Below are 219,256 nucleotides of genomic sequence, written 5' to 3'. Positions count from 1 at the left end.
CTTTTGAATCCCTAGATGATTCAGGTTTCCAGTGGCAGATTTTAACCCATTGCTAATATCTCGGACTGATTGACTTTTTGCAAACTGGCAAAATAACATAGAAATCAAATGCGTCCAACTATTATAGCCTTTTTGATGCTTGTCTGTTTCCTTTTCTTTAACAAGAGACTTAAAGGAACTACGGTCTAACTTTGAAATTATTTGAGCAAATAAATTTATCTTTGACATGTGAGAAGGTTTTTTTGTTGTGCACCTCAAAGATAATTTGAGATACTTAAATTCCTTCTCACTTTTTTAATCGTTTAGGACGCTATTGATTTTTCATTATTTTTATTTATTGATTAAAAAACAACATCCTAAAATTACATTTTTACCCTTTGTTCGCTCGTTATGTATTTTATACACAACTTTTTAACAATTAAAACTTCATCAACTTTCATCCAAAATATTTAGTAAAGGTTTAAGATCTTCCTTATTAAGACCCAATACTTTAACCTGATGTAAGAATTCAGGGAACTGATATTTAAAAAACTCTTCCTTTCTGATTTTATTAATTTTATTTATAGCATCCTCAGCAACAAAATAACCTATACCTCTTTGATTTTGAATTATTTCATCCCTTTGCATTTCAAGATAGGCACGCATGATTGTGTTGTGATTAACACCCATTGTGGCCGCCAATTCCCGAACCGAGGGAATTTTACTTCCAACAGGAAGCTCTCCGGTAATAATTCTATCTGAAATGTTATCAGCAATTTGTTTAAAAATGCCTTTTGATTCACGGAATTCCATTACTTCAACTCCTTTCGTTTAAGCAGCATGTATGAGCCGGAAATTAAAATGATTACTAAAGCAAGAAAAAACCAAACAGAAAAATCATAACTAGTTGTTACTTGGTTGTCTAATTCATTAACAACACGAGTTTCAATGACAAGAAAACCTAATGATATTTTAGCTGAAGATGCTACTTTAAATAATACATACATAACTAATGACATAATAACTGCCATGCTAACAATTGATTTAATTGCAGGAAACCGTTTAAAAAGAGTACCTCCTGCGAATAGAAAAAGAAACATAAAAACCAAACCTGCCACCATGCTCCAATCCAGATCCTGTAGATATGATAAAGAGAAGAAACTGATATCCACATAACGATGATTCATCTCTAATATACCTCCTAGAGAATAAACAACAGCATTGCAAATTGTAAATAAAAGTACAGGTATTGCAATAAATGGGAAGACAACCCTCTCAAAAAATTCATAAATGTATTTTTCTAATGTGGATGCAGGAATAAGAAGAAAATCAGTCGCTTTCTCTTTCGAACGTAAACCGGGAAAACTATTTCCAGTGTAAAAAATCAGGAAAATTGCAAATAACAGGTAAGTAAATGCCCACCAATGAGTTCCGAACCAATTCCCGTTCGTAAAGTAAGATATCACAATGAAGAGGTAACCGGTAATACCAATTATTAATGAACTAAGCAAAAGCATTTTCACTCTTAGGTTTACCAGGGTCTGATATTTTGCATAGGATATAAACCGCTTTAAATTAAATATATCATTCATCTAGTTTGATTTTAAGTCGTTTTAATGAAAAAAGCCAATTTGAAGAAATAGATGCGAAGGATGATTTTATAAATGAATTTATAAAATTACCCCTTTAACTATCGCGTTAAACAACAATTCAATATCAACCGGAGTTGAAGAACCGTTAAGAGGAAGTATTACGCGATGACCAGCCGGCCCTACCTCGGTATAAAGAGGATTTTTGTCAGAGATACTACTCACAGTTGAGAAAGCATACCTTTCTGAAATTTGATAGATTTCTCGATTAAAAATTATTTTGCCATTATCTATGACCACAATTTTATCAATGAGATTCTCTATGTCCCGAACCTGATGGGTGGAAATAATAATTAACTGATCGTCCTTTACCGAGCTGGCGACAACCTTCCTAAAAATAGCCTTAGAAGGAATATCCAGGCCATTTGTAGGTTCATCAAAGAGCAAAAGCTTACAGTTGGTTGCCAATGCAAATGCAATCAGGAATTTTTTCTTTTGCCCGTATGAAATGCGCGACAACTTCATTGTTTCCTTAAGTTCAAAGTCTGCTAATATTTGATGAAGTAATTCCGCATCAAAACCAGGATACAATCCAGAATAGGCTTTTACGTAATGCTTAATTGAGATAGAGGGTAAATGATACTCCTCAGGAACAAAATATAACTGATTAAGAAAAGATGGCTTTCTATGAAAGGGCTCTGTTCCCATTGTTGTAACTGAGCCGCTTTTTACTGATAGCAGTCCAGAAATTATTTTGAATAAAGTAGATTTACCGGAACCATTTTTTCCTAATAACCCTACTATATTACCTGCCTTTTCAGAATAGTTTAAGTTAGAAAACAGATTCTTTTGTCGGCCATACCGATAGTTAATGTCTGAAATTTCAATCATGAGTATATTGAGTTAGTGTTATAGTGTCGTAGTACACTACAAACATAAAAAAGAAAATCAATACTGCCAAATTTTTAATAAATATTTAAAGAGAAAATATAATGTAGTCTATTTTTTGTCCTTCTCATTCTCTAAGAAACGCTCCAACAAATTCAATATCCGTCCATTCACCGATGCCGTATTATCTGTAGGAGAAACTTTTAAATGAATATTACAATATATGATAAACCTGTCGAGTTGCTCTCCTTCTAATCCGGACAGGGTCTCAATGGCCTCTCGGCCAGCCATATGTTCCATCTGTTGAAATTGTCTGTTCCGGGATCTCATTCTCTCCAGATCCTTGGGAGAAGGAGCATCACCACCACCCAACATATTATACACAAGACTTACAGGCCCGGAGGCTCTGGCTCTTCTTTCATTTGGAGGAACACCGGACATTCGGCTTCCAATATCAGAGGGAAGATTCAATTCTATAGGCTTTTGGTCTGGCCTGACGGTCACTTCACTAATATAATAACTCTGAACTTCAAGGAAAACAATCATGTTTCCGGAGGAATCTCTCTCTGCATTATTATAGGAGATGGTTCGCGGTAAAAATCCAATGGCGGCGACACGTAGTGAGTCATCTTTATCAAGCCGGAGTTCAAAACAACCATCTGCTTTAGAAGCACTCATGGTTAAGCTTTTATAACTAGCTAAAGTTGCAAATGGTATTGGTGTGTTGTCCTCAGCAATTTTTACGCACCCTTTCCAGATTACCTTTGTGTCAGTTTGTGATACAAGGTCGGCACATATAATTATTAAAAACGATATCGCGATTGAAACATGTTTCATAATTTCAGGTAGGAATTTGGCTGTGGTTTGAATATGTTTAAATCAATAACTATACCGACTTTTCTTCTTTTAAAAAATATTAACAGATTAAATGACAATTATTTGGGTACATGCCATTAATATGCCTTATTTTTACAGTTCCTAAACAATTAAAACCAATTAATCTAACAATTACCATCATGCAAGAAATTATTGAAAATGCCTGGGATAACCGGGAGTTACTACAGAAGAAGGAAACGCAGGATGCCATTCGTGAAGTAATTGAACAGCTGGACAAAGGAAAAATCCGGGTCGCAGAGCCGCAAGGTGAGGAATGGATTGTCAACGAATGGGTAAAAAAAGCTGTCATTCTTTATTTCCCAATGCAGCAAATGGAAACCATTGAGATTGGTCCATTCGAGTTTCATGATAAAATGGCCTTAAAACGTAATTACAAAGAACTTGGTGTTCGTGTTGTACCTCACGCGGTAGCTCGCTATGGTGCTTATATTGCACGGGGCGTTGTGATGATGCCATCTTACCTGAATATTGGCGCATACGTTGATTCTGGAACCATGGTCGACACCTGGGCTACCGTTGGAAGTTGTGCCCAGGTTGGAAAAAATGTTCACCTGAGCGGAGGTGTTGGTTTGGGTGGAGTACTGGAACCTCTTCAAGCAGCACCTGTTATCGTGGAAGACGGAGCTTTTGTTGGTTCCCGTTGTATCATTGTTGAAGGCTGCCGAATTGGGAAAGAAGCAGTGCTTGGTGCAAACGTGGTATTAACTGCATCCACTAAAATCATTGATGTAAGCGGTGATAAACCAGTTGAATTTAAAGGGTATGTCCCTCCCCGTTCGGTTGTAATTCCGGGTAGCTACGCTAAAGAGTTTCCTGCGGGAACATACCAGGTACCTGCTGCCCTGATCATAGGTAAAAGAAAAGAATCCACCGACCTGAAAACTTCTCTTAATGATGCTTTAAGAGATTTTGGAGTCGCTGTTTAATTTTTCAACCAAAATGTTGGAATCAGAACGATATAACAACGAAGATTTAAAACAGGCACTGGCCATCCTCAAACAGGGAGGCATTATCCTATACCCCACAGATACTGTGTGGGGTATAGGATGTGATGCAACCAATGACGAGGCAGTCAACAGAATCATTCATTTAAAACAGAGAGCTCCGGAGAAAGGTATGATATCTTTGATTGACCAACCGGGCCTTTTAAATCTCTATTTGGAGAAAATCCCTGATATGGCTTATGATTTATGGGAAGTTTCGGATAAGCCATTAACATTGATTCTAACTGGAGGAAAAAATCTTGCAAAAGGAGTTATAACCAATGATGGATCGATGGCAGTAAGAATTACCGAAGAACTTTTCTCCAAAACTCTTTGCCAAAGACTCAGGCGGCCTTTGGTTTCCACCTCGGCAAACATCAGTGGAGAACCCACTCCGAGAGATTATACACAAATTGATGATCAAATTATTAAAGGCGTCGATTATGTTGTGGAATACCGACGAAATGATGTTATACCTGCAACACCGTCAGGTATCATAAAGTTGGGAATAAATTATGAAATAGAAGTTATCAGGAAATAGCATGGAACATAGTTTATCGGATTTTAACCATCAAACTCCAATACAGATCAGATTTAATGACATTGACGGTCTTGGGCACGTGAACAATTCCACAATAATGGAATACTTTGATTTGGGAAGACTCGGATATCTCAACATATCAGTTGGTAGGAGATTGGGCGTAGATGGGAAAAATGTGGTCATTGTATCCTATAAAACCGACTTTTACAACCAGGTTAAAATAAACGATCAACTCACCGTACTTACCAAAGTATATAAACTGGGCAACAAAAGCATAAAAATGTTCCAGTGGCTTATTAAAGATGGCGAGAATATACCAATTGCGTCATGCGATTCAATACTTTCCGGAATTGATATCCACCAGAATTGCGCGATTGTAATTCCTGAGGAATGGCGTCAATGCTTCGACCATATAGAAAACGGAAAACTTATTGAAGATACAAATCAATAAGACCTTCAGGAGTTTCCAGATGAATGGTGCGTGATTTTCGATCAACGGAAGTAATAAAATGTTCATGAAATGGAATTAAAACCTCGCTTCCCTGATGTTCCAACTCAAGTACCGGATTATTCTTTATCTCAGCAACGGACTTCACAACACCTATCTCTCCAAACTTGGAGTCAATTACTTTATACCCCTTTAGCGCAGCGTAATTGAAAAGGTCGTTCGCAGGAGGCTCTCCAATTTCCTGAGGATCAATATATATTTCAGCTCCTTGTAACTTTCGTACCTTTTCCTCACTATCTAACCGATCGAGAATAACAAGTAAATCCCCGCTGTTTCGAATTCGCAGTGACTGAACCTCAAAAGGAACCAAACCTCCATGTAAATCAAGAAAAAGAAATTCCGGATCGGGATCATGATCAATCAACTCCGGTAAAATCCTTATCAGGATTTCTCCGGACACCCCATGTGGTTTCGCAAGGGAGCCTATTTTGAGCAGATCGGATTTGGTAATCATAGTAAAGTAAAAGTACAAAAAAAACCCATCCGTGATACGAATGGGTTTTATTTTGTTGAAGAATTATCCGGCGATTGTTATTCTGCCTGCTTTTCTTCTGATGCATTTTCTTCAGCAGCTGATTCCTCTGCAGCGGGTTCTTCAGCAGCAGCTTCATCAGAAACCTCAGGGGTCTCTTCTGCTTTTGCTTCAGCAGCAAGTTCGGAAGCTTTTTTGGCAATCGCTTCAGCACGTTCGGCATTGATTTTTGCCTCCTGCTCAAGGCGTTCTTTCACAGTGCTTGCCTGATCATTGGCAAGTCCGTCAATTTTTGCCTGAATTTTTGCCTCTTTCTCTTCACTCCACTTTTGAAATCTGCGTTCGGCTTCTGCTTCGTCAAAAGCACCTTTTTTAACTCCTTCCAATAAGTGTTTTTTCATTAAAACACCTTTGTAACTGAGAATTGCACGGGCAGTATCTGTAGGTTGAGCACCCTTTGAAAGCCATTCCAAAGACTTATCTAAATCCAGGTTAATGGAAGCAGGATTCGTGTTGGGATTGTAAGAACCAATCCTTTCAATGTACCTGCCATCTCGTGGCGCCCTGCTGTCTGCTACCACAATGTGGTAGTAAGCATACCTTTTACGTCCGTGTCTTGCTAATCTGATTTTTACGGGCATGTTTAAAAATTTAATTAATTTACAACCTACTTTTAGCGGTGCAAAGGTAATATCTTTTTAATTGATAGCGAAAACTTTTTATAAAAAAAGCTTAACTCATAATGATTTAGATTTAATTACTGCATAAACATGAAGAGACTGGTATTTAGTTATTCTGTTGATTATATGACTTGTAGACCGTTTTTCAAAAAAAACTATTAGGATAATTCTTTCGTAGTTAATTTAAATTGTCCGTTGTTCATTATTTGTCTGATTATCTGATACATGAAAAAACATCTTCTATGACCCCAATCTGCTTATAATTATGGATTTACTTTTTAATCCCGATTCAATCGGGAATCCCGTCACACCGGAACTAACGATCAATTGTAATTTCCTATGACCTAATTATGCAAATATTCAAATAAATATTAACCATCGGGACTTAAACAACCATAAACATATACTATTCTATCATAATTTAGCAATAAAGCATATTGACTTTTGTGAATACCCTCTCACTACATTCTCATTAAGTGGTTTTTCATACATTAAAAGAACATAATCATAGGCATAAATACTAATATTCAACTTACTTAAACAGATATGATATTATTATATCATATTTTTTATATTTTTGTAGATATACCCATATAGATAAATCCAATCCATCGCCTAATCGTTATAAAAATGGCTATAATATAGCCCTTATATCTGCATCATGAAAGAATCAATCCATAGGGAAATAACTCCATTAAATGAAGATGACTGTTTCCTGGTGTTTGATCGTGAAAGGAGTCTTTTCACGTTTCCGGTTCATTTTCATCCCGAATATGAAATTAACTTTATTGCAAATGCTCAAGGAGGTCGTCGTGTAGTAGGGGATCACATCGAAGAAATAGACGAATACGAGTTGGTTATGGTTGGCCCAAATTTATATCATGGCTGGGAAAACTACCGAAATACCGGGAAGCAACTTTTACATGAAATCACCATCCAATTTCCAAAAGACATCTTTGAAGGTCCTTTAATGGGTAAAAACATCCTGAAACCCATCCGAGATCTTCTACAGAATGCGGCACGAGGAATTGCGTTTTCTAAAGAAACCGCCAAACAGGCAGAACCACGTCTTCACAACTTGACACAAAAAAGAGGTTTCGACTCTTTTTTAGAATTCCAATCGCTTTTGTATGACCTCTCAATTTCGAGGAATCAAAAGCTTCTAACAAATATTTCGTTTCAACATTACAGTGATTTCCACAACAGTGAGCGCATCGAAAAAATTTACAATCACGTAAAAGCCAATTTCAACAAAAAAATCATGTTGGAAGAGGCCGCTCAAATGCTTAACATGTCTGTCGTTTCATTTAGCCGTCTAATAAAGCAGAGAACCGGCAAGTCGTTTATTGAATTTATTAATGAAATTCGTCTGGGGCATGCCACCAGGTTGCTTATTGAAACCAATAAAAGTGTATCCGAAATTTGCTACGAATGTGGATTCAACAACATCTCCAATTTTAACAGGACTTTTAAAAGGAAACAAGGTTGTACTCCATCAGAATTCAGAGTTAATTTCAACGGAGTGAAAACTGTTTTCTAGATATAAAAAAGGAAGCACCTAATGTGCTTCCGTTATATCTTTTAATTTTTGATCAAACTCATCCTTATCAATTTCGCCCTTGACATATCTCTCCTTGAGAATATCCAATGCATTCCCGGCTAAACCTGTTTTATCCGATACATCGTTGATGCCTCGTTTTAATGCCAACGATAAAACAGTTAAAACCGGAACTGCCAAATACCATCCCCAACCAAGGTGCCAAGCACCATACTTTTTCTTTTTCTTCTCTTTATCTTCCATAAATTGCCGGTTTTAAAACGTTAAAACATACAAGTTAATAAAAGTAATGGAGAAAGTAAACACCAAATATTATCCAAAAAAGAGGTAACCGATAAGTATGGCTGCTATAATTCCGGTTACATCTGCAATTAAACCACACGAAACTGCGTGCCGTGTTTTCCTAATTCCAACTGACCCAAAATATACGGCAATGATATAAAAAGTGGTATCGGTGGCACCCTGAACCGTAGAAGCCAAACGGCCGGCAAATGAATCAACACCGTAGGTGTTAATGGCATCTACCATCATCCCCCTAGCTCCTCCTCCGCTCAATGGTTTCATTAAGGCAGTTGGCAAGGCATCCACAAAACGGGTATCAGCTCCAAACCATCCGAAAAAAGCGGCTATACCATCAATTAAAAAGTCCATGGCACCGGATGCTCTGAAAACACCAATGGCTACCAAAATGGCTACCAGGTAGGGAATAATTTTTATGGCTATGTTAAAACCTTCTTTTCCGCCTTCAATAAATGATTCATAAACATTGACTTTTCGCAACGCCGCACGAGCAATGAAAAGGGTAATAAACGAGAAGAGAATAAAATTAGCCACCAACAACGATACGGTGCTCATTAAGCTCCTATCGAGCAAGGAGAATCCGTAAATCAATCCAACCACCATGGCTGTCATGCCTCCAAGCCACGCCAAAATAACGGGGTCGTATAATTTAATACGCTGAACTACCGATACTGAAATAATGCCTGCCAAGGTAGAAAAAAAGGTGGCGAGCATGATTGGCAAAAATATGTCGGCGGGATTGGCGGCTCCAAACTGTGCCCTGTAAACCATAACAGACACGGGGATGATGGTAAGTCCAGATGTATTCAGCACCAAAAACATAATTTGTGCATTGGACGCTGTATCCTTTTTCGGGTTGGCCGTTTGCATCTCCTTCATTGCTTTAAGCCCCAGGGGCGTGGCAGCATTATCGAGCCCAAGCATGTTGGCAGCAAAATTCATCATCATGGAGCCGTAAGCCGGATGGTCTTTCGGCAGGTCTGGAAACAGCCGGCGGAAAAAAGGAGCAGTAATCCGTGTGAGGGATTGAACCATACCGCCATGCTCAGCAATTTTCATAAACCCAAGCCACAAAGTAAGCACCCCGGTAAGACCTAAGGAAATGGTAAAGCCAGACCGTGCATACTCAAATGTTGCATTGACCAATTCCGGAAAGACTTCAACATCCTGAAATATGATGAGCCGAAGCAGCGCAACAACAAATGCGATTAGAAAAAATGCTATCCATATATAGTTTAATACCATAACCTTTAAAAGATAAATAGATAATAGATGTTTAGAATGATAGATGAAGGGAATATAGCAAATTCCGAAACTGTTACATTTATATATAAATAGAACTTGGACATCATCACAATTTCTAGAATATCTATCGAACGATATCTTACATTTAAGTTTCTAATGCTCCTGGAACCACCACAGTGGCAGATTTACAGGATTCATCACCATACACCGAGATGAAACCCACCCAAGGCAGTCTTGTACATATGGGATAAGACAACCAAAGATCTCGCAGCTGGAAGAATGGCTAAATCATAATGCGCTTAGCTTTTAGTTATCCTATTTCAATTCCATTTCGTTTAATTTCTTCTAAGAAACCAGATTTATCATTATTCATTTCAATTAAAATCGGCTCAATTCTATCATCAACCTCTCTTCTTAACTTCCATAGCAAAGGATTTACAGTAAAAAAGTCTCCTGAAATACTCTTTACAACAACTGCTACGTCTATATCACTATCTTCCCTGTTGGTATCATTGGCATAAGAACCAAAAAGGTAAACTGACTCAAGGTCAAAGTGATTTCCAACCAAAGCTTTAAATTGCGTAACTTTTTTTATAACTTCTCTTTTATCCATTGCTGCAATTCCTTTGTTTGTTCAATGATTTCAAGACATTTTTCGTGAGTCAAACTTTTCAATAATCTTTCTTTGTGAGATGGATACCTCGCTTCAATATTCAGAGGCTCAATCTGGTCAATGAAGTTCTTTTGGTTTTCCGTAAACTCTTTGTAAAAATCTCCTTTTTTTGCTAAATAGGATAAACTGTGTGAAAATGGTGCTGTTTCTGATTTCAGGAATGTGTAATATGCTTTGAATATTTTCTCGATGGTCTGGTGAACCATAAATCCAACATATAAATATCTCTTACTGTTAAGCATTGCTGTTTCCATATCATAATCGGAAAGTTAAAGCCAATATTTAACTTTATCTTCCATTTGCTATATTATTTATATCCAAAGATAACATGTTTTCCCTTTTTTCGGCGCCTTGGTGCTGTGGAATATAATTTAGCACAACGATTCTGTATAATAATTCTTTACATCTAAATTTCTATCGTGAGTAAAACAACAGAAACTTATTTTGCAATATCAGGTTTTTGATGCGGTGCACCAAATTCCTTGCAGCTTATTTGATCTACAGGCACTTCCCAAATTTTTACATTTCTGACTGCAGGATCGCTGTACTCAAAATGCTTATCAGAATATTGCTCCATGATGATGTCCAAAGCTCGTCGTTTTTTATCCATATCTTCAACAAACCGCACTTTACCAAAAGCTACTACGCTCTTCGATTTCATGCGGTAACTGCATGCTACCTGTGGGTGCTGAAAAGCCAGCTCATGATCTGTACTGAATGTGATACAAATATTGGGGTTTTTATCCAGACAATCAATAACTCTGCCCGTAGGCGCGCTATGTAAATAAATGATTCCTTTTTCGTAGCCAAAATTCATTGGCAACACATAAGGCAAATTTTCGGGTGTAATCACACCAATAAAACAGATATCGCATTTCCTGATAATGGCCTCAATGGTAGCCTGATCTTCGTGTACAACTGTCTTCATGAAAAAAAGATTTCAATATTTATATGATTGTTCGCTCTCCTTGTTGTAAAGAAATCAATTTAAAGACGTTCTGCAACAGGCTCATCTCCTTAATCAATTCCATTACCTCCTCCATATTTCCCTGCTTTTCGGATTGTTGCAGTTTCATCCGGGTTTGTTCAAGCTTAAGTTTTACAAGTTTCCATTTTAACTCCAGAACTACTTTGGGAACCAAAATCGATAGCAAATCAGTATCAGACTTTATCGCTCCGTGCTTTTTATGGATTTTACTCAGAGGATATTCCCTTGCAATTAAATCTGTTGCCAAATGCGATATATCGGGATTTGAATGTGAAATAAAATATTTATTGGCGATAAAACCCGGTAGTTTCATCTGTTCCTCATACTCTTCGAGTATGAGGTTGTAAACCGGGTTTTCACTTTTCAGTTCATCCTGACGCAGTTCATTAACAATGTACTCTCCCACCTTCATAGCAGTCTTTTTATCACCCATATCCACTTCTCCCAAATCAAGATGCCCATATTTTAACAAAAATCGCATAATTTCCTTCTCTTCTGCATCCAAAGGGTTTTTGGCAGATGGCGTAATAACTGGTGGTTGATTTTGTGGCACAGCCTCCTGCATATTCTCACGGTAGGCAATCCTTCCGGACTCCTTTTCACGTTGCTTTTTCTTTATTTTGCCAATTTCACTGTAAAGCACCGATTCTTCAACCTGCAGAAGTGTGCTGCACTCTTTTACATAAACAGACCGAATAATCTGATCCGGAATAACGGAAATGGATTTTACGATGTCCTGAATCAACTGTGCCCGCTTGATGGGGTCATTTTTACTGTCCTCTAGTAAGATGGATGTTTTGAATTTGATGAAATCGGTCTCATTCTCCGAAATGTATTTCCTCAACTCATCGCCCGGCATTTTTTTAGCGAATGAATCGGGATCTTCGCCTTCGGGAAGAAGCAGAACTTTAACATTCATTCCCTCTTCGAGAATCAGATCGATTCCCCTGAGAGAAGCTTTTATGCCTGCCGGATCACCATCATAAATGATGGTAACATTTGGTGTAAACCTCGCGATAAGCCTTATTTGATCTGGGGTAAGAGCTGTTCCCGAGGATGCGACCACATTGGTTATTCCTGCCTGATGAAACGAAAGCACATCGGTATAACCTTCCACCAGATAAGTTCTATCCTGACGAGTCATCTCCTGACGAGCAAAGTAAATGCCGTATAGGATTTTGCTTTTATGATAGATTTCCGATTCAGGAGAGTTAAGATATTTAGCTGCTTTGGCATCCGATTTCAGGATACGGCCTCCAAAAGCAATCACTTTTCCAGACAAACTGTGAATGGGAAAAATAACCCTTCCACGGAAGCGATCCGCTTTGTAATCTTCACGGACTACAGTCAGGCCGGTTTTCTCCAAAAAGTTGAGTTTATAGCCTTCAATGGTGGCCTGTCGTGTAAAGGCATCCTTATTATCGGGAGAATATCCCAATTGAAATTTTTTGATGATTTCCGGATCAAACCCACGTTGCTTAAAGTAACCAAGCCCAACCGACTGGCCTTCATCGGTCTCGAACATGTTTTTGGTAAACCATCGTGCCGCAAAATTGGTGACCACCATCATGCTTTCCCGCTCATTCTGTTTGACCATCTCCTCAGGAGTGGACTCTTTCTCTTCAATAGGAATGTGGAATTTTCTTCCAAGGGTTTTGATGGCATCGACAAAAGAGATTTGCTCATGCTCCATCAAAAAGTTCACGGCATTTCCTCCTTTACCACAACCAAAGCATTTAAAAATACCTTTATGCGGAGAAACAATAAACGAAGGAGTTTTTTCATTATGGAAAGGGCAATGGCCTATATAATTTATCCCCCTTTTTTTTAGAGAAATAAACTCCGAAATCACGTCAGTGATTTGGCTTTGTGCTGTTTCCATTACCCTGTCAATGGTGGACTTATCTATCATACCTCCCTCTTAGTTCAACTTCAAAGATAGAGAAATATGGCAGAACTAAGAAAAAAGAGACAGGCCATATGTGGAATAAGAATTAGATTACCATAAAATAAAAAAGATAGGCAGAAGAGGCTGTCCAAAAAGTAAATTTAAATTTTCCTTATCTTTCAAATCGTAAATTACACGTTAATAATTCACCCCTAAATCCCCCAGGGGGACTTTAAGCCTCCCACTTGGGGGAGGTTTGGAGGGGTGAAAGCAAGGTTGTTTTACAAATTGTAACTATTGAATATTATTAACAGACACTTTAGACAGCCTCTTCTGATCTATCTGTCTAAAAATCTAATGTCTAATCCTCGTCTGCCACTTTCTCTTTCACGTAATAATTTCGAACCCGAACAGCCATGTTATACATTACGGGAGCCATAATCAACGTAAGGAAGGTAGAAGTGGTTAGCCCGAAAATAACCGCTGAGGACATTGGTCCCCAAAAGGCTGCATTATCTCCACCAAAATATATCTTAGGATCAAGTTGGGTAAACAGACTAAAGAAATCAAAGTTTAAGCCAATGGCCAATGGTATCAATCCAAGAATGGTTGTAATGGCAGTTAGCAGTACCGGCCTCAAACGGGTACGTCCGGCAGAAATAACAGCTTCAACTTCATCTTCCCGTGTTAGCCTTGCCCGGCTGTGTAAACCAAGGACTTCGCGCCGTTCATTTCGTTTTATATCGATGTAATCGATTAAAACAATTCCATTATTCACAACGATACCGGCCAATGAAACAATCCCGACTCCGGTCATCAAAATGACAAAGTCCATATTAAAAGCTGCCAATCCTAAAAACACCCCAATGGTACTCAGTACAACGGTGGCAAGAATAATCATGGGTTTAATGGCAGAATTGAACTGTGTAATCAATATCATGGAAATAAGCGCAATGGCTATAAATAGCGCCCTCAGCAGGAAATCGGAGGTTTCCTGCTGGTTTTCCTGCTCACCGGTCATCTCCCAATAGTAACCCGGAGGCATTTCATATCTGCCTAATAATTCCCTGATATCATTATTGATTTTATTGGCGTTGTACCCTTCAATTACATTAGAATAAACTGTTATAACACGTGTATTGTCCTTGCGTTTAATATCTTCGTAAGTTGTTCCGTAAGAATAATCGGCCACCGAAGAGACAGGTATATGATAACTGAAACCCTCTTTCTCAACCTTGATTTTCATGTTCATCAGAGCCGACACATTATTCCGGAATTCATCGTCCAGCCGAACAACAATATCAAATTCATCCTCGCCGTCTTTAAACTTATCAACACGGTTTCCGTAGAGTGCTGTCCGCATGGTACTTGCTACCAGTTCGGTTGACAATCCTAACCGTCGAACCATCTCCCTGTCAATGGTCAGAAGCATTTCAGGTTTGCTCATATTGATGTCAAGCTGGAGATTTTCTATCCCGGGAATTCTTCTGTCATCAATGGTGTGTTTGATATCTTCTGCCAAACTTACCAGTGTTGCAAAGTCATCGCCCGAAACTTCAATATTGATTGGCCGACCTACAGGAGGACCTTCGTCCTCTTTTTCCACAAAAAACTCAGCTCCTGTAAAATTTTTTAATGCTTCGGTAAGTTCCAGCATGATTTTGGACGTACTGATACCATCCCGGTCGATGAACTCAACAAAGGTTATGGTAAACAAGGCCTTGTTTGGTGCTCTTGATGGCTCAAAAAAATCACCTTTACCATTTCCCACGTTTACACCTACCGATTTTACAATATGTTCGTAGGCTTCAAGAACCTCGAATACAATTTTTTCTGCTTCACGTGAAACAACATCTGTTCTGTCAATATCTGTTCCCAACGGAAGCTCCATGGTAATATAAACCGTTTTGGGCTCATTCTCAGGAAAAAATATCACATTTGGATTTGACGCCCCAAAAATCATGATTGAAACTACAAACAGTACAAACATGGCTGCCACTAACATTTTGGAAGTCAATCGTCCCATGGCTAATCTTAAAGTTTTTTCATATTGCCGATCGATCCATGGTAAAAAACGCTGTTGAAAATTCCTGGCTCCGGGTTTTAAAACATACACGTTTAAAAGACTCATTAGAAGAGGCAAAACCAGCAAGTTACCCATTAATATATTGTCTGCAATATAGAATACAATTCCAATGGCGGCCAAAATCCCTGTTATAAGAAAGAGCCTTTTAATGTTAACCTTTGCCGTTGGATCCTCTACTTTTACAAAGCGAGCCATAAAAACGGGATTCAGAACCAATGCCACAAAAAGTGATGATGTTAAAACTATTATTAAAGTAATAGGCAAAAATTTCATAAATTCTCCCACAATGCCCGGCCATAGCAGCAACGGGAAAAAGGCAGCTAAAGTGGTTGCCGTTGAAGTAATTATAGGAACAGCAATTTCACTGACTCCTTTCTTAATGGCATCAAGTTTTCCGTAGCCTTCTTCATACAATCGGTAGGAATTCTCAACCACAACAATGGCATTATCAACAAGCATACCAAGTGCAAGCAGCAAGCTAAAAAGGATCATGGTGTTAATGGTATATCCCAGTTCTCCTAAAACCAGAAAAGATATAAACATGGACATAGGAATGGCAATACCGGAGAAAAAAGCATTCCTTATTCCCATAAAGAGGTAAAGTACCAGAATTACCAGAATCATCCCCAAAAGAATTGAGTTTTCAAGATTACTGATCTGATCCCTGATATAAACAGACATATCGTCTGTTACCGTGATGGATAAATCGGGAGGAAGTTGCCCCGAAGCCTGCTTATTCTCAATAATCCTGAAAATTTGATCAGTGGCATCCAGAAGGTTTTCTCCACTCTTTTTTATCACACTCAGCGACACCACCGGCTGATTATTCAAACGTGCTATGGTTGATTGGTCTTCAAAACCATCAATTACTCGGGCCACATCCCGCAAATAAACTATCTTGTCGTTTTCAAATTTAACAATGGTGCTTTCCAACTCTTCCATTGAGCGATAATTAGCCTCTGTACGCAGCGATCGACGTGTGCCATCCACCAGAATTTCACCTGCTCCAATGTTAACATTTTCAGTCATAATGGCAAGTTCCAAATCCATAAAGGATAAGTCGTATGCCTCCAGCAAAAGAGGGTTAACCAGAATATTAATTTGGCGCTCGTCCACACCGCGAATATCTGCTTCCCTTATCTCACGGAGCGATTCAATATCCTCCTGCAGATTTTCAGCAAATTGCTTTAACTCGTACAAACTGTAATCCCCCGACAAATTGATGTTCAGGATGGGAAACTCCGAAAAATCAATGTCCTCAACAATGGGATCAAAATCCATGTCGTCAGGCAAGTCACTTTTGGCCTTATCTACCTCATCCTTTACATCCTGAAGGGCCTGCCGCACATCCACGTCCGCTTCAAATTCCACCATTATTAAGCTCATATCCTGATATGAAGCGGAGGATAAAACCTTTACTCCATTAAGGCCTTTCAGCTGCTTCTCAATGGGTCTGGTTATCAGATTCTCAATATCCGGCGGACTATTTCCCGGATAAGGCGTCTGAATCATGATATAAGGAATCACAATTTCGGGAAACAATTCCCTTTGCATGCTCCTGTATGTAAATATTCCTCCTATCAACAGGAAGAAAGTAAGAATATATATGGTGTTCTTATTGGATAATGCCCAATAAGTTGGCTTAAAATTCCTGTGACTTATATCGCCATTTTTTACCTTATCCATAAAAGTATCTGTTTGTAATAAAGGTTTATGAAAAAACCTGACTATGGATCTCTCTGAAACGAAAGGAAATATGCACCTAACACGTTTTTTAAGAACGTGTTAGTATTGATATTAATAGTTAAGATTTCAGTAATCCTTAATTATTTACATTTAAAAGTGTTCCGTCCACCACCAAAGCAAATCCTTCGGTAATAACTTTATCACCCGGATAAAGACCCGACTCCACAACTGTATTGTTATTATGGTTGAGTCCGGTGGTTATGTATCGCTTACGCGATACATAATTTCCATTTTCCTCTTCAGCAATGAATAGAAACTGGCCTGTAAAATCCTGCTTTATTAAAATAGAAGGAACAACTAATGCCTCGGAGTTCCGGTAAGTTCTAAGTTGCAAAACTGCCATCAGGTTAGGTTTAATCCTGTTTCCGGGGTTATCCATTTCTACTCTGATTCGAAAAGTTCTGCTGTCCGGGTCAATAACCGATGATGTCCTGTTGATGGTTTCTGTTCTGGTCGTACCCAAAACAGGGAATCTTACCGAAACAGAATCACCACTTCTGACCGATGTCAAATGACGTTCAGCTACATCTGCAGTAACATATAGCTGCTCCACATTAACCACTCTGGCAAAAGGAACCGAAGGTCCGGCCATCTCGCCCTGCTTCTGTATCACCTCATCCACCACTCCGTTAACTGGAGATGTTACAACTGCCATTGCCCGCTGAGCCTGTAACCCTTCAAGTCTTCTTTCCAGCGACTCCTTGTTGGATTTTGCCTGAAGATACTGAACTTCACTACCAATATTCTGATTCCAAAGCTTTGCCTGGCGTTCATACATGGTGTTGGCTAAATCGAGATTTACCTCCATCTCCTGAATGGAACGGTCAAGAGCATCTGTATTGAGTCTCGCCATGATGTCACCTTTGCGAACGTAATCACCTTCTTTCACCAGGATATCAACGATATTTCCGGCTGCTTCGGGACGTACAATCAGGTTGCGGTCAGACTGAACACGCCCCATTACCTCTATAAAATGTTCGAAAACAGTTTCAGACAATTCGTTTAATCCAACATTGACCCTGGAACGGTCGGAGTTGTTATCCAACTCATATTCAAGCTGAGCAATTTTTTGACGCAATTCATCCACCTGAGCTCTGTACTCAGCCAACTGATTCCGTTTGTCCTGCTCTTCATCAGCAACTCTTGCTCCACATCCGTGCAGCACCAATATAATGCTGACAACTACTATCCTTATAATATTTTTTGCCATTGTTTCTCTGTATATCATCATTGGGAACGATTGTTTTTTTAATCTCTGATTATCATAACTGGCCAGTTGCCTTTAATAAGGCGATGTGCGCATTCATTAAATTTACTGCCGATTGAACATAGTTCATCTGCGCCTGTATATATTGAGTTTGTTGTTGTGTATATTCAGAACTTGATGAAATACCATGTGTGAATTTCACTCTCGTCTTTTCCAGAATATCTAACGCAAGTCGCCTGTTTTCAATGCTGTAAAGATACTGTTCATAACTGTTTCGCATAGTAGCACGAGCTGTTACATAATTGCTTTGCAAATTATGTAAGGTCATTTCGCGTTCGTTGATGCTCTGTTTATAGCTTAGTTTTTGTTGCTGAACCCTTGCATGGCGCATCCCCGAAGTAAATAGCGGGACAGAAAGTTGAACACCTACAAACTGTGCCCGATACCAATCCTGAGTAAACACGTTCCAATCGTTGGAGAATCCTATTTTCTGAAAATTATAAAAAGCACTGATGCGCGGTAAATACTGAGCTCGTTCATTTTTCAGGTATAACCTTTGACTCTCCTCGTTGGTCATTGCCAACTGATAATCGACGTGGTGGTCGGGGACAAATAGATCATCAGGAATGCCGCCTGATATGATTCTTTGCGAAAGGTAGGTAAGAGAATCGCTTAAACGCATCTCTGCATGCTTATCGTACCCCATAGTAAACTTAAGAACCGACATGGCAACCTCCTTATTTCGCTTTACCTCCATCAGTTGCTTACGGGAATTATTCACCAGCAACTCCATTTGGCTTACATCCAAAGACTCAACAAATCCAGCCTCGAACATGGATTGCGTCTCAAGCAGAAGTTTCTCATTGGCCTCAAGCAGCCCGGAAAAAGCTTCCTGGTTTTCACGCGCACTTAAAACCAAAAAATAAGCCTGAGCCACACTATTTCGGATTTCAATATCTGTTTTGCGTTGTTGCTGCTCGGTAAACTCCAGAAAAACTCTTGTTGCCTGAACGCCTACAAAGTAAGAGCCATCGAAAATAAGTTGGGTTACACCAACGCCATAGCTTGCATCATAAGGTGTTCCAAATGAAACAGGTATCATATCTCCGGGTCCAGCACCCGATGGCCAGTTTTCTTGCGGAAAAAACTCGACAGGCAATAATGTTTTGGCCATATCAATGGAGTGGTTGTATTGTCCGGTTAATTCCACCTGTGGTAAACCATCGGCAATGGTTTCCCAAATTCTTCGCCTTGCCGATTCAACATCGAAATTTGAACTGATTTTTTGGTAGGCGTTTTTCGAAGCAAATTCTAAAGCCTCCTCAAGTGAAAACTGAGGTTCATCAGCAAAAACATGTGAATTGAATACAACAAAACTTGCCAGCATTAAAACCAGCAATAAACAGCACTTTTTCAACAACATAAAAATAAGTTTCAGTTTGATTGATGTACAATTTCGGTCTCTCTTCTGCACAAAAATATCCCTTGCAGCAGCTTCATACAAGAAGTTTTCGACCAACGGCTACTATTTCAGGATAAATAACGAAATCGTGATTTCGTTATTTCCCTTTCTTTGTCCGTCTAAACCTTAATCGCTCCTCTTTCTCCATCTTTTCACAAGCATATTGAAATATGAGGCGGGGTGCAGTCTCCTTCCATTTTAACAGGAACAATTCAACTTCAATTGGGTTTAGCTTCCATGCCTCCCGCAAGAACCATCCCATTCCCTGATGCACCTCTCTTTCTGCATCAGTCATCAGTGGTTCAACAAATTGCACAAGCTTTTCAACACCTACCATTTTTAAAGATTTAATTAAAGTGACCGGAACACAACGACGCTGAAACTTATATTCGGAATAAAGCCACGGTTTAAAATCCTCAATGGCAATGATGTTGTTCTTTAAAAATTTTGGTAGCAGATACATTCCCAAAGTATCCGCATGTGCCCAATTGGTTATGCCAATTGAGAACCAGCTGCCAATAATGTGAAAAACTTCAGGAGTAAATTTCTTTTCAAACCTATCAACAATGAGAAATCCAAAAGAGGTCTCTTCATACATACCACTTTCCATTAAAACAGGAACAGCCTTTAAGGCTGTTTCTATTCCTGATTCCAAACTAGGTGAAAGTTCTTTTACCTTATCGGTGATTTGAATAGAAGTAAGTCCATAACCATCATACCCGCCTTTAAAGTAGCGTTGATATTTTTGAAGATTTTGTGGATTTGAGTGTTCATGGCAATAAGCACGAACCTCATCAACCAGTTGATTTGAGTTCATTGTTAAGGAATTTAATTGATGGGTAAATAGTAGAGATAAATAGCGATGATAAAATTACAACAATATATCACACTGAATACTAATATCATAAAAGATTCGTTATATTTATATTAATTATTATCATACAAAAATTCGTTTTCTTTTATAAATCCATTGAATAGAAAGCAAAGTATCATCAGAAAAGATTGTCTAAACATCTCTTCTTTAACTCCTTTCTTCTCGCCAATTGCGGATATGGATTTTTTTGCGGAAAGCCATGAATGGAAAACAGGCCATCTTTGTAATTTTAATTATAACAGCTTTGATTCCCGCGGAGCTGGAGGCACAAGTATGGCCATTCCGACGACGAAGTCAGGCTGAAAGAGCTACCCGCGACCTGGAAAGAAGACAACGAGAAACCGGACAGCAAACCAACTTTTTTAATCCGCTGCAACCTTTTGGCTCCAGAAGAAATAACGATCGCGATGACCACATCTGGAATCCGGAAACGGCTTATCTTTCGATTCCTAAAACGGGAAACGTCAGTATCACCAACCCTTCACGCTTAGGAATCAATTCCAAATATGAACTGCAATCACATTTAGGTGCTTCTTATTGGGTTCCCAACCTCATGATTAAACGAAGAATTCATGCCGGAGAATTATATTGGGCTACCAGGCATGGGATTTATGTCCCCACTCCGGGATTAAACTGGGCGCAAAATAAGCGATATCACTCATATGTTGACACAACTTCAACAATTCCTCATATTGTTGCCATCAGGAATGAATTAATTGTTAGTAAGCCATTTATGGATGATGTAAGTTGTGTTCAGGGAATTCCATGGCTAATCATAACCGCCGGATTATCTGCTGATTATGGCTTATCTCTCGAAAGCAATGACCTCTCGGCCATAGATGAACATATTATTGGAAGCAGAAGTGCGCCTTTAACAGGAAAGGGTCTCCTGATAATAGCCCGGTTGCGTGCCGATGCACGCCTCAACGATTTTACTTTTATCGAAGGAGGTTTCAGATACTTCAACAGCAAGCATCACAACAATGGATTTGAGCATCATGCTGCATTAAACTACTTTGCTGCAAAGAATTTTTCTATATCCCCTGGATATTTGCTTTCCATCGGTAATTTTGGCTCTTCTAAAGTAAAAATATATCCTTCACTGGATTTGACCTGGTACTTTGGTCAAAAAAGCCGTCGTGGAGGTAGAATTTTTGAAGGTTCAAGGTTCTAATTGCCTCTTCTGCCAAATCTGTTTCTGCCTTCACCTCTTCCCTGTCCCTCTCTGCCACGTCGAAATCCGGGTCGTTCATGCATATTGGAAAACAATACCGCAAGTTTTTCGGTCTGCCTTTCATCACAAATGTCTCTAATTGATAAAAAATGGTCAATGGAAAGCTGCTTTATCTCTCCCTGAATTTTACCCACTTGTAATGCAAGCTCAGATAATCGCGAGGTATCCGGTGCTGATTTAGAAAACTCCTCAACAATAAGAGATTCAAATTCGTTCATGGATATCATCAAATCTCTTAAATCTGTCCGATATCGAATCTCCATCTCCCGGAATTTTTCTCTCTGCACATCATCAAATTCAAGAATTCGGGCAATTCCGAAAAAGCCCCTTCCGGGTATGCTGTCAAAAGCCAGTTCAGAAACTACTGGTTCAGGACTTTCTCCTTTAATAAATCGAAAACCCACCCAACCCGATAAAAATGCCAGTATTAAAACCAGCGCATATATTAAATATTTACTCCTCATCTGTAGATAACTTTAACCAGTTGTTTTCAATCTCCATTCCAGCATTTCCGGCAAAGAAATACTCGGATAAAACAGAATCCGCATCAGTTGGTGATTGGCGGTAATCCATAAAAAGTGCTAAGTTGAATCCTGCAATTAAAGCTAACGAAACAGCCGCAATTTGCCATGCTTTTTGAATTGATATATGAACTTCCAAAGCCTTTTTATCCAGTTCAGCCATAATTCGTGTAGATAAAAACGGTGATACCGTTTTTTTAGCATCATCTGCAATGAAATGATACAATTCATCTGCTCTACTGGCCAATTCCATGCATTTTGGGCATTGGCTCTTATGTTCCAGAAACTCAACTCCGGGATTTGCACCGGATTTTAGCTTCGCCAATTGTATTTCAAATTCAACGCAGTTCATATATTTGTTATTATTATATGCTATAAACATCTTTTCATTAAACCCTTAGCCAAAAATGATTTTGCCCTTTCAGTGCGACTTTGGGTTTGCCTTTTATCCATAGGGCTCTGCCCTATGTTGCTGATAACGCCCCGTTGGGGCTATATTAGAATTCATTTTCTCTTTAATTACCTTCTGCATCTTGACTCTTGCTCTGAACAGCAGGCTCTCTACAGCTTTTTCGGTGATTTCCAGAATCTCTGCTGTTTCCTTATTGCTAAGTTCTCTGTATTGACTGAGAATAAAAACCTTACGTTGCATCAGAGTCAACTCTTTCAGGGCTGTTCGGAGCATCCTTCGTTGTTCCTCTCTTTCTGTTGCGGAATCTGCCGGTTCGGACACTCCAAACGATTCCTTCGATTGATTACCGGAGTCCAGAAAGAGAAGCCTTTTAACCTTCTGCTTTCGCAGAAAATTCACGCATGTATTAACAGAGATGCGATACAGCCATGTGGAAAAAGCCGCTTGAAACCTAAAAGATTCAATCTTTTGGTATGCTTTTATAAAGATTTCCTGAGTTAGGTCTTCAGCATCTGTTTCATTCTGTAAAAAACCGATACATGTTTGAAACAGTTTTTGCTGATACCTCATTACCAGATGCCGGTACGCTTCCTTGTCTCCCTTTTTAACTTTTTCAACAATGATGGCATCGGTATTCTCTGTCATGACTTATTAACTGATAAATATTTCTACCTGACTCCAAAAGATAATCTGATGCAGAATAATCCGCATCAGACTAACATAAATTTATTCAGATTCCGGTTTTGGATTACAGTTTGGCCCGGAGCCATCACGAGAACCTCTCCGCTCTCCACGACGGGAGCCGGTTCCATCCAACCTGCGCTCTCCGCGACCCTTTCCGTCACGCAATCCTTGTCCACGACCTTGCCTACGTCCAGTTCCATCTTTTACACCCTGACCTTCACCACTGCCGGGACCCAATCCTTTACCCGGGCGCTTACCATCATAATTATCGCACACACTGTCACCGGTGGTATCCACAAAACCGGTTCGTGGTTTTTCCTTAGTTTCTGCTTCCTGAGCAGAAACGGTTGCATTCACAACAAATAATAATGCTGCTGCTGTCATCAAAGTTAATACTAATTTCTTCATAATTAAAGTTTTAATTGTTTACATAAAAGAAGATTTTCTCAATCTTCATTCTGACTTTATCTTTTAGACACCACTTTTATAAAAACCATTCGCAGAAAAATGATTTTTTTTAAAATTATCATAGCTTTATTGTCTGAATTGACCATATCTAACAATTAAAAACCACATGATGTCAAAATTACGCTTCGAAACCCTCCAGTTACATGCCGGACAGGAGATTGACCCAACCACCCTGTCGCGAGCCGTACCCATTTATCAAACCTCATCCTACCTTTTTAAGGATGCAGAACATGCAGCAAATCTTTTTGGCCTTAAAGAATTTGGAAATATTTACACACGCATCATGAATCCAACCACCGACGTTTTTGAAAAACGAATGGCGGCTCTGGAAGGCGGTGTAGCAGCATTGGCTGTTTCGTCGGGACAGGCAGCACAGTTTCTGGCCATTACCAATCTGGCCGAAGCCGGCGACAACATCGTTTCAACATCATATTTATACGGCGGTACTTTCAATCAGTTTAAAGTTCAGTTTAAACGAATCGGCATTCAAGTAAAATTCGTTCAAAGCGATGACCCAAAAGATTTTGAAGCTGCTATAGACGACAATACCAAGGCTCTTTATGTTGAAACCATTGGAAATCCGCGCTTTAACATCCCGGACTTTGAGGAATTAGGCAATGTTGCAAAGCGACATGGGATTCCACTCATCGTTGACAACACCTTTGGTGCCGGTGGTTACTTATTTCGACCATTGGAACATGGGGCAAATATTGTTGTGGAATCGGCCACCAAATGGATTGGCGGGCATGGAACCAGTATTGGCGGTGTAATCGTAGATGGGGGTAACTTTGATTGGGGCAACGGAAAATTTCCCATGTTTATTGAACCCTCAGAAGGTTATCATGGCATGAAATTCTGGGAAACCTTTGGAAACATAGCCTTTATTATCAGAGCACGGGTAGAGGGGTTAAGGGATTACGGACCGGCACTCAGTCCGTTCAATGCTTTTATGCTGATACAGGGTTTGGAAACCCTGTCACTTCGTGTTGAGCGCCACGTGCAAAACGCCATGCATTTGGCACTTTGGCTTGAGAATCATCCGCAGGTAGAGTATGTGAATTACCCCGGATTAAAGAATAGTCCCTATCATACCATGGCAACCAAATATCTGAAAAACGGATACGGTGGAATGTTATCCTTCAAAATAAAAGGGGATGTAAACACGGCCGACAAGTTTATTAATAATCTGGAACTGGTTAGTCATCTTGCCAATGTTGGCGATGCCAAAACACTCATAATTCATCCGGCTTCAACAACTCATGAGCAATTAACTGCTGAAGAGAGAAAGGCTGCCGGAGTAGAAAACGGTTTGTTGAGAGTATCAGTTGGAATAGAACACATTGAAGACATTAAGTCTGATTTCGAACTGGCATTTTCAAAAGTGAAATAGAAAGAAACGGGTAGCATTGGCTACCCGTTTTTTAATGCTTCTGCACCGCCTGTAATTTCCACAATCTGGTTAGTAATAGCAGTTTGGCGGGCTTTATTATAACTCAGCTGAAGGTCTTTTATCAGTTCCGTAGCGTTGTCTGTAGCTTTGTGCATGGAAGTCATTCTGGCTCCATGTTCAGATGCCAAGGACTCCAAGAAAACCTGAAATAACATGGTTTGCAACATTTTTGGAACCAAACTCCTGATTATGCTTGCCGCATCCGGTTCCAAAATATATTCAGTTAACAACTCATTTGATTCAGCTACCGGCACTGAAAATGGGAGGTATTGCTGAACCTGAACTTCCTGGTAAGCAGCATTAATAAACTCATTATAAACCAGCACCACCTGTTTAAATCCTCCCTCCTTAAAATCAAGCATCAGTTGGTTAGCCAACACTGCAGCCGACTCATATGATGGATTTTGCAGTAATTCATGATGAAAAAAATCCCGGCGAATATCACGTACCTTAAACATTTTATCTAACTGATTACCCATGATCCCAATCTTCACCTTTCCTAATTTATAATCACGGGCATAGCGATCGGAGATTAGATTTTGAACCTCCTTAACAACATTAATGTTAAAACCGCCGCACAATCCTCTGTTAGAAGCAATGGCCAAAATAAGAATGTTATCCCCTGTTCCGGGTTCAGAATAGTCCATGGGATGATCTTTAGGCAGCGTGGCAGCCAGATCATGAATTATTGCTGCAAGACGGCTGGTATAAGGTCGGATGTGTGAAATATCATCCTGAGCCTTTTTCAAACGAGCCGCCGAAACCATTTTCATGGCACTCGTAACCTGTCGGGTCGTTTTAACCGAATTAATTCTTGTGCGTATGTCCTTTAAGTTAGCCATCTATTCGGAACCTTTAGGACGGGTTTTCCAGAACCCGGTATTTTACACTTAAGTCTTCAGCTACATCTTTCAGAAGTTCTGTCACATCATCGTCAAGATTGCCTTCGGCAATTTGCTTTAAAACCGTTGAATGTCTTAATTCGAGATTTTCAATGAAATCTTTCTCAAACTCCAAAATCTTATCCATGGGAACGTCACGCAATAGGCCACGTGTTCCACAAAAAATCAGGGCAATCTGGTGTTCTACCCTCATGGGCTTATACTGCGGTTGTTTAAGCAACTCCACATTTTTTCTTCCTTTATCCAGAACAGCCATGGTAGCCGGATCCAAGTCAGAGCCAAATTTTGAAAAAGCTTCCAGTTCCCTGTATTGAGCCTGATCGAGTTTCAGCGTACCTGCCACTTTTTTCATGGATTTAATTTGTGCATTCCCTCCTACCCGGGACACGGAAATACCCACGTTAATAGCTGGTCGTATTCCAGAGTTGAACAATCCGGTTTCAAGAAATATCTGACCATCGGTAATTGAGATAACATTGGTCGGGATATATGCAGACACGTCACCGGCTTGTGTTTCAATAATTGGCAAAGCGGTTAACGAGCCTCCGCCTTTTACTAAATGAGCGATGGACGGTGGAAGATCGTTCATTTTAGAAACAATATCTTTAGATTCGATAAGTTTTGCTGCACGTTCCAGTAAGCGCGAGTGTAGGTAAAAAACATCTCCGGGGAAGGCCTCACGTCCCGGGGGCCGCCTTAACAAAAGAGATACTTCCCTGTATGAAACAGCCTGTTTTGATAAGTCGTCAAAAACAATAAGAGCATGGCGGCCGGTATCTCTGAAAAACTCTCCAATTGCCGTACCGGTAAATGGCGCATAAAACTGCATCGCTGCAGGATCGGAAGCAGTAGCCATAACAACTACAGTATAATCCATGGCGCCATGTTGCTCCAATGTTCGAACAATTTGTGCCACCGTACTACCCTTTTGGCCTATGGCTACATAAACGCAATAAACTGGTTCTCCCCTTTCGAAAAATACCCGCTGATTGATGATGGTATCAATGGCAATGGCTGTTTTTCCAGTTTGGCGGTCACCGATAATTAATTCCCTTTGTCCCCGTCCAATGGGAGTCATTGAATCAATGGCTTTTAATCCGGTTTGTAAAGGCTCTTTTACGGGCTGACGATAAATTACTTCCGGGGCTTTTCGTTCCAAAGGCATTTCATACAGTTCACCTCTGATTTCTCCTTTACCATCGATTGGCTCTCCAAGAGAGTTTACCACCCGACCGGCCATTCCATCGCCAACTCTTACTGATGCGATACGGCCGGTACGGCGAACTACGTCTCCTTCACGAACCAAATGGGAAGCACCAAAAAGTACAATCCCCACATTATCTTGCTCAAGGTTTAGAACCACACCCATGCATTTATCAAGCTCAACCAATTCATTTGATTTCACATTGGTTAAACCAAAAACACGTGCAATTCCGTCACCCACCTGGAGCACGGTACCTACTTCTTCGAGTTGCGAGGCAGCCTGAAATCCTTCTATCTGCTTTCGCAGAAGGGCTGAAACCTCTGAAGGTTTTATTTGTTCCATTAGCTGAACTTCAAATTAGTCAACAATTTCTTTTTCAAAGATCGCAGCTGACCTGATACACTGCCATCTACCATTCGTCCGTCTACCATTAGAATCAGTCCTCCTATGATATCTTCATTTACACGACACTCAAGCTCTGCCACACAGTCCATTTGTCGTCCAATTGTTTCATTGATTTCCCTGAACATGCTTTCAGGTATAGGAAGTGCTGTAATAACTGTTACTGTTTTTATTCCTTTATACAGACGGTACTGATTAATAAAATTTCTCAGTATATTCTCGAGCAGGGTTTCACGGTGATTTTGAATGATGATCTCAACAAATCGCAGGGTATATTCATGGATTTGTTTCCCAAAGATACTTTTAAAAACCTGAAATTTCTTACCTGGTTTAATTAAACTATTTTTGAGAAATATTGCCAGATCGGCTGACTCCTTTATCATGTTTTTTAAATATGAGCAATCGATATAAATGCTGTCCAATAACAAGGCATCCTCTTTTCCCAGAAGGAAAAGTGAATTTGCATATCTTGCTGATATTAAGCTAACATTCATGCTTCAGAACTCTATATTAAAAAACTACTATGAATCTCAATCCCGTATTAAAACTTATAACGAATACCGATTCTTAATTAAAATTGACGTGATCTAAATACTCACGAATCACACTTTGTTGTCTCTCTTCGCTAACAAGTTCCTGTTTAAGTATCTTTTCCGCTATTTCAAGAGATATAAGGCTTATTTGTTGCCGGATTTCAGATAATGACTCCTGACGTTCTCTTTCGATTAGCTCACGAGACTGCTGAATGATTTTTTCAGCCTCCCTTGTAGCCGATGCCTTCGCTTCATTGATGATTTCCTCCCGGGTTCCCCTGGTTTCACGCATCATTTTTTCTCGTTCCAGACGAGTTGATTCAATCATCTGTCTGCGAGTCTCCGAAAGTTTAGCAACCTCATCTTTTGCCTGGGCTGCATCCTTAAGAGAAAATTCGATGTATTCTTCCCGAACTTTCAAAGCACGCAAAATTGGCTTCCATGCGTATCTCCGCAAAAGAAACATTAAGATAAGAAACGACGTTGTTGTCCAGAAAATTAATCCGGGATCCGGTGTTAATAAACCCATGACAAATCTTTTTGGTTAAACTCTGCTAAACTTAACTTAACCATGCAACAACAATGGCGAAAAGGGTAGCTCCTTCTATTAAAGCGGCTACAACGATCATTGCAGTCTGAATTTTTGAACTAATTTCCGGTTGACGGGACATCGCCTCCATGGCAGATTGAGCAATGCGACTGATACCAAATGCCGCGGCAAAAATAATCAACGCGAGTCCGAATACAGTAGAATTAAAATGTTCCATGATAAAAAAGTTTAGTTTGTTTAATGTTCTTCGTTAACTGCCATCCCTATAAAAAGAGATGTTAATAATGTAAATATATATGCTTGCAATATAGCCACAAGAAATTCCAGTGAAATCATGATCAATGACAATAAAATTGTCATTGGTGCCACCGCAAACGACCGGATAATAAAAATCATGGCTGTTATAGCCAGAATGATGATATGACCGGCAGTTATATTGGCAAACAAACGGAGCATCAAACCAAATGGCTTGGTAAATATCCCGACAATCTCCACAGGTATCAGAAATATTTTCGCTATAAAAGGAACTCCGGGGGCAATGAGAAGATGTTTCCAATAATGCTTTGATCCAAAAACATTAATAGCGAGGAATGAAATTACAGCCAGAGTCATGGTAAATGAAATATTACCTGAAAGGTTGGCGCTTCCCGGGAAAAAGGGAATAAGACCAACCAAATTATTTATCCAGATAAAAAAGAACAATGTAAGCAAATAGGGGGTGAATTTATCCGCCTTTTCCTTATCGATTTGAGCTCTGATTATATCATCGCGAACAAATAAAATAATTGGTTCAACCAGTAACTGGATTCCCTTTGGTACAGCCAATCCTCCGCGCTTGCTATATCGTTTAGCGGCAGCACCAAATATCCAGAAAATAATAAGGCAACCAACAAAGAGGCTGAAAACATTCTTTGTAATGGAAAAACTTAATGGCTTCGAATTAGCTATTGTTCCGTTTTCGTTATAAAGTATTGTTCCGTCAGGGTCTGTATAATATATCTTTTCATGATACAACCTTAAAAAGGTGTCGCCAAACGGCACCACTGGATCAGGCTGCCTGAACGTCCATGACATGAAAAAATGAAGGCTTTTATTATGCCATAAAATAACTGGTAAAGGGAAATTGATATCAACTTTTTCGCCTTGAGCATTTGTGTATGATAGGATGTGAAAATCGTGTGCATCTTCAATGTGGTGCATAATCATGTAGGCAGGATCAAAAGGTTCATCCTCCTTATTTGATTCAGCTGCTTTGGTTTCCATGTAATGGAAACCAAAAATGAAAAGCACACAGATGGTTGATATCAGCTTCATTTAAAAAAATATCAAAAATTACAGAAAAACCTACCTGTCTTAACCGCTAACTTTTGGGAAACAACCACTTAATCTTCCAAAACGTATCAAATCCCAAAAAAGTAAGATAAGAAACTACACCGACTTTTGCCACTATACGATGATTTGTCTCTTCGGGTTCAAGAAAAATGAATAAAATGAGTAAAAGAATTATCTGACAGAAAAAAGTAATGCCTGTAAATCCCAGAGCGACCCATGATTTATTACTGTCAATCAAACGTTTAACAAACAGGGTAGAAATAACAAACAATAAAAACAATAAAACTGAAAAATAAACCCACTTTGTAAAAATATCAACTTCGAGATGTCGAAAAACAAATAATCCTGCAAAAAAAACAACTAAACTTAAGATTATTTCTTTTAAAATGATTGAACGCATAAATTTGACTGATTAGATTAAACCTGTTGCACATAAAATAAAAGTCGGTAAAGAATCAGTTGTTGGTCACAATCAAAGCCTTTACCGCTTTATAAATTTATGAAAAAAGCCAATAAGAAAAAATCTTATTGGCTATAATTATATCAAATATGATTTAGAATGTTCCAATTAACAGTTTATTGAACATAGGTATCTCCAGAAAAGACTCTCAGAGATTAAGCCATAAATAAGCTGCCTTTGCAACAAAGGCTATTTCTTTTCTTCCTTAGCAGGCGACGGATTAATGTTAGATCCTCCCATAGCGCAGGTTCCTGAGAATAATGCGCCGGGTTCAATTGAGAGTTTGCCTGATTTAATGTCACCATTGACTTTACAGGTTGCCTTTAACGAGAGAAGCTCTAATACAGACATTTTTCCATTAAGAGTTCCGGAAACTTCTGCGTTGTTACAGGAAATTTCACCTTTTACAAACCCATTATTCCCAATAACAACCTTTCCCTTTGAGTCAATATTGCCTTCAATATTTCCATCAATTCGGATGTCTCCATTGGTCTCAATATTTCCAACAATCTTTGTTCCTGGTCCAATCATATTGGGAAGTTTACTTTCAGTGTCGTAGCTTTTCATCTTCTTGCTCATTAAAAATAAGTGTTTAAAATATCTATTCACGAACAGCAATTTCTGCTCATTTTTCCCTCATGCAGGGTAAAGATAACAATTGTGAAATAAATACGGCCATTTATTGTCGGCTTAATGGTAAAATCTGTTTAAGCTTTGTTAATTGTTTATCCTTATTTACCTGACGCATATTGCGGGCAGTTTCAGTATAATAACGATGTTTCGAAATAAAATCAAACTGTTTCTTATTCCATTCCTGAATGCTCATACGACCATTATACCGATTCAATTCTTTAAAAAGATTTTCTGAGAGATTCAGAAAATCAGTTCTTCCGAGGTAATCTAAGTCTGCATCTTTCATTATTGACTCCAGTTTATTGGCTGGCTTTGTTTTGGGACGGGTCACGTTTATCAGCTGAATGATTTTTTCAATTTGGTCGGGATTATAATCAAACCGAGGAAGAATGTCATTACATAGTTCGATGCTGATCTGCTCGTGATTCTCATATGTTATCAGGAATCCTGTATCATGCATTAAAGCTGCAGTCTTCAGCAGTAATAATTCTTCTTCTGAAACACCCTCTCCCCTGCCAATGATCTCTACCTGTGTTACAACATCAATGGTATGTTTAACGTTATGATAACAAATATCAACTGGTAGTTCATTCTCGAGTCTTTCCAGTATCGCTTCTTCCAGATCAATAAAACGAATGTGCTGCAGTCTGACTTTAAAAAGTTCATTTGGTTGGTTTCGCTTATTTTCTTCCGCTAACTCAGGTACAATTCCTTTGACAAAATACATATCAATCTCTCCCTTATATTTTATTGGCATCTTCCCTCTGTATTCACAAACAAAAAAATCTTTTACCAACTGGTAAGTTACTCCTGTAACATTAATTTCACCGGCAATACCAGAAGATTCCATCCTACTGGCAATGTTGACGGTATCACCCCAAATATCGGGAGCTGTTTTGTTTCGACCTACCCGACCTGAAATCACCGGTCCTGTATGAATTCCGATTCTAAGCTCCCAAAAATCCTGATGTTCTAAAATTTTTTTTGACCTGAGACTCACCATATGGTTTTGAATCTCTAATGCCACAAGGATCATTCTCAGAGCATGTATCCGATTTTTCTCTGGGATACCTCCGGCCGCCATGTATGCGTCTCCTATGGTTTTAATCTTTTCAACTCCATGTTTTTCAACAATGGAGTCAAACTTTATAAAAAAATCATCCAGTTCATCAATGAGCAAATCAGGATTGAGATGCTCTACTATTTTTGTAAACCCCTGAATATCGGCAAATAAAACAGTAACGCTTTTGTATTTTACTGATTTAACTTTTGTTCCGTCTTTTGTATGTGCTACCGATTCGGAATCAAAACCGGTTCGGATTTGCATTGCCTTTTCCTTTACTTTTAACGCTTTTTCGACCCGAATATTGACTAAATACTCAATTTTTTTTTGTACTTGTCGACGAATGTATGTGTATAAAACATATGCAAATAAAAGGAACAAAAAAATCAGGGTCAAGTTTGAAATGTTAAAACTCAACATGGCCTTTAAAAAAGCCATATATGTAATTTCAGGAAAATCTATATAAAAGGTATCAATCATCGTAATTACATGTAAACAATAGCAACGATTTAGCTTGCAACAATAAAATCATAGTAAGTAGTTAGGCACATAAAAGACTATTTCAACACTCCCCAGAAATAACACGTAATACCTGGCAGTTAAAAAAATGACTTCTCACAAAAATTAAGTTTCTGTAAAAATAATAGCGACTAGAGCAATGCTTACCTATAAATTATTCCTTCAATAAAGTTCAGGATAAACATGCCTTACATTGTAAATATAACAAGAAACTGATTAAATTCACATTAAAATTGACAAAGCTACATTTCTTTGTTGTAAACAGCCCAAATAGATCATACTGTCAATATAGTAACATTGAAAAATTATGATGAAACGAGCTTTGTTGCTAAAAATTCATGATGAAATTTGAACTTTTTATCAAAATCGGGCAACCGAATTAAAAAATGTACGTAACCAACAGTACAACATTTCTGAAAGATACGGACTTTAGCTGATGTTATATAAATGCTGGAAACAGAACCAATAGATCGTTAGACTTTTCCCGAGACATTCGGGACTAGATCTTAGATGCAAGTAAGTTTTTTATTATCAGCTGATTGAACAGCACGACTGTAAATTCATAAACGCTTGATATTCTAGTATATATAAAAAAGATTAGCGAACTATTAAAAAAAATACATATCTAAAAATGCTATGCATTTCTATGATAATATCTGTCAGGTAAATATTCGTAAATAAAATAATTTAATTAAAAAGTGTTTTAAATATTATCAAATGTGCTATATTTATTTCGCAAAAAATAACCTCTGAACTAAATTATCATATGGAAACCCTTAATCATAGCATCATAGTACCGTACGATTTCACGGAAGTCGCTATGAATGCTGTTGCACATGCAGTTATACTATCTAAACAATTGGATACCGGTATCACACTTTTGCACATTGTAAAAAAAGATACCGAGATAAAAGAAATGGAGCAGCAACTTGCAAGTGATGCTCTTCGGATAAACGAGCTGCATAATATCAAGCCAAATACGCTTGTAAGAGAAGGTTCTATTTTTAAAACAATAAACCAGGTTGCTCATGAACTTGATGCTACACTTATTGTTATGGGAACCCATGGCATGAAAGGGCTTCAAAAGCTCACCGGCTCCTGGGCATTAAAGGTTATTGTTGGCTCAAAAATACCATTCCTTGTAATTCAGGACGCACCAAAACTAAGCGAAGATCAACTTAAACTGGTTTTTCCTGTTGATTTCAAATCTGAAAATAAAGAAAAACTGAAGTGGGTTCAATTTATGAATAAGCATTTTCCAGCAAAAACATTGCTTTTTTCATCAACATCCAAGGAAGGTGTAGTTGAACCAAGAACCAAAGCAAACCTGGTTTTCTGTAAATCATTCTTAGAGGAAAAAAAGATTGATTACGAGTTGGTTCTATCAAAAAATGCAGCTTCATTCAGTCAGGAAACCATCGATTTTGCCAAAAGCAGAAATGCTGACATCATTATTATCATGACTACCAGAGATATTGCATTCCATGATTATGTTTTAGGCGCACAGGAGCAATATATGATAGCTAATTCCGCGAAAATTCCTGTTATGGTTATTAACCCCAGAACAGACCTAATGAAATATGGGTACGGAAATTTCGGATGAAAATAAAAACCAAATTAAAAAAGCCCTCTCTGAAATCATTTTATCAGGAAGGGCTTTTTTTCGTCTCGTTAGCAAGATAATAAACAATAATTAATCAACTATTGACGTTAATATTTTCTATATACCTTAAACACATGCAATTCATCTTCGCCACTCATAATCAACACAAATTAACAGAAATATCCCAATTGCTATGTAATAAGATTGACCTTCTAAGTTTAAATGATGTTGGTCACACTTCTGAAATTGAGGAATACGGTAAAGATTTACTTGAAAATGCCTTAATTAAAGCAAGAACAATTTATAACCTTTACGGCAAAAACACTTTTGCAGATGATACCGGACTAGAAATTGATGCGCTAGACGGTCAACCAGGAGTATATTCGGCAAGATTTGCAGGCGAAGAAAAAGATGCAAATGCCAACATGAACAAAGTTCTGAAATTAATGCATAATATTGAAAACAGAAAGGCACGATTCAGAACCATCATTGCGCTCATTGTGGATGGCAATGAACATATATTTGAAGGGATTGTAAATGGAACAGTTTTACGAGAACCCAAAGGGAATAAAGGTTTTGGATATGATCCCATTTTTCAACCAGACGATAAATTGATTTCATTTGCAGAAATGGATGCAGAAGAAAAGAACAGGATCAGCCACAGAGGGAAAGCCATTGAAAAACTCACAGAGTTTTTCAATAACATGTAATGAGTTCAATATTTCAATGCGAAGCTATAAATCATTAAATTTGGCGTAATAAAAAAATACTTGATGTATCTGCCTCCCAACCCTTCAAAAACAAAAAAATTAAGAATGAACAGGTTCATAATAATATTCTTTCTGCTCCTAACTAATAACTTAGTGGCCAGTGATAACAATCAACTGCGCATAGGAGAATGGCGAACACATTTCGCATACAATAATAGTCATCATGTTATATCAACTCCAAACCAAATAATTGGTGCAACCTCTCTGGGCTTAATTGTTATTGAAAAATCTGATTTTTCAGTGAATACATTAAACAGAGTAAATGGACTATCAGATTATGGTATTTCAGCACTATACTATTACACTGAAAGAAATTTGATTTTAGTTGGTTACGAAAATGGAAACATTGATATTATTGCCAACAATAATGTCATAAACATTAACGACCTAAGGCTAAAGGTAATGGATGGCAACAAAGCCATCAATCATTTTATTGCTGATGGGAATAGACTTTATTGTGCCACAAATTTCGGCATTTTGGTCATCAATCTAAACAGGTATGAAATCGAATCGACCTACTATATTGGTGATAATGCTTCCAATATTCAGGTGAATCAAATTGCTATTGATCAGGAATATTTATATGCTGCCACAGCGGAAGGAATTCGAAGGGCGCGACTGGATGCACCGGATATACACATTTACACATCCTGGGAGGTATATTATTCGTCTTCAGCCACATACTCAGCAATAGCCAATCATGCCGGTAGAATATTTGCTGCAAGAGGGAATAAGGGAGAGACCGTTAGCATCGAGTATTTTGAAAATAATCAGACTCATACTCTGACATCTGCTTCGAATTTTCAAAACATCAAATCTACTCCAAATGGCCTTTTGGTAATTAACTCAGGTAATATAAGACTATACAACAACGAATTACAATCCAATCTCAATATTTCAGAGCTAACTATAGGCGGGTCACAAATAACACCACAATTCAGAGATGCAGTAATTGTTGGGACAAACGAAATATGGATATCAGATAACAATAATGGTCTGGTTGCAAGACCACTGAGCGAAGCCGTTTGGTCAAATTTTCTGCCACAAGGACCACTTACAAACAGAGCACACAGAATTAAAATGGCTGCAGAAAATCTCTGGGTGGTTCCTGGTGGACTAACTGCATTTTGGAATAATACCAATACTCCGGCATCAGCATCCATATATACCCCTAATGGGTGGACCTACATGAGCCGAGACAATACTCCTTCTTTTAACACCAGAAGAGACCTATTGACAATTACCCCCAAACCCGGTAATCCAAACCACTTATTTCTAAGTTCTTGGGGAGATGGTATATTTGAAGTGGAAAAGGAAAATAACCATTTTGTGGTAAAGAACAGGTTTGGTTCTTCGGAAAATGGAATGGCAAGTGCAATTCCTGGCAACGAAAGGTTCGTGAGGATTGCAGCTACAGCTATTGATAGAAATAACGTACTATGGGCAACAAATAGTGAAGTTGAAAATGGATTAATAGCATATTTTCCTGAAACAGACTCCTGGATGCGATACAATTATGAGACACTTGCGATGAATCAGGGAATGGCTCCAATGATTGCGACATCATGGGGACACAAATGGTTAAGTGTTTTTAGAGGCAGATCAAAAGGAATCTTTGTTTGGGATGATAATAATACCCCACTAAATCAAAGTGATGATCGTTACAGGGGAGCCATACGTCCATCTGCAGAAAACGACAGACGAAATGCAGGTCAGCTATTACTTTGGGATCAAAACGGAGAAGTCATTACAGATGCAATCTTTGATATTGCTGAAGATCAAAATGGCCACATATGGCTTGGGACTGATAAAGGGGTCGTAGTTCAATACCAGCCATTTTCCATATTCAATATTGAAAAACCCGTATTTACAAGAATATTAGTACCAAGACGAGATGGAACAAATAATGCTGATTTTCTTCTGGGTGATAAAATTGTAAGCGTGATTAAAGTGGATGGCGGTAATCGAAAATGGCTGGGAACCCAAGGTTCAGGAATTTTCCTTGTCTCACCTGATGGCAGCAGACAAATACATGCCTTCAATACAACTAACAGTCCTTTGCCATCTGATTATATCAACGATATTACCATAAACGAAAAAACTGGTGAGGTTTACATCGCTACCGGGGAAGGCATTGTTTCATTCAGAGGAACGGCCACAGGAGGAAGCTCAAATTATTCTAACATTTATGCATTCCCAAATCCCGTTAGGCCTGAATTTACCGGAGATATTACGATAACCGGACTGATGGCTCGAAGCAATATAAAAATTACAGATGTATCCGGCAAACTGGTTTTTGAAACGGTTTCTGTTGGAGGACAAGCATTCTGGAATGGAAGAAACCTTTGGGGGGAGCAGGTAAAATCAGGAGTATACCTGATTTTTGTTGCCTCCGAAGATGGAAGCCAATCAGGTGTCACGAAAGTTGCAATCATTAGATAAATTAAAATTTGATTATATGCTGAAAAAATACATTGCAATTACGTCTGTATTAGCATTAATAACAGTAATTGTGCTGGCATTTTTATATTTGCATAAATACCAACAATTTACAAACAACAGCCCAATACATGCAGTTCCGGTTGATGCAGCCATCATACTGCAAATCAATAATCCTCAACAATTAAAAAGAAACATTACAAGAAGCAACAGCTTCCTTAATGAATTAACCCCATTTGAAAGCTACAGGTATATCAAGAACATCATCAATTTTACAGATTCCTCTGAGATAATTACCAACTCTGTTCTTAATGATTACCTCAGCAGAACATTTATTCTGTCCATACACACTTTAAGCGATGACGCATCTACAGGTTGGCTAATCAACGCCCCGATAAAATCAAGAGCTGAACTAACCGAAATCAACCGGCTTATTTCATCAAGAAATTTAGTAAAAACCAACGAAAGCCATAAAGGATCACGATACTTTCATATTCTTAACAAAGACCATATCCCGATTTCCATTTATGCTTCTGTAAACAATGGATATCTAACACTTTCAGGATCAAAGGAACTCATCGAAAAATCAATTTCTCAGGTTCAATCCGGTAATTCTTTATTAGACAACCCGCAGTTCAGTCGCATTCAAAAAACTTCTTTAACATCAAATATTGCAAGTTGTTACATCAATTTTAAAACCCTTCCTGGCATAACTTCACAACTGTTCTCGGCACCAGCTCTAGAGCATTTTTCAGGTTGGAGTGAACTAAATATGGATATTCGAACCGATGCCATATATTTAAACGGATTCTCATTTGGGGATGAACCGGGTCATTTCACCAAATTATTCAGAGGAGTTGAGCCGGGAAAGTCTGAGATTGCTAATGTTTTGCCCGGAACAACGCGGTTTTTAACAAGCTATAATTTTAAATCGAAAGGACGATTTAAAGAGAATTTGATTGAATTTATTAGTAATCAACATACATCTGATAACTACGAAAGAAAAAATGCCGGTTTCAAAACCAGAAACAGGGATAGTTTTGAAGAACTGTTTTTTTCCTTTATAATGAATGAAGCAGCTTATATTCTTTCCGATCCGGATTTAAACAACAACTATTCGTCGTTTTTGGTGTTCAATACAACTGGACAGGTAAATGCCATGCAGGCACTGCGTGCACTCATGATCAATAGTGGCATGGATCCTGAGAAGCACCGGGAGATCATCCTGGATGATCAAACACGTTTTCAGGTGTATGAAACACCTGAAAAAGATATTATAAAAGATTTCTGGGGTCATTTTTTTCCTGATGTTCCAGCAAATTATTTCACCTTTTACAGAAATTACCTGATTTTTGGAGAATCAAGTGAATGCATCTCCCGTTTTCTCTACTCAAACATCCTGAATAAAACACTCTCAACACATCCATATTATTCGCCATTTACAGAAAGTTTTTCATACCAGGAGAATTTTTTCCTTTTTGCTGAGGTTCCCCATATCTTTAAAATGGCCGAAAGCCATTTTAACCGATCTGTAATTAATCCTACGCGTGAACAAACACAGGCACTTGAAAACTTCTATGGCCTGGGAATACAGCTATCATCGGCGAATGATCTTATTTACACATCGGTACATGGAAATTATGCTCCCCACAGGGATAAGGAGCCCAGAACAATTTGGCAAAGCAGGCTTGATTCAACCATCATCGGGAAACCGGCTCTGGTTGACAATCACAACACTGGAGAGAAAGAAATTCTTGTTCAGGATGCACATTACAACCTTTACCTCATCAATAATTTGGGACGTGTGTTGTGGAAAAGACCCCTGGATGGACCCATTATGGGAGATGTGATTCAGATTGATTATTACAAAAATAACAAACTCCAATATCTGTTTAATACGCCCAACAGGCTATGGTTGCTTGACAGGAACGGCAACCATGTTGCACGTTACCCTGTTAACTTTCCATCGAAAGCAACTAACCCCATTGCGGTGTTTGATTATGACAACAATAAAGAGTACCGTATTTTTGTTGCTCTCGAAGATCAAAGGGTTTATCTATATGATAAAACCGGTAACAGAGTTCCCGGCTGGAGCATGCCAGCTACGGAGGGAACTGTTTCAACACCTGTGCAGTATTTCAGAAATCTGGGACGCGATTACATTGTTTTCAGTGATCAATTCCGTAATTATATACTTGACAGAAGAGGTGACAACAGGGTAACCCCTTCTGCTAATTTTATCCGCAATTCCGGCTCACCATTTTATCTGGAGAGAGAGAACTCCAACAGGGCAGCATTAGTTACCACCACCATAAACGGAGAGCTTGCTAAAATAGCTTTACCGTCGGGAAATACGACTCTGGAAACACTTTTTGAGTCCCCGGGAAGTCATCATTTTACCCTTCTTTCGGCAAATTCGGCAAATCCAGAGTATTTATATGCCACAACCAACCAACTGATTGTTTTCAACCAATCAGGGAGTAAAGCAATGGAAGTGAACTTTGAAAATCTGATTCATCCACATGCTGATCTGTATAGATTTACTGCCACTGATATAAAATTTGGCGTGGTTGAACAAACTGGTGGGCATATTCATTTAATTAACCGGGACGGAACCCATTATCAGGGATTTCCTCTTCGTGGAATCAGCAGATTCAGCATAGGTTTTTTAAGGTCATCAGCTTATCGGTTTAACCTTATCACAGGCGGCGAACACAATTACCTGTATAATTACAGAGTAGAATAGCAAAATCGAATATTAATCATGGACAAGATAAAAATCGGAGTTTTAGGAGTATCAAACCACTTAATTAAAAGAATCGTTTTACCTCTGAGTAAAACAAAGTACAGTTGCATCTATGCCATTGCATCCCGAAAAATAGAACAAGCTCAGCAAGCTGCTAAAGACTTTAATATTCCGGTGGTTCACCAGAACTATCAAGAGCTTATCGATGATGCTGAGGTTGATGCTGTATATATCCCTCTGCCAAATCATTTACATGCCGAGTGGACTATAAAAGCAATTAAAGCAAAAAAACCTGTCCTTTGCGAAAAGCCCCTGTCCATGGATGCGAATGAAGCAATAATGCTTCATAACATATCTGAAGAATCCAAAATTCCCTTCATGGAGGCCTTCATGTACCGCTTTCATCCTATGTGGAAACACATTAAGGATGTTATAGCCACCAATCAAATTGGAGACATCAACCAGATTCACACTTCATTTTCATACAACAACCCTTCACCGGGTAATATCCGAAACATTGAAGAGTATGGAGGCGGAGCTTTAATGGATATTGGATGTTATGCTGTATCGGTTCCAAGATTTTTGCTGGGGAAAGAACCCATAAGGGTTCTTTCAATGGTAAAACGACATCCCGAATTTAAAACCGATATGCACACTTCGGGCATTCTAGAATTTGATGAATCTCGTGCATCTTACTATGTTTCAACGCTTTCTGAGCCTTTTCAAAAGGTAGATATAATTGGGACAGCAGGTACTATAACTATTCATTTGCCATTTAATACCTATGTTGATGTTCCGGCAGAAGTCTCCATCAACTCTTCCCTTGGCTCAAGAGTCGTAAAATTCCCTCCGTCAGATGCCTATGGGTTAATGTTTGATGCCTTTGCCGAAGCATTATTAAATAATCAACCCATGCCGGTAGAAACAATGGATGCCATAAACAATATGAAAGTGATTGATGCATTAAAAAAATCTGCAAAATCAAATAATTGGACGCAAGTTTGATCTACAAATTGAAAAGGTGGTCAACGCATTAGGCAACCATCATCAATAAAAACAGGTCGTTCCTGTAAAAAAAACAATGTGCACTCCAAGTTGTAATATCTTTACTTAAGAAATCTTATTTTCCTGATTTTTGCAGATGATGAATTAAAAGTATGAGATACTGCCTTTACATATTTCTATTTGCTGTTGTAATCAGTTGTTCCCGTTCGGGACAACTGGATGTTATTACTTTCAATTCCGGCAGTTCAATTGTCTCAGATTCTGTAAACACGTGGGAGAATCGCTTACCAATCATACAGCAATATTTCAAAAATCAAAACCCTGACATCATCGGAATGCAACAAGTTAATATCAAACGATTAAGAAGCTTGTCTACCATACTTCCTGCATATAGTTATATTATATCGCAGGATATAGATGAAGCAGATGCAGATCAACTCAACCCTATATTCTATAAAACAGATAAATTCAGAGTTCTATCAAAATCAAGGTTTTACATATCCGGCGAAGGTGTAATAACCCAAAAAGATTTAGTTACTTGTAATCAAATTCATCTGATAAACTGGACAAAACTGGAGAACATTGAATCAGGACACATTTTTTTTGTATTTAACGTACATTTTTGTAAGAATAACGAGGATGAGGATATCATCAGCAGCGCTCTGTTTTTAAAGAGAATACGAGAGTTGGCAGGAAATGCACCGGTGATCGTTACAGGATCGTTTCACATGAATGAAGCATCCAGAACATACAGGATTATGCGATCAAACTGGGATAGGTTTCTGTCAATTGAGAACAGTTCAGAACTTGCTAAGTCAGGAAAGAATCGGATATATCCCACTTATAACGCTTATGGTAAAGAAGAATTTCATGCAATGAGTGACTATATTTTTGTAAACAGCTATTTTGACGTAAGAAGAATTGAAACACACCGGGTAAAAAATCAGAATGTTTATATCTCTGATTACTATCCGGTATCAGTAAATCTGAAATTTTTATTTAATCGTAGGATGCGCCAGGGAAATATTACAGAACTTCCGTGGCGAAATCAATAGCTTAAACTGACACGATAGCCGTTATGCCTTCTTATATTGAGTACCTGTTCATCTTCAAAAAGCAAATACTGTCCCCTTATTCCGCTTAAGGTACCACTAAAACTCCGTTCTTTATCGAAGGTAACTGTGACAGGTTTAATCGGATATTTCTGCACCGGATATTTCAATGAATAGATTGAATCATCTTCGTCAACAAACTGCTGCATACCTGAACTTAATAATTCTATGGCTTCTTTTCTGAATTTAAGTAAATCAAGAGCTTCATCAACGGTGCCCGAAACCATTTTTTTCCATAATGTTTTATCGGTAAAATGCTTTGAGAGGTGCATCTCAACCAGACCTGCCATATGTCGGTTTGGAGTTTTACAAATCTTTATGGCTGCCGATGCGCCCTGGTCAATCCACCGAACAGGAATTTGCGATTGACGGGTTACGCCAACTTTTATCTCTCCGGTATTTGCCAGATATACATAATGAGGCTGTAAACAATGCATTTGTGCCCAATCCGCATCTCTTGAAACTCCCACATGAGCTTTGCACAATGCCGGCCTTAACACACACTCGCTGGCTTCCGGAGCTGTTTGCATACAGTTAAAGCAGAAACCCTGTGCAAAAGATTTTCGTGTGGTTTTACCACAAGATATGCAATTGATCTGGCCGCTGAATTCGAAATTCAGCTTCTGACCAATCAAATCACTCATCGGCACCTCATCGGCACTGAGTTTCAAAACATATGTAACAGAGCCGTCAGCAGAAACGGTTCCTCTCATTTTTGACAGATTTCCTTCAAATACTGGCATTAAATTAGCTCTCTATTGAATTTTGGCCTGACTGGCTTTTACAATTTTAAATAATTTATCTGACCGACGTATCTTATCATCCACCGGCATTGAAAATAGATCGCCCTTTTTAACCTCATTAACAGGTTTAAGGTCAACTCTCAGTTCTTTTACCTTCATCTCAAGAACACCGGTAGTTGGCCCGGTAATTAAAATCTCGTCGTCAACATTAAGGCTCTGGGTTTCAAGGCGAAACTCCCCTACCCCGATTTTTGGAAAATAGTTGGTTCCCTTTCCCACGTATATTTTACGTTTGGTGGCCATCGATCCGTAATTGGCACTCCACTCTCCCAATTTCTGTCCCTGGTAGTATCCATCCCAAAACCCACGATTAAAAACCGATGAGAGACGTTCATCCCAACCTGCAATGAACTCCGATGTAAAATACCCTCCTGCAATGGCCTCTAACGCCTCGTTATAGCAAGCGGAAACACTTTTTACATATTCAGGCCCCCTGGCTCGTCCTTCTATTTTGAAAATTCGCACTCCAGAATCTACCAACTTGTTTAAAAAGTGTATAGTTTTTAAATCTTTAGGCGACATAATATATTGATTATCCACCTCCAGCTCGTCGCCCGATTCTTTGTCGGTAACAACATATCCCCTGCGGCACGACTGCAAACAAGCGCCCCGGTTTGCCGAATAGTTGTATTGATGTAAGCTGAGATAACACTTCCCCGATACTGCCATACACAACGCTCCGTGAGCAAACATTTCGATACGCACCAAATCCCCGCCAGGGCCACGAATATCTTCTTCAACAATGGCTTCATGAATTTTCTTAACCTGATCCATGTTTAATTCACGAGCCAGAACTACAACATCTGCGTATTTGCTATAAAACCTAAGTGTTTCAATATTAGAGATATTTACCTGCGTACTTATATGAATAGGAATCCCTTTTTGTGAGGCATAGTGAATGGCTGCCTGGTCAGAAACAATCACCGCTGAGATACCGCTTTCCTTTGCTACATCCACCATTTTCCGCATCTCCTCCAGATCTTCATCATACAACACAATGTTCAGAGTTAGATAGGATTTTAACCCGTTTTCTTTGCAAATTGAAGCTATTTCTTTTAAATCCCCCGCACTGAAATTGGATGACGAACGTGACCGCATATTCAGATTACCTGCACCAAAGTAGACCGAATCTGCCCCTCCTTGAATAGCTGCCTTTAATGATTCAAATGAACCCGCGGGAGCCATCACCTCAAAATCTTTTCTGGTCATTTGTTATCTGTTTAAATGATCAAGCGATAAAACCTGAAGGTAAGCCTTGCCTTTTAAACTGTCAATCGCAGTAGCTTCTCCTTCAAAAACTATATATCGACCTGCATTATTATCGTAAACTTTGTACAGGTCAGGTGTAATGAGTCCAAATGCATCGGGATAGGTAAAAAATGCAAACTCCTCAACCTCTTCGGCAAGCAGATTCTTGCTGAACGGAAATTCGCTGTCATCCAAGCGAAGCTGATTTAACAACGTAGATACCATATCTGTCTGGCTGCCGATGGTTGAAATTACTGTATCCTTTACAGCCAAAGCACCACCTGTCCATAACATAGGAATATGATACCTCTCAATCATCTGTGAAGTGGCTCTGGCCGGTCCCGGTACGCCATGATCTGCAATCAGTATAAATAAAGTATTATCCCACAACCCCTTTGATTTAACACTCCTAAAAAAATCTCCCAAACACTGATCGGTATAAAACACCGAATTCAAATAGGGATCATCATAAACCCTATCCATTGGGACATCAAATGGTTCATGACTGCTAAGTGTAAAGTAAAACTGAAAATAAGGCGATTGAGCTATCGACATCTCCTCAATTAATCGTTCAAAAGTATATTCATCGTGAACGCCCCATTTTTGTCCGTGAGTTGAGCGCGGAAAATCGTTGATGGTAATTACTTTTTCAAAACCCGACAATGTGACAAAAGAATTCATTCCCTTAAAACCGATATCGCCGCCGTACATGTATGTAAGATCATAAAAACCTCCCTCTTTTAACTTATTGGGCAGAAATCTAAGCGATTGCGATTTGGCAGGATATTGCATAATGGAATACGCAGGCATCACCTGGTAACCCGCTAACGCGGCTACCAGTCCCTTGTCTGACCTGTCGGAGGCCGCATAAATATTATTAAAAAGAACCCCTTCGGGAACGAGTGAATCGAAGTTTGGCGTAACAGCCTCTCCTCCCATGCTACCAATAACCTGCGCGGAAAAACTTTCCAGCAAAATGACCACAACATTAGGTTGTGGTTGGTTAATTAGTATTTGCGTCTCTCCCGATTGATGCATCATTTTATTAAAAATCTTTTCAGCCTTTTCCTGATCCATAAACCGGTAATGGCGGGTTGTGGCATCCAGTCTTTTAAGGCTGTAAAAAAGATTCCAAAGTGGATTTATAGCAGAATGATTGGCAAACATGTGCTGCGAGAAATAAGCAACGCCTGTATTGATTGGAGCAACGCCAAAACTTCCTCTAATGGGAATAATCATTAATGCACCTGTGAAAAGCGTAATGAAAGCAGCCATTACCAGCGGTAATGGTTGCATTTTAGATACAGATTTTTCCTCTCCTGATTTCATCCATTTAATATAAATCAGGATTGTTCCCCAGCTTGCAACTATCAATAAAACAAAAAACAAAATAACCTCCCACCATTGTAACGATGCCAGAATAACCATGGGAGTAGCCAAGAATCCAAGCGCCTCACCATCCAGATGTCTGCCCCAGTAGGAATATAGATTTGTGTTGGCAAACATCAATGCCATAAAAACAGGAATAATAACATAGTGCAACCAATGCAAATGAGTAAATTCAAATCGTCTAATTATTGGTAAAGTAATCAATTGCATGACGCACGTTAACAGTAAAATGTAACCAGTAAAAGAGAGGTCAAGTCTTAAACCAACTGCGTATGAAGCCAGTAAAGAGCCAAAACCGGCATCCCCGGAATAACCCGAATTGAATATCATAAAAAGCAACCGGTGAAGCGCAAAAAACAGAATCCAAAAAAGAGCTACCTTGAAAATATACTTGAAAAATCTGGTCATATCACTCATTATTAATTCACAAATAGTTTACAAAAATAGCTAAATTTGTCAGTAATATAACTTATATCCAAAGGAACCAAATGCAAAACTCTACTAAGTTTGAAAACCCCGATGCCATAGATGCGGTAATTACGTGGGTTGATGGTCAGGATCCGAAACATAGCGAAAAACTTAACCGATATCTTACATCTATCGGACGGAGACCCCCATCAGCACATTCAACCAGATTTAACGAAGCCGGAGAATTTATTTATTGCATTGCTTCTATTTTGCGGTTTGCCCCCTGGATAAGGAAAATTTTTATCGTAACCGATGAACAGACCCCTGATTTTATGAGCTTAATTGAAAAAAGTTCATTTGCAAACAGGGTCCTCATCATCGACCATAAAGTGATATTCAAAGGATACGAAAGCAACCTTCCAACTTTTAACAGTCTTTCAATTGAGTCGCTTTTGTGGAGAATACCCGACCTATCCGAACGATATATCTATTTAAATGATGATTATCTCTTTATTAGACCGGTAAAAGCTGAATCGTTCTTTATTGATAACAAAATTGTTGTTAGAGGTAAATGGGAAACTCAACAATCAGAAAGATGGTATAATTCATTATACCATCTGGTAAAAAAAGAGAAAAACAGAGTAAAAAACAGAATTGCTCAAGCTCTTAGTGCAAAAATAACCGGATATTCAAAAAAATATTTCCGTGTTCCACATAACCCACATCCGCAATTTAAATCTCTGCAATCTGATTTTTTCTCAAATAATGAAGATTTGCTCACTAGCAATATAAAGTATCCCTTAAGATCAGAAGAACAATATGTTCCAACAGCTCTTACAAATCATTTAGCATTTAAAAACAAACGAGCAATAATAGATAACAGGTATAAAACCATCAGGCTTAAGCTTAATAAATTAACTTACCGGCATTTGAAAATCAAACTTTTCTTTGCAGATCGTGATAAAAACACAGCATTTACCTGCCTACAAAGCTTGGACATGGCAAACGATAAAGTTAAACAGGAAACCTTGCATTGGTTGGAGAGAAGAATTGGGAGTTTAGAGTCCGTTATGGGGGAAATTAGCAATAATTATTGACGCAAATCAGAATAAATCTATACTTTTGCTATACTAACAAATCTAAAATCCTTGAGATAATGAATAATGTAATTTGTATTAAATGGGGGACAAAATTTGGTCCCGAATACATCAACAGACTCTATTCCATGGTTAAACGCAATTTAACTTTGGATTTTAGATTCGTATGCTTAACCGATGATGGCAATGGTATCGATCCGGAAATTGAGGTAAAGGATATTCCACAAACCGGAATCAGCGACTTTGATGAGAGAAAACCATGGGTATTTGGACATGGGTGGCTAAAAGTGGCCAGTTTTGTTGAAAAACTGCACGACCTGGAAGGTCCAACACTGTTTTTAGATCTTGATGTAGTGATTGTAGATAACATTGATTGTTTGTTCCAAGAAGAAGGAGAGTTCCTGGTAATCAAGGAGTGGGATAAAAAAGATGTAACAGGAAACACTTCTGTTTACCGTTTCAATGCCGGAACACACTCAGATGCTCTTGAGTATCTTAACAATAATATGAAAAAAGTTCTCTCATCGGTCAGAAACGAACAGGAATTTATTACAGGATATATGGCATCTCAAGGCAAAATCAAATATTGGCCGGCCGAGTGGTGCGTAAGTTTTAAAAGACATTGTCTGCCAAAACCACTGGGTTGGTTTGGAACAGCTCAAATCCCTGAAAACTCAAAAGTTATTGTCTTTCACGGAAAACCCAATCCGCCGGAAGCCATCAAAGGAATCAGCGGAAAATGGTACCGAAGGGTAGCTCCTGTAAAATGGATAGAAGAATACTGGAAATAAAAAAATGATCAAAGATCCTATAGATGCGGTAATAACCTGGGTTGATGGAAAAGATCCTTTGCACAAGAAAAAATTAGCGGCCTGTTTAGGGCAGCTAAATATTCAAACAGAATCGGCTCACCCCACTCGGTTTAATGAAGTTGGAGAGTTTGAGTTCTGTATTGCTTCATTACTGCGTTTTGCTCCCTGGTTGCGGAAAATTTTTATAGTTACCGATAACCAAACTCCTTCATTTTGGGATCAGATTCAAAAATCAGATTTTGCAGATAAATTTGAACTGGTTGATCATCAGAAAATTTTTAAAGGTTACGAAGATGTTTTACCTACTTTTAACAGCAGATCTATATTTACCCTACTTTGGCGTATCCCGGAATTATCAGAACAATACATATATTTGGACGATGACTTTATTCTTTTAAATCCTCTATCTCCCGAAGATTTTTTTTTCGACCACAAAATGATGCTTCGCGGGAGATGGGAATTACAGCAAAAGTATACTATTACACGAAAACTTAAATGGCTAAAGTCGGGAAGTAAAATAATCCCCAGAGCCGGAAATCGTCGTGGTCAGGCTTTTGCCGCGGAAAAAGCGGGTTATAAAAGAAAATATTTTAGAGCACCACATACTCCTCACCCTCAACTGGTTTCACTTCAACAAAAATTTTACAGAAACAACCCCGAGGAAGTTTTAAATAACATAAAATATAAGTTCAGATCTGAACAACAGTTTGTGCCGACTGCTTTAACGACACATCTTGCCCTAAAAAATAATAAAACACAAGTTGTTGCCTCTAACTCAACCATGCGGTTGAAGATGGATAAAATATCCACCTTAAGACTCAAATTAAGTTTGTGGTTTGCTGATAAAAGCCAAAAGAAGTATCTATTTGGATGTTTTCAAAGTCTGGATATGGCGAGCCAAAAAAATAAGCAGATTCTTATAAACTGGCTTACAAACAGGATAGGCACCCTATCAAAAATTCTTGAATAAAGTATTATTCTCCCTCTTCTGCTTCCGAAGCGTGATCCATCAACACTGTCATTCGATTCTCTTTACACTCCACCACTCCCTTCCGGCACAGAAAGTGTCGCTCCACCCCATCCTTACCAATGATTCGTATGCGGCCTTGAGTAAGTGTTGATATGATCGGTCCGTGATCACGCAAAACGGTAAAGCGTCCAAGTTCACCCGGAACTTCCACCATTCCCACCGGCCCTTCGAAAAGGATTTTCTCCGGTGTTACAACTTCCAAGTAGAGATCGGTCATTTTCTTCGCGCTTCTTTTAAGAGTTTCTCACCTTTTTCGATGGCCTGTTCAATGGTTCCAACAAGATTAAAAGCAGCTTCGGGATATTTATCCAGTTCTCCGGAGAGAATCATTTTAAATCCTTTTATGGTCTCCTCAATAGGAACCAATTCCCCTTTCAAACCTGTAAATTGCTCTGCAACAAAAAACGGCTGCGATAAGAATCTTTGAACCCGTCGTGCTCTGTGTACCACAACCTTATCTTCCTCCGATAGTTCCTCCATTCCAAGAATGGCGATGATATCCTGTAATTCTTTGTATCTCTGCAAAATCTCCTTTACGTTTTGCGCAGTTCGGTAATGATCGTCACCAACGATATCAGGAGTTAGAATTCTTGATGTAGAATCCAAAGGATCAACTGCAGGATATATTCCAAGTTCAGCTATTTTTCGACTTAATACAGTGGTTGCATCCAAGTGTGTAAAAGTGGTTGCAGGAGCCGGGTCGGTAAGGTCATCGGCTGGTACATAAACTGCTTGAACCGAGGTAACAGAGCCATGTCTTGTGGAGGTAATTCGCTCCTGTAAGGCACCCATTTCGGAGGACAAGGTCGGTTGATATCCCACAGCAGATGGCATCCTTCCCAACAAAGCCGATACTTCAGAACCAGCCTGAGTAAAACGGAAAATATTATCAATGAAAAGCAGTACGTCACGACCCTCACCTTTTCCGTCTCCGTCTCTAAAACCTTCTGCAATGGTAAGCGCCGAGAGAGCTACGCGAGCACGTGCTCCGGGAGGCTCATTCATTTGTCCAAAAACCATGGAAACCTGGCTGTTTTTTAAGGCATCATGATCAACAAGATCGAGATCCCATCGACCTTCCAATACGCTTTGTTTAAACTTCTCTCCATAATCCACAATTCCAGATTCGATCATTTCACGCAGCAAATCATTTCCCTCACGGGTACGTTCACCAACACCTCCAAAAACTGAGAGTCCAGAATAACCTTTGGCTATGTTATTAATAAGCTCCTGAATGAGTACTGTTTTTCCAACACCAGCACCACCAAATAATCCAATCTTTCCCCCTTTTGAGTAAGGTTCAATCAAGTCGATGACCTTAATTCCGGTGAATAAAATTTCAGTTTCAGTGGACAAATCTTCAAATAAAGGAGCCTCTTTATGAATTGAAGAGAATTTGGTGGCTTCAACTTCGGGTAAACCATCAATGGCTCGCCCAACTACATTTAGCAATCTTCCTTTAACCTCATCTCCCAATGGCATTGTAATTGGGGTTCCACGTGAGACAACCTTCATGCCGCGCTGCAACCCATCGGTAGAATCCATAGCAATGCAACGAATGGTGTGTTCACCAATGTGCTGCTGACATTCGATTACGACCTTCTGGTCGTTATCGGCATAAATATCAAGGGCATCATCAATATTGGGGATTTCGTTTGATTCTATATCAAACGCTACATCCACTACCGGACCTATTATCTGAAGAACCTTTCCTGTAAGCTGTGCCATGCGATGAATAATTAATAATAAAAGATGAGGTATAAGTTACAAAATTATTCTGTTTCAAAACGGTTCTCCCCAAAAAACATTCGCAACTATAAATTCAATTAGCGCGAACGTTCCATTAATTGATGGGCAAATCCTGCCAGTTCCTGCTTAAGAGACTGATCACCTTTTATATTGGATAAAAAATCCAACGATTTTTTATAGTGTTCATCCATCAGCTTTTTGGCATTAGTAGAAACGTTTGCTTCCTCATAAAGGTTACGAACAGCTGATACTTTTTCCTCCCGGTTAAACTCTTTTTTATTCAACCATTTGTATAATTCTTTTAAAGATGCACCTTTAAGTTGGTTTTGTGCATTGATAAGAAGGAATGTTTTTTTGTTGGAAGTGATGTCTCCCCCAATTACCTTTCCAAATGTTTGGCTGTCGCCAAACACATCCAACCAATCGTCCTGCAATTGAAATGATATTCCCAAATGAATCCCATATTTATATAAAAGATCGGCATCAACCGGATCGGCACCTCCTACCATTGCGCCAGTTTTTAAACTGGTACCCAATAAAACAGCCGTCTTTAGCCTGATCATCTCTATATACTCTTCTTCGGTAACATCTTTCCGTGTTTCAAACTCCATATCGTATTGCTGTCCTTCACAAACTTCCATGGCGGTAGCACTAAAAATGTCAAGAACAGGTTTCAAAACCTGTTCCGGAGTTTGAAGCATTAACTGATATGCTCTTATAAGCATAGCATCGCCGGACAAAATGGCTGTATTGGCATTCCATTTTTCATGAACGGTTGGATGGTTTCGACGCATGGCCGATCCATCCATAAAATCATCATGCAATAGAGTAAAGTTATGAAAAACCTCAAGACCTATGGCTGGCGAAATGCATTGGTTTATTCTGGATTCATCGAATAAAGCACAACCGGCAAGACACAAGGCAGGGCGAATGCGCTTACCGCCTAATGACAAAATGTATGATACAGGTGCATACAATCCTGATGGTTCCTTATCAGTTATTAAATATTGTATGGCTCTTTCCGATTGTTCGATAAATTCAGTTATTCTGGTCATTATTCCTAATTTTTGCGGTTTTTTAAAACATCAGAATTTTCGGAAAAATTCTATATTGGATCTTATACTAAAAGTAAATACTGCAAAATAAAAAAAATACAAGCCAATTACTATCTCGCAGGTTCATTTTAGTCATCAACTTGCTCTTTTTGATTCCTTCTTTCTATTACCAGATCATCTATTTCAATATCTTCATCCTCGTTATAAATAGCAAGTAGGGGCTCTTTAAAGGATTCATTCGTAATGAACTTTTCAAGAGTAAGCAAAATGGATGGCAATAAAATCAGATTGGCAAACAAAGCAATGAGTAACGTAAAGGCGACAAGCAAACCAAGTGCAACTGTACCACCAAATTCTGACAAGCTGAATACCCCAAAACCGAAAAATAATATTATTGATGTGTAGATCATACTTAAGCCGGTTTCCTTTGTTGCTATAACAACAGCAGCTCTTATACTCCAGTTGGTTTCACTCAACTCCTGCCGGTATTTTGCCAAAAAGTGGATGGTATCATCCACTGAAATTCCAAATGCAATGCTAAAAACCAGAATGGTTGAAGGCTTAATGGGAATTCCGAAATAGCCCATCAAAGCCGCAGTCATAAGCAGCGGAATGATATTTGGGATCAGTGAAACCAAAACCATCCTCTTTGAACTGAACATCCAGGCCATGAAAGTAGCAATCAACAAAACAGCAATTGAGAGACTGATGAACAAGTTTCTAACCAAGTAATTGGTCCCTTTGAAAAACACCACACTAGCACCCGTAATTAAACTTTCATACTCATCCGGCGGAAAAATTTCTTCGATGGTGCTTCTTACGTTTTGTTCCAGAGATTCCATCCTCGTTGTACCCACATCTTCCATTCTCAGGCTAATACGTGCCATTTGCCTGGCAGAATCTATAAATGAATACATCAACCCTGATCCCTCTCCATCGTCGCTATTTCGGGTTTGCATATGCGACAATATAAAGTTGCGATCCATAGCCGTGGGGATGGCATAATGAAATTCCGATCCGTTATAATATGCCTGTCTGGCAAACTTAATCAACTCTATATAAGATATAGGTCGCGATAACTCATCAATGGAATCCAAACGGCTTTGCAGTAAATCCATCCGTTCCATCGTTGACCTTTGCATAAGCGAATTGGGTCTTCGTGTATCAATCAGAATTTCTAAAGGCATTAATCCGTTGAAATGCTCCTCAAAAAACTTTAAATCTGAATATAATTGGTGCTCATGAGGAATATCATCCAGCATGTATCCAGTAGTCTGCATGCGGGAAATTCCATATCCTCCTACCATCAGCATGATTCCGGTAATAACAAATACCTTTGTACGATGATATAATGATACATGGAGGATTTTATTCACCACATTGGAAACCAAAGTCCGGTCAAGATGCTTGATATGTCGCTCTTTTGGATCGGCCAGAAAGCTGAATATAATGGGAATTAGAAGAAGTGATAATATAAATATCACAATGATATTTATGGCAGCAACAATTCCAAACTCTACGAGTATTCGGCTGCTGGTAAATACAAATGTGGCAAATCCGCTGGCTGTGGTTAAGTTGGTTAAAAAGGTAGCATTCCCTATTTTCCGGATCATCCGTTGCAAAGACTTGATTTTGTTACCATGGCTCCTAAACTCCTGATGATATTTATTCAGCATGAAAACAGAGTTTGGAATACCAATTACAATAATAAGTGGCGGAATCATTCCCGTAAGAATGGTCACCTTAAATCCCAGCATCCCTTGTATACCTAATGCCCAGACAACTGCCGTACCAACAATAAGCATACAAAAAATAACCACTTTAAAGGATTTAAAGAACAGGAATATAATAAGGGCTGTAATTACAAGGGTTAAAACAATGAACATATTAAGTTCATATTTCACCATCTCAGCAGTCTCAACACGTATAAAAGGTAATCCGGAATATTTTAGTGCTGTTCCATTATAATTATCATATCTCGCCCCGGCACTCTTAATTTCTTCAACCAATCTTACTCTTTCGGGGCTTTGCAAAACTTCAGTATCGAGCAATACCGCCATTAAATAAGTGTTGGTTTCTCTATTATAAAGGAGGCCATCATAAAATGGTAAACTTTCAAATATTAACCTTATCGAGTCTAGATCCTGCTGATATGCTATACCCGAGAAGAGAGGCTTAACGTCAAATCGACGTTCTGCGGCAACACGCTTAAGATTATAGCTGTTGGAAATAGAAAGAACTTCAGTAACGCCATCAATTTCTCTTAACTCATCAGTTAATTTTAACCAACGATTAAAATGGTTGATATCAAAAAACTGCTCATCCTGGACACCAAGAACTATAATGTTTCCCTCGTCACCAAACAATTCAGCAAAACGCTCATATTCAATATAGGCCGGATCATCTTCAGGAAGCAAAGGAGCATACTGATATGACATCTCGATTCGTTGAGACTGGTAAGCCATAAAAACAGTTATTGCGGCAATGATAAACAGGATAGGCAAGCGATTCTTAAGAATAGTTCTGGCAATGGTTACCCACATAAAATCAACAAAAAGTAGTTTTTAAACAAATCAACAAAAAATGATGCGAATTTAACGAAAAAATCAATGCCTCGATATAAAATTGCTATAGTTCCAACTTTGCATTTTATAAATAATAAGAATTATTTACATAGTTTTGGAATAATAATTGACAACCATATTATCTATCTGTTTTTCTACGCTTTAACACATCTTTACCTGATCTTAAAACACCCAAAATTCATGCCACTAATAACAAACTATCAAAAAATAGAAACCAAAAAAGAAGAACTTCGTAATATGACACAGGTAGAAAGAATATAAAGAACGGGTAATATGAAAAAGATTTATTTATTATTATTGCTGTTAACGCTTCCCATGTTTACGATGGTTGCACAGGAAGCTCGTTTTAAGGCAGTTTTTACGCTGAACTTCATCCGCTATATTGGATGGCCTGAGAGTTCACTGCAGGGAGATTTTGTCATTGGGGTGGTCAGAAATCGAGAGGTTGCTGATCATATACGAGAACAATCCGAAGGAAAAAAATTTGGCTTTCAGGATATTGTTGTACGTGAGTATCGCAGTATTGATGAGGTTGAAGGTTGCCAGGTAATATTTGTTTCAAATACGACCAACATCAGGGCAAACTCTGATTTGCTGATTGACAAGGCTCTTCAAGCCAACAGTTTGATTATTGCAGAAGCAGAAGGAGCGACAAACCATGGAGCAGCAATTAATTTTGTAATTCGGGATAATGCATTACGTTTTGAGTTACACAGAGCTAATGCTGCCAGAGTAGGACTGCAATTCAGCTCGCGCCTGGAGGGAATGGCAGCTGCCATAAATCTATAACAGACATAGGTTTTGATACAAAATATAAGGTATATATATATAAATCATCCCTTTATTGATAAACGGATAAAACGATTTTTCAATAAAGGGATTAAGCGTCTGATATAAAATTAGTAACTTGTCGGCGTTACTTTAATACCCTTATGTAAAATAGATTAATGATTTTATTTCTCATTGATCTTCAGTCATATTTTAATATTTATTACTTTTAATAATTCATTAAACAATGTGACGACTAATTATTGAACTCAACGTTCAATAATTATTAAAACAGAGTGATAGATAAACTTAAATAAATTAATCAGATGAAGATCAAACTAAACATTGGCCAAAAACTCCTTTATGGGTTTGGACTAATATTAGTCGTTGTGTTGCTGAATAGCATCTTAACCATCACCACACTCGTACGAAGCACAAATCTCAACAATCAGGTTACCGGGATTTATAGTCCTACAGTTCAACATTTAGGTGAACTTGACATGATGATAACCCAAAGTAAGATGCTAATCAGAAACTGGGTTTTTGTTGATAACCAACCAGGAACTCCGGATAAAATCAGGCTAGATAATCTTCACAGAGTACATTGGCCTGAACTTAAAGGAATCATTGAATCTATCACTGAAAGATGGAGAGACCAGGAAGATGTTGAAGAAATTCATGAAATTTTTCATTCTATTGATTCCATGCTTGCTATGCAAAGAGAAGTAATGGAAAGCCTTAATTCATTTGAAGCATACGAAGATGTAATGATATTCTTTCAGGCTGAAGACATGGTCATGGAAGGGCGAGGAATTATGAGACTTTCGGATGAAATAGCAGCTGATATTTTAGAACTTTCTAATAAATACAACCAGTTAAATGAAGAGGCGCTTGACGACATGAGAACTGCTTTTGCCACACTAACATGGGTGGTAATCATAATGGGATTGGTACTTGTGCTTGCAGCTCTTGCCATTGCATGGTTACTATACTCATCAATAGTTCAACCTCTTACAAAAGGTGTTGCATTTGCCAAAGCCATTGGAACAGGAGATTTAACTGCGAAAGTAGAAGTTGATCAGGAAGATGAAATTGGCATCCTTGCGAAAGAGCTAAGCAACATGGCCATAAACCTAAAAAACACAGTCCTGTCTATTAAAGAAAATGCTTCCAGTCTTGTATATTCAAGCGGCACTGTAAAAAGCAGTTCTTTACAACTCTCCAGAGGTTCAGCTGATCAGGCTGCTTCAGCAGAGGAGGTGTCAACCTCCATCGAAGAGATGGTTGCCAACATTGATCAGAATACAGATAATGCAATTCAAACTGAAAAAATCACTGTTGAAACGGCTAAAGACGTAAACGTTGCCAATGAATTAAGTTCAGAAGCTGCAAAAGCTATGAGCGCTATCTCAGAAAAAATATCAATGATCAGTGATATTGCCTTTCAAACCAATATTCTTGCATTAAATGCTGCCGTTGAGGCGGCCAGAGCGGGAGAACATGGTCGTGGTTTCTCCGTTGTAGCAGCAGAAGTAAGAAAACTTGCTGAAAGAAGTAAAACAGCTGCAGACGAAATTGTAACATTGGTAACTAAAGGTTTAAAGGTGTCACAGGAAGCTGGAGAAAAAGCACGAATGCTTGTTCCTGACATTGAGAAAACCACCCTTCTGATTAAGGAGATTGCAGCAGCAAGCATGGAACAAAAGACAGGGGCAGATCAGATAAATCAGGCCATGCAACAGTTGAACATGATTACACAGGAAAATGCCTCTAGTTCTGATGAGCTTACGCAAAGTTCTGAGCAACTGGCAGATCTTGCAGAAAACCTCCAAAAAGCCGTGAGCTATTTCAAAATTGGCCAGGAAAAAGAAGAGGAGATTATCAAGGAAGCAAAGCAAGAAGCTTCAATTGAAAATAAAATAAGTACAGAGAAAAAAGTTACAGATTCTACACAGAAAGACAAAGGTAAAGGGGTTCAGCATAAGCCGAACTTGTCTAATCTGGGAAAAGAATTTGACCTGGATAACTATGAGAAGTTCTAAACGTATCTATTTAACGACTTTTTTTATTAAATTGATCAGTTAAATAATATAATGAATCGAGCTCCTGTAATACAAGCTGTAGAAAACTATAGTATTTAAACATCGAAAACCGACTTAAACAGGTCAAAATTTATTTTGAATTGAGCACTGTTAACAAGTTGATGTGGTTTCATAAATAAAACGAAACAATATGACAGAAAATTTTAATGTTGACTTTAAAGAGAATAATGGACAATTGGATATTGCTCTAAGCGGCCAGTTAACCATCAATTCAATTAAAAAGATAACTGAGGATATTAAGAGCCACATCAAAAATCCAAAATCAGTTAGTGTCTCTGTTAAAGATGTAGACAACATTGATCTGACATTCATTCAGTTGCTTCAATCTATAAAAAACAGTGGCAAAAAAAACGGCTATGAGGTAAGCTTTTCGATGAAACTCCCTGAAGATTTAAGTGCATTACTTAAAAACGCAGGATTTAGTAATTATATAAATTAAAACAATTTAAAACTGCATACAATTATGGCAAAGACCGTACTTATCGTTGATGACTCCGAAAGTATCCGGGAAGTAGTTAACTTTACCCTTCAGAACGAAGGTTATGATGTTTTAGTTGGTGTAGATGGTGAAGATGCCCTAAAATTTCTTGACGGGCGACATATCGACATCATCATTACCGATTTACACATGCCTAATCTTGATGGCCTGGGACTGATCAGAAAAGTCAGAGAAATGGAAAATTACAAACATATTCCAATTCTTTTTCTAACCACTGAATCACAAGCAGCAAAAAAGATGGAAGCTAAGGAAGCCGGAGCTACCGGATGGATTATTAAACCATTCGTTCCAGCTAAACTTTTATCGGCAATATCAAGAGTTATTCGTTAAAAGAATCGCATGTTAACAGAAATTAAACAACAATTTTACAAGGAGACTCTGCAGGAGCTGAAAAACATCAGCTCTGATTTATCTGCTCAAGTTATTGATGCTGATAGAAAGTCCTTGCTTGTTGATAGAATCTTTTCTGTTTCGCATCAATTAAGTGGAACCGGCCCAATGTTGGGCTTTGATATGTCATCAAAAATATCACGTAAACTGGAAAAAACTTTCTACGAGATCCGATCCGGAGAAAAAGAAGTCAGCTTACAACTTTTATGGCAAACGAAAAGAACGATAGACTTCATGATCGACTGTATTACTGAGGAAAATCAAACCCAGGTGCCACAACAATAAGGATAAAATCATTTTAAGGCCAAATTGCATAATTCATGTTAGATAAGTTTAAAGCGAAATTTGTAGAGGAATCAATGGACAACCTCCAGGATTTGGAAGAATCTCTCTTCCTTCTTGAAAAAGACCTGGAAAACAAAGAGCTCATTGAAAGAATTTTCAGGGCGATGCACTCCCTGAAAGGAGGAGGAGCTATGTTTGGCTTTAACCACTTAAGTGACTTTACGCATCACCTGGAAACTATTTTCGATTGGGTTAGAAATAATAAACTTGCGGTTACATCTGATCTGATAACGCTGACTTTCTCAGCAATCGATCACATCAAAAATCTCATAAAAACTGGAGATTTAACCGATGAGCAAGAGTTAAAGGGGCACAATCAGTTTATTTTAAGGTTGCAGTCTGTTCTATCTGACTCAGCATCTACACTTTCTGTTCATAGTACAGTTGATTCGCAAAACATCAATGATGAAATAAGTGAGAGCAAAACATATCTGATTAATTTCATCCCTCAAGAGGAGTTGTTACAAAACGGAACCAACCCTCTTTATCTTCTGGATGACATACATGCTTTGGGTGAAGCTATATCCATTGCCTATACACACAAAGTTCCCTCGCTTGAATTAATTGATATTACTGCCAACTATTGTCTGTGGCAAATCCTACTGAATACATCCGAATCATTAAACGAAATTAAAGATGTATTCATTTTTGTTGAAGACGAGTGCGAACTTCAAATTGACCTGATTGCAGATTCCAATATTCTCCAAAAGCCGGAGTGTATTGAAATCATTAAAAAAGCAAGGAAAGGAAACAGTCTTCTTAAAATAGAAGATTTTCAATCTCTGAGCCAATTAAAGCCTTCATCACAAGAACTTGAATCCGGAGAAGAGAAAAAGAAAATTACCGCTATAAAGGAGCACAAGATTTCCAGCATTAGAGTAGCCTCTCACAAAATTGATGAGTTGGTTACACTAGTAAGCGAGTTGGTTACCATACAGGCTCAGCTAAGTCTGTATTCTGAGAGCAACGAAGATCCGGTAATCGTCAGCCTTTCTGAAAACATTCAAAAATTATCCCGTCAGCTTAGAGAAAATGCTTTTGACATTAGTCTGATACCGCTTCAGAGCGAACTTATGCGCTTTCAGAGATTGGTTAGGGACTTGTCTAAAGATCAGGGAAAAGATATTGACTTTGTAATTGAAGGTGGTGACCTGGAGTTGGACAAAAACATCATTGAACATCTTACCGATCCGCTACTTCACATTTTGCGTAATTCAATTGACCACGGTATTGAACTACCCGAGGAACGGATTTCTTCAGGAAAATCACCTAAAGGAACCATCCTTTTTAAAGCGTTCCACTCAGGAGCAAATGTTATTATTGAAGTATCAGACGACGGTAAGGGGATGGATCTTGAATATATTCGTCAGAAAGCCATCAGTAAAGAGATCGTTGATCAGAATGCTGTTTTGACTGATAAAGAGGTGCTTGATCTTCTTTTTGTCAGTGGGTTTAGTACAAAAGATGCTGTCTCAGATGTATCAGGACGTGGTGTGGGTATGGACGTTGTCCGAAGAAAAATTGCCAACATCCGAGGTGAGGTTTCAATTGACACCGAAAAAGGTAAAGGAACAACCATCACAATCAGACTGCCACTGACCCTATCCATCATCGATGGATTGTTGGTTAAAGTAGGTGCAAATCAATATGTTATTCCGATATCTGCCATAGATAAAATTCATGCACTGGATCCTTCCCAGTTAAAAAAATCATTTAACAATGTGGTTGTTCTTGACAAAGAACAAATCCCATACATCGACCTGAGAAAAGTTTTTAACGCACCAGAAGTAGAGCATGATGTAATACAAATGGTTATGATTAAAGCTGAGGATAGAATAACAGGAGTCATTGTTGATAGCGTTATTGGAGAATATCAGACAGTGGTAAAACCATTAGGCAGATACCTCAAAAAACAGGAAATACTTTCTGGAGCTACGATTATGGGAGACGGCACTCTGGCGATGGTAGTGGATACATCACGCCTGCTCATGGAAAGGAAGAGCAAAAAGGTTGCCGGTTAATATTAAACAAGAGGAGTAGATACCAATATGGAAGATGTGCAGGAAATAACACTATTATCATTTCAGATACAGGAGGATACCTTCGCTGTTAACGCCCTTAAGGTTGATCACATACTTGAGGTTCCGGAGAATATTACTCCGGTGCCTAATGCACCGGAATTTATTAAAGGAATTATAAATCTGCATGGAAATATAATTCCCGTAGCCGACATGAGAATTATTATGGGTAAGGAGGACATCACTTCCAACCAGGATAACTCAATTATTGTTATCAATCCTGCCAATAATCAGGACTCAAGGGTGGGAATTATGGTTGACATAGTTAAGGAAGTGATAGAAACCAAAAGTTCTGAACTGAAAGAAACAGTTTTGGATGGGAAAAAAGGACTCATTGAGTCTTTTGAAGGAACCCTATTAATTAACGATGAGTTTATTCATATCATCGATATGAATAACTTGGCAGAAATAATAGAAAAATAACCAGACAATATAAGTTTAGTATGTCATTAACAATAAATTCATATCTCACATTTCAGATTGCCGGTGAACTCTTTGGAATTAACGTGGCCAAGGTTCTTGAGATAAGGGAATATATGGAACCAAAAGCAATACCCCAGTCTTTGGAGTTTGTAAAAGGCGTTATTGAATATCAGCAGGAAGTAATCCCTGTTATTGATACCGGCCTAAAGTTTGGAATGGCTCCAGTCGAAATTCAGGCAGCAACTTGTATGATTATATTACAACTTGTGAGTGATGTTTTAGGAAAAACCTACAGGGTTGTTGTGCTTGTGGATGCAGTATCTGATGTTATTGAGTGTGAGGAGAGTGAAATGAAAACCATTTCTGATGACTATAAACCGGCATATATCAATGCAACCTTGACACGTGAGGATAAATTCATCTATGTTTTAAATGCCGATATGGTATTCAACCAAAAAGAGATCATTGCAATGACAGATATCTTAAAGGGAGTAAAAAATAAATAAGATACGGCTTAAAGCACGAATGACATCAATTAATCAAAATCCGAACGGGCTGGATTGTTTTAAGGCAGAATTATCAGAAAAAGATTTTCAGGTATTTAGCCAATATATATATTCAGAATACGGCATAAAAATGCCTCCCATTAAAAGGATCATGTTACAGGGGCGATTGCTTAAGCGCATTCGTGAACTGAAAATGAATTCGTATTCAGAGTATAAAGAGTATTTCTTTAGCAAGGATGGACAACAGAAAGAGTTACTTCATTTTTTAAATGTAGTAACAACCAATAAAACAGATTTTTTCAGAGAACCGGTTCATTTCATTTTTTTAAATGAAACCGTTCTTCAAGATTTTTCTAAGAATAACCCAACGCATCAACCATTAAAGATATGGAGCGCAGGGTGTTCAAGTGGCGAAGAACCTTATACGATTTCAATCGTATTAAATGAATATCAAAGACTTAACCCCTCATTTAAATTCGAAATACAGGGAACTGATATTTCAACACAAATGCTTGAAAAAGCAGCCAGAGGTATCTATCCGGCCAGTAAGGCCTTAACCATACCAATGGATATTAAAAAGAAATATTTCCTTAAAAGTAAGGATGTTAATAATCAAACAATTCGGGTGCATCCACATTTGCAAAAAAACATAAAGCTGGGTTATCTTAACCTGATGGATACATCCTATGGAGCACAAGATATGTTTGATGTAATTTTTTGCAGAAATGTACTGATATACTTTGATCGGCCAACCCAGGAAAAAGTAATCAATAAATTGTGTACACATCTGAAAAAAGATGGGCATTTTTTTATAGGACATTCTGAATCCCTTTCTGGGATGGATGTTCCGCTAAAACATATAAAACCGACCATATTTAAAAAAATATAGGATATAATCAGTGCTAAACAGCTCTGGTGAAAGATTTTTTAATGAATTTTTATCATCATTTAAAACCAATATGGTTTTAATACGTAGCAAAAGAACAAAACCAGAAAAGAAATAAGATTTTATAATCGCTGAACTATGACAAATATTAATGACAGACAACTGTTAAAGGAGTTAAAAGACAGACTCCAGGAGCGCACCAAGTTCGAAAAGGAAGTGAATGTTCTTACTCAGGAACTGCAAGATGTTACCAAGCGTTTCAAAGAATCAGAAGCATTAAAGAGTCATTTTATCTCTAATATTTCCAACGAAATAGTTAACCCGTTCACATCAATTCTGGGGTTATCAAAATCTATTTTGCAGGTTGAGAAAAATGACTGGAAAAAAGTTGTTTCAATGGTAGCACTCATTCATAGTGAGGCTTTTAACCTGGATTTTCAACTTAGAAATATTTTCGTTGCCGCAAAAATTGAAGCCGGCGAAGTTGTTCCCAACGTAGCAAAAGTAAACGTTCGAAACATTGTGCAAACCATCATTGAAGCCTTCAATCTGGTTGCTCGCAAAATGGGGATTGAAATTGAGTTCAACTATGAAATTGAGTATGGATTTGGAAAGAACTTTTATTTTAAAACCGACAACGAAAAATTAAAGCTAATAATGAGTAACTTACTCAATAACGCTTTAAAATACAGTTATAAAAACAGTAAAGTCATCATCACGATGACGGCTGACGAAGATACACTCAACATAGCAGTACAGGATTTCGGAACCGGTATATCCGAAAAAAATCAAAAAGTAATTTTCGAACGATTTAAGCGTCTTGATTCAGGTATCAACTCAATAAATCGGGGACACGGACTGGGACTTTCCATCACCAAAGCTTTGCTGGATGTTATGGGCGGTACCATCGAAATTGATAGTAAAAAAGGAGAAGGTTCTACTTTTACTGTTAGAATTCCCGAAGCAAAAAATGTAGTTGAAGGCTTTAGTGGCGAAGGAAATGACATTTTCTTCGATGATGAAGATGAGATTTTTTAAGGACGCATATAAATGAACCAATATTTACAACATTTTTTATATCCTTCAACGCTATTTGCCAGTAAAGAGCCTTATGTGGTTAAAACCATTCTGGGATCGTGTGTGGCCATATGCCTTTGGGATCCCGTTACAAAAATTGGTGGGATAAATCATTACATGCTGCCAACATGGAACGGGAACGATCTGGCATCACCAAAATATGGTAACATAGCCTTTGAAAAACTCCTTGAACGGATGATAGCGTTAGGATGTAGACGAGATAAACTGCAAGCCAAGATATTTGGTGGTGGCGATCTGATCGCGGCGGACAGAAGTGCCATGCTGATTGGTGAAAGAAACATCAGGGTGGCCAGAATTTTGCTTGAAGAGAAAAATATTTCAGTGGTAGCATCGAGTACTGGAGGGAGAAAAGGACGTAAAATTTTGTTCTTTACCGATACAGGAGAAGTTAGGCATAAATTTATTGACAAAAGGGAGAATTAAACACTATTTTTCAGTTTAGATAACAGTTGCAATCCATGGACAAGAAGATTCGGGTATTGATAGTTGACGACTCCGCAGTGGTCAGGCAAAGCCTCTCTTCCATTCTGGAATCCGATCCCCAGATTGAAATCATGGGCACCGCAGCTGATCCTCTCATCGCCGTTAAAAAGATTATGAAAGAGGTTCCCGATGTAATCACTCTCGACATCGAAATGCCTCGAATGGACGGTCTCACCTTTTTAAGAAAAATTATGTCACAACACCCGATTCCGGTTGTTGTTATCTCATCTCTTACAAATGAAGGAACCGAAGTTGCCATGAAAGCTCTGGAGTACGGAGCTTCAGAAATCATCGGGAAGCCGGCTATGAATGCTGCGCACTTCTTCAATGAATCTAAAATCAGACTATGCGATGCAGTAAAAGCTGCATCACAGGCAAAACTATCGAGACTAAAAATCAGCAATACACCACAAGTTGAAATTGTAAAACCAAAATACTCTGCGGACATTATTCTTGAGGCCGGATCCTATAAAAAAAGAATTGTTGACACCGATAAAATAATTGTTTTAGGAGCTTCAACAGGAGGTACCGAAGCCATCAGGTCACTTCTTAAATCACTGCCTCCTCGAATGCCGGGTATAGCTATTGTTCAGCATATGCCCGAAGGCTTTACCAAATCTTTCGCAAACAGTCTAAACACAATCACAAACCTGGAAGTAAAAGAAGCCGAAGATGGTGACCGGCTTTATCAGGGAAGGGTTTTAATTGCCCGTGGTGACCACCACATGCTTTTAAAACGTTCAGGAAAAGAATATTCAGTTGAGATCAAAAAAGGGCCACTTGTAAACAGACATCGTCCATCGGTTGATGTTTTGTTCAGATCGGCAGCTCGGTATGCCGGACAAAATGCCACAGGCATTTTGCTTACAGGAATGGGAGCAGATGGGGCAAAGGGACTGCTCGAACTGAAAGAAGCAGGTTCTGACACCATAGCACAAAATCAGGAAACTTCCATTGTATTTGGAATGCCAAAAGAGGCCATAAAATTAGGTGCAGCTAAGGGTATTTTAGGTATCGATGAAATTGCTCCCTATCTGGTTAAAAAATTCTTTTAACCATTTTATTTTTTTTCCGTAAACTAACCATAATTACTTAATATTTTAAGTCAGGATAGAATGAAAAAAAGCAAATATAAAGCTCTGATTTCAAAATCAACCCTACAGGGTGCTGCTGCAGGTGTAATATTAGCCACCCTTATAATTCTTATCAGTCTTGATGCTCCCGCGTTAGCAGAGACTGATAAAAGTCTAACAACTCTGTTCTCTCTTTTCCCGGCTTTATGGGCTGTACTCTTATTGCCATTTATTTTAGCAATAGCAGGATATTTTCTGGCAAATAAATTTATGCTTGTTATTAACAAACAAGCTAATAAAATTAAAAAAGAAGCCAATAAAACTAACATGGTTCTGGCTTTTATAGAAAATCTTCGTCAGGATAAACTGGATGAGCCATTTGGAAATGTAAAGAAAAGCGACCCCCTTTCCAATGCTCTTCTGAATCTGCGAGAGTTCATGATTAAAAGCAAAAAAGAACAGGAAAAAAGGCGAATTGAAGAGGAACAAAGAACCTGGGTAACTCAAGGTTTGGCTCAGTTCGGTGAAATACTCCGAAAATCAAGTAATAATCTGGAAGATATATCTTACAGTATTATACGATACTTGGTTACTTACATGAAAGTAAATCAGGGTGGTGTTTTTTTACTAAATGAGACTAAAAAGGGAGACAAATATTTTGAAATGACTGCCTGTGTAGCATTTGACAGGAGAAAATATGCCGACAAAACAATAAACTGGGGAGAAGGTTTGATTGGTCGCTGTGGACTAGAAAAGGAAACAATATTTTTAACCGATGTGCCAGACGATTACATTAATATAACATCCGGACTTGGCGAATCTAATCCCGGAACCATATTATTGGTTCCTTTAAAAACCAATAATGAACTTTTCGGTGTTATTGAACTGGCTTCATTCCAGATCTTGCAACAATTCGAAATTGAACTGGTCGAAAAATCAGCAGAAAGCATCGCTTCTACCATTTCAGCGGTAAAAACAAATATTCAAACCAACAAACTGCTGAGTGAGACTCAAATGCAAGCCGAGAAAATGGCGCAACAGGAAGAGGAACTGCGGCAAAACCTGGAAGAGATGCGAGCCACTCAGGAAGAGAGCGACCGACGGGAAATTGAACGAAAAGGGATTCTTGATGCCATTGATCATGCAGCCATATCATGCGAATTCGATATTGAGGGAAATCTTTTATCAGTTAATAAGAACTTCCTAAGTACATTTAAATATAAACCTGAAGAAGTTGAAGGTCAGAACTTAAAAATTTTCTTCTTTAAAGATGACGTTTCAGAGTTGGATAGAATTCTTGCCGATCTGTCAAGCGGTCAGAATTTCCGTGGCCGTGTAAAACGCAGAACAAAAGCGGGAGAGGAGATCTACCTCTTTTCAACTTATAGCCCGGTTATGGATCATAATGGTGAAATATTGAAAATCATCAGTCTTGAAAACGACATCACCGAACAGGTTGAAATGGAGGAAGCACTCAAACGCTCCAAAGATGAACTTGGATTAATGCTTGAGGAAGCAAGAAATGAAGTGAAAGAGCAGTTTAAAGAGATGGAGGCCGTAAAAATTCGAAATGAAAAAACGCTTGAAGGTGCTCTGGATGCCATCATTACAACAAACCAAGATGGAGTAGTAGAATTCTTTAATGCAGCCGCCGAAAAACTCTGGGGATACGAACGAAGTGAAGTTTTAGGAAATCATGCCAATATGTTGTTTTCAAAAGAGACAGCAAAAACCAATGAATTTGTCACTGCATTTCTAAATAAAGAGAGTCAAAAAATTGTAGGAGAACGTCGGGAAATTCCAATCAGAAATAAATACGCTGAAGATATACCGGTTCTTATGTTGCTTTCAGAAGCGCAATTGGGAGAAGAGTCATCATACACCGCGTTTATCCAGAATGTCGAAGTTGAATTGTTTTAATTAGTATTGAACTAATGCAGAATAGCGAGGGGAAAATGACATATAAGGAGTATCTGCTGGTTCTTAAGGAGTGTTCGCCTTATGATTTTTGCGAATACTCCGATAACTCAATTGATCGACGCATCCAGAAAATAATGAGGGACTATCATCTAACCATGGATGAATTAATTCATAAAACAAGGAACGATGAGGCATTTGTGGAATTGGTAGTCGAGGCCATTACAGTTAATACAACTGAACTGTTTCGAGACCCTCCGGTATGGAAATTTATCAGGGAGAATGTTCTCCCTGCATTCAAAAACAGACCAAAAATCAACATTTGGCATGCTGGTTGTTCAACCGGTCAGGAGGTATACTCAATGATGATTTTGCTGCATGAGGCAGGAATATTTGACAAAGCAGAGGTTTATGCATCGGATATCAGCAAAAAAGCCCTTGAAAACGCTAAAAAAGGCGCTTATAAGTATAGCTTTAACTATAGCAAATATCAGGAAAACCTGAATGCTGCCTTTGCAGATTCAGTGGTTCCGAAAATTACTGATTTCTTTGATGTTTCAAAAGAAAGCGATCAGTTGATTATAAAACCATTTCTAAAAAACAAAACCAAATTTGTCAGACATGATCTGGTTAAACAGGATCTGCCATTTTATAGCAAGTTTGACATCATATTTTGTAGAAATGTATTGATCTATTTTAATGGAGGATTGCAATCAAGAATTGTTCAATGCTTTCATGATAACCTTTTTCCTGGCGGTTTCATGGTTCTTGGAACCCATGAAACACTCAACGGTTTCTTTAAAACGAAATTCGCTAAAAAAGGACCGGTTTATTCGCGTACAAACACATTTCATTTCAAATATTAATTTAACCCAAAATTATTATCTGTGTTGTGAATCTGGGCATTAATGACATACGTGAAATTACATCAGCCATGTCGGCATATACCAACATGGATTATACTGAATATGCACTTTCGTTCCTGAAAAGAAGGCTTGCATATATTTTTGATCATTTTAATATCCGAAAAGTAGGAACTTTTATTGAAGCTCTTTCTCAGAATGATTTTCGAGAAAATGTGACTAGGTTGATGTTTGTAGAGAATACGGAAATGTTCAGAGACCCGGCATTCTGGAGGTCCTTAAGAGATAATGTACTTTTAAAACTGCCCGAAGAAACTCAAAACATTTGGTTACCTGACGAAACAAGCGGGGAAGAAATTTTTTCCCTTGCCATTATACTGCATGAAATGAATCAGGCAGGAAAGTATAAAATTCTTTGCAGTAATCCCTCTAATTCCATTTGTGAAAATATCCGTGAAGGCCGGTTGAATGCATCGCACCTTGATGTTAGCCAAACAAACTATAAAAGACTTGAAAACAGAGATAGATTTATCCAGTATATCAAAAAAGAGAACGGCACAATCTTGCTCCATGAAAATATAGTAAGTCAAGTCAGTTGTGAAGAATTTAGCATCAACGAAAACAATAAACCTGTTAAAACAGGTTTAATTATTTTTCGTAATAAAGCCATCTATTACAATACAAAAAAAGCAGAGAAGATACTTACCGGCCTATATAACAATTTGTTGCCCGGAGGATATATCGCTATAGGAGTTAAAGAAAAAATGCCTTTATCCATTGAAGATGAGCTAATAGTTATTGACAAATCAGAGAAAATTTACCAAAAACCACTTTTAAAACGGAACAGTCATCATGCATAATCCTGAACATCCATATAAAATTATCGTGATGGGAGGTTCTGCTGGAAGTTTTTCTGTAGTTTCCGGCATTTTGTCAAAATTAAATCCAAATTTTAAAATTCCCATATTACTTAGTTTACACAGACTAAAACACGTCCGCTCAGGTCTTTCAGAAGGCTTAAGTCTTAACTCAAAAATAAAAGTTTTAGAACCAAACGATAAAGAGAAAATTGAACCGAACAGAGTTTATTTGGCTCCATCCAATTATCATATGTTTATTGAGATTGATGGATCCATTGCTTTATCAACTGAAGAGAGTCACAACCACAGCAGACCATCGATAGACTATACATTGATGTCAGCAGCTTATGTATACAGAGAAAAAGCTCTGGGCATTCTGCTTACGGGAGCCAATAAGGATGGAGCCAAAGGGCTCAAAAGCATTGCAGATCACCGGGGATATACCATTGTTCAGGATCCTGTAACTTGTGATATTGATACCATGCCAAAATCTGCATTACAACTTTTTTGTCCCGATGAGATTCTTTCGCCGACAGAAATTGTTCAATTTCTAAATTCACTTCAGCCATGAAATCAACTAAACTACATAAAAAACACCCTTTCCTGGTGAAGATTTTCAGTTTTGCATTGTCAATGGTTATTTTGACAGTTGTAAAATATATAATTTTTCCTGAAAGCTTATCAGCACTATTCATGACCTTTGATATCTCAACGCTAATTATTTTATTGTTGATAATTTATATTACCGACAGATATTATAGGGAATCCTCAATTCAGATTAGAACTTTAAAAACAAGCTTCGAACAAGAAAAAACTGGGTGGGACAATGAGAGACAATCTCTTCTGATAAAAATAAAAGAATTTGAGGACAAAGAAAATGCCGCCACAAAATTTAGCTCTTATCAGGAGAAAATACTTAAACAACTCTTTGAATCTGGGAAAAAATCTCCTACACTTCACAATTTTCTGCATCTAATGGCAGAAATATTTCAAGCAGGAGCCATTATATTATACAAACAAACAAAACCTGAAGGTCAATTTATCGTAGAAGAAACTTACGCACTGCCCGATGATTTTAAACCTAGTCCTTTTTCTAAAGGAGAAGGCTTAAATGGTCAGGCCGTAGAAGATGAGAAAGCATTAGAGATAGATGAAATTCCGGAATCATATTTCCTGATCAATTCAGGACTTGGAAGTGCTCCCGGTAACATCCTTTATCTATTGCCAATTATAGATACCAAAAATCAAAATAAATATTTAATCGAGCTAATCACATTTAAAAAGAGTCAGATAGTGAAAATGTGGAGTAAGATTGCAGCCAAATTAGTTGAAAATAATGTTTTATAAAAAAAGAGCAGTGTCTTAAATAAATACAGACATTTATCTCTTATTAGAAATGATTTTTCATGAGGAATTTTTCTCTCACTTATAATAAAGAGCATTCCCGGAACAATGAAATCAATTAAAAAAATGAAGGAGTTAAAACATTTTAGCATAATAAAATACTGGAAGAATCATTTTTCCCTGTCGGTAATTTCTACCCGGGAAAAATACTTTCTAATATTTGCCATAATATTACTTCTCTTTTTTTCATGGACTGGTTTCCTTGCCTTCATTGATAAACCTGTTACCTTTTTAAACATTATAAAACTTCATAATTACATCCCGGTATGGATTGTTGACTTGTTTATTCTATCGGTGCCTTTGATATATTTAAATGCAAAGAACTATGTTTCAAGGAAAAATAAACACATACAGGAAGAAATCAGCTCTCTAAAAACCCAACTGGAAAAAAATTTAAAGTTGGCTAATGCTTTGGAAAAAAACCAGTGGGATCAAATAGTATCTCATGATGATATACTTTCCGAAAAACTTATCAACATAGGAAAAAACATCAAAACCAGCCGAAAAAAAGAAGAAGAACACAACTGGATTACAACAGGAAAAGAACAGATTTCAGATATCCTAAGGAACAGCCACAACCTCGATGAACTATCTATTTCAACAATAAAAGCCATCATTACCTATATGGGGGGAATACAGGGTGCATTCTATATTCTGCGTGACAATCGCCTGAAAAGAAGTGCCATGTATGCTTATGGAAGACAGCGCTTTGAATATAACGAAATACAAATAGGGAAAGGCCTCATCGGAGCTGTAGCCTACGAAAAAGCAATGATTTATCGCAACGAGATTCCTGATGATTACTATACAGTTACATCAGGTTTACTCGGTGAGCAAAAACCTCGAAGTATTATTATCGTGCCCCTGCTTCAAGAAGAGGAGTTGCAAGGTGTTTTTGAAATTGCTTTTTTAAATGATAACATACCTGGTTATAAGTTACAATTTGCCACGGAAGTAAGCACCATCATTGGCCAAACAATATATAACCTGAAAATAACAACCCGCACGGAAGAGCTACTTAAAGAGTCGCAACAAATGACTTCTACTCTTCGTGAAAACGAAGAACAGCTTAAAAAAAATGCGCTAGAAATGATTACCGCTCAAGAAGAGCTGGAGCGCAGCAACAAACTGCTTGAGACTCAAATACAAGAAGTAGCAAATTCTCGTAAGCGACTGGAAGCGTTGTTAACCAACGCGTCTGAGTTTATTTCAATTTACGATGAAAACCAGGAGCTGGTTTTCGAAAGTCCTTCGGTAAAAAGAATACTTGGTTATAAAGACGATGATAAGATTTCCGGAATGGATCCGGACATTTTGACCCCGCGTGGATTAAAAACCATTAACAGTCTGTTTCAGTATCTTCTGGATACCCCCGGTGGAGAACAAACAGCGCAATACACCTATTTGCGTAAAAATGGCGAGAAAATTTTCCTTGAAACTAAAGGAAAAAACCTTCTGCATGATCCAGCCATAAAAGGAATCATATTCAACACGCAAGATATTACCGAACGAAAACGAGCAGAGAAGGAAGAGAGAATGAAGAGCCGGATGCAAAGCTTATCAGAAAACTCTCCCGATATGATCATTCGTATCAATTTGATGGGTAAGCTGGTGTATGTCAATCCTGCTGTAACAAATTTCGTAGATCTTCCTGCCGGAGAACTAATAAAAAAACGCATTTCAGAAGTTGAAATTGATACTCGATTTATTGACTATGTTGAAGAATGTCTCATAAACATCCGTGATAATCAGGAACAAACCATATCTGAAGTTTCAATTCAATCACCTTCAGGCGAGCGAATTATGGAAATTAAAGCCATCCCGGAACTCGGTGAAGAGGGAGAGCTGGAAACCATTCTGTTTGTGGCTCATGATATGACGGAATTCAAGAAAATTGAGCAGGATATTAAAGAGAAAAACAAAAAAATATCAGATAGTATTAACTATGCACAACGGATACAGACATCCATTTTACCCGATACAAGACTGATACAGGAATATTTTCCTCGATCCTTCATATTTTACCGCCCAAAAGATGTGGTTAGTGGAGATTTTCCATGGTTTTTCCAAAAAAATGATATATCTTATGTTGCTGCTGTGGACTGCACCGGACATGGTGTACCAGGAGCATTGATTAGTTTTATTGGATATTTCCTTTTAAACAACATCGTTAATGCACAAGAAGACGCCACTGCCGCTGAAATATTAGATGAGCTACATTATAAAGTTCGCAGCACACTGAAACAGAATCAGGAAGGGGCTACCGGAAGAGATGGCATGGATTTAGCTCTGTGTATTATTGATCAAAAGAATCAAACCATTAATTTTTCAGGAGCTCATCGACCACTGTTTCTTGTTCGCAATGGTGAATTATCGGAATACCAAGGTACTCGAAAAGCAATTGGAGGAATTCCTCTGAGAAAAAAAGTAGAAAAAGACTTTGAAAATCATGTGATTAATTACGAAAAGGGTGATCAGATATTTTTCTTTAGCGATGGATTACCAGACCAGTTTGGAGGTCCCGATACCAAAAAATATCAGCCAAAAAGAATACGTGAAGCCTTAACAGCAAAACCAAATCAAAGTATGGCCTATTTTGCCAGATACTTTTCAAAAGACTTTTATGATTGGATGGGCGATGAAAAACAACTTGATGATGTTTTATTGATAGGAATCGAATTGTAGCTATATTTACATTTTAATTGAATAGTTTGAAAACTCTATAGTAATGGAAAAAGAAAAACAAGGGTTTTTGGAGTTTGCATACCAACTCTACAAAACCATGAAAACCAACGAAATTAACTTGGTTTACGAAGGAGAGGTAACACAGGAAATAACCAAAACATTTACCTCTCTCACCGAAAAAAGCCTTTCAAAAAGCGCAGAATCAAACACCGTTCAGAAAAAGGTTTTTAATGTGATGGTAGAATGTTTGCAAAACATCAGTAAACACGCTGATTCCTTAAGTGATGAGGAAAGCGAACGTCGGGGAATAGTGATGGTAAGTAAAGGAGACGACTCTTACAATATCATTACCGGTAACATCATTAAAAACGAACGCGTACCAGGTCTCAAAGAGAGTTTGGAACACATCAACAGCTTGGATAAAGCAGGATTATCAACCCTGTTTAAACAACAGATTAAAGAATCTACCATTTCTGATAAAGGTGGAGCCGGACTTGGCTTAATAGATATCGCCAAAAAAACCGGTAGTAAGCTCTCTTACCAGTTTAAAGAACTCAACGACCAGGTATCCTTTTTTATCTTAACATCAACGATTAAAAGAAACTGATAAAAGCAACTGATATGGAAGTAATCAATATAAAGGGAACGGACGATACCCCCAATGTAATATTGGATAAAGCAAGCGGACAGTTTGAAATTTCCGGCAGATCGTTGCCAGAAGACGTCAACATGTTTTTTGAAAAAATTCTTGATTGGATTGATGAATATTCACAAGATCCAAATGACAGAACTGAATTCAACTTCAAACTGGAATATTTCAACACAGCATCGTCAAAAGTAATTCTCGACATACTTTTAAAATTTGAAGAGATTGTTGAGAACGGAAAAGAAGTAGTGATTAAATGGCACTACCACGAAGACGAAGAAGATATGCTGGAAGCAGGTGAAGAGTATTCCGACATCGTTGAAATACCTTTCGATTATATCGTTTACAACGATTAATCTTATTGTTAATTAATCATCAAACAAGCCATCAAAATGAGTTCTCAAACAGGAGGATGATTACTTGGCTAGTTCTCCCGAGACTTCGGGAACAATAAAATTGCAAATTATAGACAGATGAAATTGCAAACACAGAATAAACCGTTTGCATATTTTTCATAACTTTGTGATTGATAGTTGATTTTATAATTTTATTCCATCAAAAATCTCCTGTGGTTTTTTATTCAGGCGATTTTGAAAGAATTCAGGTTGAAGTTTACAGATTTTTCTGAATATTCATTGAGCTTAAAGAATGAGTGAAGAGATACTAAAAGCGTTGATGCAACTGTTTGGTTTATTAACCAAACAGGATGGAGGAGTTGGTTCCAACGAAACCGAATATGTGCGGATGTTCCTTAAACAGCAGCTAAGTAGTGACGCTGTTGAAGAATACTTTGCACTTTTCCTCAAGCACTCTGCAAAAGCCAAATCAGACGATTCCGATGGTGAAGAGGAGGGAGGAAAGGTTAAACTAACCTCCATGAAAGATTCTGTAAGAATTCTGGGAATCTGTAAAAAAATCAACAAACAATTAAACCGGGAACAGAAAATAGTCGTATTGGTTCGTCTTTACGAACTAATCAGCATGGATATGAAATTCACCGAGCAACGAATGGCCATCATCAATACCGTTGCCGATGTTTTTAAAATTCCAAAAAATGAAGTATCCGCGGTTGAAAATTTTATCCTGCATAATGATCCGGTAAAACTTGATCATCAGGATTTCATGCTGGTTAATGACCAGGAACAATCCGGAACTCAAAATAAGCACATACAAACTTCGGGACTAAGCGGCAGCATCATTATTCTGAGAATAAAAAGCGCTGACCTTTACTTTATGCGCTATACGGGTGATCAGGAAATCTTCCTAAACGGTTTGGTCATCAATAAAACCCGGATTTATCTGTTTCCCAAAGGAAGTTTTATCCGCGTTCCCAAAGGAAAACCAGTATACTATACCGATGTTGCAGGCCATTTTCTTACCGACTCGGCAGCGAACAAAATAAGCTACGAAGTAAACAACGTGCTTTTCCGTTTTAAAAACGGTGCTGTAGGCTTACGTAACATCAATATTGCTGAAGAGCAGGGAAGACTTATAGGAATTATGGGTGCCTCCGGTGCAGGAAAAACAACCTTGCTTAATGTTTTATCCGGTATTGAAGCCCCCACCGAGGGAGAAGTGCTCATCAATGGTTTCAACCTGCACACTGAAAAAGATCAGATAGAAGGTGTGATCGGTCTTATTCCGCAGGATGACCTCCTTATTGAAGAATTAACCGTATTCGAAAACCTCTATTACAATGCGAAACTCTGCTTCAAAGATAAAAAAGAAGAGGAGATAAATAGTCTGGTGGACGATACTCTTCAAAGCCTGGGCTTATATGAACGTCGCCATCTAAAAGTTGGATCGCCGCTCAATAAAATGATCAGTGGCGGACAGAGAAAACGATTGAACATTGCACTGGAACTCATTCGTGAGCCCGGAATCCTATTCGTAGATGAACCAACTTCGGGACTCTCTTCCCGGGATTCGGAAAACGTGATGAATTTATTACGAGAACTTGCCCTGAAAGGGAAGCTTATCTATGTGGTAATTCACCAACCTTCTTCCGATATCTATAAGATGTTTGATAAAATGTATATCCTCGACACAGGAGGATATCCGGTTTATTATGGCAATCCCGGCGAATCACTCATCTATTTTAAGCAACTGGATGCACAAATCAACAGCGATCAGGGGGAATGTCCAACCTGCGGAAACCTCAATCCAGAGTTGATCTTTAACATTATTGATGCCAGCGTAATTGATGAATACGGAAACTACACAAATAAACGTAAAGTTTCTCCTGAAGAGTGGCATGATCATTTTAAACAGGAAAACCCAATTCCTGAAATTAAGCGTGTTGAGACACAACCGCCCAAAAGTCTGAATATCCCGTCCTGGTTTAACCAGTTCAAAATTTATACGTTGCGTGATTTTTTCTCAAAAATCAGCAACAAGCAATACATCATTCTGAACTTGCTCGAAGCACCATTTCTTGGTTTTATTCTTGCATACCTGATCAGATATATTGCCGATCCCACCTCAAATATTTACATTTTCCGTGAAAATGAAAATATTCCTCCCTACATCTTTATGGGAATTGTAGTAGCCCTCTTCTTTGGATTAATTGTAAGTGCTGAAGAGATATTTAAGGATGCGAAAATACTCAAGCGCGAATCATTTCTGAAGCTCAGCCGCTCAAGTTATTTGGCTTCGAAGATATTGCTGCTGTTCACAATCTCTGCCATACAAATGGTTCTCTTTGTTTTTGTAGGAAACTATATACTTGGAATTCAAAATATGTATTTTGAATTCTGGTTGGCACTTTTCTCCATATCTGCATTCGCCAATATTCTGGGACTCATATTGTCGGCATCATTTAACTCCATCGTTACCATTTATATATTGATACCACTGGTTATGATTCCGCAAATGGTACTTGGTGGTGCAATGTTTACTTTTGATAAACTCAATAAGGATTTTACAAGTGTTGATAAAGTTCCTGCCATAGCCGAATTTATGCCTTCACGATATGTTTATGAAGGATTAATTGTACATCAGTATAAACACAACAATTTCAAAAGAAACTCTTTTGAAATTGAAATGCAGGAAAGCCACGCAGACTACAAAAACGTTCATTACATTCCTGAATTGCGACAAATAATTGATCAAACTTCGGTACATATAATGGATGAAAAGCCGCGGGATGATCGTCAGTTTGTTAATAATGTCCGTTTGCTCTTCAACGAGCTGTCAAAAGAGATGCGCAGAGTTCCGGAAATTGAATTCAATTTTATTGATCAGTTAAACCCCGAGAATTATAGCGTATCGGTGGCCAACAAAGCACATGAATACGTAAATGCGCTGTCTGCACATTACAGAGCCATGTTTTCAAGAGCCAACACTTTAAAGGATCAATTCATTACGCTTAATATGAATCAGGATCCCGACAGATTTAATCAAATAAAAGATGACCACTATAATGAAAGCATTTCATCCATTGTAAGACGCGAGTTCGAAAGAAATAAAATTCTGCGTCAGGATAATGAACTGGTTCAAATGGCTGATCCCATCTACCAAATGCCTGAACCTGATTACTTCTGGTCGTTCCGCACCCATTTTTTTGCACCGATGAAACATTTCGGCGGAAGATTTTACGAAACTTTGTGGTTCAATGTGGCCATGGTGTGGGTGTTAACAATTTTACTTTACATTGTACTCTATTTTGATCTCCTGAAACGAGGCATCGACTACTTTGGATCAATTAAACTCAGGAAAAAGTAACCTTTTCACATACATAGATGTATAAAGACAATAATTATATAGTGAAACTTAAACTTCATTTGTCATGATAAAGAATTTATTTTTTGTACTGCTGATACTTGCCGGTTTTCAACTATTTTCTGGTTGTAAAGGATGTTCCGATGCCGATAGGCGCGGTTCAGACGAATTGGTTTTACCCGATTCGCTTATAACTGACGCTCCTCTTAAACTTTCGGAAGAGATTATGAACGAAGTTATAGGTAACATTTCTTCTCCGGTGGAAATGGCCAACCTGTTTAAAGCTTCAGGTGTAGAATTTACCCAAAGAATTCTTAATGATCCTGATAATGTGTCCAGGTATCAGACCAGTTTTAAAAGAGCGCTTAATTTAGGTGTTTTTAGCGCCGATTTAGGATACATCAACACCTTTGACAAGAGCAATATCGTTGTTTCCTATTTATTGGCTGTAAACAGCCTTGCAGATGGAATTAGAGTAGGACAATTCTTCGACTTCAATTCCCTTCGCAGAATGGCATCCAGTTCATCTAATCTGGATTCATTGATGGAAATGTCGGTATCCAGTTTTAATCGCATGGATAATTACCTTCGCGAACAAAACAGGAGTAACGTAAGTACTTTAATTGTTACCGGAGCCTGGATTGAAGGTTTGTGGATTGCCTCAAACGTTGTAAGACAATCGGGAGACAAAGATCTGAAGATTAGAATTGCGGAGCAGAAAAATGTAATCAACATCCTTGAAATTATTCTTTCAAATTACACAAGCGAACCAAATTTTGCTGATTTGGCCAAAGATATAGCAAGATTAAAAGAGGCCTACGTGCCAATCAGAATTACAACCGAACTCGGTGAACCACAAAGAATAGAACAAGATGGCGTATTGATTTTTATACAGGATGAAATAAGTACTGTGCATTACACCGATGAAGATCTTGAAAATATTATGACGATTATTGAAGAAATTCGCACAAAAATTATCTCATAATTAAATGATAATGTATTTTTGAAAATTCAATAATCCGATTAAACAACTTTTAATTAATAACATCTACCATGAAAAAGGTAATAATTAGTTTATTTTTGGTATTTACCTTCGGAATATACAATACCTGGGCACAATGCGATGAATCAGTAAGAAAAGCTGCATTGCAGGGAATGGGAGATGCTCAATACATCAGAGATTATTCCGTTAACCTCACCAAAAGCCCTACCGAAGTTAAAACCGGTCAAGTAAAATTTAATGTGATGCTCAACAGTCGCAGTCAATATAGATTTAACGTAGTAAATGGTGCTGCAAACGCTGACAACATTGTAATGCAATTATATGATCAGGACAGACTGCTTGCGAGCAATCGTGAAGGAGGCAGAACCTTTGCAGCATTTGATTACATTGTCAGAACTTCGAAAGTATATCAGTTGGTTTTCTCGTTTCCGGGAGGACAGGAGGGATGTGCCGAAGCAGTGGTATCGCTTGTAAGGCAGTTTTCTGAAGGAGAAATGAACTTTTAAGCAAAATAGAACAATCTTTATTATGAAAAAACGGTCCGAAATTCGACCGTTTTTTTTTATTCCTCAGCATCTACATGTATGGTTACGCATACATCCAGCTTTTCTTCCACTATACGCTCATATTTACTGGCTATATCGTGTGCCTTTTCCAAACTAAAATGTCCGGGTAGAGTAATATGAAATGTTAATTCAGTATGTTGACCATATGTGTGAATTTTAAAATGATGGGGATTCAGAGAAATACTCTCACCAACCTCCGTTTCACAAGCCACAATGCTATTTACCATTTCCTTATCAATTGCTTCTCCCAGCAACACACTAATGGTATCTTTCATGATTCCATAAGTAGTATAAAAAATCATAGCGGTAACAATAAGTCCGAGGAAACTATCAATCCACCAAATTTTACTTCCAAAAAAGATTCCGATTAAAATGACAACGCTCGTGATGGAATCACTTCGATGATGCCATCCATCGGCAACCAGCGAATTGTACCTGTGCTTCTTCCCGATGTAGATGGAATATCTGGCCATTACCTCCTTTACAACAATGGAAATAGCTGTTGCCCAAATGGCAAGAGATCCAAATTCAACAATTTCGCGATTGCGAAATTTGGTGATGGATTCCACCAAAAAATTAAAGCCTACCACAGCCAATAAAACACCAACAACCAGAGAGGCTATAAGCTCTGCGCGTCCATGCCCAAAAGGATGATTTTTATCCGCTGGTTGATGGGAATATTTTAACCCAATTAACACAGCAAGCGAAGAAAATGAGTCGGAAAGTGTGTGCCATGCGTCGGCAAGCAGTGCAACAGAATTAGATACAACACCAGCCCAAAATTTCAATATAAACAGAAGTACATTTAATACAATAGAGCACCATGTGGCTATAATGGGGGACTTACTTTTCATTTAAATCTCGTTTAAGCTATAAGAAGGATGCTTTGTTATCTAATTTTTAAAGTATCAATCGGCATTTTATCCATGTACCACTGCTCAAAACCATGTTCCAAATCGTAAATGGTCTTAAATCGTTTTCTCTTCAAAATTTTAACAACTTCCACAGATCGGTCGCCATAACTGCAATAAATGAAAACATCTGTATCCTTATCCAAATTAGCAGTTATTTCATCCAAATGTTTTCGCTCTCCGGCGTATAAGGCGCTGGGAATTCTTTCTAACTGGTACTTTTCATACATTCTAACATCCAATAAAATATAGTTTTCTGATGCCTCCATGGCATCAGAATATTCAATGGAATTCATTCTGAACACCGATGTTACCACAAAAATAGACAATATATAAGAAACGATCTTCATAAGAGAAAAATATGTGATTACAAATCGGCATCAACAAAAAAATCTTCAATTATGGCATCAACTATAAACCAACCTTCCTCAGAACATTTCAAAAAAGAACCCTCTTGATATAGAGACTTTTTATTAACCCATTTTTGCACAATCGTATTAAAATGATTTTGAAAATCGGAGGTAACTCCAGACATATCTATTCCTCTTTTGGTACGTAATCCTAGCATTATTAACTCATTGAATTTATTTATAGAGGTAAGTAATTCCTGTTCTCTAACTAAATCAAATTTCTTACCAATATAGTTAAGTAAATCCGACTGATTCCAATATCGGGAGCCGCCATAAAATGAATGGCTTCCGGGGCCAAATCCAATATAAGATGTTCCATCCCAATATGAGGAATTGTGCCTTGATATATAACCGGGTAAACAGAAATTTGAAACTTCATAATGCTCCATACCTGCCTTTTGAGCAAACTCACACAGCAAAAGGTATTGTTTTAAGCTTTCATCTTCATCCATTTCGCGAAGTTTTCCCTTTCTATGTAGTTTATAAAAATTAGTACCCTGCTCTATGGTTAAATGATAGGCAGACAAATGTTGAAAAGGTAAATCCTTTAGCATTTTCAGGTTTTCAACAAATTTTTCTGTTCCCGACCATGATAATCCATAAATTAAATCCAGACTAATGTTCTTAAATCCAGCATCACTGGCCGCCATAACCGATTGCCTCGCTTGTTTTCCAGTGTGCCGACGCCCCATTCTTTTCAAATCATCGTCATGAAAACTTTGAATACCTATACTGATTCTGTTAAAACCAATTTCTCTTAAACCCATTAAATAATCACTCGTTAAATCATCAGGGTTTGCTTCTATGGTAATTTCAGCATCGGGAAGAAATTGATATAACTTTTTAAGTCTGAAAAAAATGGCATCATAATTGGGTAATGGAATTAACGAGGGTGTTCCTCCACCAAAATATAGGGTAGAAATATCTTCATCAAAAGAATTTTTACGATGTAAAAATTCTTCCATCAATGCATCTAAATAACCATTCAACATTTCAGTATTTGTGGTCTTAAAAAAATCACAATAGTGACATTTTGAAACGCAAAATGGAACATGAATATAAATTCCTGCCATTACATTAAATATTTACACAAAATGTTTCACGTGAAACATTTAAAAACAGCGTTTTACACGTATTTTTTAACAGTTTATCAACAGAAAAACCGGGGTTATCAACAAAATAACATCACAATTATTAAAAACCTGTTGAAATAGAATATTTATTAACCCTTCATGATCAAAATTAAGAGTCTGTTTCGCATAAAAATCTTAATTTGGCAAATTAAATAAAGAACCATGCAAAGTATTATAAGTTTAATAAATCAGTTCAAATTAACAATTCTGGTCTGTACAGTTGTAATTTTTCTAAGTTTGCTGCCCAGTTCAGAAGTACCAAATCACAATATTTGGAATTTTACGGGTTCGGATAAAATTGTGCATTTTCTGATGTATTTTGCCATAATTTTTACACTCTTCTTTGAAAAATACCTCAGAAACAAACAACATCAATTCTCCATAAAAAACAGAGTGAATCTGATACCCATTATCGCATTAATTGTTGCAAGCGGAATTATTGAGTTGATACAACCATCTTTAGCAAATAGAAGTTGCGAGCTATTTGATTTTATAGCAAACGTTTTAGGCGTAGTAGCGGGATTTTATCTGTTTTCTTTAGCCATTAAAATACTAAAGCATTAAAAAATCATCAGTTTTATTGGCATAATTATCCATTATTGCTCCTAAAGTTTCGTTTTTAAAAAATTCAGTAAGTTGGCTTCTTACTGCACTATATTGATCATGAACCGGACACTTCATGCTATTACTATTCTTACTGTAACATGGTTTTGTACCTATTACACAAGTTTCAAATATTTGGTCACCATCAATAATTTTTACCAGTTCGTATAAAGAAACTGAATAAGGATCAAGTGCCAAAGAGAATCCTCCCGTTGGACCTTTAAAACTTTTTAAAATTCCAGCTTTAACATATATCTGAAGGATCTTACTTAAAAATTGCATGGGAACATCTAGTTCTGATGCAATTTTTTTAACGTTTATAAGTTGATCAACTGAAGACTTAATGCCTATGTAAATGATAGAACGAACTGCATATCTGCATGTATTTGATAACATAGTTACTATTTATTAATTAACCACTGATTTTGGAAAGTATCTTCCTTCGGTTCGGGAAATTTTCGTTGACCATCAAAAATATAATTATAAACCAAAGATATAAGCAATTTTTTACTTTTATAATTAATATTTCTGTTAAAACCGGGTTTCATAAGAAGTTCTCGGGCTAAAGTCATAGAAGTTTTACTTACAAGTGAATCATAACCCCCTTCAACATAATCCTTACGATTCCTGATTAATAAATCTGGTAAATTAATTTTTACCGGACATACATCGTAACAACTTCCACATAAAGTACTTGCAAAACTTAAATGACCAAATTTTTTAAAACCCTTTAAATGCGGTTCAATCACTGATCCTATGGGGCCGGTATATACAGATTGGTAAGTATATCCTCCAACATTCTTGTATATGGGACAAGCATTTAGGCATGCACCACAGCGAATACAAGATAATGCTTCAGATTGATGCGGCTGATGGTATAAATTTGATCTCCCATTATCCAGCAATATAACAATCATTTTTTCAGGACCATCTCGCTCATCTGATTGCCTGGAACCAAATATGATTGAATTATATGCGGTAACTTTTTGTCCTGTGCCATGTAAAGCCAACCATGGCCAAAATTGGTGTAGTTGATTGATTCCAGGAAGTAATTTTTCAATACCTGCTAATACCACATGCACTTTTGGAAAACCAAAAGTAAATAATCCATTCCCTTCATTCTCTGTTACAGCAACAGCACCTTCTTTCGCTAGTAAAAAGTTAGCACCGCTTAATCCCATATCGGCATTAAGAAATTTTTTCCGTAAATATTCCCTAACAAATAATGTTATATCGGCAGCTGAAGCATTTTTATCGGTATTAAATTTTTCATTAAAAAGTTTTGCTACATCACCTGCAGATTTATGCATGGCCGGTGTAAGAATATGGTAAGGACGCTCACCAGCTTGTTGGACAATAAACTCACCTAAATCAGTTTCAATACATTCAATGTTATGCTTCTGAAAAACTTCATTAAAATCAATTTCTTCAGAAGTCATAGATTTTGTTTTAACTACTGATTTAACTCCAAATTTATTAATGATATCCCTTAATATTGAAATTGCCTGATGTGAATCTTCTGCCCATAATACCTCAATGTTATTAGCAATTGCATTTTTCTCAAATTCTTCCAAGTATTCAGGTAAATTCGATAATACATTTCTTTTTGTAACAGCTGCAAAATCATGAATATCAACTCTGTTTGGATACCGACTTTTTCCCTTCTCAACTGATTGACTGTACTTCAACATATTATACCTAATGGTATTTCTATGTTTAAGTTCAAAAGCCACATCAGAAGCTTTACGATTAAATACATAACGAGGTGAAAACATGCTTTTATTCAAATAAATACAGATAAAAATAACAATTCCGGTATCTGTAACAAAAACAGAACACCGGAATTTAAAATCTTTTTATCCATTTGTTTCTAAAAGTCACACATTTTACGAATTCTTTCGGTGTGTCGCCCACCTTCAAATTCAGTACTTAGAAATAAATCCACAATTTTCTTGGCATCCTCAACAGTTATGAAACGTCCTGGTAAGCTGCAAACATTTGCATCGTTATGTAAACGAGCCAATCGGGAAATTTCAGGCATCCAGCATAATGCGCTGCGTATTCCTTTATGTTTATTGGCTGTCATATTAATACCATTTCCACTACCACAAATAGTAACACCAATGTCGCAATTTCCACTTTCAACAGAATCAGCAAGTGGATGTGCATAATCTGCATAATCAACACTATTGGTTGAATGCGTTCCAAAATCGATTATTTCATAGTTTTGTGTCTGCAGATATACCTTTAAAATCTCCTTTAATTCATACCCTGCATGGTCACAACCTATAGCAATTTTTTTAATAGTCATCAGATTCTTTTTGGTCAGTTTATAAGATTTTATCTTTAGTAATGTCATTACAAAGATAGAAATAAAATAAACACAACAATTTGTAGAAATAATTGTTGATAAAGTGTGAATAGATATTGATCCTTTTTCAAAAAAAGATCTTGCATTTTAGAGAAATATTTCCTTATTGTCTTCCAAATTCAATTGAGCAAAATAAATAGCACATATATAAAAATAGTTTTAAACACAATTAGTAATAAAACAGGTGTAGTTTCGATTACAAAATTTTTAACTTTACAGGTTCTTAACAATGTGTGAATATCATTCATAACTAATTAAAAAATAGAATTATATTAAAATTTTAAATGTTTATAACTATTTGAATCAATCTGATTTCACAAATATGCAATAGTTTCGAAACATTTTTTTCAACATTACTAACAGAGTATTATCATCATCATTATATTTTTAAATTCTAAAATAATGTATAATAATAGTGAGTGGATAAAAGATGGGTACGTAAATGAACGAATTGATAAAAATTTGAATCTAGTAGAAGAAATCAATCGTTTAAAAAAGGAGAAAAATGCCATTATTATGGCGCACTATTATCAGGTAAATCAAATACAAGATATTGCAGATTTTGTTGGAGACAGTCTGGCACTGGCTCAACAATCAGCTAAAACTGATGCTGATATTATTTTACTTGCAGGTGTACTGTTTATGGGAGAGACTGCAAAAATATTATCTCCAGATAAAAAGGTTTTAGTTCCCGATCTAAATGCAGGCTGTTCTCTGGCTGATAGTTGTCCTGCTCCTGAGTTTGCTGAATTCATTGCAAAGAACCCTGGGCATACAGTAGTTACGTATGTAAATACCACAGCTGCAGTTAAAGCTTTGTCAGATATTGTTGTAACAAGTACCAATGCTGTACATATCATTAATAGTATTCCTGAAGATCAACCTATCATTTTTGGACCAGACAGAAATTTAGGTAATTATCTTCAAAGCATTTCAGGTCGTAAAATGGTTTTATGGGATGGCGCCTGTCATGTTCATGAAAAATTTTCGGTACAAAAAATAGTAGATCTTAAAAAAGAGCATCAGGATGCTCTTTTATTGGCACATCCTGAGTGCAAAAAGCCCTTATTGGTAATGGCTGATTTCATAGGCAGCACAGCAGCTTTACTTAATTATTCCAAAAGCAGTGATAAATCAAAATTTATTGTCGCAACCGAATCAGGAATCATACATCAAATGCAAAAAGCATCTCCTGATAAAATTTTCATTCCTGCGCCACCAATGGATTCTACATGTGGATGCAACGACTGTGAATTTATGAAACTTAATACTCTCGAAAAAATTTATTTAGCTTTAAAAAACGAATTACCTGAAATCAATATCGAAGATGAATTAAGAGTAAAGGCTATTAAACCAATTCATAAGATGTTGGAGATTTCAGAAAAATTGAATTTATAAGTATTTATGTTACAATCTGCATACTTTTTTAAAATAGGTAGATGATGATTATCAGCTTCATGTATTTTTGCTTTTATTTTTTTGTTTAGATTTATATCATTATTTTTCAGCCATATTTCGTTAATTTATCCTTAAAACTTAATCTATGATTGGTGTAGGTTATGAACTGCACTAAAAAAGTATATAGACAGATGAAGAATTTATCATTACTGCTTGTTGAGGATAATATACTCAATCAAAAATTAATTTTTTTGAATCTGACTAAATTTGGGTTCAGCATTGATGTCGCCAATAATGGATTAGAGGCTGTTGATAAAGTTATTCAACAACGTTATGATTTGATTTTAATGGATTTAATGATGCCTGTTATGGATGGATTTGAAGCAACTATTAAAATCAGAGAAATTGAAGAGAACAAAGGTATTCACACACCTATAATTGGATTAACAGCAAACACTTTTGATGCAGACAGGGAAAAATGTATGTCTATTGGAATGGATGAGTATATGTCTAAGCCTTTTGATATTGAGGTTTTTAATACAATTCTTTCCGATTTGGGAATAATTAGTAATTAGTGTGGCTATACGATTAGAATGGATATTGATTTAAGAAATCCTGAAAAAGATTTTACAGGTGATATAGAAATAGAACAAAAGCTTCGTCCACTAACTTTTTTTGATTTTAAAGGACAAGAACAGGTTGTTGAGAATTTAAAGATTTTCGTTCAGGCGGCTTCTATGAGAAATGAAGCGCTTGATCATGTATTATTGCATGGACCTCCTGGATTAGGAAAAACAACTTTATCTAATATTATTGCTAATGAGCTAAATGTTGGCTTTAAGGTAACCAGCGGACCTGTTCTTGATAAACCCGGAGATCTGGCGGGAATATTGACTTCTCTTGAATCTAATGATGTACTTTTTATCGATGAAATACATCGATTGAGCCCCATTGTGGAAGAGTATCTCTATTCTGCGATGGAGGACTATAAAATAGATATTTTAATTGATAAAGGCCCTGGCGCTAAATCAATTCAAATTGAATTAAATCCTTTTACTTTAATTGGAGCTACTACACGTAGTGGTTTATTAACCAGTCCATTGAGAGCAAGATTCGGAATCAATTGTCATCTTGAATATTACGACCTTGATGTATTGAGTGGTATTTTATTGCGTTCTTCTGGTATTTTAAATACTTCTATTACACCGGAATCTGCTGAAGAAATCGCCCGAAGAAGTAGAGGAACGCCACGTATTGCTAATGCATTGTTACGGCGAGTTAGGGATTTTGCGCAAGTTAAAGGAGATGGTACAATTTCATTAGATATAACGCGTTTTTCGCTTAAATCGCTTAATATTGATGAGTATGGTCTCGATGATATGGATCGTAAAATTTTGCTCACTCTAATGGATAAATTTGATGGTGGTCCTGTTGGGGTTACTACCATTTCTACCGCAGTTAGTGAAGATAGTGGAACAATAGAGGAAGTATATGAACCTTTTTTGATAAAGGAAGGATTTTTAAAGCGCACTCCCCGAGGACGTGTTGTTACGCGGTTGGCTTATAAACACTTTGGAAGAGAGCCAGGAAATATACAGACTTCTTTATTTTAGAACTAAATGTCAGGTGGTTTAAAGAAATTAGCCAGTGAAACCATTATTTATGGTTCCACAACAATGATCGGTAGACTTTTAAACTGGTTATTGATGCCTTTTTATATCAGGGTATTGTCACCTGAAGAATATGGTGTAGTTATAAATTTCTATAGTTTCATATCTATATTGTTGGTAATTTTCACATATGGAATGGAAACTGGCTTTTTTAGGTTTTCAAAAAGTGAAAAATTCGCATCTGTTTATGCTAGTATTTTATCTTCATTAACCGTTTCTGGTCTTTTATTAATCATTATCATTACTTTTTCATCCGACTTTATTAGTAACATTTTGTATAATGGTCAATTTCGCGTATCCATTATTCTCATTGGATGGATCATTGCTATAGATGCTTTCATATCTGTTCCATTCGCCAATTTGCGGTTGAATAATAAAGCAATACGATTTGGAATCATCAGATTATCTGGAATTTTTTCTAATATTTTTTTCAATTTATTTTTCCTTCTATTAATTCCTTATTTAATTAAAATTGAGATTATTGGTAAACCTTATGCAAATTATTTTGAATCTTGTACTGGTGTATTTTACATTCTACTAAGTAATTTGATTAGTAGTTTACTGATGTTCTCTTTTTTTATTACTGAAATTTTTCGACTAAAAGGCACTTTTGACAAATCTATAATTTTAGGTATTCTTAATTACTCTTGGCCTTTTATAATAGTAGGAATCACCGGAATGATCATTCAAAACAGCGATAAAATACTTATTCCTATTTTAAGATCTGATGGCTTTAATGAATTGGCTGTTTATGCGGCCAATTTTAAAATTGGAATTTTGATGACCCTGTTTACTCAATCCTTCCGGTTTGCTTTTGAACCATATTTTTTTAAAAATAGAGATAAAGGATTAAGTAGTTATGCATTAATCATGGATTACTTTATAGCTTTTGGACTTTTTATTTTTCTGGGAGTTACTATTTTTCAAGATCTTATAAATATTTTGCTTACCAAAGAATACCTTTATGGAAATATAGTTATTCCAGTTGTTCTGATGGCACAATTATTCTATGGAATTTACTTTAATCTTTCGCTCTGGTATAAATTAACCGATAGAACCTATTTTGGAGCGATTTTTGGTATATTAGGAACGATTATAACCCTCACTTTAAATTTCATAACTATTCCAATTTTTGGAATGATAGGGGCTGCATATTCAATGCTTTTCGGTTATGGTTTAATGGCTTTATTTTCTGCTTTATACGGTAATAAATATTTTCCTGTTCCCTATCCATTAAAAAGAATTCTGCTATATTTTGTAGCAGCTTTAGTACTATACATAATTAATAAGTTGGTAGATATTGATTTTTATTTATTTCGTTATCTATTTAAAATCACTATATTATTTGTGTTTATAGCTATCTTTGTTCTTTTGCAAGGAAAATCTGGAATTAAAATTTTAGAATCATAATTGAAGTTTTTTTCTCAAATTTATTTAGTCACATGATAGAAATTAAAGTTGTAAATAAAAGCAATAATCCTTTACCGGAATTTGCCACGTCATTATCCGCAGGTGTCGATTTACGTGCTTTTATTGCTGAAGATATTGAACTAAAGCCTATGGAACGTATTCTGGTTCCTACTGGTCTTTATATTGAACTACCTGAAGGATTTGAAGCTCAAATACGTCCTCGCAGTGGTTTAGCATATAAGCATGGTATCAGCGTTCTTAATAGTCCCGGAACTATCGACGCTGATTATCGTGGCGAAATTAAAGTCATTCTCATTAATCTATCTAACGTTCCGTTTATTATTAAAAACGGAGAAAGAATATGTCAGATGGTCATCAATAAATTTGAAAATTTTAATTGGTCTTTATCTGAATCTTTATCTGAAAGTGTAAGAGGCGAAGGAGGTTTTGGACACACAGGTAAGAATTAATTTTTAAATTAATTCTTTATATATATCACAGTATTACAATTATTTAATAATTAATATCCTAGATAAATTTGATGTTATTTATCTTAATTTTAAAAACATTTTAATGGCTGATTTTTTAAAAAATATTGTACTGGCATTAACTTTCTTTCTTGCTTTTTTAACTGGTTGTGGTACTACTAAGGAATTAACAACTTTCGAAGACATATTATATCCTGATGGACGTTTTTTCAGCATCAGACATACTGACGACTTTATCACACAAAGATTTAACTTCTATTTTGTTGAAGCAAACCGATTAAAAGCCTTAGGAGATCTCGGAAATGCTGCCATACTTTACATGGAAGCCATACGACTTGATTCTACTTGTGCAACTTGTTACTATGAAATTAGTCATTTACTTATTCGTAATCGAGAATTTAGTGAAGCAGAGAATTTTGCTTTTCGTTCTGTTCAGTATGACCCACATAATGAACATTTTATTAGCTTACTAACACAATTGTATTCTCATAACAGTAAGTTTGATAAAGCATTACTTTCATCTAAATATCTTGTCGAACTCGATGCTGATAATCCAGAATATTTATATCAGGTCAGTCAAATTCTATATGAAAAGAGCCGATACGTTGAGGCCATAGAGTATCTTAATAGGATAGAAGCAATTATAGGAATTAATGAAGCCTTAACCTTTGAAAAGCATTCAATTTATTTGGAAGCTGGTAAAAAAAGATCTGCTTTACGGGAGATTAAGAATCTGATTTCTGAAAATCCATATAATGGTAATTTCCGCGTTTTTTTAGGTGATTTCTATGTTCAACAATCTGATATTAAAAAGGCTACAAGCACTTATAATCAAGTTTTAGTAGATTTTCCAGATAACGGTTTAATACATTTTAGTTTAGCCAATCTTGCTTTATTGGAAAATGATATACCATCTTTTGTTCAGCACTTAAAGAATGGTTTTTTTAATGCAAATTTGGAACTTGATATTAAAATTCAAAGAATTTTACCATTCCTCATGAACATGGATGATCCTGATAATCCATTGAATAAAGAACATATGGATCTATTTTTAAATGCCTTAATTGAATTACATCCATACGAATCAATGGGATATGTTATATATGGTAATTTTTTATCTGAAACCGGAAATAATTCCAAGTCCATTGATGTTTTAGAAACTGCCTTGTTATTGGACGAGAGGCAAGAAGAAATATGGCACGATTTTTTATTATTAATATTTGAAGATCAGGAAAGAAAGGATAAAACAGAATATTCAAAAAGAGCTGCTTCCTTATACCCGTCAAATCCTTTTTTTAATTACATTGCTGGCTTTTCCTTTTTATTGGATGATGATAAAATCAGCAGCATATACTATCTGGGAAAAGCAAGAGATAATGCCGAGAATAATTCCATGTTAAAAGCTCAGGTTTTGGGATTGTTAGGAGATCTTTATTATCAGACTGATAACGTTGAAAAGAGTTTCTTATCCTATCAAAAAAGTATTTCACTAAATCCCGATAACATCATTGTATTAAATAATTACTCATATTTTTTAAGTCTTGAAAAGAGAGATCTTCATAAAGCTGAGGAAATGATTTCAAGAGTTATACTGCAAGAACCTGATAATTATACATATTTGGATACTTATGCCTGGGTTTTGTTTCAGCAGGGTAAATATCTGGACGCATTGTATTACATTGAAAGAGCAATGGAATTAGGAGGAAAAGATAATGGTGTTATTTTGGAACATTATGGAGATATACTGTATAAAAATGGTATGAAGGATGAAGCTATAACTTATTGGAAAAAAGCTTCGTATACCGACGATGAAGTTACTGAATTTCTAAGTAAAAAAATTGAATTTGAATCTTATTTCGAATAACTGATGGGTAGGTATTTTATTTTTTTCAAACTTGTATCACTTCTTTTATTGATATACTTAGGTTCTTGTCGGAGTATAGACAGAATTTTTGTGGGAAAGCCGCTTGGAGATTATACTGAAGTAGAGCTAGTAGAAGAGATCATTAAAAATGAGATTCAATTTAATACGCTATTTTTTAGAAGGTTACTTGCTAATATTGATCATGGTGGTCAGGAGCGCAGTGTTCGCGCCAATATGTACATAAAAAAGGATCAGGAAATTGTCATTTCTGTCATTCCTTTTATGGGTATTGAAGCTGTTAGAATTAAGTTTGATAAGTTGTCTGTTCAGATTATTGATAGAATTAATCGTGAATATTCTGTGGCTACTTATCAACAGCTCTCAAACCGTTTTAATGTGCCTTTAAGTTATGATATTTTAGAACGGATATTGACCAATAGGATGTTTGAATTTCCATCTAATCAAATATCAAATATTAAGCGTTACAGAGGCGATGTGTATGACGATTTCTATTCTTTAAAATCTCACGAGGACAGAACTTATGCTCGAATGTTAGATACAAATTCTTATAACACATATCAACGCTTAGATATTTTACCTGATATTTACCGTGTTTTAAGTTCTTTTATTGATCAACCTGGTAACAATACTTCTTTGCATGTAGGATATGCTGATTTTCGATCTTTTAATGGAAAAGATATATTTCCTTATTCTATTAGAATTGTCGGTAATATGGGCTCTAATAGTGCAAAATTAGAATTAAATTTGAATCAGGTTGAAATGAACACTGATGCTTCAATTGGATTTTCTATCCCAACTAATTATGAAAGAGTCAATTTTTAGATTATTATTTGTTTTTTTTTGCTGTCAGATAGTAGACACAACATTATCTGGTCAAAATATTAATAATTTGCGTGCTGAGAGAGAAGCTTTGTTGCAGGAAATAGACCGTACAAATAGAATGCTTCAATCTAAACAAACTACCCGTGAAACTAATCTTCAACAATTAAACTTGTTAACAAGAGAAATTACTATTCGTGAATCTTTTTTGGCGGATATCCGGAACGAAATTTCAATTATTGATGCAAGTTTAGAGGAGAATCAAAGACAAATTAATCAATTAGAAAATGAAATAGAAAGTATAAAAACAGAGTATGCACGTTTGATACAGGATACTTACAAGAGGAGAAATGCATTAGATGAGCTTATATTCTTTCTTAGTGCTAATGGTTTTTCTGAGGCATATCAAAGATATCGTTTGTTGCAAGAATATACACGGTATCGTCAACAACAAGCTGAAAAATTGAAAGCATCTCAAAATTTACTTTTTGCTTTGCAAGAAGATATTCAAATTCAACGATTGCAAAAGGAAGAAGCCCTTAAAGAAATTGAAAATGAGTACGTTCAATTATCAAGTAACAGACAACAGAAAAATGTCTTAATCCGAAATTTGCAACGTGAGGAAAGATGGTTGCGTGAACAATTAAATAAACAGCAACAGCAAGCTGAAGAGCTTGAAAATCGAATACTTGAATATATACGAACTTCTCGTGCTGGAACAACAGGTGAGAATTTTGGAGATTTTAAAGGAAAACTAATCTGGCCTGTCAGTAGAGGTAGAATTGTCAACAGTTTTGGAGAGCATCCGCATCCGGTTTTATCAAATGTAACAATTAAAAATAACGGTATAGATATTCAAACCAGCGGAAATGATGATGTTTTTGCCGTTCATAATGGCGAAATTAGTCGTGTAGTTGCTATTCCTGGTTATAACACTGCTGTTATAGTTAGACATGGTAAATTTTTAACTGTTTACGCTAATTTACGAACAGTTAAAGTAGCACAGGGTCAAATTGTTACAGCAGGTTCTAATCTGGGAACAGTATATCGTGAAGATAACGATTCAGGAGGTATTTTGCATTTTGAAATATGGGAGGAAAACCAAAAATTGGATCCTGTTAATTGGTTAGTTCCTTAAAAAATGATTAATTTAGGAAACTCTTTTGTTTTTTTTTAGTATAAAGCTATGTATCATTGTTACAAATCTCAGGTAATGCAGGATACTTTTAATTTTTAAAGCTTTTACAAGTGAATAGAATGACACTAAAATCTGAAATACAAAACATCAGTTTAGTTGAGAAGCTAATTGATGATATCTCTGCTGAATATGATATTCATTCAGATGTATATGGGAAATTATTACTAGCTGTGGTTGAGGGTGTAAATAACGCCATAGTTCATGGAAATAAAATGGTTAAAGATAAGAACGTCCTTATTGAATATGATATTTCCGATAATGAAATAGAATTCTGTATTACTGATAGCGGTGAGGGTTTTGATTTTACTAATCTGCCAGATCCTACAACACCAGAAAACATTGAAAGAACACATGGCAGAGGAATTTTTTTAATGAATCATCTGGCTGATCGAATGGAGTTTGAGCATCCCGGAAATAAAGTTAAATTATACTTTAATTTATCCTAGTTTTGGACATACATTTTTTTAATGAAGATGTAGATCTACCTCAACTTAATTATAACCAAATCTCAGTTTGGTTAAAGGAGGTTATTGAAAGTTATCTTAAGTCGTGTGGTTCAATTTCCGTTATATTCTGTAACGATGATTATATACTAAATATTAATAAGCAATTTTTAGATCATGATTACTATACAGATATTATAACTTTTAATTATTCTTCTCCAAAAGTAATTTCGGGTGATTTGTTTATTAGTCTCGATACAGTAAAAAGTAACTCTGAAATTTATCATACTGAATTTTTACATGAATTGTGTCGAGTGATTGTTCATGGCATTTTGCACCTTCTTGGTCAAGATGATAAAACAGATGTGCAATCTAACGAAATGCGAAAAAATGAAGATTTTTGGTTAGATAAGCTCAACGCATATAAGTTCAATTAAATCTTTGAAATACAAGCTTATATACTTCCTTATCATCTTCCTATTTACTTTTCTTTCTACTATTCTTTATATCGTATAAGTTCATTCTATTTCGCTTAATCCTGAGCGTCTTTATTATGTTTAGTATTTACTTAATTTTAATTTTTTGAGGTTGATCAATTTTTTGAGTTAATTGTTTACTAAATTTGGTAGTTTAAAAATTATAAGATGTTATTTGAATTTGATGTTATTGTTGTAGGAGGGGGGCATGCTGGATGTGAAGCAGCAGCAGCAGCAGGAAATTTAGGTAAACGTACTTTATTAATTACGATGGACCTAAATAAAATTGCCCAAATGAGTTGTAATCCGGCTGTTGGAGGCGTTGCTAAAGGTCAAATAGTCAGAGAGATAGATGCTCTTGGTGGACAAATGGGAATAGTTACTGATTATTCGTCAATTCAGTTCCGTATGCTAAATCAAAGCAAAGGCCCTGCAATGTGGTCGCCACGTTCTCAATGTGACCGTATGGTTTTTTCAATTAAATGGCGTGATATTTTAGAGAACATATCGAATATATCTTTTTGGCAAGATACTGTTGTTGATATTTGCATTTCTAATGGTAAAATTCAATCTGTCATTACTCAAATGGGAGTTGAATTTAAAGCCTCTAAGATTATAATAACTACTGGTACATTTCTTAATGGTTTAATGCACATTGGCGAAACTCAGCTTAAAGGCGGGCGTATTTCTGAACCTGCTTCATATGGAATCACTGAAAAACTTTTTAATGCTGGATTTACTACCAGTCGGATGAAAACAGGAACTCCAGTCAGAATTGATTCTCGCTCTATTGATTTTAGTAAATTAGAAGAACAAGCAGGAGATAATTCCTTTCATAAATTTAGTTATCTTCCAATATCGAATAGACGATTAAAACAACGAAGTTGTTATATCACCTATACAAATTCTACTGTTCATTCTATTATAGAAGGGAGTTTGAATAAAAGTCCCATGTATAATGGAACCATTCAAAGTTTAGGTCCACGATATTGTCCAAGCATCGAAACTAAGATAGTGAATTTCGCTGATAAAGATCGACATCAATTGTATCTTGAACCAGAAGGAGAAACCACTATTGAATATTATCTTAATGGATTTAGCAGCTCACTCCCTATGGAAACACAGTTTGAAGCTTTAAAACATGTCCCAGGATTAGAAAATGCAACATATTTTAGACCTGGTTATGCCATCGAATATGATTTCTTTGATCCTACGCAATTAAAAGCCACATTGGAGACGAAGTTAATTGAAGGTCTCTATTTTGCGGGACAAATAAATGGAACAACTGGTTATGAAGAGGCTGCAGCACAAGGTTTAATTGCCGGGATTAATGCTTCACTGGCTTTAGATGGGCGTTCTGTTTTCGTATTAAAAAGGGATGAAGCTTATATTGGTGTTTTGATTGATGACTTAATTACTAAGGGCGTTGATGAACCATATAGAATGTTTACAAGTCGAGCAGAATATCGAATACTCCTTCGTCAGGATGATGCCGATGTTAGGCTAACGCCAAAAGGAAGAGAAATTGGACTAGTTGACGATTACAGATATAAAATATTTAGTGAAAAAGTTAAATTTAGAAATGACGTAATCGAATTCATTAATAACTGTAGTGTTAAGACCTCTGATATAAATAATTATCTTGAATCAATTCAATCGTCTCCTTTGAAACAAGGTGTAAAACTAAATACAATTGTTTTAAGACCTCAAGTTAAGTTGTCTGAATTGATTGAATCTTTTAAACCATTAAAGCAATTTTGTGTGGGATTACCTTTGGATAGACGAGAGGAGATAATTGAATCTGCTGAAGTTTTACTTAAGTACGAAGGGTATATTGCTCGCGAACGAATCATTGCAGACAAGCTAACGAGACTGGAACACTTAAAGATAAAAGGTAAATTTAAGTACGAAGATATTAAAACCATCAGTACCGAAGGACGCCAAAAACTTACACGCGTTGATCCTGAAACCATCGGTCAAGCCTCGAGAATAAGTGGTGTTTCCCCCAGCGATATAAATGTTCTTTTGGTATTATTAGGAAGGTAATGTTTCACGTGAAACAATTTTCTGGTTTATTCTGTTTATTTAATCATTCTACGACTTCTACGATATGAGGAATAATAGCATAAAGGGAAATATTGTCGATGTTTTTCGCAAAGAAATATTTGCCGGTGAAATCACCTTCTGTAAAAATGGAATCATCTCTATAGTCAAACTTGATGAGAAATTTGAGAACTTTATCCTACCAGGTTTTATTGATGCCCATGTTCATATTGAAAGCTCGATGTTAACACCTTCGCGGTTTGCTGAAATTGTTGTTCCACGTGGAACTATTGGAGTGGTTTCCGATCCTCATGAAATTGCAAATGTGCTCGGCGTGGAAGGAGTAGAATATATGATAAATGACGGTAAAAAAGTTCCGCTCAAGTTCTTTTTTGGCGCACCAAGCTGCGTTCCTGCTACCTCTTTTGAAAGTTCCGGTGCTGTGATTGATAGTAGCGCAGTACAGAGTTTACTTAGGAGAGATGATGTTTGGTTTTTGTCAGAGATGATGAATTTCCCAGGAGTTATTTATGATGATGTGGATGTTCACAAGAAGTTAAATTTTGCAAAACAATATAATAAACCAATAGATGGACATGCTCCAGGATTAACCGGGTCTAATCTTGATAAATATGTTTCGGCTGGAATTTCTACCGATCATGAATGTAGTACCCTTAAAGAAGCAGAGGAGAAAATATCTAAGGGAATGATGATTCAGATACGAGAAGGAAGTGCCGCACGCAACTTTGAAGCTTTAAAATCATTGTTCAAAAATCATCCTGACAAACTTATGTTATGCACTGACGACAGTCATCCCGATGATTTAATATCTCAAGGACACATGGATCGTTTGTTAAGATTAGGCTTGAAGGAAGGAATTAATCTGTTTGACTTGTTGCGTGCAGTTACCATTAACCCTGCTCAGCATTACAATTTACCAATAGGTTTATTGCGCGTAAATGATCCTGCCGATTTTATTGTTGTCGAAGATCTCGATAATTTCAATGTGGTGTCAGCATATATTGAGGGGGAGAGGGTATATCATCAAAATGATGGAATTACCTTTGATGTTCCTTCGGCAGATCCGGTTAATAAATTCAGAACTGAACTTGTTACTCATAAACAGTTAGAGGTAAAATTGCCAGATGAGTATGATTCTGTCAGAGTGATAGAAGTTCATGATGGTGAACTTTTAACTTCTCAATATAATTGGAAACCTTTGAATGTTTCAGGAGGTGTGTTAACATCCGATTTGAATCAGGATATAATTAAACTTGTAGTTGTTAATCGCTATAAAGATACACCACCTTCAGTGGGGTTTGTGAAAAACCTCGGATTGAAGAAGGGCGCAATTGGAAGTACAGTTGCCCACGACAGTCATAATATTATTGTTGCCGGTTGTGATGACGATAGTATCCTCAGGGCAATTAATGTTTTAATTGAAGGAAATGGAGGCATCGTTACCGTAAATGGAGAATTCTTTAATCATCTACCTTTGCCTGTTGCCGGTTTAATGAGTTGTGATTCCGGTGCTGAAGTAGCAGAAAAATATAAAGTATGCAATCAAAATGCAGCTAAAATGGGAAGCAGTTTAAAATCACCATTTATGACGCTATCTTTTTTATCTCTCCTTGTTATCCCGTCATTAAAACTAGGTGATAAAGGATTGTTTAATGTTGCAGATTTTGAATTCACATCACTGTTTGTTTCTGATAAGTGATCATTATATAACTCTTTATTTTCTATGGAGATAAATTACCTGAATGAACATATTGATGAACTTCGCGAACTGGTTACTGTTTTGCCGAATAACCCTGGAGTTTATCAGTTCTTTGATACATCAGGTAAAATTATTTACGTTGGAAAGGCAAAGAATCTCAAACGACGAGTTGCATCCTATTTTAATCGCGAACCTGATAATGGTAAGACCAGGGTTTTGGTTAAACGGATTCGAGATATCCGGCACATAGTAGTGGACAGTGAAGAGGACGCCCTGTTGTTAGAAAACAATCTCATAAAGAAATATCAACCACGTTACAATGTTCTTTTAAAAGATGACAAATCCTTTCCGTGGATTGTGATACGCAACGAGCCCTATCCACGCGTATATCAAACCCGGCAATTAATTAAGGATGGGAGTCAGTACTTTGGCCCTTACACCAATGTTATGTTGGTTCGTTCACTCATTGACCTTTTTAGGCATTTATATCCTATCAGAACTTGCCGCTTAAATCTTATTCAGGATAATATCACTCAGGGAAAGTTCAAACGATGTCTGGAATTTCATATAGGAAATTGCAAGGCTCCTTGTGAAGGATTACAAACAGAACAGGAATATTTGGAGTATATTGTTGATATCCGGAACATACTAAAGGGAAATATCGGATCTGTGATCCGATATTTGAAAGAGCGCATGCTCAAACTTGCAGATGAATATAAATTTGAAGAAGCTGAAAATATCAAACAGCGGTTAAATTTATTATCAGGTTTTCAAAGTAAATCTACCATCGTAAACCCCAAAATTGATAATGTAGATGTTTTCTCAATAATTAGTGATGATAAGTCTGCCTATGTCAACTTTCTAAAAGTATTAAATGGAGCAATTATTCAGGCTCATACCATTGAGTTAAAAAAGAAGCTTAATGAAACCGATTCTGAACTTCTTTCCCTGTCCATTACAGAAATTCGCGAGAGATTGCAGAGTAGTTCCAGGGAAATCATTGTCCCTTTTATTCCTGAAGTGCCTTTGCAAAATGTGGAATTTGTTATTCCAAAAATAGGGGATAAAAAAAAGCTACTGGAATTGTCTGAGAGAAATGTCAAATACTATCGGCTGGAGAAACTTAAGCAGGATGCCAATAGGCAAAATACACCACGACATATCCGTTTACTCGAAAATGTTAAGGCGGATCTAAGACTTAAGCAACTTCCTGTACACATAGAATGTTTTGATAACTCAAACTTCCAGGGTTCATTTCCGGTTGCTGCATGTGTGGTGTTTAAAAACGGTATACCTTCAAAACGGGATTATCGCCACTTCAACATTAAAACGGTAGAGGGTCCTGATGATTTTGCCTCTATGGAAGAGGTTGTTGAACGCCGCTATCGGCGTTTAATGGATGAAGGTTCACCGCTTCCGCAATTAATCGTTATTGATGGGGGGAAAGGTCAATTGGGTTCAGCTGTAAAAGCGTTAAATCGTTTAAATCTATCCGACCGTATTGCCATCATTGGCATTGCAAAAAAGCTGGAAGAGATATTTCGGCCCGGTGACCCCATTCCACTTTATCTTGATAAAAACTCCCAAACATTGAAACTGATTCAAAACTTACGTAACGAAGCTCACAGGTTTGGTATAACATTTCACCGACAAAAGCGAAGTAAGGCGGCATATGAATCAATACTCGAAAAAATAGAAGGAATAGGACCCAAAAGTATAGAAGATCTGATGAGGGAATTTAAATCAATCAATGGAATTAAATCTGCCTCAGTCGATGATTTGCATAAAGTTGTGGGATCTAAAAGAGCAAATTCACTGATTGAGTTTTTCAAGAAGGCAGGAGATTAGTCATATCATTTTAAAAGAATAGATCTGTAATTTCAGATACTTCAAATTCTGTAATGGATAAATTCTGTGTAAGAGCATGACTAATGGCTTCCTTTTGATGATATATTTCAATTAAATTTTTAGTAATCAACTTGCAGAGTTCCTCATTTTCTTTTGTGCTTCGAATTTGTAAATCTCTGATTTTCCCTTTTTCAACTTTCATTTTTACTGAAAACACAGCTTTTTTCAACCTAACTCTTTTTGAAAATTCATATGCAGGGCCATAACTATAGTTCCATTCTGTGGTATCATACTTTTCTTTTTTCAATTTGTTGATTTCATCTATTTCTTTATACGTTAAATCGTATAGTACAGTATTTGAGTTATTAAATCTTATCTGTGACTCTAGTTTATTTAAAAAGTCAGATGCTTCGATGGCTTCATTGTATATAGCAGAAATATTCATTACTTCACTTCGCACCGACTTTACTGCTTTATCTCGGAACTTTCCGGGATCACTTTTTAAACTAAAGGTTAAATGTTCCAGATTGGAGTTAAATAGAAGTGTTCCATGATGCATCACTCGTCGTTTGAAAACGTGACAGGCATTACCTGATATTTTCTTGTAATCAATGAGCAAATCATTTCTCACACCGTGTCGTACCGGAATACCCCAATCATTTAATACCGTAACAATGGGATCAGTTGCCTTTTTAAAATTCACTAAATCATTATGTTCACCATTTTTTATAAAGCAAAAGTTTATGTTTCCTTCATCGTGATAAACAGTTCCGCCACCCGATAGTCTTCTAAATAGGGGAATTCCTTCACGTTGCAGGTAATTTAAATTAATTTCTGCCAGTGCATTTTGATGCTTTCCAATAATTACAGAAGGACGATTTATGTAGAAAAAATGAATGTTTTCTGTTTTTTGTCTTAACAGATACTCCTCAGTCGCAAGGTTAAATGCCGGATCTTTACTTTTACTGATGATGGACAGCGTATTGGTATTCATTATCTTATTTTGAATTCTGGTTTGAATTTATGATAGCTTGTTAATCTTTTTAATTAATTTGATTATCAAACATGAAATATACTTAATACCAGCTATTGCATTAGTTTAATATTGTTAGGCGGAACTTGCCTGTGCTCATTATCTAATATTCAATTCCAAGGCATTCGGGACTAACGACCTATTCAAATAGTGATGCTAATCTCATCTAACAATTATATCAATGGTTCGGTTTAGGAATGCTTTGCTATTTTTTCTAATTCAAATATATTCTATATTTTAGATGTTAGGTAGTTTTAATGATGAAACCATTCTTTTAAAACTGTATTTGATAAATGTATTTTCTCAATAATGGATAATTTGAATAGTTTATGCGATTGGTCATTCAAAGGGTTAACAAGTCAGAAGTTTCTGATGATACTGGGTTAATATCCTCAATTGGACAGGGTTTGATGATTTTGTGCGGAATAGAGCATCGGGACAGTAAGGAAGATGTTCAGTGGCTTGCCAAAAAAGTGGCAGGACTACGCATATTTGATAATGAGAACGGTGTTATGAATTATTCTTTAGTGGAAATCGGGGGAGAAGCAATGGTTGTAAGTCAGTTTACGCTTCATGCCCGTTATAAAAAGGGTAATCGGCCCTCATATATAGATGCTGCACCTCCCGAACATGCCATTCCGTTATATGAATATTTTGTAGAATTATTGACTCAACTCATTGGAAAACCGGTTGCCAGTGGTAAATTTGGAGCTCATATGAAAATTAATCTCATCAACGATGGGCCAGTTACCATTTTGATGGATTCTCAAAACAGGATGTAAACTATGACTATAAAAGAGGCACAACAATTAGTTGATATTTGGATTAATAAATATGGGGTTAGATATTTTTCTGAAATGACTAATCTTGCCATTCTTATGGAGGAAACCGGAGAGCTTGCCCGCATCATGAGCCGTAAATACGGAGATCAATCCTTTAAGGAAAATGAAAGTCCTGATTCACTTCCGGATGAGATGGCTGACGTTTTATGGGTTTTATTGTGCCTGGCAAATCAAACTGGAGTTGATCTCGAAAAGGCTTTGATTGATAACCTGGATAAAAAAACCAAGAGGGATGGTTCCAGACATAAAAACAATACTAAATTGAAATAGATATGATGGATTTAAATGAATTGGATATGCTTCCATTGTTTGCTGAGTTCAACGAAGATTTTAAAGCCTTCCCGGACTTTAAAACTGATTTTGTAGCATCGTCAGAAATAAATGTTGAAACATTAAAGAATATGTTTAGTTGTATAGATTTAACAAGTTTAAATACAACTGATAGTAGTAGTGATATTGATGAATTTTGTAACAAAGTTGCACAATTCAAATCCAGCTTTCCCGATATGCCGGATGTTGCAGCTGTATGTGTTTATCCTGTGTTTGCTTCTGTATTGGCAACGCGTTTAAAAAACATGAAAGTTAATCGCGCAGTAGTATCAGCTTGTTTTCCATCATCACAAACATTTTTAGATATCAAGAAAGAGGAGACAAAAAAAGCGATTTTCTTCGGCGCCAACGAAATTGATATTGTTATGTCTGTAGGAGAGTTCCTCGAAGGAAATTATGAATTTGTGGGGAATGAAATTTTTGAAATAAAACAGGTGATGGGTGATGCACATCTTAAAGTTATTCTCGAAACGGGTGCTTTACCCGACAGTGAATCAATTTGGAAAGCATCTTTAATTGCCATGGAGGCTGGTGCCGACTTTATTAAAACTTCCACCGGTAAAATGAGTCCTGCTGCTACGCCTGAAGCTGCTTGGGTGATGACGCATGCCATTAAAGCTTTTCATAAGAAGAGAGGTAAGATGATTGGTTTTAAACCTGCCGGCGGCATTGCAACTGTTGATGATGCGTTGCTTTACCACGATATTCAATTAAATGTATTGGGTAAAAACTGGGTAAATAACAACTTTTTTAGGATAGGAGCAAGCCGATTGGCCAATGAATTAATCATTGCAATTAAGAGAGCCGAGGGGCTGCCTGAGCCTATAAAATATTTCTAGGATCATTTTGTGCACACCAAAGATCATTTTGTGTTAATTTAAATCATGTATTAAGTTATAATTTTAACATTTGTTGCTTTTATTAACTGTTGTATATCATAATTCAAATATATCATGCACTATAAGAGAACTATTACCGAAATATTTCTATAGTTAAAATGATTGTCAACAAGTTATTGTAAAGTAGTATTATATTATAATCTTGATAGTATTTATTAAAACACTCTTTTATGAAATTATTTATTATTTTCCTTACACTAATCAGCTTTTCCTTAAATGGATGTAGCAAACAGGAAACAGAAGACCATGTTTATCTCTTTAGTTATTTCAAAGGAGACAGTAGAGACGGTTTACATCTCGCGTGGAGTGAGGACGGACTAGTATGGAAGGAGCTCAATAATGGCAATTCTTTTCTGAAACCAACGGCCGGACGCGATCAATTAATGAGAGACCCTTGTATCATAAAGGGAGCGGATGGTTTATATCATATGGTTTGGACTGTAAGTTGGGCCGAAAGAGGAATTGGTTATGCCAATTCTCCTGATTTGCTTAACTGGTCGGAGCAAAAATATATTCCTGTTATGGAGCACGAAGAAAATGCAAGAAACTGTTGGGCACCGGAGATCACTTATTGTGAGAAGGAGGGCATATATATGATTTATTGGGCTACTACAATAGAAGGTGCTTTTCCCGAAACCTGGGTGCCTGAAGATAACGGATTAAACCATCGCATGTACTACGTAACGACGCTTGATTTTAAAGAATTCAGCGACACTAAAATTCTTTATGAACCAGGATTTAATGTTATTGATTCTCATATTGTTCCTTTCGAAGGTGAGTTTATTATGTTTTTAAAGGATGAAACACGAACCCCCCCTGCAAAGAGCCTGCATGTTGCTAGATCTGAAAATCTTACCGGACCCTACTCGCAACCTGGAGATGTAATTCATGGTAATTATTGGGCTGAGGGACCTACATCTCTTTACATCGATGGAAATTGGATTGTTTATTTTGATATATACAGAGATAGAAGAATGGGTGCTGTAACCTCTCCAGATTTAGTTAATTGGACTGAAATTACCGATCAAGTTTCCTTCCCTCCTGGCACAAGGCACGGTACAGCATTTAAAGTTAAAAGAAGTGTGTTAGATAATATTATCGCAAGTACTTCGGTAGATTAATGAATCGCGCAATTTTGAAGCGAGGCGGTCTAAAAAGTCTGTTAATAATATTCAATACTTACAATTTAAAACAACCTTGCTTTCACCCCTCCAAACCTCCCCCAAGTGGGAGGCTTAAAGTCCCCCTTGGGGGATTTAGGGGTGAATTATTAACGTGTAATTTACGATTTGAAAGATAAGGGAAATTTTTGGACAGCCTCTTTTATATTTTGCGAGTAGTGGTAAAATGAACCAGCTCTTCAAGGGCATTACGTGTTTCGCAAACCGGATAGGTATATAGTATCTCAAGGGCTTTGTCCCTATACTCACTCATCATTTGTCTGGAGTAATCTATTCCGCCCTTCTCTTTTACCATCTGCATGATGGGAGCAATTTTTTTCTCCTTTTTATGATCTTTTTTAATGGTGCGAAGAATTTTTTTCTTCTCGCCATTTTCCATTTTGCCTAAGACATGAAGTAACGGAAGTGTGATTTTTTTCTCTTTAAGATCATTCCCTGTAGGCTTCCCGGCCAGGTTGGTTTTTTCATAATCTAAAAGATCATCTCTTATTTGAAACGCCATCCCGAGGTATGTTCCAAATTTGTACATTTTCTCAACATGCTCCTCGTCGGCGTTTACGGAGTAAGCGCCTGCTTTGGTACAAGCAGCAATAAGTGTGGCTGTCTTTTTTCGAATCACCTCGTAATATTCTTCTTCGGTAATGTTTAACTGTCGCGACTTCTCGATCTGAAGAAGTTCTCCCTCACTCATCTCTTTTACTGCATCAGAAACCACTTCAAGAACGCCTATTTGTTTGGTCTTCAGTGCACTGATCAAACCTACCGATAAAAAGTAATCGCCCACCAAAACTGCGATCTTGGAACGCCAAAGTGCGTTTATCGAAAAGAACCCACGTCGTTGATAAGTTTCATCAACCACATCATCATGAATCAATGTTGCAGTGTGTAAAAGTTCAATTAGTCCGGCTGCGGTAAAACTTGCATCGGTTATTTGCCCATTAAGTTTTGCAGATAAAAACACCAGCATGGGGCGCATCTGTTTGCCCTTCCGACGCAAAATATAGTTGGTGATGATGTTTAATAACGGTATTTTTGAGTTCAGCTGGGTTTTGAAGTAGGGTTCAAAATCCTGCATCTCTTTCTTTATAGGGGCTTTTATCCTTGATGAAACACTCATTACTTCTCAATATATTTTGTTCAAAAATAAGAAATTGTAACATACTTATTTCTTAAATTTTGTTTTTATTATTTGTTAACGATTCTCTTTTTGAAATACATGCATTTATATAAATATTTTAAGAGGTTGCATATTTAATATGTAATTTCTTCATATATTTGCATTCCTAAATGTAACAACAATTTACAATTGTTGTTGCATTGCTATTAAAGATTTAAGATATATATCAGTACCATAACAAAATACGATGCATAGGCATCGTATGTAAAAGCAGAGAACAATGAAAATCAAAGATCTGGATCCCCAAATATTGGAAAAAGCAGCCAGTATGCTTAAAGCCATCGCGCATCCAATGCGTATTGCCATTCTATCACACCTTGAGGATGGGAAAAGATTAACCGTTACCGAAATACATCAGCTGCTCAATATTGAACAAAGTACCACATCACACCATCTTGGCATATTAAAAGATAAAGGGGTACTCGCGTCACAAAGGGATGGAAAGAATACGTTCTATTTTCTTAAACACGAAAGTTTAAGAAATATTATTGATTGCGTTAGTAAATGCTCTGCCAGTTAGTATTTAACATTGGTAATTTAAAGTAGAGATTTAGATTTGTAGAGATGGCAAAAATAAGATTAACCAAAGAGTTTCGGTTTGAAATGGCACATGCTCTTTGGAACTACGACGGATTGTGCAGGAATATTCACGGGCATTCATACATTCTTCAGGTGACGGTTATTGGTGAACCAATTTCCGATCAGGATAATACAAAACTGGGAATGGTAATGGATTTTGGCGACCTAAAAGCGATTGTAAACCGCGAAATTGTTAAGGATCTTGATCATTCTATTGTTGTGAGTAATATGGTTTCTCCCGAAATCATCAAGCAGATGGGTCAGATGGGCGAACGGCATTTTTTGGTTGATTATCAGCCAACATGCGAAAATATGCTCATTGATTTTGCTCAACGACTAAAAAATGCACTTCCAAAAGAAGTTAGCCTTTTTAGCCTGAAACTTCACGAAACAGCAAATTCTTTTGCTGAATGGTACGCTGAGGATAATTGATTAAACTATTTGCATACAATTACTGTATGAATTTAATCAGAATCCGGTATTGACTTCTGGTTTTTCTGAGAATAATTTTACTTCGTTATTAAACCAAGTAAAATGAAAACAGCCAAAATCATCCATGCTGTCTTAAAGCTTAAACTTTGGAGTTTGTCGCTGCTGTTCCTGATATTTTCCGCTTGTTCCAGTGATGGAGACAAAGATGAGGATATCTTTTTTATTCGCTTCAATGCTGATGGGACAAAAGTCGAGTTCACCAATCAGCTCATTCTTACGGCAGGTTTTGGACAATCTGGGCAATTCCACACCGCAACCATCTCTGGCGCAAATGATGCAATAACCAATGTAGGATTACAAATTTACCATGATTCTCCAATAATTGAAGGAATTTATAGTGGGTATGGTGTTACTAATGATGTTGTTACAGGAGTCATTCTTCACTATTCGGCACCAACAGGGATTTTGTATAGCTCTGGTGGCGTTGATGTATATGCACAAGTTGAAATCACCGGTTTATCGCAGTCTGTCGTGACCGGGAAATTTAGCGGAGTGTTAAAGGCAGATGAACAAAGCGATTTAATTGTCACAGATGGAGAATTCAGAGTCAGACGAATAAATTAAAAAATTCAGAAGCCTCGTGACCTTCCTGTCTTTCGAGGTTTTATCTTATCCTTTTTAATGCAATTCTGCTGTCATCCAAACATTTTCATGTACTCCTGCGTTTAATATTTTATATTTAAACGCATCATGAAAATACTACTCACAGGTGCCAATGGATACATTGGGAAAAGATTGTTGCCTTTGTTGCTCAACCAAGGATATCATGTTTTCTGTTGCGTGCGTGATCCTGATCGGTTTGCTGTTGATATCTATCCTCAGGAACAAATAGAAGTTTTAAAAATTGATTTCCTTGATGCGGATTCTGTTAAGGTCATTCCGGATGATATTGATGTAGCTTATTATTTGATTCATTCTCTGTCTGCATCAACAAAGAATTTTGATGAACTCGAAAAAATTGCGGCACGCAATTTTTCTAATCAAATGCAGCTCACATCAGTCACACAAGTGATCTATTTAAGTGGCATTGCAAATCAGGAAAAATTGTCCCGCCATTTATCTTCCCGTAAAGAGGTAGAAGAGATTTTACAAAAAGGTTCCTGGCATCTCACCACTCTTCGAGCCGGCATTGTAATTGGCTCCGGAAGCGCTTCTTTTGAAATAATGCGCGACTTGGTTGAAAAATTGCCGGTGATGATTGCACCACGCTGGTTAAGTACCAAGTCGCAACCCATAGCTATGCAAAATGTCATGGAGTATATGATGGGGGTATTGGCAAATGAAAAAACCTACGATCAGTCGTTTGATATTGGAGGCCCCGATGTTTTAACATACAAAGAGATGCTGTTGCAATATGCCTCTGCAAGAGGTCTCCGCCGATGGGTCTATTCAGTTCCTGTCATGTCACCCCGGTTGTCATCTTATTGGCTCTATTTTATCACTTCCACATCTTACAAGTTAGCGGTGAATCTGGTCAACAGCATGAAAATTGATGTAGTTTGTCGTCCTCATCAATTGGGTGAAAGCCTAAATATTTCACTTATCTCGTATAAAGATGCCGTAAAGTTGGCCATCAAAGAAATTGAGGATGGCCGAGTCACCTCCAGTTGGATCGATGCCCTGTCAGGCAATGCCCTTCAACCCGGAATTGCCCGATTAAAGGCAATTCCTGAAGATGGATGCCTGAGTGTACGCCACATCAGAAGGATTGATGATCCAGAACGTGTGTGGGAAAAAGTTATGCGCATTGGTGGATCAACAGGTTGGTATTTTGCCACCAGGTTGTGGGCGTTTCGCGGTTTTCTCGATAAAATGGTAGGTGGAGTTGGTTTGCGACGTGGACGCAAAAACCAATATGAGCTGCAGCCCGGAGAAACTCTGGATTTTTGGCGGGTGGTGGATGTAAACCAGAGCACGAAGCGCCTCCTTCTTTATGCCGAGATGAAATTACCGGGGGATGCATGGTTGGAGTTCGAAATTAATGGAAATGAACTTAGTCAGACTGCAATTTACAAACCTAAAGGTATTATGGGCATTCTTTACTGGTACATGATATATCCGTTTCACGATTGGATTTTTAGAGGCATGGTCAGGAACATTGCAAAGTGATAATTAGTAGAGCCCCTATTATAAACTTTAGCAGGCGTTTTGTTTACCCTGAATAATTTTATAATACAATAATTTGTGCGATATGCGAATCTTATAGTTATTTATAAGTATCTTTCTTCTAATTTATATGGTTGATTTCTATAGTTATAGATTTTTTTTAAACTGAAATTATGAAAGCAAGAGTTCTGATCATATCGATGTGTTTTCTGTTAATATGCGAAACAACTACCGCTCAAAGCAGTAATTTTATTTATGCTACTATTGCACCGCAAGATGCCGCAATTCTAGCTAGCGATCATCCTTCAGAAATTGAAATAATAGGTACAAATGATTTTCATACAGCGGTCTATATTTCCGAAGCGGCTGTTTCATATCTCCAGGAAATCAGACAATCTATCGGTCCGGGCTACGTTTATCGACAGAGCCGTGAAGATGCTTTGGCAGCCATACAGGAATGGCCATTAAAAATCACTTCAACGTATAACTTTACCATAAGCCAACAGGATTTAGTCAATTTGGCTATTGATCTTGTTGACCCCATCAACATTGAAGACCACATCATATTGCTTGAAAACTATGGAACCCGATTTCACACCAAAGAGAGCGCCACGCAATCAGCCATTGATTTAAGAGATATGTGGGAGGATATGGCATTCACTGCAGGCAGGGATGATATCAAAGTGGAACTTTTTGAACACACATCCTCGCCAATGCCTTCTGTCATCATGTCCGTTCCCGGTTCAGATGAACCTGATGAGATTGTTATAATTGGTGCTCATCTGGATTCTACGGTTCCACCAAACAATGGGCTTGCCCCGGGAGCCGATGATAATGCATCAGGAGTGGCCACCATTACCGAAGTTGCAAGAATTTTATTTGAGATTAATTATGTGCCTGCCAAAACCATTGAGTTCATGGCTTATTCTGCCGAAGAGGTTGGGCTGATAGGTTCTGCTGAAATTGCTTCCTCTTATCGGGAGAAAGATAAAAACGTCATCGCCTACGTAAATTTTGATATGACCAATTATAAGGGGTCAACAAAAGATGTCTATTTAATGACCGACTCTTATAACAGTTCCAACCTCAATAGTTTTCTGATGGAGCTAATGGACTATTATAATTCAACCGGAGAACATCAAATTGAATATTCAACAACCATTTGCAATTATGGTTGTTCAGATAATTACAGTTGGTCCGAAGCCGGATATGAAGCAGCCTTTCCTTTTGAAGCTAAATTGGACGAGAGTAATCCCAATATCCACACAATCAATGATACCTACAGTTTTATGGGCAATTCTCTGCATGCTGCAAAATTTGCAAAACTGGGGTTGCAATTCATAATTGAAGCAGCTAAAAGTACTCCTTCAAATTTACCGCATTACTACATACAACCGCCAATTTCAATTTATTCCAAAAACAATCAGATACATTATTCAATTGACTCTTCTATTATTGAGCGCATTAATATTTATGATCTTACCGGAAGACGTGTTAAATCCCATATAAGCAATTCCAATAAAGGAGTAATTTCTATTGGGCGTGGTTTCTATTTAATTGAAATTATCACGGAAAACAACATAAGGATTATTGAAAAAGTAATCATTCAATAATTACGCACAATAGATGATACATAGTTGAAAATTTCCCCTTTTGCATCGCGGATGGTTCACTCCTTGCGTTTTCTCCTGCTTTCGAATAACGGACTAATTCGGTTGTATTACTGATTGATAGATAGTGAAATAAAATTCGAACAATTGCTTCTCAAGACTTGTTTAATTTATACTGATTCAAATGAAGCTGGCATATGCTTATTTTTATTAAGCAAATGCTAGCAACACTTTTATTAATAGTTGTATAAAACTAAACGGTATCATTATGAAAAAAAATCTACTATTTTCTTTATTGCTATTGCTTATTCACCTCGCTTATAGCCAGGATCAAAGAAGCTTTTATGTCAATCAGACTCATGCCAGCGACATTAATCTTGCTCAAATTACAGATGGAAGTTCAGATGTGGTAGTGGCCTCCAATCTCTTTGATTCTTCAGTTAGCACCTATGAGTTGACTCTGAAGCGATTGGATGCATCAAATTCAATTGTTTGGAGCAGAACATACCCCAGTGGAACTTTAAGTATTCGTGTTTTAGATGTATATGCCGATAATACATACATTTATATTACCGGTTCAATAGATCAGGCAGGACAAAAATTAACGATGATTGCTAAAATAGATGCGTCAAATGGGGATGTATTGGATAGTAAATATTATCAAATAGACGGAACGTCTAATCACTCAACAGGATTAAAAATTATAGCAACAAACAGCGATGCCACGGGAGATGGTCTTGCCAATGATGGAATTCTGGTAACAGGATTCTATAGCAATTGTTATTCGTTTGATAGAACTTGTTCCAATGGCGGCTTTGTTTTAAGACTGGACAGCAATCTGGATGTGCTTTGGGTGATTGATTCTGAATCGGAGATACCTGGCAGTACGTGGAGTTACGATCTTATTAATGGCGCAGTGGAAACTTCAGACGGATTCGTCCTCACCGGAAGTATAATTGGCGCAAGTCAGGCCGGGTTTGCCCGGCAATCTGTATTGGCCTGTAAAGTTGATTTTGAAGGCAACTTGATATGGGACAGCAGTTATCTTTTTGGCAATTCCAACGATGTGAGTGTGGATGCTTATTACGATGCTATTGCTGACGAGGTTTTCATGTTGGTTAATTATTCAAATACCCACATGTTTGCAGTTACTGCTTTCGATAATTCTACAGGAAACATCGTAACTTCCAAATCATGGTACGCCATGGCACAATCAGAAGCCGATATGAATTATTATGGCTTTTCAATCATGGAGTCTTTAGATGATCCCGACAATTTAGTCATTGCCGGTTATGCCCGATCGTTTAACGATGGGGTAACCATAAACGAAACCAACCCGTTTCTGTTTGAGTTTGAAAAATCCACTGGTGACCAGGTTGGAGCTGCTTATCTTTATAATTTGAATCATCAGGTCGCCACCAGCGACGAATATGATTTCTGGAATGGCCAAATGCCTTTGGTCTATTATCCTGATATTGCCATTGCAAGGGAAGAAATTGGGGATTTAAATGTTTTCTTATTGTTGGGTTATTTAACCAATGGCGATGGATATACTGAGATAGAGCTTTTGGAAGTAAATGCTCACAAGCGAAATTCCTGTCTGAATACTTCGCTCAGCTTTTCTACATCTGAGCTGATATATTCATCAATTATTACATTAACAATTGCAGCAACAACGGCTACGGCTAATGCTTTCGTAATTAATGAAACTCCAGTTGTGTTTTCTGTGCATAGCTGCGCTTTTCCGGTTGGATTTGATGGGGCAGATTTTGAGAACTATGGTGACTTTTCAGTGTATCCCAACCCGGTACAAAGTGTCGTTCATGTGAAATCCGTAAAAGCTGTTTTATCAGCATCTGTTTACGATACAGCCGGTCGACAATTGCTGTCACAAAAGTTCAATGACAATTCCATTACACTTAATGTTTCAAATCTTTCAAAAGGCATTTATGTGCTGGTTTTGGATTTAGGAGATGGATTTGTCGAAAGAAAATTGGTGATTGAATAAATCTTTTAAATTCTGAATCAATCGGTATTCCACAAGTTGGGAGACTATTGTTCTAATGTAGATTTAACCACAAAGAGCACTAAGAAAACCACTATGTGCACAATGGTCAAAGTTCTTTTGTGTGCATAGTGAAGCCTTAGTGATTTTTGTGGTTGATGTTTTAAAAAACCTTACTTGGCAGGCTTTTTTCAATGTATGAATTGAATTATTATCAGTTGAAGAGCGCTTATGTGCCATCTAATTTCTAAATTTATCTTTTTATAAAAAGATAAATCCATGTCAGATACAAAGAAAACACTGTTTTTATTAGATGCTTACGCACTTATATTCAGAGCTTATTACGCATTTATACGCGCTCCGCGTATAAATTCCAAAGGACTGAACACTTCTGCTGCTTTTGGTTTTACCAATACTTTACTTGATATTCTTAAAAATCAAAACCCCACACATTTAGCTGTGGTGATTGATTATCCCGGTCCCACATTTCGAAACGAAATGTACAGCGAATACAAAGCCAACCGTGAAGCGACTCCGGAAGATATAAAAAGTGCAGTTCCCTACATCAAGAGAATTCTTGAAGCACTAAATATTCCCTTGCTGGAGATACAAGGATTCGAGGCCGATGACGTAATTGGAACTTTGGCAAAAAAAGCCACCGGAAATGGTTTCGATACTTATATGGTTACTCCCGATAAGGATTTTGCACAGCTTGTAAATGAAGATATTAAAATGTACAAGCCCAAAAGCAGAGGCAATGAAGTGGAGCTTTGGGGACCCGACGAAGTGCGTGAGAAGTTTGGGGTTCCTGAACCCATCAATGTGATTGATGTGCTGGCTCTTTGGGGAGATGCCGCTGATAATATTCCCGGCTGTCCGGGAATAGGTGAGAAGCGCTCCAAAGACATCATCGGAAAATATCACACCATCGATAATGTATATCAAAATCTCGATGATTTTTCGGGCAAGCAGAAGGAAAACCTTGCTAATAATCGGGAACAGGTTGAAATGGCCAGGAAACTGGTCACCATCAACACGGAAGTTCACGTGGATGTTGAAATTGAAAGTTTGAAGCGCAGTGAACCGGATTTGGAGAAACTTAGAACCATTCTTGACGAGCTTGAATTTCGAACATTGTGGGAGCGTTTATCAGGCGAAACCAAAGCCAAACCGACACAACCTGCTCAGGGTTCTCTTTTTGGCGATGATGAAATTCCTGTGAAAGTGTCAACAGCCGAATCACTTAAAACAATAGATGATGTAACGCATCAATATTTTCTGGCTGACAACGAGATGGCGATTCAATCACTTGCTATGGAGCTTTCCATGCAGCAGGAGTTTTGTTTCGATACAGAAACCTCAGCCCTCAATGTTTGGGAAAGCAATCTGGTTGGCATCGCTTTTTCCTGGAAGGCTGGAGAAGCTTATTACGTTCCTCTTCCTGTTGAAACAGAAAAGGCTGAAAAATTGCTGGAACCATTAAAGCCTGTTTTTTCCGATTCCAATATTTTGAAAATTGGCCAAAATCTGAAATTTGACGCTTTGATGTTGAGGCGCTATGGGATTCATGTTTCTGCACCTTTCTTCGACACCATGGTGGCCCACCATCTTATACAACCCGGTTTGCGACACAACATGGATTATCTCGCCGAAATTTATCTGAAATACAAACCTGTATCCATCGAGGAGCTGATAGGTGAAAAGGGAAAGAAACAGGGAAGCATGCGCGATGTCCCACCGGAAAAGGTTAAGGAGTATGCAGGAGAGGATGCCGATATAACTTTTCAGCTTAAGCAAAAACTGGAAAAAGAATTAAAAGATGAAAAGTTAACATCTTTTTTTACAGATGTTGAAATGCCTCTACTTAATGTGTTGGTTCAGATGGAATACAATGGTGTCAGAATTGATGTGGATGAGTTGGGTAAATCAGGAAAGGAACTGGAAAAGCGACTGGAAACACTGGAAAGTGAAATAATGCAGATTGCCGGAAAGTCGTTTAACGTAAACAGTCCGCGACAAGTTGGGGAGGTGTTGTTTGATACGCTTAAAATTGATGCCAAAGCCGGACGCACTAAATCCGGACAATATACAACCAATGAAGAGGTGCTTCAAAAACTCAAAGACAAACACCCCATCATTCCAAAAATATTGGAGCAGCGTGGACTTAAAAAATTGTTATCCACCTATGTTGACGCGTTACCTAAATTGGTCGTTAAAGAAACCGGACGACTGCATACTTCATACAATCAGGCGCTGGTTGTAACCGGACGATTGAGCAGCAGCAATCCCAATCTTCAAAACATCCCCATCCGCGATGATGAAGGTCGGGAAATTCGAAAAGCTTTTACTGTAGTCGATGAATACCATGTTTTTCTGAGTGCCGACTACTCACAGGTAGAACTTCGTTTAATGGCGCATTTGAGCAAAGACGAACACATGCTTGAAGCTTTTAATCGTGGCGACGATATTCATGCCGCTACAGCGGCACGTATTTTTAATGTTCCGCAGGAGGAAGTCAACTCCGATATGCGTCGAAAAGCCAAAACCGCCAATTTTGGCATTATTTATGGCATTTCAGCCTTTGGGTTGTCAGAGAGGCTCAACATCCCAAGGGGAGAGGCAAAGTCGATAATCGACGGCTATTTTGAGAATTTTGATGGGGTAAAGGCCTATATGGAAGAGAGCATCCGTCTGGCACGCGATAAAGGTTACGTGGAAACCATTTTTGGGCGCAAGCGTTATCTGCCGGATATTAATTCACGAAACGCTGTTGTGCGTGGCATGGCCGAGCGCAACGCCATCAATGCGCCCATTCAAGGTACGGCAGCCGACATCATAAAAATGGCCATGGTAAAGATTCAGAATGAACTCAACAAAGGAGGTTACAAAACCAAAATGATTTTGCAGGTACATGATGAATTGAACTTTGAAGTGCCCAAAGAAGAACTTGAGGAAGTGAGGCAGTTGGTTCGTAGTTCCATGGAATCGGCCTGTAAATTGAGTGTTCCCTTGGTTGTGGACATGGGAGAGGGTAAAAATTGGCTGGAGGCGCACTAATGGTTTTGGACATTCTGTTAATTGCGGTTGGTGCGCTTTTGCTGATTGTTGGTTTGATAGGGTGTGTTTTGCCTGTATTACCCGGCCCGCCAATCAGTTTTCTCTCTTTAATTTTGCTGCAATTATCACGTTGGGGAGATTTTAGTTCCCGGTTTTTATGGATGGCAGCATTTTTAGCCATCATGGTTACCGTACTGGATTATTTGGTGCCAGTGTGGGGAACAAAACGTTTTGGCGGTACCGGCAAAGGAATTTGGGGAGCTTCCATTGGCCTGGTGGTTGGCTTTTTCTTTGCACCATGGGGCATTGTGGTTGGTCCGTTTCTGGGGGCCTTTGTTGGTGAAATGATGGCACATGATGATTCCAATCGCGCCATCAGAGCAGCTTTCGGCTCTTTTGTCGGAATCATTGCAGGGGTAGTTTTAAAACTGGTGGTCAGTGGTTATTTTATGTGGCATTTTTTTAAGGAACTGTTTGCCCGCGCTCAGATATAAGTTCTATTCCGTAGTAATCAAAATAGGATGAATAGTATATGAGGTAAATACGAGTACTCTCCGATAAAAAAAACATATCATTTCCCGGGACAAAATCTTTTACCACTGTTTTCAATTCATCATTTACCATTTTTCGGTTACATAAATCAATGAGCTGATAGGTTGTCTCCATCCTGCCGTCATCAATTTCAGCCGGCATTGAAATAATTATGGCCCATTTGTTATCCGGAGATATTTCTATGAGCTGAAGAACCGATGACGTGTCTCTGTAGGCGGTTTCAATTATACCACTATCCGGTTTTAAAACCAGAGAATGTTCGTCATGACTGATGTATGCAGTATCAAATAACGTTATTGTATCCGTGCATACGGATACAAATGTATTAGGCCTGGTTATTTCTTCCTGAGAAAATATTGGAATTTGATTAAATCCAATAATACAGATAATAACAATAGAAATATTAAAGCAACGCTTTAATATTTTCATAAAGCTCTTTAGAGTTCTTTTCATATCTGTCTTTTTCTAATCCGGTTGATCTCGATTTATAACGTTCCATTCTATTTAGGATGCTCTGAAGCTCTCTTTCATCAAGTTCAGAAATAATCTGCTCAAACACGGCTTTGCGTGTAGTAGCTGATTTATTTTGAAGAAAAATGGTTTCATCAATGAGTTGTTCTTCAGGTTTATTGTGAAAGCTGCTCAAAACCAATCCCATTTGCGATAACGGCACATTGTTTAATTTTTGATTGAGCTGGGTGAGATTTACGCGCGAGATGTCTGAGAATAATCCAAACAATTCTGTTGTATCAATGGAGTTGGTTTCACCGGAAGTCAGTTCGTATTGGAAAATTTTGTCGTATTTCTCTTTTAATATGGGGATTTGGCCAAGTTTATCTTCTTGTTTTGCAGCCAGTCGTTTTAAAAAGTCCCAGTCCAGAACCGGGTCTATTTTGTAATACAGTATGCTGTCTCGAAAATCTATTTTACCATCCCATGAGCTTCGGTTGGTGCCAATAAGGCTTACAAGATCTGAAAAATCGTCTATTTCTCGCAGGTTGTTTTCATGGAGGGAGTAAATGTAGAGCGCGGTTTTTTTGAACTCATATTTTACCCTTCCCCCGTCGGGAAAGCGGGAAATCCCTTCAGGCCGCCTAAAGGCGGTAGAAGAGATAATCACTGCAATTTTTGTGCTGTCACTGTTCCAGCATGCTCCGTGATGGGTGCTGTAATCGAGAGTTATATGTTTTGAATGACAAGACAATAATCCCAATATTATTAATGGAATAATGATGAGTATTTTAACCATTAATAGAGTCCTGTTTAAATTTAAATTGCATTAACTACTCCATGGAAACATCAAGTTGCTGAAACTCCTCCACGGTCATTTCTTCAAAAGAAAAAGCCCCACCCATGGCATACCAGTTTTCTCCCATTTTATCAAGAATATGAACCATAATACGGCCATCATCGATGTTTTTGAAATGTGCTACCCCCTGTGGAAGGCCGGTGCGATCATCTTTCCTGAAACGGACTTCGATGATTTCTCCATCCCATTCTTCAACATTTCTTTTATTGTGGTCAAGAAAATCTTCATCAAGATAGAGTGAAAGTGTAGGTTGAACCGTTTTTTTGAGGGCGTCCAAATCGTTTTCCTGAAGTGCCGTAAGGGCTTTTAAGGCCACTTCATCTGGTGTCAAACGCTTCTGTTGCTCTGCCGTTTCTATCGCTTCTGTTAGTTCTGCGGCCATTTTTTCCACAGCATTTCTTGCCTCTTTGACCTCTTTTGCTGAATCCCGCAACCCACATTGGGTAAACAATGATATGCAAATTGCGGCGCAGGTAAGTAATAATAAACTTTTCATAATTGTTTTGGTTTAGTTTTAGCGAATGAGTTAAAAAATTGATATTTAAAGGTATAAAACATAGCTTAAATATCAAATCATTTTTGAAATACCATTTCTTTTGCATCTTTGCTTTGTTGCCTATCTGTTTTTATTTATATTGTGTTTTTTTAAATGGAATTAAACAAACGCTTTATCAAAAACATTTTAAAGCACAGAAATATAAGTAAATATAAAAATTTGTTAGATATGAACATAAAAACACCGGTCAGTGAACTCACCTCACGTATGCTTCGATTCAGATCGATGATGGATTTGCAGCATCCTGAATGGCAATATGCGGTTATCTTTAGTAAAATCAATCTTCTTTATTTCACAGGTTCAATGCCGGAGGGAATGTTGGTGATTGAACGGGATGGCGAAAACACCTTGTTCGCCAGGAGGAGCTATGAAAGAACTCTGGATGAATCTTTATTTGAAAATATTAAAGCCATGGAAAGCTACCGCGATGCGGCAGCTGGTTATAATTCCTTATCTGGAACTGTTCATCTTGAAACCGAGTTTGTTCCTTTGGCCATGTATCAACGTTTTCTAAAACACTTCCCTTTTTCGGAAGTGCAATCGTTGGATTTTCAGATGGCCATGACAAGAGCTGTAAAAAGCGATTGGGAGCTTTCTTATATGGAGGCATCAGGAAAAATACATCAAAAAATTCTTGAGGAACGTGTTCCTGCATTACTTCGTGAGGGAATGACTGAAGCAGAGTTAGCCGGAGAATTGTATCAGGTGATGATTGAGGAAGGTCACCAGGGAGTGGCTCGTTTTAATATGTTCGATACGGAAATAGCCGTGGGGCAGATTGCTTTTGGCGACAACTCCCTGTATCCAACCAATTTTAATGGTCCGGGAGGGCAACTGGGGCTTAGCCCTGCATCGCCATCTCTTGGAAGCCGGCAACGCCGGCTAAAACAAGGTGACCTTGTTTTTGTGGATGCCGCTGTTGGGGTCAATGGTTATCATACCGATAAAACAATGACCTATGTGTTTAGGAAGCCATTACCTCAATTTGCAGTGGATATTCATAATCAATGCGTGGATATTCAAAATCGTGTCGCCGAGATGCTAAAACCGGGAAATATTCCTGCAGAGATTTACGAGAAAATCATGTCTGAACTTAAGCCGGAGTTTTTAAACAACTTTATGGGTTACGGGAACCGACAAGTTAAATTTCTGGGTCATGGCATTGGCTTAACGGTGGATGAATTGCCGGTTATTGCAACTGGATTTAACGAACCTCTTGTGGAGAATATTGTTTTTGCCGTTGAACCCAAAAAAGGCATCGAAAGCATTGGCATGGTGGGGACTGAAAACAGTTTTGTGGTTACATCTTCCGGAGGAAGATGTTTAACTGGGAATCATCCCGGATTGATTTTGGTGGAGTAATCCCAATAGAACTATGAAAAAGAGGCTTTTAAAAAGAAAGTTTAACCACAAAGAACACAAAGAAAGCACAGTGAACACTATGGTTATGTTATCGCTCCTTTGCGAACTTAGTGCATGGCTTTGTGAACATTGTGGTTAATTATTTTCTTTCCTTTTTAATTTCTATAAATCATTTATGCATTGTCTGTTACTTCATCCTTACTGTTTTCCGGATGTTTACCAGTAAGTTGGTTACTAGATATTGCACCTGCCATTGCATATCCAATGAGATTGTTTTTCATTTCATCTATGGCATTTGGATGGATAGCAGAAATAGGTCCTTGCTGTTTTCCATCAATTCCGGTGATAACTGAGATGTTTTTGGCCGGGAAAAAGTCAAGAGTCTCAGCAAAAGGCTTAATAAGACTATCAAAGTTCTCAATAAGATAGATTTTATTCCCTGTTTCCTTGTCCTTTTTGATGATCTCTATGGTTTCCCTCAGTTCTTCAATTTCCCCTTCGGCTTTTCCCATAATAGCGGCTACTTTTTGTTTGGCTTGTAATATCATTCTCTCCTTTTCCGCCATGGCCGGGGTTACTATTTCAGCTTTGTATTTGTGCTGAAGCATTTCCAGTTTTTGACGCTCAGCTTCAATCTCTGATAGCAAACCAGCTTGCTTGGCTTTTATATCCTGAATAACTTTTTCAACCCCAACTTTTTCACGTTGCTTTTCCTTCATGATTTTCACTCTGGTTTCTGCCACAAGTTCTTCATATAGGTTGTCAATGTTGCAAACTTCCACTTCAGCTTTTCTTGCTTCTTCCTGCTCAACCGCATTTGCTCTGGATTCAGCGATGGCTTTTCGTGCCTTTGTTTCAGCATTTACCGTTTGAACGCGCTTCAATAGAGCGATGTAAAGGTCAGGTTCTTCTACACCTTTTAACCGGTGATCATCTACGTCGGCAATGTTCATGGTGGTAATTTCCAGACCAATGTTCTCCAGATCGTTTTTACACACATTAATCATTTTGGCAACCAAAGTATCTTTATCCTGCATAACTTGCACAGGGGTCATAGTTGCAATTGAATCTCTCAAGTGACCCTCAATAATATTGCTTGCTACTTGTTTAAGTTCATCTTCACGGTTGATCAGATGCAGAATTCTGGTTGCTGCCAAACCTCTTCCTGCCTGATTGGATGCAATGGCGAAACTAACTGTTGCCTTAACATTTAAAGGAACAACTCCTTCTGCAATGGCTGAATCGACTACCACCTCAATGGTGTGCGGTGTAAGATCCATCTTGGCAAATTTATGAATCAAAGGGATTATAAACATGCGACCTCCGCTGATCATTTGAAAACCTTTTTTCCCTGAAACTCCGGATATGATACCAAGTTCGTTACCCCCAACTATACGCATATTTGATACTACCTGCACCAGTAGCGTTACTATAATTAAGCCGAGTAATACACTTACAAATACTATCATTGTTGTACCTCCATATTTTTTGTTGCAAAAAAACTTTTAATTGATAAGCCTGTAACTTTTTCAAATTCTCCCAGAAATCCGGTAAAAGCTTCTGGTCCACGGTTTACTGCACCGCTAAATCCTTTTTCATTGTCCATCAGGATATATGAATCTACTGAGAAATTGCCGCTGTGTTTTTTAAATGATTCAAACAGATGCGGTAGTTGTTGTTGCAGGAATAGTACAGAACAGCCAGTGTCTTTGGACTTAGAAATGATCTCAATCTTTTGGCTCAGGATTCTGTTTTTCGCACTTTCAATGATTTTCACAGACTCTTTTTCACCTTGGCTGAGAATTGTTGCTGCTTCGTTATTGGCCTCTTCTTTAATAAGTATTTCGGTTTGGTTTTTTAACTTTTTCAGATCCGTGTTAAGCTCTTCAATCCTTTTCAGACCTTTGTTGCGAGCGGCTTCAATGTTATTATTGGCTTCAACCTCAGCCTTTATAATGCTGGCTTCGCTCTCTTTTTTATAAAGCTCAACCTTCTCTCTGGCAGTTATAATTTGTTCATTGGCTTTGGATTTTGCAATTTCTATGCGACGTTTTGCATCTGATTCTGATTTTTCAGCGATGGCACGAAGACGAGCTTCTTCAATTTCCACATCTTGCCTTTTTTCAGCTAGTGTTTTTTGGGCCAGATTTCCAATGTAATTCGAACTGTCCCAAATCTTTTGTAGTGAAACCGATACTACTTTCATTCCAAAACTGGAAAGATCACTATTGATGTCCACAAGCAGAGCATTTCGAAATTGAGCCCTTTCTCCTTCGTTTTTCTTTTGATCCGGGCTGGATTCGTCCTGATGGCTCTCCTGCATGCCTATTGCTTCCAGCGGAGTTGCTTTGTTCAGAGCACCTCTGAAATTCCCTATTAATGTTTGTCTGACTTGTTCCTGAAGTTGATTCACATCTTTTCCCATCAGGCGTTCAACTGCCGAATAGAGCATTGAATCTTTTTCATCATCAATACATACACATGCGGTGGCATCTGCTCCAACGGTAATCCCGTTTGCAGAGTTTACACCGTCAACCTGTACATTAATAGGTAATACACGTAAATCAAGGTACTGTGCACTTTGAAAATAGGGAATCACTGTGCTTCGGCCCCTTTCAACACTGAAGCCAAATGTTTTTCCATTATCTTTTCTTTTACGTCCGGTTATAACCAGCAGTTTGTCGGGGGGAGCAACTTTTATAAATGCTTTTAATATGGCCAGTAAAATAAAAAAGCTTACAACGGCGATAATGCCTTCTAAAATTCCTCCTTTGGCAGGGTCAAATAATTCTTCCATAATTGTAATTTTAAGTTAGAGTAAAAAATTAAGTAAATAGTATATAATTTTAAAAAATAAATTTATAAAGATTAAATAGTGAATGATTAAACCCTTATCCCAATGCAACAAGAACAAAATATCTGTTTAAAGAATGATGATATTTCAATCTGTCTGTAGCATAGATGAATCCTAATTTGTGCATTGGGGTTCGGCCTAGTTTAATTCTTCTATTCTCTTTACATAAACCACATCATGCTCCGATTTGCAAATGAGAATTGGGTCTCCTTTTTTGATGGAGGCTTCGCCTGGTATGGTTCTGGCATATCGTTCCAACGTGAGAGATCCAAAGAAAATCCGAACTTTACCCATCGAACTTCCTTCGATGGGCAATAATGCTTCACCTTTTAAATTTATAAGCTCATGATCTGAAAAGCTGGAATCAAGTTTCCTTTGTTGAATTCGCTTAAATAATTTGAATAGAAAAACGGTTATAAAACCCACTGAAACACTCCATAATAAACTTGAAACTATAGATTCTCCGGTAAGAATGGCAAAGGTACCAGTTAAACCAAATCCTGCACAAAAATAGACCAACGTTCTTAGCAAACGTATAAATTCAAGAACGACACCTGAGTGTCGTTTTTTATAATCTATTATTATGGAGCCTTTTTCCCCGTTTTTTCCCGAAGGATGGGAAGGCATGTCATCCAAAGTATCCGCAAGCGTGTCGGAGCCCTCAGAATCATTATCATAGCTGCTTTCATTATCAGAGGAGCTTCCATCATCTTCTCCTGATTGAAAGGATGAAATGGCGTTTGTGAAAAAATCAACAAGAATGACTCCGGCACCAAATACTCCGGCTGTAATATATAAGTAAATAAGTTGATCCATAATATAACCTAAAGTAACAAATAAGATAAAATCTGTCTCTAATTAATAATTAGATTTATAATTAATTTTGAGTGATGACAAACCTGCTTATGACTCCCTTTTTACAATACGTAATCAGAAGAACATCCTCAAATCTAACTAAGAAGATAGAATGTTTATTTTGAATTTTTTCAGCCATGAGTTTCTCATGACTGGCTCTTAATAGCCTTAAGTTTTGATTTCAGCTCGTGTTCAATTTTTACGAGTTCCTGTTCTGCCTGTATGCGTTTGGTTTTTCCTTCTTTTTGAATGGCAATGGTCTCTTCTATGGTAGAAATGAGGTCATCATTAACCTTTTTCAATGTTTCAATTTCCACAATACCTCTCTCGTTTTCACGTGCAGTTTCAATGGAACTATTTTTGAGCATTTCTGAATTTTTGGAGATCAATTCGTTGGTTGTTTGTGTAATGGTTTTTTGAAGTTCAAGGGCGCTCTGTTGACGGAATATGCTCAATGCAATAACTACCTGATTTTTCCATAATGGAATGGTATTTAATATGCTGCTCTGAATTTTCTCAACCAATAGTTGATCATTATTCTGTATCAATCTGATTTGAGGGGCAGTCTGAATAGAAATGGTACGACTGAGCTTCAGGTCATGTAGTTTCTTTTCAAACCGGTGTATCATCTGTTTAAAATCCTGAAAACGTTGTGCATCAGCAGGGTCATTTGATTCTTTTATCGCGAGCTCCATTGCTGGTAATTCGTTTTCGTATACTTGTTGTAATTTGATTTGGCCAGCTGCAATGTAAAGATCTAAATCCAAAAGGTATTCCAGATTCTTTTCATAAAGGGCATCAAGCATTGTGATGTCTTTAATTAGCTGCATGCGAGCTGTGTCCAGCTCGTTGGAAATTCTTTCAATATGGGTGCTTATTTTCTCGTATCTGCTTATAAACCTTTTAATGGAATTGACAAAATTACCGATAAGCGGTATTTTCGCTAACGGGTTGCTTGTCCCTATTTTCTCTATTTTCAGGCTTTTAACTTTTAATCCAAGCTCAGAGAGTGTGTTTCCAATATCACCGGCATCTTTCGTCTTCACACTGGACAGAATGGTATCCGAGAAGTCTGAAATCTTGTTTTGAGCACCAATTCCGTATTGAATAACAGACTGCGAGTCTTTTATATCAACAGTTGATGCTATTTGAGTTGCTTTTTCAAGTTCCTGAGGTTTCAGGTTCTCGAGTTTTATTAATTGCATGTCTTTTGCAGGTACAGGATTATTGCTTGTCATTTTATTCCCTCCATTTTGATTGTGTTTGCAAGAACTTTTAATTCAATGTCCAATTCAAGAATGTCTTTATCATAAAGTTTTTCCAGTTGTTTTTTATACGCAGTATCCATGATGTTAATGAGTTCTTTGGTTTTAATTAAAGAATCACTTACAGATGAAATATACAATGTTTCGTTTTGAAGAGAGATATATTTATCCAGAATCTTTATAGTGGCATCCAGGTAATAATTAAAGAAGATCTTTGCTGCCTGAAAGGTTTCTGGCTGATTTCGGATGTTATCAATTATTTTATAGCCAATGGTCACCAAGCTGTTTATGGTAGACCTTATTTCAAGATCATCAATATCTACAACTTTTTCTTCAACAATCTGAATCTTCCTGAAAGCCTTATTTAAAACAGAACTTTGATAGTTCGTTCTGGCTTTAAAAGACTTTGTCGCATTTTTGAACTCTTTGTTTGAGGCCAGATGGTAACCAATAAAAAAGGAAAATGTACTTAATATGGCGGAGGAAATTATAGAAAGATTAAAGCCAAAGAATAAAGCCAAAAAAATAATGGTTGCCAACCCCCCACCAACAATGGTTTTGGATGCTACTTCTTTTTCTTTGTTTTGAGTTTTAATCATTGGTTAAAGGGTGTTCATCTGCAAATTATAATTGGCTTGAATGAGCCAATATTATTTTCCTTTTAAAAATAGTGAATCTTTAGCAGATTTCATCACATCATTAGCAGTTAAAATTGCAGTTCAGTGTTTTTATTAGTATTTAATGCTAATATAACTTAAGCTCTTATGATTTCTTGAGAGATAGCAGTTCTAAATCGAATGGCTGTGTTGTTTACCAAACAATTAGTAAGGTACTTTCTTAAGTTTAAATTTTAACCCTTCTGTGGATTAATCTAATGATCTATTGATTTAAACAAAAAAGATGTTACGTTTTAACGCAACATCTTTATCAATTATTATTTCAGTAAATCTAAAATTAGCTTTTCTAGTTTCTCGCACCTCTTTTATCCCCGGCATGGGTTAAAATGGTTCCGTTCAGCATATCGTTGTATTTTGCTGGGTTTGATAAAATTTCTCTGGCTTTGGCAACCTCATTGTCGGTTTTCAGGTTGTGAATGATGGCGCCTCTCTGGTAATAGAAACGACGCAGAAGTTCCATGGCCAGAAATTCCTCAACTTCTTCGCGGAAAGTCCCCAGATCTCTGGCCACATCAGGACGCAGATTCTCTTCCATCGCACTAAAAAGCTCTTTGTTTACATCAAAATACCCTTCTCTTTCGGCTGTTTCTTTTAGCTTTCTGAATTGGTTCTGAGATTGCGACTCATATCTGAAATCTTCCAAACCTGTTACGTAGGATATAAAGTCAGCGTAAATATCATCACTGATTTGAAAAACCCCTGGTTTTTCAATAGATGGTGTTTTAACAGCAAACAGGGTGGCGTAATCAAACACGGTTTGTTGTCCAATTAAAGCCATTGAAATGCTTGAAAAACGATCTCTTTCTACGATTACATCCGGGGAAATACCTCCTCCGTCAAATACGGTGCGTCCTCCGCTTGTGGAGAACTCTCTCATTAATGAGTCCGGAATAAACCCTACGCTGCCATCTTCATTTCTGTTGGCATAATCAACTGCTTGGATGGATCTGCCGCTTGGAATATAGTATCGGGCGGTAGTCACTTTAAGACTGCTATTGTAGGCCAGGCTGCGTGTGGTTTGCACCAATCCTTTTCCAAAAGAGCGCTGACCAATGACCAATGCGCGGTCATGATCCTGAAGTGCTCCGGCAACAATCTCTGATGCAGATGCCGAACCCCGATTGATCAATACTGCAAGTGGCATTACTGTATCAATTGGCTGACGCGGCGCACGATATGTTTTATCCCATTGACTCACTCTTCCTTTGGTGCTCACAACTTCGCTTCCACGGGGAAGAAAGAGATTGGCGATTTTTACTGCTTCATCCATCAATCCTCCGGGATTTCCCCTCAGATCCAGAATGAGCCGGCTCATATTCTCGTTTTTCTTTAACTCTTTAAGCGCTTTTTCAACCTCCTGGCTACAATTCTGGGTAAAATTATTTAGAATGATAATTCCCGTTTTATCATCCAGCATACCGTAATACGGTACGGGATTAATCTGAATGGATCGTCTGGTAATGGTAATGGTGATTGGACTGCTTTTACCGGGCCGTTCTACCAATACGATGACCTCAGTGCCTGCAGGCCCTTTGAGCCTGTCACTTACATCTGAAGTTTGTTTGCCTTTCATATCATCGCCATCGATTTTCAGAATTCGGTCACCGGCACGCAAACCTGCTTCCTGAGCTGGAAATCCTTCGTAGGGTTCGGATACAACAACAAAATTTCCACGCCGGGTAATCAATGCACCAATGCCCGCGTATTCACCAGTCGTCATAAAACGAAAATCATCCATCTCCGACTCGGGAATAAAAGTGGTGTAAGGATCCAGAGATTCAAGCATTCCGTCAATGGAGGTTTTAATTAAATCATCCGGATTAATCTCATCTACATAAAAACTATTCAGTTCTCTGAAGAGTGTATAGAAGATATCAAGATTTTTGACAATTTCAAAATTTCTACGATCGGTGTTGGCAGCAATAAATCCAACAGAAATAATTACACTTAAAAGAATGGTTATGAACCATCCTCTTTTTGTTAATCCTCGCTTTTTGTTCATTTTATGATGTTTTTGATAAAATAACAGACAATCAATACGACAAAATTCATTCCTTTTCTTCGTTTGAAAGTAAAATATTGAAGCCAGGGAGTGTTTTGCATGGTAAAGTAGTAAAAAAAAATTTGCATTTGAACTTTTACAAAAGTTCTAATGCAAATTTATAAATAATTGGGGATATATTACTATCCAAAAACAGCCAGTATCTGAACACAAATAATAAGCAATACCATGGCTACGGGATATACTGTTGCATAGGCCACTGCTGGCGCATTGGTTTCGGTCATAGGCGCTACGGCAGCAAGACCGGGTGTACTGGTCATGGCTCCGGTTAATGTTCCCATAAGCGAAAGAAAATTCATTTTTTTCAAAAATTTTGCAATCATCACAGCGAGAATCATCGGAACCAGGGTGATGAGACCACCTATCAGGAACAGATTATATCCATAGGCAGTGAAAGTCTCCTCCAGATTGGCTCCGGCTTTGGTGCCTACTTCTACCAGAAAGAACATCAATCCCAATTGTCGAAGCAATTGGGTGGCTGCTCCTGACATACTCCAAATGATTGGGCCTGTTCGTCCAATGCGGCTAAGTATCATGCCCACAACTAAAACGCCTCCGGTTAATCCTGGATTAAACTCGAAGCCATTGCCATTACCAAATGATAGTGTCAGATTTCCCAACAATATTCCTAAAACGATACCCAAAGCCACTGGGAAGAAATCTGTATCAGAAAGCTTTTTGTCATTGTTTCCGAAAATTCGGAAAACCTGTTGCATGTTATCATGGCTGCTGGCAACCATCAATTTATCTCCCATTTGCAAACGCAGCGATGGGGAAGGTGTTATATCAATGCCGCTTCGGCGAACCCTGGTAACTGTTGCCTGATAGCTTGACCATAAGTTGAATGCACCTAAAGTTTGATTGATAACGCTTTTGTTGGTGACCAAAACCGACTGTACTTCATAGGATTTGTGCAGGGGGATGTCTTCATTGGTGGCATGCCCAATCAGCAGCTCTATCTTTTTAAGAGCATCTTCGGTTCCAACAGCTTTTATAAGATCGCCCTTTTGTAGTTTTACATCGGGAGAAGGCATCATGGTTTCTTCTCCATGTTGAATGCGGGAAATGACCGCATTGGTCATGGACCGAACTTTAAGATCGGAAATGGTTCGGTCTATGATCGCCTCATTCTCAACTCTAAAGATGCGATTCTTTATTTCCGGAAACTCAAAATGACTCTCTTTCTCAAACTCCTCTTCGGCCGCTTTTATATCGGCCTTTACAAGTTTCGGATAAAGTTTAATAAACAAGATCACCCCGATGACTCCAAATGGGTAGGCTACACCGTAGCCTATGGAAACCAGCGGAGAATCAATGGCATCCGTTGCAGCTGCTAAACCTGGAGAACTCGAAAGGGCTCCTGTTAATAGTCCAATGGCCACAGCCATGTCAATGCCGGTCCAGTACCATGCAATAAAAGTAATGAGAGAGGCCGACAGGATAACAATACTGGTCAAAACTACAAGTGTTCTTCCCTGTTTCCTGAACGAATCAAAAAACCCAGGTCCCGCCTGCATGCCAATGGTATATATAAACAGGACAAGACCCAACTGGCCTATAATTGGGGGAATTTCCAGCCCGTGATGGCCAAAAAAGATAGCCACGAAAATAATGGCTGAAATATCAAGTGAAATACCGGCAATTTTGATGTTGCCGATGACAAATCCTATACATATGATTAAAAAAAGGATGAAATAGGGTTGTGATAACAGTTCCATAGGACGTATGCATTTTTGAAGCGGTGCAAAGTTAAGAGATAATTGGTAATTTGTAACTTGATTTATCTAACTTTACCATTTTTAATGGTTATTTTTGTTGTTGGTATGTTATTTGTGTAAATTTTAACCTTTATACTCGATGGAGAAGGGTGCAGACGCCAAACAATTGCTTCTTGATAAAAGATACCTGGCCATGGCGGCCATATGGGCTCAAAACTCATATTGCAAACGTCGCCAGGTGGGCGCATTGTTGGTAAAAGAGAAAATGATCATCAGTGACGGATATAATGGTACGCCATCGGGTTTCGAAAACGAATGTGAAGACGATAAAAATGTAACCAAACCATATGTATTGCATGCCGAAGCCAATGCCATTACAAAAGTGGCAAGAAGCGGTAACAGCTCCCAGGGAGCAACTCTATATGTTACATCTTCGCCGTGTATTGAGTGTGCCAAGCTGATCATACAGGCTGGTATTGTCAGGGTTGTTTTTTCTGAGAATTATCGGGTGGATGACGGAATTCAATTATTAAAGAGAGCAGGAGTGGACATCGTACATATCCATCCCTGACATTAAATTTTTAAAAACATTTTAAGGAATGAAGTATAATAACAACCTTAAGCAAATAATTCTTCCTGCTGTTCTGGCTTTTGTTTTAATCCTGGGATTTTTTATTGGCAGGATATGGACTCCTTCAACCTCCTCCACCGGCAGCAACCGGTTGTTTATCTATCCGCAGTCTAATAAACTGGAAGCATTAATTAATCTCATTGAGCAAGAGTATGTTGATACCATTAATAAGGCTGAGCTCATTGAGAAAGTAATTCCTGAGATCTTGAAAAACCTTGATCCGCATACGGTATATATACCCAAAGAAGATTTGCAGGCGGCCAATGAAGAGTTGGACGGTAACTTTGGAGGAATTGGAGTGCAGTTCAGTATGCAAAATGATACAGTATTAGTAATCAGTGTGATTTCGGGAGGGCCATCGGAGAAGTTGGGCATCATTCCGGGCGATCGAATCATTACAGTTAATGACAGTGTAATTGCCGGAGTTAGCATGAATACCGATAACGTTGTTCGATTGCTTCGGGGAGAAATGGGAACCAAGGTTAATGTGGGAATTAAACGCCAGGGGCGCGAGGAGTTGCTGGATTTTGAAATCACACGCGGTATGATCCCAATTTATAGCGTAGACGTTTCATACATGATAACCGATTCCATCGGTTATATAAAAATTAGCCGTTTTGGACGTAACACCTACCAGGAAATGCTTACCGCCATGGCAAGACTAAAAGCACACAACTGCCAAAGCGTGATTATTGATTTAAGAGGAAACTCTGGTGGTTATCTGGACGTAGCTATCAGCATCATTAACGAATTTCTTTCAAAGGGCGATTTAATTGTATATACTGAAGGTAAGAATAACCCGAGGCAGAACATTTATGCCAACGGAGCCGGCTCCTGCCAGGATGTGGGAGTTACCATTTTGATTGACGAATTCAGCGCATCGGCCAGCGAAATTATGGCGGGTGCCATACAGGATAATGACAGAGGGTTGGTTGTGGGACGCCGCTCATTTGGGAAAGGGCTTGTTCAGCAGCAAATTCCGTTGCCCGACAGAAGCGCCATTAGATTGACTGTGGCCAGATATTACACTCCAAGTGGTCGCGGTATCCAGAAACCGTATGAAAATGGAGTGGAAGATTATCATCGGGACATTCTGGCCAGATTTGAGCACGGTGAGTTCTTTGAACGAGACAGCATTGTAATGGATGAATCATTGGAATTTTTCACCCGTGGAGGCAGAATCATTTTTGGTGGCGGGGGTGTAATGCCAGATGTATTTGTTCCCAGAGACACAACCCAATTGACTGAATACTATTTCCGTTTACATGACCGTGGAATTATATACCAATACGCGCTTAATTATACCGACAACAACAGATTGCAGCTTCAGAGATTCGAAAATGCAGAATCATTAGTGGCACATCTATCGAATCAGGACTTGTTAAGCGGATTGGTTGAATTTGCACGTGGCAGGGGAGTCCAGTTCAATCAGGCACAGTTCAGACGTTCGTCTGAACGTTTGGAAGTGGAACTTCATGCGTATATAGCGAGGAATGTTTTTGATAATGAAGGATTTTATCCTGTATCTCATAAGATTGATGAGGTAGTCAGAGCTGCTCTTTATCATATCAGAAACGGTTACGATCGAGAAGTGTTAAGCCTGAACTAGCTTTTCATGTCTGTATCGGATGCCAGGCGGGATAAAAAAGTTGAAGTTATTTTATAAAGAAGATGAACGAGTTGAAAAACCGGAGGGATAGAGATGTTATTTAAAGTATTACTGTTTCTGATTATCATATACTACGTTTTTAAGATTGTAGGACGCATTTTTTTACCCATTTTCATGACCAGCAGAATCAGGAAAATGGAGGAGCAAAAGGAAAAAGCCTACCGGGAGTACTTAAAGCAGAAGAAACGAAATGAAGGAAAGGTGACAGTTGATCAGGTGCCTCACCAGAAAAAGCAACAGCCGCGAAAAACGCGGCCGTTTAATAATGATTCTTCCGGCGAATATGTAGACTTTGAGGAGGTTAAATAGGGTTTTACCTTTTATGAAGTCCACACTCCTTTGTGTCGGGATTTTCCCACCACCAGCGTCCTGCACGCACATCTTCGCCGGGTTCAATGGCGCGGGTACACGGCTGGCAACCAATTGAGGGGAAACCTTTATCATGTAAAGTATTATAGGGAACTTTATTGGTATGTATATAGTCCCAAACCTGTTCTTCGCTCCAGTGCGCAAGCGGATTTACTTTAACCAGGTTATTATTTTCATCCCATTCTACAACGTTGATACCGCTTCGGGTTACAGCCTGTCCGGCACGCAAACCGCAAATCCATGCATCAAGGCCGGCGAAAGCTCTTTGCAAGGGTTCAATTTTCCTTAAATGGCAGCAAAACTTCCGGTTTTCTATACTTTCATAAAAGAGATTGATCCCTTTACTGTTGACCATCTCCTGAACTTTATCCTTATCAGGGAAGAAAATTTCAATTTTAGTTTTATACTTTCTGGAGGTACGGTCAATAAGATCGTATGTTTCAGGGAACAGGCGACCTGTATCGAGCGTGAAAACACACGCATTTGCATCAATTTTAAGAAGCATATCAGTCAATACCTGGTCTTCGGCTCCAAGGCTGGATGAAAGTGCCACCTTGTCCCCAAAAAGGCTTAATATGCGCCCTAAAATTTCCTGAGGTGTAGCTGAGTTTAATTCTTCGTTTAATTTTATGATCTCTTCTTTTTGCATTTTTATATCTTTCTTTTTGTACAGTCGCCAAAACACACACCCATACTCCGACCTTTTGCTATCAGACTGTGATCCGGTTCAATTAAACGTGTTTTTCCACCCACTTCCGAGAGGGGAACGCTTGTTACAAGGCCGTTTCTCAAGGCCACCATTTTGCCAAATTCCCGATTGTGAACCATTTGGGCGGCATAGGTTCCAAATCTGGTGGCCAATATTCTGTCGGTAGCAGTTGGTGTTCCTCCGCGTTGAATGTATCCCAGAATGGTTTCTCTTGTTTCCAGACCGGTGGCTCTTTTTATCTGCTTTGCCATATAGGCTCCAGCCGATTTTTTCTTTCCCTCTTTAAAAATCCCTTCTCCCACTACTACAATGGAATATGGTTTCTTTTTATGGCTGCGCTCAAGCAGGCACTTAGCCACCAGTTCCATGTCATAGGGAATTTCAGGTAGTAAAATAACGTCTCCACCACCTGCAATTCCGGAATATAAGGCAATCCAACCGGCGTGATGCCCCATGACCTCAATTACCATAACCCGTTTATGTGAATTGGCTGTGGTGTGGAGTCTGTCGATGGCTTCGGTGGCAATGTGAACAGCGGTATCAAAACCAAAGGTGAGATCGGTGCCCCAAATGTCATTGTCAATGGTTTTTGGAACACCAATGATGTTAAGTCCTTCTTTGGCAAGGAGATCAGCGGTTTTCTGGGTTCCGTTTCCTCCAATACAAACCAGAGCTTCAAGGTTGAGCTCTTCGTAATGTTTCTTAATCAGCGATGGTATCACTGTCGGATCTTCTCCTTCGTTAACTTTAAAAGGCTTTAACCTTGATGTCCCGAGAATTGTTCCTCCTAAGGTCAAAATTCCGGAGAGCTGTGATTCGCTCAACGATATGGTTTGTTTTTCCACCAAACCGCTGAATCCATTGATTATGCCCACAACGTCCATACCATACTCAACAATGGCTGTTTTACCAACCCCACGTATGGCTGCATTTATGCCGGGGCAGTCTCCACCGGCAGACAATATGCCTACCCTCATTTTCTTACTGCGCATACTCATTGGTTTTTAATTTTTTTACAGTCAGGGCTATATATTGTTAAACCATTTAGCAGTTGATGTTGTTTTCAATCTGCCCTGTTTTTTTAGATTTCTACGAATGAAAAATCAGTAATGGTATATCTGTATTAAATAACATTTTTCTGGTTACCGATGGGCTGAACACTTTTCGTAAAAGTGTTCGTTTGCGGCGGGTCATGGCAATCAGATGGGTTGGGTTTTCGGTGATGTACTCTTCAAGTGTCTTTAAATAATTTTTACCGGTTATGATATCAAAATTGATGTTGTAATTGCGATATGTGGAGTCGCAATAAGTTCGCAATTGTTCCATTTTTCGTATCACATTCTTATCTGCTTTTCCTGTAGAGTGGTAAACGGCACTGATCTCGGTGTGAAACGGCGAGATTAACCTGATTAACCGGTGTAGGGATATGTAATCCCTGTCATTGAGTTCAATTAAAAACAGGACTTTTCCCAGTTGGGTCAGATCAATGGTAGAGTGGGACGGAACCGCCAGAACCGGTGCGGTGACTTTTTGTACAACATCACTTGTGACACTTCCAAGTGTCTCTTTTATGGTTTCTCCTTTGCTTTTGGTTCCCATGATGATGACATCAAAGGACTCCTTATTACTGATGCGTGGAATCACATCTTCAGGATAACCATATTCGAACCGGTATTCCAGCTGAATGTTTTTGTTTTGAAGTGAACTCATGGAGTTCACGATGTTTCCTGTCAGTTCTTTAAGCTTTTCTCTTGTTTCGTGATCCTTCTTCTCTATGGAAGTCTTGGCATCATAAAACTCAGGCGTCTCCTTTTCAACCAAAGGCTCTTCTTCCAACGATACGTATTCGGAAAAACAGTGCAGAATAAAAACACCCGCCGGAAATTTTTCAGCCAGTGTTAATGCAAATGTCAACGCGTTAAGCGAGTATTCGGAGAAATTTACCGGTACCAGAATCTTTATCATAACAGGTTGTTTGGTTTATCTGCTATTAATTAGGAGCAAAATCCTATTTAATGGTGAAATTTAATACTTTTTTCTTACGGAATCATGCTTTGAACCCTTAAAAATAAAAAAGAGAATCGTAAACGTACGATTCTCTTTTTTATTAATTGTTATCATCTGGTTATGTTTGTTGCATGTTGATTAAATAATCAGCATGGCATCGCCATATGTTCCAAATCGGTATTTCTCCTTAACGGCTGTTTTATAGGCTTTCATCACCAAATCGTATCCGCCAAATGCTGCTACCATCATTAATAGGGTAGAGTATGGCAAATGAAAGTTGGATACCATGCAATTTGCCACCTGAAAGTCATAAGCCGGAAAGATGAACTTGTTTGTCCAGCCTTCAAAAGGCTTAACGTGACCAAAGGTACTCACTGAGGTTTCCAGCGTTCGCATTACCGTGGTTCCTACGGCGCAGATTCTGTTTTTCCGGTCTTTACCGTCGTTTATGATTTGTGCTGCTTCATCAGTTATTTGAATCTGTTCGGAGTCCATTTTGTGTTTGGTCAAATCCTCCACATCAACTGTTCGGAAGTTTCCAAGTCCAACATGCAAGGTAATATATGAAAAATGAGTGCCTTTAATCTCCAGTCGTTTGAGCAACTCCCTGCTGAAATGCAATCCTGCGGTAGGGGCCGCAACAGCTCCTTCGTTGCGGGCAAAAATGGTTTGATAACGCTCGCTGTCCTCCGGCTCAACTTCTCTTTTTATGAATTTTGGAAGTGGCGTTTCTCCCAGGCTGTAAAGGGTTTTCTTAAAATCTTCGTGGGAACCGTCGTACAGAAAACGCAGTGTACGTCCCCGTGAGGTGGTGTTATCGATTACCTCGGCCACCAAGGCATCATCATCTCCAAAATAGAGTTTGTTGCCAATTCTGATTTTTCTTGCAGGGTCTACCAATACATCCCATAGCCGCTGCTCTGCGTTGAGCTCCCTTAGAAGAAAAACCTCAATTTCGGCACCGGTTTTTTCTTTATTTCCATAAAGCCTGGCAGGAAATACCTTGGTATCGTTAAATACAAAAACATCATCGGTTACAAAGTAGTTGATGATCTCTTTGAAAACTTTGTGTTCAATTTTTCCGGTTGCCCGGTGGACTACCATCAAACGGGACTCATCCCTGTTATGTGTAGGATGAAGAGCAATGAGTTCTTCCGGTAGCTTGTACTTAAATTTTGATAACTTCATTACAACAATATCGTTAAATGAAACATTTATGAGCTCTTCAGCTCATAATAAAATGATGAATAATAATGATGTTTGTTTACCTGCTTTTTTTTAAAACGGTAAAGAGGAACATCCTCCTGTAAATATTTTTAGGTGCAAAGAAAAAAACTCCGCTTACCTAAACTTCTTTTATACGATTAAACCGATGAAATTGTTTTCAGTTTTTCTTCAAATTCCTGCGGACTTATGGCCTTTTCGTTTCTGAATGAACCGCTGGCAGTTCGTACCAGTCCCGACAGGTATGCACCTGTATTAAGTGATTTGCCTAAATCATGCGCGAATGACCGTATGTATGTTCCTTTGGAACATAAAATTCTTATAACCGCTTCCGACTCATTAAAACTTATCAGCTCGGCTTCATGAATTTCTATTTCGCGCTGCGACATGACTACATCTTTACCTTTGCGGGCATGCTCATAAGCTCGTTGTCCGTTAACTTTTATGGCTGAAAAAAGAGGGGGTGTTTGCAACTGTTTCCCCAGAAAATCCTTCAAAACCTCTTTTATTTGTGCCTCGCTAACGTGACTGCAATCATGCTCTTCATCAATTTCTGTTTCCAGATCGTACGATGGTCTTGTGGCTCCAAATTTAACATGCGCAACGTACTCTTTATCCATTCCGGTAAATAGCGGGATTTGCTTGGTTGCTTTCCCGGTGCATAAAATCAACAGACCTGTTGCCAGTGGATCCAGGGTTCCTGCATGTCCCACCTTGATTTTTCTGATACCAAGATGGATTCGGAAAAGAATCCGTATTTTATTGACCACATCAAAGGATGACCATGTCAGTGGTTTGTCGATAAGTAATACGATTCCGTCTTTAAAATCTTCGGCGCTATAGCTCTCTTCGGGATTGAAGACCCTGATGTTTTCCATTCACTAATCTCTTCTACAATAAACTGCCTGTAATGGCTATTGCGGCAACGATGGCACAATAGATGGCAAAATATATCAGCTTACCTTTTTTTACAATGTTAATCATCCATTTACAGGCAAATAGCCCGGCCAGAAAGGCCGCCACAAATCCTATTAACAGCACTCCAAAACCAAGTCCCTGTAAAGAAGGATCGCCGGCCGGAGTCTCTTTTAACGAACTGAGAACACTCAGGAAATTCTCCCCAAGAATTGGAACCAGAACCATCAAAAATGAGAAACGCGCCATTTCGCTCCTCTTGTTACCCAGTAACAACCCGGTGGCAATGGTGGCTCCTGAACGGGAAATCCCGGGCATAACGGCTACTGTTTGAGCTATACCGATAATAAATGCATCGCGGTAGGAAATGTCCCGGTTTCCTGATTTTTTATAATAGGCAAAGGCCAGAAGTGAAGCTGTTACCAATAGCATTAACCCTACTATCAACAATATGTTCGGTGCATCAAAAACTGCTTCTACCTGATCCTTGAAAAACAAGCCGACAATGGCTATGGGAATCATGGATACAGCGATTTTTGAAATGTACCGGGTTTCATCATTCCATTTAAACCGGAACAGTCCTATTATAAGATTGGCAATATCTTGTCTGAACACTACAAGCGTACTAAGTACGGTGGCGCCATGAACCAGAACTGTGAAATAGAGATTTTCGGTAGTTTCAACCCCAAGAAGTTGCTTTCCTAATTCTAAATGACCGCTGCTGCTTACCGGCAAAAATTCTGTTAAACCCTGAATGAGTCCGAGGATGAGCGCTTCAATCCAATTCATAAAATGAGTGCTTTGCGATTTTTTGATTATAGAACAATTAAATGAACACCTACGTGTTCATTTAAAACTGTGCAGATATTATTTCTTCTTTTTTTTATCCACTTCAGGCTTTTTCATGATGGCATATATGGCAAAAACAAAGCCTGCCAATGCCGTCATCGGACCTAAAGTAACTCTTCTGAAGTCAAATATTTTGTCACTAAAAACATTTGGATCGTCGCTCCCACCACCGGTCATTATTATAAAACCAAGAACAACGAGGCCAAACGCAATGGCCAAAAGTTTGTAGTTCTCTTTATCCAATGGCATCTCAAGCTTGCCGGCTGTTTTTTCTTTTTTATAACTCTCTTTTTTCGACATGTCTTCCGGTTTTTATCAGTAATAGAGTTGATCGGTTTTTAGTCTCAGGTATTTATTTACAGCAAAAAATGTTGAGACGAATGTGATCATCAGCCCTAATAAGATGACAATTAAAAACAGTAATCCAATTAATATGATGTTGGAGAATCCAATGACTCCGTCCAGTTCGTTGCTTAAGCCGTATATCATGAGTGATAACAGAACAATGGCCACCGTTGCTCCTGCCAGACCATGAAGAAGGCTTTTCCATAGAAAAGGCCGTCGGATAAATCCTTTGGTGGCGCCTACCAGTTGCATGGTTTTTATTAAAAATCGCTTAGAGTAGACTGATAGCCTGATGGTGTTGTTGATCAATGCAATGCTGATGACAAGAAGTAAAAGACTGAAAACCCCAAGCACCAGCGTAATTTTTCGTATGTTCTCGTTGATGGCATCCAGCAGGTTTTTTTGATAATAAACTTCTTTTACCTGTGGAAAGCTCATGATTTGGGCTTCAATGCGAGCCATGCTGTCGGGGTTGGCCCATTGAGCTGCAAGTTTTACTTCAATGGATGCCAAAAGAGGATTATATCCCAAAAACTCAACAAAATCTTCTCCCAACTCTTCCTTCAGTGCGTCCGCCGCCTGATCCTTATTAATATATTCTGCAATCCTTACATAAGGGGCTGCATTTAAAATGGTCTGAAGTCTTACAACTTCGGCTTCGCGGGCATTGTCATTAATTAAGATGGTAAAACCAAGATTTTCCTTGATGTAGGTAGATAGCCTGTTGGCGTTGAGAAACAGAAACCCGATGATGCCAAGTAAAAACAAAACCAGTGAAATACTGATGATGGTAGTGGCATAAGAACTCCGTAATTTTCTCCTGGCAATGGAACTGCTCATATATTTTACCCGTTTTGATCACAAAAGGACATAGTCATCTCAAATTACTGGCAAATATACTACAATTGCGATAACATTCAAGAAATAACGGCCTTGGATTCATCTTAAATTAGGTTAAAATTGCAGGTGGATTAGTCATTTCTTGTGTTGAACACGCTAATGCACACGTGTGCATTAGCGTGTTAACATTACAATGAATAATTAATAACTTTCTTATATTTATCGGATAATTGTAAATCATTTCAATTATTTTCGTTTTTAATTTGTTCAAAATGCGTTGTTTCGGCATTCATGATTCACATGTAATAGCGTGTAATTCACGATGATTTAGCTTGACGCTAAGGTTTTTATGATGTAACATCCATGTCGAGTAAGTTTTGTCGCTCAAAGGATTGATTTTCATGATTGCTCAATCTGGTAACTAAAAAATATAAACAGATGAAATTACTGTCCACTATTCTTTTAATAGGCATGCTGACCTGCTCTGTTTTTGCAGGAATGGCTGAAAATAATTCCTACGTTTTTGAAGAAAAAGGCGAGGCCTTTTTTGTTTTAAGCGATATGGAATATACAGCATCCTTATTAATTAACTCAGATGACTCTCCTTCAGTTACAAGAGCATTTGGTGATTTACAGGAAGATATCTATCGGGTAACCGGAAGAAAGCCGGAACTAAAGTATGATGAGGTTTCTACTGCAAAATATGCTGTAATTGCGGGCACTTTAGGCCAGAGCAAGTTGATTGATGATTTGGTTAATCGTGGGCATATTGATAAACAAGAGTTAGAAGGTAAATGGGAGAAATTCATTATAAAAACAGTTGAAAATCCACTCCCCGGCATCGAAAACGCGCTGGTTATTGCCGGAAGTGACAGACGGGGAACTGTTTTCGGAATTTATGATGTATCGGAAAAAATAGGAGTGTCACCATGGTATTATTGGGCTGATGTGCCTATAAAGAAGAAAAACCAGATTTATATTAAACCCGGCACCTATACAGATGGTGAGCCTGTCGTTAAATACAGAGGGATTTTTATTAACGACGAGGCACCTGCCCTTAGGAATTGGGCCATTGAAAATTTTGGAGGCCTTAACCATAAATTTTATTCTACCGTATATGAATTATTGCTAAGAAGTAAAGCCAATTTTTTGTGGCCGGCCATGTGGCTACCTTCAATGTTTTATGTGGATGACCCATTAAACCCTAAGGTTGCAGATGAGTATGGAATTGTTATCTCTACCACGCATCATGAGCCTATGATGCGTGCACATAACGAGTGGAATCATTTTTATGGCGGCGAGTGGAATTATGAAACCAATAAGGAAAATCTTCGTGAATTTTGGCGCGAAGGGGTTGAACGCATCGGAGATTATGAGACTTTTGTCACAGTTGGAATGCGCGGTGATGGCGATCTGGCTATGACAGACGAAACAGCCACTGAACTACTGGAGACCATTATTGCCGATCAACGGGAAATCATAGCTGATGTAACAGGTAAACCAGCCAGTGAAACTCCTCAGCTATGGGCAATTTACAAGGAAGTTCAGGATTATTGGGATCAGGGAATGCGCGTTGATGACGATATTTTGATCCTGCTGTGTAACGATAATTGGGGAAATGTCAGTCTATTACCAAAAGAGCATGAACTGGATCACAAAGCAGGTTTTGGAATGTACTACCATTTCAATTATGTCGGTGCACCTGTTTCATACAGATGGCATAATGTAACCCAGATTGAACGGGTGTGGGAGCAAATGAAGATCACATACGATTTTGGCGTAAAAGAATTGTGGTTGGTTAATGTTGGAGATATTAAACCCATGGAGTTCCCTATCAGCTTCTTTCTTGATTTTGCATGGAATCCGGAAGCAATTCAAGCCGGTGATCTGCCAAACTACTACATCAACTGGGCTGAGCGTAAGTTTGGAGATACCCATAAACATGATATTGCAGAGCTTATAGCTCTTTATACAAAATATAATGCTCGCAGAACGCATGAGATGTTATCACCTGAAACATACAGCATCGAAAATTATAGGGAAGCAGATCGGATTATTAATGATTTCAGATTGTTATTGGAAAGAAGCAAGGAAATCTATGAACAGATGCCTGAAACTCATAAATCTGCATTTTATCAATTGGTGTTATCACCAATTGAGATGAGCAGCAACCTTAATGAACTGTATGTTACGGCAGCAAAAAACAGGCTTTATGCTTTACAGGGACGTGCTTCTACAAACATTTATGTTGATAAGGTGAGAGATCTCTTTTTTAAGGATGACGAACTAACCCGCCAGTTTCACGAAGATCTGGAAGACGGCAAGTGGAACCACATGATGTCTCAGAACCGCATTGGATACACCAGTTGGAATCATCCCCGGGCAAACATTATGCCCGCTGTATCATATATTCACATACCAAATAAACCAAAACTGGGGTTTGAGGTTGAGTATGGCTCCGAGGCCGTATGGGCAGGTTTTAGTATTGAAGGAGAACCAACGTTCAGCGATAGTTTTTCTGAATTTGACCCCTATAATCAGCAAGAATACTATGTGGATATTTTTAACATGGGAGAAGGCAGGTTAATCTATTCGGTTGAAGCTAAAAACGATTGGATAAACTTATCCGGGACAGGAGGCAGCATAGAGTTCGATGAGAGGGTTTATGTAAGCATTGATTGGGAAAAAGTTCCGGATGGAAACCCGGTGGGAGAAATAATGATAAAAGGTGCCGGGCAGGAGCATCAGGTGAAAATTCCGGTTCGCAATGAGCTTCCTAAAGCCTCCGGGTTTGTGGAAAACAACGGAGTTGTTTCAATAGGAGCGGCCAATTTTACTAATAAATTTGATTCAGAAGAACTTTGCTGGACAGTAGTCCCGAACCTTGGTCGCGAAAGTTCCTCAATTATTGTTGAGCCATTTAACTCTCCGACTCAAACCCTTAGTGAAAACTCTCCCATGGTAGAATACGAATTCACTGTATTTGATGCAGGTGAGATAACAGTTGAAGCTTATCTTTCGCCAACGCAGGATTTTAAAAAGCAAGGCGGTTTAAAATTTGCCATTTCTATTAACGATGAGAAACCGCAAATTATTAATATGAATGAAGGTGAAATAGTTCCCGATTATAAATATGCCGACTGGTGGATGCAATCGGTTGGCAATCAGATAAAGATTAAAACATCGCGACATCATATCAATGAACCCGGGAAACAAACCCTTAAGCTGTGGGTGGTTGATACAGGAATCGTGTTCCAAAAGTTTGTAATAGACGCCGGAGGTTTGAGAGAATCGTATTTAGGGCCACCTGAAAGCAAGTATATTGGACGATGAATTCCCTTTTGAGACATATAATGTTATTCGAATATGGTTTTGACAAGAGCAATTTTATTGAATGATCTGATTAATCTCGGAATAAAACCGGGAACCATTCTGCATCTTATGGTTTCAGTTCGTTCAATTGGTTTAATGGAAGATGGTGCCAGAACCTTGTTGGGAGCTTTGTTGGATACAGTTGGTGAGAAAGGAGCCCTCATAGCCAATGGATATTTGAACGCTTTTCCACTGCCCTTGTCAGAAAAGGATTCATTGGTACTAAGCAAACCTGATTCTCCTTCTTATGCCGGAGCTATTGTTGATTTAATGATAAATCATCCTGATATGATACGCAGCAATCACCCGGTTAAAAAGTTTGTTGCAATAGGCCGCTCAGCAAGAGATATAATTGAATCACATACATCTGACAGCATGGCATATGAGCCATTAGAGAAATTGGCTGAAGCTGGAGCATGGCATTTAACCATTGGAGAAAATGTCAACGTTACGGGCACTGCTCATGTGGCCATCGAGGAGTTGCCATTTAATAAGAAGCGAAAAGTTGAAGGCATCAACTATCTTGATGAAGACGGGAATGTGAACTTGTATGAAGCCAAATACAAAGGAGGATGTACCCAAGGGTTTCCAAAATTTATCCCGCATTATGAAAATGCGGGCATTTTAGTAAAAGGAAAGGTTGGAAATGGTGTTGCTTATCTAACAAAGATGAACGAAACCCTAAGGATTGAAAGAGAGATTCTTAAAAGAGACCCCGCCTTTTTCTTTTGCAATGACCCCACATGTAAAGATTGTCGTTTGCGTTGGGATCATTCAACCGGAAATTACCTAAGTGTGAAGTTTCACAGCGCAGTAAAAATTATTAAGAATAGATTTCAATCTATAATTTAATTGAGATGCAATATACCACAAATATAGAGTATATTATAAATCATTTATCATTTCATTGGGAGCCTGATGATGAGGTGGTGTCGAAATTCTTTTTCGTAAAGAGCAGCGATAAGTTACCGAATAAGGAAGAGCCTGTCATCATTTTTCCTTTATGTGATGAAATTCTCGAAACCCCGGTTTCCATTAGCATTCTTGAAAAAGAGATTCCCGTTTTGTTTTCGGATAGTCCTGAATTGAATACATTCTATACTTTAAATGAATATGGACAAATCATATTTAATCATGATTTTATAACGTCTTCATTTTATCTTTTGGCCGGTGTTGCAGAGCAATCCGGAAAGAGGGATCAGTTTGACAGGTTTAGTTATGAAGTTTCTGTTCAGTACCGTTTGGGTTGTCCGGAAATTCCGTTGGTAAACTATTATTTTGAAGCCATACTTCAGGGAATTGAGGCTTTTTGCCATTTTCATAAGATATCATTTAAGCGAAAGAGGCTTTTTGACCGTTTCGGGTTTTTCCTGAGCCATGATGTGGATCGTGTTGCGTTCTATCATCCTAAAGAGGTTTTATATAAGATTAAGCAGCTATCGGGACTGGCTCCCCGAAGTATTGGGTATGGAAAAACCATAAAGTATTTCTTTAAAGGGGTTTTCAAGAATTTATTTCCACTTGCACTTAAAGATCCCTGGTGGAATTTCGATTATCTGATCAATCTGGAAAAAAATCTGGGAATTAAATCAACCTGGTTTTTTCTTCACAGGGAACATAAAAATCTTGACTCACAATATAGGTTGACTGATCAAAGAATGGTTAATCTGATCAAAAGATTAAGTGAATTCGGTTTTGAAACCGGATTGCATGGCTCTTATTATTCGGCGAATGACTCTTTTAAGTTAAAGTATCAGTTTAATCTATTTGAAAAAGTAACTGGTCGAAAACCGGTTGGCATTCGCCAGCATTTTTTAAGAGTCACCGGCACTGAAACTTTCAGGAACCAGGAGGCTGTTGGTTTGGCTTATGATACCTCTCTCTCTTTTGCTGGCCATGAAGGTTTTCGAAACGGATATTGCTATCCCTTTAAACTTTACGATTTGGAAAAAAATCGTGAACTTGATTTATGGGAAATCCCATTGAGCATGATGGAGATATCTCCTTTAAATTATCGCAAAGTTGGGTTAAATGGCTTGAATGCTTCAGTTTTTAAACTCATTGAAGAGGCTGAGCGTTTTGGAGGCGTTTTTTCCCTGCTTTGGCATAATTGCCGATTGATGGATGACGAGTATCCCGGTGTTTCTGAGTTTTATCCAAAATTATTGAAGGATATAATGAGTAAAAATCCAGAATCGGTTACAGGACAGCAAATTATGTCTGTTATAAAAGGGTCGAAAACATCTCACTAATCTAGCCGTGTTCTTGTGTGGGAAGATTTTAACAATGGTTCGTTCAGTTTAACGCAGGGGCGTAAGCCCTGATATCTTCGTAGCAGCAAAGCAATGAACCAATTCATCAAGGGGCGTTAGCCCTGATATCTTGCCAAATCAATCGGGGCTCACCTCATTTGGTAAGATCCTTTTTTAATCTAATGCTTTCTATATTGTTTTTAGATTTTTTGAGTCTATAATTAGTTTTGCCTAAATAGTTATACTTACCCCGAAAGGGTTTAATCAATAGCCTGGGGTGCATCCCCGGGATTGTGAAATAAAATAACACAGCCCTGAAAGGGCAACAGCAATTCTAATCCATGATAATATTTTCATCAGAAGGCTCATTTTGAAAAGAGATATTTTGATGATGTTCTTCCTGATTATTTGTATCTGGTGTGAAGATAAAAAGGATTACCTCCCTCGCTCACCCCCCTAACTCCCAAGGGGGAAACACCAAATGCACCAGGTTAACCCGTCATTTTATGGTTGACTTGACACTGGCTATATTGCTTACACCCTTTCAGGACGTAAATTCTCATTGCGGTTACTCCCAAGACGTTCCCGTTGGGTTGAAATAATCTGCCACTCCGTGGCGTTGCAATAAGCAAGATACTTTATCTGTGCGCTACATCAATGCCAAAAGTATTTTCAATGCTGCAAGCCTTATTTCATCCAACCTAAAACAATACTGCGTATTGAGATTGTGTCTTCCAACAGGCTGAAAGCCTAAATTAATTCAGCCCAAGGCAACGCCTTGGGCTGATGCGATGTATTTCATATTCGCCCTGTGAAGGGCAGCTTAATTCCTTGTTTTTATAGAGTTTAGACCGTGGTGTTAATCCCTATCCCATAAGGTTGGCCTTGTCAGACCCTCTGAAAATAAAAACGCTATTATAAACTAGAGCCTAATCAATAAATAATATCCTGAATGGAAAGTAGTTGTAACTGAAAAGGGTTATTGTTCGCACAATAGTTTCCTTTTCACAGCGAGTTGCAGATTTCTTAGAAGTAGCGTTAGTTACCCATTGTTATGATAAACCTAACAAATTTTAGTTGCAGTCCGCTCTTATTTACAGATGCTTAATCAGTTCATCGTAAAACAAATCAACACGGTTCTCAAAATGATGCTCTGAAAGGGTTCTTTGCTGACCTCTTTTGGCGATCTCTTCCAATTCAGTAGGATGCTCAAGCAGCCATTTCACCTTTTCGATGCACTCTTCAGCAGATTGATAGGTGACAATTTCATGATCAGGTGCAAAGTAATTTTTCAGATCACTTTTGTTATCGGTAAGAAGACAAGTTCCTACTCCGGTGGTCTCGAAAAGTCGCATGTTGGCCGCGTAATCGCCGGCACAATCACCATGAATGTTGAATCCGATCTCTGCTTTAGACAAGGCCTTAAACATTTCAAGTCCGAACAATGGTGGTTTTACCATTTTATAGAGTTTCGAAGAGACTTTAAGTTGTTGTGGAAAAGAACTATGATTTCTCCCTTTTCTTATGGGTGTTATGCAGTCCGTGATGATTTTTAACCCAATATTGTCCATCATCGTTGCCGCCAGATATGCCGCCTGCTTTTTCAAAAGAGCTATTCTGTTTTTATCAGGCAGGTTTCCATAAAACGAAAAAGGGATGTTCTCCCGAACCAATTGCTCAAGTACCATGGTTCGTATGCTGTGAAACCCATCACCTGGGATAATGGAGCCTGTAAAAATGAATGGTACCGAAGGCCATTCATTCTCTTTTTCAGTTTTTTCAAGTATTCGCTGGTCAAAGGCGTGTGGGATAACCACACTGTTTATCCCGAACTGTCGTAGCTGTTGCTGAAAAAACGGGGAACATACTGTAAAATAGTCGAAAGCTTTAAATGATTCAATTTGCGCAGATGTAAATGGAGCACAAATATTTCCAATGCAGATTTTAATAAAGGGAAATTTTCTCCTAAGTTGGTTGATGAATGAGCCATTAAAGGTAATGCTGTCTTGAAAATATATCATTTCCGGTTTAAAAGCTTCAATTTGAGCCAGAATGATTTCTTCAGCTGTTAGTGTTGCACTAAGATTATTTTCTGCGGCCCATGCTTTTTGCAATGGTGTTGCATTGGCAACTACTTCCATGGTTTCGAGTCCTTTTGCTGAAAGTAGCCTGCCGTAATTATCCGACCATGAAAAGTACTGATTCATGAGGTGCGTAAGCTGTTCCTGATGGCTCTGTATTCTTACCATCGGGAATTTCACATAATAATCCTGCAGAAAGTCACGATAGTAGGATGATATTTTTAGAAATTTTCCCTTCAAAACAAAAAGTTGTAAGATGATAATTTGTATTTGCAATTACAAAAATAGAACAAGCACTTAAAATTGCTAATTTAATGAGTGTTAATTAGCCGATATCTCTTATTTTTGTTGTTGATCTCAATGAAAAACCATGCATCAACCGGTACAGTTTGTTTTTAAACAGGGCTTTATATATGGCATTGGCAATGTACTTACCAAACTGAGTGGAGTTATTCTGCTTCCCCTGTATTTAAAATACATCAATGAAACCGAGTTTGGTGTGGTTACGCTGTTTGAAACCATTTTTCAATTCATTCTGATTCTATCCAGTTGGGGTGTTAAAGGTGGTTTCATGCGATGGTATCATGAAATGAAAAGCCGCAGTGGTAAAAAGGAACTCTTTTTTACCACGTGGATGTTTAATTTTTTCACCAGTTTCATAGCGGTGGCTCTGGTGGCCGTTTTACTTAATATATGGTCCGAAACGGTTTTCAGATACCGGGTTTCTGAAGAGATTATTTTGTACTTTCTGGCCGGATCTTTTTTCCGTTTACTTTATGATGTCCCTTTCTATTTAATGAAGTTAGAGCAAAGGGCCAAGTTGCAAACAATCTGGACTTCGTTGAATATTCTCCTGGTAATCGGCATGACGGTTTATTTTCTGGAATTTCGTGAAATGGGTTTAAAAGGTATTTACATGGCGCAAATGTTGGCTCATGGAGTCACTTTTTTGGCCTTGATTCCATTTATATTAAATCACATTAAACCAAAGTTTAATGTAAATGTCCTTAAAGAGATGATTCAATATGGCTTGCCATTGGCCATATCAAATATTCTAACTACAATTTTAACTTTAAGTGATAGGCATATTATTAATCAATATCAAAATCTTGGAGAAGTGGCTGGATATGGTATGGCATTTAAAATTGCCAATCTGGTTCAAATGGTTGTAATAGCATCCCTAATCACAGCTTATTCCAACTACTTTTTTAAAACCCTGCATGATAAGTCAAACATGCAGTTTTATTCCAGGTTTTCACGGCTGTTTCTGATATTGATCACATTCGGGGGGTTAGGGGTGGTGTTGTTATCACCCGAAATCATGATGGTTATATCGGCAGGCTCCGAATTCTTTCGTGAGTCTATCATACTCATTCCTGTTCTAATTGCCGGGTTGATTTTCAGCGGATGGCGGCAGTTGCTAACTTTACCTCTCAACAAGCATAAAAAAACCAGATTGATTTCTATTATTTTGGTTACATGTGCTGCGATCAATATTCTTTTGAATTTTGCGCTGGTTCCGGTATATGGAAAAATGGGTGCTTCAGTTTCTACACTGATTGCACAGGTTATCGGAATGGGTTGGTTTTATGCAGAGGTTAAAAAACTGGAATCCATTAATTTCCAAATTGGAAAACTATTTTTACTTTTTATGTTATGGGTGGTTATGGTGATTGCAGGAATATGGACTTTTAATCTGGAAATTCCCGTCTCCTGGTTGTTGAAGTCTCTAATAATTACTTTCATGGCCATTGCCATGTATTTATTCAAAATCATTCGAAAAGATGAGATAAACTTTGTTCTGCAATTCATTAAAACAGGCCGATTGCATTTTAAGTAATAGATTATCAGGAGATGAAAATATCATAGAATTAAAATTATTTGTAAATTACGTGCCTGAATTAGAGTGGAATTGACAAAATGAGGTTGTGTTTTTTTTGAAGCTGCAATACTGAAAAAATGCTTATAAAACAAAGCTATTCCTGGGCAGTAAATACATGATAGGGATATCCCCGGGATATTTTCATTTTGACAACCTGCTCTCAATCCTATTAAATTTAAATCCTGAATTAACCAAAACGTCTAATGATCAGCTATGGTGTTTCTCATTTTGTTATGAATATTGTCGCTTTAGGAGTGGTAATAGTCATTTTTTATCTGGCATTTCGAAAATCCGAATTGATTTCGAAGTTTAACGCTGACATCAGCGAGTTGCAAGGAAAGAAAACCATACGAATGGTCATTGCGTATTTGAGTCTTGTTTTATTTCTTGGGGGTATCTTTATAGTGCATCATTTTAAAAATGTTCGGGAAAATGAGCTGCGGAGGGAATTGTTATCAGGCGCACAGGCTGTCGCAGAGGGACTTAGTTTTCGCACCATTTCAAACCTGGAATTTAATCTGTCCGACCTTGATAATCCTGTATATCATCAACTAAACCAGCAATTCCGTGATGCATCCGGGATGCTGAATTACAGAGATATCTATACCATGGTTTTGCGGGATTCTCAAATTTTATTCGGACCTGAAAGCATACACCCCGATCTTTTTCATGCCTCAAAACCGGGGGATATTTATAAAATACCTCCGCAAGGATTAATGGATGTATTTAGAAAAGGCAACCATCTGATAGTGGGCCCTTATGAAGATGAGTTTGGCCATTATATCAGTGCTTTCTATCCGGTATTCCGACAACATTCTCCAGAGCCTTTTATGGTTGTTGGTATGGACATCCATGAACATGAATGGATTAATGAGGTCCGACAGGCATTAATACTTCCAAAGTTTCTGGTCATTGCTCTGCTTTTGATCCTCTTGTTCGGAAACCTTATTTTTTCAAGACCGCACATCATGCGAATCGAACGTTCGATTTGGTGGCAAAGTCCTGAAGCCATTTTTACTTTTATAGGTTCCGTATTGATTTCTGGTTTAATAATCTGGTTTTCAGTTCGGATTGAATACAGGTACAGAAAAGAGATTTTTAAACAATCCTCATCTATACAAGCCAACCAGTTTAGGTCTTATATGCGTACTTTTGAGTGGCATTTGATGCGGACTTCGAATTCTATGAGCCGGCTTTTTGAAATTGAGGAGGAGCTGTTTAGAGAGGAAGTTAATTTTTTACTGGAACTTGAATTTGTTGAATCGATCGGATGGGCTGAAGAGAGATACAACCAATATGTTGTGCGTCAAAATGAGCGAGGTTTTCAGGATTTGTTTGAAGTTGGCAATAGTTTTCCAGAGTTTTCCATTCATACAAAGCATGTAATTGATTATGCTGTTTCACAACGAATTCTGTCTACAGAAATATTATTTAATGAGGCGGACACCCTAGAATCAAGGTTGATCTTCTATATTCCCTTTTCGAATGAAGAAAATAATTCCAATGGTCTCGTCTATTTGGTCGTAAATACAAATAAGCTTTTAGGCAGATCCGTTGCACTTCGTGGGTCTGAAGAAAATCTCTTTAATGTTAAATTCGGAGTGGTAGAAAATCAGGATGATTTTATTCATATTGGCCGATTTGGGGATGAGGTTATGCGTGATCAAAAATCAACAGATATGTCAGCCGGGTACTTTTTATTTATGTACGGAAAAGCATGGAAACTTGATTTTTTCCCGGGTCATTTTTTTAACCGAACCCATCCATCTATTGCCTTGCCTGTTTCCCTGCCTTTGGCTATTCTCATGACCCTTATTCTCTCTTTTGTGGTGGGACTTTTAAGTACCCGAAAAACAAGATTGGAGCACGATGTTGAAAAGCGAACCCGTGAACTAAACAGGAGCGAACAGCGCTTTTCTCTTTTATTTAACTCTATGGCCGAGGGAGTTGCCATGCACCGGGTCATCAGAAATGATAAGCGAGAAATTACAGATTATACCTTGATTGATATTAATGCAGCATATTCAAGAATACTTGGTTTGACAAGGAAAGAGGTTATTGGTAAAACAGCTACCGATCTTTACCAACAATCAAAAGCTCCTTTTTTAGATGTTTTTAGCAGAGTTGTGGAAGAAGGGACTTCTATTCGTTTTGAGGAGTATTTTGAGCCCATGGACAGGTATTTTGATGTTTCGGCCATTTCCATGAGTGACGAAACTTTTGCAACAGTTTTTACCGATGTGTCACACAGGGTACTTGCCGAACGTACAATTAGGGAGAGTGAAGAGAAATACCGTATGATCTCTGAAAATGTGGGAGATGTTATTTGGGTAATGGATGCCGTGACTCATAAGTTTCGGTATATGAGTCCCTCTGTTGAACGGGTAAGTGGATATTCTGTTGAAGAGTCCCTGAATTTTAAACTTATAGATATTCTGAGTCCTGACTCCTTTAAATTTGTTTCAGAATCATTGCCACACAGAATTTTGAAATTTGAAAGCGGCGATGAGTCCTATCGCACCCGAACAGTTATTTTGAACCAGATAAAGAAAGGAGGAGGTATCATTGTTACTGAGGTAACCACAACTCTTATTCCAAACGAACACGGGCGTGTGAAAGAGGTTTTGGGAGTTACAAGAGATGTAACTGAAATGATGGAAGCTCGGGAAGCTTTAAGATTAAGTGAGGAGAATTATCGGTTTCTGGTGGAAAATCAGAATGACTTTATCATTAAAGTTGATCTTGAAGGACGCTATCTATACGCGAGTCCATCTTTCTGTAGTGCTGTAGATAAATCAGATAAAGAAATTATAGGAAAGGTTTTTATACCTCCTATTGACTCTAAAAGTGCGGTGTCGTCACTGGAAGCTTTGGAGAAATTAAAAAAGCCTCCATACAGAGTTCGTTTTGAACAGAAAATAAAATTGAGTTCAGGTTGGAAGTGGATCAGTTGGGACAATAGTGCGATACTGGAGGAAGGAGAGCCGGTTGCGTATATTGGTGTTGGGCGTGATGTTACCCGGGAAAAAAACTACGAAGAAGAACTTAAGGAAAGCAAGGGTAGATTGCAACAGCAAAATGAAGAATATGCCATGCTTAATGAAGAGTATCAGTCCATTAATGAGGAGATGCAAAGCACCAACGAGGAGCTGGTTCAAGCTATTGAGCGTGCTCAGGAGAGCGAAAACCTGAAAACGGCATTTTTGCAAAACGTATCACATGAAATCCGAACACCTTTAAATGCCATTATTGGTTTTTCTGAGATGTTGGCGTTGCCCGATTTTGAAGAAAATGATAAAGTCAATTTCTCTGAAATCATAGTAAACAGCAGCCGTGAATTGTTGAATCTGGTCAACGACATTTTGACCATATCCACAATTGAAACACAACAAGAGAAAATGAACCTTCAAAAGATTATCCTAAAAGAGCTGTTAATTGATTTAAAGTCGGTATTTAGTAATAATGCAACTAAAAAAGGCATTGTTCTTGAGTCTGTTATATTATCCAGCCTTCCCGATAGATTTTCTATAAAAACAGATGAATTGAAATTGAAGCAGGTGTTTAATAATTTAATTGGCAATGCTCTTAAGTTCACAGAAAAGGGTGAAGTGGTTTATGGAGTAGAAAGCGTTGATGAAGATAAGAAACAGATCGTGTTTTTTGTAAGTGATACCGGAATAGGAATCCCTATAAAAATGCAGGATAAGGTATTTGAAAGATTCAGACAAGCAAACCCGGATGTGCAAACCAAATATGGGGGTACCGGTTTGGGCCTTGCTATTTGCAAAGGACACGTTGAATTGATGGGCGGTAAAATCTGGTTAGAGTCAAAACCCGGGAAGGGTTCAGTTTTCAGGTTCTCTATTCCATTGTAATCTATCTATATTTTAATTCGAATGGTACTAAAAGAAAGCATAAAGAAGAAATATCTTGATCTGCGGCGTGAACTTGATGAAGAGATTGCCAGTCTTGAGAAGTTGCATCAAAATCATATGATGTGTAAAAAGGGTTGCTCGCTTTGTTGTTTGTCATTCAAAGTTTTACCCGTTGAATATGAAGTTATACGTTCAGAGCAGACGCATCTTAATAAGGATAAAGCAGACCATGGGGATGATGTTTGTCCCTTATTGGTGGATAACAGTTGCAGCATTTATCCCTACCGACCCTTTATATGCAGAACTCATGGTTTACCTTTGTTATATATGATTGACGAGGAATGGGTGCTTTCACACTGTGAACTCAATTTTTCAGATGTTGATGAAGACTATTTTTCTGAAACCCGGTTTCATGAACAAGACCGATGGAATAGCCGGTTATATATGCTGAATCAGGAGTTTCTAAATAGTCAAGATGAATTACCTCTTCCTGAGATTGACTTGATTCCTTTGGCGGATTTACTCAAAACCAATAGGTCGATTTAACTCCATTATAGTCGTATTTTTGACGGATTGATATTGTGTTGTATAACAGCTTGATAAGGTGAAATGTCGGGTGAGTGTCACAAGATATATAGTTAGCTGTATAACATTGCTTTATACAATTCCATCTGAAGTGAATATATAGTCTGTGACCCAAATTTTCTTTGAAATGCTTCTCTGGCGTTTTGAGTCAGTTTGACTGTGTTCGGATGCTCCAATAGCCACTCGATTCCATCTTTTAAATCCTCTGCATTAAATGGCTCAGCAAGATACCCATTCTGTTTGTGATCTACTATTTCAGTTAAACCGCTTGAATTGAAAGCAACAACAGGAGTCCCGCATGCCAGTGATTCGGAAGCTGTTTGGCCGAATGTTTCCTGGCGTGAAGGGACAACTGTTACATCTGCTGCGTTGTAAATGGTTGCCAGTGTTCTTTCATCGCTGATGTATTCGAAGTAATGTGCTTTAAAAGGAAATTTGATTTTTTTCTTCACTTTGCCAAAAATCAACAGATTGATATCCTGGTTGTACTTGTTCTGCGAAATTTTTTCTAATGCCTTTTCAAGCAGATCAAAACCTTTTCTCCGGTCATGAATATTGGGTGCTCCAAATGCTATATACTTGCAATTATTGCTTAATGATAATGAATTACGGGACTTTAATTTATCGTATACTTTAAATATACTATCATTAAGGGTGTTGGGAATAGTATAGATGGTTTTCGATTTTAGAAGTGCACTAGTTTGCACAAAACTGGAAAACCATTTTGATGGTGTGGATATATATAAATTACTGCTGGATAATAAACTATGTTTTCTATTTATATGTTTAAATGAATAATCTTTTTGATGTTGATTTTTTAATAACGGGCAATTTCCACATCCTTCCATAAACTTAAAGCAGTCACCATTATAATGACACCCTCCGGTAAATGGCCACATGTCATGAAATGTCCAAAGCACAGGTTTTCCGGTGTTCAGGAGATTTTCAATCGCTTTCAGAGAAAGAAATCCAAAGTTAATCCAATGCAAGTGAATGATATCGCACTCTTTTATAGCCGGGTGTTGATGAATATTGTTACCTGTGCAAGCCAGAGAAAAAGCGAAACGATCTTTTTGGTCACGGATGATGGTGCTTACCTTTAACCTTTCGGAAGCAAACTGCACGAAGTGCTTGATTTTATGAAAGGAGTTCTTTGAAGTAGAAATGATTTCCTCGTTGGTTAATGATTTGTTCTGAACCAACATTTTGGCACTGGCTCCGTGTTCTTTAAGCGCATACCAAAGGCGGTTTGCTGCTATGGCAGCACCGCCTGTTCTGTCAGAGGTTGATACCAGGCAAATCTTTATTTCGTTTTTTTCTTCTTTCACTCCGTTGTTAATTACTATATTTGAAAGGTCATTCTACAAATATATGAACTCTGTACTATCTCATAATACAAATCTCCATTTAAATAATGGCTTTTATCCCAAAGTTTCGATAATTACCGTTGTTTACAATGGTGCTGAGACCCTTGAACGTACGATTAAGAGCATTGCCGCTTTGGATTATCGTAATTTGGAGTACATCATCGTTGACGGGAAAAGTAGTGACGATACAATTGAGATCATCCGGAAATATGAGTATGCAACTTCTCTATGGATAAGTGAGCCCGATGAAGGTCTTTATGATGCAATGAATAAAGGGATGAGTCTGGCTTCAGGCGATTATCTATGGTTCATCAATTCAGGCGATGAGGTTTCTGATCCGCAGGTTTTGTCACAAATTTTCCAAAACTTCCCCCGCGCTGATATTTACTACGGCGAAACAATGATAGTTGATTATTTTGGCCATGAGATCGGATTGCGGAGATTACGTCCTAAAAAAAAGTTGAAATTCAGAGATTTTTTAAACGGGATGCTGGTAAGTCATCAATCAGTAATCGTTAGCCGAAGAGTTGCTTCGAATTACAACATTAGGTATAGATTGTCAGCGGATTTTGATTGGGTAGTTTTTGCCTTTAAGAGTGCAGGTGTGGCGGTAAATACTGGGATGATTCTATCAAGATTTTTGGAAGGAGGACTTACAAGGCAAAATATTTTTCCCGGTTTAAAAGAAAGATTCATAATCATGACTCATTACTTCGGATTCTTACCTGCTCTGTTACATCACATTCCAATTTCACTAAGATTTATTTATTATTACGTTAAACACAAGAGGTTCTGAAAATTAACAAAAAACTAAAGTCAAAGGTATACAATCTTTTACCAATTTTATATATCTTTGACCACGGGGAAAGTTTGGCCTGTAAATTGTGAATTGTCTTTGTAATATGCTGTCCTTTAAAATTATCAATCAATTTGTTTATATTGTTGAAAACAGATTGTTTAGTTAAATAGGTGTGATCCCTGCCCAAGTAGAAATATTGAAATAATTAACTCATCATTTTTGAGGTGTCTTGGTTAAGGTAGGATCATAAAGTGCAGGTAGATAGTTAGATGCATTTTGAAAATGAGGAGTATTGTTTTCCTGAATTTTTAACAGAAGATCATTATGTTTCACCATTATCAACAAAAGATTTCTGAAACTCGAATAGAAATTCGACGCTATAATTATCAAAAGAAAATATATGATAACTGTAGTGAGGCTTTAAAAAATGAGCGTTCGGTTTTTCGAAAAGCAGAAACAAGGTTGAAAAAATATGAACTTGGGGCTTCAATGGCAAAAAATCTGACTCTTTATCAGGTTTTTTTAAATATATTGGAGGAAAATCAACATCTGAAGAATAAATCACGCAGGGAGTTATTACTCACAAAGTTAAATCAAATGGCCGGATCCAGAGTCATTGATTATTTAACAAAAAGGGTTTTCATGCAAGTACTACCATCCGGAAATATAAGATCCATGGAACGTGAGGAGCTTAAGGTGAAGAAGGAGATGGAAAAGTATATTGAAGATCGTTCGGAAAATACAAATGCTCAGATGCTTATACCCTTTACATTTAAAATTGAAAACCTTAAAGCTGACCTGGAAGAAGCTGTTTCTGCGCATGAAACCGGTGAAAAAGCACGAACCGAGTTGATTGTATTACAAAGAGTTTTACGGGATATCCAATATTGGGGAACTGATGCAGGCGAGGAGTCAGATACTTCCGATGATGTGTTTAATCATTCGGTAAGAGCTCATATGATGTTGTGCTCTTTTAAAAATGAATTGGGTGAGTTCTCGGAGGGTAGAGATTTAAATCTCCACCTGGAGGCCATCACCGACTTTAAAAATTCATTTTTTAACAACCTCATTGCTGATTGGTTAGAAGAGAAAAAAATTAAACTGGCGCTGTTTTACGTACGTAAAACACAAAACTCTCTGGAAGCTCTTCTACAGGGATTAAAAACAAAAATGATCCGTATTGAGTCTGAACTTTCAATAACGGAAATGGAGCAGAGTGCAATTCTGGGCAAGATATGCCAGGATTAAAAAATAAAGACCGTGAATAATTCACGGTCTTTATTTTTTAATTTACATTTTATATCCTAATCGATTATCTCCTGATTCGGAGTTCTAAATTTATCTCTTTTCCAGAAGAACAGACCAACCAATAACAAAATCAGAATTGAACTGATATATGATATCAGTTTTCCGTAGCGATACGAAACAGGTTCAAACCTGAATTCAATGGTGTTGTTACCTGCCGGTACAAATAATCCCCTCAGCAGGTAATTGGCACGTATGATGGGAACCTCTTCACCATTAATAAATGCTCTCCACCCGCCGGTATAATAGATTTCACTGAATACAGCAAAAGTTGGAGAGTCTGTATTCGATAAATATTGTAAATAATCAAGCCTTTCTTTTATCAACTCTATGTGTCCGCCACCCGAACCAATGGTCTTCTGCTCCAATATGTCTGCGAAATCCATATGAACCACCGCATTATCAGCTAAATCAACACTAGCAATGGCCTGTAGCTCCTCAAGAGTGCTTCCAACGGTGTGGATATTTTCAACAAGCCACGCATTGCCTTTGGCATAGGGATTTAAAACCGGAGCCATTTCAGGGTGTGCCACAATATACTTTGCATTGAGCATATTTAGCACTGGCATGTGGGATAGTAGCGGACGGATAAATTCAGTATTTCTGCTTTGCTGAACCGACATGGAAAGTTGGCGCATGTAATCACCCAGATGATAATCAATGACATCCTGATACCGCTGAAGTTTTGCCCCGTGATAACCCCCGATGGATTTATGAAAATAACTGGTGTGTACTTCGTTAAAGGGATTACGTAAGTTGAAAACCCTGAAATGTGGGTCATCATCCTCAAGAATGATTCTATCGGCTTCATTAGGCGTATAAAGTGCGCGCATTTGGCGGGCAGGAACAAAATCATCATTATTCAGATATCTTTTATCCACGCCCCATAAATCCACCAGTATCAGAATTAAAATTCCCGGAATAACATATTTGGCAGAAATCTTATTACCTGAGAAGAACCATAGCGAGGCACTTGCCAGAGCAACAAAAACCAAGGATCTGAAGGCGTCGGCCTTCAGCAGCGCCATCCGGGCATTTTGCATTTCCCTCATCAATATATCATAGATAAAGGCCTGATCAGGATTTGATGCCTGTTGCGACATCAGCGACGACATCTCAAACTCATTCATATAGCTCAAAATGCCGGGGAAGAGATAGAAAAAGAGTGCAACACCACCACTTAATCCAAACGCTGCTAAAAATTGATTTGATTTTTCCCTAATAATTTGTGGGTTATTAAAAACTTCCCTGAGTGTTAATATCGCCATAACCGGGATGGTGAGCGAAGCGATAACCAACGCCATCTCAACGGTACGGAATTTATTGTATAACGGAAAATAGTTAAACATCAACATGTTAAACCATTCCAGGTTTTTACCCCAGGCCAATAAAATACTGAGTATGGTTCCGGCCAACAGCCACCATTTCTCTTTCCCTCTGTAGATAAACAGCCCAAGGATGAACAGGAAAAACACGATGGCTCCTGCATAAACCGGCCCCGATGTGAATGGTTTACTTCCCCAGTATTGAGACTGCTGAGCCACTTCGTTGGCCAGCTGACCCACAAACTGGCCATGCTGTTCACCAAGATTGTATCCTCTTGATATCATCTCTTCGCTGATGCGATCTTCAATGCCATCCAGAAGTTCTGGTTTTAGACCAATGGGCTCCGATGCCCCTCCCATAAAATTTGGAATTAAGAGGGTTAGTGTTTCAGCTTTTCCATAACTCCATGCAAATGCATAGTCAGGATCCAGTCCCCTCTGGCGCTGCTCAGTCTTTTCCTCAGCCAGTAGCGAACGACCACGAATACTCTCCTGTCCGTATTCCCAGGTAGTCCATAAATTGGTCATATTTGGTAGTACGGCCAAAACAGCAGCAATGACAAGCAGTCCGGTACGGTGCATAAACTCCCTTAAATCGTTCTGTTTAATGGCTCGAACCAATCTGTCAATAACCAGCACCATCACCAGCAGAGCCAGATAGTAGGTAATTTGAACATGGTTATAAGCAATATTGGCTCCCAGCGCAACGGTGGTAAAGAGTGCGCCTCCCCATTTGTTTTTGTTGTAGGTGTATAAAATCCCTGCCACCACCGGAGCCATTAATGCAATCACATAAGCTTTGGTGATGTGTCCGGCAATGATAATGATGAAGTTGTATGAGCCAAAGGCGAAAGCCACACTACCTATGACGCTCAGCCAATGGTTAAATCCCATGCTGCGCATGAGAATAAAAAATCCTACCAGGTATAAAAATACGATGGCTACCGTGGTGTAAGGTAATCCCAGTCGTGAATACCTGTTCACGTAGCTGAACAGGTTGGCAGAGGAATCACCTCTGATTTGATATGCAGGCATCCCGCTAAAGAGCGAGTTTGTCCACATGGAGCGTTCTCCCGTCTCTTTTTCATGGTCAACCAACTCCTTGGCCATTCCAATGGCCTTGGTATTATCCATCTGAGGTAGTCCGCGACCTTCCAGAACAGGGCTGAAGTAGGCAAATGTGATCAAAATAAAAAATGCTACGATGCCCAAATAGGGCAAAAGGGGTTTAATTCTTTCAAGCATGTGTCTGATTTTATACTATTGAACACCAAAAATATAAAAAATATGATGGTTTAGCCATATTAGAACCAATAAACCACAATGAGCACAAAGAATCCGGTCAAGTACACAAAGGGCTATAATTAAATAAAGAAGCATTGCTTTTAATTGGTTTACTGCGTGGTCAAAATCTCTTTTAAACAGATTTCTCAAAAATATTTAACAAAATGGAAACCTTAAGTCAAAGGTTGAAGTATAATAGACTCACCAAATCAGCCTTAATAACTCTTTACATTAATCCAAAAATGAATTATCTTGAATTAAGAAATCACTTATTTTAAAATTAATATTTGGGTTATGAGAAAACAATTACTTACACTTGCTGCAATTATGATACTGGGTTTATCATTTGCACCAAATGCTGTTGCACAGCTCAGCGATGAAGAATATAATTATGTGACCATGGATTTGAGAGGGATTCTCAATCTTACCATGACCACCAATCCACAAGTGGATTTTGTATTCAGAACCATACAGGAATACCAGCAGGGAATTACCCGTTTTAACGCGGTACAACTGGAGGTTGATGCCACCATGAACTGGGATTTGTATGCTTATGCAAGTACCGACAACTGGACTCAGGTAGAGCAGTACTCAAGCAATGGTAGTGCCGTTTTGCCGGCAGAAATTCTTGAGATTAATTCATCTGTTGCCAGCTCTGCACCTCAAAATTTTAATGATTTTACATCATTAAGAGGATTAACCAATTCTGAGGCTGGCGGAGGCCCAACGATTGAAACTCAGTTTTTGGCCGGAGAACTTGGTACTGGTGCCGGAGAATCTTTTGCTCCCGGTACGGCTGCTGCTAATCCCGGAACACACCGTTTCAGACTGGATATGAGGCTGGTTCCTGACATCCCTGCAACATTCCCAAACTCGGAAGTAGCTATTGAAGATGCCATTGGTGCTGATGGGCCTGAATTTGCAGCCGCCGGTTACTACTATCTTGAGGTGGTTTATTCCTTAGTGGAAGATTTATAATAGGTTTTTAAAATATTTTTTGTCAGAAAACAGGGTTTTTACCCTGTTTTCTGTTTTTTTGCGTATTTTAGAACTAAAACATGTTCATGCGCCATACCTTAATACGTTTTTGCTGCGTTTTTGCCATCACCTTTGTTTTGTCCGGGCTTATAAATGCTCAGGATGAACTTTCCTTTGCCGTAAAAACATCCCCTTCGGTGGAGTTTAACTTCACCACCGTTAACCAATACCTGACCGGAGCAACCGTTTCAAACGCCATCACCCTCAATATTGAGTCCGACGTTCAGTGGGATTTATACGTGGGAACGCAGACGGATGAACCCGGATTCTGGAATGAGATTTCAACTTACTCTATACATGGAGACAAGCCGCCGGTATCCATTCTTCAAATGCGGGTGCGCAATCTCAGCAATACCTCTCTGGTTTCAGGGTTTGTGCCGTTAAGTGATATTACAGACCCGGTTTACATCATTGGCAGCGAAGCGGAAGATTTTCCTGTTAATTGTCCCGACCAGGGAACCAATGCACCCGGCAGTTACCTTGTCAATCCCAATTGCTACCGGTTTTCCATCGATTTGAGAGTCGTGCCGGGATTTGACTATAAAGCCGGATTGTACAGTTTAACCATTCAATACGTTTTGGTAGAAGATTTATAATTATTGATGCGCCACCTCACGAAAATATCGCTTCTTTTCATGTTGATTATATCAGCATTCTCAGCGCAGCTCACGGCTCAGGGTTCCGGGGTGGAGGTGCAGTTTCGTGAGCCATATTCCGAACTTCGTGATGAGGGTTTGGCATCCAATGTTTTAATCATCAGAAACCGAACCAGGCAGAATCAGGAACTACAGATTAATATCTCTGTTCCCGGAGGTTGGAGATTGTGGGGTTCAACATCCCGGGCAGTTACTGTAAATCCCGGTGATTCCGTTTTTGTGCCGGTGCGATTAATGCCGGGCGGCGAATTAAATGGTAACATCAGTTACCCGGTAAATGCAACAGTTACATCCCGGGGCATCACCATTGGCAATGCCGAATGGAACATCTCTTTTGTACGAACAAGTTCATGGACGGCAGCTACCTCCGGTCATCGTTTCTATTTCCCTGCAGAACGCGACACCGGCTCCGTTCAACTGCGTATATCCAACACGGGTAATGCCGATGAGAATTTCATCATCCGGGGTGAAGCACATCCCGGGATTGCTTTTAGAACCAAAGAGAGTGTTGTTTCGGGAATTGAAAAGGGAATTTTTCTTCCTCCCGGAAGGGATACCATCATAACCATACCGGTTGTTTTGTATGATGAAGGACGAAAAGCAGTGGTTCAACCACAATCATATTTTGAGGAGTCTTACCGATTACGGTTTCACGTTGCCACTGAGGCAACAGTTCGTCAGACAGGACGAACCTGGAGTGGAACCATTGACTGCTTCAGACTTGATAGTGAGATAAAAGTTAAACCCTCACGTTTTAACTCTCTGCCTGTAACGGCTGAGTTTAATACATACAACATTGCTTCTGATTATACTTATGCCACTTTAAATCTTTATGGCACCACTTATTTCGAAAGAAACAGTGGCATGCTGAACTACTATTACCAGACAGATTTTATTAATAACCAATGGGACTGGGATGCCTTGCGGGGGAACTATCATTATCTTGGATATTTTAGCAACACTTTCAGCGTGGAGGCAGGGAATCTCTCTCTAAATCGTCACGGCGCCGGCATCAGCGGAAAAGGGTTAAGGGGCAGCTATACCTATCAGAATCATACCCTGGGTGCGACTTATGTGCGTCAGCCAAATTTTCTGGATGCTGCCACAGCCGAGGGTTTTGGAGTGAACTACATGTACCGGATGTCAAATACGCGTGCTGAACTTTATGGGCAACATATTAATAATGATTTTCGCCGAACGGAATCAACCCTGGCCTTACTGAATGCATCAACCAGGTTGATGGACAACCACAGTGTGCGAATCTCTGCCGGTTTTAGTACCGAAAATCATAATTGGAACCCCGATTCTGTTTTTACTGTTGATGGCTTTTACGGAGCATTGGGATATAACACCCGCATCGACCGGTTCGGAATTTCATTAAGTGGTTATTATGGTTCACCGGGCTATACTCCGCGAAACGGAATCACGTCTGCATCAACAAGTATTACTTACAGCATCGACAACAGAAACAGTCTTCAGCTCCATGGTTCCGTTTATAATTATGAGCCGGAAAGGTATTCAAGAGGGCTGTTGGTTTCTGACTCGCTCTATAATGAACGCAATCGGGTTGCATTTAAATATCAGCACCGTAAAGGTGCTGAACACTTTGGGGCAGGCCCTTCGTGGCACATGATGAGAAGTTCCTATATGCACAGCGACCAATACGGGCTGGATTTCGAATATCGCGTCCGAACCAGTCGGGTTGGTGTGTTTACCAATGCATTGGCCGGTATCATGAATTTTGAAGAATATCCCGATTTGGGAAACATCTTTACTGCACACCTTCGCACCTCGTTGCGATTCAACGACCTCAATGCTTCGATTCGATATTTTTACGGGCCTTACACCATTTTCGACCAAATGGAGTTTGTTCGTACTGAGTTTAATCCGCAAAAGGTGTATGGTAATCTGACGCATGACTTGTGGCTGTTCGACGGGCATATAAACCTTAACACCGGATTAAACTATAACTACTCCACCTGGCGCAACAGACAACAGGTAAATTTCAGACCTGAACTTTACTATCTGGCACGCAGCGGATTTGTTTTTTCTTTCTACAGCAGATACATGTTGTTTAGCCATGGTAGTTACCAAAGGGAGACTTTTCGTGAAGGTTCTACCCAAAATATATTAACACCCTCTACCAGCACCGATTACCTTGAGTTTGGTGCAGGGGTGAAGTTTAATTTTAATATGCCTGCCAGCCTTCCTAAGAATTCCGATGCGCAATTCTTAGTATTTCAGGACATGAACGGAAACGGGGTGCAGGATCGGCAGGAGCAGGGGATACCAAATGTTTTGGTAAAAGCCACTCTCGAAACTCCTATGAGTGACCCGGAGGGGAACGATTTTTACGCCACCACCGAGGAGTATATTTTAATTACAGACAATAACGGTGAAGTTAATTTCCGGAATTTACCCCGGGGGAATTACATCATCGAAACCATTCCCTTGTCTGCGCAGGGAGCACTATCTGAAACCAAGCGTTTTCACAGGGAAATCACGGCACGAGGCAGATATTATTTACCATACAGCGATGGAGCGCGTGTGAGTGGGGCAATTCTGGTGCAACGCGACCAGTTTGGCCAGCAACGCGATATTCGATTGAACAACATCCGCATTACGGCCATCAATCAGTCCAGTGGAAATTCTTATAGTTCTCTGACCGACAGAGATGGAAGATACGTGATGTATCTTCCGGGAGGCAATTACACCATTTCTATAAATGAAGCAGTCATTGACGAACGTTTTAGCGTGGTTGATAACAACATAAATCTTAGGGTTACGGGCTCAGTAGCCAGTTATTCAGTTAATTTTCAGTTGGTGGAACGCGGCCGGACTATCAGACTGGCACCGGCCAATAACAATATTGAGAACCAAAATGGTGATTGATACGTAGGAGGAAAAGTAGCTTGAGACCGAGTTCTCACAAACGAGCATGATGATTGTGGAGAGTTCTAAAGATGTTTATTGCCCCGTTAGGGGCAACATGTTGGTAAAAAGAGACTTGTGTGATGTTTGTTCCGCCCCTACGGGGCGGGCGATAACTTCGCATAGCATATTTTTACCGAGCTTTCGCACCTAACGGTGCGAAGATTCTTATATCTTGTTTTAACAAAAACTGACATGCCAAACACCTATACTCAAATTCATATTCATGCTGTTTTTGCTGTGAAAAATCGGCTTTCCCTTATTTCAAAACTATGGGAACAACGGCTTTATCAGTATATTACCGGAATCATACAAAATCATGGACATAAAATGCTTTCAATAAACGGGATGCCTGACCATGTCCATATCCTTTTTGGTATGCGGCCAATACAATCATTATCCGATTTAATGCGGGATGTTAAAGGCGATTCTTCACTTTGGATTAATGAGAGCAAATTCGTTGCCGGAAAGTTTTCGTGGCAAGATGGATATGGTGCATTTTCATATTCAAAGTCTCAAATTCCGGCTGTGGCGTCTTACATTGAAAACCAGAAAACGCATCATCAGAAAAAATCATTTATGGAAGAATATACGAAAATCCTTAAAGACTTTGAAATTGAATATGACGAAAAATACATTTTTAAACCTATTGAAGATTGATATTAATATTATTTTGCAAGCCGAAATGTAATACTCAATATTTCGATACATGTGACAATTTAAATCAAACAATATGAACAGATTATTTATACTTATTGCAGCATTCTGCTTTATATCAGGCACTCTATTTTCACAAAGTGCATCCATATCTCCTTCACGGTTTTATTACAAGCTTTCACCGGGTGAATCGGGAACACAGCTTTTACGCGTAACCAACAATGGAAACCGTGCAGAAACTTTTCAGGTTTCATTTTCCAACTTTGCATCAGATGGCAATCAGGGAAAAACCACCATTATGGATGACTACGAACACGGCTGTGCCAGTTGGCTCACTGCTTCTCCGGCTTTCTTTGAGTTGGCTCCCGGTGAAACCAGAGATGTGGAAGTCAGGCTTCAGGTGCCTTCCGGTTCGGAGGGCTTGTCGGTTCGCTGGGCAGTGGGGCAGGTAAGGCTGGCAACAGAACGCACTGCATTGGAAGAGCGTGGTGATAATGTTACCGGCATGCAAATCATACAGACGTTTGAGTTTCTTTTCCATGTTTTTCAAACACCTCCTGCACTTGAGAATATGCGCGAAGCATCGGTGCTGAGTTTTAGAGATGTAACCGGACCAGATGACTCGGGGAAAGTCCTGCGCATGGAAGTTGAAAATACAGGTCGTGCCATCATTGACTGCGCACCATATTTTGATATTGTTAATGCAACCACCGGAGAAAGCCAGCGAATTATGAATCGTGCCTTCACTGTTTTACCGGGAGGTAAACGGGAAATAAATTTTCGCCTGCCTGAAGACTTTCCTCCCGGTCGTTACTCCATTCTTGGAATTATTGATTATGGCAGCCGTACTGATTTGGCAGGCGCTGAACTGGATTTGGTTATTGAGTAGACCGGGTTTCTAACTATTATCACCATAATGTTGAAGCTTAAGTTTTGAGGATTAAGCACCATCATTGGTTAAACTAAAATTTAATGTTTCGGTGCATTGCACCGAAACATCTACCAAAACAACTATTTCATACAAACTTTTAAAAAATCTAATCATCTAATTCTTACAGGCATTTATCACTTAATCAAAAAAGCCTTATCTTTGAATCAGAAATAAAAAGTGATATGTATGCCCATCATCAATGATATTTTTTCATTTATTAACTCCAGTCGAATTTCAAAGATAGATCGTTTCAGGAATCATCCGGGCGAAGTACAGAACGAACAATTCAGGATGCTTATCAACAAAGCCAAAGATACCGTCTATGGCAAACAGTATGATTTTTCATCCATTCGAAGTGTTGATGCTTTTCGCGAAAGAGTTCCTGTTCAGGACTATGAGGCATTTATGCCTCATGTCATTCGTTTACGACAAGGCGAGAAAGGGTTGTTATGGCCGGGGGAGATAAAGTGGTTCGCCAAAAGCAGCGGAACCACATCATCAAAAAGCAAATTTATACCCATCTCAAAAGAAGCTCTCAACGATTGTCATTACCAGGGCGGTAGAGATACCCTGCTTATATATAACGAGCTGCGACCGGATAATAAAATGCTCACCGGGAAAACTCTGACACTAGGTGGCAGCAACCAAATTAACAACTTCAGCAATGACTCCGTCTATGGTGATTTGTCGGCGATTTTAATTGAGAACATGCCTTTCTGGACAAATTTCGTGAGAACACCGGGTCGTGAGGTTGCCTTACTGGATGAGTGGGAAAAGAAACTTCGTTTGATTACCGAAACCACGGTCAAAGAAAATGTTACAGCATTTGCAGGTGTTCCATCGTGGTTTTTGGTGCTATTGAAGAACGTACTCGATTTTACCGGGAAAAAGAACCTCCTGGAAGTGTGGCCAAATTTAGAGCTTTTCATTCATGGAGGCGTCAGTTTTGTGCCGTACCGACAGCAATATTACGATCTTATTCCTTCCAAAGAGATGAATTATTTAGAGACTTATAATGCATCGGAAGGATTTTTTGCTATTCAGGACGATTTTTCATCCAGTGCCATGTTATTGATGCTTGATTATGGGGTGTTTTATGAATTCATGCCATTGTCAGAACTCGGTAAAGATCACCCAAAAACGTTGTTGATTGATGAGGTGAAGACTGATGAAGATTATGCGATGATCATCTCAACCAATGGTGGTTTATGGCGATATATGATTGGCGACACCATTCGTTTTGAATCTAAAACTCCACATAAAATTATTATAACCGGTCGCACCAAGCACTTCATTAATGCTTTTGGTGAGGAGGTGATGATTGAAAATGCCGAGAAAGCCCTGGAAACAGCTTGCAAAGAGACCGGAGCAGTCATAAAGGAATACACCGCGGCTCCGGTTTATATGAGTGCCGAATCCAAAGGCAGGCATCAATGGCTCATTGAGTTTGAAGCAGAGCCAAAAAGCCCGGAACATTTCATGGAATTGTTGGATGCCACCTTAAAGGAGGTGAACAGCGATTACGAAGCCAAACGTTATAAAGATATGACCCTTATAATGCCCGATTTGGTGACAGCCCGAAAAGGATTGTTTTTCGACTGGTTAAAGAAGAAAAAGAAATTGGGAGGTCAGAATAAAGTGCCGCGTCTGGCTAACAATCGCGAATACATGGACGACTTATTGGAGCTGAATCATTAATTAAATATTCAATCATGCACATAGCCATAGCCGGGAATATTGGTTCCGGAAAAACATCTCTGGCCACGTTACTGGCTAAACACTACGGCTGGGAAGCTCACTATGAGGAAGTGGATGAGAATCCTTATTTGGCAGACTTTTATGAGGACATGAAGAGGTGGTCATTCAACCTTCAGGTCTATTTTTTAAACAGCAGATTTTCACAAATCGTGAAAATCCGAAAATCACCCATTACGGTTGTTCAGGATCGGACCATTTATGAGGATGCCTACATTTTTGCAACCAACCTTCACGAGATGGGTCTCATGAGTGACAGGGACTTCAATAACTATCTTTCACTATTTGAGTTGATGACTGGATTGATTCAGCCCCCTGATTTACTAATATACCTGCGTGCATCAGTCCCCACACTTGTACGTCAGATAGAGAAAAGAGGACGTCCGTACGAAGAGTCCATACGTTTGGATTACCTGAAAAAATTAAATGAGAAATATGAAAGATGGATTCTTAACTATAACAGTGGTAAGATCCTTACCATCAATGTTGATGAAACCGATTTCATAAATGAAAATACGGCACTAAGTGCCGTATTTGATAAGGTAGATGCAAATATTCACGGATTGTTTTAGACTCTCAGAGAAACAAATACACCGACAACGGATAATATCTTAATAACTATGAAAATCCTAGGTAACCTGATTTGGTTAATTTTCGGAGGACTGATCATTGCCATTGAGTATTTTCTGGCAGGGTTGGTGTTATGCCTCACAATCATTGGCATTCCTTTCGGAATACAGTCGTTTAAACTTGGGCTGACAGCCTTGTGGCCTTTTCATGCCAAACTGGTTCCTAATGCTCGTTCCGGTGGATGCCTTGGAGTCATCTTAAATTTAATTTGGATTGTTTTTTTCGGGATTTGGATTGCGCTTACCCATATTTTTTGGGGTCTTATATTGTTCATTACAATTATTGGTATTCCGTTTGCCAATCAGCATTTTAAGTTGGCAACAGTTGCACTTACTCCGTTTAATTATAAAATTCAATAGCTATGCGGTCACTATTTAAAAAAACGATGCTTTCATTGGCCAGATTTCTTTTTCGTTATGGGTTAGGAATTATTTTAATTTGGCTGGGCGTTCTGAAATTTAAAAACACCGAAGCACACTACATCGAGCAGGCCATGTCGCAAACCGTTCTGTTTTCATGGATGCTTAAATACATCACCATCTACGCATTTACTTCAATCATTGCGTGGATGCAAATCATATCCGGGCTATTCATCATGTTGAAGCCTGTCTCGCGAAAACTCTCCGTATGGGGTGGAGTGCTGGCCATGGTGATATTTTTTGCTGGGATATTGGTCTTTTTCTCCTCAGGTGTGGTTTGGCATTCAGGTTATGGATTTCCAGAATTATCCCGGGCAGGACAGGCTTTTCTTAAAGATTTTATCCTGTTTGGTGCGGCAGCCTGGTGTTTAAGTGATTCATTATAATATGATTGATATGGAAAAGTGGGTAACCATTTATTGTGCTTCCAGTCCGGGGATTCCGCAAGTTTACTTTGACGAAGCTAAAAAACTCGCATCGGATTTGGTAGAATCAGGCTATGGCATCATATATGGCGGCGGTGCCATGGGGTTAATGGGGGCCATTGCCGATGCTGTCCTTGAGAATGGTGGAAGAATAAAGGGAATCATACCCCGATTTATGATTGAGGTAGAATGGGAACATAAAGGGGTAAAGGAGATGGTGCATGTTGAAACCATGCACCAAAGAAAGCAACTTTTAATAGAAAATACTTCCGCAGTGATTGCACTTCCCGGTGGCAGCGGAACTTTAGAGGAGCTATACGAAGTGGTATCACTAAAAAAACTTGGAATGTTTCCCCATCCAATTGTTTTACTGAATACCAACAATTATTTTAACCCTTTAATTGAAATGGCTGAACGAATGGCAAGGGAGAATTTTATGCGAAAAGAGCATCTCAGCATGTGGAGCGCAGTTCAACGACCTGAAGAGGTCGTTGAAATCATAGAAAACACTGAGAAGTGGGGTCCGGAGGTGATTAAGTTTGCCGCGGTTTCAGAGTCTCAAAATCAATCAATGCAATAACATCCACAAGGGTTTTAAAGGATATTTGGCAGGAATTTGTAATTTTATGCCAATCATATGACATAGGAGATGGATTTGGAAGAGCAACATACAGAGTTTACGAGGGATACTGTTCAGGTGCAAGTTGAAATTCCTCAACCCAGGCTTTCGCCGGGGTTGAATATTCCAGTGCCAACGCTTGAGTCTTTTCGCACCCGAATTCAGTTGCTCGAGCCAGATACTATTCGTGAACCGGCACCACCACCTCCCCCTCGCAGGGTTGCTCCCCCGCCAAGTTTATCTCAAAGCGATTCAGTCCACTTTAACCTAATCGAACATCCGGAAACTGCCGTTAACTGGCAATTTGATTTTAATACTGAAGGTTGGACCGAAGAGTCCTCTGAATCATTATTTAGCAAAGAGTACTTGCAGAGAGAGATTTCAATTCAAGCCGATTCGTTGATGGGACATCCCACTCACGAAACAGGATTAGACCATGATGACACAAATTTAGTTACACAAACATATACAGAATTTGACGCATCTTCAGATGAAGTGCTAATTGAGGAGAAATCACTTTTACAGAATGATTGGTTTATCAGTGTCGTAGTTTTTTCTGTCGTTGTACTGGGTTACGTTCGCCTTAGCTGGAGCCGGTATATAAAGGATTTGCTCCATACCATTATTTATCCCTCCTTTATTACGAGGCTCTCCAGTGCAAATGCATCCAATTTTTGGCCTTCATTTTTACTTGGGTTTCTCTTTTATTTGAACAGCACACTTTTTATTTTCCAGATATTAACCATTATGGAAAAGCCCATTTGGGGTTATTCCGGACCCATATTGCTACCTTTTATTTTTATTTTTCTATTTCTGCTATTTACTTCAAAGGTAATTGTTTATCGGCTGGTGGGTAAAATATTTGGAACCTCCAATGCTGTTCATGGGTATCTTGCATCATCTTCAGCAACGGCAAAGTCATTCTCTATATTAATTATGCCTTTTGTGTTGTTTCTTCCCTATCTGGATTTTTCGTTTCAGGAGATATTTATCAGAATCGGATTGGGGGTGTTTATCTTCCTTTATCTCATGCAGATAGTCAGAGGGATAAGAGAGAATTTTTCGAATCTTCTTTCAGGGTATTACATAATTTTGTATCTTTGCGCTCTGGAAATATTGCCCTTATCCATCCTATTTAAGGTACTGTTCAAATAGAAAATGGAGGAGTTCCGATTTTTGTTGAACTAAAATTGATGCACATTGAAGATCAAAAAAATTCTGGTTTCACAACCAAAACCGACTACGCAAAAGTCGCCTTATTTCGAATTGGCGGAAAAAAACAACGTAAAAATTGATTTCAGACCGTTTATTCAGGTTCAGGGAATTGATGTTAAAGATTTTAGAAAGCAAAAAATTAACATCCTGGATCATACTGCTGTTGTTTTTACCAGCCGTACGGCCATTGATCATTTTTTCCGAATCTGTGAAGAAACACGTGTCGTTGTTCCCGATACCATGAAGTACTTCTGTATTTCTGAAGCAACTGCATTTTATTTGCAGAAGTACATCGTTTACAGGAAACGTAAAATTTTCCATTCTACCGGCAAATTTGCTGATTTGGTGGAGGTTATTAAGAAACACAAAGAGGAAAAGTTTCTGGTGCCACTCTCGGATATTCATAAACAGGAAATCCCTGATTTGCTGAATAAGTCTAAGGCTAAGTATACCAAAGCGATATTTTACAGAACAGTTAGCAGTGATTTAAGCGATATTAAAAAGATTGATTACGATATGTTGGTGTTTTTCAGTCCATCAGGAATCGCTTCGCTCTTTCAGAACTTCCCTGATTTTAAGCAGGATGATATTGTTATTGCATCATTTGGTCCGGCCACTGCAAAAGCTGTAACAGAAGCCGGATTAAGACTCGATATACAGGCTCCAATGCCCCAAGCGCCTTCCATGACTGCAGCTTTGGAGATATTTATAAAGGAACATAACAAGAAATAGATGACCTCTGCATAAATTTCTCTAAATTGAAATTTATGTCTGAAATAACTCTGAAATACTATAAACGCCCCATTTAGGTTTATCTCCAAATGGGGTGTTTTTTTAATTGGATTTAAACATATTGTTTAAGTGTAATGCAAAAAGGCGTTGGAAATTCTTTTGGTAAGCAGGAACGATTGTTTTTAACAAAACAGATTGAGCAACTTTTTTCAGAAGGTCGTTCGGTAACGTCTTTCCCCTTGCGCATCCAGTATCTGTTGGTTCCCGTGTCCGATCAATCTCCTTCAAAAGTGCTCTTTTCTGTTCCCAAAAAGCGCTTTAAACGAGCCGTGAAGCGCAACTTGATCAGAAGAAAAATGAGAGAGGCATTCAGATTAAATAAGCAGCAGTTATATTCGCTTATTCCGCAGGGAAAACAATTATTGGCAGCTGTTGTTTACATTAACAATGAAGTGGCCGATTACCAGAGCGTTGAAAAGGCAATCATCAAGGCTTTTGATAAACTTAAAGTGCGGCTGGAGGAATGTAAGGTTTAACCTATACATTATACAAAGGTCATAACTAATAGAATTAAAGCGGTATATTGTGAATAGAACTCTTTACTATCTCAAACAGCTTCTTGTATTTCTACTCATCTTGCCGGTGAAGATTTATCAATATGGGATTTCACCAATGATAGGCCCTCGTTGCAGATATACTCCGACTTGTTCACATTATACCGTTGAAGCGCTTAAAAAGCACGGTCCTTTTAAAGGTTTTTGGCTTGCTATTAAACGCATTCTTTCCTGTAATCCTTGGGGAGGGAGCGGCTATGACCCGGTTCCCTGAATGGTTTCCTTTCAATTATTTATTGTAAATTGCTCTATTGATTTACAGTTTCTTCTAATATGTATTTTGACATCCATACTCATAACACTGTGCGAAGGGAAGGTGTATTTTCCATTGTAAATATGCGTGCCGGTTATGCTGATTTTAAGGAGATCACCGCACCGGTTAGTTTTGGAGTTCATCCGTGGGACACTACATGCCATAAATCTATTCAAGAAATAGATAAAGTAACTAATGTTAAAGGTTTAATTGCCATAGGTGAATGTGGTCTTGATAAGTATAAGTCTGGCAGTTTATCTAAACAAACTGAACTATTCAGAAAGCATGTAAACTATTCTGAGCAACTTCATAAAACATTGATTATACATTGTGTAGGAAGGTACAATGAAATCATTTATTTAAGAAAGCAGATCAAACCGACCCAACCATGGATTATTCATGGGTTTAATGGTCACCCACAACTTGCCGAACAGTTAATCAGCAATGGATTTATACTCTCATTTGGCTCTGCCATTTTTATTGGTAATAGCAAAGCAACGAAATCTCTCCTTTTGATGAGAGATGAGCCTTTTCTTCTAGAAACAGATGATTCTGGATTTATGATTGAAGAAGTATATAATCAAGTTGCAGAAATACAAGGTGATGAAATAAATCATTTAAAGAATAAAATAGCTACAATATTTTTTAAAACGTTTCCGGGCATGGAAACATCCGGCTCACAAACTACCTGTTAATTTACTTTTTTCTTCTCTCTGATGATTTTCTGTAATATAAATTATTGCTTCACTGTGTTATATTTTGTATATTCGTATAGTGTAACAAGCACACTAAGCGTCATGCACAATAATCACTAAAGTTTCATCAAAATGAAAACGTATTTCTATTTATTGCAATTCTCCATTCTTTTCTTTTGCCTGTCCACAACAATCAAAACAGAAGCATCAGGATCACTTCCGAGGATTTCCGTGGAGGGTAATCGATTTGTAACACCCGATGGGGAAACCATCATTTTTCAGGGAGTTAATTTTGCTGATCCAGATCGATTGGTTAAAGAGGGACAATGGAAGAGAGATCTTTTTAGAGTTGCTCGCGACTGGGGATCCAATATCGTTAGGCTTCCTGTACATCCACAAGCCTGGAGGGAAAGAGGAAAGGAGGATTATTTAATACTTCTCGATCAAGCTGTGGAGTGGGCTCGAGAGTTTGATCTTTACATCATCATCGACTGGCATTCCATCGGAAACCTTAGAACAGAATTGTTTCAGCACGAGATGTACAAAACCAGTTTACCCGAAACTTATGATTTCTGGCTAACCATTTCTCGCAGATACGCCGATGAACCAATTGTTGCAATGTATGAGATTTTTAATGAGCCAACCACTTATCAAGGTCAATTGGGTTCTCTTACATGGGATCAATGGGCAGATATTCTTACCGATATCATATATGTAATACGTGCTAATAGCCCTGAAGCCATCCCTTTGGTTGGCGGTTTTAACTGGGCATACGACTTGACTCCTCTTATGTATGCACCACTAAATGTACCGGGAATCGCCTATGTTAGTCATCCCTATCCTCAGAAGCGTGACCAGCCATGGATTCCACAATGGGAACGGGACTTTGGTTTTGCTGCCGATGATTATCCCATCATTGCCACCGAAATTGGGTTTATGCAACCAACCGACCGGGGAGCCCATATTCCCTGTATTGGAGATGAGGAATATGGAAGAACACTAATGAGATATTTTCGTGACAAAGGAATCAGCTGGGTAGCATGGTGTTTCGATCCGGATTGGTCTCCGCAGTTAATCAAAGACTGGAATTATACTCCATCCCGATCAGGAAAGTTTTTTAGGGATGTGATGCTGGGGAAGGAAAACCTGGATGAATAGACAATAAGGATAGGTTGCTTTAAGTATTTGAGATAGATTTATTTAGTAGATTGATAAACACAATTTCACATGCGCCGCCAATAGAAGTTCTTAAAACTTCTATTGGTGGTTTTTTATTTAGGGAAATTTGAAATGGTAATCTGCTATAAATGGCTCTCAAACCATACCCAATAAAACAATATTATTGTTTTATTGCATTTTGTTTTTATAAATGATAAATTGTGTTTTTGAAGAGATAAATAATGTTGGTTTAATTTCATCATAATTCTATTGAGTAAGAAATGACAGGAATACATTTAAGTGATTGTTTTTTTCATTTCCAGTTCACATGCTTTTGTTCGTAATCAAAATGGCTGCAGGAAAGCCTGATTTATTATAGCTCCAATATTCCATAAACATATAAAATTTCGAAGAATAGATGGCGGTGATCAGCATAACTGACACCGGATACTGCAAGAACAATCCTAACCTGAATATATAATGATTGTTCAGATTAAAGCAGTAAACATGCAAAAGATTAAAACCAAAAGTAAAGAGCCGGAAGATCTTTTTGAAGATCTTAAAAACAAGGCCTATTTTCTTGATGAAGCAGAAAAAATAGCCAAATTTGGCTATTATGTTCTGGACATCAATTCAGGAAAATGGGAACAATCACCTGGTCTGGATGAAATTTTTGGCACCAACTTTCCCGAAGGAAGAACTCTGGAGGTTTGGTTGCGCATCATTCATCCCGATGATCGGGAAAAGATGAAGAGTTATTTCAGAGATGAAGTATTAACTGAATTACAACCCTTTGATAAAAAATACCGGATTTTAAAACCTGATCATTCAGTAATATGGGTTCACGGAAAAGGAAAGTTATCATTTAATAAAGACGGACAACCGGTTAAGATGTTCGGAACCATTCAGGACATTTCAGAACAAAAGCGAATAGAGGAGGAGATACAGGACATCAAACATCTTTATGAAAACCTTGTTGAAACCTCCCAGGAACTCATCTTTCAAACCGACAACGAGGGACGTTTTATTTTTGTTAATAAAGCTTGTTTCGATATACTGGGTTTTTCTCATCATGAGATGATCGGTCGTCGGTATGTGGAGTTTTTGCATTCAGGTAAAATTGAGGAAGGCGGTGTGTTTTTTCTTGAGAGCCTGCCTGAAGATCAACTGCGTGGCAGAGAGTCTGTGTGGGTCAGTAAAAACAATACTCCAGTCTATTTAAGATTAAATATCCGAAAAACATATAACAAGGAGGGGCAGTATAATGGAGCCATTGGCACGGCATACGATATTACCGATGCTATTAATTCAGAAAAACTTGCCAGACTAAAATCTGAAGAATTAAATAATTACTTTACTCTCTCGCTGGATTTATTGGCTGTAGCCAATTTAGAGGGGTATTTTACCATGCTGAACCCTTCATGGCAGAGAGTTCTGGGGTTTTCTCTGGAGGAATTAAAAAGCAAGAAAATTTTAGATTTAATTCATCCTGATGATATTGAGGCCACCGCACAAGCAATTCAGGAACTCCAGACCGGAAAAGAGATTCAATGTTTCATAAACAGATACAGATGTAAGGATCAATCATACAGATATATAGAATGGAGATCCAAGGCCAAGAATCGCAAAATTTATGCAGCAGCAAGAGATGTTACGGATCATATTCTCCTTGAAAAATCTCTTCGAAAAGCCAATGATAACTTAAAAGAGCTTAATTATCAAAAGGATAAGTTTCTGTACATCATAGCCCATGATTTAAGAAATCCGTTAAATAACATTCTGGGATTCATGGAGCTATTATACACCAACTTCAACAACAACAATGCCATCGAAAACTATGAGTTGGTTAGGCTCTTATCGGGAAACGTTCACTCTCTTTATGAGTTGGTTGAGAATTTACTGAACTGGGCATTATCGCAAACCGGTAAACTTAAAGCATCGCTGACAAATATTGATTTGTCGGTCCAGGTACGTCGAGCCATCAATCATCTGAAATCACTGGCCGATGCAAAGCAGATAATCATTGACAATCTAATACCGGATGGAATTACCGTTGTGGCTGATGAGCACATGTTAAATACTGTTGTTCGAAATTTAGTTTCTAATTCCATCAAATTTTCTCATCCGGGCGGTTATGTAAAAGTCGCACATAAGCAACAAGGGGATAGGGTTTTAGTGGAAATTCATGATTCAGGTATTGGTATTGAAGCTTCGGTAGTTTCTCGTTTGTTTAATGCCGAAACCACTCGTTCTACACCAGGTACACAGGGTGAAGGCGGTACCGGATTCGGACTGCCTTTGTGCAATGAGTTGATTAAGGCTCAAAATGGCGAAATTTCAGCAACCAGTCAAGTCGGGAAAGGAAGTATATTTAGTTTCTCCTTACCGAAAAGGTAGCCATCCGGTAGTTTTTATTAACAAAATTTATCGGATCAATACAGCATAAATGCTTTCCTTTGCATTTATGGCAGAATTGATTTTGAATCCTTTACAGGTGTCTTGGAGTGTTTGGTTCATAACACTTGCTTGTGCTTTTATCATTGGCTTTTCCAAAAGTGGATTGAAAGGCATTGGGATGGTGACCATTCCGGTTTTGGCAATCATGTATGGAGGCATGATTTCTGCCGGTATTTTATTGCCTTTTCTGGTTTTTGGAGATCTGTTTGCAGTTCGGTTTTACCGCAAAAACATGAGTTGGTCGCATGTAAAAAGGCTAATGCCTTTTGCATTGGCAGGGATTTTATTAGCTGTTTTGGTGGGGAAGATGATCAGCGATGATCTTTTCCGAAATTTGATGGCCATTCTGGTCATCAGTTGTCTTGCATTGATCATTTTCTTTGATTTTTCCGGTAAAAAGCCGGATTTTTCAAAATCCGGCTTTCTCTCTGGATTCACGGGATTGTCCGGAGGATTTGCCACCATGATTGGCAATGCAGCCGGGCCTATTTTCGATCTTTATCTTCTTTCCATGCGTTTGCCGAAAAATAGTTTCATCGGAACAGGGGCTATTTTCTTTCTTACCTTAAACATCATTAAAGTACCATTTCATTTTTTTATTTGGGAATCCATTACTTTGGCCTCTCTTCAAATGAACTTCGTAATGGTTCCGGCGGTGTTTTTTGGTGCTTTGGCTGGCAGAAAAGTGGTGAGTTATATTCCAGAAAAAGGGTTCCGTATTTTCGTAATTGCAATTATTGCACTCTCATCAGTACTCTTATTGCTCCGATAACATGCATCTTTGCAAAGATATTTGTATTTTTACCCTTCATTTACAACTTAATAATACCACTTATCATGACTGGCGAAATTGATTGGGGTAATTTATCTTTTACCTTTACCAAAACGGACTATAATGTTCGATGTTACTACCGAGACGGTAAATGGGGAGAGCTTGAGACCAGCTCCTCTGAAATGATTAGCATGCACATGGCTGCGACATGTCTCCACTACGGACAGGAAGCTTTCGAGGGATTGAAGGCTTTTCGCGGCAAAGACGGGAAAATCAGAATTTTCCGTCTGGAAGATAATGCAAAAAGAATGGCATCATCAGCCGATGGCATTATGATGGCGCGCGTTCCTGATGAGATATTTATTGAGGCAGTCAAAAAAGTGGTCGGTCTTAACAAACGTTTTGTTCCTCCTATGGAGTCAGGCGCATCGCTATACATCAGGCCATTGTTGATTGGAACCGGACCGAAAGTTGGGGTTTCTCCTGCCGACGAATACCTTTTCATGGTTTTTGTTACTCCGGTAGGCCCCTATTTTAAAGAAGGCTTTAAGCCAACCAACCTGATGATCACCCGCAAATATGACCGTGCTGCGCCTAATGGTACAGGAAGCATCAAAGTGGGAGGTAATTATGCAGCAAGTCTGGTTTCAGGAAATTTGGCCAGAGAGAAGGGATATTCAGCCGTTCTCTATCTCGATAGTAAGGAGAAAAAATATATTGACGAATGCGGCCCTGCCAATTTTTTTGGAATCAAAGACAATACGTATATAACACCAGAATCCAAATCAGTGCTTCCTTCCATAACAAATAAGAGTTTAATTGCTCTGGCAGAGGATCTGGGACTTAAAACCGAGCGCCGTCCGGTTCCCTACGAGGAACTTGAAACATTTGAAGAGGTGGGAGCCTGTGGAACTGCTGCTGTTATAAGCCCGGTGGCTAAAATTGACGATCTGGATAACGGAAAATCCTATGTTTATAGCAAGGATGGTAATCCGGGTCCGATTTCGGTTAAACTTTATAACAAACTACGAGCCATTCAGTATGGTGAAGAGGACGACAAGTTTGGTTGGATTACATTGATTGAGGACTAATTATAGAGTCACAAGACATTGACGGGATTATATAGGCCATGCTTGTATAATCCCGTTATTTTTTAGAAGGAATGATGATGGTAAAGTGACTCCCTTTTTGCCGCTCGCTTTTTGCCGAAATTTGCCCCCCGTGCCTTTCTGTAAACTCCTTGCAAAGTAGCAAACCAAGGCCGGTACCTTGTTCACCTGCAGTTCCCTCCGATGTGAATTTTTTAGAAGTGTCAAACAGTTCCGAAAGTGTTTTCGTATCCATGCCAACTCCATTATCTGATACGGTGATGGATTCAAAATCTCCCTGTTTTATTGATGATACTTTGATCATGCCGTATTGATTGGTAAACTTAATGGCATTGGAAATCAGGTTCCGAAGAATGGTTTTAAGCATGAAAATATCTGCAAAAACTTCTGTTTTTGCATTCACTTCATTGTAAAAACTAATTGCTTTTGCATTTCTGCCCGCTTCGGTAATGTCGGCTATTTCATCAATTAAGCCTTTAAGGTCAATGATTTCTGGTTCGAATGGAAAACCCGATGATTGAGCTCTGGTATATGTCAACAGATCTCCCAACAGGTCATAAACATTTTTTGATGAATTGTAAACCAATTTAATATACTCTTCAGTTTTCTCTATATCGTAATTTCTTAGGTTTTCTGATAAAACATAAAGAAAGCCCAGAATTGAATTAAACGGTGCTTTTAAATCATGAGCCAGGATGGAAAGAAACCGGTCTTTACTTGTATTTACTCTGTCCAGTTCTTCATTGGTTGCAGTAAGTTCTTCGTTCGCATTCTCAAGTTCCCGCTTTTCTTTTATCAATTCTCTTTGTAGGTCTGAAATTTCCCGGTTTAAATTCAGCATGATTTCATTTTGACGTATCAATTGCTGCGCATCTATACCTCCGATAATAAGTATCTGATTACCTTTACGAAAAACATCAGCCAGGATTGAGTTATTTATCCCGTGACTGTCGCCTATCGTAACATACCCGGAGAACAGTGGCGATTCTAAAGAATTTAAGGAGAGAATGGTGTCAAAAGAGGGATTTAGTAGGCTTTCCGTAGGATTATTATCCTTTATAAGTTGTTTAAAATTACTGTTTGCATAAAGCAACTCCTTTTCGGTTGAAAATAGTGCGAGGAAAACCGAAGAGCTTTTCGAAAGTGACTCAGCCAACTCTTCTGTCCAATTGGATAGCATATACTGTAACTCTCTGTTTAGCATTGCATAATTATTGAATCAGCGGCTAATTGCCATTTTTGGGATCCGTGAGCGATGATAAATGAGGAGTATTCACAATCATCCAATTGTATAAAGGTAAGATTTCTTCAAAGCTTTTCTCTGTAAGCTCTTTTTTTAATACGGTAACCCAGCAGTTTAACTGAGCTGCCCAGTAGTTTTCCTTAAATCCGCGACTTCGGTATGCCCTGAAAACCCATAAAAGAGTGTTTACCAGAACTTCAGGATTGAAGTTCTGGAGCTGAGCAGAAATAAATCTTGCATGGTTGGCATGATTGTCCTTCATCATCTCCAGATTTTCATTACCAATCAAATCAGAAATATCCGATCTTAATAGCATCAAACGGGAAACCTCAGCTGAAAGCCGGTCTGATAGGTTATAATACTCAACGGCAGCAGATGGCTCTGCCTGTTTTAGTTTTCGTGCAGAGTTTTGCAGATATTCTTTATTCATTTCTTAATTAATATTTTCAATAAACTGACGGGTGTGCTCAAGGTCGGGTTGAAAATATACAAAATCATATTTTTTCAGCGTCTCATCGCCTCCATGTCTGAAGGCTTGTCCGCCTGTTAAGACAGGCAGACCGGGCAGCTCTTCTTTAATTTTTTGAAGCAGGTTCTCCAAAACAGGTAAATGCATGTATATGCTTAATGAAACGGCAATCAGGTCAGGTTTGTTTTTTTTTGCAAAACTGATCAACTCCGTTGTTGGTGTATTGGCTCCCAGAAAGAACGTTCTCCAGCCATTGCATTCAAATAAATCACTAATCATTCTGATGCCTATTTGATGAAGTTCCTTTTCTACACTGGTAATGATGACTATCTTTTTCTTATCATTTTTCACCTTAATTGTTGCATACAGGTCATTTAGCAACGATTCGGTAATGGATGAAGCCAAATGTTCGGTCGCCACACTGATGCGGTTCATTTCCCAAAGTTCGCCAACATCATACAGTGCCCGTTTAAACATTGCTTCGTAAATTACGAAGCGATTAATCCCGGCAACGGTTAGTTGTGTCACAATCACCTTGCACTCTTCACGATTCCCCGATATAAGAGCCGATAAAAACCCCGGATACAGATCATCCGTTAATCGATTTTGCATCATCCCTTCCTCCTATAATTAAAGTTCCTTCATTTAAACCGATATTTGCTTTAATTACAAATTACTAATTTTTGGTTGATTTGCAACATGTGCCATGCTTTTTTGTTAAAATGGCAGATGTTGTTTTGTACGTAATAATTTTTGTTTTGATACGCAGAGAGTTTTTTATTTAAAATTAACTTTTCTGCAATGAGTTGATATTTAGGTTTTTGATTGCAAATCAAAAACCAGATGGCTTTTTGATTATAAATCATTGATTTATAATCCTTCAAAATGAACTAATTTTGCACCCACTTTTAGAAAAAAACATATGCAAAAACTTAGGAATATTGCCATTATTGCCCACGTTGATCATGGCAAAACCACGCTGGTTGACAAGATGTTGCTGGCGGGGAAATTGTTTAAAGATCATCAGCATGTTGGCGAATTAATAATGGACAGCAACGATTTGGAGCGGGAGAGAGGAATTACCATTTTGTCCAAAAATGTTTCGGTACGTTGGAAAGATTACAAAATCAATATTATAGATACGCCCGGTCACTCCGATTTTGGGGGTGAAGTTGAAAGGGTTTTGAATATGGCCGATGGCGTTCTCCTGCTGGTGGATGCTTTTGAAGGTCCCATGCCACAAACGCGTTTCGTATTGCAAAAGGCACTTGGATTAGGTCTTAAGCCCATTGTTGTGATCAACAAAGTGGATAAGCCCAATTGTCGCCCCGAGGAGGTTCAGGAGATGGTGTTTGACTTGATGTTCAACCTTGAAGCCACCGAGAATCAACTTGATTTTATCACCGTTTACGGTTCGGCCAGGGATAACTGGATGTCAGACGACTGGAAAGAGCAGAAACAGGACATCAGCGTGTTGATGGATGCCATCATCGAACACATCCCGGCACCTAAAGAAAACAAGGGGACTCCACAAATGCTGATTACTTCGCTGGATTATTCGGCTTATAAAGGTCGAATAGCCATTGGAAGGGTACACAGAGGGGTTCTTAAAGCCGGAATGGACATTGCACTGGTTGGTCGTAAAGGTGATGTGCACAAAACGCGCATAAAGGAGTTGAATGTTTTCAGTGGATTGGGTAGTGAAAAGGCCGATGAGGTTATGGCAGGTGAAATTTGTTCCATTATTGGTCTTGATCGTTTTGATATCGGCGATTCCATTTGTGATCTGGAAAATCCTGAACCATTAGATCCCATCGCCATTGATGAGCCCACCATGAGTATGTTGTTTACCATCAACAACTCTCCATTTTTTGGAAAAGAGGGTAAATACGTTACTTCACGCCATATAAAAGATCGTTTGGATAAAGAGCTGGAGAAAAACCTGGCTCTACGTGTAGAGAGCACAGATTCGGCCGATGCATGGAATGTTTACGGAAGGGGAGTTTTGCACTTGTCGGTACTGATTGAAACCATGCGCCGCGAAGGTTACGAATTGCAGGTTGGGCAGCCAAGAGTTATTATAAAAGAGATTGCCGGTGAAAAAAATGAGCCAATTGAAGAACTGACCATTGATTTGCCGGATGAATTTTCAGGAAGAGCCATTGAGATGGTATCCAATCGCAAAGGAGAATTGCGCACCATGGAAAGAAAAGGTGACAGGGTTCATCTGGAGTTCATAGTTCCCTCCCGTGGCATCATCGGATTAAGAAATAATTTGTTAACGGCCACGGCCGGAGAGGCTGTCATGGCTCACAGATTTATAGAGTTTCAGCCCTGGAAAGGTCACATTGAGAAGCGTCAGAACGGTTCGCTCATTTGCCACGAAACGGGAACAGCTTTTGCTTATGCCATTGACAAACTTCAGGACAGAGGCCGGTTCTTTATTTTTCCGCAGGAAGAGGTTTACATGGGTCAGGTAATAGGTGAGAACAATCGTGACGGAGACCTCACCGTGAATGTTACCAAAAACAAGAAACTAACCAATATGCGCGCCTCGGGTGCCGATGATAAAACAAGAATTGCACCGCCCATCATCTTTAGTCTGGAAGAAGCTTTGGAGTACATTCAGGCTGATGAATATGTGGAGGTTACTCCAAAATCAATCCGCCTAAGAAAGATTTTATTGCAGGAGCATGAACGGAAACGCAAATAGAGAAAGATTTTAAAGAGTTATTTATTCATATCCCATGGGCATTCACCCATGGGTAAGGAAAAATCTTCTGGCCAAAGGTTCACGAGAGTGAACCTTTGGCTAATTTTTTACATAGCCTTTTCAGACCATCTTATCACTATAAATCTTCATGATGTAGTATCCGAAAACGGGTATATCCATAGGGAGTGACCTGTTTCCTGTGAAACTGATCTACCCGCGACATTGGTGGACCCTGGTAACACGACTCCAAAAATTCACGTAACTGGCCAATTTCGCCTTCGGCATCTATTTCAACCTGGCCACCGGGAAGATTTTTGACATAACCTTTTATGCCGTAACGTGTAGCTTCGTTATTTACAAAATATCTATAGCCCACACCCTGAACTCTGCCATCAACCAAAACTTTTACTCGTTGCATTTTTTTATCAAAGTTAAGAAATACTCAACTATTTGTGAAGATAAATCATTAAGTCAGGCTCATTTTCAGGAGATATTAAAAAATCACACCTAAAATTTCTATATTCGCTCATAAATTGAAGATTTTATCATGGACAAACGGTTTCTGCACATTGTGAGTTTTACAGTTCCCTGGCCTCCCGACTATGGAGGAGCCATGGATGTGTTTTACAAGGTAAAGGCATTATCAGAACGTGGTGTTAAGGTCATTCTTCACTGTTTTACATACAGTCGCAAACAAACTGTGGAGTTGGAGAAGTATTGCCATGAAGTTTGTTATTATAAAAGGGAAACCGGTTTTACCCGACAATTTTCGTGGATACCATATATTGTAAAGAGTCGCCAAAACAAAAAACTCATAGATAGGTTAAAGGAGGATAATCATCCGATTTTGCTGGAGGGAACTCACACAACTGCTGTTTTGCAGTTCTCTGAACTGCAAAACCGTGACATCTGGATCAGGATGCACAATGTGGAAACCGACTACTATCGGTCTCTATGCAAAACGGAAAAGAGTTTTTTCAAAAAACTTTTTTTCAGACTCGAAACTCTCCGGTTAAAAGCATGGGAAAAAGGTCCTTTTAAGGTGAAAGGTATCATACCTATATCCGAGGGAGATGCTGATTTTTTCAGAAAAGTGCATGAGAATGTTCACTTAATAACGGCATTTCATGGCGAAACTGAAGTAAAATCAAAAACGGGTATCGGAAAATATGTTTTGTACCATGGCGACTTATCAGTGGCTGAAAATCATTGTTCGGCACTTTTTGTTTTGAGAATTTGTTCCGAAGCAGGTGTACCGTTGGTCATTGCAGGTAAAAATCCTTCGCGTGCACTTGCTAAAAAAGTTCTTGAAGTTGAAACCTGCCAACTTATTAGAAATCTGGATGCCGCAGGGATGAATGAACTTATCAGCAACGCTGCAGCCATACTGTTGCCTGCTTATCAAACCACCGGCCTTCGTTTAAAGTTATTGGTCTCGTTGTTTAGGGGGCGACACTGTATTGCTTCTCCTCAAATGGTTGAAAATACAGGTTTGGAGCCGCTTTGTGAAGTGGTTTCAAAGGATGCAGAGTGGATTGCTGCCATTCAGAAATCAATTTCCACTGTCTTTTCTCAGAATGAAGTTGACAAAAGGAATCAACTATTGATTCCTTTTATGGATGCAGCCAATGCAGACCGAATGATTCAGTTGATTTTTGGTACGCATTAAATAATACTTAAAGACTTTCCAATCTTAATAAATGCCTCAACGGCTTTGTCCAGTTGTTCCCTGCTGTGTGCTGCCGAAAGCTGAATTCTTATTCGAGCCTGACTTTTGGGTACCACGGGATAGTAGAATCCGGTAACGTAAATTCCTTCTTTGAGTAGCTCAGCGGCAAATTCCTGCGAAAGTTTGGCGTCGTACAACATAAGAGCAACAATGGCCGAGTCGGTTGGTTTAATGTCGAATCCGGCCTCAACTATTTTTTCTTTAAAATAGTGTGCATTCTCCATTAATCTGTCGCGCAGAGAGGTGTCTTGTTCTAACATATTAAATACCTCCAGCGAAGCGCCTGCAATGACCGGAGCCAGTGAGTTACTGAAAAGATAAGGACGAGATTTTTGACGGAGCATTTCAATAATTTCCTTTTTTCCGGTGGTGTATCCACCCATGGCGCCTCCAAGCGCTTTTCCCAGTGTTCCGGTGATGATGTCCACCCGATCCATCACATCGTGATATTCGTGTGTGCCACGTCCGGTTTTTCCAATGAACCCGGCCGCATGGCTGTCGTCCACCATGACCAGAGCATCATATTTTTCGGCCAGGTTGCAGATGGATTTGAGAGGAGCAATGTCTCCATCCATCGAAAACACACCATCAGTTACAATGATGCGGAATCTCTGAGACGTTGATTTTTTGAGTTGTTCTTCCAGATCGTTCATGTCAGCGTGTTTATATCTGTATCGAACTGCCTTACACAAACGCACTCCGTCGATGATGCTGGCGTGATTCAACTCATCTGATATAATGGCGTCTTCTTCGGTTAAAAGAGGTTCAAAAACGCCTCCGTTGGCATCAAAACAGGCCGCATACAGGATGGTGTCTTCCATTTTAAAAAAGGAGGCAATCTTCTCTTCCAGTTTTTTATGGATGTCCTGAGTTCCACAAATAAAACGAACCGATGACATTCCATAACCGTGGGATCGGAGAGTTTTTAAGGCTGCCTCTACCACACGGGGATGTGATGAAAGACCAAGGTAGTTGTTGGCACAAAAGTTCAAAACGGAATCTCCGTTTTGAACTGAAATCTCTGCTCCCTGGGGAGATGTGATGATTCGTTCCGTTTTGTATAGCCCGGATGATTTGATGGTTTCAACTTCCTTTATTAGATGATTTTTGATGTTTCCGTACATATGGCATCAATTTTAAAGTCGTGATTGTTTGTTGAGGAAATATACCAAAACTGCGGACAGAATAAAATGCCGGATATCATGAAATAATGATTTCGTTTGAGGGAGAAGCTAAAATAGATTAAATCGAGCTGTGTTCTTTTTCTGAAGGCCTGAAAACATATACCACGCCGTAATGGCTGCATATTTCCCGTCGCTCATCAGGAGACAGGTTTTCATTTTTGGCTTCCACTTCGTTCCAAACGGAAGTGATGAGTTTATCGGCCTGCTCGCGGTAATCGTTTACTTTATCGAGAAGTTTTTGTGAGGTTGCCAGAAGGTCTTTATGGATGTTGTAATACTCTAGAAATTTTTCAAATTTCACACGTACCATTGCCAACGAGGGGTTATAGATTCGTGTGGCGCCTCCAGCCATTCTGTCTTCTTCTCCTTTTATGAGACTTTTTCCCCACTGAAGGAGTTGTTGCTCCGTTCCAATTTCAGGTACTGATTTCTCATCAACAGATAGGCCATAATAGGTTCTTGCTTCAGGTTTTATTTCTCCTCTGGCTATGCAAAGGTTTACCACCTGAAAAAAGTGAGAAACATATAATCGTGCAGATTTATAATGCTCTCCCAACTGTTTCCCTGTATTGGCCTGCCGTTCCCGATTGTATTGGTATTGATTTAAAACTTGCTCAAAATGGGGAAGGAAGGCTTTTAACTCCAAAAGTAATTTTTGTGAAAACGCCAAATCAACGGGACTTAAGGAGCTACCCTTTTTTATTGCAGACTTAAGTGCCCTAAGTCTTGCTTGATCGGTATTTGGTAAACGTCTGTATGGCATAGTTCCCGCTATTTGAATCAATTTTACCCCCTGTTTTGATGATTCCAAAAATGACGTGTTGTTTCACAAAAGGTGAAAATAGATAAAAGTTATAATAATTGCAAATTATTAAGCCGCTGATTATCAAATTGTACTAAGTAAACAAAATATAGATTTAATTGACATTCAGATTTGTATGAAATTTTAAAATCCCCAATGCGTAATTGCATTGGGGATTCGCAATAATTTTATGCTGTTTTTTATAGATATATTCCTTCTCCAACACCAATTGGAATGCCGAGCCAGTACCACACAAACAGCAAAACAACCCACATAATGAATAATACCACCGCATATGGAATCAGTAAGGATATAATGGTGCCAATTCCGATGTTTTTATCATATTTTCTAACCCAGCCAATGAGCAGTGGAAAATAAATGTAAAGCGGACTTATGCAATTGGTGATGGAATCGCCCACCCGGTACATCAGCTGAATGAATGCAGGACTGTATCCCAATTGCGCGAGCATTGGAATAAAAATGGGTGCAAAAATGGCCCATTTGGCCGAGCCGCTTCCAATAAAAATATTGAGAAATGCCACCAACATCATAAACAACGTAAACATAAACGGCCCGGTGAGTCCTGATGATTGCAGGAATTCCGCACCATTAATGGCCAGAATGGTATCCAGACGACTCCAGCTGAAAAGGTTTATAAATTGTGCCACAACCAGCATGAGAACGATATAACCCGACAGGTCTTTCATGCCCTGTTCCATGAATTTCAGTAAATCGTCAGGTTTTTTTATAGAGCCGGTAATTTTACCGTAAACATATCCCGGAATGGCAAAAAAGAAGAACAAAATGGGTACCAGTCCGCGCAAAAATGGTGATGGAACAATGCCTCCGGTCTCCTGATTCCGCAGAGGTGCTCCGTCTGGAATTACCATGGCTGCAATGAGCGCAATAAAAATCAGCACCGAAAGACCTGCATAAACCATCCCTTTTTTCTCTTCAGGGGTTAGTTTAGGGGTCTCTTTAAAGGCTTCAATGCCTTCGTCGCCAATGGCAAAGTTTTTACATTTCGGAATGGTGAACCGCGAAACAATGAAGGCGCCGCCCAGACCAAGCATCACCGTACTGGCTATCATAAAGTACCAGTTGGCAGTTGCGCTTACTTCAATATCGGGGTCGATTCCGGTGGCCACTTCTGTTGAAATACCGGCCAACAACACATCAGTGCCGGCAATGAAGAAGTTGGCGGTAAAACCGGCGGTGGCTCCTGCATAACCGGCAATTAATCCGGCAATGGGATGCAGTCCCATTTGCATGAAAATAAGTGCAGCAATGGGAGGAACAATCACAACACCGGCATCGGAACCAATGTTTCCGCATGCTCCTATGATGAATATAAATGGAAGTACCACTTTACGGGGAACAGCAAAGGCCATGGTTCGTAAAACGATGGTCAGCAAACCACTGCGCTCAGCAACCGAAACCCCCATCAGCATCACTAAAACCAGTCCGAAGGGTGCAAAATGAGCAAAATTGGTGACCATTTCCTCCAAAAATCGACGTAACCCTTCGCCTGAAACAAGGTTTTTGGCAAAAACCTCTTCACCGGTTCCGGGATCGGTGGCACTGAGGCCGAAAAGTGCCGCCACGGCACTGGTGGCTATGATGATGATGGTTATCCAGACGAACATCCAGAAAGGATGCGGGAGTTTATTTCCCAGTTGTTCGACCCATTTCAGCAGTCCGCTGCTTTTGGTTGTTGAGGCAGTTACCTTTGTCATAATTGAAAACGGAGTGTTATTTTACAATTAACAAAGGCGTAAAAATGGTAAAAAAATCAGAGAATGGAAATGATAAACGGCTGGTAGGACGATTTTTTATATATTGAGTTCATCCTTAAAAGTTAATTATCAACCCCAGGTTAGCAAAATGTAACATGGTTAAATTGTAAACAGATTTTACATCTGTTCCGCCTTCTACCATCCTGTATTCAACCTTTATCCTCAGATGCTCATTCAACGGGATTTTTCCTCCCAGGTGTAAATCAAAAGCTCGTCGGGAGCCACTTGCCATGCCTTCACCTTCAAAGAAAAGCGCCCATTTATTGATATTGTATTCAGTGTATAAGTTCCATAATGGGATGAAGCCAAAATATTCCAATTTCTCAGTTTTCATTGAATTTGCTAAACGAATTTCTGTTTCCCGGAATTTTGCAGTAAGTCCAATTCCAACAATCCATCTTTCAGAACTGTAAAAATCTCTGCGGAAAGTTATTCTATAACTGTTCTGTTTGTAGTGGGTATCCACATTCTGACCCTCAGGGTAAGTTGAGTTCAGGAACTTAACATCAAAAGGTGCAATTCCCGTATAGTTGATGCTAAGAGGAGCATACAATAAAAAAATATGATTTTTTTGCTTAATGCAGTAACCAAGTTTCAAATTATAGCTTATTACAGGAGTCTCGATATTGAAATTATTGTATAAGTCAAAGGCAGTTCCTTCTTTATTTGGAACCTGAATCTTGTTATAGGTTTGACGCGCCAATCCGCCTGATACATCCAGACTCATCTGTCCGTGTGCCAGAGTGCACGAACAGATAAAAAGCAATATGAAACTGAGGCATCTCATTTTCTTGATCTATAGTTAAAATTGTAAGAACTTTTATTATTCTTCTGCTTGTTATAAGGACGTATGAAGTTCTATCTGAAACTTTAGGATTGTGTGCATATCACACACAATTTAAAAATACTGTTACCATTCAATATAAGCGTTATGTAATTCTGAGAATCAGTTATATGATTCTCACATTTTTTATTGTTGTGGATACAAGATTTTAAAGATGCTTGCAGGCCATATGATATGTGCGAAGGCCATCAGGTTTATATGTTGCTCTGCAATGGAGAGAGAAGAAATAGTAATGAATCAGTAAGTTTATTCAAGGGAAATTTTAGTTTGTATGATCTGATTTGACTGTCTCTTAGAGTCAGTTTAAATGTGTGAATCATGTAAATTTTCCGCTAAATTCTACAAAACTTTCCGGAGATATTGACCTTAATTTTAGGGTACTATTTTTTATTTACAATTTTAAAAATCCGCATTATGCGATTAATAGGTATGATATTGTTGGTAATAGGAATTACAGGTATTGTAATTTTTGGAGTGCAGGCCATGCAGGACACCGAAACATTCAGCTTTTTAGGGATCGACATCGGCGTATCAAGCGCTAACTGGACTCCGGTAATAGCGAGTGCAGTCATTTTTGTAGTTGGTGTTGTGCTATCGAACTTAAACAAGAAGGCTCTTGTTAATTAGTCTTTATTAGAATTTGCAAAATTGAATTGTCCCGATATCGTTGATATTATGCCGTTTATTTGGAGCCCGGGTTGGAATATTTGAAAATGATTTTCAATAGCATCTACCAGTGGAAGTTCATTTTAAGCAGTGTTATTACGTTGGGAAAGGATCAAGCTTTGTTTGTAGAAATACATATTAGTGATGAGAAAAAAACTCACAAGATTAATCTTATTCATTGCAGTGCCTGCATTGATTATGACGTTGGGAATTCTGCTTATTCAGGTATGTCTTCCCGTTGCTCTTACTAGCTATGTTGAAAATTTATTGGAGAAAAAAATTGCGAATCATCTTGAGCAGTCATCCGAAGATTTGATTGACGTAAATATTCAGAAACTAAAATTCAAAGTATTTCCGGCCACTGTATCGACATCTAAGGTTTCCATATATGCAGAATCAGAGGTGTTTGATAAAGACCGCTCTTTAATGCCTTTTAGGGAAGTGTATGAAGCGGGTATTATCAATTTTGAAGTTTCCCTCAAGCCTCTTGTTTTAATCGCTCTGGGTGGTAGGAAATTTAAATTTAACCGTTTTCATGCAGACAGCATTTTTTTAAGCACTAAAAGTCTTTTGGAAGAGCAGGAAGATGGGTTAAATTATCGGTTGAAAGTTGTGAGCGGATCAATTCACTTTAAAGGAAAAATTTCACTCTCTGACCAGGAAATCTTTGCCATTGAAAACCTTACACTTGAGAAGCACTCATTTCAGGCTTCAGGTCTTTCCGTTTGTTTTCCTCAAAATCTCTATTCATATCATGTTAACAACATATCAGTTGATGGTGATATGGAGACCATAGCCATAGAGAAAATTAGAGTGATTCCCAATTATGTCAAAGAAGAGTTTTACCGGCATGTTGAATTCGAAACCGATCGCTTTGAAACCGAAATTGACTTTGTTGAAATTATAGGCTTCAGGATTTACAGTAATAATGACAGAAGAGAACTGATGGTTTCTCAAATTAATATTACGAATGGAGTTATTGATGTCTTACGCGACCGGAGGCCTCTTTTTAATGAGGAACAGCGACCCGTTATGCCGGTCAGATTATTTCAGACTGCTCCGTTTGATTTCTTCGTGGGCGAGATAAATATCAGTGAAACTGATATTTTGTATTCGGAATTTCCGGAGAAAGGTTCCGAATCTGCTTTTCACGAAGCTACCGGTAAGGTGCCTTTTAAAAGACTGAAAGCGACCCTGATAAATATTACCAATATCGCTGACTCTCTTCATAAAGACAGTATTATGATTATAAGCGCGGAGGCTTATATTTTTGGTGATGCGATTCTTAAAGCCAATTTCAGATACAATCTGAGGGATGTAAACGGCGGCTACAGAGCAAATGTTGAATTGTCAGAATTCCGGTTTGAGACTATCAATTCCGCCATATATCCCCTTGCGGGAATAAAGGTGGCAGACGGAATTCATAAAAGCTCGCTATTTTTATTCACCGGCAACGATGTTGAATCAAAAGGTGAGTTGTATATGGAATGGTATGATCTTTCGTTGAATTTTACGCCGGAGTCTGGCAAGATGGTCACTGGAATTACCAAATATTTAGGAAAAATAATATACCATTCATCCAATCCCAATGATTTGAATAAATCCCCCTCCGGGGAGATTTATTTTGAAAGGGACATCCAGCGGTTTGTTTTTCATTACTGGTGGAATTGCTACTTATCAGGGATAAAGAATTCCGTTATACGCGATTTTGTCCCTATATAGAATTCGTGTTTTCTTTTTTTGTGATGATTTGGCGCACCCTTTCTGCTTGTTTTTCTATTTGGGTTCCATCATTTTTTGATAAATTGGATTAGTAATGCACAGAACATTTATCCATCCGGATTAAGAACAATTTAGATAACATAAAAGCGACAATGCAATAGCAGGGGCTGCAAATAGAGGGATAAAACCAGAACATTCTAATTGTCTATGGCGATATTTTATAATGGTATTTTATTCCCCTTCTAAAAGCGTTGTTGCGTGAATTGCATTGTCACCTTCTGTTTTAGGTATTTAAAAAGATAACAGAGAGTAAACTTATGAAGTTGAATGCTTTATTTCCGTTGCCAGATTTTTCACCTCTTTTTTTGCATCATCATATTTTACACGTGCTTTTTCTGCATCCTTATCTGCACTTTTTTTTGCTTTCTCGGTTTTGAGTTTATGCCAATAACCATCCCCCTTGTGCATGATGTCTCTGCGGGTTTTTGAACCTTTTTTGGGTGCGAATAGAATTCCTCCAATTGCACCAATGGTAAGTCCTGCCATTGTTCCTAATACTACTTTACCTATACTCATAGCGATTTTTGTTTATGCCTCAACAAGCTTCTCATAAATGTCGACTTTTGAAGCGGATTTACTGATATACGGTTTACTTTTTACTTTTTACAGCCCCTGACATGATAGAGTTCATTGCTGTTAGGGCAGAGTGTTTGTTCCCAATTTCAATTCATTAAAGCGAAGAGAATTTTAGTAGTTCATTGGTTCCCGAATGCATTGGGAGGCAATGAGGAAATTTGCATGAGTCCATTTATAATCGGGATGGTCTCTCTTATTCCTTCTTATAGATGAAGCGTGGTTAATTGTGAAAGCATGCGCATTTCATTTCCTACAATATTGAGAGAATGTATATCCAAAGATGATGAATATAGAAACAGATAGCGTTACACAATTTCAGAAAGTTTTTGCATGATTCACACTTTACCTGAGAGTATACAAATTTGGTTCTCCATAATTTTATTCCCGTTTGTACCTCTTCTTCTCTTTTTCGGGAAAACGGAAAAACTTTGGCGGAGGGTCTGTTTCCAGATGAATAATTTTGTTTGTAACGGGATGGGTAAACTCAAGTGCCATGGCACATAGGAAAAGTCCACGGTGTTTAAGAATTAAACCCTCGGTGCCGTAAAGCGGGTCGCCAAGAATCGGGAAACCGAGTTCTTTCAGGTGTATCCTGATTTGGTGGGTGCGACCTGTTTCGGGGGTCACACTAAGCAGCGACAGGTATCTGTTTTTGATGGATGGCCACGTTTTGAGGGTTCGAAAGCGGGTGATGGCTTTCCGGTTTTCGATGGGTGTTGAGATGGTTCCCTCATCTTCTGGTTTTCCGATGACCACCGCGTTGTATTGCTTTTTTATGGTTTTGTTTTGAAACTGGCGACTGAGATGCAGATGCGCTTTGTGGGTTTTGGCAACCATGAGCAAACCGCTGGTGAGGCTGTCCAACCGATGCACCGGTTGTGGAACCATCAAAGCATCTTCCGAAGGGGATGCTTTGAGACACCCGGGTAGTGCATTCTCAATGGTTCTGAATTGGTTACCATTCACCACAATTCCCGCGGGTTTATTAATCACAGCCAATTCATCATCTTCATAAACCACATCAATTTTTAAATTGAAAATTCTGCGCGGTTCTGAAATGGTTTTTCGATAAACAATTTCGTCGCCGGGTTGAATGATGTTGGCTGTGGTTGCAATGTGGTTGTTGTATGAGATATCGCCACGTTTCAGGCTTTTTTTTGCCGACGATTTTGTGTTGAGGCCGGGGAAAATTCCCGGGAGGTAATCGCTGATGCGCTGGCACACTGTGCCTTCCGGCGCAGTGTGCGTGTGGATGGTATGGTTGATTTTTTCAATCATCAGCGTTTGTCGGAGAGTCCCATGCCGTTGATTTTTCTGTAGAGATTGAGTGCGTAAACATCGGTCATCCCTGAAATAAAATCGAGAACGGTTTGCAGTTTTTGAGGAACCGGAGCATTGTCTGCTACCCGATATTGTTGGGGGATGAAGGGGAGGAGAAGTTTTGCGTAGTAATCATCGGGATGCATTACCGCATGGCAAAATTCGCGAAGCAGGGTGCCGAGAATTTTGAAACCGGCGATTTCAATCTCAACCACCGAGGGGTGTTTGTAAATGGTTTCGAAACCCGTTTTTTCACATGCTTTCATGGCCGTGGCAAGAGTTCCGCTCAATTTGCCAATGAGTGAGCCGGAGAATTCTCCCTGTAGAATTTGTTCATGGTTTTCCCGAAAAACTTCTGAACATGCATCCACCAGTTTTCCAATGACCAAAGCGCGGAGAAAGGCAATTTGTTCGTTGGCATCGGTCACTTCGTTACAGATGGAATGGATGTAATCGAGGCTCTTTTTTTCGGAATCGGCATCAAAAAACTGCATGAAATGGTGGCGGGTGGTTTCCGTTGATAAAATGCCAAGTTTGTGCGCATCTTCTATGTCCATGAGGTGGTAGCAGATGTCGTCGGCAGCTTCAACGAGGTAAACCAGTGGGTGACGAGCGTAAATTTCCGGTTTGTCGGAAATTTTTCTGATGCCCAGTTCGTTGACTATTTGCTGCCAGGTTTGATGTTCAGGTTGGAAGTAGCCATATTTTTTTCTTTCGGGAGTTCCGGATGCGTAAGGATATTTTACGATGGATGCAACGGTTGTGTATGTGAGATTAAATCCACCCCGGCGACGACCGGCAAACTGGTGTGTGAGCAAACGCAACGCATTGGCGTTGCCTTCGAAATCGGTAAAATCGTCCCAAACTGACTCGTTATTGATGAGGTTTTTATATCTCTCACCTTCTCCCGATTTAAAAAAGAGCGAAATGGCCTTTTCGCCGCTGTGGCCAAAAGGCGGATTTCCCATATCGTGTGCCAGACAGGCAGCGGCAGTTACCGACCCGAGTTCTTTCACCAAAGGGTTTTGCGTGATGTTATTTTCGGATAAAAAGCGGCTGATGTTATTGCCCAGGGAGCGTCCTACACTGGCCACTTCCAGGCTGTGAGTGAGCCGGTTGTGCACAAAAATGCTGCCGGGTAAAGGGAATACTTGTGTTTTATCCTGCATGCGCCGAAATGGGGAAGAAAAAATCAGCCGGTCGTAATCTCTCTGAAACTGTGTGCGGTCGTGGATGATTTTCTGACTGTCGGTTTCTCCTGTGCGTTTGGATGAAAGTAACTGGTTCCAGTTCATGAATGCGAATGTTTTCGGATTGTGAAGTACGAATTTAAGGTTTATTCAGGAATAATGGTGGTATATTTAGCCAATCTGTTCTTCAAATCCATAGTTTCATGCAATATCCTAATGACTTCGATTTTATTTGCCGAAATCCATTGATAAAATATGATGTGTTTTCCTGACTTGAATCCCAATAGATTACTTCTTATTGCGGAGAATTCCCGACCAATATTTGGGTTTTCCCCAATTTCTTTGCAAGCAGCTTCTAATGATGAGTAGTATTTGTCGGCTTGGTTTTCAGACCATTTTTCGAAAGTATAATTCCAAATATCATTTAAATCCTCAATGGCTTTTCGTCTTAAGATTACTTTAGCCATTTTTCCTTTTTTCTGATTTTAGCATATTCAGGTTTTCCATGAAATCAAAACCTTCTACCCTTTGACTTTGTAAACCTTCTTCAATAGCATTTTTCAATGCAATTACTTTTCTTTCCTCATGCTCTAAAAGACGAAGTCCTGCGCGAATAACTTCGCTTACGTTTTTATATCGACCAGCTGATACCTGAGTTTGTACAAATTGGTCAAAATGATTACCTAGTGAAATAGATGTGTTTTTCATTCGTAAATAATTTGTTTAAGTTATTGGTTCCCGATGTATCGGGAGAACTCGCCATATAATCACAGTCTTGGGTGTCGAAGGTTTCGACATGACTCGTGGATGTCTTGCAACGCTACTCAAAATTACCAATTTTTGGTATAAATTGCAATGATGACTTAATGCATTCCGCTTTTTTGTTGAAGATTTCTGGTGGTTTGGCGGCTGATAATGGTGGTGTAAAATTTAATTATTTGGTCTTCTTAACTCTCATGATTCAAAAAACATCGTTATTTTTGAATCGAACCGATAAAAAATAGATTAATGAGAAGAGGTGTCTTTGCAGAGTATCCCCCGATGTTTCATTTGTTGTTGCTGTTTGTGTTGGTGATTTTGTCAGCCATTTTTGTCTCACTATTTGGTCTGGCACTGGCCATTCCTTTCGCCGGCATGGATTCAGTAATGGCCATAGGCAGGGGGGATGCAACCATTTGGATGTACCGGTATGTTCAATTGGTGCAGAGTTTTGCCGTTTTCATTGTTCCGTCATTGGTGGCTGCCCGACTGTTCTCCCATTACCCCGTAAACTGGCTCTGGTTTGGCTCAGCAAAATTCAGACTGATGTTGTTGTCAGTTTTACTAATTTTTGCTGCACAACCGCTTTCCTCATGGCTTGCAGAAGTAAATACCAGATTGGTTCTGCCATCTTCTATGGGAGGAATTGAAAACTGGATGAAATCAGCCGAAGCCAGTGCCGGAAATATGATTTTCAAATTTTTGGACACTCAAAATACAGGAATCATCCTTTTCAATATATTTTTAATGGCAATTCTTCCGGGAATAGGCGAGGAGTTGTTGTTCAGGGGAGCCATTCAGCCAACGGTACAAAGAATCGTGAACAATAAACATGCAGCGGTTTGGTTCACGGCTTTTTTGTTCAGTGCCATGCACATGCAGTTTCTAACTTTTGCTCCCCGCTTTGTGCTTGGCGCTTTGTTGGGATATTTGCTGGTTTATGGGAAGAGTATTTGGTATCCCATTGTGGCTCATTTTTTTAATAATCTGATGGCTCTGCTGCTATTTTACTATTTCCGAGCCGCTAAACCTGAAATAAATCCACTTGATGTATCAACCGGTAGCTATGGCGGTTGGCCTGCTGTGGTAAGTGTTGTGGTAGTAGTGGGGTTGTTGGTGCTGTTTCGGTATCATCACGTACCGCAAAAAGTCTGATATCTCATTTCAAAATCCGTGTCGGGTTGTTTTGTAAAAGAATCGCAGTTCTTTTGATAGGTATAGGGCGTTTTTAAAACGCCCAATAATCTGTCAAATAAGGTCATGTTACCTTCTACTGCTTCATTCAAAGCTTGTTCCACCAAATGGTTGCGAGGGATGTAAACCGGGTTATTCAGACTCATGAGTTCTCTTGATGTTTCAGAGCCATTGGAATTTTTAAAAATGGCATTTTGCCATTTTTCCAGCCATGTTTTTAATTCTGGTCTCTGCTTTGGATTGTCTTTAGAATTGACATCAGTACCTAAGGCATAAAACGTATTGGTATAGTCAAGTTTAAGGTTGGTCATTAGTTCAAGTAACTCGTCAACCAATGGATAGAAATCCTTGTTTTTGTTTTCAATCCCAAGCTTATTCAGCATGGTTGAGTAGTATTTTTCATTCCATATTTCATCAAATTCATCAATGGCATTTTGAGCAAGCATGAGAGATGTCTCGGAATCGTTGTGAATAAGCGGCAGCAAGGCTTCTGCAAGCCTTGCTATGTTCCATTTCATTATTTCGGGTTGGTTTCCAAAGGAGTATCTTCCGTAAGCATCAATTGAGCTGTAAACAGTTTCGGGATGATGTGAATTCAGAAAAGCACAGGGGCCAAAATCAAAGGTTTCGCCACTTATGGAGACATTGTCTGTATTCATCACGCCATGAATAAAGCCTACCCGCATCCAGTTTACAACAAGCTCTATTTGAAGTGATATCACTTTTTTTAAAAGACTTAAGGCCTGATTTTCACTCTGCTCAACATCAGGGAGTAGTCTTTTGATGGTATATTGTAAAAGCGCCTTTAAATCATCTGTGGTGCCGAAATGTCTGGCATACTCAAAAGTGCCTATTCTGATGTGGCTTTTCATAACTCTTATAAGAACTGCTCCTTCGTTAAGAGTCTCTCTGCGCACCACTTCTCCCGTTTTTAGAACAGCAAGACTTCGTGAAGTTGGAATGTTTAAATGATGTATGGCCTCACTCAGCAGGTATTCTCTGAGCATCGATTTTAAGGTGGCTTTTCCATCTCCTGCCCGGGAGTAAGGCGTTTTTCCACTGCCCTTTAGCTGCATATCGAACCTGTTGCCACCATCTGTTATGTGCTCACCAACCACCACCGCTCTTCCATCGCCCAGCATGGTGAAATGTCCGAATTGATGACCTGCATATGCCTGTGAAAAAGTTTTTGAGTTGTCAGGGTCATTCCCATATATTGCATTGATGATAGATTCGGGGTCTTTGGTTGAAATGTTGAGTTCGTTGCAAAGCTCATGGTTGAGCAGAAATAATTCAGGTTTAGCAACCGGCATGGGTTTTACCAAACTGTAAAACTTATTGGGAAGCGATAAATATGAATATTCCAGATTGAAGTCTGTTTTGTTGCGCATTTTTAATGGATTTAAAGAATATCAGTGTATAGGATTGAAGTCCTCATATGCAAAACTTTTGGTTAAAATTTAAACCAAAAACCAGGGTTTTGGTTTAATGTCACCCTCTTCTTGCTGATGTTTGATGAGATAAGATAGAGAGTCCGATAACCTAAAGACGAAATTAAGATGTCTCAAATTTCCAATTTCAATTCGTGCATCAAGCTTAACTTTGCAGGGTTTATTCAAATTGCTCTTATAAAGCACCGATTTCTGCTCAACGGTTATAACCCGGAATTCAATTATACCATGCTTTTCGTATAGTTGCTATAGAATATATAAATTATGATTAATTCAAAATGGCTTCGAAAAATTATTTGATTGAGCAGTTTATTTGCATACTTAATTTGAAATTATTATTTTTAATCGTTCTAAAATTCAAAAAGTTAACAAATGGGAATCTCTTTAGTTTGAAGAAAGGATATTTGTTTAACCATTTGAACTTCATTAATAACCACCATTCGTATTAGCACAATATTTTTCAAATAAACATAATCGTAAGCGAAAATTTTATTCGCATTTGCCTTAATTTAATTTCCATTTTTAAACCCAAAAAATTATGAAAAAAACAAAGATTACCTTTTTGATTATTGCAGCAATCGCAATATTAAGTTGTTTTGGCTGTTCGGAAGATTGGCTAAGAAAAAATGGAGTAATCATTAATCCCGCTGATGGAATTTGCCAACCACTTATTTCAGCCATCAATCTTAATGCCATTAAAGATTTCGAAAAGGTTGTGGTAGTAGATGTGAGATCTCAGGAAGAATATTTGGAAGGGCATGTTCCCGGCTCAATAAACATTCCTATTTTGATGCCAGTGTCTGCCTGGATTGTGTCAGATGAGTTACTAATGGAGCTCCCTCCTGTTGGTGACCTTGAGGAGATGCTTGGTGAAGCAGGTGTTTCTAACGATTCAAAAGTTGTTTTGATTTCGGGAAACACCGTGGCGCCACAACCACCATACGTTTTAGCGAATGCAACGCGTGTGTTTGCCACCTTGCACTATGTGGGCGTTAAGAATGTTGCCATTCTTAATGGAGGCATCAATAAATGGGTGGAGGAGGGCTTTGCACTGGAAACAGAACCAACAGAATTGCCAGCCACAACTTTTGTGGCCAATCCCAAGCAGAATCTTTTTGTTTCTACCGAATATGTTGAAGCCAGTATTGGTTCCAAAATTATTATTGACACCCGCGACGCCGATGTTTATTCAGGCGAGGTGATTGAACCATGGGCGTCTAAAGCCGGGCATATTCCTACTGCTGTTTCCATGCCGGTTGTTGATGTATGGAACGAAGATGATACATTTAAATCAATCAATGAGTTGAAAGAGTTGTTCAAAGCAGCTGTAGGTCCCGGTGTTTCTAAACATGAAGAAATCATCATTTATTGTGGCGTTGGCGGATACACCAGTACCGGATATTTTGTAATACATTCGCTACTTGGGTATAGAAATGTGAAATTTTACGATGGTTCAGCCCAAGCCTGGGTATTAGAACATGATATGGAATTGTAGGTTTTACAACCATTTAGAGTTACAAAAAGAGCCGTCTTGGGAGACAGCTCTTTTTTATTTGAAATACATTTATTCTGACGTTTGGTGAGTTGTTCCTTAATATTTTTGAAGCTCGACAAAGAATCAGTTGGATCATTTTGCTCAAAAGTCAGGTTGAAACTGATGAATAATAATGAAATTAAAATAACAGGCCTTTTCACCTTTAAGAATTTTAATTTTTTGGAGAGGGTTATTAATTTGGTTCTCATTAGTTAAAAATGATACCGATTTCCTCTTTTATTATATCAGCTCCTGTTAAAAAAAATGGAAACCTGCATTGATTGCCATTGCAAAGCTTACTCATAGAAAATATGGGATGTTGAGGTATGCAGCCAATGGTTTAACTCTGTAAAATGCCAAAAACATCATCATGATAATGACTCACAGTAAGATAATTTCAATCTAAGCCAATCCCGGCATTTTATAGTAGAAAAACAGAAAACTCCATTCGAAATTAAGCAACAGCTGAATAAAGAAGCCGATAATTGCCAAATTTCATTCTCTGGAGGCATCCTGCTGCCAAACCAGGAAAATGAGATTAGAAAAGTCTCTCCTATGCACATTAGAATCCCTGGTCTTTCTGTTGTCTCCCCATATTTCAAACAACGACTGATGAGTTTTTTATGAGGTGGTTTTCTTCTCTTTACGAGTTTTTTATGCAGTCTGTTATTTAATAATAATTAACAGAAACAGATACTTTTAAAAAGTGAAATCTTAAATCAGATTTTTCAAGAGGTTTTTTAACATTCTCGATATTTCATGAGAACTCGCCAATTTTCGATTCTCCTGATTGAGAACGTTTTATCATGGCACGTTTCATATAACCACAATTTAGTATTATGACAGCAGAGAAGAACAAAAAAGTTGAAATGGAGGTAGTGGATCATAACGGTGAGCGCTACTTCAAAATTAACAACCACAATGCAATGCGTCACTTTTTCATGAGCATTGTAAGCGATTCAAACCATTGGATGTACATCTCCAGTAATGGAGGCTTGTCAGCCGGAAGAAAAAACCCTGAATACGCACTTTTCCCATACTATACTGACGATAAAATAACAGAATCGGCTGATACCACCGGGAGTAAAACCATCTTTCAGGTTGAAATCGATGGGGAGAAACAGGTTTTGGAACCCTTTTCTGAACGATTTACCAATAAATACAACATCAGCAGAAATATATATAAAAGCATTTACGGAAACAAAATTATTTTTGAAGAGATAAATCATGATATTGGTTTAACTTTCAGATATCAATGGAGTTCATCCAAACGATTTGGATTTGTAAGGAGATCTGAAATCATCAACAACTCGTCAAAACCATGCCGGATTAACGTTCTGGATGGCATACAGAATGTTATGCCATACGGTGTTCCAAGCGACTTGCAGCGCTCCACCAGCAATCTTGTGGACGCCTACAAAAGAAGTGAACTGGAAAGGGAATCGGGAATTGGAATTTTTGCACTTAGTGCCATCATCGTGGACAGAGCCGAACCCAGCGAGGCTCTGAAGGCGAATATCGTCTGGTCAATTGGACTTGATCAGGTTACACACCTTCTCTCATCTGCACAACTCGACAAATTCAGAAATTTTGGAAAAATAATCGGCGAAAGTGATGTTAAGGGAGAAAGAGGTGCCTATTTTGTCTCGTCTGAGATTTCGCTTTCAGCGAACTCATCTAAAGAATGGGTGATTGTTGCTGAAGTGAACCAAAACCATTCTCAGGTAGTGAGACTAAAAGAGACCATCAAATCTGATACAGATTTGATGCAACAGATTCTTGTCGATGTTGAATCAGGTACTCAAAATCTCATTAAGTTGGTTGCAAGTGCTGACGGACTTCAAAACACAGGCGATAAACTTAAGGATACCCGTCATTTTTCGAACGTGATGTTTAACATCATGAGGGGGGGAATATTTGACAACAACTATGAGATCAAAAAATCAGATTTTGTAAACTATCTCAGCAAAGCAAACAAAAAAGCAGTTGAAGAAAATCAGGACTTTATTCAAAATCTTGCAGAAACGTTTACTCATACAGAGTTGAAAGAATCATTAGAAACTATCAACGATGTTGATTTAATAAGACTTTCTATTGAGTATTTACCTTTAAAATTCAGTCGCAGACACGGAGATCCAAGTCGCCCATGGAACTATTTTACCATCAACATCCAGGACGAAACAGATGGTTCAGAGATCCTGGATTATGAAGGTAACTGGAGAGATATCTTCCAAAACTGGGAAGCCCTGGCACATTCTTATCCGGATTTTATAGAGGGAATGATTTTCAAATTCCTGAATGCTTCTACTTTTGATGGGTATAATCCATACAGAGTAACCAAAGACGGGTTTGATTGGGAAACCATTGAGCCGGACAATCCATGGTCATACATCGGTTATTGGGGCGATCATCAGATCATCTATCTTCAAAAATTCTTCGAATTTATTGAAAAATACCACCCGGGGAAAATTCACTCCCTGTTTGACCGGGAGTGGTTTGTGTATGCCGCTGTTCCATACATCATAAAGCCTCATTCCCAAATAATGAAGAACCCTAAAGATACCATTGAGTTTGACCATAATTGGGATCAGGCGATTCGCGAGCAGAGGGATAAAATTGGTGCAGACGGTGCTCTTCTCACAACCCAAAACAGAAATGTTTACCATGTAAATTTCATCGAAAAAATTTTGGCAACCGTATTGGCCAAAGTCTCCAACTTCATTCCTGAAACCGGAATATGGCTCAATACGCAAAGGCCTGAGTGGAACGATGCCAACAACGCGCTGGTGGGTAATGGTGTTTCCATGGTTACACTTTATTACTTACACCGATTTTTGACATTTTTCCAGAAGACATTGGAGGGGTCAAAATTTGATGAGGTTGAAATCTCTGCAGAGTTGGCAGAATTCTTAAAATCCATCGGTGAAACACTTGACAAATATAGCCATTTACTTTCCGGAAAAATCAATGATCAGGAGAGAAAAGAGATATTGGACAGTCTGGGAACCGCAGCGTCAATGTACAGAGAAACCATTTATCAAAATGGTTTCTCAGGAAAGAAAGTTTCACTTCTTCTTCAAAATCTGAAACGCTTCACCAAAGTTACCATTGATTATTTGCAGCATTCCATCCGAGCCAATCAAAGAGAGGACAAGCTGTATCATGCATACAATTTGATGACAGCAACTGAATCAGGTGTTTCATGTTCTTATTTAAGTGAAATGCTTGAGGGACAGGTAGCTGTTTTGAGTGCAGGATATTTAAATTCAACTGAAGTGCTTGAATTATTGGACTCCTTAAAAAGCAGCGCTTTGTTCCGTGAAGATCAGTATAGCTATATCTTATACCCGAACAAAAACTTACCCGGATTTTTGCAGAAAAACACCATCCCTGCCACTGATGCGGCCTCATCTGAATTGATTAAAGAATTGGTAAAAAAAGGCAATAAAGCGATTGTTGAACAGGATGTGATGGGAGAGATCCACTTCAACGGAAACTTTAAAAATGCCGACGATGTAAAAGTATCTCTTGAATCGTTGAATGACGATGGCCTTAAAGACCTTGCAGTTAAGGAAAAAGAGCTGGTTCTGGAGATATTTGAAAAAGTATTTAACCATAAAGCTTTCACAGGACGATCAGGAACTTTCTATGGTTATGAGGGACTTGGATCCATTTATTGGCATATGGTTTCCAAATTACATCTGGCTGTGCAGGAGTGCTGTTTGCAAGCCATTGAAGAAAAGGCTGATGAGAAAATAATTGGAAGACTGACGGATCACTATTACGAAATTGGTGCAGGCATTGGTGTACATAAATCTCCTGAACTGTATGGCGCATTCCCCACCGATCCATATTCCCACACTCCAAAACACCGGGGGGCTCAGCAGCCTGGAATGACGGGTCAAGTGAAGGAGGATATTTTGGTTAGATTCTCAGAAATAGGGGTTTTCGTCGATGATGGTCAGTTGCAATTCAATCCAGTTTTGCTAGTCAAAGATGAGTTTTTATCTGAAGAAAACACCTTCACATATCTCACCGTTACCGGTGAGGAAAGGCAAATCCAACTGAAAGAGGGAGAACTGGCCTTTACATACTGCACGGTTCCGGTGATTTATTCTCAAACCGGAAATAGCAACATCATGATTTATTATTCCAACGGAGAAAAGGAGGAGGTTAAAAACAACATCTTAAGCCGATCAATCAGCAGTCTCATTTTTAAGAGAACAGGTAAAATTGAACGCCTGGAGGTCTCTTTTTAGCAATATCCATGAACCAAAACTTAAATCATAATGAAACGCCCATGAGTGGGAAACTCACAACAAGAAAATGAATCGAAGATCGACGTAGTCAAAATAACACCTCATGGAAGTTCCATTCGGCCAATTAATTAACTAAATTATTTTCGGATGAAAAAACATTTTAAACTATTAATAGCATTTATAGCAGTAACAATGATTATATCTTGTTCACCGGCTGAGAAGTACATGGGAAAAACAGCTGCGGATATTCTGGGAAATCCCGAATATCAAGCCATTTCCTATGGAGGTTACAGAGAAATATCCAGAGAGATTCAACCAACCATTCCGCAACTCAAAGAGGATATGAAGATTCTTTCTGCTATGGGAATTAAACTTCTCAGAACCTATAATGTGCACTACGATGAAGCAGCAAATTTGCTTGAAGCAATCAGGCAAATGAAGGATGACGATCCCGAATTTGAAATGTACGTGATGCTGGGTGCATGGATCGACTGCAAAAATGCATGGACTGATCTTCCAGATCGCATTCGTAGTGAAGAGAGTGATCGAAATGCCGTTGAAATAGCACGTGCGGTTGAATTAACACAACTTTATCCGGACATCGTGTTGATTATTGCTGTGGGTAACGAGGCCATGGTTCACTGGGCCTGGGATTACTATGTGGAGCCTGCCATCATCCTCAATTGGGTGAATTATTTGCAGGATTTAAAACAAAAAGGAGAACTGCCGGAAACTCTCTGGATTACGAGTTCAGACGATTTTTCATCTTGGGGAGGCGGCGGAAGCGAATACCATGTGGAAGATTTGACCAAATTGATGAAAGCCGTGGATTTTATCTCCATGCATATTTATCCAATGCATTACACCCATTATCAGCCACATTTCTGGGGAGTTCGGGATGATGAACTTCATTTGTCGGATTTAGAAAAAATCGACGCCGCCATGTTGCGAGCCAAAAATGAAGCCATTGATAAATATAACAGCGTGGTTAGCTACATGCAAAGTTTGGGAATTGATAAACCGGTTCATATAGGTGAAACCGGATGGGCCACAGTATCTAATGAATTTTACGGGGCCGATGGAGCCCGGGCCATTGATGAATATAAATCAGCTCTCTATTATTGGCACATCAGAGAATGGACAAACAGGGAGGGGATCACCTGCTTCTATTTCGAAGCATTTGACGAAAAGTGGAAAGATTCGAATAATCCGCTGGGTTCGGAGAATCATTTTGGTCTGATCAACCTGCAAGCACAAGCCAAATACGCCATTTGGGATTTGGTTGATGAAGGTGTATTTAATGGCCTCACAAGGGATGGTATGCCCATCACGAAAACATACAACGGAGATAAGGAGGCGATGATGAAAGATGTTTTAGTTCCGCCAACCGATCAGGAAATTCGTGAACGAATTTCAAATGATTGAGGTTTCAAACACCTCTGAATCAAAGGAATAAAAATCATTTTAAATTGATTTTCACAGAAATTGAATCCTTTCAAAATAGTGTTTAATTAAAAATATTTGATATGTCATCAGCACAAACATTATCCAGAGACAAATTACCCCTTGGGCAAAAGGTTGCCTTTGGAACCGGAAACCTGGTAGTGAATCTCCTTCCCGGAGCACTTGGGGTTTTCTCATTCTTTCTTCTTACGGCCTTTGGAATTGATCCGGTTTTGGCCGGGTTGTTAGGTGGTTTACCCCGCCTTTTGGATGCCATCACCGATCCCATCATGGGATACATCACCGACAATTCCAAATCGCGCTTTGGGCGAAGAAGGCCCTTTATTTTTGTAGGAGCCATTCTCAGCGGGGTGCTGTTTGCGTTGCTTTGGCAACTCAATCCCGATAACACCGAGATGTACAACTTTTGGTATTTTCTGATTTTATCCTTCATTTTTATCATTGCCAACACCATTTTTGCTACTCCATACATCGGCCTGGGTTACGAAATGACATCCGACTACAACGAACGCACCCGCCTGATGGCGTTTGCGCAAACCATCGGCCAGGTAGCCTGGATGATTGTTCCATGGTTTTGGGTGCTGATCGCCAATCCAAATTTGTTTGAGTCGCAAGCCGTGGGCGTTCGCAATCTCTCAATCATTGTGGGCGGAATTTGTATTGTATTGGGGGTAATTCCTGCAATTTTCTGTAAGGAAATTAAGCAGGAGAGCATCACAAACCGTGACGACATTACCTTTAAAAACATCGTTAAAAATTTCAAGGGCTTGATAAGGAGCATGGTGCTTATCTTTAAGAACCTCTCCTTTTTGAGGTTATGTGGTGCCACATTCCTGGTATTTAACGGATTTCAACTGGTGGCTTCATTCAGCTATTTCATCATCGTTTTCTATATGTTTCAGGGAAATTACGGAGATGCAGGAACCTGGCCGGCATGGTTTTCCACCGTGAGTGCTCTTTGTACAGCATTTTTAATCATCCCCATCATTACGTGGATGTCGAGCCGATGGGGGAAACGAAATGCCTTTATTGTAGCCACATTCATTTCAATAATCGGATATGCTTTAAAATGGTGGGGATTTAATCCGGATAACCCCTGGTTGATTTTCATGCCCATCCCATTTATGGTTTTTGGTATTGGAGGATTGTTTACACTGATGATGAGCATGACAGCCGATGTTTGCGATCTTGATGAATACAACAACGGGATGCCCCGAAAAGAAGGCACCTTTGGTGCCATCTATTGGTGGATGGTGAAACTTGGGCAAGCATTGGCTCTGGTTTTGGGTGGTCTTGTGCTAAAACTGGTTGGTTTTGATGCAGGTGCCGAAATACAAACCACTGAAACATTAACCAATCTGAGGCTTGCAGATATTCTTATCCCGGCAATAACCGCCGGTTTAGCCATTTTGGTCATGTGGAAGTATGATTTAACTGAAGAAAAAGCCGGAGAAATTAAAGATGCACTTGTGAAACGAAGAGGTGAATTGTAATAATCGATAAAATATTCTGAACATATAGACAACGTGCTTATTCCGTCCAACGGAATAAGCACGTTTTGTTTAAGTCCATACTCGTATCTGATTAAAATCTTAAGATAAATCCTACTCCTCCTTCCGAAATGGCGAGTTTTAACTCCTTGTTATCCCAAAATGAACTGGTTTGTAAACCGCTGTTATAGGTTTCGATGGCCTGTATGGTTTTTTTGTTAGTACTTTGAGTAATTGGTATCGAAACAACAATTAAACCGGCACCGATTCCGGCCATAGTCCAGTTAGGCTCTCCTCCTCCTAAGGCTGCACCGATTGGCCATCCTACCATAAAACCGCCGACTGCACCCACTATGGTTGCCAAATTGTGTGACGATTGAGCAGATTTGATTTGCTGTAGTGCGAGTTCATTTGTTTCCATTGCATTGACAAGTTGATGCATGGTTAGTCTCTTTTCACCCTGGATGAACTGATATCCTCCAAAAACCCTTTTTACCGTGATGGAATCAGTTACAGCAGACTGCCCAAAAGTCAAACTGAAACTGACGATGAATAGTGAAATAATAATGATTGATGTTTTCATAATTATAATTTAAGTTAGAGTTATTAATTTCAATAGAGCGTTTCCCGATAATATCGGGATTAGATTATTAGATACAAGTAAGGTTCTTATTATCAGCCAATTGTGCGGCAAGGCAATAAGTCCATATACATTTGATAATCAGCTGAATAAAAAAGTTTAACGAACTATTACAATTTAAATGCAATATGATATCTCTTTTTTAGTTTTTCAGCCTCTGTTAAGAAAATAAAACCCGGCATTAAGTGCAATCGCAAAACTTACCCATAGAAAATATGGGATGTTGAGGTATGCTGCCAGCGGTTTAACATTGTAAAAGGAGAAAAACATTAATATGATGCTGAACCACAATAAAATAATTTCAATTAAAGCCAATCCCGGCATTTTAAAGTAGAAAAACAGAAAACTCCATGCGAAATTAAGCAACAGCTGAATAAAGAAGACGATAATTGCCAAATTTCGCTCTCTGGAGGCATCCTGCTTCCAAACGATGAAAAAGCTAATCCCCATCAAAAGATAGAGAGTGGTCCATACCGGGCCAAATATCCAGTTGGGAGGACTAAAGGATGGCCGGTTTAGCGACGCATACCATTCGGGTACGGCCTGCGCCGTAAACATGCCTGCTATGGCACCCACACTTAATGGCAATGCTAAGGATACCAGCAGTTTTAAAAGGAGGAGTTTTTTCATAATGGAGAGGTGTTTATTTTGACTTGGGTTTTATTCTGATTTCTGAACCATCAAGGGTTTTCTTATCATGCAATACTGTTGAATGGGGGTTTTGGGTGATGATATGGTTTTAACCAGCTTAAAACCAAAATGCTCATACAGCCCAACATTTGAAGGATTGTGGGTTTCCAGCACCATGGGGATTTGCTCACGGTCGGCATATTCAATGGCTGGGGTTATGAGCTTACGGAAAGCACCGGTTCCTCTAAGACTTTTATCGATACTGATGATCTTTATTCTGTAATGGCGTCCTTTAAAAAATTCCTGTGGCCATTTAAAATCCAGAACCTTTACCAATACCTTCATATTTCTGAGAAGTTTAAAAAGCTCTTTCAAGTTTACAGAGATAAAAGTAACTGCAATGGTTTTGATATTTGTCCATGTTTCCCGGATCTTGCTGTTGTTAATGGTGTCATAAGCCACCATTATGGCACGTGGGTCATTGTCGAGCAGATACAATGCATCGATTTTTGATGCATGTTTAATGGCAATCCTGGCATTAGCCCGCATTAGTTTTTCTTTTTTTGATATTCCTTCCATTTGAGCCTTGTTCATAGGATCTTCCAGGAAGCTGCCTGCTAAATACCCGGCAATGGCATCTAATGTTTCCGGTACAATTAATGACTTCATTCAACTGGTATTAAAATTTCATAAAAGAGATTCTAAAACATGTTGTTTTAAAAGGTTGCTGAATGCTTTTTTCAGAATGTATCTCATATTTGGTTAAAGGCATATTTTCCGGTTTAATTATTTGAAATTAATGGAAATTCCCCTAAGAATTCCAGATATTCACCATGCAATTGAAGCTTTTTTCTTCTAACTAACTCTTGAAAATCATCGGCATCAACATCCCTTTGCCTATTTGTTTTATAATCAAAGGTCGATTTCAGTGAGTCACCTTTGTGAAATTCTCTGACAGCAACGGTCAATTCATCCTGTTTTGTAATGACCCTGTAATGGGTATAATTTTCTTTGGTTGAAAGGGCATCATTACCCGTTAAATAAATGGTGTCCAGAATCTGTGAATGAATTGAGCCGGTAATGATCAAACCCATAATTATTGGAATAATTTGTTTCATGATACTTCAGGTTAGGAGTTCAATTTTTTATAGCTTTAGAAGTCAATATTAATTGTATCTGGGTAATACCATATCTGGAGTACTCATGTATTCAAATGGGTTATTGTCACTCCATCCAATATAATGTAATGTTGTATTGCCATCCTTGTTAACATAAAATCGAAACTCCCAAATTAACAGGCTTCCTTCATGATATGAAAGGTAGGTATGTCTAAAATACCTGTCGCTACCCATTAAAAATGCTTCTTCTATTAAGTCGTATCCGAAAAGGTCACCAAAAACACCCATTGGAGGCTTTAAACTTAAAATTTCCAGCTTTGATAGATAGTCATTACGAGAGGATATTCTTCTTGATTCATCCCAATTAAAACCAATATTGTCAACGATGAAATTTGCAATTTCCTGATGGTTTTTATTAGCAAGGTTATCGAATATTTTTTTTGCTAATTCTTTTGCCGCAGCCAGATGCTCTTTTTTCGGTGTCTTGTTCAGGTTTAAATTCTGTCCGTAAAGAGTACTCACCGGAATAATCATTGCTAAGATGAGAAAAATGTAGATTGTCTTTTTCATTTGAGTAGGTTTAAAATGTAAGTTATTTAACGTACCTGTTTATGACCAGTGGCTTTTTTGCGGGCTGCGTCCTTGTCCGCCGTTACAAAAATTGAGGCGGGGCAGAATGGTTCAAAACACCACGAAAACCGCCTTTTGCTATATTGCATGTTAGGCAACGTTTATTCTTTTTCTTCTATTTTGATATTAGATATTTTCATTCCATCTTCTAAATCTGGCACTAATTCGTAAAATATATTTATACATTCCTCTCCATTATTTGAAAAAAATGGTAAAACTACAGTAATATTATCCATCAGAAACCAAGGAATCTTTTTCTCAGATTCACAAGTACCAGCAAAAGCAGCATAATTAGTGTAATTAATTACCGATAGGTTTTTAGATTTAAACAATATTCTTGGAATAATAAAAATAGGTTTTTTTGGGGGATTATTTAGCTCCCATGAAGTACCAGATTTCAGATTAATATATATTTTCCAAATAGATGCTGAATCAGCACATTCTTTTAAATCAGTTAGATATTTTGCATCTTTACGGATATGAGGTATAAGGATATCATTTACACTATTATTTATCAAATTTCGATGATAAAGTGTTGGGGGTATTCTAATGGTAGTTTTATCAGACCTTTTAATCATATTACTCTGACAATAAGTTGATTGAAAAGCAAGAGTTAAAACTGCTGTAAAAAAAATCGATTTAAACAGTAATTTTACCCTACCGTAAATAATCTTAAAAGTAATATTGATAAGTAGTTGCATCCTGTAAAATTCTGAATAACGGTAAATATTTTATTTCATAAAAACCACTAATTCAACGCGATATAATTCTGACGTTAGCTTAAGTAGTCAATGTCTTTAGTATAGGGGGAATTGTAACTAACGTTAAATTGCTTTTTTACAATCCCTAAATAATCAACTCGTTAACCAAATAATTTAATCATGATTTTTCGGTGAGATGTGGGGAATGTTGCCTAATTAGTTTATATACACATTACCGTTATATCTCAATTATTCATATTTATCCACAGCGAATAAATATATACAAAACCTTCAAAACCAGAAAGTCTTTTTGACCAACAGGTTTTTTTATTCAACAAATAAGGATCGAATGATGGTCCTTTTTCGAAATTCATTAGAATTGCAGCTTAAGAAACTCTTCTTTACTGTGCTTACTGGCTTTAAAAAGCTGCACATTGGCATTTATCGAGTTACGATGGATACTAAGCATACTACCAATCTTGCGATTGCTTAATCCATCTAAATGTAGTGTTAGAATCTGTTTTAAATCCATAAGATCGAGTGTATTGGCCATAACGCTTTTTTTATTTGCGATATAGCAGTTTTATCTTGATCTCTTAAACTGGCACAAGTCGAACCGAAAACCTTTGACCTAAATGCCAAAAATAGTGGCACATTTTAAACCGAAATCACTGGCACATTGAAACCGAAATCGGTGGCACATTTTGAACCGTTATAGCCACACGCTATTAGGCCTTTGATAGATGAGTTTTTACATATTTAGAGTGTGCTCTATTTTAATGATTACTAAGATAGCAAAATTTAGTATCCTTAGGTTTTGAGGTGTGATGGTTAGGTTACCAAAACAACAGCATTAGTATTTTTTAATTCATTTTAAGGCTGAAAACATTTTGGTATTCAGGCTGATCAAGTTCAAGTGTGGAATGAAGATTCCCTTTTGTGAAAAAAGTCCTGTGTGAAAGTTTTATTTCGTGCTGTGAAAAGAATCACTGCTATGTCTGACCCCGGTTCTATCCGGACTCCAATACACAGGCAACTAAACATCTATCCTTATAACCACATTCCCTTTTTTACGACCTGAATCTACATATCGATGTGCTTCTACCATTTCGTCGAGGGAATAGACCCTGTCGATGACGGGTTTGATTGCCCCTGATTCCATCAATTGTCGGAGAGTATCCATATCAGCGAAGGTGGGTTTATTGGTACCCATTATTATTCTGAACTTTTTGGTCATGGACATCCAAAGACCTTGCATCATTTCCTTGATTAGTGCCGATCCCAGAATGAGGACTCCACCCTTTTTAACCAAACGGGCAATTGTTCCAATCGATATCTTGTTTACAGTTTCAAAAACCACATCCCATTTTTTATCGATTTTTGAAAGATCCTCGCAGGTGTAATCCAATACCTGATCCGCGCCCATAGATTTCAACATTTCGAGGTTGGATGTACTACATACAGCTGTCACTTCTGCCCCAAAATATTTAGCCAGTTGAACAGCTGCTGTACCAACTGCACCGGATGCACCATAGATCAACACTTTCTGGCCGGGTTTTATATCGGCCATTTTCAGAAAACAGAGCGCTGTATGAGTGCCAAAGGGTACGGCTACAGCTTCTTCAAATGACCAACCTTGAGGAATTTTTGACAGTGGTGTATTTTCAGGTACGCTGATATATTCAGCATAAGTACCCATCAGTAACTCTGTAGAGCCAAATATCTGATCCCCCTTTTGGAAAAGTGTCACATTCCTGCCTGTCTCCTCAACCACTCCGGAAAGACCCATCCCAAGAACTTGTTTACGGGGTTTGAACAAACCAAAAATCAGCCTGATCAAAAATGGATCTGCCTTGCGCAAGCGACAATCGGCCGAATTTACGGTTGTGGCATTAATTTTTACCAGTACCTCATTTTCCCCGGGAATTGGCTTATCAATCTCGGTCAATTGGAGGACCTCTGGTGATCCGTAGCTTTTGTAAGTAATTGCTTTCATAATTTGTATTTGTATGAACACGATCGACTTTGAACATAAAAGATGAACTATTTCGAGGCTTTAGGTATGTAAGAAAAAACATGGTCAATAGGAACCGCAAATACTCTGGAAATGCGAAACGCCAGTTCCAAAGTAGGGGAATACTTCCCGTTTTCGATGGCAACAATGGTTTGACGAGTAACCCCGGTATGATCGGCCAGTTCCTGCTGAGTCATTTCATTGTTGTGAAAGCGGAGTTTACGAATGTTATTTTGGATGTTACATTTTGCCATTATCAAACTCCTTTTCGGTAATACCATATTTTTGAAACATCGGAAACCATCCCCGCCAGAAACCCAGAAACAACAAACGTGAGAAACATGATATAGGGAGCCATGCCAAATGCCTGCGATGCCATGGCTGTAAAGAAGCCTACGATAAATACCCAGTGAGATACCCGGATGGATTTTAGTTCGATGAGTTTATCCATCTCATCTATTTTTTTAGGTATACCTTCCTTATTGAAGATCACAAACAAAATGTGCATCACAATCTGTACCACGATGGTGAAAGGGATCAGAATCATAAAGGCTTTTCCCAGAAACTTCATATCGTATATGATTTCGAGATTCCCGGCTATGTAGTTGTTATAAACATATAACGAGTAAAAGCTAAGAATCAGAAAGGTATTCACCAATGATAGAATACTTTGTTTTTCCTGATAAGACATTGGATCTTTCATCTTAATATTTTTTTATGATGAGTTAAAGATTGTTGACACAAAGTTAAGAAATACATACATAATGTCAAGTATATTATACATGTTTGTGAAAAAATATATTTCATTATTCGGTTTTTTTCAGATTGTGAGCCAAGTATAAAGTGTTTGAACCTGTGAACTTAATTGATATTTCGTATATAAGCTTCAAAGAATTCATGGCTGCTTATGGATGCCTGCAATTGGAACAATTGCTGATGCAATACTCGACCGACTGGTAAACCCTTCCCATCGAATCGACTTAAATGGACCGTCATTAAGAAACGATATTTTGAAAGCAGAATAACATTTTTTTATAATATTGCATGATCTCTCAGACTGCCAAATTTTGACCGAAATGCCTGGCACAGTCAGACCGAAATAGCCATCCTCTCGAAAGTGAACTTCTATTTTAACGTTCCCGTCATCATCTTGATTGAATATTATTTCTGATTCTTTAGTCATAGAGCTCTGGCTTATACATACAATATATTCAGGCGTCTGTCGTGCTATCATTTGGATGGTCGATACCTGCTTGATAACAATTTGGCCGAGAATGCTATCAGGCTTCTGGCGGTAGGAAGAAAAGGATATTTGTTTTGCGGCAATCATGAGTCGGCAGAAAATGCGGCAGTCATGTATTCCCTGCTGGGATATTGTAAGGCAAGTGATGTAAATCCCAGAGAATGGTTGACCGATGTGTTTAGCAAGATTGCCTTGTACAATAGTAACTATGATTTAGATTTAGCTGACCTTTTGCCACATAATTGGAAAAAATCCAACAATTGCCAGAGTTTTTCAGAAAACTCCAACTAATTCCAAAAGATTCCAGTAGAACTTAGAAAATTCCAACTCTCAGGTCGGCATCCCCGGCCTGAGAAAATTTCCTTACTTTTACAATACGGGGTAGGCCGAAGGCTTACGTTGTATGCGCTGGGAAAAGTTTGAGCAGCTCTGAGTTCTCCAGATCAAGAAGCTCCTCTTTACTGTGCTTACTGGTATTGAAAAGATGCACATAAGCATTTATCGTGTTACGATGGATACTAAGCATACTACCAATCTTGCGATTGCTTAATCCATCTAAATGTAGTGCTAGATCTGTTTTAAATCCATAAGATCAAGTGTATTGGCCATAACGCTTTTTTTATTTGCGATATAGCAGTTTTATCTTGATCTCTCAAACTGGCACAAGTCGAACCGAAATAGTTGGCACAAGTCGAACCGAAAACCTTTGACCTAAATGCCAAACATAGTGGCACATTTTAAACCGAAATCACTGGCACAATGAAACCGAAATCGGTGGCACATTTTGAACCGTTATAGCCAAGTGGTCTTTCCAACTTGTCTTGCACCAACAAGAACGATAGCTTTTCCAGTATTAATTTTGCTTCTGATAGTTGATTCTAAATGTCTTTTTAGCATTTTTTTATTTTAAATATACAACATTTAGGGAATACAATGACCTAAAACAATAACATTTAGTCATTACAATATCTTGATATCGGTGTTTTTTCTTGTGTACAACATTACACATATGGCATGAGGTGGAATGCGGGCTGCGTCACTGTCCACCGTTAGGTGGCATGATGAGGGGCAGTGTGCTGCAAGAAAACCGCGAACCCGCCTTTTGCTATATTGCGTGTTGCCACATTTTTTTTTAATTCTTTATCGCTCTTGTTGCAAAGTACGAGGGAAAATATTTATCAATCTCTTTTTCACCATTCCAGTCATCTTCGTAAAAATCAGTCATTAAAAATCCTGCACTTAGTTGTCCCCCAATTTGGTCAGTCATACTGTGTCCAAATTCTATGGTTTCTTGATTTTTAATTAATTCATCAAGTTTTTCTTTCGGTAATGAATTGAGGTCAGAATATGGTTGAGTATAAACCAATTTAAAAGGTTGATTGTCTTGGTCAAGTTGAAAAATTATTGGATTTATCAACCCTGTCATTAATATCCCATTTGATTTTAAGACACGAAAACACTCTTGCCAAATTGGCTTAATGTTATCAACAAATACAACAGAGCAAGGGTTAAAAATCAAATCAATATCCGCCGGAATGGCAGTCTCAAATTTGGCTTTTAGAAACTGGTGATAAGGGGGTTAAGTATGCTCCGGAATATCCAGGCAGTATGTTCCAAAATGGAACTAACTAAACTGTCTACTTATTCTCCGCTGTCAAAAATATTCTTTAAGTGTTTGGTGATAGCAGGTCTTTGAACAGCAAATAATTCCCTTATTTTCTTTTAGGTCATCCAGAATGTTTCCTCTCGAAAGAGAACTTGTATTTTAACGTTCCAGTCATCATCTTGATAGAATATTATTTCTGATTCTTTAGCCATGTCGTTTTTCTCAAAAATAATCATTTCTTATTCGTTTGAGAAAGTCTTTTTTGTCTTCGTGCATGAATGCCAACGTTCCTGGTATAGTTACAGTAGCGGATTGCGGGCTTCGTCAGTGTCCACCGCTACAAAAGCCCACGCGTAGCAGCGAACGCCAAACTACCACCAAGCCCCGCTATTGTTGGCTATACCATGTTACCGCCTGGTTTTTTCATTCATTCGTCCAGTATCTGTTTGTTAAATAATTAGTTATGCTTTTCGTGTCTTCTAATTCATTTATCGGTTCAAGGAATTTCTGCGGACTTATCACTATGTATTTATCTGGGTTCTTTAATTGCAATTTCCATGATTCTTCAAGTGTTTTTCCTTCAAGATTTGACGATGTTATCCGCTCTCTTAATTCCTTGTTATCTTCTGGTATCACGTGTATATGAAGCCAATCTGTCGCTCCATATTCTTTGTTTTGAGTCATTGTCCAACCCAAAAGAGTTTGTCTCATGAGTTGATAATAGGGTTCGTAAAATAAATCTTCAAGATTTTTGGTAATTATCGGGCAATTATCTTTTTCAAGAAGTTCTTTGTAAACATCAAGCCTATTTGTTCCTGATTTTGAATTCAAAATGGAGTTCGGAGTATATGATTCAGTGTATTTCCACTCAATTAAAATTAAAACCTTTTCATCGTTCTCTTTTTGGGCAATCATGAAACTATCTATTGATGTTGAATTCGCTCCACGTTGAACTGATTTTTCTTTTCCTAAGGGATGGACCCCTGTTTTCTCGAATTCTATATATCCCGAGTCAATAAAAGATGTGTCAACAAATTCACTATTAATGTTTTGCAAAATTTTGTCAATACAATCTTTCCGCTGTCTAAACGGATATAAATGATTCACACACGCAACTTGTGATGAAAGCAAGTGTCCAGTTGGTTCTCCATTCCCTGACCACCAAGAGATTCCATTTTTTTCAAAATAGTCCTTAACATCAAATCGGATTCCTTCCCATAAATTCAGAAGAGGCTCTGATAAGACAAATTCTCTTTCCTTACCGAAAAATATCCCATTTCCGGGGTCTCTGAAAATCTGGTCTCTAATTCTAATTGCCTTTTGTCTTTCTATTTCAATATATTTCATAGTACGCTGTTTTTCGTAAACTTGGCGGCATCTAGTATACACATTACCGTTATATCTCAATTATTCATATTTATCCACAGCGAATAAATATATACAAAACCTTCAAAACCAGAATGTCTTTTTGACCAACAAGTTTTTTTATTCAATAAATAAGGATCGAATGATGGTCCTTTTTCGAAATTCATTAGAATTGTAGCTTAAGAAACTCTTCTTTACTGTGCTTACTGGCTTTAAAAAGCTGCACATTGGCATTTATCGAGTCTAAGCATACTCCCAATCTTGCGATTGCTTAATCCATCCAAATGTAGTGTAAGAATATATTTTAAATCCATAAGATCAAGTGTATTGGCCATAACGCTTTTTTATTTGCGATATAGCAGTTTTATCTTGATCTCTCAAACTGGCACAAGTCGAACCGAAAACCTTTGACCAAAATGCCAAACATAGTGGCACATTTTAAACCGAAATCACTGGCACATTTTGAACCGTTATAGCCACCGTTTTTGTATTTCCGAAAACATCCTTCATATTCAATACTTCTGTTTATTTGGAATTACACCTCTTACACCTCCACTTGGATCTTCAACATCACCCTTGTATCTTGGTATCAAATGGATGTGAACGTGATGAACTGTTTGACCTGCCTTTTCCCCAACATTAATTCCAATATTGAACCCACCTGGATTATACTTTGCTGAAACAATATCTTTTACCTTGTTCAACATAAATATACAAGCAGCTTGCTCTTTAAATATTAATTCAAAATAGTCTGTACAATGCCTTTTGGGTATGATTAGAGCGTGCCCATCATTGACTGGATATTTATCATAAATTGCATAAGCAGTTGCGGACTCAACTATTAGTTCTCTTTCGGCATCAGGATTGCAAAAAGGACAATCTGGGTTTTGATTTCTTTTCAGTTGGTTGTAATGCTGATATTCATAAATCTCACAATTTTCATTTCTAAAGAATGATTTTGAGTTTAGAATCACATTACATTGATAGGTTTTCCTTTGGTGAATTTTATGTGTCCTAAAGCCTTCAAACTGCAAATCTCTCCTTACAGCAATATAAACTTTGCCACTTGGTTTAATGAGTTTCGACAATTCCATTAAAACTGTTGCTTGTTCCTCAGGCAAAAGAACATTCAATACATAAAAGCAGATTATAGTGTCAAATTTTTTGGTTGGATAATTAGGAAAGTAATGTTTGTCATAACCTTCAATTTTAATCCCTTTGGATTTAAGTAATTTAACATCATTCCCAAATCCACAACCAAAATCTAAGATATCACCAACTAATAAATTCTGATTGAAAAGAATTTTAGCTGGAAAAGACAGGTGTTCTCTTTCTTTAGCTGTTAAATGACTGTTTGGATTTGATTTTAAATTTTCCATTCCTCAAAACCTCTATTTTCAATTAAATAACTACACCTATTTTGCAGTTGCGAAATGCCAACATTCTTCCAATTATCAAATGAATGGTTTCCTAAAAGGGCTACTTGTATTTCTTTTGAGAATCTCTTTGATTGATTTTTAAAAATGATTTCCCAATAGTTCAGAATAAGATTTTTTTGTCTTTCAATAATTTCTGGCGTTGGAATTTTATCACGCTTTTGATTATTAATTCTTGAATCTGAAGGAAGTAAGTTCCAAAGGTCGTTATTTTTCCATGCTGAAAATGGTATCATATGGTCAATATCATAGTTTGAAATGTTTCTACCAGTCCAAACGCAATAAACTTTTCCTTCCTTTTTAAGAATGTCTTTGTATAATTTTTTCGATTCTTTAATTTCTCTTAAAGTAATAGGACTTTTTAAAACTTCGTTAAGGACTCTGTGGACGGACAAATTGTTTCCTGATGCATTCACAGAAAATTTAGCCCATTTGAAAAGTATAGAGTCTTGTCCGTTTATGAAACTGCCTAAAATTTTAAATGCTTCGTAATACTCAAAAGGAATAGAAAATGTTCCAAAGGCAACAATTAATGTTTCAAGATCAATTTTTGAACAACTTCTGAGTGTTTGATTCTCATATTTGAAAATAGAATAGAAGTCATTGCTAATAGAACGACCAATATACTTCATTGGCATTCTGGTAATAGTGTCTCTGATCTTCTTGGTTAGTTCAACTAGGTCTCCCTGCAAATCTTCCGGAATTCCTTTATTCTTTAAATCATTGTAAAAAGCAGAAAAACCTCCACGAGGTTCATAATCAGATATCAATTTATTTAAGTGACTGCTGAATGCAAGATTAGTTTTACCATTGATTTGTGGGATTAAAGTTTGGGATTGGATAATTGGATAATAGTATAATAACCATTTTTCAATAAGCAGTCCTGTCGGTATTTGTACACGATTTTCAACAAATGAAATGTATGGTGAATTATCTTGAATAATATCTATAACGCCGCGCAAAAGGGCATACTTGTAAGTGGTTGACTTACTATCCCTCTCAATTATTTTGCTGATATTATTAAACACTTCGTTATTCATTGTCTATGCATAGTTGATCGTACTTTTGATTTGTATGGCCACTAATAATCTAAGAATATTTTTTTCAAATTCATAAACTGAGACTTAATGGAGGATGTGTAGCGATTCATTTAAACAAACACATTTTTACCAACACCCAGTTTTACAACCGCATCGTCGTCAGTAAACATTCTATTTCCAAGTACATAGTCGAAACCTTTCTTTAGCCAAAGTTGACGACACTGAAAGGAATCATGCCCTGAGAATGTATATTTTGCTATACTTGAATTTTCTACTATCATTATCTCGTTTGAAAACCTATTATAATTGTTTACAAAGTAACCAAATTCTTGAATTTTTTTTTTGTGAAAAACGACTTTAATTATTAACTGGGTTTAAACATTTGAGTGAAAACATGACTTTTTGACAGCTTTTACTTCCCGTTAATTTAGTATATGTGATTGAGGACAAATAATATTTCTCAAAAGAGGGTCAGAAATACAACATTGCGAAATTGAGAAAAATATGATTTTAATTGAATCTTTTAATCATCCAATCCCTTTTGAAATCCCTCGCAGGAATACGGTTGCTTATTTCATTCGAAAGATATCGTATAACTTCATAGTCATTAAAGTATTTAAAGCAGGCAATCTTGTCTGCCTCAGTAACACTTTTGAGAATAAACCTTTTTGTTTTAAATCTGGGTGTTGATATTATCATTAAAAATTTAATTATTGAAATATTGTGGTTCTTGCATGCAGATGTCACAATATTTTTGGGCATCAGGAATACATACACCTTACCGTTATATCTCATTTATTCATATTTATCCACAGCGAATAAATATATACAAAACCAATAGCGTCCTAAACGATTAAAAAAGTGAGAAGGAATTTAAGTATCTCAAATTATCTTTGAGGTGCACAACAAAAAAACCTTCTCACATGTCAAAGATAAATTTATTTGCTCAAATAATTTCAAAGTTAGACCGTAGTTCCTTTAAGTCTCTTGTTAAAGAAAAGGAAACAGACAAGCATCAAAAAGGCTATAATAGTTGGACGCATTTGATTTCTATGTTATTTTGCCAGTTTGCAAAAAGTCAATCAGTCCGAGATATTAGCAATGGGTTAAAATCTGCCACTGGAAACCTGAATCATCTAGGGATTCAAAAGGCACCATCAAAGTCAACAATAA

The 219,256-nt window shown here is 38.3% G+C and carries 200 protein-coding genes and 1 pseudogene; 106 read left to right on the top strand and 95 right to left on the bottom strand.

Going from position 1 to position 219,256, the window contains the following annotated elements:
* The 5 genes from B5X70_RS06650 to B5X70_RS06630 all read right to left on the bottom strand — a co-directional run.
* On the bottom strand, positions 1–228 hold a 228-nt coding region (locus tag B5X70_RS06650), incomplete at its 3' end, for a DUF4372 domain-containing protein (protein WP_143255027.1).
* Positions 229–429: 201 nt separating this feature from the next.
* Positions 430–792, bottom strand: coding sequence for a GntR family transcriptional regulator (locus B5X70_RS06645; protein ID WP_079557116.1), 363 nt, complete (start codon positions 790–792; stop codon positions 430–432).
* Complete coding sequence (locus B5X70_RS06640) at positions 792–1,571, bottom strand: hypothetical protein (RefSeq protein ID WP_079557115.1); 780 nt, start codon at positions 1,569–1,571, stop codon at positions 792–794. The genes B5X70_RS06645 and B5X70_RS06640 overlap by 1 nt, the downstream gene beginning before the upstream one ends.
* A 78-nt stretch (positions 1,572–1,649) precedes the next feature.
* On the bottom strand, positions 1,650–2,459 hold the full coding sequence (locus B5X70_RS06635; RefSeq protein ID WP_079557114.1) for an ABC transporter ATP-binding protein: 810 nt from the start codon (positions 2,457–2,459) through the stop codon (positions 1,650–1,652).
* 108 nt (positions 2,460–2,567) lie between these two features.
* On the bottom strand, positions 2,568–3,293 hold the full coding sequence (locus B5X70_RS06630; RefSeq protein ID WP_079557113.1) for a peptidase associated/transthyretin-like domain-containing protein: 726 nt from the start codon (positions 3,291–3,293) through the stop codon (positions 2,568–2,570).
* 179 nt (positions 3,294–3,472) lie between these two features.
* Between B5X70_RS06630 and B5X70_RS06625 the strand changes: the two genes are divergently transcribed.
* Genes B5X70_RS06625 through B5X70_RS06615 form a run of 3 tightly spaced genes read left to right on the top strand, consistent with a single transcriptional unit; the run spans position 3,473 to position 5,328 of the window.
* Positions 3,473–4,279: a 2,3,4,5-tetrahydropyridine-2,6-dicarboxylate N-succinyltransferase gene (locus tag B5X70_RS06625; RefSeq protein ID WP_079557112.1), complete on the top strand. Its 807-nt coding sequence runs from the start codon at positions 3,473–3,475 to the stop codon at positions 4,277–4,279.
* Between the two features lie 13 nt (positions 4,280–4,292).
* On the top strand, positions 4,293–4,877 hold the full coding sequence (locus B5X70_RS06620) for an L-threonylcarbamoyladenylate synthase (RefSeq protein WP_079557127.1): 585 nt from the start codon (positions 4,293–4,295) through the stop codon (positions 4,875–4,877).
* A 1-nt stretch (position 4,878) separates the two neighbouring features.
* On the top strand, positions 4,879–5,328 hold the full coding sequence (locus B5X70_RS06615) for an acyl-CoA thioesterase (protein ID WP_079557111.1): 450 nt from the start codon (positions 4,879–4,881) through the stop codon (positions 5,326–5,328).
* On the opposite strand, the gene rimM is transcribed toward B5X70_RS06615, so the two are convergent.
* Together rimM and B5X70_RS06605 are read right to left on the bottom strand one after the other, a co-directional pair.
* Complete coding sequence (rimM, locus tag B5X70_RS06610; RefSeq protein WP_143255039.1) at positions 5,306–5,839, bottom strand: ribosome maturation factor RimM; 534 nt, start codon at positions 5,837–5,839, stop codon at positions 5,306–5,308. The two genes, B5X70_RS06615 and rimM, sit on opposite strands and share 23 nt — an antisense overlap.
* Positions 5,840–5,916: 77 nt before the next feature.
* The gene (locus tag B5X70_RS06605) at positions 5,917–6,498 is read right to left on the bottom strand and encodes a 30S ribosomal protein S16 (RefSeq protein WP_079557109.1); all 582 of its coding nucleotides are present in this window, start codon (positions 6,496–6,498) and stop codon (positions 5,917–5,919) included.
* Between the two features lie 700 nt (positions 6,499–7,198).
* Between B5X70_RS06605 and B5X70_RS06600 the strand changes: the two genes are divergently transcribed.
* Positions 7,199–8,077 carry an AraC family transcriptional regulator gene (locus B5X70_RS06600; RefSeq protein WP_079557108.1) on the top strand — a complete coding sequence of 293 codons (879 nt, stop codon included), beginning with the start codon at positions 7,199–7,201 and terminating at the stop codon, positions 8,075–8,077.
* An 18-nt stretch (positions 8,078–8,095) separates the two neighbouring features.
* On the opposite strand, the gene B5X70_RS06595 is transcribed toward B5X70_RS06600, so the two are convergent.
* The 10 genes from B5X70_RS06595 to B5X70_RS06550 all read right to left on the bottom strand — a co-directional run bounded on the left by B5X70_RS06595 (position 8,096) and on the right by B5X70_RS06550 (position 20,507).
* The gene (locus tag B5X70_RS06595; protein ID WP_079557107.1) at positions 8,096–8,338 is read right to left on the bottom strand and encodes an SHOCT domain-containing protein; all 243 of its coding nucleotides are present in this window, start codon (positions 8,336–8,338) and stop codon (positions 8,096–8,098) included.
* A 69-nt stretch (positions 8,339–8,407) separates the two neighbouring features.
* Positions 8,408–9,640 carry a nucleoside recognition domain-containing protein gene (locus B5X70_RS06590; RefSeq protein WP_079557106.1) on the bottom strand — a complete coding sequence of 411 codons (1,233 nt, stop codon included), beginning with the start codon at positions 9,638–9,640 and terminating at the stop codon, positions 8,408–8,410.
* Between the two features lie 310 nt (positions 9,641–9,950).
* Positions 9,951–10,253, bottom strand: a complete 303-nt coding sequence (locus B5X70_RS06585) for a nucleotidyltransferase family protein (protein ID WP_079557105.1) — start codon at positions 10,251–10,253, stop codon at positions 9,951–9,953.
* A complete protein-coding gene (locus B5X70_RS06580; RefSeq protein ID WP_079557104.1) occupies positions 10,232–10,567 on the bottom strand; it encodes a HEPN domain-containing protein in 336 nt (111 codons plus the stop codon). Before B5X70_RS06580 ends, B5X70_RS06585 begins: the two co-directional genes overlap by 22 nt.
* A 185-nt stretch (positions 10,568–10,752) precedes the next feature.
* Positions 10,753–11,241: a pyridoxamine 5'-phosphate oxidase family protein gene (locus B5X70_RS06575; RefSeq protein ID WP_079557103.1), complete on the bottom strand. Its 489-nt coding sequence runs from the start codon at positions 11,239–11,241 to the stop codon at positions 10,753–10,755.
* 19 nt (positions 11,242–11,260) lie between these two features.
* Entirely contained in the window at positions 11,261–13,213 is a 1,953-nt protein-coding gene (gene dnaG / locus B5X70_RS06570; RefSeq protein WP_079557102.1) for a DNA primase, read from the bottom strand.
* 337 nt (positions 13,214–13,550) lie between these two features.
* Positions 13,551–16,961, bottom strand: coding sequence for an efflux RND transporter permease subunit (locus B5X70_RS06565; protein WP_079557101.1), 3,411 nt, complete (start codon positions 16,959–16,961; stop codon positions 13,551–13,553).
* Between the two features lie 136 nt (positions 16,962–17,097).
* Positions 17,098–18,252: an efflux RND transporter periplasmic adaptor subunit gene (locus tag B5X70_RS06560; RefSeq protein ID WP_079557100.1), complete on the bottom strand. Its 1,155-nt coding sequence runs from the start codon at positions 18,250–18,252 to the stop codon at positions 17,098–17,100.
* Positions 18,253–18,283: 31 nt separating this feature from the next.
* Positions 18,284–19,651 carry a TolC family protein gene (locus B5X70_RS06555; RefSeq protein WP_079557099.1) on the bottom strand — a complete coding sequence of 456 codons (1,368 nt, stop codon included), beginning with the start codon at positions 19,649–19,651 and terminating at the stop codon, positions 18,284–18,286.
* 136 nt (positions 19,652–19,787) lie between these two features.
* Complete coding sequence (locus B5X70_RS06550; RefSeq protein ID WP_079557098.1) at positions 19,788–20,507, bottom strand: DNA alkylation repair protein; 720 nt, start codon at positions 20,505–20,507, stop codon at positions 19,788–19,790.
* Positions 20,508–20,763: 256 nt separating this feature from the next.
* On the opposite strand from B5X70_RS06550, the gene B5X70_RS06545 reads away from it, so the two are divergent.
* Entirely contained in the window at positions 20,764–21,738 is a 975-nt protein-coding gene (locus B5X70_RS06545) for a hypothetical protein (RefSeq protein WP_143255038.1), read from the top strand.
* Here B5X70_RS06545 and B5X70_RS06540 read toward each other — a convergent pair.
* From B5X70_RS06540 to B5X70_RS06525, 4 genes are all read right to left on the bottom strand, one after another.
* Positions 21,735–22,262 (bottom strand): periplasmic heavy metal sensor, encoded by a 528-nt coding sequence (locus tag B5X70_RS06540; RefSeq protein ID WP_079557096.1) that lies wholly within the window; start codon positions 22,260–22,262, stop codon positions 21,735–21,737. The genes B5X70_RS06545 and B5X70_RS06540 overlap by 4 nt on opposite strands.
* Positions 22,252–22,671, bottom strand: coding sequence for a hypothetical protein (locus B5X70_RS06535; protein WP_143255037.1), 420 nt, complete (start codon positions 22,669–22,671; stop codon positions 22,252–22,254). The genes B5X70_RS06540 and B5X70_RS06535 overlap by 11 nt, the downstream gene beginning before the upstream one ends.
* Positions 22,672–22,764: 93 nt before the next feature.
* The gene (locus B5X70_RS06530; protein WP_079557094.1) at positions 22,765–23,376 is read right to left on the bottom strand and encodes an RNA polymerase sigma factor; all 612 of its coding nucleotides are present in this window, start codon (positions 23,374–23,376) and stop codon (positions 22,765–22,767) included.
* An 81-nt stretch (positions 23,377–23,457) separates the two neighbouring features.
* Positions 23,458–23,823 (bottom strand): hypothetical protein, encoded by a 366-nt coding sequence (locus B5X70_RS06525; RefSeq protein ID WP_079557093.1) that lies wholly within the window; start codon positions 23,821–23,823, stop codon positions 23,458–23,460.
* A 166-nt stretch (positions 23,824–23,989) separates the two neighbouring features.
* Here B5X70_RS06525 and B5X70_RS06520 point away from each other — a divergent pair, with 166 nt between their 5' ends.
* Positions 23,990–25,273: an O-acetylhomoserine aminocarboxypropyltransferase/cysteine synthase family protein gene (locus B5X70_RS06520; RefSeq protein WP_198314242.1), complete on the top strand. Its 1,284-nt coding sequence runs from the start codon at positions 23,990–23,992 to the stop codon at positions 25,271–25,273.
* Between the two features lie 20 nt (positions 25,274–25,293).
* Here the strand turns inward: B5X70_RS06520 and atpG are convergent, their stop codons facing one another.
* From atpG to B5X70_RS06475, 8 genes are all read right to left on the bottom strand, one after another.
* Positions 25,294–26,175, bottom strand: a complete 882-nt coding sequence (gene atpG / locus B5X70_RS06515) for an ATP synthase F1 subunit gamma (RefSeq protein ID WP_079557091.1) — start codon at positions 26,173–26,175, stop codon at positions 25,294–25,296.
* A gap of 13 nt (positions 26,176–26,188) precedes the next feature.
* Positions 26,189–27,781, bottom strand: a complete 1,593-nt coding sequence (gene atpA / locus B5X70_RS06510; protein WP_079557090.1) for a F0F1 ATP synthase subunit alpha — start codon at positions 27,779–27,781, stop codon at positions 26,189–26,191.
* Positions 27,781–28,335, bottom strand: a complete 555-nt coding sequence (gene atpH / locus B5X70_RS06505) for an ATP synthase F1 subunit delta (protein ID WP_079557089.1) — start codon at positions 28,333–28,335, stop codon at positions 27,781–27,783. The genes atpA and atpH overlap by 1 nt, the downstream gene beginning before the upstream one ends.
* A gap of 73 nt (positions 28,336–28,408) precedes the next feature.
* A complete protein-coding gene (gene atpF / locus B5X70_RS06500; protein WP_079557088.1) occupies positions 28,409–28,903 on the bottom strand; it encodes a F0F1 ATP synthase subunit B in 495 nt (164 codons plus the stop codon).
* 31 nt (positions 28,904–28,934) lie between these two features.
* Positions 28,935–29,141, bottom strand: a complete 207-nt coding sequence (locus B5X70_RS06495; protein WP_079557087.1) for an ATP synthase F0 subunit C — start codon at positions 29,139–29,141, stop codon at positions 28,935–28,937.
* Positions 29,142–29,161: 20 nt separating this feature from the next.
* Entirely contained in the window at positions 29,162–30,238 is a 1,077-nt protein-coding gene (gene atpB / locus B5X70_RS06490) for a F0F1 ATP synthase subunit A (protein WP_079557086.1), read from the bottom strand.
* Positions 30,239–30,905: 667 nt separating this feature from the next.
* Positions 30,906–31,295 carry a bactofilin family protein gene (locus tag B5X70_RS06480; protein WP_079557084.1) on the bottom strand — a complete coding sequence of 130 codons (390 nt, stop codon included), beginning with the start codon at positions 31,293–31,295 and terminating at the stop codon, positions 30,906–30,908.
* A 100-nt stretch (positions 31,296–31,395) separates the two neighbouring features.
* Positions 31,396–32,850, bottom strand: coding sequence for an adenylate/guanylate cyclase domain-containing protein (locus B5X70_RS06475; protein WP_079557126.1), 1,455 nt, complete (start codon positions 32,848–32,850; stop codon positions 31,396–31,398).
* A gap of 847 nt (positions 32,851–33,697) precedes the next feature.
* On the opposite strand from B5X70_RS06475, the gene B5X70_RS06470 reads away from it, so the two are divergent.
* From B5X70_RS06470 to B5X70_RS06445, 6 genes are all read left to right on the top strand, one after another.
* Positions 33,698–34,534: a universal stress protein gene (locus B5X70_RS06470; protein WP_079557083.1), complete on the top strand. Its 837-nt coding sequence runs from the start codon at positions 33,698–33,700 to the stop codon at positions 34,532–34,534.
* A gap of 134 nt (positions 34,535–34,668) precedes the next feature.
* Positions 34,669–35,244, top strand: coding sequence for an RdgB/HAM1 family non-canonical purine NTP pyrophosphatase (gene rdgB / locus B5X70_RS06465; protein ID WP_079557082.1), 576 nt, complete (start codon positions 34,669–34,671; stop codon positions 35,242–35,244).
* Positions 35,245–35,349: 105 nt separating this feature from the next.
* Complete coding sequence (gene porZ / locus B5X70_RS06460; RefSeq protein ID WP_157666485.1) at positions 35,350–37,746, top strand: type IX secretion system anionic LPS delivery protein PorZ; 2,397 nt, start codon at positions 35,350–35,352, stop codon at positions 37,744–37,746.
* A gap of 16 nt (positions 37,747–37,762) precedes the next feature.
* Positions 37,763–40,489, top strand: coding sequence for a DUF3352 domain-containing protein (locus B5X70_RS06455; RefSeq protein ID WP_088328589.1), 2,727 nt, complete (start codon positions 37,763–37,765; stop codon positions 40,487–40,489).
* 18 nt (positions 40,490–40,507) lie between these two features.
* The gene (locus tag B5X70_RS06450; RefSeq protein WP_079557079.1) at positions 40,508–41,494 is read left to right on the top strand and encodes a Gfo/Idh/MocA family protein; all 987 of its coding nucleotides are present in this window, start codon (positions 40,508–40,510) and stop codon (positions 41,492–41,494) included.
* Between the two features lie 152 nt (positions 41,495–41,646).
* Complete coding sequence (locus B5X70_RS06445) at positions 41,647–42,549, top strand: exonuclease/endonuclease/phosphatase family protein (RefSeq protein ID WP_079557078.1); 903 nt, start codon at positions 41,647–41,649, stop codon at positions 42,547–42,549.
* Here the strand turns inward: B5X70_RS06445 and B5X70_RS06440 are convergent.
* Genes B5X70_RS06440 through B5X70_RS06430 form a run of 3 tightly spaced genes read right to left on the bottom strand, consistent with a single transcriptional unit; the run spans position 42,543 to position 46,454 of the window.
* Positions 42,543–43,349, bottom strand: coding sequence for a DUF2797 domain-containing protein (locus B5X70_RS06440; protein ID WP_079557077.1), 807 nt, complete (start codon positions 43,347–43,349; stop codon positions 42,543–42,545). The genes B5X70_RS06445 and B5X70_RS06440 overlap by 7 nt on opposite strands.
* Before the next feature lie 12 nt (positions 43,350–43,361).
* Complete coding sequence (locus B5X70_RS06435; RefSeq protein ID WP_079557076.1) at positions 43,362–44,618, bottom strand: peptidase U32 family protein; 1,257 nt, start codon at positions 44,616–44,618, stop codon at positions 43,362–43,364.
* A gap of 3 nt (positions 44,619–44,621) precedes the next feature.
* Positions 44,622–46,454, bottom strand: a complete 1,833-nt coding sequence (locus B5X70_RS06430; protein WP_079557075.1) for an LTA synthase family protein — start codon at positions 46,452–46,454, stop codon at positions 44,622–44,624.
* Between the two features lie 80 nt (positions 46,455–46,534).
* Here B5X70_RS06430 and B5X70_RS06425 point away from each other — a divergent pair, with 80 nt between their 5' ends.
* From B5X70_RS06425 to B5X70_RS06415, 3 genes are read left to right on the top strand one after another with little or no spacing between them, the layout of a single operon-like run.
* Complete coding sequence (locus B5X70_RS06425) at positions 46,535–47,551, top strand: stealth family protein (protein WP_079557074.1); 1,017 nt, start codon at positions 46,535–46,537, stop codon at positions 47,549–47,551.
* Positions 47,552–47,610: 59 nt separating this feature from the next.
* Positions 47,611–48,342, top strand: coding sequence for a glycosyltransferase family protein (locus tag B5X70_RS06420; protein ID WP_079557073.1), 732 nt, complete (start codon positions 47,611–47,613; stop codon positions 48,340–48,342).
* Positions 48,343–48,346: 4 nt separating this feature from the next.
* Complete coding sequence (locus B5X70_RS06415) at positions 48,347–49,333, top strand: Stealth CR1 domain-containing protein (protein WP_079557072.1); 987 nt, start codon at positions 48,347–48,349, stop codon at positions 49,331–49,333.
* Positions 49,334–49,337: 4 nt separating this feature from the next.
* On the opposite strand, the gene atpC is transcribed toward B5X70_RS06415, so the two are convergent.
* From atpC to B5X70_RS06395, 4 genes are all read right to left on the bottom strand, one after another.
* Entirely contained in the window at positions 49,338–49,610 is a 273-nt protein-coding gene (gene atpC / locus B5X70_RS06410; RefSeq protein ID WP_079557071.1) for an ATP synthase F1 subunit epsilon, read from the bottom strand.
* Entirely contained in the window at positions 49,607–51,121 is a 1,515-nt protein-coding gene (gene atpD, locus B5X70_RS06405; RefSeq protein WP_079557070.1) for a F0F1 ATP synthase subunit beta, read from the bottom strand. The genes atpC and atpD overlap by 4 nt, the downstream gene beginning before the upstream one ends.
* A gap of 98 nt (positions 51,122–51,219) precedes the next feature.
* Positions 51,220–52,197: a polyprenyl synthetase family protein gene (locus tag B5X70_RS06400; protein WP_079557069.1), complete on the bottom strand. Its 978-nt coding sequence runs from the start codon at positions 52,195–52,197 to the stop codon at positions 51,220–51,222.
* Positions 52,198–52,325: 128 nt separating this feature from the next.
* Positions 52,326–54,740: an efflux RND transporter permease subunit gene (locus B5X70_RS06395; protein WP_079557068.1), complete on the bottom strand. Its 2,415-nt coding sequence runs from the start codon at positions 54,738–54,740 to the stop codon at positions 52,326–52,328.
* A gap of 315 nt (positions 54,741–55,055) precedes the next feature.
* Here B5X70_RS06395 and B5X70_RS06385 point away from each other — a divergent pair, with 315 nt between their 5' ends.
* The 23 genes from B5X70_RS06385 (at position 55,056) to B5X70_RS06275 (ending at position 79,037) form a co-directional block, all read left to right on the top strand.
* Positions 55,056–55,571 carry a YfiR family protein gene (locus B5X70_RS06385; protein ID WP_079557066.1) on the top strand — a complete coding sequence of 172 codons (516 nt, stop codon included), beginning with the start codon at positions 55,056–55,058 and terminating at the stop codon, positions 55,569–55,571.
* Positions 55,572–55,876: 305 nt separating this feature from the next.
* Complete coding sequence (locus B5X70_RS06380) at positions 55,877–57,592, top strand: methyl-accepting chemotaxis protein (protein WP_079557065.1); 1,716 nt, start codon at positions 55,877–55,879, stop codon at positions 57,590–57,592.
* A 190-nt stretch (positions 57,593–57,782) separates the two neighbouring features.
* Positions 57,783–58,091 carry an STAS domain-containing protein gene (locus tag B5X70_RS06375; RefSeq protein ID WP_079557064.1) on the top strand — a complete coding sequence of 103 codons (309 nt, stop codon included), beginning with the start codon at positions 57,783–57,785 and terminating at the stop codon, positions 58,089–58,091.
* Between the two features lie 24 nt (positions 58,092–58,115).
* Entirely contained in the window at positions 58,116–58,481 is a 366-nt protein-coding gene (locus B5X70_RS06370; protein WP_026474334.1) for a response regulator, read from the top strand.
* 9 nt (positions 58,482–58,490) lie between these two features.
* Entirely contained in the window at positions 58,491–58,826 is a 336-nt protein-coding gene (locus tag B5X70_RS06365) for an Hpt domain-containing protein (RefSeq protein WP_079557063.1), read from the top strand.
* A gap of 35 nt (positions 58,827–58,861) precedes the next feature.
* Positions 58,862–60,907, top strand: coding sequence for a chemotaxis protein CheA (locus tag B5X70_RS06360; protein WP_079557062.1), 2,046 nt, complete (start codon positions 58,862–58,864; stop codon positions 60,905–60,907).
* 27 nt (positions 60,908–60,934) lie between these two features.
* A complete protein-coding gene (locus tag B5X70_RS06355) occupies positions 60,935–61,387 on the top strand; it encodes a chemotaxis protein CheW (RefSeq protein WP_079557061.1) in 453 nt (150 codons plus the stop codon).
* Between the two features lie 20 nt (positions 61,388–61,407).
* Positions 61,408–61,893, top strand: coding sequence for a chemotaxis protein CheW (locus B5X70_RS06350; protein ID WP_079557060.1), 486 nt, complete (start codon positions 61,408–61,410; stop codon positions 61,891–61,893).
* Between the two features lie 19 nt (positions 61,894–61,912).
* The gene (locus tag B5X70_RS06345) at positions 61,913–62,782 is read left to right on the top strand and encodes a CheR family methyltransferase (protein ID WP_079557059.1); all 870 of its coding nucleotides are present in this window, start codon (positions 61,913–61,915) and stop codon (positions 62,780–62,782) included.
* Between the two features lie 135 nt (positions 62,783–62,917).
* Entirely contained in the window at positions 62,918–63,817 is a 900-nt protein-coding gene (locus B5X70_RS06340; protein WP_079557058.1) for a sensor histidine kinase, read from the top strand.
* A 12-nt stretch (positions 63,818–63,829) separates the two neighbouring features.
* Positions 63,830–64,300 (top strand): chemotaxis protein CheD, encoded by a 471-nt coding sequence (locus B5X70_RS06335; protein ID WP_079557057.1) that lies wholly within the window; start codon positions 63,830–63,832, stop codon positions 64,298–64,300.
* A 35-nt stretch (positions 64,301–64,335) separates the two neighbouring features.
* Complete coding sequence (locus tag B5X70_RS06330) at positions 64,336–65,415, top strand: protein-glutamate methylesterase/protein-glutamine glutaminase (protein ID WP_079557056.1); 1,080 nt, start codon at positions 64,336–64,338, stop codon at positions 65,413–65,415.
* Positions 65,416–65,475: 60 nt separating this feature from the next.
* Entirely contained in the window at positions 65,476–67,353 is a 1,878-nt protein-coding gene (locus B5X70_RS06325; RefSeq protein WP_079557055.1) for a PAS domain S-box protein, read from the top strand.
* A gap of 14 nt (positions 67,354–67,367) precedes the next feature.
* Positions 67,368–68,216, top strand: coding sequence for a CheR family methyltransferase (locus B5X70_RS06320; protein ID WP_232468426.1), 849 nt, complete (start codon positions 67,368–67,370; stop codon positions 68,214–68,216).
* A gap of 26 nt (positions 68,217–68,242) precedes the next feature.
* Entirely contained in the window at positions 68,243–69,073 is an 831-nt protein-coding gene (locus B5X70_RS06315; RefSeq protein ID WP_079557054.1) for a CheR family methyltransferase, read from the top strand.
* Positions 69,066–69,644: a chemotaxis protein CheB gene (locus B5X70_RS06310; RefSeq protein ID WP_079557053.1), complete on the top strand. Its 579-nt coding sequence runs from the start codon at positions 69,066–69,068 to the stop codon at positions 69,642–69,644. The genes B5X70_RS06315 and B5X70_RS06310 overlap by 8 nt, the downstream gene beginning before the upstream one ends.
* The gene (locus tag B5X70_RS06305; protein WP_079557052.1) at positions 69,641–70,420 is read left to right on the top strand and encodes a hypothetical protein; all 780 of its coding nucleotides are present in this window, start codon (positions 69,641–69,643) and stop codon (positions 70,418–70,420) included. Before B5X70_RS06310 ends, B5X70_RS06305 begins: the two co-directional genes overlap by 4 nt.
* 123 nt (positions 70,421–70,543) lie before the next feature.
* The gene (locus B5X70_RS06300; protein WP_088328591.1) at positions 70,544–73,162 is read left to right on the top strand and encodes a PAS domain S-box protein; all 2,619 of its coding nucleotides are present in this window, start codon (positions 70,544–70,546) and stop codon (positions 73,160–73,162) included.
* A gap of 43 nt (positions 73,163–73,205) precedes the next feature.
* Positions 73,206–73,769 (top strand): SiaB family protein kinase, encoded by a 564-nt coding sequence (locus B5X70_RS06295; RefSeq protein WP_079557050.1) that lies wholly within the window; start codon positions 73,206–73,208, stop codon positions 73,767–73,769.
* A gap of 14 nt (positions 73,770–73,783) precedes the next feature.
* Positions 73,784–74,164 (top strand): DUF1987 domain-containing protein, encoded by a 381-nt coding sequence (locus tag B5X70_RS06290; RefSeq protein ID WP_079557049.1) that lies wholly within the window; start codon positions 73,784–73,786, stop codon positions 74,162–74,164.
* 292 nt (positions 74,165–74,456) lie between these two features.
* Entirely contained in the window at positions 74,457–77,531 is a 3,075-nt protein-coding gene (locus B5X70_RS06285) for an ATP-binding cassette domain-containing protein (protein ID WP_232468427.1), read from the top strand.
* A 64-nt stretch (positions 77,532–77,595) separates the two neighbouring features.
* Positions 77,596–78,513, top strand: a complete 918-nt coding sequence (locus B5X70_RS06280) for a hypothetical protein (protein ID WP_079557047.1) — start codon at positions 77,596–77,598, stop codon at positions 78,511–78,513.
* A gap of 68 nt (positions 78,514–78,581) precedes the next feature.
* Positions 78,582–79,037: a hypothetical protein gene (locus B5X70_RS06275; RefSeq protein ID WP_079557046.1), complete on the top strand. Its 456-nt coding sequence runs from the start codon at positions 78,582–78,584 to the stop codon at positions 79,035–79,037.
* A 56-nt stretch (positions 79,038–79,093) separates the two neighbouring features.
* Here B5X70_RS06275 and B5X70_RS06270 read toward each other — a convergent pair whose 3' ends face one another.
* Genes B5X70_RS06270 through hemW form a run of 3 tightly spaced genes read right to left on the bottom strand, consistent with a single transcriptional unit; the run spans position 79,094 to position 81,491 of the window.
* Positions 79,094–79,951: a cation diffusion facilitator family transporter gene (locus B5X70_RS06270; RefSeq protein WP_079557045.1), complete on the bottom strand. Its 858-nt coding sequence runs from the start codon at positions 79,949–79,951 to the stop codon at positions 79,094–79,096.
* Positions 79,952–79,986: 35 nt separating this feature from the next.
* Positions 79,987–80,358, bottom strand: coding sequence for a rhodanese-like domain-containing protein (locus tag B5X70_RS06265; protein WP_079557044.1), 372 nt, complete (start codon positions 80,356–80,358; stop codon positions 79,987–79,989).
* Between the two features lie 17 nt (positions 80,359–80,375).
* Positions 80,376–81,491 (bottom strand): radical SAM family heme chaperone HemW, encoded by a 1,116-nt coding sequence (hemW, locus tag B5X70_RS06260; RefSeq protein ID WP_079557043.1) that lies wholly within the window; start codon positions 81,489–81,491, stop codon positions 80,376–80,378.
* A 222-nt stretch (positions 81,492–81,713) separates the two neighbouring features.
* Between hemW and B5X70_RS06255 the strand changes: the two genes are divergently transcribed.
* Positions 81,714–82,115, top strand: coding sequence for a VanZ family protein (locus B5X70_RS06255; RefSeq protein ID WP_079557042.1), 402 nt, complete (start codon positions 81,714–81,716; stop codon positions 82,113–82,115).
* Here B5X70_RS06255 and B5X70_RS06250 read toward each other — a convergent pair.
* From B5X70_RS06250 to rpiB, 3 genes are all read right to left on the bottom strand, one after another.
* Positions 82,104–82,550, bottom strand: a complete 447-nt coding sequence (locus tag B5X70_RS06250) for an RrF2 family transcriptional regulator (protein WP_079557041.1) — start codon at positions 82,548–82,550, stop codon at positions 82,104–82,106. The two genes, B5X70_RS06255 and B5X70_RS06250, sit on opposite strands and share 12 nt — an antisense overlap.
* A 5-nt stretch (positions 82,551–82,555) precedes the next feature.
* A complete protein-coding gene (locus B5X70_RS06245; protein WP_079557040.1) occupies positions 82,556–83,929 on the bottom strand; it encodes a lactate utilization protein B in 1,374 nt (457 codons plus the stop codon).
* A 95-nt stretch (positions 83,930–84,024) separates the two neighbouring features.
* Positions 84,025–84,465: a ribose 5-phosphate isomerase B gene (gene rpiB / locus B5X70_RS06240; RefSeq protein ID WP_088328592.1), complete on the bottom strand. Its 441-nt coding sequence runs from the start codon at positions 84,463–84,465 to the stop codon at positions 84,025–84,027.
* Positions 84,466–84,927: 462 nt separating this feature from the next.
* Between rpiB and nadA the strand changes: the two genes are divergently transcribed.
* From nadA to uvrC, 13 genes are all read left to right on the top strand, one after another.
* Positions 84,928–85,923, top strand: coding sequence for a quinolinate synthase NadA (gene nadA, locus B5X70_RS06235; RefSeq protein WP_079557039.1), 996 nt, complete (start codon positions 84,928–84,930; stop codon positions 85,921–85,923).
* Between the two features lie 191 nt (positions 85,924–86,114).
* Entirely contained in the window at positions 86,115–86,498 is a 384-nt protein-coding gene (locus B5X70_RS06230; protein ID WP_079557038.1) for a response regulator, read from the top strand.
* 18 nt (positions 86,499–86,516) lie between these two features.
* Positions 86,517–87,536, top strand: a complete 1,020-nt coding sequence (gene ruvB / locus B5X70_RS06225) for a Holliday junction branch migration DNA helicase RuvB (protein WP_079557037.1) — start codon at positions 86,517–86,519, stop codon at positions 87,534–87,536.
* 6 nt (positions 87,537–87,542) lie between these two features.
* Complete coding sequence (locus B5X70_RS06220; RefSeq protein ID WP_079557036.1) at positions 87,543–89,003, top strand: oligosaccharide flippase family protein; 1,461 nt, start codon at positions 87,543–87,545, stop codon at positions 89,001–89,003.
* 32 nt (positions 89,004–89,035) lie between these two features.
* Positions 89,036–89,473 carry a dUTP diphosphatase gene (dut, locus tag B5X70_RS06215; RefSeq protein WP_079557035.1) on the top strand — a complete coding sequence of 146 codons (438 nt, stop codon included), beginning with the start codon at positions 89,036–89,038 and terminating at the stop codon, positions 89,471–89,473.
* 103 nt (positions 89,474–89,576) lie between these two features.
* Positions 89,577–91,355: a tetratricopeptide repeat protein gene (locus B5X70_RS06210; protein ID WP_079557034.1), complete on the top strand. Its 1,779-nt coding sequence runs from the start codon at positions 89,577–89,579 to the stop codon at positions 91,353–91,355.
* Positions 91,356–91,445: 90 nt separating this feature from the next.
* A complete protein-coding gene (locus B5X70_RS06205) occupies positions 91,446–92,198 on the top strand; it encodes a lipoprotein insertase outer membrane protein LolB1 (protein WP_157666486.1) in 753 nt (250 codons plus the stop codon).
* Positions 92,179–93,333, top strand: a complete 1,155-nt coding sequence (locus tag B5X70_RS06200) for a murein hydrolase activator EnvC family protein (protein WP_079557032.1) — start codon at positions 92,179–92,181, stop codon at positions 93,331–93,333. Before B5X70_RS06205 ends, B5X70_RS06200 begins: the two co-directional genes overlap by 20 nt.
* Before the next feature lie 119 nt (positions 93,334–93,452).
* Positions 93,453–93,839 (top strand): ATP-binding protein, encoded by a 387-nt coding sequence (locus tag B5X70_RS06195; protein WP_079557031.1) that lies wholly within the window; start codon positions 93,453–93,455, stop codon positions 93,837–93,839.
* Positions 93,840–93,841: 2 nt separating this feature from the next.
* Positions 93,842–94,273 (top strand): rRNA maturation RNase YbeY, encoded by a 432-nt coding sequence (gene ybeY, locus B5X70_RS06190; protein ID WP_079557030.1) that lies wholly within the window; start codon positions 93,842–93,844, stop codon positions 94,271–94,273.
* Positions 94,274–94,480: 207 nt separating this feature from the next.
* Positions 94,481–96,358: a tRNA uridine-5-carboxymethylaminomethyl(34) synthesis enzyme MnmG gene (gene mnmG / locus B5X70_RS06185; protein WP_079557029.1), complete on the top strand. Its 1,878-nt coding sequence runs from the start codon at positions 94,481–94,483 to the stop codon at positions 96,356–96,358.
* Positions 96,359–96,422: 64 nt separating this feature from the next.
* Positions 96,423–98,075, top strand: a complete 1,653-nt coding sequence (gene ade / locus B5X70_RS06180) for an adenine deaminase (protein WP_079557028.1) — start codon at positions 96,423–96,425, stop codon at positions 98,073–98,075.
* Positions 98,076–98,099: 24 nt separating this feature from the next.
* Positions 98,100–99,923: an excinuclease ABC subunit UvrC gene (gene uvrC / locus B5X70_RS06175; protein WP_079557027.1), complete on the top strand. Its 1,824-nt coding sequence runs from the start codon at positions 98,100–98,102 to the stop codon at positions 99,921–99,923.
* 10 nt (positions 99,924–99,933) lie between these two features.
* Here the strand turns inward: uvrC and B5X70_RS06170 are convergent, their stop codons facing one another.
* A complete protein-coding gene (locus B5X70_RS06170) occupies positions 99,934–100,917 on the bottom strand; it encodes a lipoate--protein ligase (protein ID WP_088328594.1) in 984 nt (327 codons plus the stop codon).
* 368 nt (positions 100,918–101,285) lie between these two features.
* On the opposite strand from B5X70_RS06170, the gene dtd reads away from it, so the two are divergent.
* The 4 genes from dtd (at position 101,286) to B5X70_RS06150 (ending at position 104,148) form a co-directional block, all read left to right on the top strand.
* Positions 101,286–101,738 (top strand): D-aminoacyl-tRNA deacylase, encoded by a 453-nt coding sequence (gene dtd, locus B5X70_RS06165; protein WP_079557025.1) that lies wholly within the window; start codon positions 101,286–101,288, stop codon positions 101,736–101,738.
* A gap of 3 nt (positions 101,739–101,741) precedes the next feature.
* The gene (locus B5X70_RS06160) at positions 101,742–102,068 is read left to right on the top strand and encodes a nucleotide pyrophosphohydrolase (protein WP_079557024.1); all 327 of its coding nucleotides are present in this window, start codon (positions 101,742–101,744) and stop codon (positions 102,066–102,068) included.
* Positions 102,069–102,070: 2 nt separating this feature from the next.
* Positions 102,071–102,967 (top strand): deoxyribose-phosphate aldolase, encoded by an 897-nt coding sequence (deoC, locus tag B5X70_RS06155; RefSeq protein ID WP_232468428.1) that lies wholly within the window; start codon positions 102,071–102,073, stop codon positions 102,965–102,967.
* Between the two features lie 230 nt (positions 102,968–103,197).
* Positions 103,198–104,148: a glycoside hydrolase family 43 protein gene (locus tag B5X70_RS06150; RefSeq protein ID WP_079557023.1), complete on the top strand. Its 951-nt coding sequence runs from the start codon at positions 103,198–103,200 to the stop codon at positions 104,146–104,148.
* Between the two features lie 202 nt (positions 104,149–104,350).
* Here the strand turns inward: B5X70_RS06150 and B5X70_RS06145 are convergent, their stop codons facing one another.
* Positions 104,351–105,325, bottom strand: a complete 975-nt coding sequence (locus B5X70_RS06145; RefSeq protein ID WP_079557022.1) for a polyprenyl synthetase family protein — start codon at positions 105,323–105,325, stop codon at positions 104,351–104,353.
* A 280-nt stretch (positions 105,326–105,605) separates the two neighbouring features.
* Here B5X70_RS06145 and B5X70_RS06140 point away from each other — a divergent pair, with 280 nt between their 5' ends.
* The 8 genes from B5X70_RS06140 (at position 105,606) to B5X70_RS06105 (ending at position 115,728) form a co-directional block, all read left to right on the top strand.
* Positions 105,606–105,905: an ArsR/SmtB family transcription factor gene (locus B5X70_RS06140; RefSeq protein ID WP_079557021.1), complete on the top strand. Its 300-nt coding sequence runs from the start codon at positions 105,606–105,608 to the stop codon at positions 105,903–105,905.
* A gap of 44 nt (positions 105,906–105,949) precedes the next feature.
* Positions 105,950–106,396 (top strand): 6-pyruvoyl trahydropterin synthase family protein, encoded by a 447-nt coding sequence (locus tag B5X70_RS06135; RefSeq protein ID WP_079557020.1) that lies wholly within the window; start codon positions 105,950–105,952, stop codon positions 106,394–106,396.
* A 102-nt stretch (positions 106,397–106,498) separates the two neighbouring features.
* Positions 106,499–107,020: a hypothetical protein gene (locus tag B5X70_RS06130; RefSeq protein WP_079557019.1), complete on the top strand. Its 522-nt coding sequence runs from the start codon at positions 106,499–106,501 to the stop codon at positions 107,018–107,020.
* 126 nt (positions 107,021–107,146) lie between these two features.
* On the top strand, positions 107,147–108,565 hold the full coding sequence (locus B5X70_RS06125; RefSeq protein WP_079557018.1) for an SDR family oxidoreductase: 1,419 nt from the start codon (positions 107,147–107,149) through the stop codon (positions 108,563–108,565).
* A 170-nt stretch (positions 108,566–108,735) separates the two neighbouring features.
* Complete coding sequence (locus B5X70_RS06120) at positions 108,736–110,175, top strand: M20/M25/M40 family metallo-hydrolase (RefSeq protein ID WP_079557017.1); 1,440 nt, start codon at positions 108,736–108,738, stop codon at positions 110,173–110,175.
* A gap of 265 nt (positions 110,176–110,440) precedes the next feature.
* Complete coding sequence (locus B5X70_RS06115; protein ID WP_079557016.1) at positions 110,441–112,180, top strand: T9SS type A sorting domain-containing protein; 1,740 nt, start codon at positions 110,441–110,443, stop codon at positions 112,178–112,180.
* Positions 112,181–112,456: 276 nt separating this feature from the next.
* Positions 112,457–115,234 (top strand): DNA polymerase I, encoded by a 2,778-nt coding sequence (gene polA, locus B5X70_RS06110; RefSeq protein WP_079557015.1) that lies wholly within the window; start codon positions 112,457–112,459, stop codon positions 115,232–115,234.
* Positions 115,216–115,728 carry a DUF456 domain-containing protein gene (locus tag B5X70_RS06105; RefSeq protein WP_232468429.1) on the top strand — a complete coding sequence of 171 codons (513 nt, stop codon included), beginning with the start codon at positions 115,216–115,218 and terminating at the stop codon, positions 115,726–115,728. Before polA ends, B5X70_RS06105 begins: the two co-directional genes overlap by 19 nt.
* Here the strand turns inward: B5X70_RS06105 and B5X70_RS06100 are convergent.
* From B5X70_RS06100 to B5X70_RS06090, 3 genes are read right to left on the bottom strand one after another with little or no spacing between them, the layout of a single operon-like run.
* On the bottom strand, positions 115,697–116,215 hold the full coding sequence (locus B5X70_RS06100; RefSeq protein ID WP_079557014.1) for a hypothetical protein: 519 nt from the start codon (positions 116,213–116,215) through the stop codon (positions 115,697–115,699). The genes B5X70_RS06105 and B5X70_RS06100 overlap by 32 nt on opposite strands.
* A complete protein-coding gene (locus B5X70_RS06095; protein WP_079557013.1) occupies positions 116,190–117,035 on the bottom strand; it encodes a hypothetical protein in 846 nt (281 codons plus the stop codon). Before B5X70_RS06095 ends, B5X70_RS06100 begins: the two co-directional genes overlap by 26 nt.
* Positions 117,036–117,069: 34 nt before the next feature.
* Positions 117,070–117,591, bottom strand: a complete 522-nt coding sequence (locus B5X70_RS06090; RefSeq protein ID WP_079557012.1) for a hypothetical protein — start codon at positions 117,589–117,591, stop codon at positions 117,070–117,072.
* A gap of 228 nt (positions 117,592–117,819) precedes the next feature.
* On the opposite strand from B5X70_RS06090, the gene B5X70_RS06085 reads away from it, so the two are divergent.
* Positions 117,820–119,013: a M24 family metallopeptidase gene (locus B5X70_RS06085; protein ID WP_079557011.1), complete on the top strand. Its 1,194-nt coding sequence runs from the start codon at positions 117,820–117,822 to the stop codon at positions 119,011–119,013.
* Positions 119,014–119,186: 173 nt separating this feature from the next.
* Here the strand turns inward: B5X70_RS06085 and B5X70_RS06080 are convergent, their stop codons facing one another.
* From B5X70_RS06080 to B5X70_RS06050, 7 genes are all read right to left on the bottom strand, one after another.
* Complete coding sequence (locus tag B5X70_RS06080) at positions 119,187–120,482, bottom strand: SPFH domain-containing protein (RefSeq protein ID WP_079557010.1); 1,296 nt, start codon at positions 120,480–120,482, stop codon at positions 119,187–119,189.
* Entirely contained in the window at positions 120,479–121,810 is a 1,332-nt protein-coding gene (locus tag B5X70_RS06075) for an SPFH domain-containing protein (RefSeq protein WP_079557009.1), read from the bottom strand. Before B5X70_RS06075 ends, B5X70_RS06080 begins: the two co-directional genes overlap by 4 nt.
* A 195-nt stretch (positions 121,811–122,005) precedes the next feature.
* Complete coding sequence (locus B5X70_RS06070; RefSeq protein ID WP_079557008.1) at positions 122,006–122,683, bottom strand: hypothetical protein; 678 nt, start codon at positions 122,681–122,683, stop codon at positions 122,006–122,008.
* A gap of 185 nt (positions 122,684–122,868) precedes the next feature.
* The gene (locus B5X70_RS06065; protein ID WP_088328595.1) at positions 122,869–123,960 is read right to left on the bottom strand and encodes a toxic anion resistance protein; all 1,092 of its coding nucleotides are present in this window, start codon (positions 123,958–123,960) and stop codon (positions 122,869–122,871) included.
* On the bottom strand, positions 123,957–124,586 hold the full coding sequence (locus tag B5X70_RS06060) for a 5-bromo-4-chloroindolyl phosphate hydrolysis family protein (RefSeq protein WP_079557007.1): 630 nt from the start codon (positions 124,584–124,586) through the stop codon (positions 123,957–123,959). The genes B5X70_RS06065 and B5X70_RS06060 overlap by 4 nt, the downstream gene beginning before the upstream one ends.
* A 364-nt stretch (positions 124,587–124,950) precedes the next feature.
* Positions 124,951–126,666 carry a S41 family peptidase gene (locus B5X70_RS06055; RefSeq protein ID WP_079557006.1) on the bottom strand — a complete coding sequence of 572 codons (1,716 nt, stop codon included), beginning with the start codon at positions 126,664–126,666 and terminating at the stop codon, positions 124,951–124,953.
* 182 nt (positions 126,667–126,848) lie between these two features.
* Positions 126,849–128,444, bottom strand: a complete 1,596-nt coding sequence (locus tag B5X70_RS06050) for an aspartate:alanine exchanger family transporter (protein ID WP_079557005.1) — start codon at positions 128,442–128,444, stop codon at positions 126,849–126,851.
* Between the two features lie 139 nt (positions 128,445–128,583).
* On the opposite strand from B5X70_RS06050, the gene B5X70_RS06045 reads away from it, so the two are divergent.
* From B5X70_RS06045 to B5X70_RS06035, 3 genes are all read left to right on the top strand, one after another.
* A complete protein-coding gene (locus B5X70_RS06045; protein ID WP_079557004.1) occupies positions 128,584–129,015 on the top strand; it encodes a deoxycytidylate deaminase in 432 nt (143 codons plus the stop codon).
* 28 nt (positions 129,016–129,043) lie between these two features.
* Complete coding sequence (locus tag B5X70_RS06040) at positions 129,044–130,684, top strand: S41 family peptidase (RefSeq protein WP_079557003.1); 1,641 nt, start codon at positions 129,044–129,046, stop codon at positions 130,682–130,684.
* A 93-nt stretch (positions 130,685–130,777) separates the two neighbouring features.
* Positions 130,778–131,053, top strand: coding sequence for a DUF4834 family protein (locus B5X70_RS06035; RefSeq protein WP_079557002.1), 276 nt, complete (start codon positions 130,778–130,780; stop codon positions 131,051–131,053).
* 4 nt (positions 131,054–131,057) lie between these two features.
* Here B5X70_RS06035 and B5X70_RS06030 read toward each other — a convergent pair whose 3' ends face one another.
* The 8 genes from B5X70_RS06030 to B5X70_RS05995 all read right to left on the bottom strand — a co-directional run bounded on the left by B5X70_RS06030 (position 131,058) and on the right by B5X70_RS05995 (position 138,002).
* Entirely contained in the window at positions 131,058–131,762 is a 705-nt protein-coding gene (locus B5X70_RS06030; protein ID WP_079557001.1) for a phosphoadenylyl-sulfate reductase, read from the bottom strand.
* A gap of 2 nt (positions 131,763–131,764) precedes the next feature.
* Complete coding sequence (locus B5X70_RS06025; RefSeq protein ID WP_232468430.1) at positions 131,765–132,814, bottom strand: 6-phosphofructokinase; 1,050 nt, start codon at positions 132,812–132,814, stop codon at positions 131,765–131,767.
* A 97-nt stretch (positions 132,815–132,911) separates the two neighbouring features.
* Positions 132,912–133,787: a universal stress protein gene (locus tag B5X70_RS06020; protein WP_079557000.1), complete on the bottom strand. Its 876-nt coding sequence runs from the start codon at positions 133,785–133,787 to the stop codon at positions 132,912–132,914.
* Positions 133,788–133,967: 180 nt separating this feature from the next.
* Positions 133,968–135,017 (bottom strand): tRNA preQ1(34) S-adenosylmethionine ribosyltransferase-isomerase QueA, encoded by a 1,050-nt coding sequence (queA, locus tag B5X70_RS06015; protein ID WP_079556999.1) that lies wholly within the window; start codon positions 135,015–135,017, stop codon positions 133,968–133,970.
* Between the two features lie 176 nt (positions 135,018–135,193).
* Positions 135,194–135,931 (bottom strand): tRNA pseudouridine(55) synthase TruB, encoded by a 738-nt coding sequence (truB, locus tag B5X70_RS06010; RefSeq protein WP_079556998.1) that lies wholly within the window; start codon positions 135,929–135,931, stop codon positions 135,194–135,196.
* Between the two features lie 13 nt (positions 135,932–135,944).
* The gene (locus B5X70_RS06005; RefSeq protein WP_079556997.1) at positions 135,945–136,757 is read right to left on the bottom strand and encodes an undecaprenyl-diphosphate phosphatase; all 813 of its coding nucleotides are present in this window, start codon (positions 136,755–136,757) and stop codon (positions 135,945–135,947) included.
* Between the two features lie 78 nt (positions 136,758–136,835).
* Positions 136,836–137,117, bottom strand: a complete 282-nt coding sequence (locus B5X70_RS06000) for a DUF3098 domain-containing protein (RefSeq protein WP_079556995.1) — start codon at positions 137,115–137,117, stop codon at positions 136,836–136,838.
* A 15-nt stretch (positions 137,118–137,132) separates the two neighbouring features.
* Entirely contained in the window at positions 137,133–138,002 is an 870-nt protein-coding gene (locus tag B5X70_RS05995) for a cell division protein FtsX (RefSeq protein ID WP_079556994.1), read from the bottom strand.
* Between the two features lie 438 nt (positions 138,003–138,440).
* On the opposite strand from B5X70_RS05995, the gene B5X70_RS05990 reads away from it, so the two are divergent.
* Genes B5X70_RS05990 through B5X70_RS05980 form a run of 3 tightly spaced genes read left to right on the top strand, consistent with a single transcriptional unit; the run spans position 138,441 to position 143,626 of the window.
* Complete coding sequence (locus B5X70_RS05990) at positions 138,441–141,335, top strand: glycosyl hydrolase 115 family protein (RefSeq protein WP_079556992.1); 2,895 nt, start codon at positions 138,441–138,443, stop codon at positions 141,333–141,335.
* Between the two features lie 33 nt (positions 141,336–141,368).
* Complete coding sequence (locus tag B5X70_RS05985) at positions 141,369–142,226, top strand: AAC(3) family N-acetyltransferase (RefSeq protein ID WP_079556990.1); 858 nt, start codon at positions 141,369–141,371, stop codon at positions 142,224–142,226.
* 5 nt (positions 142,227–142,231) lie between these two features.
* On the top strand, positions 142,232–143,626 hold the full coding sequence (locus B5X70_RS05980) for a polysaccharide deacetylase family protein (protein WP_079556989.1): 1,395 nt from the start codon (positions 142,232–142,234) through the stop codon (positions 143,624–143,626).
* A gap of 1,094 nt (positions 143,627–144,720) precedes the next feature.
* On the opposite strand, the gene B5X70_RS05975 is transcribed toward B5X70_RS05980, so the two are convergent.
* Complete coding sequence (locus B5X70_RS05975; RefSeq protein WP_088328869.1) at positions 144,721–145,947, bottom strand: glycosyltransferase family protein; 1,227 nt, start codon at positions 145,945–145,947, stop codon at positions 144,721–144,723.
* A 130-nt stretch (positions 145,948–146,077) separates the two neighbouring features.
* On the opposite strand from B5X70_RS05975, the gene B5X70_RS05970 reads away from it, so the two are divergent.
* From B5X70_RS05970 to B5X70_RS05960, 3 genes are all read left to right on the top strand, one after another.
* Positions 146,078–147,547 carry a lipopolysaccharide biosynthesis protein gene (locus B5X70_RS05970; RefSeq protein ID WP_079556988.1) on the top strand — a complete coding sequence of 490 codons (1,470 nt, stop codon included), beginning with the start codon at positions 146,078–146,080 and terminating at the stop codon, positions 147,545–147,547.
* 245 nt (positions 147,548–147,792) lie between these two features.
* Entirely contained in the window at positions 147,793–151,464 is a 3,672-nt protein-coding gene (locus B5X70_RS05965; protein ID WP_079556987.1) for a PAS domain S-box protein, read from the top strand.
* A 21-nt stretch (positions 151,465–151,485) separates the two neighbouring features.
* Positions 151,486–152,010, top strand: a complete 525-nt coding sequence (locus tag B5X70_RS05960; protein ID WP_079556986.1) for a YkgJ family cysteine cluster protein — start codon at positions 151,486–151,488, stop codon at positions 152,008–152,010.
* A gap of 92 nt (positions 152,011–152,102) precedes the next feature.
* Here B5X70_RS05960 and B5X70_RS05955 read toward each other — a convergent pair whose 3' ends face one another.
* Positions 152,103–153,377, bottom strand: a complete 1,275-nt coding sequence (locus B5X70_RS05955) for a glycosyltransferase (protein ID WP_079556984.1) — start codon at positions 153,375–153,377, stop codon at positions 152,103–152,105.
* Positions 153,378–153,420: 43 nt separating this feature from the next.
* Here B5X70_RS05955 and B5X70_RS05950 point away from each other — a divergent pair, with 43 nt between their 5' ends.
* Together B5X70_RS05950 and B5X70_RS05945 are read left to right on the top strand one after the other, a co-directional pair.
* Entirely contained in the window at positions 153,421–154,212 is a 792-nt protein-coding gene (locus B5X70_RS05950) for a glycosyltransferase family 2 protein (RefSeq protein WP_079556983.1), read from the top strand.
* 327 nt (positions 154,213–154,539) lie between these two features.
* On the top strand, positions 154,540–155,463 hold the full coding sequence (locus B5X70_RS05945; RefSeq protein WP_079556982.1) for a hypothetical protein: 924 nt from the start codon (positions 154,540–154,542) through the stop codon (positions 155,461–155,463).
* Positions 155,464–155,519: 56 nt separating this feature from the next.
* On the opposite strand, the gene B5X70_RS05940 is transcribed toward B5X70_RS05945, so the two are convergent.
* On the bottom strand, positions 155,520–158,090 hold the full coding sequence (locus B5X70_RS05940) for a hypothetical protein (RefSeq protein ID WP_079556980.1): 2,571 nt from the start codon (positions 158,088–158,090) through the stop codon (positions 155,520–155,522).
* A 333-nt stretch (positions 158,091–158,423) separates the two neighbouring features.
* Here B5X70_RS05940 and B5X70_RS05935 point away from each other — a divergent pair, with 333 nt between their 5' ends.
* From B5X70_RS05935 to B5X70_RS05845, 19 genes are all read left to right on the top strand, one after another.
* Positions 158,424–159,107, top strand: a complete 684-nt coding sequence (locus B5X70_RS05935; RefSeq protein ID WP_079556979.1) for a hypothetical protein — start codon at positions 158,424–158,426, stop codon at positions 159,105–159,107.
* 86 nt (positions 159,108–159,193) lie between these two features.
* On the top strand, positions 159,194–159,763 hold the full coding sequence (locus B5X70_RS05930) for a hypothetical protein (protein ID WP_143255035.1): 570 nt from the start codon (positions 159,194–159,196) through the stop codon (positions 159,761–159,763).
* A gap of 39 nt (positions 159,764–159,802) precedes the next feature.
* A complete protein-coding gene (locus tag B5X70_RS05925) occupies positions 159,803–162,715 on the top strand; it encodes an SdrD B-like domain-containing protein (protein ID WP_157666488.1) in 2,913 nt (970 codons plus the stop codon).
* A 234-nt stretch (positions 162,716–162,949) separates the two neighbouring features.
* Positions 162,950–163,414, top strand: a complete 465-nt coding sequence (gene tnpA, locus B5X70_RS05920; protein ID WP_079556973.1) for an IS200/IS605 family transposase — start codon at positions 162,950–162,952, stop codon at positions 163,412–163,414.
* A gap of 73 nt (positions 163,415–163,487) precedes the next feature.
* Positions 163,488–164,300: a fimbrial biogenesis chaperone gene (locus B5X70_RS05915; RefSeq protein ID WP_079556972.1), complete on the top strand. Its 813-nt coding sequence runs from the start codon at positions 163,488–163,490 to the stop codon at positions 164,298–164,300.
* A 228-nt stretch (positions 164,301–164,528) separates the two neighbouring features.
* Positions 164,529–166,040, top strand: a complete 1,512-nt coding sequence (locus B5X70_RS05910; RefSeq protein WP_079556970.1) for a GH3 auxin-responsive promoter family protein — start codon at positions 164,529–164,531, stop codon at positions 166,038–166,040.
* Between the two features lie 14 nt (positions 166,041–166,054).
* Entirely contained in the window at positions 166,055–166,669 is a 615-nt protein-coding gene (locus B5X70_RS05905) for a deoxynucleoside kinase (RefSeq protein WP_079556968.1), read from the top strand.
* 48 nt (positions 166,670–166,717) lie between these two features.
* Positions 166,718–167,086 (top strand): YccF domain-containing protein, encoded by a 369-nt coding sequence (locus tag B5X70_RS05900; RefSeq protein WP_079556967.1) that lies wholly within the window; start codon positions 166,718–166,720, stop codon positions 167,084–167,086.
* Positions 167,087–167,088: 2 nt separating this feature from the next.
* On the top strand, positions 167,089–167,532 hold the full coding sequence (locus tag B5X70_RS05895; RefSeq protein WP_079556965.1) for a YkgB family protein: 444 nt from the start codon (positions 167,089–167,091) through the stop codon (positions 167,530–167,532).
* A gap of 10 nt (positions 167,533–167,542) precedes the next feature.
* Positions 167,543–168,151: an LOG family protein gene (locus B5X70_RS05890; RefSeq protein ID WP_232468431.1), complete on the top strand. Its 609-nt coding sequence runs from the start codon at positions 167,543–167,545 to the stop codon at positions 168,149–168,151.
* Between the two features lie 69 nt (positions 168,152–168,220).
* Positions 168,221–169,345, top strand: coding sequence for a DUF4271 domain-containing protein (locus B5X70_RS05885; RefSeq protein WP_079556963.1), 1,125 nt, complete (start codon positions 168,221–168,223; stop codon positions 169,343–169,345).
* Positions 169,346–169,390: 45 nt separating this feature from the next.
* Entirely contained in the window at positions 169,391–170,137 is a 747-nt protein-coding gene (locus tag B5X70_RS05880; protein WP_079556961.1) for a uroporphyrinogen-III synthase, read from the top strand.
* A gap of 134 nt (positions 170,138–170,271) precedes the next feature.
* Entirely contained in the window at positions 170,272–170,673 is a 402-nt protein-coding gene (gene rnpA / locus B5X70_RS05875) for a ribonuclease P protein component (protein ID WP_079556959.1), read from the top strand.
* 49 nt (positions 170,674–170,722) lie between these two features.
* On the top strand, positions 170,723–170,965 hold the full coding sequence (gene yidD, locus B5X70_RS05870) for a membrane protein insertion efficiency factor YidD (RefSeq protein ID WP_079556958.1): 243 nt from the start codon (positions 170,723–170,725) through the stop codon (positions 170,963–170,965).
* 122 nt (positions 170,966–171,087) lie between these two features.
* Positions 171,088–171,699, top strand: a complete 612-nt coding sequence (locus tag B5X70_RS05865; protein WP_159449989.1) for a TatD family hydrolase — start codon at positions 171,088–171,090, stop codon at positions 171,697–171,699.
* A 132-nt stretch (positions 171,700–171,831) separates the two neighbouring features.
* Positions 171,832–172,857, top strand: coding sequence for a glycoside hydrolase family 5 protein (locus tag B5X70_RS05860; protein WP_079556956.1), 1,026 nt, complete (start codon positions 171,832–171,834; stop codon positions 172,855–172,857).
* Positions 172,858–173,364: 507 nt separating this feature from the next.
* On the top strand, positions 173,365–175,254 hold the full coding sequence (locus B5X70_RS05855) for a sensor histidine kinase (protein ID WP_159449988.1): 1,890 nt from the start codon (positions 173,365–173,367) through the stop codon (positions 175,252–175,254).
* Positions 175,255–175,303: 49 nt separating this feature from the next.
* Positions 175,304–176,086, top strand: a complete 783-nt coding sequence (locus B5X70_RS05850) for a sulfite exporter TauE/SafE family protein (protein WP_232468432.1) — start codon at positions 175,304–175,306, stop codon at positions 176,084–176,086.
* Positions 176,087–176,151: 65 nt separating this feature from the next.
* Positions 176,152–177,177 (top strand): branched-chain amino acid aminotransferase, encoded by a 1,026-nt coding sequence (locus tag B5X70_RS05845; protein WP_079556954.1) that lies wholly within the window; start codon positions 176,152–176,154, stop codon positions 177,175–177,177.
* Between the two features lie 55 nt (positions 177,178–177,232).
* Here the strand turns inward: B5X70_RS05845 and B5X70_RS05840 are convergent, their stop codons facing one another.
* The 4 genes from B5X70_RS05840 to B5X70_RS05825 are packed head-to-tail and all read right to left on the bottom strand — an operon-like array spanning position 177,233 to position 179,791.
* On the bottom strand, positions 177,233–178,399 hold the full coding sequence (locus tag B5X70_RS05840) for a sensor histidine kinase (RefSeq protein ID WP_079556953.1): 1,167 nt from the start codon (positions 178,397–178,399) through the stop codon (positions 177,233–177,235).
* Positions 178,400–178,421: 22 nt separating this feature from the next.
* Positions 178,422–178,868, bottom strand: a complete 447-nt coding sequence (locus B5X70_RS05835) for a hypothetical protein (RefSeq protein WP_079556952.1) — start codon at positions 178,866–178,868, stop codon at positions 178,422–178,424.
* A gap of 3 nt (positions 178,869–178,871) precedes the next feature.
* Positions 178,872–179,522: a cobalamin B12-binding domain-containing protein gene (locus B5X70_RS05830; protein ID WP_079556951.1), complete on the bottom strand. Its 651-nt coding sequence runs from the start codon at positions 179,520–179,522 to the stop codon at positions 178,872–178,874.
* 47 nt (positions 179,523–179,569) lie between these two features.
* Complete coding sequence (locus tag B5X70_RS05825; protein WP_143255034.1) at positions 179,570–179,791, bottom strand: hypothetical protein; 222 nt, start codon at positions 179,789–179,791, stop codon at positions 179,570–179,572.
* Between the two features lie 38 nt (positions 179,792–179,829).
* Between B5X70_RS05825 and typA the strand changes: the two genes are divergently transcribed.
* Positions 179,830–181,620: a translational GTPase TypA gene (gene typA / locus B5X70_RS05820; protein WP_079556949.1), complete on the top strand. Its 1,791-nt coding sequence runs from the start codon at positions 179,830–179,832 to the stop codon at positions 181,618–181,620.
* 136 nt (positions 181,621–181,756) lie between these two features.
* Here the strand turns inward: typA and B5X70_RS05815 are convergent, their stop codons facing one another.
* Positions 181,757–182,038: an acylphosphatase gene (locus B5X70_RS05815; protein ID WP_079556948.1), complete on the bottom strand. Its 282-nt coding sequence runs from the start codon at positions 182,036–182,038 to the stop codon at positions 181,757–181,759.
* A 129-nt stretch (positions 182,039–182,167) separates the two neighbouring features.
* Between B5X70_RS05815 and B5X70_RS05810 the strand changes: the two genes are divergently transcribed.
* Positions 182,168–183,289, top strand: a complete 1,122-nt coding sequence (locus B5X70_RS05810; protein WP_079556947.1) for a hypothetical protein — start codon at positions 182,168–182,170, stop codon at positions 183,287–183,289.
* Here B5X70_RS05810 and kbl read toward each other — a convergent pair.
* The 4 genes from kbl to B5X70_RS05790 all read right to left on the bottom strand — a co-directional run bounded on the left by kbl (position 183,286) and on the right by B5X70_RS05790 (position 187,918).
* On the bottom strand, positions 183,286–184,473 hold the full coding sequence (kbl, locus tag B5X70_RS05805) for a glycine C-acetyltransferase (protein WP_079556946.1): 1,188 nt from the start codon (positions 184,471–184,473) through the stop codon (positions 183,286–183,288). The genes B5X70_RS05810 and kbl overlap by 4 nt on opposite strands.
* 118 nt (positions 184,474–184,591) lie before the next feature.
* Positions 184,592–185,317 carry a hypothetical protein gene (locus B5X70_RS05800; RefSeq protein ID WP_232468433.1) on the bottom strand — a complete coding sequence of 242 codons (726 nt, stop codon included), beginning with the start codon at positions 185,315–185,317 and terminating at the stop codon, positions 184,592–184,594.
* 218 nt (positions 185,318–185,535) lie between these two features.
* Positions 185,536–187,071, bottom strand: a complete 1,536-nt coding sequence (locus B5X70_RS05795; protein WP_079556944.1) for an AbgT family transporter — start codon at positions 187,069–187,071, stop codon at positions 185,536–185,538.
* A 115-nt stretch (positions 187,072–187,186) separates the two neighbouring features.
* A complete protein-coding gene (locus B5X70_RS05790; RefSeq protein ID WP_079556943.1) occupies positions 187,187–187,918 on the bottom strand; it encodes a hypothetical protein in 732 nt (243 codons plus the stop codon).
* Positions 187,919–188,389: 471 nt separating this feature from the next.
* On the opposite strand from B5X70_RS05790, the gene B5X70_RS05785 reads away from it, so the two are divergent.
* Both B5X70_RS05785 and B5X70_RS05780 read left to right on the top strand, forming a co-directional pair.
* Entirely contained in the window at positions 188,390–188,602 is a 213-nt protein-coding gene (locus B5X70_RS05785) for a hypothetical protein (protein WP_079556942.1), read from the top strand.
* A gap of 183 nt (positions 188,603–188,785) precedes the next feature.
* Positions 188,786–190,363 carry a hypothetical protein gene (locus tag B5X70_RS05780; RefSeq protein WP_079556941.1) on the top strand — a complete coding sequence of 526 codons (1,578 nt, stop codon included), beginning with the start codon at positions 188,786–188,788 and terminating at the stop codon, positions 190,361–190,363.
* A gap of 315 nt (positions 190,364–190,678) precedes the next feature.
* Here B5X70_RS05780 and B5X70_RS05775 read toward each other — a convergent pair whose 3' ends face one another.
* The 5 genes from B5X70_RS05775 to B5X70_RS05755 form a co-directional block, all read right to left on the bottom strand.
* A complete protein-coding gene (locus B5X70_RS05775) occupies positions 190,679–190,939 on the bottom strand; it encodes a YtxH domain-containing protein (protein ID WP_079556940.1) in 261 nt (86 codons plus the stop codon).
* Between the two features lie 438 nt (positions 190,940–191,377).
* Positions 191,378–192,277, bottom strand: a complete 900-nt coding sequence (locus tag B5X70_RS05770) for an RluA family pseudouridine synthase (protein ID WP_079556939.1) — start codon at positions 192,275–192,277, stop codon at positions 191,378–191,380.
* A complete protein-coding gene (dgt, locus tag B5X70_RS05765) occupies positions 192,277–193,614 on the bottom strand; it encodes a dGTP triphosphohydrolase (protein ID WP_079556938.1) in 1,338 nt (445 codons plus the stop codon). Before dgt ends, B5X70_RS05770 begins: the two co-directional genes overlap by 1 nt.
* Positions 193,615–193,655: 41 nt before the next feature.
* Complete coding sequence (locus B5X70_RS05760) at positions 193,656–193,976, bottom strand: type II toxin-antitoxin system RelE/ParE family toxin (RefSeq protein WP_079556937.1); 321 nt, start codon at positions 193,974–193,976, stop codon at positions 193,656–193,658.
* The gene (locus tag B5X70_RS05755; protein ID WP_079556936.1) at positions 193,969–194,217 is read right to left on the bottom strand and encodes a type II toxin-antitoxin system ParD family antitoxin; all 249 of its coding nucleotides are present in this window, start codon (positions 194,215–194,217) and stop codon (positions 193,969–193,971) included. The genes B5X70_RS05760 and B5X70_RS05755 overlap by 8 nt, the downstream gene beginning before the upstream one ends.
* A gap of 300 nt (positions 194,218–194,517) precedes the next feature.
* On the opposite strand from B5X70_RS05755, the gene B5X70_RS05750 reads away from it, so the two are divergent.
* Entirely contained in the window at positions 194,518–195,423 is a 906-nt protein-coding gene (locus B5X70_RS05750; protein WP_079556935.1) for a CPBP family intramembrane glutamic endopeptidase, read from the top strand.
* Here the strand turns inward: B5X70_RS05750 and B5X70_RS05745 are convergent.
* A complete protein-coding gene (locus B5X70_RS05745; RefSeq protein WP_079556934.1) occupies positions 195,402–196,853 on the bottom strand; it encodes a protein adenylyltransferase SelO in 1,452 nt (483 codons plus the stop codon). The genes B5X70_RS05750 and B5X70_RS05745 overlap by 22 nt on opposite strands.
* A 598-nt stretch (positions 196,854–197,451) precedes the next feature.
* On the opposite strand from B5X70_RS05745, the gene B5X70_RS05740 reads away from it, so the two are divergent.
* The 4 genes from B5X70_RS05740 (at position 197,452) to B5X70_RS05725 (ending at position 205,663) form a co-directional block, all read left to right on the top strand.
* A complete protein-coding gene (locus B5X70_RS05740; RefSeq protein ID WP_079556933.1) occupies positions 197,452–198,408 on the top strand; it encodes a sulfurtransferase in 957 nt (318 codons plus the stop codon).
* Between the two features lie 878 nt (positions 198,409–199,286).
* On the top strand, positions 199,287–202,706 hold the full coding sequence (locus B5X70_RS05735; protein ID WP_079556932.1) for a hypothetical protein: 3,420 nt from the start codon (positions 199,287–199,289) through the stop codon (positions 202,704–202,706).
* A 147-nt stretch (positions 202,707–202,853) separates the two neighbouring features.
* The gene (locus B5X70_RS05730; protein WP_079556931.1) at positions 202,854–204,131 is read left to right on the top strand and encodes a glycosyl hydrolase family 17 protein; all 1,278 of its coding nucleotides are present in this window, start codon (positions 202,854–202,856) and stop codon (positions 204,129–204,131) included.
* 101 nt (positions 204,132–204,232) lie between these two features.
* Positions 204,233–205,663 (top strand): MFS transporter, encoded by a 1,431-nt coding sequence (locus B5X70_RS05725; protein ID WP_079556930.1) that lies wholly within the window; start codon positions 204,233–204,235, stop codon positions 205,661–205,663.
* 91 nt (positions 205,664–205,754) lie between these two features.
* Here B5X70_RS05725 and B5X70_RS05720 read toward each other — a convergent pair whose 3' ends face one another.
* The 10 genes from B5X70_RS05720 to B5X70_RS05675 all read right to left on the bottom strand — a co-directional run bounded on the left by B5X70_RS05720 (position 205,755) and on the right by B5X70_RS05675 (position 212,096).
* Positions 205,755–206,243, bottom strand: a complete 489-nt coding sequence (locus B5X70_RS05720; RefSeq protein WP_079556929.1) for a hypothetical protein — start codon at positions 206,241–206,243, stop codon at positions 205,755–205,757.
* Between the two features lie 207 nt (positions 206,244–206,450).
* Positions 206,451–206,930 (bottom strand): TspO/MBR family protein, encoded by a 480-nt coding sequence (locus B5X70_RS05715; RefSeq protein WP_079556928.1) that lies wholly within the window; start codon positions 206,928–206,930, stop codon positions 206,451–206,453.
* A gap of 30 nt (positions 206,931–206,960) precedes the next feature.
* Positions 206,961–207,599, bottom strand: coding sequence for a GNAT family N-acetyltransferase (locus B5X70_RS05710; protein ID WP_079556927.1), 639 nt, complete (start codon positions 207,597–207,599; stop codon positions 206,961–206,963).
* A gap of 113 nt (positions 207,600–207,712) precedes the next feature.
* Positions 207,713–208,048, bottom strand: a complete 336-nt coding sequence (locus tag B5X70_RS05705) for a hypothetical protein (RefSeq protein ID WP_079556926.1) — start codon at positions 208,046–208,048, stop codon at positions 207,713–207,715.
* A gap of 48 nt (positions 208,049–208,096) precedes the next feature.
* Positions 208,097–208,618: a hypothetical protein gene (locus B5X70_RS05700; protein WP_079556925.1), complete on the bottom strand. Its 522-nt coding sequence runs from the start codon at positions 208,616–208,618 to the stop codon at positions 208,097–208,099.
* Positions 208,619–208,779: 161 nt separating this feature from the next.
* The gene (locus B5X70_RS05695) at positions 208,780–209,379 is read right to left on the bottom strand and encodes a hypothetical protein (RefSeq protein ID WP_079556924.1); all 600 of its coding nucleotides are present in this window, start codon (positions 209,377–209,379) and stop codon (positions 208,780–208,782) included.
* A gap of 373 nt (positions 209,380–209,752) precedes the next feature.
* Positions 209,753–209,932, bottom strand: a complete 180-nt coding sequence (locus B5X70_RS05690) for a hypothetical protein (RefSeq protein WP_079556923.1) — start codon at positions 209,930–209,932, stop codon at positions 209,753–209,755.
* Positions 209,933–210,415: 483 nt separating this feature from the next.
* Entirely contained in the window at positions 210,416–211,375 is a 960-nt protein-coding gene (locus tag B5X70_RS05685) for an NAD(P)-dependent alcohol dehydrogenase (RefSeq protein ID WP_079556922.1), read from the bottom strand.
* Between the two features lie 47 nt (positions 211,376–211,422).
* Positions 211,423–211,647, bottom strand: coding sequence for a helix-turn-helix transcriptional regulator (locus B5X70_RS05680; RefSeq protein WP_079556921.1), 225 nt, complete (start codon positions 211,645–211,647; stop codon positions 211,423–211,425).
* Positions 211,648–211,649: 2 nt separating this feature from the next.
* Positions 211,650–212,096, bottom strand: a complete 447-nt coding sequence (locus B5X70_RS05675) for a hypothetical protein (protein ID WP_079556920.1) — start codon at positions 212,094–212,096, stop codon at positions 211,650–211,652.
* Between the two features lie 480 nt (positions 212,097–212,576).
* Here B5X70_RS05675 and B5X70_RS05670 point away from each other — a divergent pair.
* Positions 212,577–212,927: pseudogene (locus B5X70_RS05670) on the top strand (IS66 family transposase); the annotation flags it as partial.
* Positions 212,928–213,768: 841 nt separating this feature from the next.
* On the opposite strand, the gene B5X70_RS05665 reads toward B5X70_RS05670, so the two are convergent.
* The 5 genes from B5X70_RS05665 to B5X70_RS18565 all read right to left on the bottom strand — a co-directional run bounded on the left by B5X70_RS05665 (position 213,769) and on the right by B5X70_RS18565 (position 218,364).
* Positions 213,769–214,062, bottom strand: a complete 294-nt coding sequence (locus B5X70_RS05665) for a hypothetical protein (protein ID WP_198314243.1) — start codon at positions 214,060–214,062, stop codon at positions 213,769–213,771.
* A 603-nt stretch (positions 214,063–214,665) separates the two neighbouring features.
* Positions 214,666–215,589, bottom strand: coding sequence for a PGN_0703 family putative restriction endonuclease (locus B5X70_RS05660; RefSeq protein WP_079556918.1), 924 nt, complete (start codon positions 215,587–215,589; stop codon positions 214,666–214,668).
* 530 nt (positions 215,590–216,119) lie between these two features.
* On the bottom strand, positions 216,120–216,986 hold the full coding sequence (locus B5X70_RS05655; RefSeq protein ID WP_079556917.1) for a bifunctional class I SAM-dependent methyltransferase/HIT family protein: 867 nt from the start codon (positions 216,984–216,986) through the stop codon (positions 216,120–216,122).
* A complete protein-coding gene (locus B5X70_RS05650) occupies positions 216,974–218,083 on the bottom strand; it encodes an HNH endonuclease domain-containing protein (protein ID WP_079556916.1) in 1,110 nt (369 codons plus the stop codon). The genes B5X70_RS05655 and B5X70_RS05650 overlap by 13 nt, the downstream gene beginning before the upstream one ends.
* A 110-nt stretch (positions 218,084–218,193) precedes the next feature.
* Positions 218,194–218,364, bottom strand: coding sequence for a DUF4007 family protein (locus B5X70_RS18565; protein ID WP_198314244.1), 171 nt, complete (start codon positions 218,362–218,364; stop codon positions 218,194–218,196).
* Positions 218,365–219,006: 642 nt separating this feature from the next.
* Between B5X70_RS18565 and B5X70_RS05635 the strand changes: the two genes are divergently transcribed.
* The coding region (locus tag B5X70_RS05635; RefSeq protein ID WP_143255032.1) for a DUF4372 domain-containing protein at positions 219,007–219,256 on the top strand (250 nt) is incomplete at its 3' end.

This window comes from Alkalitalea saponilacus (genome assembly GCF_900168165.1).
Classification (GTDB): Bacteria; Bacteroidota; Bacteroidia; order Bacteroidales; family Marinilabiliaceae; genus Natronoflexus; species Natronoflexus saponilacus.
The sequence above is the reverse complement of the archived record's forward strand: the minus strand, read 5'-3'. Positions and strand labels throughout refer to the sequence as shown.

What these genes read in the sequence shown, in the direction of transcription:
- B5X70_RS06645 (WP_079557116.1), bottom strand. Translation starts at nt 792, where the DNA reads ATGGAATTCCGTGAATCAAAAGGCATTTTTAAACAAATTGCTGATAAC.
- B5X70_RS06640 (WP_079557115.1), bottom strand. Translation starts at nt 1,571, where the DNA reads ATGAATGATATATTTAATTTAAAGCGGTTTATATCCTATGCAAAATAT.
- B5X70_RS06635 (WP_079557114.1), bottom strand. Translation starts at nt 2,459, where the DNA reads ATGATTGAAATTTCAGACATTAACTATCGGTATGGCCGACAAAAGAAT.
- B5X70_RS06630 (WP_079557113.1), bottom strand. Translation starts at nt 3,293, where the DNA reads ATGAAACATGTTTCAATCGCGATATCGTTTTTAATAATTATATGTGCC.
- B5X70_RS06625 (WP_079557112.1), top strand. Translation starts at nt 3,473, where the DNA reads ATGCAAGAAATTATTGAAAATGCCTGGGATAACCGGGAGTTACTACAG.
- B5X70_RS06620 (WP_079557127.1), top strand. Translation starts at nt 4,293, where the DNA reads ATGTTGGAATCAGAACGATATAACAACGAAGATTTAAAACAGGCACTG.
- B5X70_RS06615 (WP_079557111.1), top strand. Translation starts at nt 4,879, where the DNA reads ATGGAACATAGTTTATCGGATTTTAACCATCAAACTCCAATACAGATC.
- rimM (WP_143255039.1), bottom strand. Translation starts at nt 5,839, where the DNA reads ATGATTACCAAATCCGATCTGCTCAAAATAGGCTCCCTTGCGAAACCA.
- B5X70_RS06605 (WP_079557109.1), bottom strand. Translation starts at nt 6,498, where the DNA reads ATGCCCGTAAAAATCAGATTAGCAAGACACGGACGTAAAAGGTATGCT.
- B5X70_RS06600 (WP_079557108.1), top strand. Translation starts at nt 7,199, where the DNA reads ATGAAAGAATCAATCCATAGGGAAATAACTCCATTAAATGAAGATGAC.
- B5X70_RS06595 (WP_079557107.1), bottom strand. Translation starts at nt 8,338, where the DNA reads ATGGAAGATAAAGAGAAGAAAAAGAAAAAGTATGGTGCTTGGCACCTT.
- B5X70_RS06590 (WP_079557106.1), bottom strand. Translation starts at nt 9,640, where the DNA reads ATGGTATTAAACTATATATGGATAGCATTTTTTCTAATCGCATTTGTT.
- B5X70_RS06585 (WP_079557105.1), bottom strand. Translation starts at nt 10,253, where the DNA reads ATGGATAAAAGAGAAGTTATAAAAAAAGTTACGCAATTTAAAGCTTTG.
- B5X70_RS06580 (WP_079557104.1), bottom strand. Translation starts at nt 10,567, where the DNA reads ATGGAAACAGCAATGCTTAACAGTAAGAGATATTTATATGTTGGATTT.
- B5X70_RS06575 (WP_079557103.1), bottom strand. Translation starts at nt 11,241, where the DNA reads ATGAAGACAGTTGTACACGAAGATCAGGCTACCATTGAGGCCATTATC.
- dnaG (WP_079557102.1), bottom strand. Translation starts at nt 13,213, where the DNA reads ATGATAGATAAGTCCACCATTGACAGGGTAATGGAAACAGCACAAAGC.
- B5X70_RS06565 (WP_079557101.1), bottom strand. Translation starts at nt 16,961, where the DNA reads ATGGATAAGGTAAAAAATGGCGATATAAGTCACAGGAATTTTAAGCCA.
- B5X70_RS06560 (WP_079557100.1), bottom strand. Translation starts at nt 18,252, where the DNA reads ATGATGATATACAGAGAAACAATGGCAAAAAATATTATAAGGATAGTA.
- B5X70_RS06555 (WP_079557099.1), bottom strand. Translation starts at nt 19,651, where the DNA reads ATGTTGTTGAAAAAGTGCTGTTTATTGCTGGTTTTAATGCTGGCAAGT.
- B5X70_RS06550 (WP_079557098.1), bottom strand. Translation starts at nt 20,507, where the DNA reads ATGAACTCAAATCAACTGGTTGATGAGGTTCGTGCTTATTGCCATGAA.
- B5X70_RS06545 (WP_143255038.1), top strand. Translation starts at nt 20,764, where the DNA reads ATGAATGGAAAACAGGCCATCTTTGTAATTTTAATTATAACAGCTTTG.
- B5X70_RS06540 (WP_079557096.1), bottom strand. Translation starts at nt 22,262, where the DNA reads ATGAGGAGTAAATATTTAATATATGCGCTGGTTTTAATACTGGCATTT.
- B5X70_RS06535 (WP_143255037.1), bottom strand. Translation starts at nt 22,671, where the DNA reads ATGAACTGCGTTGAATTTGAAATACAATTGGCGAAGCTAAAATCCGGT.
- B5X70_RS06530 (WP_079557094.1), bottom strand. Translation starts at nt 23,376, where the DNA reads ATGACAGAGAATACCGATGCCATCATTGTTGAAAAAGTTAAAAAGGGA.
- B5X70_RS06525 (WP_079557093.1), bottom strand. Translation starts at nt 23,823, where the DNA reads ATGAAGAAATTAGTATTAACTTTGATGACAGCAGCAGCATTATTATTT.
- B5X70_RS06520 (WP_198314242.1), top strand. Translation starts at nt 23,990, where the DNA reads ATGATGTCAAAATTACGCTTCGAAACCCTCCAGTTACATGCCGGACAG.
- atpG (WP_079557091.1), bottom strand. Translation starts at nt 26,175, where the DNA reads ATGGCTAACTTAAAGGACATACGCACAAGAATTAATTCGGTTAAAACG.
- atpA (WP_079557090.1), bottom strand. Translation starts at nt 27,781, where the DNA reads ATGGAACAAATAAAACCTTCAGAGGTTTCAGCCCTTCTGCGAAAGCAG.
- atpH (WP_079557089.1), bottom strand. Translation starts at nt 28,335, where the DNA reads ATGAATGTTAGCTTAATATCAGCAAGATATGCAAATTCACTTTTCCTT.
- atpF (WP_079557088.1), bottom strand. Translation starts at nt 28,903, where the DNA reads ATGGGTTTATTAACACCGGATCCCGGATTAATTTTCTGGACAACAACG.
- B5X70_RS06495 (WP_079557087.1), bottom strand. Translation starts at nt 29,141, where the DNA reads ATGGAACATTTTAATTCTACTGTATTCGGACTCGCGTTGATTATTTTT.
- atpB (WP_079557086.1), bottom strand. Translation starts at nt 30,238, where the DNA reads ATGAAGCTGATATCAACCATCTGTGTGCTTTTCATTTTTGGTTTCCAT.
- B5X70_RS06480 (WP_079557084.1), bottom strand. Translation starts at nt 31,295, where the DNA reads ATGAGCAAGAAGATGAAAAGCTACGACACTGAAAGTAAACTTCCCAAT.
- B5X70_RS06475 (WP_079557126.1), bottom strand. Translation starts at nt 32,850, where the DNA reads ATGGCTTTTTTAAAGGCCATGTTGAGTTTTAACATTTCAAACTTGACC.
- B5X70_RS06470 (WP_079557083.1), top strand. Translation starts at nt 33,698, where the DNA reads ATGGAAACCCTTAATCATAGCATCATAGTACCGTACGATTTCACGGAA.
- rdgB (WP_079557082.1), top strand. Translation starts at nt 34,669, where the DNA reads ATGCAATTCATCTTCGCCACTCATAATCAACACAAATTAACAGAAATA.
- porZ (WP_157666485.1), top strand. Translation starts at nt 35,350, where the DNA reads ATGAACAGGTTCATAATAATATTCTTTCTGCTCCTAACTAATAACTTA.
- B5X70_RS06455 (WP_088328589.1), top strand. Translation starts at nt 37,763, where the DNA reads ATGCTGAAAAAATACATTGCAATTACGTCTGTATTAGCATTAATAACA.
- B5X70_RS06450 (WP_079557079.1), top strand. Translation starts at nt 40,508, where the DNA reads ATGGACAAGATAAAAATCGGAGTTTTAGGAGTATCAAACCACTTAATT.
- B5X70_RS06445 (WP_079557078.1), top strand. Translation starts at nt 41,647, where the DNA reads ATGAGATACTGCCTTTACATATTTCTATTTGCTGTTGTAATCAGTTGT.
- B5X70_RS06440 (WP_079557077.1), bottom strand. Translation starts at nt 43,349, where the DNA reads ATGCCAGTATTTGAAGGAAATCTGTCAAAAATGAGAGGAACCGTTTCT.
- B5X70_RS06435 (WP_079557076.1), bottom strand. Translation starts at nt 44,618, where the DNA reads ATGACCAGAAAAGATTTTGAGGTGATGGCTCCCGCGGGTTCATTTGAA.
- B5X70_RS06430 (WP_079557075.1), bottom strand. Translation starts at nt 46,454, where the DNA reads ATGACCAGATTTTTCAAGTATATTTTCAAGGTAGCTCTTTTTTGGATT.
- B5X70_RS06425 (WP_079557074.1), top strand. Translation starts at nt 46,535, where the DNA reads ATGCAAAACTCTACTAAGTTTGAAAACCCCGATGCCATAGATGCGGTA.
- B5X70_RS06420 (WP_079557073.1), top strand. Translation starts at nt 47,611, where the DNA reads ATGAATAATGTAATTTGTATTAAATGGGGGACAAAATTTGGTCCCGAA.
- B5X70_RS06415 (WP_079557072.1), top strand. Translation starts at nt 48,347, where the DNA reads ATGATCAAAGATCCTATAGATGCGGTAATAACCTGGGTTGATGGAAAA.
- atpC (WP_079557071.1), bottom strand. Translation starts at nt 49,610, where the DNA reads ATGACCGATCTCTACTTGGAAGTTGTAACACCGGAGAAAATCCTTTTC.
- atpD (WP_079557070.1), bottom strand. Translation starts at nt 51,121, where the DNA reads ATGGCACAGCTTACAGGAAAGGTTCTTCAGATAATAGGTCCGGTAGTG.
- B5X70_RS06400 (WP_079557069.1), bottom strand. Translation starts at nt 52,197, where the DNA reads ATGACCAGAATAACTGAATTTATCGAACAATCGGAAAGAGCCATACAA.
- B5X70_RS06395 (WP_079557068.1), bottom strand. Translation starts at nt 54,740, where the DNA reads ATGTGGGTAACCATTGCCAGAACTATTCTTAAGAATCGCTTGCCTATC.
- B5X70_RS06385 (WP_079557066.1), top strand. Translation starts at nt 55,056, where the DNA reads ATGAAAAAGATTTATTTATTATTATTGCTGTTAACGCTTCCCATGTTT.
- B5X70_RS06380 (WP_079557065.1), top strand. Translation starts at nt 55,877, where the DNA reads ATGAAGATCAAACTAAACATTGGCCAAAAACTCCTTTATGGGTTTGGA.
- B5X70_RS06375 (WP_079557064.1), top strand. Translation starts at nt 57,783, where the DNA reads ATGACAGAAAATTTTAATGTTGACTTTAAAGAGAATAATGGACAATTG.
- B5X70_RS06370 (WP_026474334.1), top strand. Translation starts at nt 58,116, where the DNA reads ATGGCAAAGACCGTACTTATCGTTGATGACTCCGAAAGTATCCGGGAA.
- B5X70_RS06365 (WP_079557063.1), top strand. Translation starts at nt 58,491, where the DNA reads ATGTTAACAGAAATTAAACAACAATTTTACAAGGAGACTCTGCAGGAG.
- B5X70_RS06360 (WP_079557062.1), top strand. Translation starts at nt 58,862, where the DNA reads ATGTTAGATAAGTTTAAAGCGAAATTTGTAGAGGAATCAATGGACAAC.
- B5X70_RS06355 (WP_079557061.1), top strand. Translation starts at nt 60,935, where the DNA reads ATGGAAGATGTGCAGGAAATAACACTATTATCATTTCAGATACAGGAG.
- B5X70_RS06350 (WP_079557060.1), top strand. Translation starts at nt 61,408, where the DNA reads ATGTCATTAACAATAAATTCATATCTCACATTTCAGATTGCCGGTGAA.
- B5X70_RS06345 (WP_079557059.1), top strand. Translation starts at nt 61,913, where the DNA reads ATGACATCAATTAATCAAAATCCGAACGGGCTGGATTGTTTTAAGGCA.
- B5X70_RS06340 (WP_079557058.1), top strand. Translation starts at nt 62,918, where the DNA reads ATGACAAATATTAATGACAGACAACTGTTAAAGGAGTTAAAAGACAGA.
- B5X70_RS06335 (WP_079557057.1), top strand. Translation starts at nt 63,830, where the DNA reads ATGAACCAATATTTACAACATTTTTTATATCCTTCAACGCTATTTGCC.
- B5X70_RS06330 (WP_079557056.1), top strand. Translation starts at nt 64,336, where the DNA reads ATGGACAAGAAGATTCGGGTATTGATAGTTGACGACTCCGCAGTGGTC.
- B5X70_RS06325 (WP_079557055.1), top strand. Translation starts at nt 65,476, where the DNA reads ATGAAAAAAAGCAAATATAAAGCTCTGATTTCAAAATCAACCCTACAG.
- B5X70_RS06320 (WP_232468426.1), top strand. Translation starts at nt 67,368, where the DNA reads ATGCAGAATAGCGAGGGGAAAATGACATATAAGGAGTATCTGCTGGTT.
- B5X70_RS06310 (WP_079557053.1), top strand. Translation starts at nt 69,066, where the DNA reads ATGCATAATCCTGAACATCCATATAAAATTATCGTGATGGGAGGTTCT.
- B5X70_RS06305 (WP_079557052.1), top strand. Translation starts at nt 69,641, where the DNA reads ATGAAATCAACTAAACTACATAAAAAACACCCTTTCCTGGTGAAGATT.
- B5X70_RS06300 (WP_088328591.1), top strand. Translation starts at nt 70,544, where the DNA reads ATGAAGGAGTTAAAACATTTTAGCATAATAAAATACTGGAAGAATCAT.
- B5X70_RS06295 (WP_079557050.1), top strand. Translation starts at nt 73,206, where the DNA reads ATGGAAAAAGAAAAACAAGGGTTTTTGGAGTTTGCATACCAACTCTAC.
- B5X70_RS06290 (WP_079557049.1), top strand. Translation starts at nt 73,784, where the DNA reads ATGGAAGTAATCAATATAAAGGGAACGGACGATACCCCCAATGTAATA.
- B5X70_RS06285 (WP_232468427.1), top strand. Translation starts at nt 74,457, where the DNA reads ATGAGTGAAGAGATACTAAAAGCGTTGATGCAACTGTTTGGTTTATTA.
- B5X70_RS06280 (WP_079557047.1), top strand. Translation starts at nt 77,596, where the DNA reads ATGATAAAGAATTTATTTTTTGTACTGCTGATACTTGCCGGTTTTCAA.
- B5X70_RS06275 (WP_079557046.1), top strand. Translation starts at nt 78,582, where the DNA reads ATGAAAAAGGTAATAATTAGTTTATTTTTGGTATTTACCTTCGGAATA.
- B5X70_RS06270 (WP_079557045.1), bottom strand. Translation starts at nt 79,951, where the DNA reads ATGAAAAGTAAGTCCCCCATTATAGCCACATGGTGCTCTATTGTATTA.
- B5X70_RS06265 (WP_079557044.1), bottom strand. Translation starts at nt 80,358, where the DNA reads ATGAAGATCGTTTCTTATATATTGTCTATTTTTGTGGTAACATCGGTG.
- hemW (WP_079557043.1), bottom strand. Translation starts at nt 81,491, where the DNA reads ATGGCAGGAATTTATATTCATGTTCCATTTTGCGTTTCAAAATGTCAC.
- B5X70_RS06255 (WP_079557042.1), top strand. Translation starts at nt 81,714, where the DNA reads ATGCAAAGTATTATAAGTTTAATAAATCAGTTCAAATTAACAATTCTG.
- B5X70_RS06250 (WP_079557041.1), bottom strand. Translation starts at nt 82,550, where the DNA reads ATGTTATCAAATACATGCAGATATGCAGTTCGTTCTATCATTTACATA.
- B5X70_RS06245 (WP_079557040.1), bottom strand. Translation starts at nt 83,929, where the DNA reads ATGTTTTCACCTCGTTATGTATTTAATCGTAAAGCTTCTGATGTGGCT.
- rpiB (WP_088328592.1), bottom strand. Translation starts at nt 84,465, where the DNA reads ATGACTATTAAAAAAATTGCTATAGGTTGTGACCATGCAGGGTATGAA.
- nadA (WP_079557039.1), top strand. Translation starts at nt 84,928, where the DNA reads ATGTATAATAATAGTGAGTGGATAAAAGATGGGTACGTAAATGAACGA.
- B5X70_RS06230 (WP_079557038.1), top strand. Translation starts at nt 86,115, where the DNA reads ATGAAGAATTTATCATTACTGCTTGTTGAGGATAATATACTCAATCAA.
- ruvB (WP_079557037.1), top strand. Translation starts at nt 86,517, where the DNA reads ATGGATATTGATTTAAGAAATCCTGAAAAAGATTTTACAGGTGATATA.
- B5X70_RS06220 (WP_079557036.1), top strand. Translation starts at nt 87,543, where the DNA reads ATGTCAGGTGGTTTAAAGAAATTAGCCAGTGAAACCATTATTTATGGT.
- dut (WP_079557035.1), top strand. Translation starts at nt 89,036, where the DNA reads ATGATAGAAATTAAAGTTGTAAATAAAAGCAATAATCCTTTACCGGAA.
- B5X70_RS06210 (WP_079557034.1), top strand. Translation starts at nt 89,577, where the DNA reads ATGGCTGATTTTTTAAAAAATATTGTACTGGCATTAACTTTCTTTCTT.
- B5X70_RS06200 (WP_079557032.1), top strand. Translation starts at nt 92,179, where the DNA reads ATGAAAGAGTCAATTTTTAGATTATTATTTGTTTTTTTTTGCTGTCAG.
- B5X70_RS06195 (WP_079557031.1), top strand. Translation starts at nt 93,453, where the DNA reads ATGACACTAAAATCTGAAATACAAAACATCAGTTTAGTTGAGAAGCTA.
- mnmG (WP_079557029.1), top strand. Translation starts at nt 94,481, where the DNA reads ATGTTATTTGAATTTGATGTTATTGTTGTAGGAGGGGGGCATGCTGGA.
- ade (WP_079557028.1), top strand. Translation starts at nt 96,423, where the DNA reads ATGAGGAATAATAGCATAAAGGGAAATATTGTCGATGTTTTTCGCAAA.
- uvrC (WP_079557027.1), top strand. Translation starts at nt 98,100, where the DNA reads ATGGAGATAAATTACCTGAATGAACATATTGATGAACTTCGCGAACTG.
- B5X70_RS06170 (WP_088328594.1), bottom strand. Translation starts at nt 100,917, where the DNA reads ATGAATACCAATACGCTGTCCATCATCAGTAAAAGTAAAGATCCGGCA.
- dtd (WP_079557025.1), top strand. Translation starts at nt 101,286, where the DNA reads ATGCGATTGGTCATTCAAAGGGTTAACAAGTCAGAAGTTTCTGATGAT.
- B5X70_RS06160 (WP_079557024.1), top strand. Translation starts at nt 101,742, where the DNA reads ATGACTATAAAAGAGGCACAACAATTAGTTGATATTTGGATTAATAAA.
- deoC (WP_232468428.1), top strand. Translation starts at nt 102,071, where the DNA reads ATGATGGATTTAAATGAATTGGATATGCTTCCATTGTTTGCTGAGTTC.
- B5X70_RS06150 (WP_079557023.1), top strand. Translation starts at nt 103,198, where the DNA reads ATGAAATTATTTATTATTTTCCTTACACTAATCAGCTTTTCCTTAAAT.
- B5X70_RS06145 (WP_079557022.1), bottom strand. Translation starts at nt 105,325, where the DNA reads ATGAGTGTTTCATCAAGGATAAAAGCCCCTATAAAGAAAGAGATGCAG.
- B5X70_RS06140 (WP_079557021.1), top strand. Translation starts at nt 105,606, where the DNA reads ATGAAAATCAAAGATCTGGATCCCCAAATATTGGAAAAAGCAGCCAGT.
- B5X70_RS06135 (WP_079557020.1), top strand. Translation starts at nt 105,950, where the DNA reads ATGGCAAAAATAAGATTAACCAAAGAGTTTCGGTTTGAAATGGCACAT.
- B5X70_RS06130 (WP_079557019.1), top strand. Translation starts at nt 106,499, where the DNA reads ATGAAAACAGCCAAAATCATCCATGCTGTCTTAAAGCTTAAACTTTGG.
- B5X70_RS06125 (WP_079557018.1), top strand. Translation starts at nt 107,147, where the DNA reads ATGAAAATACTACTCACAGGTGCCAATGGATACATTGGGAAAAGATTG.
- B5X70_RS06120 (WP_079557017.1), top strand. Translation starts at nt 108,736, where the DNA reads ATGAAAGCAAGAGTTCTGATCATATCGATGTGTTTTCTGTTAATATGC.
- B5X70_RS06115 (WP_079557016.1), top strand. Translation starts at nt 110,441, where the DNA reads ATGAAAAAAAATCTACTATTTTCTTTATTGCTATTGCTTATTCACCTC.
- polA (WP_079557015.1), top strand. Translation starts at nt 112,457, where the DNA reads ATGTCAGATACAAAGAAAACACTGTTTTTATTAGATGCTTACGCACTT.
- B5X70_RS06100 (WP_079557014.1), bottom strand. Translation starts at nt 116,215, where the DNA reads ATGAAAATATTAAAGCGTTGCTTTAATATTTCTATTGTTATTATCTGT.
- B5X70_RS06095 (WP_079557013.1), bottom strand. Translation starts at nt 117,035, where the DNA reads ATGGTTAAAATACTCATCATTATTCCATTAATAATATTGGGATTATTG.
- B5X70_RS06090 (WP_079557012.1), bottom strand. Translation starts at nt 117,591, where the DNA reads ATGAAAAGTTTATTATTACTTACCTGCGCCGCAATTTGCATATCATTG.
- B5X70_RS06085 (WP_079557011.1), top strand. Translation starts at nt 117,820, where the DNA reads ATGAACATAAAAACACCGGTCAGTGAACTCACCTCACGTATGCTTCGA.
- B5X70_RS06080 (WP_079557010.1), bottom strand. Translation starts at nt 120,482, where the DNA reads ATGATAGTATTTGTAAGTGTATTACTCGGCTTAATTATAGTAACGCTA.
- B5X70_RS06075 (WP_079557009.1), bottom strand. Translation starts at nt 121,810, where the DNA reads ATGGAAGAATTATTTGACCCTGCCAAAGGAGGAATTTTAGAAGGCATT.
- B5X70_RS06070 (WP_079557008.1), bottom strand. Translation starts at nt 122,683, where the DNA reads ATGGATCAACTTATTTACTTATATATTACAGCCGGAGTATTTGGTGCC.
- B5X70_RS06065 (WP_088328595.1), bottom strand. Translation starts at nt 123,960, where the DNA reads ATGACAAGCAATAATCCTGTACCTGCAAAAGACATGCAATTAATAAAA.
- B5X70_RS06060 (WP_079557007.1), bottom strand. Translation starts at nt 124,586, where the DNA reads ATGATTAAAACTCAAAACAAAGAAAAAGAAGTAGCATCCAAAACCATT.
- B5X70_RS06055 (WP_079557006.1), bottom strand. Translation starts at nt 126,666, where the DNA reads ATGAACAAAAAGCGAGGATTAACAAAAAGAGGATGGTTCATAACCATT.
- B5X70_RS06050 (WP_079557005.1), bottom strand. Translation starts at nt 128,444, where the DNA reads ATGGAACTGTTATCACAACCCTATTTCATCCTTTTTTTAATCATATGT.
- B5X70_RS06045 (WP_079557004.1), top strand. Translation starts at nt 128,584, where the DNA reads ATGGAGAAGGGTGCAGACGCCAAACAATTGCTTCTTGATAAAAGATAC.
- B5X70_RS06040 (WP_079557003.1), top strand. Translation starts at nt 129,044, where the DNA reads ATGAAGTATAATAACAACCTTAAGCAAATAATTCTTCCTGCTGTTCTG.
- B5X70_RS06035 (WP_079557002.1), top strand. Translation starts at nt 130,778, where the DNA reads ATGTTATTTAAAGTATTACTGTTTCTGATTATCATATACTACGTTTTT.
- B5X70_RS06030 (WP_079557001.1), bottom strand. Translation starts at nt 131,762, where the DNA reads ATGCAAAAAGAAGAGATCATAAAATTAAACGAAGAATTAAACTCAGCT.
- B5X70_RS06025 (WP_232468430.1), bottom strand. Translation starts at nt 132,814, where the DNA reads ATGCGCAGTAAGAAAATGAGGGTAGGCATATTGTCTGCCGGTGGAGAC.
- B5X70_RS06020 (WP_079557000.1), bottom strand. Translation starts at nt 133,787, where the DNA reads ATGATAAAGATTCTGGTACCGGTAAATTTCTCCGAATACTCGCTTAAC.
- queA (WP_079556999.1), bottom strand. Translation starts at nt 135,017, where the DNA reads ATGAAGTTATCAAAATTTAAGTACAAGCTACCGGAAGAACTCATTGCT.
- truB (WP_079556998.1), bottom strand. Translation starts at nt 135,931, where the DNA reads ATGGAAAACATCAGGGTCTTCAATCCCGAAGAGAGCTATAGCGCCGAA.
- B5X70_RS06005 (WP_079556997.1), bottom strand. Translation starts at nt 136,757, where the DNA reads ATGAATTGGATTGAAGCGCTCATCCTCGGACTCATTCAGGGTTTAACA.
- B5X70_RS06000 (WP_079556995.1), bottom strand. Translation starts at nt 137,117, where the DNA reads ATGTCGAAAAAAGAGAGTTATAAAAAAGAAAAAACAGCCGGCAAGCTT.
- B5X70_RS05995 (WP_079556994.1), bottom strand. Translation starts at nt 138,002, where the DNA reads ATGAGCAGTTCCATTGCCAGGAGAAAATTACGGAGTTCTTATGCCACT.
- B5X70_RS05990 (WP_079556992.1), top strand. Translation starts at nt 138,441, where the DNA reads ATGAAATTACTGTCCACTATTCTTTTAATAGGCATGCTGACCTGCTCT.
- B5X70_RS05985 (WP_079556990.1), top strand. Translation starts at nt 141,369, where the DNA reads ATGGTTTTGACAAGAGCAATTTTATTGAATGATCTGATTAATCTCGGA.
- B5X70_RS05980 (WP_079556989.1), top strand. Translation starts at nt 142,232, where the DNA reads ATGCAATATACCACAAATATAGAGTATATTATAAATCATTTATCATTT.
- B5X70_RS05970 (WP_079556988.1), top strand. Translation starts at nt 146,078, where the DNA reads ATGCATCAACCGGTACAGTTTGTTTTTAAACAGGGCTTTATATATGGC.
- B5X70_RS05965 (WP_079556987.1), top strand. Translation starts at nt 147,793, where the DNA reads ATGATCAGCTATGGTGTTTCTCATTTTGTTATGAATATTGTCGCTTTA.
- B5X70_RS05960 (WP_079556986.1), top strand. Translation starts at nt 151,486, where the DNA reads ATGGTACTAAAAGAAAGCATAAAGAAGAAATATCTTGATCTGCGGCGT.
- B5X70_RS05950 (WP_079556983.1), top strand. Translation starts at nt 153,421, where the DNA reads ATGAACTCTGTACTATCTCATAATACAAATCTCCATTTAAATAATGGC.
- B5X70_RS05945 (WP_079556982.1), top strand. Translation starts at nt 154,540, where the DNA reads ATGTTTCACCATTATCAACAAAAGATTTCTGAAACTCGAATAGAAATT.
- B5X70_RS05940 (WP_079556980.1), bottom strand. Translation starts at nt 158,090, where the DNA reads ATGCTTGAAAGAATTAAACCCCTTTTGCCCTATTTGGGCATCGTAGCA.
- B5X70_RS05935 (WP_079556979.1), top strand. Translation starts at nt 158,424, where the DNA reads ATGAGAAAACAATTACTTACACTTGCTGCAATTATGATACTGGGTTTA.
- B5X70_RS05930 (WP_143255035.1), top strand. Translation starts at nt 159,194, where the DNA reads ATGCGCCATACCTTAATACGTTTTTGCTGCGTTTTTGCCATCACCTTT.
- B5X70_RS05925 (WP_157666488.1), top strand. Translation starts at nt 159,803, where the DNA reads ATGTTGATTATATCAGCATTCTCAGCGCAGCTCACGGCTCAGGGTTCC.
- tnpA (WP_079556973.1), top strand. Translation starts at nt 162,950, where the DNA reads ATGCCAAACACCTATACTCAAATTCATATTCATGCTGTTTTTGCTGTG.
- B5X70_RS05915 (WP_079556972.1), top strand. Translation starts at nt 163,488, where the DNA reads ATGAACAGATTATTTATACTTATTGCAGCATTCTGCTTTATATCAGGC.
- B5X70_RS05910 (WP_079556970.1), top strand. Translation starts at nt 164,529, where the DNA reads ATGCCCATCATCAATGATATTTTTTCATTTATTAACTCCAGTCGAATT.
- B5X70_RS05905 (WP_079556968.1), top strand. Translation starts at nt 166,055, where the DNA reads ATGCACATAGCCATAGCCGGGAATATTGGTTCCGGAAAAACATCTCTG.
- B5X70_RS05900 (WP_079556967.1), top strand. Translation starts at nt 166,718, where the DNA reads ATGAAAATCCTAGGTAACCTGATTTGGTTAATTTTCGGAGGACTGATC.
- B5X70_RS05895 (WP_079556965.1), top strand. Translation starts at nt 167,089, where the DNA reads ATGCGGTCACTATTTAAAAAAACGATGCTTTCATTGGCCAGATTTCTT.
- B5X70_RS05890 (WP_232468431.1), top strand. Translation starts at nt 167,543, where the DNA reads ATGGAAAAGTGGGTAACCATTTATTGTGCTTCCAGTCCGGGGATTCCG.
- B5X70_RS05885 (WP_079556963.1), top strand. Translation starts at nt 168,221, where the DNA reads ATGGATTTGGAAGAGCAACATACAGAGTTTACGAGGGATACTGTTCAG.
- rnpA (WP_079556959.1), top strand. Translation starts at nt 170,272, where the DNA reads ATGCAAAAAGGCGTTGGAAATTCTTTTGGTAAGCAGGAACGATTGTTT.
- B5X70_RS05865 (WP_159449989.1), top strand. Translation starts at nt 171,088, where the DNA reads ATGCGTGCCGGTTATGCTGATTTTAAGGAGATCACCGCACCGGTTAGT.
- B5X70_RS05860 (WP_079556956.1), top strand. Translation starts at nt 171,832, where the DNA reads ATGAAAACGTATTTCTATTTATTGCAATTCTCCATTCTTTTCTTTTGC.
- B5X70_RS05855 (WP_159449988.1), top strand. Translation starts at nt 173,365, where the DNA reads ATGCAAAAGATTAAAACCAAAAGTAAAGAGCCGGAAGATCTTTTTGAA.
- B5X70_RS05850 (WP_232468432.1), top strand. Translation starts at nt 175,304, where the DNA reads ATGCTTTCCTTTGCATTTATGGCAGAATTGATTTTGAATCCTTTACAG.
- B5X70_RS05845 (WP_079556954.1), top strand. Translation starts at nt 176,152, where the DNA reads ATGACTGGCGAAATTGATTGGGGTAATTTATCTTTTACCTTTACCAAA.
- B5X70_RS05840 (WP_079556953.1), bottom strand. Translation starts at nt 178,399, where the DNA reads ATGCTAAACAGAGAGTTACAGTATATGCTATCCAATTGGACAGAAGAG.
- B5X70_RS05835 (WP_079556952.1), bottom strand. Translation starts at nt 178,868, where the DNA reads ATGAATAAAGAATATCTGCAAAACTCTGCACGAAAACTAAAACAGGCA.
- B5X70_RS05830 (WP_079556951.1), bottom strand. Translation starts at nt 179,522, where the DNA reads ATGATGCAAAATCGATTAACGGATGATCTGTATCCGGGGTTTTTATCG.
- typA (WP_079556949.1), top strand. Translation starts at nt 179,830, where the DNA reads ATGCAAAAACTTAGGAATATTGCCATTATTGCCCACGTTGATCATGGC.
- B5X70_RS05815 (WP_079556948.1), bottom strand. Translation starts at nt 182,038, where the DNA reads ATGCAACGAGTAAAAGTTTTGGTTGATGGCAGAGTTCAGGGTGTGGGC.
- B5X70_RS05810 (WP_079556947.1), top strand. Translation starts at nt 182,168, where the DNA reads ATGGACAAACGGTTTCTGCACATTGTGAGTTTTACAGTTCCCTGGCCT.
- kbl (WP_079556946.1), bottom strand. Translation starts at nt 184,473, where the DNA reads ATGTACGGAAACATCAAAAATCATCTAATAAAGGAAGTTGAAACCATC.
- B5X70_RS05795 (WP_079556944.1), bottom strand. Translation starts at nt 187,071, where the DNA reads ATGACAAAGGTAACTGCCTCAACAACCAAAAGCAGCGGACTGCTGAAA.
- B5X70_RS05790 (WP_079556943.1), bottom strand. Translation starts at nt 187,918, where the DNA reads ATGAGATGCCTCAGTTTCATATTGCTTTTTATCTGTTCGTGCACTCTG.
- B5X70_RS05785 (WP_079556942.1), top strand. Translation starts at nt 188,390, where the DNA reads ATGCGATTAATAGGTATGATATTGTTGGTAATAGGAATTACAGGTATT.
- B5X70_RS05780 (WP_079556941.1), top strand. Translation starts at nt 188,786, where the DNA reads ATGAGAAAAAAACTCACAAGATTAATCTTATTCATTGCAGTGCCTGCA.
- B5X70_RS05775 (WP_079556940.1), bottom strand. Translation starts at nt 190,939, where the DNA reads ATGAGTATAGGTAAAGTAGTATTAGGAACAATGGCAGGACTTACCATT.
- B5X70_RS05770 (WP_079556939.1), bottom strand. Translation starts at nt 192,277, where the DNA reads ATGATTGAAAAAATCAACCATACCATCCACACGCACACTGCGCCGGAA.
- dgt (WP_079556938.1), bottom strand. Translation starts at nt 193,614, where the DNA reads ATGAACTGGAACCAGTTACTTTCATCCAAACGCACAGGAGAAACCGAC.
- B5X70_RS05760 (WP_079556937.1), bottom strand. Translation starts at nt 193,976, where the DNA reads ATGGCTAAAGTAATCTTAAGACGAAAAGCCATTGAGGATTTAAATGAT.
- B5X70_RS05755 (WP_079556936.1), bottom strand. Translation starts at nt 194,217, where the DNA reads ATGAAAAACACATCTATTTCACTAGGTAATCATTTTGACCAATTTGTA.
- B5X70_RS05750 (WP_079556935.1), top strand. Translation starts at nt 194,518, where the DNA reads ATGAGAAGAGGTGTCTTTGCAGAGTATCCCCCGATGTTTCATTTGTTG.
- B5X70_RS05745 (WP_079556934.1), bottom strand. Translation starts at nt 196,853, where the DNA reads ATGCGCAACAAAACAGACTTCAATCTGGAATATTCATATTTATCGCTT.
- B5X70_RS05740 (WP_079556933.1), top strand. Translation starts at nt 197,452, where the DNA reads ATGAAAAAAACAAAGATTACCTTTTTGATTATTGCAGCAATCGCAATA.
- B5X70_RS05735 (WP_079556932.1), top strand. Translation starts at nt 199,287, where the DNA reads ATGACAGCAGAGAAGAACAAAAAAGTTGAAATGGAGGTAGTGGATCAT.
- B5X70_RS05730 (WP_079556931.1), top strand. Translation starts at nt 202,854, where the DNA reads ATGAAAAAACATTTTAAACTATTAATAGCATTTATAGCAGTAACAATG.
- B5X70_RS05725 (WP_079556930.1), top strand. Translation starts at nt 204,233, where the DNA reads ATGTCATCAGCACAAACATTATCCAGAGACAAATTACCCCTTGGGCAA.
- B5X70_RS05720 (WP_079556929.1), bottom strand. Translation starts at nt 206,243, where the DNA reads ATGAAAACATCAATCATTATTATTTCACTATTCATCGTCAGTTTCAGT.
- B5X70_RS05715 (WP_079556928.1), bottom strand. Translation starts at nt 206,930, where the DNA reads ATGAAAAAACTCCTCCTTTTAAAACTGCTGGTATCCTTAGCATTGCCA.
- B5X70_RS05710 (WP_079556927.1), bottom strand. Translation starts at nt 207,599, where the DNA reads ATGAAGTCATTAATTGTACCGGAAACATTAGATGCCATTGCCGGGTAT.
- B5X70_RS05705 (WP_079556926.1), bottom strand. Translation starts at nt 208,048, where the DNA reads ATGAAACAAATTATTCCAATAATTATGGGTTTGATCATTACCGGCTCA.
- B5X70_RS05700 (WP_079556925.1), bottom strand. Translation starts at nt 208,618, where the DNA reads ATGAAAAAGACAATCTACATTTTTCTCATCTTAGCAATGATTATTCCG.
- B5X70_RS05695 (WP_079556924.1), bottom strand. Translation starts at nt 209,379, where the DNA reads ATGCAACTACTTATCAATATTACTTTTAAGATTATTTACGGTAGGGTA.
- B5X70_RS05690 (WP_079556923.1), bottom strand. Translation starts at nt 209,932, where the DNA reads ATGGCCAATACACTCGATCTTATGGATTTAAAACAGATTCTAACACTA.
- B5X70_RS05685 (WP_079556922.1), bottom strand. Translation starts at nt 211,375, where the DNA reads ATGAAAGCAATTACTTACAAAAGCTACGGATCACCAGAGGTCCTCCAA.
- B5X70_RS05680 (WP_079556921.1), bottom strand. Translation starts at nt 211,647, where the DNA reads ATGGCAAAATGTAACATCCAAAATAACATTCGTAAACTCCGCTTTCAC.
- B5X70_RS05675 (WP_079556920.1), bottom strand. Translation starts at nt 212,096, where the DNA reads ATGAAAGATCCAATGTCTTATCAGGAAAAACAAAGTATTCTATCATTG.
- B5X70_RS05665 (WP_198314243.1), bottom strand. Translation starts at nt 214,062, where the DNA reads ATGACAGGGTTGATAAATCCAATAATTTTTCAACTTGACCAAGACAAT.
- B5X70_RS05660 (WP_079556918.1), bottom strand. Translation starts at nt 215,589, where the DNA reads ATGAAATATATTGAAATAGAAAGACAAAAGGCAATTAGAATTAGAGAC.
- B5X70_RS05655 (WP_079556917.1), bottom strand. Translation starts at nt 216,986, where the DNA reads ATGGAAAATTTAAAATCAAATCCAAACAGTCATTTAACAGCTAAAGAA.
- B5X70_RS05650 (WP_079556916.1), bottom strand. Translation starts at nt 218,083, where the DNA reads ATGAATAACGAAGTGTTTAATAATATCAGCAAAATAATTGAGAGGGAT.
- B5X70_RS18565 (WP_198314244.1), bottom strand. Translation starts at nt 218,364, where the DNA reads ATGATAGTAGAAAATTCAAGTATAGCAAAATATACATTCTCAGGGCAT.